Origin of the sequence: Knoellia sp. Soil729, assembly GCF_001427985.1 — a bacterium.
In the GTDB taxonomy this organism is placed as follows: domain Bacteria; phylum Actinomycetota; class Actinomycetes; order Actinomycetales; family Dermatophilaceae; genus Knoellia.
Genome location: NZ_LMSA01000001.1, coordinates 1 through 230,686 on the forward strand (window position 1 = coordinate 1; position 230,686 = coordinate 230,686).

General features: G+C 69.8%; 213 protein-coding genes, 3 tRNA genes, 3 rRNA genes and 1 other RNA gene. 68 read left to right on the plus strand and 152 right to left on the minus strand.

The genetic code is table 11. The features are described 5' to 3' along the window. Positions 1-73: 73 nt before the first annotated feature. From rrf to tyrS, 4 genes are all read right to left on the minus strand, one after another. Positions 74-190, minus strand: a 5S ribosomal RNA gene (gene rrf, locus ASG74_RS00005). A 142-nt stretch (positions 191-332) separates the two neighbouring features. Beyond that, positions 333-3,458, minus strand: a 23S ribosomal RNA gene (locus tag ASG74_RS00010). Between the two features lie 362 nt (positions 3,459-3,820). Further along, positions 3,821-5,344, minus strand: a 16S ribosomal RNA gene (locus ASG74_RS00015). The 16S, 23S and 5S rRNA genes sit together here, the layout of an rRNA operon. Positions 5,345-6,114: 770 nt before the next feature. Continuing rightward, on the minus strand, positions 6,115-7,374 hold the full coding sequence (gene tyrS, locus ASG74_RS00020) for a tyrosine--tRNA ligase (RefSeq protein WP_056137684.1): 1,260 nt from the start codon (positions 7,372-7,374) through the stop codon (positions 6,115-6,117). 113 nt (positions 7,375-7,487) lie between these two features. Here tyrS and ASG74_RS00025 point away from each other — a divergent pair, with 113 nt between their 5' ends. Both ASG74_RS00025 and ASG74_RS00030 read left to right on the plus strand, forming a co-directional pair. Beyond that, entirely contained in the window at positions 7,488-8,246 is a 759-nt protein-coding gene (locus ASG74_RS00025) for a metallophosphoesterase family protein (RefSeq protein ID WP_056137686.1), read from the plus strand. Between the two features lie 17 nt (positions 8,247-8,263). After that, complete coding sequence (locus ASG74_RS00030) at positions 8,264-9,280, plus strand: adenosine deaminase (protein ID WP_056137689.1); 1,017 nt, start codon at positions 8,264-8,266, stop codon at positions 9,278-9,280. Here the strand turns inward: ASG74_RS00030 and ASG74_RS00035 are convergent. Genes ASG74_RS00035 through argC form a run of 9 tightly spaced genes read right to left on the minus strand, consistent with a single transcriptional unit; the run spans position 9,258 to position 17,486 of the window. Further along, entirely contained in the window at positions 9,258-9,875 is a 618-nt protein-coding gene (locus ASG74_RS00035) for a DNA-3-methyladenine glycosylase (RefSeq protein ID WP_056137691.1), read from the minus strand. The two genes, ASG74_RS00030 and ASG74_RS00035, sit on opposite strands and share 23 nt — an antisense overlap. Then, a complete protein-coding gene (gene argH, locus ASG74_RS00040) occupies positions 9,872-11,332 on the minus strand; it encodes an argininosuccinate lyase (protein WP_056137693.1) in 1,461 nt (486 codons plus the stop codon). The genes ASG74_RS00035 and argH overlap by 4 nt, the downstream gene beginning before the upstream one ends. Further along, on the minus strand, positions 11,329-11,832 hold the full coding sequence (locus ASG74_RS00045) for a hypothetical protein (RefSeq protein WP_056137695.1): 504 nt from the start codon (positions 11,830-11,832) through the stop codon (positions 11,329-11,331). Before ASG74_RS00045 ends, argH begins: the two co-directional genes overlap by 4 nt. Continuing rightward, positions 11,829-12,785: an ornithine carbamoyltransferase gene (argF, locus tag ASG74_RS00050; RefSeq protein ID WP_056137698.1), complete on the minus strand. Its 957-nt coding sequence runs from the start codon at positions 12,783-12,785 to the stop codon at positions 11,829-11,831. Before argF ends, ASG74_RS00045 begins: the two co-directional genes overlap by 4 nt. Beyond that, on the minus strand, positions 12,782-13,990 hold the full coding sequence (locus ASG74_RS00055; RefSeq protein WP_056137699.1) for an acetylornithine transaminase: 1,209 nt from the start codon (positions 13,988-13,990) through the stop codon (positions 12,782-12,784). Before ASG74_RS00055 ends, argF begins: the two co-directional genes overlap by 4 nt. Next, positions 13,987-14,871, minus strand: a complete 885-nt coding sequence (gene argB, locus ASG74_RS00060; RefSeq protein ID WP_056137702.1) for an acetylglutamate kinase — start codon at positions 14,869-14,871, stop codon at positions 13,987-13,989. Before argB ends, ASG74_RS00055 begins: the two co-directional genes overlap by 4 nt. A gap of 10 nt (positions 14,872-14,881) precedes the next feature. After that, a complete protein-coding gene (gene argJ / locus ASG74_RS00065) occupies positions 14,882-16,033 on the minus strand; it encodes a bifunctional glutamate N-acetyltransferase/amino-acid acetyltransferase ArgJ (RefSeq protein WP_056137703.1) in 1,152 nt (383 codons plus the stop codon). Then, a complete protein-coding gene (locus ASG74_RS00070; protein ID WP_056139478.1) occupies positions 16,030-16,437 on the minus strand; it encodes an ACT domain-containing protein in 408 nt (135 codons plus the stop codon). Before ASG74_RS00070 ends, argJ begins: the two co-directional genes overlap by 4 nt. Positions 16,438-16,442: 5 nt before the next feature. Then, positions 16,443-17,486, minus strand: coding sequence for an N-acetyl-gamma-glutamyl-phosphate reductase (gene argC / locus ASG74_RS00075; RefSeq protein ID WP_056139480.1), 1,044 nt, complete (start codon positions 17,484-17,486; stop codon positions 16,443-16,445). 125 nt (positions 17,487-17,611) lie between these two features. On the opposite strand from argC, the gene ASG74_RS00080 reads away from it, so the two are divergent. The 3 genes from ASG74_RS00080 to ASG74_RS00090 are packed head-to-tail and all read left to right on the plus strand — an operon-like array spanning position 17,612 to position 19,821. Then, positions 17,612-18,415 carry a hypothetical protein gene (locus ASG74_RS00080; RefSeq protein WP_056137704.1) on the plus strand — a complete coding sequence of 268 codons (804 nt, stop codon included), beginning with the start codon at positions 17,612-17,614 and terminating at the stop codon, positions 18,413-18,415. A gap of 28 nt (positions 18,416-18,443) precedes the next feature. Next, positions 18,444-19,181 carry a hypothetical protein gene (locus ASG74_RS00085; RefSeq protein WP_056137706.1) on the plus strand — a complete coding sequence of 246 codons (738 nt, stop codon included), beginning with the start codon at positions 18,444-18,446 and terminating at the stop codon, positions 19,179-19,181. Between the two features lies 1 nt (position 19,182). Continuing rightward, positions 19,183-19,821 (plus strand): hypothetical protein, encoded by a 639-nt coding sequence (locus tag ASG74_RS00090; RefSeq protein WP_056137708.1) that lies wholly within the window; start codon positions 19,183-19,185, stop codon positions 19,819-19,821. Between the two features lie 92 nt (positions 19,822-19,913). On the opposite strand, the gene ASG74_RS00095 is transcribed toward ASG74_RS00090, so the two are convergent. The 19 genes from ASG74_RS00095 to ASG74_RS00185 all read right to left on the minus strand — a co-directional run bounded on the left by ASG74_RS00095 (position 19,914) and on the right by ASG74_RS00185 (position 41,912). Then, positions 19,914-20,645 (minus strand): SDR family NAD(P)-dependent oxidoreductase, encoded by a 732-nt coding sequence (locus tag ASG74_RS00095; RefSeq protein ID WP_056137710.1) that lies wholly within the window; start codon positions 20,643-20,645, stop codon positions 19,914-19,916. After that, on the minus strand, positions 20,642-23,179 hold the full coding sequence (pheT, locus tag ASG74_RS00100; protein ID WP_056137712.1) for a phenylalanine--tRNA ligase subunit beta: 2,538 nt from the start codon (positions 23,177-23,179) through the stop codon (positions 20,642-20,644). The genes ASG74_RS00095 and pheT overlap by 4 nt, the downstream gene beginning before the upstream one ends. Then, on the minus strand, positions 23,179-24,273 hold the full coding sequence (gene pheS, locus ASG74_RS00105) for a phenylalanine--tRNA ligase subunit alpha (protein WP_056137714.1): 1,095 nt from the start codon (positions 24,271-24,273) through the stop codon (positions 23,179-23,181). The genes pheT and pheS overlap by 1 nt, the downstream gene beginning before the upstream one ends. Positions 24,274-24,489: 216 nt before the next feature. Continuing rightward, positions 24,490-25,671 (minus strand): MFS transporter, encoded by a 1,182-nt coding sequence (locus ASG74_RS00110; protein WP_056137716.1) that lies wholly within the window; start codon positions 25,669-25,671, stop codon positions 24,490-24,492. Positions 25,672-25,762: 91 nt separating this feature from the next. Beyond that, on the minus strand, positions 25,763-26,851 hold the full coding sequence (locus ASG74_RS00115; protein ID WP_235498744.1) for a PAS domain-containing sensor histidine kinase: 1,089 nt from the start codon (positions 26,849-26,851) through the stop codon (positions 25,763-25,765). Between the two features lie 17 nt (positions 26,852-26,868). Further along, the gene (locus tag ASG74_RS00120; protein ID WP_056137718.1) at positions 26,869-27,663 is read right to left on the minus strand and encodes a TrmH family RNA methyltransferase; all 795 of its coding nucleotides are present in this window, start codon (positions 27,661-27,663) and stop codon (positions 26,869-26,871) included. Positions 27,664-27,700: 37 nt separating this feature from the next. After that, entirely contained in the window at positions 27,701-28,087 is a 387-nt protein-coding gene (rplT, locus tag ASG74_RS00125; protein ID WP_056137720.1) for a 50S ribosomal protein L20, read from the minus strand. 42 nt (positions 28,088-28,129) lie between these two features. Then, a complete protein-coding gene (gene rpmI, locus ASG74_RS00130) occupies positions 28,130-28,324 on the minus strand; it encodes a 50S ribosomal protein L35 (protein WP_009775194.1) in 195 nt (64 codons plus the stop codon). Positions 28,325-28,398: 74 nt separating this feature from the next. Beyond that, on the minus strand, positions 28,399-29,064 hold the full coding sequence (infC, locus tag ASG74_RS00135) for a translation initiation factor IF-3 (RefSeq protein ID WP_056139483.1): 666 nt from the start codon (positions 29,062-29,064) through the stop codon (positions 28,399-28,401). 339 nt (positions 29,065-29,403) lie between these two features. Continuing rightward, positions 29,404-30,090, minus strand: a complete 687-nt coding sequence (locus ASG74_RS00140; RefSeq protein WP_056137722.1) for an SseB family protein — start codon at positions 30,088-30,090, stop codon at positions 29,404-29,406. Further along, positions 30,087-30,821 carry a bifunctional 1-(5-phosphoribosyl)-5-((5-phosphoribosylamino)methylideneamino)imidazole-4-carboxamide isomerase/phosphoribosylanthranilate isomerase PriA gene (gene priA, locus ASG74_RS00145; RefSeq protein ID WP_056137723.1) on the minus strand — a complete coding sequence of 245 codons (735 nt, stop codon included), beginning with the start codon at positions 30,819-30,821 and terminating at the stop codon, positions 30,087-30,089. The genes ASG74_RS00140 and priA overlap by 4 nt, the downstream gene beginning before the upstream one ends. A gap of 55 nt (positions 30,822-30,876) precedes the next feature. Next, complete coding sequence (gene hisH / locus ASG74_RS00150; RefSeq protein WP_056137726.1) at positions 30,877-31,521, minus strand: imidazole glycerol phosphate synthase subunit HisH; 645 nt, start codon at positions 31,519-31,521, stop codon at positions 30,877-30,879. Then, positions 31,518-32,144, minus strand: a complete 627-nt coding sequence (locus ASG74_RS00155) for a hypothetical protein (protein WP_056137727.1) — start codon at positions 32,142-32,144, stop codon at positions 31,518-31,520. Before ASG74_RS00155 ends, hisH begins: the two co-directional genes overlap by 4 nt. Positions 32,145-32,147: 3 nt before the next feature. Continuing rightward, positions 32,148-32,753 carry an imidazoleglycerol-phosphate dehydratase HisB gene (gene hisB / locus ASG74_RS00160; protein ID WP_056137729.1) on the minus strand — a complete coding sequence of 202 codons (606 nt, stop codon included), beginning with the start codon at positions 32,751-32,753 and terminating at the stop codon, positions 32,148-32,150. Next, positions 32,750-33,880, minus strand: a complete 1,131-nt coding sequence (locus ASG74_RS00165) for a histidinol-phosphate transaminase (protein ID WP_056137731.1) — start codon at positions 33,878-33,880, stop codon at positions 32,750-32,752. Before ASG74_RS00165 ends, hisB begins: the two co-directional genes overlap by 4 nt. Beyond that, the gene (gene hisD, locus ASG74_RS00170; RefSeq protein WP_056137735.1) at positions 33,877-35,202 is read right to left on the minus strand and encodes a histidinol dehydrogenase; all 1,326 of its coding nucleotides are present in this window, start codon (positions 35,200-35,202) and stop codon (positions 33,877-33,879) included. The genes ASG74_RS00165 and hisD overlap by 4 nt, the downstream gene beginning before the upstream one ends. Before the next feature lie 10 nt (positions 35,203-35,212). Next, positions 35,213-38,209 carry a bifunctional [glutamine synthetase] adenylyltransferase/[glutamine synthetase]-adenylyl-L-tyrosine phosphorylase gene (locus tag ASG74_RS00175; RefSeq protein ID WP_082569430.1) on the minus strand — a complete coding sequence of 999 codons (2,997 nt, stop codon included), beginning with the start codon at positions 38,207-38,209 and terminating at the stop codon, positions 35,213-35,215. Between the two features lie 22 nt (positions 38,210-38,231). Further along, complete coding sequence (locus ASG74_RS00180; protein WP_056137739.1) at positions 38,232-39,569, minus strand: glutamine synthetase family protein; 1,338 nt, start codon at positions 39,567-39,569, stop codon at positions 38,232-38,234. A gap of 90 nt (positions 39,570-39,659) precedes the next feature. Next, a complete protein-coding gene (locus tag ASG74_RS00185; RefSeq protein WP_082569431.1) occupies positions 39,660-41,912 on the minus strand; it encodes an immune inhibitor A domain-containing protein in 2,253 nt (750 codons plus the stop codon). Positions 41,913-42,139: 227 nt separating this feature from the next. On the opposite strand from ASG74_RS00185, the gene panB reads away from it, so the two are divergent. Further along, a complete protein-coding gene (panB, locus tag ASG74_RS00190) occupies positions 42,140-43,009 on the plus strand; it encodes a 3-methyl-2-oxobutanoate hydroxymethyltransferase (RefSeq protein ID WP_056137741.1) in 870 nt (289 codons plus the stop codon). Between the two features lie 19 nt (positions 43,010-43,028). Here panB and ASG74_RS00195 read toward each other — a convergent pair whose 3' ends face one another. Further along, positions 43,029-43,244, minus strand: a complete 216-nt coding sequence (locus ASG74_RS00195) for a hypothetical protein (protein WP_056137744.1) — start codon at positions 43,242-43,244, stop codon at positions 43,029-43,031. 48 nt (positions 43,245-43,292) lie between these two features. Between ASG74_RS00195 and map the strand changes: the two genes are divergently transcribed. Together map and ppgK are read left to right on the plus strand one after the other, a co-directional pair. Then, a complete protein-coding gene (gene map / locus ASG74_RS00200) occupies positions 43,293-44,156 on the plus strand; it encodes a type I methionyl aminopeptidase (RefSeq protein ID WP_056137746.1) in 864 nt (287 codons plus the stop codon). A gap of 34 nt (positions 44,157-44,190) precedes the next feature. After that, complete coding sequence (gene ppgK / locus ASG74_RS00205; protein WP_056137748.1) at positions 44,191-44,961, plus strand: polyphosphate--glucose phosphotransferase; 771 nt, start codon at positions 44,191-44,193, stop codon at positions 44,959-44,961. 47 nt (positions 44,962-45,008) lie between these two features. On the opposite strand, the gene ASG74_RS00210 is transcribed toward ppgK, so the two are convergent. The 3 genes from ASG74_RS00210 to ASG74_RS00215 form a co-directional block, all read right to left on the minus strand. Further along, positions 45,009-45,659, minus strand: a complete 651-nt coding sequence (locus ASG74_RS00210) for an MBL fold metallo-hydrolase (RefSeq protein ID WP_056137751.1) — start codon at positions 45,657-45,659, stop codon at positions 45,009-45,011. A gap of 33 nt (positions 45,660-45,692) precedes the next feature. Then, positions 45,693-46,067: RNase P RNA component class A (rnpB, locus tag ASG74_RS04885), an RNA gene on the minus strand. Positions 46,068-46,093: 26 nt separating this feature from the next. Next, positions 46,094-47,539 (minus strand): RNB domain-containing ribonuclease, encoded by a 1,446-nt coding sequence (locus tag ASG74_RS00215; protein ID WP_056137754.1) that lies wholly within the window; start codon positions 47,537-47,539, stop codon positions 46,094-46,096. A 43-nt stretch (positions 47,540-47,582) separates the two neighbouring features. On the opposite strand from ASG74_RS00215, the gene ASG74_RS00220 reads away from it, so the two are divergent. After that, a complete protein-coding gene (locus tag ASG74_RS00220; protein WP_056137755.1) occupies positions 47,583-48,329 on the plus strand; it encodes a YaaA family protein in 747 nt (248 codons plus the stop codon). Here ASG74_RS00220 and ASG74_RS00225 read toward each other — a convergent pair. From ASG74_RS00225 to ASG74_RS00270, 10 genes are all read right to left on the minus strand, one after another. Continuing rightward, positions 48,316-48,660, minus strand: a complete 345-nt coding sequence (locus ASG74_RS00225) for a hypothetical protein (RefSeq protein WP_056137757.1) — start codon at positions 48,658-48,660, stop codon at positions 48,316-48,318. The genes ASG74_RS00220 and ASG74_RS00225 overlap by 14 nt on opposite strands. Then, on the minus strand, positions 48,660-49,868 hold the full coding sequence (locus ASG74_RS00230; RefSeq protein WP_056137759.1) for an O-succinylhomoserine sulfhydrylase: 1,209 nt from the start codon (positions 49,866-49,868) through the stop codon (positions 48,660-48,662). Before ASG74_RS00230 ends, ASG74_RS00225 begins: the two co-directional genes overlap by 1 nt. 1 nt (position 49,869) lies before the next feature. Further along, entirely contained in the window at positions 49,870-50,280 is a 411-nt protein-coding gene (locus tag ASG74_RS00235) for a rhodanese-like domain-containing protein (protein WP_056137761.1), read from the minus strand. Between the two features lie 42 nt (positions 50,281-50,322). Further along, the gene (locus ASG74_RS00240) at positions 50,323-51,060 is read right to left on the minus strand and encodes a zinc ribbon domain-containing protein (RefSeq protein ID WP_056137764.1); all 738 of its coding nucleotides are present in this window, start codon (positions 51,058-51,060) and stop codon (positions 50,323-50,325) included. After that, positions 51,057-51,884, minus strand: coding sequence for a Nif3-like dinuclear metal center hexameric protein (locus ASG74_RS00245; protein WP_056139488.1), 828 nt, complete (start codon positions 51,882-51,884; stop codon positions 51,057-51,059). Before ASG74_RS00245 ends, ASG74_RS00240 begins: the two co-directional genes overlap by 4 nt. 1 nt (position 51,885) lies before the next feature. Next, positions 51,886-51,958: transfer RNA gene (locus ASG74_RS00250), tRNA-Val, on the minus strand. Between the two features lie 59 nt (positions 51,959-52,017). Beyond that, a complete protein-coding gene (locus ASG74_RS00255) occupies positions 52,018-52,491 on the minus strand; it encodes a peroxiredoxin (RefSeq protein ID WP_056137766.1) in 474 nt (157 codons plus the stop codon). Positions 52,492-52,514: 23 nt separating this feature from the next. After that, on the minus strand, positions 52,515-52,955 hold the full coding sequence (locus ASG74_RS00260) for a DUF3052 domain-containing protein (RefSeq protein WP_056137774.1): 441 nt from the start codon (positions 52,953-52,955) through the stop codon (positions 52,515-52,517). A 7-nt stretch (positions 52,956-52,962) separates the two neighbouring features. Continuing rightward, on the minus strand, positions 52,963-54,570 hold the full coding sequence (locus tag ASG74_RS00265; RefSeq protein ID WP_056137776.1) for a PH domain-containing protein: 1,608 nt from the start codon (positions 54,568-54,570) through the stop codon (positions 52,963-52,965). Next, on the minus strand, positions 54,567-55,070 hold the full coding sequence (locus ASG74_RS00270) for a PH domain-containing protein (protein ID WP_056137778.1): 504 nt from the start codon (positions 55,068-55,070) through the stop codon (positions 54,567-54,569). Before ASG74_RS00270 ends, ASG74_RS00265 begins: the two co-directional genes overlap by 4 nt. Positions 55,071-55,176: 106 nt before the next feature. Here ASG74_RS00270 and aceE point away from each other — a divergent pair, with 106 nt between their 5' ends. Beyond that, positions 55,177-57,942, plus strand: a complete 2,766-nt coding sequence (gene aceE, locus ASG74_RS00275; RefSeq protein WP_056137780.1) for a pyruvate dehydrogenase (acetyl-transferring), homodimeric type — start codon at positions 55,177-55,179, stop codon at positions 57,940-57,942. 120 nt (positions 57,943-58,062) lie between these two features. Here the strand turns inward: aceE and ASG74_RS00280 are convergent, their stop codons facing one another. The 4 genes from ASG74_RS00280 to ASG74_RS00295 all read right to left on the minus strand — a co-directional run bounded on the left by ASG74_RS00280 (position 58,063) and on the right by ASG74_RS00295 (position 63,326). Next, complete coding sequence (locus ASG74_RS00280; RefSeq protein ID WP_268766020.1) at positions 58,063-58,716, minus strand: response regulator; 654 nt, start codon at positions 58,714-58,716, stop codon at positions 58,063-58,065. Next, positions 58,713-59,939 carry a sensor histidine kinase gene (locus ASG74_RS00285; protein ID WP_056137782.1) on the minus strand — a complete coding sequence of 409 codons (1,227 nt, stop codon included), beginning with the start codon at positions 59,937-59,939 and terminating at the stop codon, positions 58,713-58,715. The genes ASG74_RS00280 and ASG74_RS00285 overlap by 4 nt, the downstream gene beginning before the upstream one ends. Positions 59,940-59,954: 15 nt before the next feature. Then, a complete protein-coding gene (locus ASG74_RS00290; protein ID WP_056137784.1) occupies positions 59,955-62,051 on the minus strand; it encodes an MMPL family transporter in 2,097 nt (698 codons plus the stop codon). Between the two features lie 141 nt (positions 62,052-62,192). Beyond that, positions 62,193-63,326 carry a glycerophosphodiester phosphodiesterase family protein gene (locus ASG74_RS00295; protein WP_235498745.1) on the minus strand — a complete coding sequence of 378 codons (1,134 nt, stop codon included), beginning with the start codon at positions 63,324-63,326 and terminating at the stop codon, positions 62,193-62,195. A 133-nt stretch (positions 63,327-63,459) separates the two neighbouring features. Between ASG74_RS00295 and argG the strand changes: the two genes are divergently transcribed. The 8 genes from argG to ASG74_RS00335 all read left to right on the plus strand — a co-directional run bounded on the left by argG (position 63,460) and on the right by ASG74_RS00335 (position 71,942). Then, positions 63,460-64,887 carry an argininosuccinate synthase gene (gene argG, locus ASG74_RS00300; RefSeq protein ID WP_056137787.1) on the plus strand — a complete coding sequence of 476 codons (1,428 nt, stop codon included), beginning with the start codon at positions 63,460-63,462 and terminating at the stop codon, positions 64,885-64,887. A 68-nt stretch (positions 64,888-64,955) separates the two neighbouring features. Next, complete coding sequence (locus tag ASG74_RS00305) at positions 64,956-65,225, plus strand: hypothetical protein (protein WP_056139493.1); 270 nt, start codon at positions 64,956-64,958, stop codon at positions 65,223-65,225. 70 nt (positions 65,226-65,295) lie between these two features. After that, on the plus strand, positions 65,296-66,522 hold the full coding sequence (locus tag ASG74_RS00310) for a PucR family transcriptional regulator (RefSeq protein WP_056137789.1): 1,227 nt from the start codon (positions 65,296-65,298) through the stop codon (positions 66,520-66,522). A 78-nt stretch (positions 66,523-66,600) separates the two neighbouring features. Beyond that, a complete protein-coding gene (locus tag ASG74_RS00315; protein WP_056137791.1) occupies positions 66,601-67,779 on the plus strand; it encodes an acyltransferase domain-containing protein in 1,179 nt (392 codons plus the stop codon). Between the two features lie 5 nt (positions 67,780-67,784). Then, positions 67,785-68,786 carry a beta-ketoacyl-ACP synthase III gene (locus ASG74_RS00320; protein ID WP_056137793.1) on the plus strand — a complete coding sequence of 334 codons (1,002 nt, stop codon included), beginning with the start codon at positions 67,785-67,787 and terminating at the stop codon, positions 68,784-68,786. A gap of 96 nt (positions 68,787-68,882) precedes the next feature. After that, a complete protein-coding gene (locus ASG74_RS00325; RefSeq protein ID WP_056137795.1) occupies positions 68,883-69,131 on the plus strand; it encodes an acyl carrier protein in 249 nt (82 codons plus the stop codon). Positions 69,132-69,249: 118 nt separating this feature from the next. After that, the gene (gene fabF, locus ASG74_RS00330; protein ID WP_056137797.1) at positions 69,250-70,494 is read left to right on the plus strand and encodes a beta-ketoacyl-ACP synthase II; all 1,245 of its coding nucleotides are present in this window, start codon (positions 69,250-69,252) and stop codon (positions 70,492-70,494) included. After that, entirely contained in the window at positions 70,494-71,942 is a 1,449-nt protein-coding gene (locus ASG74_RS00335; protein WP_056137798.1) for an acyl-CoA carboxylase subunit beta, read from the plus strand. Before fabF ends, ASG74_RS00335 begins: the two co-directional genes overlap by 1 nt. A 104-nt stretch (positions 71,943-72,046) precedes the next feature. On the opposite strand, the gene ASG74_RS00340 is transcribed toward ASG74_RS00335, so the two are convergent. After that, entirely contained in the window at positions 72,047-72,562 is a 516-nt protein-coding gene (locus ASG74_RS00340; RefSeq protein ID WP_056137800.1) for a DUF3145 domain-containing protein, read from the minus strand. Between the two features lie 388 nt (positions 72,563-72,950). Here ASG74_RS00340 and ASG74_RS00345 point away from each other — a divergent pair, with 388 nt between their 5' ends. After that, complete coding sequence (locus ASG74_RS00345) at positions 72,951-74,153, plus strand: WD40/YVTN/BNR-like repeat-containing protein (RefSeq protein WP_056137802.1); 1,203 nt, start codon at positions 72,951-72,953, stop codon at positions 74,151-74,153. Positions 74,154-74,787: 634 nt separating this feature from the next. Here ASG74_RS00345 and ASG74_RS00350 read toward each other — a convergent pair. Then, positions 74,788-74,861 (minus strand) — tRNA-Ile (locus ASG74_RS00350). Positions 74,862-74,999: 138 nt separating this feature from the next. On the opposite strand from ASG74_RS00350, the gene ASG74_RS00355 reads away from it, so the two are divergent. From ASG74_RS00355 to ASG74_RS00370, 4 genes are all read left to right on the plus strand, one after another. Then, complete coding sequence (locus ASG74_RS00355; RefSeq protein ID WP_056137805.1) at positions 75,000-75,740, plus strand: amino acid ABC transporter ATP-binding protein; 741 nt, start codon at positions 75,000-75,002, stop codon at positions 75,738-75,740. Between the two features lie 24 nt (positions 75,741-75,764). Then, entirely contained in the window at positions 75,765-76,613 is an 849-nt protein-coding gene (locus tag ASG74_RS00360; RefSeq protein ID WP_056137806.1) for a glutamate ABC transporter substrate-binding protein, read from the plus strand. A gap of 92 nt (positions 76,614-76,705) precedes the next feature. After that, positions 76,706-77,371 (plus strand): amino acid ABC transporter permease, encoded by a 666-nt coding sequence (locus ASG74_RS00365; RefSeq protein WP_056137808.1) that lies wholly within the window; start codon positions 76,706-76,708, stop codon positions 77,369-77,371. Next, positions 77,368-78,246 (plus strand): amino acid ABC transporter permease, encoded by an 879-nt coding sequence (locus ASG74_RS00370; protein ID WP_056137810.1) that lies wholly within the window; start codon positions 77,368-77,370, stop codon positions 78,244-78,246. The genes ASG74_RS00365 and ASG74_RS00370 overlap by 4 nt, the downstream gene beginning before the upstream one ends. 54 nt (positions 78,247-78,300) lie before the next feature. On the opposite strand, the gene ASG74_RS00375 is transcribed toward ASG74_RS00370, so the two are convergent. The 7 genes from ASG74_RS00375 to dusB form a co-directional block, all read right to left on the minus strand. Next, positions 78,301-78,373: transfer RNA gene (locus ASG74_RS00375), tRNA-Asn, on the minus strand. 133 nt (positions 78,374-78,506) lie between these two features. Then, positions 78,507-79,025: a hypothetical protein gene (locus tag ASG74_RS00380; protein WP_156465227.1), complete on the minus strand. Its 519-nt coding sequence runs from the start codon at positions 79,023-79,025 to the stop codon at positions 78,507-78,509. Further along, complete coding sequence (dnaG, locus tag ASG74_RS00385) at positions 79,022-80,992, minus strand: DNA primase (protein ID WP_056137814.1); 1,971 nt, start codon at positions 80,990-80,992, stop codon at positions 79,022-79,024. Before dnaG ends, ASG74_RS00380 begins: the two co-directional genes overlap by 4 nt. Before the next feature lie 91 nt (positions 80,993-81,083). After that, complete coding sequence (locus ASG74_RS00390; RefSeq protein ID WP_056137816.1) at positions 81,084-82,310, minus strand: deoxyguanosinetriphosphate triphosphohydrolase; 1,227 nt, start codon at positions 82,308-82,310, stop codon at positions 81,084-81,086. Positions 82,311-82,343: 33 nt separating this feature from the next. Further along, positions 82,344-83,954, minus strand: coding sequence for a N,N-dimethylformamidase beta subunit family domain-containing protein (locus ASG74_RS00395; protein WP_156465228.1), 1,611 nt, complete (start codon positions 83,952-83,954; stop codon positions 82,344-82,346). A 69-nt stretch (positions 83,955-84,023) separates the two neighbouring features. Further along, on the minus strand, positions 84,024-84,695 hold the full coding sequence (locus ASG74_RS00400) for a YdeI/OmpD-associated family protein (protein ID WP_082569432.1): 672 nt from the start codon (positions 84,693-84,695) through the stop codon (positions 84,024-84,026). Positions 84,696-84,707: 12 nt separating this feature from the next. Continuing rightward, entirely contained in the window at positions 84,708-85,931 is a 1,224-nt protein-coding gene (gene dusB / locus ASG74_RS00405) for a tRNA dihydrouridine synthase DusB (RefSeq protein WP_056137820.1), read from the minus strand. Between the two features lie 34 nt (positions 85,932-85,965). On the opposite strand from dusB, the gene ASG74_RS00410 reads away from it, so the two are divergent. Continuing rightward, entirely contained in the window at positions 85,966-86,826 is an 861-nt protein-coding gene (locus ASG74_RS00410; protein WP_056137822.1) for a sulfurtransferase, read from the plus strand. On the opposite strand, the gene ASG74_RS00415 is transcribed toward ASG74_RS00410, so the two are convergent. The 5 genes from ASG74_RS00415 to ASG74_RS00435 all read right to left on the minus strand — a co-directional run bounded on the left by ASG74_RS00415 (position 86,782) and on the right by ASG74_RS00435 (position 92,752). After that, on the minus strand, positions 86,782-88,461 hold the full coding sequence (locus tag ASG74_RS00415) for a sigma factor-like helix-turn-helix DNA-binding protein (protein WP_056137825.1): 1,680 nt from the start codon (positions 88,459-88,461) through the stop codon (positions 86,782-86,784). The two genes, ASG74_RS00410 and ASG74_RS00415, sit on opposite strands and share 45 nt — an antisense overlap. Before the next feature lie 116 nt (positions 88,462-88,577). Next, positions 88,578-89,237 carry an FMN reductase gene (locus ASG74_RS00420; protein WP_056137827.1) on the minus strand — a complete coding sequence of 220 codons (660 nt, stop codon included), beginning with the start codon at positions 89,235-89,237 and terminating at the stop codon, positions 88,578-88,580. A 1-nt stretch (position 89,238) separates the two neighbouring features. After that, positions 89,239-90,336, minus strand: a complete 1,098-nt coding sequence (locus ASG74_RS00425) for an LLM class flavin-dependent oxidoreductase (RefSeq protein WP_056137829.1) — start codon at positions 90,334-90,336, stop codon at positions 89,239-89,241. 138 nt (positions 90,337-90,474) lie between these two features. Beyond that, the gene (locus tag ASG74_RS00430) at positions 90,475-91,335 is read right to left on the minus strand and encodes a hypothetical protein (RefSeq protein WP_056137831.1); all 861 of its coding nucleotides are present in this window, start codon (positions 91,333-91,335) and stop codon (positions 90,475-90,477) included. Between the two features lie 22 nt (positions 91,336-91,357). Further along, positions 91,358-92,752: a glycine--tRNA ligase gene (locus tag ASG74_RS00435; protein ID WP_056137833.1), complete on the minus strand. Its 1,395-nt coding sequence runs from the start codon at positions 92,750-92,752 to the stop codon at positions 91,358-91,360. A 120-nt stretch (positions 92,753-92,872) separates the two neighbouring features. Between ASG74_RS00435 and ASG74_RS00440 the strand changes: the two genes are divergently transcribed. Genes ASG74_RS00440 through ASG74_RS00460 form a run of 5 tightly spaced genes read left to right on the plus strand, consistent with a single transcriptional unit; the run spans position 92,873 to position 96,363 of the window. Next, the gene (locus ASG74_RS00440) at positions 92,873-93,154 is read left to right on the plus strand and encodes a DUF6703 family protein (RefSeq protein WP_056137835.1); all 282 of its coding nucleotides are present in this window, start codon (positions 92,873-92,875) and stop codon (positions 93,152-93,154) included. 44 nt (positions 93,155-93,198) lie between these two features. Beyond that, the gene (locus ASG74_RS00445; protein ID WP_056137836.1) at positions 93,199-94,131 is read left to right on the plus strand and encodes a metal ABC transporter substrate-binding protein; all 933 of its coding nucleotides are present in this window, start codon (positions 93,199-93,201) and stop codon (positions 94,129-94,131) included. Continuing rightward, complete coding sequence (locus ASG74_RS00450; protein WP_056137838.1) at positions 94,122-94,940, plus strand: metal ABC transporter ATP-binding protein; 819 nt, start codon at positions 94,122-94,124, stop codon at positions 94,938-94,940. Before ASG74_RS00445 ends, ASG74_RS00450 begins: the two co-directional genes overlap by 10 nt. Next, on the plus strand, positions 94,937-95,941 hold the full coding sequence (locus tag ASG74_RS00455) for a metal ABC transporter permease (protein WP_056137840.1): 1,005 nt from the start codon (positions 94,937-94,939) through the stop codon (positions 95,939-95,941). Before ASG74_RS00450 ends, ASG74_RS00455 begins: the two co-directional genes overlap by 4 nt. After that, positions 95,938-96,363, plus strand: a complete 426-nt coding sequence (locus ASG74_RS00460) for a Fur family transcriptional regulator (protein ID WP_056137842.1) — start codon at positions 95,938-95,940, stop codon at positions 96,361-96,363. Before ASG74_RS00455 ends, ASG74_RS00460 begins: the two co-directional genes overlap by 4 nt. 310 nt (positions 96,364-96,673) lie before the next feature. Here the strand turns inward: ASG74_RS00460 and ASG74_RS00465 are convergent, their stop codons facing one another. From ASG74_RS00465 to ASG74_RS17060, 3 genes are read right to left on the minus strand one after another with little or no spacing between them, the layout of a single operon-like run. Further along, complete coding sequence (locus ASG74_RS00465) at positions 96,674-97,456, minus strand: isoprenyl transferase (RefSeq protein WP_056137844.1); 783 nt, start codon at positions 97,454-97,456, stop codon at positions 96,674-96,676. Then, positions 97,453-98,178: a DNA repair protein RecO gene (recO, locus tag ASG74_RS00470; protein WP_056137847.1), complete on the minus strand. Its 726-nt coding sequence runs from the start codon at positions 98,176-98,178 to the stop codon at positions 97,453-97,455. Before recO ends, ASG74_RS00465 begins: the two co-directional genes overlap by 4 nt. A 3-nt stretch (positions 98,179-98,181) precedes the next feature. Continuing rightward, positions 98,182-98,580 carry a hypothetical protein gene (locus ASG74_RS17060; RefSeq protein ID WP_156465229.1) on the minus strand — a complete coding sequence of 133 codons (399 nt, stop codon included), beginning with the start codon at positions 98,578-98,580 and terminating at the stop codon, positions 98,182-98,184. Between the two features lie 507 nt (positions 98,581-99,087). Between ASG74_RS17060 and ASG74_RS00480 the strand changes: the two genes are divergently transcribed. Next, positions 99,088-99,711, plus strand: a complete 624-nt coding sequence (locus ASG74_RS00480; protein WP_056137850.1) for an alpha-ketoglutarate-dependent dioxygenase AlkB — start codon at positions 99,088-99,090, stop codon at positions 99,709-99,711. 105 nt (positions 99,712-99,816) lie between these two features. Here the strand turns inward: ASG74_RS00480 and leuA are convergent, their stop codons facing one another. From leuA to ASG74_RS00500, 4 genes are all read right to left on the minus strand, one after another. Further along, entirely contained in the window at positions 99,817-101,556 is a 1,740-nt protein-coding gene (gene leuA, locus ASG74_RS00485; protein WP_056137852.1) for a 2-isopropylmalate synthase, read from the minus strand. 199 nt (positions 101,557-101,755) lie between these two features. Next, positions 101,756-102,523, minus strand: a complete 768-nt coding sequence (ddaH, locus tag ASG74_RS00490; RefSeq protein ID WP_056137854.1) for a dimethylargininase — start codon at positions 102,521-102,523, stop codon at positions 101,756-101,758. After that, a complete protein-coding gene (locus tag ASG74_RS00495) occupies positions 102,520-103,788 on the minus strand; it encodes an MFS transporter (RefSeq protein ID WP_056137855.1) in 1,269 nt (422 codons plus the stop codon). The genes ddaH and ASG74_RS00495 overlap by 4 nt, the downstream gene beginning before the upstream one ends. After that, complete coding sequence (locus tag ASG74_RS00500) at positions 103,785-104,390, minus strand: ArsR/SmtB family transcription factor (RefSeq protein ID WP_235498746.1); 606 nt, start codon at positions 104,388-104,390, stop codon at positions 103,785-103,787. Before ASG74_RS00500 ends, ASG74_RS00495 begins: the two co-directional genes overlap by 4 nt. 103 nt (positions 104,391-104,493) lie before the next feature. On the opposite strand from ASG74_RS00500, the gene ASG74_RS00505 reads away from it, so the two are divergent. Continuing rightward, entirely contained in the window at positions 104,494-105,390 is an 897-nt protein-coding gene (locus ASG74_RS00505; protein WP_056137859.1) for a GNAT family N-acetyltransferase, read from the plus strand. Between the two features lie 91 nt (positions 105,391-105,481). On the opposite strand, the gene fahA is transcribed toward ASG74_RS00505, so the two are convergent. The 13 genes from fahA to ASG74_RS00575 all read right to left on the minus strand — a co-directional run bounded on the left by fahA (position 105,482) and on the right by ASG74_RS00575 (position 120,770). Further along, the gene (gene fahA, locus ASG74_RS00510) at positions 105,482-106,690 is read right to left on the minus strand and encodes a fumarylacetoacetase (RefSeq protein WP_056137861.1); all 1,209 of its coding nucleotides are present in this window, start codon (positions 106,688-106,690) and stop codon (positions 105,482-105,484) included. Next, positions 106,687-107,559 (minus strand): hypothetical protein, encoded by an 873-nt coding sequence (locus tag ASG74_RS00515; RefSeq protein WP_056137863.1) that lies wholly within the window; start codon positions 107,557-107,559, stop codon positions 106,687-106,689. Before ASG74_RS00515 ends, fahA begins: the two co-directional genes overlap by 4 nt. 1 nt (position 107,560) lies before the next feature. Continuing rightward, the gene (locus tag ASG74_RS00520; protein ID WP_056137865.1) at positions 107,561-108,772 is read right to left on the minus strand and encodes a homogentisate 1,2-dioxygenase; all 1,212 of its coding nucleotides are present in this window, start codon (positions 108,770-108,772) and stop codon (positions 107,561-107,563) included. Between the two features lie 20 nt (positions 108,773-108,792). After that, on the minus strand, positions 108,793-110,688 hold the full coding sequence (locus ASG74_RS00525; protein WP_056139496.1) for an FAD-dependent oxidoreductase: 1,896 nt from the start codon (positions 110,686-110,688) through the stop codon (positions 108,793-108,795). 1 nt (position 110,689) lies between these two features. Then, positions 110,690-112,084, minus strand: a complete 1,395-nt coding sequence (locus ASG74_RS00530) for an MFS transporter (protein WP_082569433.1) — start codon at positions 112,082-112,084, stop codon at positions 110,690-110,692. 102 nt (positions 112,085-112,186) lie between these two features. Then, on the minus strand, positions 112,187-113,137 hold the full coding sequence (locus tag ASG74_RS00535; RefSeq protein ID WP_056137867.1) for a LysR substrate-binding domain-containing protein: 951 nt from the start codon (positions 113,135-113,137) through the stop codon (positions 112,187-112,189). A gap of 17 nt (positions 113,138-113,154) precedes the next feature. Continuing rightward, positions 113,155-114,189 carry an aspartate-semialdehyde dehydrogenase gene (locus ASG74_RS00540; RefSeq protein WP_056137869.1) on the minus strand — a complete coding sequence of 345 codons (1,035 nt, stop codon included), beginning with the start codon at positions 114,187-114,189 and terminating at the stop codon, positions 113,155-113,157. A 42-nt stretch (positions 114,190-114,231) separates the two neighbouring features. Then, a complete protein-coding gene (locus ASG74_RS00545) occupies positions 114,232-116,034 on the minus strand; it encodes a BCCT family transporter (RefSeq protein ID WP_056137871.1) in 1,803 nt (600 codons plus the stop codon). A gap of 532 nt (positions 116,035-116,566) precedes the next feature. Continuing rightward, positions 116,567-117,505 carry a GTPase Era gene (gene era, locus ASG74_RS00555; protein ID WP_056137875.1) on the minus strand — a complete coding sequence of 313 codons (939 nt, stop codon included), beginning with the start codon at positions 117,503-117,505 and terminating at the stop codon, positions 116,567-116,569. Continuing rightward, positions 117,498-118,799 carry a hemolysin family protein gene (locus ASG74_RS00560; protein WP_056137878.1) on the minus strand — a complete coding sequence of 434 codons (1,302 nt, stop codon included), beginning with the start codon at positions 118,797-118,799 and terminating at the stop codon, positions 117,498-117,500. The genes era and ASG74_RS00560 overlap by 8 nt, the downstream gene beginning before the upstream one ends. A 51-nt stretch (positions 118,800-118,850) precedes the next feature. Further along, positions 118,851-119,318 (minus strand): rRNA maturation RNase YbeY, encoded by a 468-nt coding sequence (gene ybeY, locus ASG74_RS00565; protein WP_056137880.1) that lies wholly within the window; start codon positions 119,316-119,318, stop codon positions 118,851-118,853. Beyond that, positions 119,315-120,385, minus strand: coding sequence for a PhoH family protein (locus ASG74_RS00570; RefSeq protein ID WP_056137888.1), 1,071 nt, complete (start codon positions 120,383-120,385; stop codon positions 119,315-119,317). Before ASG74_RS00570 ends, ybeY begins: the two co-directional genes overlap by 4 nt. A 25-nt stretch (positions 120,386-120,410) precedes the next feature. Beyond that, a complete protein-coding gene (locus ASG74_RS00575; RefSeq protein WP_056137890.1) occupies positions 120,411-120,770 on the minus strand; it encodes a histidine triad nucleotide-binding protein in 360 nt (119 codons plus the stop codon). 60 nt (positions 120,771-120,830) lie between these two features. Here ASG74_RS00575 and ASG74_RS00580 point away from each other — a divergent pair, with 60 nt between their 5' ends. Together ASG74_RS00580 and ASG74_RS00585 are read left to right on the plus strand one after the other, a co-directional pair. After that, positions 120,831-121,361, plus strand: a complete 531-nt coding sequence (locus tag ASG74_RS00580) for a SigE family RNA polymerase sigma factor (RefSeq protein WP_235498747.1) — start codon at positions 120,831-120,833, stop codon at positions 121,359-121,361. Then, on the plus strand, positions 121,358-122,449 hold the full coding sequence (locus ASG74_RS00585) for a Gmad2 immunoglobulin-like domain-containing protein (protein WP_056137894.1): 1,092 nt from the start codon (positions 121,358-121,360) through the stop codon (positions 122,447-122,449). The genes ASG74_RS00580 and ASG74_RS00585 overlap by 4 nt, the downstream gene beginning before the upstream one ends. A 27-nt stretch (positions 122,450-122,476) precedes the next feature. On the opposite strand, the gene ASG74_RS00590 is transcribed toward ASG74_RS00585, so the two are convergent. The 3 genes from ASG74_RS00590 to hrcA form a co-directional block, all read right to left on the minus strand. Then, entirely contained in the window at positions 122,477-123,220 is a 744-nt protein-coding gene (locus tag ASG74_RS00590) for a 16S rRNA (uracil(1498)-N(3))-methyltransferase (RefSeq protein WP_056137896.1), read from the minus strand. Positions 123,221-123,330: 110 nt separating this feature from the next. Continuing rightward, positions 123,331-124,461 carry a molecular chaperone DnaJ gene (gene dnaJ / locus ASG74_RS00595; RefSeq protein ID WP_056137899.1) on the minus strand — a complete coding sequence of 377 codons (1,131 nt, stop codon included), beginning with the start codon at positions 124,459-124,461 and terminating at the stop codon, positions 123,331-123,333. Positions 124,462-124,541: 80 nt separating this feature from the next. Then, positions 124,542-125,573 (minus strand): heat-inducible transcriptional repressor HrcA, encoded by a 1,032-nt coding sequence (hrcA, locus tag ASG74_RS00600; RefSeq protein ID WP_056137900.1) that lies wholly within the window; start codon positions 125,571-125,573, stop codon positions 124,542-124,544. A 70-nt stretch (positions 125,574-125,643) separates the two neighbouring features. Between hrcA and ASG74_RS00605 the strand changes: the two genes are divergently transcribed. Both ASG74_RS00605 and ASG74_RS00610 read left to right on the plus strand, forming a co-directional pair. Further along, positions 125,644-126,516, plus strand: a complete 873-nt coding sequence (locus ASG74_RS00605) for a DUF3097 domain-containing protein (protein ID WP_056137902.1) — start codon at positions 125,644-125,646, stop codon at positions 126,514-126,516. Between the two features lie 112 nt (positions 126,517-126,628). Beyond that, complete coding sequence (locus ASG74_RS00610) at positions 126,629-127,108, plus strand: DUF4870 domain-containing protein (protein ID WP_082569434.1); 480 nt, start codon at positions 126,629-126,631, stop codon at positions 127,106-127,108. Positions 127,109-127,220: 112 nt separating this feature from the next. Here ASG74_RS00610 and ASG74_RS00615 read toward each other — a convergent pair whose 3' ends face one another. Next, positions 127,221-127,988 (minus strand): SDR family oxidoreductase, encoded by a 768-nt coding sequence (locus ASG74_RS00615; protein WP_056137903.1) that lies wholly within the window; start codon positions 127,986-127,988, stop codon positions 127,221-127,223. Positions 127,989-128,062: 74 nt separating this feature from the next. Further along, positions 128,063-129,280 (minus strand): radical SAM family heme chaperone HemW, encoded by a 1,218-nt coding sequence (hemW, locus tag ASG74_RS00620; protein WP_056137906.1) that lies wholly within the window; start codon positions 129,278-129,280, stop codon positions 128,063-128,065. Between the two features lie 326 nt (positions 129,281-129,606). On the opposite strand from hemW, the gene ASG74_RS00625 reads away from it, so the two are divergent. Genes ASG74_RS00625 through ASG74_RS00635 form a run of 3 tightly spaced genes read left to right on the plus strand, consistent with a single transcriptional unit; the run spans position 129,607 to position 131,945 of the window. Continuing rightward, on the plus strand, positions 129,607-130,545 hold the full coding sequence (locus ASG74_RS00625) for an ornithine cyclodeaminase (RefSeq protein ID WP_056137908.1): 939 nt from the start codon (positions 129,607-129,609) through the stop codon (positions 130,543-130,545). Positions 130,546-130,563: 18 nt separating this feature from the next. After that, a complete protein-coding gene (locus ASG74_RS00630; protein WP_056137911.1) occupies positions 130,564-131,373 on the plus strand; it encodes a tyrosine-protein phosphatase in 810 nt (269 codons plus the stop codon). Further along, a complete protein-coding gene (locus ASG74_RS00635; RefSeq protein ID WP_056137913.1) occupies positions 131,370-131,945 on the plus strand; it encodes an NUDIX hydrolase in 576 nt (191 codons plus the stop codon). Before ASG74_RS00630 ends, ASG74_RS00635 begins: the two co-directional genes overlap by 4 nt. Here the strand turns inward: ASG74_RS00635 and ASG74_RS00640 are convergent. From ASG74_RS00640 to lepA, 3 genes are read right to left on the minus strand one after another with little or no spacing between them, the layout of a single operon-like run. Further along, a complete protein-coding gene (locus ASG74_RS00640; RefSeq protein ID WP_056137915.1) occupies positions 131,932-132,372 on the minus strand; it encodes a nitroreductase family deazaflavin-dependent oxidoreductase in 441 nt (146 codons plus the stop codon). The two genes, ASG74_RS00635 and ASG74_RS00640, sit on opposite strands and share 14 nt — an antisense overlap. A 35-nt stretch (positions 132,373-132,407) precedes the next feature. Further along, positions 132,408-132,869: a hotdog fold domain-containing protein gene (locus ASG74_RS00645; RefSeq protein ID WP_056137916.1), complete on the minus strand. Its 462-nt coding sequence runs from the start codon at positions 132,867-132,869 to the stop codon at positions 132,408-132,410. A gap of 59 nt (positions 132,870-132,928) precedes the next feature. After that, positions 132,929-134,797 (minus strand): translation elongation factor 4, encoded by a 1,869-nt coding sequence (gene lepA, locus ASG74_RS00650; protein ID WP_056137917.1) that lies wholly within the window; start codon positions 134,795-134,797, stop codon positions 132,929-132,931. Positions 134,798-134,938: 141 nt separating this feature from the next. Between lepA and ASG74_RS00655 the strand changes: the two genes are divergently transcribed. Continuing rightward, positions 134,939-135,364 (plus strand): type II toxin-antitoxin system PemK/MazF family toxin, encoded by a 426-nt coding sequence (locus ASG74_RS00655; protein ID WP_056137919.1) that lies wholly within the window; start codon positions 134,939-134,941, stop codon positions 135,362-135,364. Between the two features lie 69 nt (positions 135,365-135,433). Here the strand turns inward: ASG74_RS00655 and rpsT are convergent, their stop codons facing one another. The 5 genes from rpsT to ASG74_RS00680 form a co-directional block, all read right to left on the minus strand. Next, entirely contained in the window at positions 135,434-135,694 is a 261-nt protein-coding gene (gene rpsT / locus ASG74_RS00660) for a 30S ribosomal protein S20 (RefSeq protein ID WP_056137921.1), read from the minus strand. Positions 135,695-135,909: 215 nt separating this feature from the next. Continuing rightward, positions 135,910-136,905 carry a DNA polymerase III subunit delta gene (gene holA / locus ASG74_RS00665; RefSeq protein WP_056137923.1) on the minus strand — a complete coding sequence of 332 codons (996 nt, stop codon included), beginning with the start codon at positions 136,903-136,905 and terminating at the stop codon, positions 135,910-135,912. An 86-nt stretch (positions 136,906-136,991) separates the two neighbouring features. Beyond that, entirely contained in the window at positions 136,992-139,268 is a 2,277-nt protein-coding gene (locus ASG74_RS00670) for an ATP-dependent DNA helicase (protein ID WP_056137925.1), read from the minus strand. 189 nt (positions 139,269-139,457) lie between these two features. Further along, positions 139,458-140,288, minus strand: coding sequence for an SDR family NAD(P)-dependent oxidoreductase (locus ASG74_RS00675; RefSeq protein WP_082569436.1), 831 nt, complete (start codon positions 140,286-140,288; stop codon positions 139,458-139,460). After that, positions 140,285-143,005, minus strand: coding sequence for an MGH1-like glycoside hydrolase domain-containing protein (locus ASG74_RS00680; protein ID WP_056137928.1), 2,721 nt, complete (start codon positions 143,003-143,005; stop codon positions 140,285-140,287). Before ASG74_RS00680 ends, ASG74_RS00675 begins: the two co-directional genes overlap by 4 nt. A gap of 38 nt (positions 143,006-143,043) precedes the next feature. Between ASG74_RS00680 and ASG74_RS00685 the strand changes: the two genes are divergently transcribed. Then, the gene (locus tag ASG74_RS00685; protein ID WP_056137931.1) at positions 143,044-145,638 is read left to right on the plus strand and encodes a DEAD/DEAH box helicase; all 2,595 of its coding nucleotides are present in this window, start codon (positions 143,044-143,046) and stop codon (positions 145,636-145,638) included. Between the two features lie 101 nt (positions 145,639-145,739). Here ASG74_RS00685 and ASG74_RS00690 read toward each other — a convergent pair whose 3' ends face one another. Beyond that, positions 145,740-146,807, minus strand: coding sequence for a GNAT family N-acetyltransferase (locus tag ASG74_RS00690; RefSeq protein WP_056137933.1), 1,068 nt, complete (start codon positions 146,805-146,807; stop codon positions 145,740-145,742). A 37-nt stretch (positions 146,808-146,844) separates the two neighbouring features. Beyond that, positions 146,845-148,335, minus strand: coding sequence for a GTPase HflX (hflX, locus tag ASG74_RS00695; protein ID WP_056137935.1), 1,491 nt, complete (start codon positions 148,333-148,335; stop codon positions 146,845-146,847). A gap of 21 nt (positions 148,336-148,356) precedes the next feature. Between hflX and ASG74_RS00700 the strand changes: the two genes are divergently transcribed. Then, positions 148,357-148,986: a class I SAM-dependent methyltransferase gene (locus ASG74_RS00700; protein ID WP_056137937.1), complete on the plus strand. Its 630-nt coding sequence runs from the start codon at positions 148,357-148,359 to the stop codon at positions 148,984-148,986. Positions 148,987-149,033: 47 nt separating this feature from the next. Here the strand turns inward: ASG74_RS00700 and dapF are convergent, their stop codons facing one another. The 3 genes from dapF to def are packed head-to-tail and all read right to left on the minus strand — an operon-like array spanning position 149,034 to position 151,492. Further along, complete coding sequence (dapF, locus tag ASG74_RS00705) at positions 149,034-149,924, minus strand: diaminopimelate epimerase (RefSeq protein WP_056137939.1); 891 nt, start codon at positions 149,922-149,924, stop codon at positions 149,034-149,036. Continuing rightward, on the minus strand, positions 149,917-150,846 hold the full coding sequence (miaA, locus tag ASG74_RS00710; RefSeq protein ID WP_056137940.1) for a tRNA (adenosine(37)-N6)-dimethylallyltransferase MiaA: 930 nt from the start codon (positions 150,844-150,846) through the stop codon (positions 149,917-149,919). The genes dapF and miaA overlap by 8 nt, the downstream gene beginning before the upstream one ends. Next, the gene (gene def / locus ASG74_RS00715) at positions 150,836-151,492 is read right to left on the minus strand and encodes a peptide deformylase (RefSeq protein WP_056137942.1); all 657 of its coding nucleotides are present in this window, start codon (positions 151,490-151,492) and stop codon (positions 150,836-150,838) included. Before def ends, miaA begins: the two co-directional genes overlap by 11 nt. 109 nt (positions 151,493-151,601) lie before the next feature. Here def and ASG74_RS00720 point away from each other — a divergent pair, with 109 nt between their 5' ends. Continuing rightward, a complete protein-coding gene (locus ASG74_RS00720) occupies positions 151,602-151,790 on the plus strand; it encodes an Rv0909 family putative TA system antitoxin (RefSeq protein WP_156465230.1) in 189 nt (62 codons plus the stop codon). A gap of 147 nt (positions 151,791-151,937) precedes the next feature. Here ASG74_RS00720 and miaB read toward each other — a convergent pair whose 3' ends face one another. After that, positions 151,938-153,455, minus strand: coding sequence for a tRNA (N6-isopentenyl adenosine(37)-C2)-methylthiotransferase MiaB (gene miaB / locus ASG74_RS00725; RefSeq protein ID WP_056137945.1), 1,518 nt, complete (start codon positions 153,453-153,455; stop codon positions 151,938-151,940). A gap of 61 nt (positions 153,456-153,516) precedes the next feature. Then, positions 153,517-154,506 (minus strand): homocysteine S-methyltransferase family protein, encoded by a 990-nt coding sequence (locus ASG74_RS00730; RefSeq protein WP_056137947.1) that lies wholly within the window; start codon positions 154,504-154,506, stop codon positions 153,517-153,519. 241 nt (positions 154,507-154,747) lie between these two features. On the opposite strand from ASG74_RS00730, the gene ASG74_RS00735 reads away from it, so the two are divergent. Further along, positions 154,748-155,368 (plus strand): YceI family protein, encoded by a 621-nt coding sequence (locus ASG74_RS00735; RefSeq protein WP_056137949.1) that lies wholly within the window; start codon positions 154,748-154,750, stop codon positions 155,366-155,368. Positions 155,369-155,460: 92 nt separating this feature from the next. Here ASG74_RS00735 and ASG74_RS00740 read toward each other — a convergent pair whose 3' ends face one another. The 4 genes from ASG74_RS00740 to ASG74_RS00755 all read right to left on the minus strand — a co-directional run bounded on the left by ASG74_RS00740 (position 155,461) and on the right by ASG74_RS00755 (position 158,762). Further along, complete coding sequence (locus tag ASG74_RS00740; protein ID WP_056137951.1) at positions 155,461-155,907, minus strand: YoaK family protein; 447 nt, start codon at positions 155,905-155,907, stop codon at positions 155,461-155,463. A gap of 274 nt (positions 155,908-156,181) precedes the next feature. Further along, a complete protein-coding gene (locus ASG74_RS00745; protein ID WP_235498748.1) occupies positions 156,182-156,937 on the minus strand; it encodes a regulatory protein RecX in 756 nt (251 codons plus the stop codon). Positions 156,938-156,978: 41 nt separating this feature from the next. Beyond that, positions 156,979-158,040 (minus strand): recombinase RecA, encoded by a 1,062-nt coding sequence (gene recA / locus ASG74_RS00750; RefSeq protein ID WP_056137953.1) that lies wholly within the window; start codon positions 158,038-158,040, stop codon positions 156,979-156,981. Between the two features lie 227 nt (positions 158,041-158,267). Beyond that, entirely contained in the window at positions 158,268-158,762 is a 495-nt protein-coding gene (locus ASG74_RS00755; RefSeq protein WP_056137955.1) for a GNAT family N-acetyltransferase, read from the minus strand. 35 nt (positions 158,763-158,797) lie between these two features. On the opposite strand from ASG74_RS00755, the gene ASG74_RS00760 reads away from it, so the two are divergent. Continuing rightward, positions 158,798-159,706, plus strand: coding sequence for a ribonuclease HI family protein (locus ASG74_RS00760; RefSeq protein WP_056137960.1), 909 nt, complete (start codon positions 158,798-158,800; stop codon positions 159,704-159,706). A gap of 38 nt (positions 159,707-159,744) precedes the next feature. Here the strand turns inward: ASG74_RS00760 and ASG74_RS00765 are convergent, their stop codons facing one another. Together ASG74_RS00765 and ASG74_RS00770 are read right to left on the minus strand one after the other, a co-directional pair. Beyond that, positions 159,745-160,752 carry an NAD(P)H-dependent flavin oxidoreductase gene (locus tag ASG74_RS00765; protein ID WP_056137962.1) on the minus strand — a complete coding sequence of 336 codons (1,008 nt, stop codon included), beginning with the start codon at positions 160,750-160,752 and terminating at the stop codon, positions 159,745-159,747. Between the two features lie 2 nt (positions 160,753-160,754). Then, positions 160,755-160,979 (minus strand): DUF3046 domain-containing protein, encoded by a 225-nt coding sequence (locus tag ASG74_RS00770; protein ID WP_056137965.1) that lies wholly within the window; start codon positions 160,977-160,979, stop codon positions 160,755-160,757. A 97-nt stretch (positions 160,980-161,076) separates the two neighbouring features. Here ASG74_RS00770 and ASG74_RS00775 point away from each other — a divergent pair, with 97 nt between their 5' ends. The 4 genes from ASG74_RS00775 to ASG74_RS00790 are packed head-to-tail and all read left to right on the plus strand — an operon-like array spanning position 161,077 to position 168,593. Further along, a complete protein-coding gene (locus tag ASG74_RS00775) occupies positions 161,077-161,664 on the plus strand; it encodes a winged helix-turn-helix domain-containing protein (RefSeq protein WP_056137967.1) in 588 nt (195 codons plus the stop codon). A 38-nt stretch (positions 161,665-161,702) separates the two neighbouring features. Next, on the plus strand, positions 161,703-162,926 hold the full coding sequence (locus ASG74_RS00780; RefSeq protein WP_056137969.1) for an MFS transporter: 1,224 nt from the start codon (positions 161,703-161,705) through the stop codon (positions 162,924-162,926). A 55-nt stretch (positions 162,927-162,981) separates the two neighbouring features. Then, on the plus strand, positions 162,982-167,721 hold the full coding sequence (locus tag ASG74_RS00785) for an ATP-dependent helicase (RefSeq protein ID WP_056137971.1): 4,740 nt from the start codon (positions 162,982-162,984) through the stop codon (positions 167,719-167,721). A 17-nt stretch (positions 167,722-167,738) separates the two neighbouring features. Further along, positions 167,739-168,593 carry an Fpg/Nei family DNA glycosylase gene (locus ASG74_RS00790; protein WP_056137974.1) on the plus strand — a complete coding sequence of 285 codons (855 nt, stop codon included), beginning with the start codon at positions 167,739-167,741 and terminating at the stop codon, positions 168,591-168,593. Positions 168,594-168,701: 108 nt separating this feature from the next. Here the strand turns inward: ASG74_RS00790 and ASG74_RS00795 are convergent, their stop codons facing one another. The 5 genes from ASG74_RS00795 to rimO form a co-directional block, all read right to left on the minus strand. Continuing rightward, entirely contained in the window at positions 168,702-169,268 is a 567-nt protein-coding gene (locus tag ASG74_RS00795; protein ID WP_235498749.1) for a GrpB family protein, read from the minus strand. Between the two features lie 10 nt (positions 169,269-169,278). Continuing rightward, on the minus strand, positions 169,279-169,581 hold the full coding sequence (locus ASG74_RS00800; protein ID WP_056137978.1) for a helix-turn-helix domain-containing protein: 303 nt from the start codon (positions 169,579-169,581) through the stop codon (positions 169,279-169,281). A 91-nt stretch (positions 169,582-169,672) separates the two neighbouring features. Beyond that, positions 169,673-170,191, minus strand: coding sequence for a CinA family protein (locus tag ASG74_RS00805; protein ID WP_056137981.1), 519 nt, complete (start codon positions 170,189-170,191; stop codon positions 169,673-169,675). Further along, positions 170,188-170,844 (minus strand): CDP-diacylglycerol--glycerol-3-phosphate 3-phosphatidyltransferase, encoded by a 657-nt coding sequence (pgsA, locus tag ASG74_RS00810; RefSeq protein WP_056137982.1) that lies wholly within the window; start codon positions 170,842-170,844, stop codon positions 170,188-170,190. The genes ASG74_RS00805 and pgsA overlap by 4 nt, the downstream gene beginning before the upstream one ends. Further along, entirely contained in the window at positions 170,841-172,241 is a 1,401-nt protein-coding gene (gene rimO / locus ASG74_RS00815) for a 30S ribosomal protein S12 methylthiotransferase RimO (RefSeq protein ID WP_056139505.1), read from the minus strand. The genes pgsA and rimO overlap by 4 nt, the downstream gene beginning before the upstream one ends. Before the next feature lie 69 nt (positions 172,242-172,310). Here rimO and ASG74_RS00820 point away from each other — a divergent pair, with 69 nt between their 5' ends. Continuing rightward, positions 172,311-173,495, plus strand: coding sequence for a dipeptidase (locus ASG74_RS00820; protein WP_056137984.1), 1,185 nt, complete (start codon positions 172,311-172,313; stop codon positions 173,493-173,495). Positions 173,496-173,501: 6 nt separating this feature from the next. On the opposite strand, the gene ASG74_RS00825 is transcribed toward ASG74_RS00820, so the two are convergent. Beyond that, on the minus strand, positions 173,502-174,209 hold the full coding sequence (locus ASG74_RS00825; protein WP_056137986.1) for an ion channel: 708 nt from the start codon (positions 174,207-174,209) through the stop codon (positions 173,502-173,504). 54 nt (positions 174,210-174,263) lie between these two features. Between ASG74_RS00825 and ASG74_RS00830 the strand changes: the two genes are divergently transcribed. Then, complete coding sequence (locus ASG74_RS00830) at positions 174,264-175,379, plus strand: MauE/DoxX family redox-associated membrane protein (protein WP_056137988.1); 1,116 nt, start codon at positions 174,264-174,266, stop codon at positions 175,377-175,379. On the opposite strand, the gene ASG74_RS00835 is transcribed toward ASG74_RS00830, so the two are convergent. From ASG74_RS00835 to dapA, 3 genes are all read right to left on the minus strand, one after another. After that, positions 175,363-178,143, minus strand: coding sequence for an FtsK/SpoIIIE family DNA translocase (locus ASG74_RS00835; protein ID WP_235498750.1), 2,781 nt, complete (start codon positions 178,141-178,143; stop codon positions 175,363-175,365). The genes ASG74_RS00830 and ASG74_RS00835 overlap by 17 nt on opposite strands. 190 nt (positions 178,144-178,333) lie before the next feature. Beyond that, the gene (locus tag ASG74_RS00840) at positions 178,334-180,019 is read right to left on the minus strand and encodes a ribonuclease J (RefSeq protein WP_056137992.1); all 1,686 of its coding nucleotides are present in this window, start codon (positions 180,017-180,019) and stop codon (positions 178,334-178,336) included. Continuing rightward, positions 180,016-180,903 carry a 4-hydroxy-tetrahydrodipicolinate synthase gene (gene dapA / locus ASG74_RS00845; protein WP_056137994.1) on the minus strand — a complete coding sequence of 296 codons (888 nt, stop codon included), beginning with the start codon at positions 180,901-180,903 and terminating at the stop codon, positions 180,016-180,018. Before dapA ends, ASG74_RS00840 begins: the two co-directional genes overlap by 4 nt. An 84-nt stretch (positions 180,904-180,987) precedes the next feature. Here dapA and ASG74_RS00850 point away from each other — a divergent pair, with 84 nt between their 5' ends. Further along, positions 180,988-181,779, plus strand: coding sequence for a thymidylate synthase (locus ASG74_RS00850; RefSeq protein ID WP_056137996.1), 792 nt, complete (start codon positions 180,988-180,990; stop codon positions 181,777-181,779). A gap of 200 nt (positions 181,780-181,979) precedes the next feature. After that, the gene (locus tag ASG74_RS00855) at positions 181,980-182,444 is read left to right on the plus strand and encodes a dihydrofolate reductase (RefSeq protein WP_056137998.1); all 465 of its coding nucleotides are present in this window, start codon (positions 181,980-181,982) and stop codon (positions 182,442-182,444) included. 127 nt (positions 182,445-182,571) lie between these two features. Here ASG74_RS00855 and ASG74_RS00860 read toward each other — a convergent pair whose 3' ends face one another. Further along, positions 182,572-183,396 (minus strand): FAD-binding oxidoreductase, encoded by an 825-nt coding sequence (locus ASG74_RS00860; RefSeq protein WP_056139507.1) that lies wholly within the window; start codon positions 183,394-183,396, stop codon positions 182,572-182,574. A 33-nt stretch (positions 183,397-183,429) separates the two neighbouring features. On the opposite strand from ASG74_RS00860, the gene ASG74_RS00865 reads away from it, so the two are divergent. Genes ASG74_RS00865 through ASG74_RS00880 form a run of 4 tightly spaced genes read left to right on the plus strand, consistent with a single transcriptional unit; the run spans position 183,430 to position 185,856 of the window. Continuing rightward, on the plus strand, positions 183,430-184,158 hold the full coding sequence (locus tag ASG74_RS00865; RefSeq protein WP_056138000.1) for an enoyl-CoA hydratase-related protein: 729 nt from the start codon (positions 183,430-183,432) through the stop codon (positions 184,156-184,158). Then, a complete protein-coding gene (locus ASG74_RS00870) occupies positions 184,155-184,781 on the plus strand; it encodes a GNAT family N-acetyltransferase (RefSeq protein WP_235498751.1) in 627 nt (208 codons plus the stop codon). The genes ASG74_RS00865 and ASG74_RS00870 overlap by 4 nt, the downstream gene beginning before the upstream one ends. Continuing rightward, the gene (locus ASG74_RS00875; RefSeq protein WP_056138003.1) at positions 184,778-185,545 is read left to right on the plus strand and encodes an AzlC family ABC transporter permease; all 768 of its coding nucleotides are present in this window, start codon (positions 184,778-184,780) and stop codon (positions 185,543-185,545) included. Before ASG74_RS00870 ends, ASG74_RS00875 begins: the two co-directional genes overlap by 4 nt. After that, positions 185,542-185,856: an AzlD domain-containing protein gene (locus ASG74_RS00880; protein WP_056138005.1), complete on the plus strand. Its 315-nt coding sequence runs from the start codon at positions 185,542-185,544 to the stop codon at positions 185,854-185,856. The genes ASG74_RS00875 and ASG74_RS00880 overlap by 4 nt, the downstream gene beginning before the upstream one ends. Before the next feature lie 3 nt (positions 185,857-185,859). Here ASG74_RS00880 and ASG74_RS00885 read toward each other — a convergent pair whose 3' ends face one another. Together ASG74_RS00885 and dapB are read right to left on the minus strand one after the other, a co-directional pair. Continuing rightward, complete coding sequence (locus ASG74_RS00885; RefSeq protein WP_056138007.1) at positions 185,860-186,294, minus strand: glutaredoxin family protein; 435 nt, start codon at positions 186,292-186,294, stop codon at positions 185,860-185,862. Positions 186,295-186,310: 16 nt separating this feature from the next. Continuing rightward, positions 186,311-187,054 (minus strand): 4-hydroxy-tetrahydrodipicolinate reductase, encoded by a 744-nt coding sequence (gene dapB, locus ASG74_RS00890; protein WP_056138009.1) that lies wholly within the window; start codon positions 187,052-187,054, stop codon positions 186,311-186,313. 142 nt (positions 187,055-187,196) lie between these two features. On the opposite strand from dapB, the gene ASG74_RS17360 reads away from it, so the two are divergent. Next, positions 187,197-187,349, plus strand: a complete 153-nt coding sequence (locus tag ASG74_RS17360) for a hypothetical protein (protein ID WP_200942497.1) — start codon at positions 187,197-187,199, stop codon at positions 187,347-187,349. Between the two features lie 70 nt (positions 187,350-187,419). Here ASG74_RS17360 and ASG74_RS00895 read toward each other — a convergent pair whose 3' ends face one another. Next, positions 187,420-188,277, minus strand: coding sequence for a glycosyltransferase (locus tag ASG74_RS00895; RefSeq protein WP_056138011.1), 858 nt, complete (start codon positions 188,275-188,277; stop codon positions 187,420-187,422). Positions 188,278-188,442: 165 nt separating this feature from the next. Here ASG74_RS00895 and ASG74_RS00900 point away from each other — a divergent pair, with 165 nt between their 5' ends. Continuing rightward, entirely contained in the window at positions 188,443-189,741 is a 1,299-nt protein-coding gene (locus ASG74_RS00900) for an MFS transporter (RefSeq protein WP_156465232.1), read from the plus strand. Between the two features lie 79 nt (positions 189,742-189,820). On the opposite strand, the gene ASG74_RS00905 is transcribed toward ASG74_RS00900, so the two are convergent. The 3 genes from ASG74_RS00905 to ASG74_RS00915 form a co-directional block, all read right to left on the minus strand. Beyond that, a complete protein-coding gene (locus tag ASG74_RS00905; RefSeq protein ID WP_056138015.1) occupies positions 189,821-192,232 on the minus strand; it encodes a polyribonucleotide nucleotidyltransferase in 2,412 nt (803 codons plus the stop codon). A 159-nt stretch (positions 192,233-192,391) separates the two neighbouring features. Continuing rightward, positions 192,392-192,661, minus strand: a complete 270-nt coding sequence (gene rpsO, locus ASG74_RS00910; protein WP_056138017.1) for a 30S ribosomal protein S15 — start codon at positions 192,659-192,661, stop codon at positions 192,392-192,394. A gap of 121 nt (positions 192,662-192,782) precedes the next feature. Further along, positions 192,783-193,367 carry an arsenate-mycothiol transferase ArsC gene (locus ASG74_RS00915; RefSeq protein ID WP_235498752.1) on the minus strand — a complete coding sequence of 195 codons (585 nt, stop codon included), beginning with the start codon at positions 193,365-193,367 and terminating at the stop codon, positions 192,783-192,785. Positions 193,368-193,471: 104 nt separating this feature from the next. Here ASG74_RS00915 and ASG74_RS00920 point away from each other — a divergent pair, with 104 nt between their 5' ends. Further along, positions 193,472-194,236 carry a hypothetical protein gene (locus ASG74_RS00920; protein ID WP_056138020.1) on the plus strand — a complete coding sequence of 255 codons (765 nt, stop codon included), beginning with the start codon at positions 193,472-193,474 and terminating at the stop codon, positions 194,234-194,236. Next, positions 194,233-194,490: a hypothetical protein gene (locus tag ASG74_RS00925; RefSeq protein ID WP_056138022.1), complete on the plus strand. Its 258-nt coding sequence runs from the start codon at positions 194,233-194,235 to the stop codon at positions 194,488-194,490. Before ASG74_RS00920 ends, ASG74_RS00925 begins: the two co-directional genes overlap by 4 nt. A 30-nt stretch (positions 194,491-194,520) precedes the next feature. Here the strand turns inward: ASG74_RS00925 and ASG74_RS00930 are convergent, their stop codons facing one another. From ASG74_RS00930 to ASG74_RS00940, 3 genes are all read right to left on the minus strand, one after another. Then, entirely contained in the window at positions 194,521-195,129 is a 609-nt protein-coding gene (locus ASG74_RS00930; RefSeq protein WP_056138023.1) for a hypothetical protein, read from the minus strand. Positions 195,130-195,275: 146 nt separating this feature from the next. After that, the gene (locus tag ASG74_RS00935) at positions 195,276-195,551 is read right to left on the minus strand and encodes a hypothetical protein (RefSeq protein ID WP_156465233.1); all 276 of its coding nucleotides are present in this window, start codon (positions 195,549-195,551) and stop codon (positions 195,276-195,278) included. Continuing rightward, positions 195,548-196,423: a nucleotidyltransferase family protein gene (locus tag ASG74_RS00940; protein WP_235498753.1), complete on the minus strand. Its 876-nt coding sequence runs from the start codon at positions 196,421-196,423 to the stop codon at positions 195,548-195,550. The genes ASG74_RS00935 and ASG74_RS00940 overlap by 4 nt, the downstream gene beginning before the upstream one ends. 104 nt (positions 196,424-196,527) lie before the next feature. Between ASG74_RS00940 and ASG74_RS00945 the strand changes: the two genes are divergently transcribed. Then, on the plus strand, positions 196,528-197,469 hold the full coding sequence (locus ASG74_RS00945) for an NAD-dependent epimerase/dehydratase family protein (RefSeq protein ID WP_056138027.1): 942 nt from the start codon (positions 196,528-196,530) through the stop codon (positions 197,467-197,469). A 13-nt stretch (positions 197,470-197,482) separates the two neighbouring features. Beyond that, complete coding sequence (locus ASG74_RS00950) at positions 197,483-198,514, plus strand: O-antigen ligase family protein (RefSeq protein WP_056138030.1); 1,032 nt, start codon at positions 197,483-197,485, stop codon at positions 198,512-198,514. On the opposite strand, the gene ASG74_RS00955 is transcribed toward ASG74_RS00950, so the two are convergent. After that, positions 198,467-199,447, minus strand: coding sequence for a GNAT family N-acetyltransferase (locus ASG74_RS00955; protein ID WP_056138032.1), 981 nt, complete (start codon positions 199,445-199,447; stop codon positions 198,467-198,469). The genes ASG74_RS00950 and ASG74_RS00955 overlap by 48 nt on opposite strands. 98 nt (positions 199,448-199,545) lie before the next feature. Between ASG74_RS00955 and ASG74_RS00960 the strand changes: the two genes are divergently transcribed. Beyond that, positions 199,546-200,688 (plus strand): glycosyltransferase, encoded by a 1,143-nt coding sequence (locus ASG74_RS00960; RefSeq protein ID WP_056138034.1) that lies wholly within the window; start codon positions 199,546-199,548, stop codon positions 200,686-200,688. Here the strand turns inward: ASG74_RS00960 and ASG74_RS00965 are convergent. Genes ASG74_RS00965 through ASG74_RS00975 form a run of 3 tightly spaced genes read right to left on the minus strand, consistent with a single transcriptional unit; the run spans position 200,685 to position 204,402 of the window. Continuing rightward, on the minus strand, positions 200,685-201,497 hold the full coding sequence (locus tag ASG74_RS00965; protein WP_056138036.1) for a polysaccharide deacetylase family protein: 813 nt from the start codon (positions 201,495-201,497) through the stop codon (positions 200,685-200,687). The genes ASG74_RS00960 and ASG74_RS00965 overlap by 4 nt on opposite strands. Beyond that, on the minus strand, positions 201,484-202,836 hold the full coding sequence (locus tag ASG74_RS00970; RefSeq protein WP_056138037.1) for a hypothetical protein: 1,353 nt from the start codon (positions 202,834-202,836) through the stop codon (positions 201,484-201,486). The genes ASG74_RS00965 and ASG74_RS00970 overlap by 14 nt, the downstream gene beginning before the upstream one ends. Before the next feature lie 6 nt (positions 202,837-202,842). After that, positions 202,843-204,402 carry a CpsD/CapB family tyrosine-protein kinase gene (locus tag ASG74_RS00975; protein ID WP_056138039.1) on the minus strand — a complete coding sequence of 520 codons (1,560 nt, stop codon included), beginning with the start codon at positions 204,400-204,402 and terminating at the stop codon, positions 202,843-202,845. Positions 204,403-204,600: 198 nt separating this feature from the next. On the opposite strand from ASG74_RS00975, the gene ASG74_RS00980 reads away from it, so the two are divergent. Beyond that, a complete protein-coding gene (locus tag ASG74_RS00980) occupies positions 204,601-205,740 on the plus strand; it encodes a glycosyltransferase family 4 protein (RefSeq protein WP_235498754.1) in 1,140 nt (379 codons plus the stop codon). Here the strand turns inward: ASG74_RS00980 and ASG74_RS17850 are convergent. After that, a complete protein-coding gene (locus ASG74_RS17850) occupies positions 205,677-206,207 on the minus strand; it encodes an acyltransferase (RefSeq protein ID WP_082569440.1) in 531 nt (176 codons plus the stop codon). The genes ASG74_RS00980 and ASG74_RS17850 overlap by 64 nt on opposite strands. A gap of 134 nt (positions 206,208-206,341) precedes the next feature. Here ASG74_RS17850 and ASG74_RS00985 point away from each other — a divergent pair, with 134 nt between their 5' ends. Beyond that, positions 206,342-207,304 (plus strand): glycosyltransferase family 2 protein, encoded by a 963-nt coding sequence (locus ASG74_RS00985; protein WP_442910076.1) that lies wholly within the window; start codon positions 206,342-206,344, stop codon positions 207,302-207,304. 212 nt (positions 207,305-207,516) lie between these two features. Beyond that, positions 207,517-209,232: an ABC transporter ATP-binding protein gene (locus tag ASG74_RS00990; protein WP_235498755.1), complete on the plus strand. Its 1,716-nt coding sequence runs from the start codon at positions 207,517-207,519 to the stop codon at positions 209,230-209,232. On the opposite strand, the gene ASG74_RS00995 is transcribed toward ASG74_RS00990, so the two are convergent. From ASG74_RS00995 to ASG74_RS01045, 11 genes are all read right to left on the minus strand, one after another. After that, positions 209,199-210,086: a class I SAM-dependent methyltransferase gene (locus ASG74_RS00995; protein ID WP_056138046.1), complete on the minus strand. Its 888-nt coding sequence runs from the start codon at positions 210,084-210,086 to the stop codon at positions 209,199-209,201. The two genes, ASG74_RS00990 and ASG74_RS00995, sit on opposite strands and share 34 nt — an antisense overlap. Before the next feature lie 101 nt (positions 210,087-210,187). Beyond that, positions 210,188-211,276 carry a glycosyltransferase family 4 protein gene (locus ASG74_RS01000; RefSeq protein WP_156465234.1) on the minus strand — a complete coding sequence of 363 codons (1,089 nt, stop codon included), beginning with the start codon at positions 211,274-211,276 and terminating at the stop codon, positions 210,188-210,190. Positions 211,277-211,317: 41 nt separating this feature from the next. Further along, entirely contained in the window at positions 211,318-212,355 is a 1,038-nt protein-coding gene (locus ASG74_RS01005; RefSeq protein WP_056138050.1) for a glycosyltransferase family 2 protein, read from the minus strand. After that, a complete protein-coding gene (locus ASG74_RS01010) occupies positions 212,352-213,365 on the minus strand; it encodes a hypothetical protein (RefSeq protein ID WP_056138052.1) in 1,014 nt (337 codons plus the stop codon). The genes ASG74_RS01005 and ASG74_RS01010 overlap by 4 nt, the downstream gene beginning before the upstream one ends. 76 nt (positions 213,366-213,441) lie before the next feature. Further along, on the minus strand, positions 213,442-215,463 hold the full coding sequence (locus ASG74_RS01015; RefSeq protein ID WP_162252768.1) for an acyltransferase family protein: 2,022 nt from the start codon (positions 215,461-215,463) through the stop codon (positions 213,442-213,444). 50 nt (positions 215,464-215,513) lie between these two features. After that, entirely contained in the window at positions 215,514-215,780 is a 267-nt protein-coding gene (locus ASG74_RS17070) for a hypothetical protein (protein WP_156465235.1), read from the minus strand. A 133-nt stretch (positions 215,781-215,913) separates the two neighbouring features. Next, complete coding sequence (locus tag ASG74_RS01025) at positions 215,914-216,561, minus strand: sugar transferase (RefSeq protein ID WP_056138058.1); 648 nt, start codon at positions 216,559-216,561, stop codon at positions 215,914-215,916. Next, entirely contained in the window at positions 216,551-217,711 is a 1,161-nt protein-coding gene (locus tag ASG74_RS01030; RefSeq protein ID WP_056139511.1) for a DegT/DnrJ/EryC1/StrS family aminotransferase, read from the minus strand. Before ASG74_RS01030 ends, ASG74_RS01025 begins: the two co-directional genes overlap by 11 nt. A gap of 5 nt (positions 217,712-217,716) precedes the next feature. Next, complete coding sequence (gene tviB / locus ASG74_RS01035) at positions 217,717-219,042, minus strand: Vi polysaccharide biosynthesis UDP-N-acetylglucosamine C-6 dehydrogenase TviB (RefSeq protein WP_056138060.1); 1,326 nt, start codon at positions 219,040-219,042, stop codon at positions 217,717-217,719. Next, entirely contained in the window at positions 219,039-220,889 is a 1,851-nt protein-coding gene (locus ASG74_RS01040) for a polysaccharide biosynthesis protein (RefSeq protein WP_082569443.1), read from the minus strand. The genes tviB and ASG74_RS01040 overlap by 4 nt, the downstream gene beginning before the upstream one ends. Positions 220,890-221,042: 153 nt before the next feature. Beyond that, the gene (locus ASG74_RS01045; RefSeq protein ID WP_082569444.1) at positions 221,043-222,554 is read right to left on the minus strand and encodes an amidohydrolase; all 1,512 of its coding nucleotides are present in this window, start codon (positions 222,552-222,554) and stop codon (positions 221,043-221,045) included. A 48-nt stretch (positions 222,555-222,602) separates the two neighbouring features. Between ASG74_RS01045 and heR the strand changes: the two genes are divergently transcribed. After that, entirely contained in the window at positions 222,603-223,370 is a 768-nt protein-coding gene (gene heR, locus ASG74_RS01050) for a heliorhodopsin HeR (protein WP_056138062.1), read from the plus strand. 222 nt (positions 223,371-223,592) lie between these two features. Further along, on the plus strand, positions 223,593-223,985 hold the full coding sequence (locus ASG74_RS01055) for a VOC family protein (protein ID WP_056138068.1): 393 nt from the start codon (positions 223,593-223,595) through the stop codon (positions 223,983-223,985). 92 nt (positions 223,986-224,077) lie between these two features. On the opposite strand, the gene lpdA is transcribed toward ASG74_RS01055, so the two are convergent. From lpdA to ASG74_RS01090, 7 genes are all read right to left on the minus strand, one after another. Next, entirely contained in the window at positions 224,078-225,475 is a 1,398-nt protein-coding gene (gene lpdA / locus ASG74_RS01060) for a dihydrolipoyl dehydrogenase (protein ID WP_056138070.1), read from the minus strand. 54 nt (positions 225,476-225,529) lie between these two features. After that, complete coding sequence (vapC, locus tag ASG74_RS01065) at positions 225,530-225,943, minus strand: type II toxin-antitoxin system VapC family toxin (RefSeq protein ID WP_056138077.1); 414 nt, start codon at positions 225,941-225,943, stop codon at positions 225,530-225,532. Then, a complete protein-coding gene (locus tag ASG74_RS01070) occupies positions 225,940-226,155 on the minus strand; it encodes a type II toxin-antitoxin system VapB family antitoxin (protein ID WP_156465236.1) in 216 nt (71 codons plus the stop codon). The genes vapC and ASG74_RS01070 overlap by 4 nt, the downstream gene beginning before the upstream one ends. Before the next feature lie 128 nt (positions 226,156-226,283). Further along, positions 226,284-228,302, minus strand: coding sequence for a penicillin-binding protein 2 (gene mrdA / locus ASG74_RS01075; protein WP_056138082.1), 2,019 nt, complete (start codon positions 228,300-228,302; stop codon positions 226,284-226,286). Next, positions 228,299-228,787, minus strand: a complete 489-nt coding sequence (gene mreD, locus ASG74_RS01080; RefSeq protein ID WP_156465237.1) for a rod shape-determining protein MreD — start codon at positions 228,785-228,787, stop codon at positions 228,299-228,301. Before mreD ends, mrdA begins: the two co-directional genes overlap by 4 nt. Further along, the gene (gene mreC, locus ASG74_RS01085; protein ID WP_056138086.1) at positions 228,784-229,623 is read right to left on the minus strand and encodes a rod shape-determining protein MreC; all 840 of its coding nucleotides are present in this window, start codon (positions 229,621-229,623) and stop codon (positions 228,784-228,786) included. Before mreC ends, mreD begins: the two co-directional genes overlap by 4 nt. Further along, the gene (locus tag ASG74_RS01090; RefSeq protein WP_056138088.1) at positions 229,620-230,651 is read right to left on the minus strand and encodes a rod shape-determining protein; all 1,032 of its coding nucleotides are present in this window, start codon (positions 230,649-230,651) and stop codon (positions 229,620-229,622) included. Before ASG74_RS01090 ends, mreC begins: the two co-directional genes overlap by 4 nt. Positions 230,652-230,686 lie beyond the last annotated feature (35 nt).

A 230,686-nucleotide genomic window follows, 5' to 3' on the forward strand; every position in this document is an offset into this window, starting at 1 on the left:
ATGAGAAATGGCCCGCCATGGTGGATGAGAAATGGCCCGCCATGGTGGTGGCGGGCCATTTCCGTGAATGGTTGTCCGGCTGCGTCCTACTCTCCCACACCGTCACCAGTGCAGTACCATCGGCGCTGAAGGGCTTAGCTTCCGGGTTCGGAATGGAGCCGGGCGTTTCCCCTTCGCTATGACAGCCGAAACTCTATGGAGATGTGGTTGTTCTTCTCCCCCGTGGCACCRGTCACCTGGCCGACCCCCTGTGGGGTGGTGGTGTGGTGTGGGGGGTTCCCGACCGTATCTCGGGAACTGCACAGTGGACGCGAACGCATWCTTTTTAAGTGTGTATCAAGTTGTCGGCTTATTAGTACCAGTCAGCTACATGCATTACTGCACTTCCACGTCTGGCCTATCAACCCAGTAGTCTAGCTGGGAGCCTCTCAGAGCTTACGCTCCATGGAAATCTCATCTTGAAGCGTGCTTCCCGCTTAGATGCTTTCAGCGGTTATCACTTCCGAACGTAGCTAATCAGCGGTGCTCTTGGCAGAACAACTGACACACCAGAGGTTCGTCCATCCCGGTCCTCTCGTACTAGGGACAGCCCTTCTCAAATTTCCTACGCGCACAGAGGATAGGGACCGAACTGTCTCACGACGTTCTAAACCCAGCTCGCGTACCGCTTTAATGGGCGAACAGCCCAACCCTTGGGAGAGACTCCACCCCCAGGATGCGACGAGCCGACATCGAGGTGCCAAACCATGCCGTCGATATGGACTCTTGGGCAAGATCAGCCTGTTATCCCCGGGGTACCTTTTATCCGTTGAGCGACGCCGCTTCCACAAGCCAGCGCCGGGTCACTAGTTCCGACTTTCGTCCCTGCTCGACATGCCTGTCTCGCAGTCAAGCTCCCTTGTGCACTTACACTCGAAACCTGATTACCAACCAGGCTGAGGGAACCTTTGAGCGCCTCCGTTACCTTTTAGGAGGCAACCGCCCCAGTTAAACTACCCACCAGGCAATGTCCCTGATCCGGATCACGGACCGAGGTTAGATATCCAGAACGACCAGAGTGGTATTTCAACGTTGACTCCACGAACACTGGCGTGCCCGCTTCACAGTCTCCCACCTATCCTACACAAGCCGTACCGAACACCAATACCAAGCTATAGTAAAGGTCCCGGGGTCTTTCCGTCCTTCTGCGCGTAACGAGCATCTTTACTCGTAGTGCAATTTCGCCGAGTTCATGGTTGAGACAGTGGAGAAGTCGTTACGCCATTCGTGCAGGTCGGAACTTACCCGACAAGGAATTTCGCTACCTTAGGATGGTTATAGTTACCACCGCCGTTTACTGGGGCTTAAATTCTCAGCTTCGACCCGAAGGTCTAACCGGTCCTCTTAACCTTCCAGCACCGGGCAGGCGTCAGTCCGTATACATCGTCTTGCGACTTAGCACGGACCTGTGTTTTTAGTAAACAGTCGCYTCTCCCTGGTCTCTGCGGCCGTTCAGGCTAGTTCGTGAAGAACTTCACCCTCTGGGCCCCCCTTCTCCCGAAGTTACGGGGGTATTTTGCCGAATTCCTTAACCATGATTCACTCGATCGCCTTGGTATTCTCTACCTAACCACCTGAGTCGGTTTGGGGTACGGGCGGCTCGAACCTCGCTAGAAGATTTTCTTGGCAGCATAGGATCACCCTGCTTCCCGCATTCGCGGTCACTATCAGGTCTCAGGACATGTGTGACACGGATTTGCCTATGTCACTCCCTACACCCTTGGACGTGGACTACCATCGCCACGCGGAGGCTACCTTCCTGCGTCTCTCCATCGCTTGACTACTACCTGATCGGGTCACGCGCTCCACTCAACATCACCCACCCGAAGGTGGACGAACAAAGAGCTTCAGACGTTTAGCATCACAAGGTTCGTCATGGGCGGTTCTTCGCCGGTTCCGGAATATCAACCGGATGTCCATCGACTACGCCTGTCGGCCTCGCCTTAGGTCCCGACTTACCCAGGGCAGATTAGCTTGACCCTGGAACCCTTGGTTATTCGGCGGACGGGTTTCTCGCCCGTCATTCGCTACTCATGCCTGCATTCTCACTCRTGTGGCCTCCACGGCTGGTTCACACCGCCGCTTCCCTGGCCACACGACGCTCCCCTACCCATCAACACGCTTGGACCACCAACCCGCAGGTGTGGTGGCCGGGCAATATGTCAATGCCACAGCTTCGGTGGTGTGCTTGAGCCCCGCTACATTGTCGGCGCGGAATCACTTGACCAGTGAGCTATTACGCACTCTTTAAAGGGTGGCTGCTTCTAAGCCAACCTCCTGGTTGTCACTGCAACTCCACATCCTTTTCCACTTAGCACACGCTTAGGGACCTTAGCTGGTGGTCTGGGCTGTTTCCCTCTCGACTACGGAGCTTATCCCCCGCAGTCTCACTGCCACGCTCTCACTTACCGGCATTCGGAGTTTGGCTAACGTCAGTAACCTGTTGAGGCCCATCGGCTATCCAGTAGCTCTACCTCCGGTAAGAAACACGTGACGCTGCACCTAAATGCATTTCGGGGAGAACCAGCTATCACGGAGTTTGATTGGCCTTTCACCCCTACCCACAGCTCATCCCCTCAGTTTTCAACCTAAGTGGGTTCGGTCCTCCACGACGTCTTACCGTCGCTTCAACCTGGCCATGGGTAGATCACTCCGCTTCGGGTCTAGACCCAGCGACTCAKWCGCCCTATTCGGACTCGCTTTCGCTACGGCTTCCCCACACGGGTTAACCTCGCCACTGAGCACTAACTCGCAGGCTCATTCTTCAAAAGGCACGCTGTCACCCCACAAAGAGGGCTCCAACGGATTGTAGGCACACGGTTTCAGGATCTATTTCACTCCCCTCCCGGGGTACTTTTCACCTTTCCCTCACGGTACTTGTCCGCTATCGGTCACCAGGGAATATTTAGGCTTAGCGGGTGGTCCCGCCAGATTCATACGGGATTTCTCGGGCCCCGTATTACTTGGGATAACTCTCTGAAGTTCGCATGATTTCGTCTACGGGGGTCGCACCCTCTACGCCGGGCCTTTCAATGCCCTTCGACTATCACACGAATTTTTGACTCCATGCCGGGATGTCAGTCCCGACCGAGAGGTCCCACGACCCCGTACCTGCAACGCCTGACAGCTCTCACACAGATACGGTTTAGCCTCATCCGCTTTCTCTCGCCAATACTCACGGAATCGCGGTTGCTTTCTCTTCCTGTGGGTACTGAGATGTTTCACTTCCCCACGTTCCCTCTACCTGCCCTATATATTCAGGCAGGAGTGACTGGACTTGCCTCCAGCCGGGTTTCCCCATTCGGAAATCCACGGATCACAGTCTGGTTATCGACTCCCCGTGGCTTATCGCAGATTCCTACGTCCTTCTTCGGTTCCTGGTGCCAAGGCATCCACCGTGCGCCCTTAAAAACTTGAGCCACAAAGATGCTCGCGTCCACTGTGTAGTTCTCAACATACGGGCGGCCCCCCAACGCCTGTCCACGCCTACCRGAAACAAAAAGCTTCCGACGGTTCGCGACCGCGGGGGTCCTGACCGGATACCGGCCCGAAACCTCAAGCTTGCGCCTGAGCCCTCAGGACCCAACAACGTGCCAGACACCGCATCCCCGAACGATCACTTTCCCTCCTCCCAGGACCTCCCCAAAGGGGAAGACACAGCAGGTGTACTCGTGACCACGAGTTGCGGCGCCAAATAATCGATGTTCCACCCGTGAGCACCTGCTGCCCCACACTCGGGGACAGACCAGGCTCTGGACCGTTGCCGGCCAGTGCTCCTTAGAAAGGAGGTGATCCAGCCGCACCTTCCGGTACGGCTACCTTGTTACGACTTAGTCCCAATCGCCAGTCCCACCTTCGACGGCTCCCTCCACAAGGGTTGGGCCACCGGCTTCGGGTGTTACCGACTTTCGTGACTTGACGGGCGGTGTGTACAAGGCCCGGGAACGTATTCACCGCAGCGTTGCTGATCTGCGATTACTAGCGACTCCAACTTCATGGGGTCGAGTTGCAGACCCCAATCCGAACTGAGACCGGTTTTTTGGGATTCGCTCCACCTCGCGGTATCGCAGCCCTTTGTACCGRCCATTGTAGCATGTGTGAAGCCCAAGACATAAGGGGCATGATGATTTGACCTCATCCCCACCTTCCTCCGAGTTGACCCCGGCAGTCTCCTATGAGTCCCCACCATCACGTGCTGGCAACATAGAACGAGGGTTGCGCTCGTTGCGGGACTTAACCCAACATCTCACGACACGAGCTGACGACAACCATGCACCACCTGTATACCGACCTTGCGGGGCACCCATCTCTGAATGTTTCCGGTATATGTCAAGCCTTGGTAAGGTTCTTCGCGTTGCATCGAATTAATCCACATGCTCCGCCGCTTGTGCGGGCCCCCGTCAATTCCTTTGAGTTTTAGCCTTGCGGCCGTACTCCCCAGGCGGGGAACTTAATGCGTTAGCTGCGGCACGGACCTCGTGGAATGAGACCCACACCTAGTTCCCAACGTTTACGGCATGGACTACCAGGGTATCTAATCCTGTTCGCTCCCCATGCTTTCGCTTCTCAGCGTCAGTAGTGGCCCAGAGACCTGCCTTCGCCATCGGTGTTCCTCCTGATATCTGCGCATTTCACCGCTACACCAGGAATTCCAGTCTCCCCTACCACACTCTAGTCTGCCCGTACCCACTGCAAGTCCGGGGTTGAGCCCCGGATTTTCACAGCAGACGCGACAAACCGCCTACAAGCTCTTTACGCCCAATAATTCCGGACAACGCTCGCACCCTACGTATTACCGCGGCTGCTGGCACGTAGTTAGCCGGTGCTTCTTCTGCAGGTACCGTCACTTTCGCTTCTTCCCTGCTGAAAGAGGTTTACAACCCGAAGGCCGTCATCCCTCACGCGGCGTCGCTGCATCAGGCTTGCGCCCATTGTGCAATATTCCCCACTGCTGCCTCCCGTAGGAGTCTGGGCCGTGTCTCAGTCCCAGTGTGGCCGATCGCCCTCTCAGGCCGGCTACCCGTCATCGCCTTGGTGAGCCATTACCTCACCAACAAGCTGATAGGCCGCGAGTCCATCCCAGACCGAAAAACTTTCCACACCATACCCATGCGGATTGGTGTCATATCCGGTATTAGACGCCGTTTCCAGCGCTTATTCCAGAGTCAGGGGCAGGTTACTCACGTGTTACTCACCCGTTCGCCACTGCTCACCCAAAAGCAAGCTCTTGGGATCACCGTTCGACTTGCATGTGTTAAGCACGCCGCCAGCGTTCGTCCTGAGCCAGGATCAAACTCTCCGTTGATGTATGACTCCCCCCACCCGAAGGCGGAAGAAAAACATTACCCACAAAAGGGATTTGAAACCCTGACTGAGCAAGAACAACCAGCAAAAAAATCACTGTTTGATCATTGTCAACCAAAGGAAAATCGAAGCAGAACAACCAGCTCACGCCCACACAGGACACTCACCAGCCACCCCACGACGAGGTAAAACTTGGCATCGATTTTTGACACGCTGTTGAGTTCTCAAGGTTCACACGCACACCAACACCCAACCCACACAGGGCCAGACACCAGGGGAGCAGCNGGACACTCACCAGCCACCCCACGAGGACACTCACCAGCCACCCCACGACGAGGTAAAACTTGGCATCGATTTTTGACACGCTGTTGAGTTCTCAAGGTTCACACGCACACCAACACCCAACCCACACAGGGCCAGACACCAGGGCAACTCTCCAAAACTACCCACGGCCACACTTGGGCGTCAAATCCGTGACCCACTCTCAGAGTGACCGGACCCGACGCGCTTGGATCTTCGCGGGTGCCCCACCCTAGCAACCTTGCGGCCGCCGTCCAAACCGGCGTCTGTCGCCGCTTCGTACTGTGGGAGTCAACCCCGGGACCGGCCTACTTCGTGCGAGGCGCTGGGCCTCACGCGGTGGTGTCCGTTCCTCCCTGTCGGGCTGACATCGAGAACAGTAGAGGACGGCGCGGCCAGAACACAAATCGGCCGTCGACTGGGGCCCAGGTGAGCACACGGCATACCGATAAGGGTTGTGCCACAACGGATCTAGGGCTTGCGAGCAGCTGCCATCGACTTGCGTCCGCGCCGGAGGATGGCCACCGAGTCGTGGAGGAAGTGCTCGTCGGCCAGGGGAAACTCGGGATCGGTGACCTTCTGGCCGTTCACGGAGGCGCCGCCGTCGCCGATCGCGCGGCGTGCGGCGTTGCGGGAGTCGACCAGGCCGACGGCGACGAGGGCGTCGGTCATGGTCATGCCGGGAGCCACCTCTCCGCCGGGCAGCTCGGCCGTGGCGTCGTGCAGGGTGCCGGCATCGAGGGTCGCGAGGTCGCCCTTGCCGAAGAGCGCCTCGGAGGCGGCCTGCACCGCAGCAGTGGCCTCGGCTCCGTGCACGAGCGTGGTGACGTCGGCGGCCAGGATGCGCTGCGCGGCACGCCTGAACGGCTCCTCACTGACCTGGCGTTCGAGCTCGGCGACCTCCTCCTGTGATCGGTCGGTGAAGATGCGCACGAGCTTGATCACCGAGGCGTCCTCGACGTTGAGCCAGTACTGGTAGAAGGCGTAGGGGCTCGTCATGTCGGAGGAGAGCCAGACGGCGTTGCCCTCGCTCTTGCCGAACTTGTTGCCGGCGGAGTCCGTCACCAGCGGCGTCGTGAGAAGGTGCACCGACTCCCCCTCCACCTTGTGGATGAGGTCGGAGCCGGCGGTGAGGTTGCCCCACTGGTCCTGGCCACCGGTCTGCAGCGTGCACCCGTGGGCGCGGTAGAGCTCGAGGAAGTCCAGCCCCTGCAGGATCTGGTAGCTGAACTCGGTGTAGGAGATGCCTTCGTCGGAGTTCAGCCGAGCCGCGACGGCGTCCTTCTTGACCATCTGGTTGACGCGGAAGTGCTTGCCGATGTCGCGCAGGAAGTCCAGCGCCGACATGGGCGAGGTCCAGTCGAGGTTGTTGACCATCATCGCGGCGTTCTCGCCGTCGAACTCGAGGAAGGGCTGGACCTGGTCCTGGATCCGCGCCACCCACTCGGCGGTCTGCTCCTTGGTCTTGAGCGTGCGCTCGGAGCTCGGGCGTGGGTCGCCGATGAGACCGGTCGAGCCGCCCACGAGGCAGATGACCCGATGACCCGCGCGCTGGAGGTGCCGCAGCACGATGAGCTGCACGAGGTTGCCGAAGTGGAGGGAGGGCGCGGTGGGGTCGAAGCCGCAGTACGCGGTGATCGGCCCGGCCGTCAGTGCCTCGCGCAGCGCGTCTTCGTCCGTCGTCTGGGCGACGAGCCCGCGCCACTGCAGTTCGGCAAGGATGTCTTTCACAGGCGTCAGCCTGCCATGGGCGCCTCGGGGTCCGGTGCAGCGCTTCGGTGGCTGGGATGGCCGAACCCTTCCCCGTTCGCGGTGCAGGACCTCGGGAACTGGGAGACTGCCCCATGGTCAGTCGTGTCGCAGTCCTGTCAGACGTCCACGGGGTGCTGCCGGTGCTCGAGGCCGTGCTCGCCGAGCCCGATGTGGCCGCGGCAGACCTCGTCGTCGTCACCGGCGACCACATGGCCGGTCCGATGCCGGTCGAGACCCTGGACGCCCTCACCGCACTCGGGGACCGGGTGGTCATGGTGCGCGGCAACGCCGACCGTGAGGCCGTGGAGATCACTGAGGGTTCCACCAACCCGCACCCCGAGTCGGTGTGGGCAGCCGGTCAGCTCCGCAAGGACCAGGTCGCGCTGCTGCGGGACCTCCCCCACCCCGTGACCATCCCAGTCGAAGGTTTCGGGCCGGTGCTGTTCTGTCACGGCAGCCCTCGCGACGACGACGAGGTCATCCTCGTGGACTCGTCCGTTGCTTCGTGGACTGCGGTGCTCTCCGGAGTTCCGGAGGACGTGCGCACCATCGTGTGCGGCCACACGCACATGCCCTTCATCCGCTTGCTCGACCGGCGCACGGTCATCAACCCCGGGAGCGTGGGGATGCCCTACGGCAAGGTCGGCGGGGCGTGGGCGTTGCTCGACCGGGGGCAGGCCTCGTTGCGGCACACACCGATCGACCCCGAGGCCGTGTGCGAGCGGATCGTCGCCGAGTCCATGTATCCGGACCGCGCCGCCTGGGCCGACGAGTACGTCCACTCGCGCAACAGCGACCTGGATGCGCTCGCTGCGTTCACGCCGCGGGTCGGGGACGGGTCGGATGCGTGACTGGCAGACTGCCGCGCATGGGTGAGTGGACGGCATACAGGGACTTCATCGCAGGACTGCCCAAGGCGGAGCTGCACGTGCACCACGTCGGGTCGGCCCGGCCCGAGACGGTGGCCCGGCTCGCCGAGCGGCACCCTGACGCCGGTGTGCCCCAGGGCGTGGAGGCACTTCAGGACTTCTACACGTTCAGGGACTTCGACCACTTCATCGACGTCTACCTCGCCGTGGTCGGGCTCCTTCGGACGCCCGAGGACATCCACCTGCTCACCTACGAGGTGGCGGAAGGGCTTGCGGCACAGCAGGTGCGCTACGCCGAGCTGACCATGACCCCGTTCACGAGCGTGCGCATGGGCATCAGCATCGAGGCCTACACGGAGGCCATCGAGGACGCTCGCCGTGCGGCGGAGCGCGACCACGGGATCGTCCTTCGCTGGATCTACGACATCCCCGGCGAGGCTGGGCTCGCCTCTGCCGACGCGACTCTCGGCTATGCGGTCGACCACGGTCCCGAGTCGCTCATCGGCTTCGGGCTGGGGGGACCAGAGGTTCCGCGGGTGCCGTTCAAGCCGCACTTCGACCGGGCCAGGGCGGCGGGGCTGCGGTCGCTGCCGCATGCCGGCGAGTCCACGGACGCGCAGTCGGTGTGGGACGCACTGGATGCACTCGGTGCCGAGCGCATCGGCCATGGCATCCGCTCGATCGAGGACCCCCTGCTGGTCGAGCGGCTTGTCGCAGAGCGCATCCCGCTCGAGGTGTGCCCGACGTCGAACATCGCGACCCGCTGTGTGGAGAGCCTGGCGGACCACCCCCTGCGGGGGCTGCGAGATGCGGGAGTCGTCGTCACCATCAACAGTGACGACCCGCCGATGTTCGGCACCACCTTGAACCATGAGTACGAGATCGCGGCCGAGCTGCTCGACCTCGACGAGAGCGGCCTGGCCGCGCTCGCGACGACGGCGGTCGACGTGAGCTGCGCCCCGGACGACGTGAAGCAGCGCGTGCGGAGGGAGATCAGCGACTACGCCGCCGGATGACGCCGGGGCGGTAGGCGCTCACGGTCGGTTCCCCGTCGATCCAGAACCGCCAGGGGTATGCCGTCCCGTCACCGCCGGGACCGCTCACCCCGACGCGTGGGCCGGTGCGGACCAGGGCGGGGTCCAGCAGCTCTGGCGGCGCCTCGACACTCACGCGGGCCGCGGGTCCGCACACGTCGTCGCCGTCGTGCTCCTTGCCGATGCCCAGCGTGGTCGTGAGCCGCGCCGGGCCACGGGCCCAGTCCCGAGGGACCACCCCGGCGCGGCGCTCGGCCGCGAGCTCATGGCCGGCCACGACCTCCCCGGCGCGCAGGAGGACGGCACTCGCCACGCCCTCGGGCCCGCAGACGAGGTTCGCGCACCAGTGCATGCCGTAGGTGAAGTAGACGTAGAGGTGACCCGGCTCGCCGAACATCACGCGTGTCCGCGGCGTCGGGCCCCGGAAGGCGTGCGACCCGGGATCTGCGGTGCCGGCATACGCCTCGACCTCGGTCAGTCTCAGCGACACCCCGGCGTGGTGCACGACGCAGCCCAGGAGTGCCGGCGCCACCTCGAGCGGCGGCCCGGCGAAGAAGCTCCTCGCCAGGGTCGTCACGAGGCGGCGGGCACCCGGACCGACCAGCCACGGGCGTCATCGCGCACGGCCACCGCACGGGTCAGCTGCTCGGCCACTCGAGCCGGCGCCGTCCCGCCCTTGGCGTCACGGGAGGCGAGCGAGCCCTCGACCGTCAGCACCTCGCGCACCGAGGGGGTGAGGTGCTCGGAGATGCCGGCCAGGTCCTCGTCGGAGAGGTCCCAGAGCTCGATGTCCCGTGACTCGCACACCCGCACGCACTCCCCCGCCACCTCGTGCGCGACCCGGAACGCCACGCCTTGGCGCACGAGCCACTCGGCGATGTCGGTGGCGAGCGAGAAGCCCTGTGGCGCAAGGGACTCCAGCCGTTCGGTGTCGAAGACCAAGGTGTCGACCATGCCGCTGAATGCAGGCAGGAGGACCTCGAGGGTGTCGATCGAGTCGAACACCGGCTCCTTGTCCTCCTGGAGGTCGCGGTTGTAGGCCAGGGGCAGTCCCTTGAGCGTGGTCAGCAGACCGGTGAGGTTGCCGACCAGCCGGCCCGCCTTGCCCCGTGCGAGCTCGGCGACGTCGGGGTTCTTCTTCTGGGGCATGATGCTCGACCCGGTCGAGTAGGAGTCGTCGAGCGTGACGAAGCCGAACTCCTTGGTCGCCCACAGGACGACCTCCTCGGCGACGCGCGACAGGTCGACGGAGACCATCGTGGTGACGAACGCGAACTCGGCGACGACGTCACGCGACGCAGTCCCGTCGATGGAGTTCTCGACCGCACCGGCGAACCCGAGGTCGGCCGCGACCGCCTCCGGGTCCAACCCCAGGGAGCTGCCGGCGAGCGCGCCGGAACCATAGGGACTGAGCGCCGCCCGCGCGTCCCAGTCGCGCAGCCGCTCGACGTCGCGCAGGAGCGGCCAGGCGTGGGCGAGCAGGTGGTGGGCCAGCAGGACGGGCTGCGCGTGCTGGAGGTGGGTGCGCCCGGGCATGGCGACGGTGGCGTGACGCTCGGCCTGGGCGACCAGCGCATCCACCACGTCGAGGACCAGGCCCGCGATCGTGCGGGCGTGCTCACGCAGGTACATGCGCACGAGCGTGGCCACCTGGTCGTTGCGGGACCGGCCGGCACGCAGTCGCCCACCGACATCGGCCCCGGCGCGCTCGATCAGGCCGCGCTCGAGCGCGGTGTGGACGTCCTCGTCACCGGGAGCCGGCACGAAGCTGCCCGACTCCACGTCGGCGGCGAGCTGGTCGAGGGCGGCCAGCATCGCGGCGAGGTCGTCCTGCGCCAGCAGGCCGGCACCGTGCAGGACCCGCGCGTGGGCGCGGGAGCCGGCGATGTCGTGCAGGGCCAGGCGCCAGTCGAAGTGCGTCGAGCGGGACAGCTCGGCCAGGGCGTCGGCGGGACCTCCGGTGAAGCGCCCTCCCCACAGGCTCAGGCCGGTCGAACCTGTCGGCGGCGTCGCGGTGACGTCCGGTGTGCTCACGCGTTCTCCTTGCGGGTGTAGGACATGAGGCGGGCGGCGACCTTGCGCGAGGCTGCGGCACCCGTGGCGATGACCATGATCGTGTCATCTCCCGCGATCGTGCCGACGACCCCGGGCACGCTCGTGTGGTCGATCGCGGACGCGAGGAAGTTGGCGGCACCCGGTGGCGTGCGCAGCACGACGAGGTTGGCCGAGACCTCGGCGGACACGAGCAGCTCGTGACAGCGCTGCGCCAGGCGGTTGGTCGTCTCCGACCCGTCCAGAGCGACGCGCACGGTGCGGTCGCCACCCTCTCCCGGCACGGCATACACGAGGAACTTCCCGACTCGGACCTTCTCGGCACCGACGTCGACGAGGTCGCGCGAGAGCGTCGCCTGGGTGACCTCGATGCCGTCCTCGCCGAGGATCCCGAGGAGCTCGGTCTGCGACCTCACGGACCGGCTGGACAGGATCTCGATGATGCGTCGCTGCCGGCCGGTGCGGCTGGAGGAGACACTCATCGGCGCTGACCCCCGGACTTCTCGACGAGCCAGGACAGCACGGCCTTCTGCGCGTGGAGCCGGTTCTCGGACTCGTCCCACACCACCGACTGCGGACCGTCGATGACCGACGCGTCGACCTCGAAGCCGCGGTAGGCGGGGAGGCAGTGCAGGAAGATGGCGTCCGGCTTGGCCTTGGCCAGGAGCTCCGCGCTCACCGCGTAGTTGGCGAAGGGGCTGGTGGACCCCTGGCGGGACTCCTTCTCCTTCTCGAAGCCCATCGACACCCAGGTGTCGGTCGCGACGACGTCGGCGCCGGCGACGGCTTCGGCGGGGTCCTCGACGATGGTGATGGATCCCCCTGTCCCGAAAGCGATCTCGATCGCGCGCGCGAGCACGGCGGCCTGCGGCTGGTAGGCGGCCGGCGTGCCGATGCGGACGTGGAGCCCCGAGAGGGCCATGCCGAGAAGGTAGCTGTGGCTCATGTTGTTGGCACCGTCGCCGACGTAGGCGAAGGTCAGCCCGGCCAGCGTCCCCTTGTGCTCTCGAATCGTGAGGAGGTCGGCGAGGATCTGGCACGGGTGGAACTCGTCAGTCAGCGCGTTGATGACCGGCACGCTCGAGTGGGCGGCCATCTCCTCGATGCGCTCCTGCCCGTAGGTCCGCCACACGATGGCCCGCGCCTCGCGCGTGAGCACCCGCGCCACGTCGGCGATCGACTCCCGGACCCCGACCTGCGCGAGCTTGCCGTCGATGACGAGCGGGAAGCCGCCGAGGTGGGCGATGGCACCGGCGAAGGACACCTGGGTGCGCAGGGTCTGCTTGTCGAACAGGACGGCCACGACCTCGGGCCCCTCCAGGCAGCGGTCACTGAACGGGCGCGCCTTGATCGCCGCGGCACGCTCGAGGATCTCGGCCTGCTCCTGGGGCGTGACGTCGTCGTCGCGAAGGAGGTGGCGGACGGCTGTGCTCATGGGGTGGGCTCCTTGGCGATGGCGATGAGCGAGGGAAGCGCGGTGACGAACAGGTCGAGCTCATCGGCGGTGACGATGAGTGGTGGGACCAGGCGGACGGCGTCGGGCGCGACCGGGTTGACGAGGAAGCCTGCCTCTCGGGCCGCCGCGGCGATGCCCGCCGCCAGGTCCGATCGCAGGACGATGGCGCGCAACAGCCCACGGCCACGAACACCGACGATGTCCGGGTGGTCCAGACCGGCGACAGCGTCGGCCAGGTGCTCACCCATGTCGGTGACGTGCTTGAGCAGGCGGTCACTCTCGATCGTCGAGAGGACGCTCAGGCCGGCTGCCGCGACGAGCGGGTTGCCACCGAACGTCGATCCGTGCTGCCCTGCGCTGAGGAGGCCGGTCACCTCTGGGCCGAACGTCACCAGGGCCCCGATCGGCAGGCCACCACCGAGCCCCTTGGCCAGCGTGATGGCGTCCGGGACGACGCCACTCTCGCTGAAGCCGAACCAGTCGCCCGTGCGACCGATGCCGGTCTGGACCTCGTCGATGATGAGCAGTGCACCCACCGCTGTGGTCACCTCGCGGGCTGCCTGCAGGTATGCCGGGTCCGCGACGATCGCTCCCGCCTCACCCTGGATGGGCTCGAGGACGACGGCCGCGGTGTCGCTCGTGACGGCGGACCGCAGCGCCTCGATGTCGTTGTAGGGCACGTGGGCGACGCCCGGGATGAGGGGAGCGAACGGCTCGCGGTAGGCCGCCTTGTGGGTCAGGGCCAGCGCGCCGGTCGTGCGTCCGTGGAACGCGCCCTCGGCCGCGACGATGTCGGTGCGGCCCGTGCGGCGCGACAGCTTGATGGCCGCCTCGATCGCCTCGGCGCCGGAGTTGGCGAAGAAGACACCGGACCCAGCAGGAGCCTGCGCGATCTCGAGGACCCGCTCGGCCAGCTCGACCTGGACCCGCGAGGTGTAGAAGTTCGAGATGTGGGCCATCTCGCCGACCTGCTTGGACACGGCGGCGACCAGGGCGGGGTGGTTGTGCCCCAACGCGTTGACCGCGATGCCACCGACGAGGTCGAGGTAGCGCTTGCCGTCGAGGTCCCACACCCAGGCGCCGTCACCGCGCTCGAGCACGAGCTGCGGCGTGCCGAAGACCGTGATGAGCGAGTGCGCGTAGCGGTCGAGGACCGCCTGCTGCGACTCGGACTGATTGTTCATGCGTCCTCCTCGATGAGGGTGCCGATGCCGTCCGAGGTGAATACCTCGAGCAGCAGGGAGTGGGGTTCGCGTCCGTCGATGACGTGGGCCTGGGGTACGCCGTTCTCCACGGCCCGGATGCAGGCCTCGAGCTTGGGGATCATGCCCGCGTCGACCTGCGTGACCAGCTCGCGGGCACGGCTCAGGGGCAGGGTCGACAGGAGGGACGAGCGGTCCGGCCACGCGGCATACACGCCCTCGACGTCGGTGAGCACGACGAGCTTGCGGGCGCCGAGCGCCACGGCCAGGGCGGCAGCTGCGGTGTCGGCGTTGACGTTGAGGACCTGGCCCTCCTGGTCGAGGTCGGGGGCGATCGTGGACACGACGGGGATCCGGCCCGCATCGAGCAGGTCCATCACCGACTGCGTGTTGACCGAGACGACGTCACCGACCAGCCCGAGGTCCTCCTCCACGCCGTCGACGACGACCCCGCGACGGCGGGCACCGAAGAGTGCTCCGTCCTCACCCGAGAGCCCAACCGCGAGGGGCCCGTGCTGGTTGAGCAGGCCGACGAGCTCTCGACCGACCTGACCGGTGAGCACCATGCGCACGACGTCCATGACCTCGGGAGTGGTCACCCGGAGCCCGCCCTTGAACTCGCTCTCGAGCCCGAGGCGGTCGAGCATCGCCTTGATCTGCGGTCCGCCGCCGTGCACGACGACCGGACGGAGGCCGGCGTAGCGCAGAAAGGCGATGTCCTGCGCGAAGGCCAGCTTGAGCTCGTCGTCGACCATGGCGTTGCCGCCGTACTTGATGACGATCAGGGCACCACGGAAACGCTCGAGCCATGGGAGCGCCTCGACGAGGGTGCTCGCCTTGAGCCTGGTCAGGTCGTCGGTCACCGTCGAGTCCTCACGTGCTGTAGGCCGAGTTCTCGTGCACGTACTCATGGGTGAGGTCGTTGGTCCACACCGTCGCCGTGGCGGCGCCGGCGTGCAGGTCGACGACCACGCGCACCTCCCGCGGCTCGAGGTCGACGAGGTCGCGGTCGTCACCGACGCTGGATGCCCGGCACACCTGCACGCCGTTGATCGCGACGTCCAGCGTGGACGGGTCGAAGGACGCGGAGGTCGTGCCGACCGCTGCGAGCACCCGGCCCCAGTTGGGGTCCTTGCCGAAGATCGCGGCCTTGAACAGGTTGCTGCGGGTGACCGAGCGGGCCACCTCCACGGCCTCCTGCTCGGTCGCGGCGGAACGCACCTCGATGGCGATGTCGTGGCTGGCCCCCTCGGCGTCGGCGACGAGCTGGCGGGCGAGCGAGGAGCAGACCTCCGTCACGGCGGCAACGAGGTCGCCGACGGCGGGAGCAACCCCGGACGCCCCGGACGCCAGGAGCACCACGGTGTCGTTGGTCGACATGCAGCCGTCGGAGTCGACGCGGTCGAACGTCTGGGTCGTCGCTGCCCGCAGGGCCGTATCGAGGGTGTCGGCGTCGGCGACGACATCCGTGGTGATGACGCAGAGCATCGTTGCCATTCCCGGCGCAAGCATCCCCGCACCCTTGGCCATGCCGCCGACCGTCCAACCGTCGCGCGAGGCGGCCGCCTCCTTGGGAACCGAGTCCGTCGTCATGATGGCCCGCGCCGCATCGGCACCGGCCGTGCTGGCGAGCGCGCCCACCGTCAGGCCGACTCCCGCTTCGATCTTGTCCATGGGCAGGAACTCCCCGATGAGGCCGGTCGAGCACACGACGACATCGGTCGCGCTGCAGCCGAGCGCGCCGGCGACGAGCTCGGCCGTGCGGTGACTGTCATGGAAACCCCGAGTGCCGGTGCAGGCGTTGGCTCCCCCGGAGTTGAGGAAGACCGCGTCGGCACGGCCATCGCTCACGACCTGGCGAGACCACGTGACAGGGGCTGCCTGCACCCGGTTGCTCGTGAACACGGCGGCGGCGGTGTGGTCAGGCCCGTCATTGACCACGAGGGCGACATCGCTGCCACCCGAGGCCTTGAGCCCTGCGGTGGCGCCGGACGCCCGGAAGCCCTGCGCCGCAGTGACGCTCATGCTCCGCTCCGTCCCGTGAGGATGCTGGGCGTCGCGATGAGACCGGCCTTGCGCCAAACCTTGCACGCCTCGTCGATCTGCTCCTCGGGGACGAGGACCCAGTCGGTGTCATAGGTGGAGAGGGCGAGGACGCTGATCCCGGCCGGGACCAGGGGCGTGAGGATCTCGGCCATCACTCCCACCGCGTCGAAGGCCAGCGGACCGGCGACCTCGACACCCCGGAACGGCCCTTCGGTCGTCACCCCGGCGGGCACCGGCTTGGCCAGGCAGATGACCGAGGTCTCGTGCTGGGTGCGGCTGAGCGAGGCGAACGGACCGGCGGTCCAGTCCCACGTCGGCTCCTCCCCCGGCTCGAGCCGGGCGACCGCCAACGACTCGGGGTGGGTCATCAAATGCAGTGGCATGGCGCTCACGGCGCCACCCCCGATCCGAGAAGGCCGGTCGTCTCCGGGAGACCGACGGCGAGGTTGAGGCACTGGACGGCTGCGCCGGCGGTGCCCTTGGCGAGGTTGTCGATGGCCGCGACCGCGATCACTCGGCCGACGCGCTCGTCGACGGTCACCTGCACGGTCACGTGGTTGCTCCCGACCACGTGCGCAGTGGCGGGCCAGGCTCCGGGCTCCAGGAGGTGGACGAACGGCTCCTCCGCGTAGGACGCGCGCCAGGCCTCACGGATGTCTGCTGTCGATGCGCCCGGGGCGACCCTGGCCGTGGCGGTGGCGAGGATGCCGCGGGCCATCGGCGCCAACGTGGGGGTGAACGAGGCCGCGACGGGGACGCCCGCCGCGGCACCGAGGTTCTGCTCGATCTCCGGAGTGTGCCGGTGCACTCCGCCGACGCCGTAGGGCGACATGGAGCCGATGACCTCGGAGCCGAGCAGGTGTGGCTTGAGCGACTTGCCCGCTCCGGAGGTTCCCGAGGCGGCAACGACCACCACGTCATCCGGCTCGACGACCCCCGCCGCCAGGCCAGGTGCCAGCGCCAGGCTCACGGCCGTCGGGTAGCACCCGGGAACGGCGACACGGTGGCGGCCCTCAATGTCGGTGCGTGCGCGACCCCCGCCGGCGAGTGCGAGCTCCGGGAGCCCGTAGGCCCAGGACCCGGCATACGGGGTGTCGTAGAAGGTCGTCCAGTCGGTCTCGCTGCGCAGCCGGAAGTCGGCGCCGCAGTCGACGATGACCGTCTCCTCGTCCAGGCCTTCGGCCACGGCAGCCGAGTGCCCGTGGGGCAGGGCCAGCACGACGACGTCGTGACCGGAGAGGGTCTCGGGCGTGGTCTCGGCGAGAACCCGGTCACCCAGTGAAAAGAGGTGTGGGTGAACGGATCCGAGCAGCGCGCCGGCATTTCCGCCGGCCGTGACCGATCCGATTTCAACCTCAGGGTGCTGCAGCAGCCATCGGAGGACCTCACCACCGGCGTAGCCACTGGCACCGGCGACCGCAACTCTCAGCATGTGCATATTCTTGCATGCGCCGACAACTGTATGCAATCCGGCTCGGATGTATCAGTGCCCCTCCTCGTCACTCCTCCCCCGTAGCGCCGCCGCACAGGGCGACGGCACGAACAAGGGAGATCACCATGCCCGGTGTCAACGACGCCATTGGCGCCGCCACCGGCCTGAACGAGATCGGTTTCGTCGAGTTCACGACCAAGCTCGTGAGCGACGTCTTCGACACGCTCGTCGCGTCCAACCTGCGACAGCAGCAGGCCTTCGTCGAGCTGCTGCAGGCGACGAGCAAGAGCCTCACGGCCTACATCAACGAGACCAAGGACGACATCGGTCCCGGCGAGATCATGCAGGTCCTCACGGCCATCGCACCTCGCAACAACGACACGCCCGCCGGCAGCGACAGCCCCACCGCGGTCACGACGGGCGGCAAGCTCAGCGCTGACGAGGCGACGGCGATCAACACCGCTCTCGCGGTCACCGACCCCGGCACCAACGTCGTCTCGAACGACAAGTCGGCCAAGGCGGGCGTGCTCGACGACAAGGCGATCGACACGCTGCGCGATGCGGTGGCCACCAGGGTGGCGGCCAACAAGTACACGCTGCTCAAGGAGATGGTCAAGCTGGGCATGCTGCGTCTTGTCGTCACCGACGGGACCATCGAGACCGGCCTGAACTTCCACACCTACGGGTCGGACTTCCTGCGCAACAACTCGAGCCGCTACTCGAGCTCGCAGTTCCAGTTCAAGGCCAACGCGGGGACCGGGAGCATTCTCTCTGCGTGGGTCAAGGCGTCCGCGAGCACCTCGTACACGTCGGTCAACGTCAGCTCGAGCAACACCTCGAGCGGTTCGAGCTCGGGTGTGGACACCACCATCACCGGGGGCGTGAAGATCAACTTCAAGACGGACTACCTGCCGCTCGACACTCCCTGATCCGCCCCATCCGAAGGAGACTGCAGCCATGCCAGACAGCGATGTCTCGGATGTCGGCTTCGCGGAGTTCGTCGCCGTCCTCCTGGTGGAGACCCTCGACTCGATCGTGGCCTCCCACGCCAGCCAGGAGGACCGGCTGCGGGCACTCGACGCCGCCGCCGACATGACGGCTGAGGAGGTCGCCGCGACCTCGATCACCGCAGGGATGGTCGACCTCGCCCTCGTGGAGCTCTTCCCCGACGGCCAGGGCGGTACGTCGGTCACCGTCGGTGGGCCAACGCCCACCCCGGAGGTCCTCACGGAGCTCGGGGTCTCGCTGCCCAGCCGGGACGGGGGTCTGTCCAGCTCGGATGTCGGCGCCCTCCGCAACGCCGTCGCGCTGCACCTCGCGCAGAGGCACCTCGAGTCCGTCCGGGAGGTGCGCCGCCGCGGAGTCCCGCGGGTGCTCGTCGACGGTGGAACCGTACGGGCCAAGCTCGCCTTCAGCACCGTCCGCTCCGCACCCGCCGAGCCGAGCCCGGCCCGCCGAGCCGCCCCCGGCCTCACGCCCGCCGTGACGCGCTCGGTCCTGAGGGACATCCCCATCAGCCGGATCGGGGACCTCATCGGGCCCCGCGCCACGGTGCTGCGGCCGGAGGTCCTCGACGGGATCCGTGACCTACGCCTGCGGGTCCGCCCGCCCGTCGCCTCACCGGAGCCGGGCGAGCCGGCCAACCGCGCCGACATCTTCGGCGAGGTCGAGATCCGCTTCCGGACCGAGGACTGACGTGGGCCCGGCAGAGCTCGCCGCGCTCGTCGCCCGTGAGGCGGATGCCGGTGTCGCCGGCGCCCTCCGCGCGTTCGACGCCTCTGGTGCGCTCACCGTCGACACCGTCATCGGTCGGATCGGATCGAGACCCGCAGCGGACTCGACGCCGTGGGAGGACGTCGTCTGGCAGGCGGAGGTGGTCATGCGCCCATCGGGCACCGTTCGCGACCTCCCTCCCACGACCACCGACGCCCCCGCGAACCTCGACGTGCCCCAGGTCATCGCCGCCCTTGCGGTTGACGCGCTTCGCGGTGTCGGCGACCGGTGGCGCGCTGCCCTGGATCGACGCGGCATCTCCACGGTAGGTGACCTCGCGTCGGTCTCTCCGGCGTCACTTGCGGCCTGGTCGCGCGAGAGTGACGGCGGGTATGCCGTGCAGCTCGTCGCGCGCGCACGCTCCTGTGCGGGTGCGTGGCCCAGGGTCGACCGGGGTGATGCCCGCACCCTGCTCGCCGTGTCGGAGTCCGACCCCGGGGACGTCTCCGCCTGGCCCCCCGGCAGCCGCGCCGAGGCTCACCTGCTCTGGGCAGCGTGCCTGCGCCTACGGGCCGCCCTGGACGACGACGTCCTGGCCCGGATCACCGTCAACGGAACCTGACCCCCCTGTCCCCGACTTATTGCGCGTTGGGCCAGTGAGGAGCGCAGCGACGAACTGGCCCAACGCGCAATAAGTCGATCGGCGAGTGGGCGTCAGGCGAGGGGGTCGTCCTCTCCCCAGGTCTGGAGGGAGAGGGTGCGGTCCAGCTCGTCCAACCCGGCCTGCGCCCGGGCCCGCAGTGACTCCACGGTGTCCGCGCCGGCGCGGACCAGGCGCCCACTCCACTCATCGAGCTCGCCGCGGGCCATGGCCAGCAACAACGCACTGACCTCCTCCGGCGCGGTCCACTCGGTGCGGCCGCGATGAGCCTGCATCGACTCCGTCATGTCGGTGCGCACCACGCCCGGAGCCAGATCGAAGACCAGCGCCGTGCGGTCCGGGCCGAGGCCCAGTCCTGAGGTGATGCGCGCCAGGGCTCCCTTGCTCACGTTGTAGGCGGTGGCGACATCGGAGTTCCTGTAGGCGGAACCGGAGTTGACGTTGACGATCCGGCCCGTCCCGGCCGTGAGGTGCGGCAGCACGGCGTGCGTCATGAGGTAGGGACCACGCACGTTGGTCTCCATCGTCGCCCACCACTCGTCGGGGTCGCTGCGCTCCAACGACACCTCCGCGTCGATGACCCCAGCGTTGTTGACGAGCAGGTCGATGCGCCCGTGGCGAGCCACGACATCAGCCACCCAGGACCTCACGGCGCCCGGATCGGTCACCGAGGCCGTGGAGCGCGAGCCACGCTCCACGGCATACCCGTTGTCCTGCAGGGCATCCGCGAGGTGCGCACCGATGCCACGGGAGGCTCCGGTGACGATGGCGACGAGCTGGCTCATCGCTGGACCGCCCCGACGGCGGAGACAGCCGATGCCACCGCGGAGTTCCGCAGGGCCGACACCTCGCCGGTCTTCAGCGTGCGGTCGGCCCGGAAGGTCAGCCGATAGGCCAGGGACTTCTTGCCGTCGTCGATCTGGTCGCCCCGGTAGATGTCGAACAGCGTGACCGACTCCAAGGTCTCACCGGCGCCGCGGCGCAGAGCCGACTCGACCTCGGCCGCCGGCGTCACCTCGTCGACGACGAGCGCGACATCGGTGTGTGCCGATGGGAAGGTGGACAGCTGGGTTGCCTGGACGGGAGTGCCGCTCGCGGCGACGAGCACGTCGACATCGAGCTCACCGGCGACGGTGGCGTCCGGCAGGTCGAGGGCGGCGACGACCTTGGGATGGAGCTCACCGACGTGCCCGACCACCGTGCCGTCCGGGAGCGTCAGCGCCGCACAGCGTCCGGGGTGGAACGGTGCCCGGTCGCGCGCAGCCACGACCGCCAGGTCGAGACCGACCGCCCGGCCCACGGTCCGCGCCCACTCGACCGCGTCGGCAGCCTCGACCCGGCGCGCGGGGCCCCATGGGCCCCCACGCTCGACGTCACCCGCTGCGGCGAACGCGACGTGGCGTGGCTGCGTCGGCACGGCCGTCATGATCTGCGACAGGGTGGCGTCGTCAGGACGCGCGTTCGCGGCGGGTACGGGTGCGGCTTGCGGCGACGAGGACCCGACCGTCACCAGCCCCAGCTCGTAGAGGGCGACGTCGCGCGCCCCCCGGGAGACGTTGCGGCGCAATGCGTCGAGCAGCGTGTCGAGGATCGAGGTCCTCATCAGGGGCGCCTCGTCCGAGAGCGGGTTGGCGATCCGCACGCTGAGCCGTCGCGCGTCGTCCGCGGCATAGCCCAGCTCGTCGAACCTGCCTTCGGCGACGAAGGGGTTGGTGAGCACCTCGACGAGGCCTTGGTGGGCCAACGTGTTGGCGACCGTGCGACGAACGCGCTGACCGTGCGTGAGCCCGCGCCCGGCGCTCTTGGGCTGCGGCAGCACCGACGGGATCTGGTCGAACCCGCGCACACGCGCCACCTCCTCGACGAGCTCCGGACCGTCGGTGAGGTCGGGCCGCCAGGGCGCCGCGAGGACGGAGACGAGGTCGCCGTCGCGCTCCTCGACCTCGCAGCCGATGGCTTGCAGGGTCGCGAGGACCTCGTCCCTGCTGTAGTCGAGCCCGACGTAACGCGTGGGCAGCGTGACGTCGAAGGTGAACGGTGGCGACGGGACGCGGTGGTCGACGTCGGTCACCCCGGTGTCGGCGGTCCCACCCCCGTGCTCCACGAGGAGGTCGACCGCCAGCTGGGCCGCAGCCGCCGTGACCGCCGGGTCGACCCCGCGCTCGAAGCGCTTCGACGCCTCGGTGATGAGCCGATGCCGCCGCGAGGAGCGCGCCACCGTGACGGGGTCGAAGTGCGCGGCCTCGATGAGCACGTTGGTCGTGGAGTCACTGACCTCGGAGGACTCCCCTCCCATGACGCCGGCGATCGCCAGCGGGGTGTCGGAACCGTCGACGATGAGGAGGTCCTCGGGGTCCAGCGCACGCTCGGCGTCATCGAGGGTCGTGAACTTCTCCCCCGCCCGCGCCCGACGGGTGCCGATCGAACCCGAGAGGGTGTCGAGGTCGAAGGCGTGCAGCGGCTGGCCGAGCAGCATCATCACGTAGTTGGTGACGTCGACGGCGAGGGAGATGGGACGCATCCCCACCTGGGTCAGCCGCTTCTGCATCCACTGCGGAGTCGTCGCCGTGGTGTCGACCCCGCGCACGATGCGAGCGACGTAGCGGTCGCAACCGTCACGGCCCTCGAGCGGTCCATCGTCGGCCAGCGTGACGGCATACCCGTCGTCGTTCGGCTCGGCGACGTCGAGGTGGGCCGGGTCGCGAAACTCGCGTCCGGTGGACAGGGCGTACTCGCGGGCGATGCCGCGCAGCGAGAAGCAGTAGCCGCGGTCGGGAGTCACGTTGACCTCGACGACCTCGTCGCCGAGCCCGAGCAGTGCGATGGCGTCCTCACCGGGGGCCAGCTCCGCCGCGGCCTCGGCTCCGAGGAGCTCGGAAAGCACGATGATCCCGTCGTGGTCCTCGCCCAGTGCGAGCTCGGCAGCGGAGCAGATCATGCCGTTGGACACGTGACCGTAGGTCTTGCGGGCCGAGATCTCGAACCCGCCGGGGAGCACACCGCCGGGGAGCACGACCACGACCAGGTCGCCAGGACCGAAGTTGTGGGCACCGCAGACGATCTCCTGCGCCTTGCCCTCGGAGACCCGCTGGCCGTGCTCCCCCACGTCGACGGTGCACCAGTTGATCGTCTTGCCGTTCTTCTGGGGCTCGGGCTCCACGGTGAGCACGCGCCCGACGACGAGGGGACCGGCGATGTCACCACCGTGCAGGCCCTCCTCCTCGAGACCGACGCGGACGAGGTCAGCGGCGATGTCGAGGCCGGTGGCGTCCTTCGGGACGTCGGCGAGCTCACGCAACCACGAGACGGGAGCGCGCATCAGATCTCCATTCCGAACTGGCGGGAGAAGCGAACGTCTCCCTCGACGATGTCGTGCATGTCCCCGATGCCGTGACGCAGCATGAGGGAGCGTTCGATGCCGAGGCCGAACGCGAAGCCGGTGTAGCGGTCGGGGTCGATGCCGGCGCTGCGGAGCACGCGGCGGTTGACCATGCCGGACCCGCCCAGCTCGATCCATCCGGTGCCACCGCACGAGCGGCAGGACGGGTCCTGGCCGCGGCAGATCCAGCACTGGCAGTCGATCTCGGCGCTCGGCTCGGTGAACGGGAAGTAGTTGGGACGCAGCCGGGTGACGATGCCGTCGCCGAAGAGGCGCTGGACGAAGGCGTCGAGCGTGCCTCTCAGGTGCGCCATGGTGATGCCCTCGGCGACGACGAGACCCTCGAACTGGTGGAAGACCGGCGTGTGGGTCGCGTCCAGGTCGTCCGTGCGGAACGTCTTGCCGGGGCACAGGACGTAGATGGGGGGCTCGCGGTCGAGCATCGTGCGGACCTGCACGGGAGAGGTGTGGGTCCTCAGGACGAGCCCGGAACCGGTCGGGGCGACATAGAAGGTGTCCGCCTCCTGGCGGGCGGGGTGGTCGGGCCCGATGTTGAGGGCGTCGAAGTTCAGCCACTCCGACTCGATCTCGGGGCCCTCCGCGATCTCCCAGCCCATGGAGACGAAGATGTCCTCGACGCGCTCGGACACCAGGCTCACGGGGTGGCGGGCGCCGACCGGGCGCCGGGCCACGCGCACCGTCAGGTCCTGCGTCTCCTGCGCCAGGACCCGCTCGTCGCGCTCGGCCTCGAGCTCGACCTGCCTGGCGGCGAAGGCCTGGCTGACACGGCCGCGAGCCTGCCCCACGCGCTTGCCTGCCTCGGCCTTGGCGCTCGGGGGCAGGGCGCCGATCTCACGGTTGGCCAGCGCCAGGGGGGACCTGTCGCCGGTGTGCGTGGGCCGCAGCGCCTTGAGCTCCTCCAGGGAGCCGGCCTCCGCCACCGCGGACAGGGCACTGGCCACTGCCTCGTCGATGGTCCGGGGGTCGAGGGCAGCTGGCTCGACCGGGTCGTAGTTCGTGTTGGGTCCAGACATGGCTTCCACTTCTGATCGCGGGCGCAACGCTTCGCGCCCTGCAGGGCTACCGGACAACTGCTGCGTGGGAGGTTCCGCGCCCCCGGGCGTGCCAGGTGAGGTCTGCCGTGCGCCGCTCAGGGGCAGGCGCGCCGCGTCACCGGGCCCGAGGGCACGATAAATCGGCTCACGGCACGGGGGGTGCACGAGGCCGAGGCGGGAGACATGGTGCTCAGCCTAGCGAACGGGCGCGTGACGGCGCCGTCGGGTTTGGGCGGCCGAGGCGCCGAGCAGGGCGACGAGCAGTCCGATCGCCGCAGGGGCGACGAAGCCACCTCCCGCTCCGACCTCGTCGATGGCCAGCCCGGCGAACGGCGCACCCATGGCCCCGCCCAGGGTCAGGGAGGAGCCGTGCCAGCCCATGGCCTCGCCGCGCGCCGACGCCGGCACGATGCGACTCGCCTGGTCCACGCTCGCGGTGATGGTCGGCGCACAGAGCAGGCCGGCCACGAACGCCAGCAGGGAGAGCGACACGATCCCGTGGGCCAGACCCATGGGCAGGGTCACCAGGGCGAGGCCTCCCAGCAGCCAGAACGTCGAGATGGGGCGACTCAGGCCACCGTAGACGAGGGCGCCGAGCAGCGAGCCGAGCCCCCACAGCCCCAGGACGACACCGATCGAGGTCGGTGCACCCAGCTCGCGCATCCGGGCGACGATCCCGAGGTCCGTCCCCGACAGGACGAACGTGGCGCAGGCTGCGGCACAGCAGACGGCGACGAACGGGAGCCCGAACCACGAGGACCGCGACGGGTGCGGTGCCCCGGCCTCGTCCTCGGCGTCGCTGCGCAGCGGGAGGTCGACCAGCCACAGGGTCACTCCCCCGACGACGCCGAGCATCTGGACGGCGAAGAGGACCCAGCGGGTGTCCCAGTGGGCCGTCGCCCAGATCGTCGTGCCCGGCCCGATGATGAAGGCGATCTCGACCGCGGCGGAGTCGAGCGAGATCGCGGTCCGTCTCTCCTGGCTCGGCACGGCCGCCATGACGGCCTGTCTGATGATCGAGAAGCTGGGGATGACGAAGAGGCCGGCGACGCCCGCCAGCACGAGCAACGGCAGGTAGTCGACCCACGGCGCGATGGACCAGCACACGAGTGCCACGGCGGTGGAGGGGAGGACGACCCGCCGCAGGCCGATCCGGTCGAGCAGCCTGCCCCGCCAGGGTCCGCTGACCGCGACCGCAACGGTGGCGACTGACGCGAGGAGCCCGGCCGCGGCATACGAACGTCCCAGGGTGGACACCACGTGGACGGTGAGCAGGACACCGGCGGAGAACACCGGGATCCGCACGAACGAGCCCAGGATGAGGGCCAGCCGCAGGTCCCTGCTCGCCAGGGCCACGCGGTAGGGCGCAACCGACACCCCGTGCCCCTCTCGTGAGCAGAATGCGTTGTGGACTCCCGGAGGTTATGCCCCGTGGTGCGGACGGGTCCAACCCGACGGCAGGGTGGGGCTAGACGGGCTCGCCCGGGAAGAACACGCGGACGATGGCACCACCGTCGGGCGCGTCGTCGATCTCGGTCCACCCGCCGTGGGCCTCGACGATGCCCTTGACGATGTAGAGGCCCAGTCCGGTGCCCGTGCCACTCGGACCGTGCCAGAAGCGGCTGAACACCGCACGCCGCTGCTCGGCGGGGATGCCTGCACCGTCGTCGCTCACGCTGATGACCACGCCGCGGTCGTCGCCGTGCACGTGTGGCGCCGCCGTGAGACCCACCCTGTTCTCGCCGTGCCGGAAGGCGTTCTCGACGAGGTTGGAGATGACCTGGTCCAGGCGGTCGCTGTCGGCGTAGACCTCGTCCGCGCCGTCCTCGACGGTGATGCTGAAACCGTGGGTGTCCCTCCCGGCTGCGACGGCGCGCTCGAGGTGGCGGGTCAGCATGGGACGCACCGGCACCGGCACCTCGTGGATGCGCAGCTTGCCCGTGTCGATGCGAGAGACGTCGAGGAGGTCGGTGATGAGGCGGGTCAGCCGGTCGGCGTCGCCGTCGATCGCCTCGAGCATCGTGAGGCGCTGCTCCTCGGTGAACTGGTCCCACCGGCGCAGCAGGGTCGACGTGAAGCCCTTGATGCCGGTCAGTGGCGAACGCAGCTCATGGGCGATGGTCGAGATGAGCGCCGCGTGGTCGTGCTCTGCCCGGCGGCGGGCCTCGGCGTCGCGCAGGCCGAGCAGCACCGCACCCAGAGGTCCCGCGCGGCCCGCCCGGAGATACTTCGCGGTGACGAGGAGCTCGGTGCCCTCGGGCAGCTGGAGCAGCTTCTCGCGGTGGCCGGTGCGGATGCGCAGCCCGCCCCAGGGGTCGGTGAGGGTCCACCAGGACTCGCCGTTGCGGGTCTCGAGCGGGAGGACCTCGCGGATGTCGTGCCCCACCAGCTTGGTTGCCGGGCGGGCGAGGATCTGCTCGGCCCGACGGTTGACCGACGTCACGATGCCCTCAGCGTCTGCTGCGACGAGCCCGTCCGGGAGCATCTGCGCGGCAGCCGACGCCGCGGACCGGGGCACGGTCAGGACGTGTTCTTCGGACGTGGATGGTTCGGGCATGACGACATCCCATCACGTCATGGGCGCCGCGTGGCACCCGAGGACGTGGCGAGGCAGATCGTCGCCGCCATCGCGAGGTTGAGCGACTCGACCCGTGGGGAGATGGGGACCCGCACGACGTCGGTGCACCGGTCGCGGATCTCGGCCGGCAGGCCCCAGGCCTCGTTGCCCAGAACCCAGGCGTGCGGCTGGCTCACGTCGACGTCGGGCAGCAGGGTCTCTCCGACTCCGTCGGCGGCAAACGTCCGTATGCCGTGTGCGGACAGTGCACCCAACGTCGCGTCGACATCGAGACCGGTCACGACGGGCAGGTGGAAGAGGGAGCCCACGGTCGAGCGCACGACCTTGGGCGACAGCACGTCGACCGAGCCGTCGGAGACGAGGACCGCGTCTGCGCCGAAGGCGTCGGCGCCCCTGATGACCGTGCCGGCGTTGCCGGGGTCGCGCACATTGCTCAGCAGCACGAGGAGCTGCGGGCGGCCGGCGAGGACGTCGTCGAGGGTGGGTCGCTCGGACGCGACCACGGCGAGCAGCCCCTGGGGTGACTCCGTGTCGGACATCGCGGCAAGGACGGCGTCGTCGACCTCGTGCACGTGGATGCCGGCATCCTGCGCCTCGCCGACGAGGTCGTTGTGACGCTCGACCGCGGAGGGGGTGACATAGAGGTCGTCCACCCGCGGCGCGGCACAGCGGATCGCCTCGCGCACTCCCTGGGGGCCGTCGACGACGAAGCGACCGGTCCGCTCACGCGCCGAGCGCCGGGAGAGCGATCGCACTGACTTGACCCGATCAGATCGGACATTGGTCAGCACGGCTCTCCCGGCGCTCTGTGGCGAGGATCTCGCAGGATCAGGCGGAAGCCTTCTCGGCGACCGGCTGTGCCGGGACGTTGGCCTTGGCGATCTCGACGAGGGCGGCGAAGGCGGCCTCGTCGTTGACGGCCAGCTCGGCCAGCATGCGGCGGTCGACCTCGATCTCGGCGGCCTTGAGGCCCTGGATGAGGCGGTTGTAGGTCATGCCGTTGGCGCGGGCCGCCGCGTTGATGCGCTGGATCCACAGGCGACGGAAGTCACCCTTGCGGGCGCGACGGTCGCGGTAGGCGTAGCCGAGGGAGTGGGTGACCTGCTCCTTGGCCTTGCGGTAGAGACGGGACCGCTGACCGCGGTAGCCGCTGGCGCGCTCGAGGACGACCCGGCGCTTCTTGTGGGCATTGACTGCCCGCTTCACGCGTGCCACGTGAGACTCCTTGCTGTTCTTGGACGTTTAAGGGAAATCGGCTCAGATGCCGAGAAGCTTCTTGACCTTCTTGACGTCGGCCTTGGAAACGAGGACGTCCTTGCTGAGGGCGCGGGCCTTCTGGGGGGTCTTCTCGTGGAACTTGTGGACGTGACCGGCCTGCTCGCGCATGACCTTGCCGGAACCGGTGACGCGGAAGCGCTTCTTGGTGCCGCTGTGGGTCTTGTTCTTCGGCATGGCTGCCGATCTCCTTCGCTGTCGGTGCTGCTGTGGTGCTGCTTGCGGTGGTGCGGGAAATCTGGGGTCGGCGCCTACTCGGCGGCGACGGTCTCCTCGGCGGCCGGCGTGGCCTGCTCGGCCTGCTCGGCCTGTGCCTCAGGTGCCTCGGGCGAGGCGGTCGTGTCCTCCGCGTCGCCGACCTGGGCGGCGTCGTCGTCGGCGGCCTCGGCGTTGTGGGTCGCGACCGCGGCGTCATCCTTCTTGCGACGCTGCTCGGCGCGGGCCTCGGACTTCTTCTTGGTCGGGGCCAGCACCATGATCATGTTGCGACCGTCCTGCTTGGGTGCCGACTCCACGGTGCCGAGCTCGATGACGTCCTCGGCCAGCTTCTGCAGGAGGCGGTAGCCCAGCTCCGGACGCGACTGCTCGCGACCGCGGAACATGATCGTCACCTTGACCTTGTCGCCGCCGCCCAGGAACCGGACGACGTGGCCCTTCTTGGTGGCGTAGTCGTGCGGGTCGATCTTCGGGCGGAGCTTGATCTCCTTGATGACCGTGTTGACCTGGTTCTTGCGCGCTTCTCGGGCCTTCATGGCTGCTTCGTACTTGAACTTGCCGAAGTCCATGAGCTTGGCGACCGGCGGCTTGGCCATGGGGGCCACCTCGACCAGGTCGAGGTCTGCCTCCGCCGCGAGGCGCAGTGCATCCTCGACGCGGACGATGCCGACCTGCTCGCCGTTGGGGCCAACCAACCGCACCTCGGGAACCCGGATGCGGTCGTTGATACGAGGCTCGCTGATGTCGATCTCCTTCTGAAGGGAACTGAAGTCTGTGCGTGGGCCAGGACGAGCTCGTGCTGCCTCCGGAATGCCGAAGAGGCTCCTCGCGCCGCGCACGAGAAGCCTCACATCCGTCCACGACGGGACCACGACAGCACATGCCTGTCGTGGACCGTGTGGAGAAACCCGGCGACCCAGAGGTCGACGCGGGTGGAAGCGAGCTTCACTTGCGCACTGTGACCGTCGTCCGTGAGGGCGGCAGTCGCAGTCGGTCCGTCGACAAGGCTAGCAGCCCGGTGCCCGAGCGCCAACTCGCACTCAGCTGATGCGGAAGGCCAGCCCGTCGATGCGTGCGCGCAGCTCTCCGTCGGTGGCGAGGCGCTCCCCCACCCTGGTGGCGATCTGCTGGATCTCGGCCGGCTCGAGACCGTCCTCGAGCTCGAGCGCCAGGCCCAGGATCCCCCGCCGGGCAGGCGCGCCCTCCTCGAGGCGGTGGCCGCGCACGGCGGGCTCGAGGGCCAGGGCACGGCTCACGGAGGTCTCGACGAAGGGGTCGAGGTGCGGGGCGAGCCACTCCCGCTCCTGCGCGAGCGCCCAGACCATCGAGGGCCGCAGCGCGAAGGTGGTGGGCCCGGCGACGTCGATGACGATGACGTCGCAGCGCTCGCTCACGGCGGCCTGCCCGGCCCGCGCAGACGTGACGGGCACGGGGCGAGCCGCTGCGTCCCAGGCCGCGAGCGAGGCCAGGCTCGTGAACACCGGCAGGGCCCGCTCACCGTCGGGGGCCACGAGGGTCACGGCAGCCATGTCGGTCTGCTTGTCGACCGTGAGGCCACCCTCGGTCGCGGTCTCGACCGGCTCCGCGACGATCGGCACGAGGAGCCGGGAACCGTGCAGCGCCCGCATGAGCGCAGCCGGGTCCTGCGAGGTCAGCGCGGCAACGACGTCCGGCGCCGCCGACCCGTCGTCGCCCTCGAAGCCGGTGAAGACGAGGTCACGCGTCACGGGCGACCGGCCACGTCGAGCGCGTCGGGCAGCGTGAACGCGCCGCGATAGAGCGCCGATCCGACGATGGCACCCTCGACTCCCTCCCCGACCATCGTGCGGAGGGCCTCGATGTCGGCGAGGGTCGACACCCCGCCGGACGCGATGACGGGCCGGTCGGTGCGCGCACAGACGTCCCGCAGGAGCTCGAGGTTGGGTCCCTTGAGCATGCCGTCCTTGTTGACGTCGGTGACGACGTAGCGCGCGCAGCCCTCGGCGTCGAGGCGGGCGAGCGTCTCCCAGAGGTCACCGCCCTCCTGGGTCCAGCCACGGGCGGCCAGGGTGGTGCCGCGGACATCGAGGCCGACGGCGATCCGGTCACCGTGCTCGGCGATGGCGGCTGCCGTCCACTCCGGGTCCTCGAGCGCGGCCGTGCCGAGGTTGACCCTGCGACACCCGGTCGCCAGGGCCCGCTCGAGCGTCTCGGCATCGCGGATGCCACCGCTCATCTCCACGTCGATGTCGAGGCGGCCCACGATCTGCGAGAGGAGCTCGGCGTTGTCGCCCCGGCCGAAGGCCGCGTCGAGGTCGACGAGGTGGAGCCACTCGGACCCCTGCTCCTGCCAGCGCAACGCGGCCTCGACCGGCTCGCCGAACTCACCGCCGGTCCCGGTCACCCCCTGGACGAGCTGGACGGCGCGACCTCCCGCGACGTCGACGGCGGGCAGGAGCTGGAGGCGGGGGGTGGTCATGGCACCTTCACTGTTCGGCAGTCACGCAGCGCGACTGGGTGGGAGACAAGGGACTTCACAAGGAGCTGACCCAGTTCTCGAGCAGGTGGAGCCCTGCCTCGCCCGACTTCTCGGGGTGGAACTGGGTGGCGGAGAGCGGGCCGTTCTCGACGGCTGCGACGAAGCGCTCGCCGTGGGTGGCGTGGGTGACACGGGGTGCGACCACCCTGAAGGCACCGGTGGGCTCGGGAAGCGTCCAGGTGCGCACGGCATACGAGTGCACGAAGTAGAAGCGCTCGGACTCGACCCCCGCAAACAGCACCGACCCGGAGGCGACGTCGACCTCGGTCCATCCCATGTGCGGGACGACCGGCGCCCGGAGTCGCTCAACGGTGCCGGGCCACTCGGCCAGGCCCTCCTCGCTGATGTCGTTGGGCTCGGTCGAGGACTCGAAGAGCGCCTGCATGCCCACACAGATGCCGAGGACGGGGCGTCCACCCGAGAGCCGGACGTCGACGATGCGGGGCACGTCCGCCGCGCGCATGCCCCGGACGCAGGCGTGGAAGTTGCCGACGCCGGGCAGGAACAGTCCGTGCGCGTCGAGGGCTCGCTGCCGGTCGGCGGTGAGCTCGACCTGGGCGCCGACGTGCTCGAGGGCCCGCACCGCGCTGTGCACATTGCCGCTGCCGTGGTCGAGGACGACGACGCGCCGGCCGGTCATCGCTCGTTCTCCGAGCGGTGTGCTGCCTCCTCGGCGACCAGCGCGTCGAACGCGGCGACGGACCGTGGGTTGGGCTCGATGCGCTCGTGGGCGTCGTCGGGCCCCTCGACCAGCAGCTCCTCGCCCGGCAGCCCGAGCAGCCTCACGAGGCCGACGAGGACCTCGAGCGGGCTTCCGTGCGTGTCGGCGAAGTGCTCGGTGACGGCTGCCGGCGTGGTGCGCGAGCGCGCACCGGCCACGTCGACGACCAGCCCCGAGGGCAGGGCGGGCAGGTCCGGGGTGCGCCGCACACCCGTCCCGGGCTCCCACACGATCCAACGCTGCTGGAGCCGCCATCCACGGGTCTGGACCGTCACCACGGCGCAGCCCTCGATGACGAACAGGCCGATGGCGGGGCGGTGTCGCGTCGGGACCGAGCGAGCCGCGAGGACCTCGAGACCGACGTCGTAGGGCGCGGCGGACAGCGCACGCTCCTCGGCGAGGTAGACACCGGTCCAGCCGGGCAGGGGGACGACGCGCACGGGCACGAGACCGCGCCTGACCCAGCGGGCAGATGCGGCGGCTCCGCCTCGGACGAGGACGACGCCGTGTCCGAGCTCAGGGCTCTGTTCGGGGATGGCCACGGCTCAGAGGGCACCCTTGGCGCTGGGGATGCCCACCACGCGGGGGTCGCGCTCGATGGCGGCACGCAGGGCGCGGGCCACCGCCTTGAACTGGGCCTCGACGATGTGGTGCGGGTCGCGCCCGGCAAGGACGCGCACGTGCAGCGCGATGCCCGCGTGGTGGGCGAAGGACTCGAGGACGTGGCGGGTCAGGGAGCCGACGTAGTTCCCGCCGATGACGACGTACTCCTGCCCCTCCGGCTCGCCGGTGTGCACGACGTAGGGGCGTCCGGCGACGTCGACCACGGCGTGGACGAGCGCCTCGTCGAGCGGCACGGTCGCGTCGCCGAACCGCGAGATGCCGCGCTTGTCACCCAGGGCCTCACGCAGGGCGTCACCCAGCACGATGGCGACGTCCTCGACGGTGTGGTGCGCGTCGACGTCGACGTCTCCGGTGGCTCGCACCCGCAGGTCGATGAGCGAGTGCTTCGCGAGCGACAGCAGCATGTGGTCGTAGAACCGGACTCCGGTGCTCACGTCGCCCGCACCCGTGCCGTCGAGGTCGATGCTGAGCTCGACGCTGCTCTCGGAGGTGGAGCGGTTCACCGTCGCTGTGCGGTTGCTGGTCACGACTGTCCTTCCAGGTGTTCGGGAGCCAGGGCTGCCACGGCATCGAGGAACGCCGTCGTCTCGTCCGGGGTCCCGGCGGTCACTCGAAGATAGTGCTCGATCCCGACGTCACGAACGAGAACCCCCTGCTCGAGCAGCGCCTGCCACGTCGTGTGGCTGTCACGGAGCCCACCGAAGAGCACGAAGTTGGCGTCACTGGGCACGGGGTGCAGACCCAGCCCGGGAAGCTCGTGCACGATCCGGTCGCGCTGCTCCTTGATGGCGTCGACGGTGGCGAGCATCGTGTCGGCGTGGCGCAGCGTCGCCCGGGCGATCGCCTGCGCGGGCGCGGACAGGTGGTAGGGCATGCGCACGAGCCGCAGCGCGTCGACCAGCTGGGGGTCCGCTGCGAGATAGCCGAGCCGGCCGCCGGCGAAGGCGAACGCCTTGCTCATCGTGCGCGTGACCACGAGCCGAGGACGACCCTCGAGCAGCGTCAGTGCCGTGGGGGTGCCCGGGCGCGCGAACTCGGTGTAGGCCTCGTCCACGACCACGACCGCGTGGGGTGCGGCGTCATGCACCGCCGTCACGACGTCGAGGGTCAGCGCCGTGCCGGTCGGGTTGTTGGGCGAGCAGAGAAAGACGATGTTGGGTGAGTGCTCCTCCACCTGGGCCACGGCCGAGCCGACGGACAGGTCGAACGCTCCCCCGCCGCCCTGCTCGACGTCGACGCCGCGCAGCCCGTCGACCCACGCCGTGCCGGTGGTGGCGGTGATGATCGGGTGCATGGAGTAGGCCGGGGTGAAGCCGAGAGCCGTGCGCCCCTGCCCACCGAACGCCTGCAACAGGTGCAGGAGAACCTCGTTGGAGCCGTTGCCGGCCCAGACCTGCTCCGGGCTCACCGTGGTCCGGCTGCGTGAGAGGTATGCCGCGAGGTCACCTCGCAGCTGCGTGAACTCGCGGTCGGGGTAACGGTTCAGGCCCGGGGCGACCGCCGCCACGGCAGCGACGATCTCGTCGACGACCACCGGCGGCACGGCGTACGAGCTCTCGTTGGTGTTGAGGGCGACCGGGACGTCGAGCTGCGGTGCGCCGTACGGGGTACGGCCCCTGAGGTCCTCGCGCAGCAGCTCGTCAATGATGCTCATGCGAGCTCTGGCAGGCGGGCGAGGACGGCCTCGCCGTGCGCCGGCAGGTCCTCGGCACGAGCCAGCGTCACGACGTGGGCGCCGACCTCGCGCAGCGCGGCCTCGGTGTACTCGACCACGTGGATGCCGCGCAGGAAGGACTGCACAGACAGGCCGCTCGAGTGGGCGGCGCACCCGCCCGTGGGGAGGACGTGGTTGGACCCGGCGCAGTAGTCGCCGAGGCTGACCGGGGACCATGTGCCGACGAAGACGGCGCCGGCGTTGCGCACCTGCGCGGCCACGCCGGCCGCGTCGGCGGTGTGGATCTCGAGGTGCTCGGCGGCGTAGGCGTTGACCACGTCGAGGCCCACCTCCATCGAGTCGACGAGGACGACCGCGGACTGGCGACCCGTGAGCGCCTCGGTGACACGCTCGGCGTGCTTGGTCTCCCCGACCCTGCGGGCCACGGCCGACTGCACCGACCCGGCGAGCTCGGCGCTGTCGGTCACGAGGACGGCCGCGGCCATGGGGTCGTGCTCGGCCTGGCTGATGAGGTCGGCGGCGACGTGCTCGGAGTCGGCGGTCTCGTCGGCAAGGATCGCGATCTCGGTCGGCCCGGCCTCGGAGTCGATGCCGATGAGGCCCTTGAGGAGGCGCTTGGCCGCCGCGACATAGATGTTGCCGGGGCCGGTCACGAGGTTGACCGGCTCGAGGTCGCTCTCGCCGTCGAGCCCGTCCAACCCATGCGCGAACGCAGCCACCGCCTGGGCGCCACCCATGGCCCACACCTCCTCGATGCCGAGGAGGGCACAGGCAGCGAGGATCGTCGGGTGCGGCCAGCCGCCGAAGTCCTTCTGCGGAGGGCTGGCCACCGCCAGGGACCCGACCCCGGCGAGCACGGCCGGAACGACGTTCATGACCACGCTGCTGGGGTAGACCGCCCGGCCCCCCGGGACGTAGAGGCCGACCCGGTCGACCGGCACCCAGCGCTCGGTGACGGTGCCACCGGCCGTGACCGTGGTCGTGGACTCGGTGCGCCGCTGGTCGGCATGGACCAGGCGGGCCCGGCGGATGGACTCCTCGAGAGCCGCCCGCACCTGCGGGTCGAGGTCGTCCAGCGACGCCCTGATGACGTCGGTCGGGACGCGCAGGCTCTCCGGACGCACTCCGTCAAAACGTTCGGAGGCGTCGAGCACGGCCTCGGCGCCGCGGGCGGCCACGTCGTCGCACACCGGGCGGACGGCGGCCACTGCCGCCTCGACGTCGAGCTCGGCCCGGGGCAGGGTTCGCCTGAGCTCACGGACACCGGGCGCCCGGCCACGCAGGTCGAGTACGGGGATCATGCGTCCCAGTCTAGGTAGCGTCCCCATAGAAGACGCGCTCGGCCGCATGCCGGGCACGACGGGCCACGCGGCGGTAGCGGTTGGCCAGCTCCTGGCCCGACCGAGCCGGCAGGCCCATGATCCGGGCCATGCCATCGGCGTCGCGCTGGTCGGAGGGGACGGAGTCCACCGGGCGCCCCCGTGAGAGCATCCCCGCGTTGCGCATCTGGGACGCGAGCCGCCAGGCCTCGCCCAGGGCCAGGGCGTCCTCCGCGCCCACCAGCCCCTCGGCCTGGGCGGCGGCCAGCGCCGTGAGGGTGGAGGTGGTGCGCAGGCTCGGCACGGCGTGTGCATGCTGGAGCTGGATGAGCTGCACGCACCACTCGACGTCGGACAGCCCACCGTGACCCAGCTTGAAGTGGGCCTTGCGGTCGGCCCCGCGCGGGAGCCGCTCGGACTCCATGCGGGCCTTGAGCGTCCGGATCTCGCGCACCTGGCCAGCATCGAGCCCACCCTCGGGCCAGCGCAGGGGGTCGATGACCTCGAGGAACGTGGCGCCCAACTGCATGTCGCCCGCGACCGGCGCCGCGCGCAGGAGGGCCTGCGACTCCCAGACCAGCGACCATCGCTCGTAGTAGGCACGATAGGACTCCAGGGAGCGCGTCAGCGGTCCGTTCTTGCCCTCGGGCCGGAGGCCGGCGTCGACCTCGAGCCGCGGGTCCGGTGCCGCGAGCGCGAGCAGCCGGATGAGCTCCTTGACCACCTCGAGCGCCTGCTCCTGGGCCTCTCGCGAGTCCGCGCCCTCCACCGGGTCGTGGACGAAGAGGACGTCGGCGTCACTGCCGAAGGACGACTCCCCACCGCCCAGCCGGCCCATGCCGACGACGAGGTGCCGGCTGAGCGCCGGTGTGCCGGTCCTGTCCTCGACGGTGTCGAGGACGACCTCGAGGGTGACGTCGATGAGGGCCGCGTTGAGGGCGGCGAGCGCGGTGCCCAGGTCCTCGAGCGTGAGGTGCCCGAGCAGCGAGGCCACCGCAAGCCGGAAGAGCTCCGAGCGGCGCACGGCACGCGCCGCGAGGACCGCCTTCTCGGAGCCGTCCTTGCGTCGGGCAGCAGAGCGCATGCGCGCCTGCACCTCGTCGCGAGAGCGCGCCGTGAGACCGCTCGGCTCACCCAGGAACTGGACCGACTCCGGCCCCTGCTCCAGGAGCTCGGCGGCATAACGGCTCCGCCCGAGGGTGTGCGCGAGCCGCTCGGCGGCGCTGCCCTCGTCGCGCAGCAGCCGCAGGAACCACGGCGTCGTGCCGAGCTCGTCGCTGATCCGCCGGAACGCCAGCAGGCCCGCGTCGGGGTCCGCCTCGTCGGCGAACCAGCCGAGCATCACCGGGAGCAGCTGGCGCTGGATCGCTGCGCGCCGGCTCACGCCGCCGGACAGCGCCTCGAGGTGGCTCAGGGCGCCGCGGGGGTCACGGAAGCCCAACGCGGCCAGTCGCTCCCGCGCCGCCTCGGGCGTCAGCCGCACCTCGTCGGGTCCGAGCCGGGCGACGGCCGACAGCAACGGGCGGTAGAAGATGCGCTCGTGCAGGCGCCGGACCTCACGTGCCGCGGCCCGCCACTGTGCCGTGACCGCCTCGCCGGGGTCGCGCGTGTGCCCCAGAGCCCGCCCGAGTCGTCGCAGGTCGGCCGGTGCGGTGGGCATGAGGTGCGTGCGCCGCAGCCGGTAGAGCTGGATGCGGTGCTCCAGAGTGCGCAGGAACCGGTATGCCGTCTCGAGGGTCTGTGCCTCCTCTCGCCCGACATAGCCGCCCCGGGACAGTGCCGCGAGGGCCGGCAGGGTGGTCCCGGAGCGCAGCGAGCTGTCGGCCCGTCCATGGACGAGCTGGAGCAGCTGGACGCTGAACTCCACGTCGCGCAGCCCACCGGGGCCCAGCTTGAGCTGGCGGTCCGCCTCACCGGCGGGCACGTTGTCCTCGACGCGGCGACGCATGGCCTGGACGTCCTCGACGAAGTTCTCGCGGGAGGCGGCCGACCACACGAAGGGGGCGACCGCGTCCACGTAGGCGCCGCCCAGTGCCCGGTCGCCCGCGATGGGGCGGGCCTTGAGCAGGGCCTGGAACTCCCACGTCTTGGCCCAGCGCTCGTAGTAGGACACGTGGGACTCGAGGGTGCGCACGAGTGGGCCGTTCTTGCCCTCCGGGCGCAGCGCCGGGTCGACCTGCCACAGGGCGCCGGCAGCAGTCTGGCTCGAGCAGATCCTGATGAGGCGCGTCGCGAGCTCGGTGCCGACGGCGAGCGCCACGTCCTCGTCCACTCCCGGTGCCGCCTCGGCGACGAAGATGACGTCGACGTCACTGATGTAGTTGAGCTCGCGGCCACCGGCCTTGCCCATGCCGATGACGGCGAAGCGGCACTGCTCGGCGGCCTGACCCATGGCCCCACGGGCGATGACGAGGGCGGCCTCGAGGGCGGCCTCGGCCAGGTCCGCGAGTGCGGCGGCCGTCTCGGGCAGCCTGGCCTCGGGCTCGGGACGCGACACGTCGAGGGTGGCGATCCCGAGCAGCTGTCGGCGGTACTCGACCCGCAGGGCGTCCTCGGGCGTCGTGCCCTCGCCGGGGACCGTCACCGCTGCGGTGAGCAGGTCGACGCGCTCCTCGACCTCGAGCGGGCAGGCCTCGACGACTGAGGTCCAGTGCTCGGGATGGTTGACCAGGTGCTCGCCCAGGGCCGTGGAGGCACCGAGGACGGCGAAGAGGCGGTCGCGGGCGCGGCCCGGCTCACGCAGCTGCGGGACGAGGGCCTCACGGACGGCGGCGCAGGACGGCGCGGCCAAGGACTCCATGAGTCGCACGAGCACGAGCAGGGCCTGGTCCGGGTCGGCGACCCTCGCGAGCGCGACGGCGAGGCCGTCGGGCTCCACCCGGCTGCGGTCCTTGACCAGCGGGACCAGGGCATTGTCGGCCAGCAGGCCGCCCGCGCGGCGGGGCTCCGCGAAGCCGAGCCGGGCCAGGTCGACCGGCACGGACGGCATACGGGCGGTCATCCTGCTCCGCTCACAGTCGGGGGAGGTACCGCTCGAGCTCGAAGGCGGTCACCTGGCCGCGGTAGTCCGCCCACTCCGAACGCTTGTTGCGCAGGAAGAAGTCGAAGGTGTGCTCACCCAGGGTCTCGGCGACGAGCTCGCTCTCCTCCATCGCCTCGATCGCCTCCACGAGGCTGGCCGGCAGGGGCTTGATGCCCATGGCCTTGCGTTCGGCGTCGGTGAGCCCCCACACGTCGTCCTCGGTCTCGGGCGCGAGCTCGTAGCCCTCCTCGATGCCCTTGAGACCGGCCGCCAGGAGGACGGAGAAGGCGAGGTAGGGGTTGCAGGCGCTGTCGATCGAGCGGACCTCGACCCGGCTGCTCTGCCCCTTGTTGGGCTTGTACATGGGCACGCGCACGAGCGCCGACCGGTTGTTGTGTCCCCAGGTGAGATGGGCCGGAGCCTCGCCGCCACCCCACAGGCGCTTGTAGCTGTTGACCCACTGGTTGGTCACCGCCGCGATCTCGGCGCCGTGGTGGAGGAGCCCGGCGATGAACTGCCGGCCCGTGCGCGAGAGCTGGTAGGGGGCACCGGCCTCGTAGAAGGCGTTGCTGTCGCCGTCGAACAGCGACATGTGGGTGTGCATGCCGGACCCGGGGTGCTCGGCGAGCGGCTTGGGCATGAAGGAGGCATAGACCCCCTGTTCGAGCGCGACCTCCTTGATCACCGTCCGGAACGTCATGATGTTGTCCGCCGTCGACAGTGCGTCGGCGTAGCGCAGGTCGATCTCGTTCTGGCCCGGCGCACCCTCGTGGTGGCTGAACTCGACGCTGATGCCCATGGACTCGAGCATCGTGATCGCCGCACGCCGGAAGTCCTGTGCCGAGCCGTGGGGCACGTGGTCGAAGTAGCCGGCCTGGTCGATCGGCGTCGGCCGCTCCCCCGGCTTGAACCCCGGCTCGAAGAGGAAGAACTCGATCTCGGGGTGGGTGTAGAAGGTGAACCCCTGGTCGGCCGCCTTGGCGAGGGTGCGCTGCAGCACGTGGCGCGGGTCGGCCATGCTCGGGGCGCCGTCGGGGAGGGTGATGTCGCAGAACATCCGGGCGGTCCCCGGGTTCTCGCCACGCCAGGGCAGGACCTGGAACGTCGAGGGGTCGGGCTTGGCCAGCATGTCGGCCTCGTAGACCCGCGCGAACCCCTCGATCACCGAGCCGTCGAAGCCGATGCCCTCGGAGAAGGCGCCCTCGAGCTCGGCCGGCGCCACGGCGACGGACTTGAGGCCACCGAGCACGTCGGTGAACCAGAGCCGGACGAAGCGGATGTCCCGCTCCTCGATGGTGCGGAGGACGAACTCCTGCTGGCGATCCATGTCGGCATCCTAGGGGGAGGCAGGGCAAGGGCCCCGGAGCATCTCGCTCCGGGGCCCTCGTCGTGAGGTGGGAAAACTCTCAGGTCAGGGTCACTTGGTGGGGACCGTGATCTTCAGCTCCATCTCGTTGCCACCCTTGGTGGTCTTGGCCACCGTGATCTTCGTGCCCGTGCCGGCAACCTTGACCGAGTTCCACGGGTTGTCCGCGGTCCAGTACTTGTTGGGGTCGGTGTCGTCGAAGGTCGGGATCGCGGCCTGCTTCTTGATCGTCACCGGCACACCGTTGCGGTGGAAGGTGACCTCGTCGGTCTTCTCCTGGCCGAAGGTGGCGTCCCACGGCTGGCGGCGGTTGCCGAGCAGCTGTCCGGTGGGCCACTTGACCGGGGCGGGCCGAGCGTCGACCGGAAGGGACTGACCGCCACCGGGGTGGGCGGAGGTGTTGTTGTCCGCGTAGGAGCCGTCGACGTACCAGACGAGCATGCCGTTCTGGTAGGGGAAGCGCTCCACCCAGTCGGGCCTGGTGTTGGCGAACCCGAAGTTGTACGGGCCGGTCTGGAGCGTCTTGTCGTAGCCGGAGTAGACGCGGTTCTCGGCCATGTAGAAGCGCGGGTAGGTCTTGTCGATCGTGCCGCTGATGATCGAGAACCCGTCAGCCGTCCAGCCGTTGGTGCCCTTCTCGACGTCGTCGGTGAGGACGGGAGCGCCGTCAGCGGTGATCGTGATGTCGTCGATGAACGCACCCTTGTAGGCGAGTCCACCGTCGGTGACGTAGCTGAAGCGGAACTTCGCCTTCTGGCCGGCGAACTTGGACAGGTCCCAGGTCTTCTGGACCCAGCCGTTGCTCGCGCCGCCGATCTCGTCGACCCGGGTCCAGTTGGCCCCAGCATCGGTGGAGGCCTCGACGTAGAGGTAGTCGTAGTCCTGCTCGATCTTGTAGTCGAGCCACGCCGAGACGGAGGCCGCGGTCTTGCCGGTCAGGTCGACGTCACGAGTCATCGAGTTCGTCAGGCTGTCGCCCGAACCGCTCCACCACTCGGCCGCACCACTGTGGGGGGTGTTGTACTTCGTGACGACTCGCTTGTCAGGAAGGTTGACGATGACGGCCTGCGGAGTCTTGGCGCCATCGAGGTCGGCCTGGCCGAGCTTGTAGGTGCCGGTCTTGTCCGCAACGGTGTAGTCGAGCCAGCCGAGGTCGAGCTTCTCCTTCGGACCCATGTATCCCGGGGTCGAGCCGATGTCCTCGCCGCCGTGGTTGAGCCAGGAGCCACCGGACATCAGAGTCCAGAAGGCGGTGCCGTTGTCGCCACCCGCGGTGTCGTAGTAGTCCGGCAGTCCGAGGTCGTGACCGAACTCGTGGGTGAAGACGCCGAGGCCACCGTTCTCGGGCTCGGTGGTGTAGTCACCGATCCACATGCCGGAGTCGCCCAGCTGGACACCGCCGGCCTTGTTCTGCGCCGGGCCGGTCCGACCGATCTGGGTGGAGTAGGCGTACCAACGGTGCGACCAGATGGCGTCCTCCCCCTGCGCGCCGCCACCGGCCTCTTCGCCCTGACCGGCGTGGATCGCCTGGAAGTGGTCGATGTAGCCGTCGGGCTCGTTGAAGACGCCGTCGCCGTCGTAGTCGTAGCGGTCGACCTTGTCGAACTGCGCGAGGTAGGTCTTGATCTCCGCGTCGGTCTTGCCGGCAGCCTTCTGGTCGTTGTACCACGCCGTCGCGGTGTCACCGATGTAGTTCCAGTAGCCATCGGCCTCGCTCGTCCCATCGCCCTCGACGGGGTTGTGGCCGTAGCGCGCCTCGTTGTAGGGCACGGTCACCCAGTTGGAGACGTCGCCCTTGGCGAGGAAGCGGCCGTTGGACTGCTTCTGGTAGAAGTCCTTGAAGGACTCGCCCTCACCGAACATCAGGTCCATGTAGTGGGCGCGGTCGTAGTTGGCCGACCACTCGGTGGAGTTGTCGTCGGTGGAGTTGCCGTCCCAGTTGCGGTCGGGCTCGGGGATCTGGTTGTGCACGGGGCCGGCGTCACCGCCGGTGCGCGAGTCGGTCTTGGAGCCGAAGTCGGTGAGGATCGTGAAGATGTCTTCCTCGCGGTTCACCGGGTAGGACACGAAGCGGTCCTTGGAGGCCTTGGAGCCCTTGGGTGCCTTCTTGTCGCCCTTGAGCTTGATGACGCGCTGGCCGCCGCGCATCTCGGTGGTCGCCTCGCCCTTGACGAGCTTGGCCACCGCGTCCTGCCGCAGCTTGCGCGCGGCGTCGCCCAGGGGGTTGGGCAGGTCGTCCTTCTTGAGCGTCGACGCCTTGGCGTCGTGTGCGGGGGGTGTGGTGTCCTTGGCCTGCGCACCCATGGGCGCAAGACTCACCACCAACGCTGCCCCGGCCAGGCCGGCCAGGGTGCGAGTGTGTCGTCGTGTCACAGTTCCTCCGAGAGTCATAGCCCGCCAGGGGTCAGGCGAAGCCTTGAGAAGGAAAACACCGGGATCCGGATCGCACAATAGTTTGTGCGAATTCTTTGCCTCCCCTTTACCTTCGGCGCTCGGCGACCGATCCGGGTCGCTCTGACAGGATCAGCGGCATGAGCGATCAGCCGACTTCCTCCGCCGAGACGACCAACCCGTACGGCACCGGTGCCCAGGCCGCACCGCAGAAGCGCATCCGGGTCCCCCACCTCCAGAAGATGAAGGAGACGGGCGAGAAGTGGGCCATGCTCACGGCCTACGACATGTATGCCGCCGAGATCTTCGACGAGGCGGGCATCCCCTGCCTCCTCGTCGGTGACTCCGCGGGCAACAACGTCTACGGCTTCGAGACCACGGTCCCGGTGACCGTCGACCACCTGGTTCCCCTGTGCCGCGCCGTGACGTCCGCAGCCAAGCACGCCATGGTCGTGGCCGACCTCCCCTTCGGGTCCTACCAGGCCAGCCCCCAGCAGGCCCTCGCCACCGCGACGCGGTTCATGAAGGAAGGCCTCGCGCACGCGGTCAAGCTCGAGGGTGGCAGGGCGATGGTGCCCGAGATCGAGCTGCTCGTGCGCGCGGGGATCCCCGTCATGGGGCACATCGGCTTCACCCCGCAGAGCGAGCACGTCCTCGGCGGCTACCGCGTCCAGGGTCGCGGCGACGGCGCCGACCGCCTGCTCGAGGACGCCCTGGCGCTCGAGGCGGCCGGGTGCTTCGCCATCGTCATGGAGATGGTCCCGGCCCCAGCGGCCAGGGCCGTCACCGAGGCCCTGCGCATTCCCACCATCGGCATCGGAGCCGGACCCGACTGCGACGCCCAGGTGCTCGTCTGGTCGGACATGGCTGGGCTGCGAGGCGGTCGCGCCCCGCGCTTCGTCAAGAAGTACCTCGACATGCGCACGGCCCTCACCAACGCCGCTCGCGAGTACGCCGCCGAGGTGGCCTCGGGAGCCTTCCCGGCCGCGGAACACTCCTTCGAGGAGTAGGCCGTCCCGCCCGACCCGACTAGTCCTCGAGGTCCTCGGTGCCTGTCCCCGTACCTGTGCTGCCGCTCTCCCAGGCGCGGTCCTCGTCGTCCCACTGCTCGGTGTTCTGCGCCGCGGTGGCGAGCGCGTTGCGGGCCTCGTCCTCGGTGTCGTACGGGCCCATGACGTCGTCGCTGGAGCTGCGGTCCGCGTCGGTCTCGACCTGCTTGCTCGTGATGTTGTACCAGTACGCCACGGTGTCCTCCTGAGTGTCCGAGCCGGCGATCTGCCTAGACTCCACCGTATGCCGATGACGTACGGAAGTGTCGCTCCCGGTGCGGTGTCCGCCAGGCGTGCCGTCCCTTCTGGCATCGAGCGACCGGAGTACGTCGACAAGGCGACGCCCGACAAGAACCTCTCCCCCGAGGTCAAGGACGCCGAGACGATCGAGCTCATGCGGGTTGCCGGGCGCGTCGCGGCCCAGGCCATGGAGGCCGCGGCTGCGGTCATCGCGCCCGGAGTCACGACCGACGAGATCGACCGCGTGGGCCACGAGTTCCTCCTCGACCACGGCGCCTACCCCTCGACCCTGGGCTACCGCGGCTTCCCCAAGTCGCTCTGCACGTCGGTCAACGAGGTCGTGTGCCACGGCATACCCGACTCTCGTCCGCTGGAGGACGGTGACATCGTCAACATCGACATCACCGCCTACCTCGGTGGCGTGCACGGCGACACCGACGCGACCTACCTGTGCGGCGACGTCGACGAGGAGTCCCGCCTGCTCGTCGAGCGGACCAAGGAGGCGATGATGCGCGGCATCAAGGCCGCTGTCCCGGGTCGCGAGGTCAACGTCATCGGACGCGTCATCGAGAGCTACGCCAGGCGCTTCGGCTACGGCGTCGTGCGTGACTTCACCGGCCACGGCATCGGGCGCTCGTTCCACTCGGGCCTCATCATCCCGCACTACGACGCCGCCCCCTCCTACGACACCGTGATCGAGCCCGGCATGACGTTCACCATCGAGCCCATGCTCAACCTGGGCACCGAACGGTGGCAGATGTGGGACGACGAGTGGACCGTCGTCACGCAGGACCGCCGCCGGTCGGCCCAGTTCGAGCACACCATCCTCATCACCGACCACGGCAACGAGATCCTCACCCTCCCCTGACCGGCTCGACGACGACACGGACGAAGGAGTCCCCATGAGCAAGAAGAGCGGCCTGCCACTCGGCATCGACGTGGGCGGGAGCGGCATCAAGGGCGCACCGGTCGACCTGGGCAAGGGCGAGTTCGCCGGCAAGCGCAAGCGCATCGACACCCCGGCGAAGTCCACTCCGGAAGCCGTCGGCGACATCATCGGCCAGATCGTCGACCACTTCGACGAGGTGCGCGGTGACTCCCCCATCGGCATCACCATCCCCGGCGTCGTCACCAAGGGCGTCGTGCGCTCCGCCGCCAACATCGACAAGTCCTGGCTCGACTTCGAGGCCGAGGACATGCTCGAGGAGAAGCTCGGCCACGACATCGTGCTCGTCAACGACGCGGACGCCGCTGGTGTCGCCGAGATGCACTACGGCGCGGCCAAGGGCCAGAAGGGTCTCGTCATCGTCACGACGCTGGGCACCGGCATCGGGAGCGCCCTGATCCACAACGGCACTCTCATTCCCAACTCCGAGCTGGGGCACCTCGAGCTCGACGGATTCGACGCCGAGAAGCGCGCCGCGTCGTCGATCAAGGACGTCGAGGGCCTGACCTACCCGGAGTGGGCCGAGCGGCTCCAGCGCTACTACAGCCACCTCGAGAACCTCCTGTGGCCCGACCTCTTCGTCGTCGGCGGGGGCGTGTCCAAGGACCACGAGGAGTTCCTGCCGCTGCTCACGCTGCGCACCAAGATCGTCCCGGCGAAGCTCGAGAACAAGGCCGGCATCATCGGCGCCGCCCACCTCGCGCAGGAGTACCACGACTCCTTGTGACACGCCCCGCGCTGCGCGGGGTGCACGACTCCGTGGCCGGCTGACCCTCAGAGGGAGAAGTCCACGGCACCCGCACCGGCCAGGTCACGCACCGTCGTGTCGGACCCACCGAACGTGCCGGCCTGCTGCAGGTAGAGCTTCCGGCCCCGCACGTTGAGCAGGCCGTCGTGGATCGGCACGGCCTGCCGCGGGTTGAGCCGGCGCAGGAAGCCGGTCATCTCGCGGCTGCGCTGCCATGGCGCGTTGAGCGGGAAGGCCAGCACGTCGATCTCCCCCGGGTCCTGGTCGACGGCGTCGCCGGGGTGGAACAGCACCGGCTCGCCCTCGGCACGCAGGACGACTCCGACGTTGGGGATGCGTGGCAGGTCGTCATGGATCAGGGCATGGGTCCGGCCGACCGGCGTCAGGGTCACCTCGCCGATGGAGGTCTCGCCGTCGTGGGCCTGTCCCTCGATCCCCAGTGCGGCGAGCACCTCGACACTGCCCGGGTCGCAGAGCAGGCGCGCACCCTCGTTGGCGCGCACCAGGTCCGGAAACCGCTCGGGGTCCAGGTGGTCCGGGTGCTGGTGGGTGACGACGATGGCCGAGAGGTCGCGCAGCTCCTCGAAGCCCGCGGTGAAGGTTCCGGGGTCGATGAGGATGCGCTCGTCACCGAGCTCGACGAGCAGGCAGGCGTGTCCGAGGTGCGTGAGTCGCATGCCTTCACGGTATGCCGTGGACCCGGCGTGGTGCGGACGAGTCAGTCATAAGCCGGGTTCTGTCGCGTGGCCGGTTGCCCGGGTCACGCTGACGGTCATCCATCTCGGACCACTGTTGCCAGTGGCCTCCAGCGCCCTACCCGTGTGCTCGGGCGGGCCGCCCTCGAACGCACACTGTCTGAGCTTGCTCCCGGTGGGGTTTACCTAGCCGACTCCGTCACCGGAGCCGCTGGTGGTCTCTTACACCACCGTTTCACCCTTACCGCCCGACCGAGGCCGGACGGCGGTCTGTTCTCTGTGGCACTGTCCCGCGGGTCACCCCGGGTGGCTGTTGGCCACCACCGCGCCCTGTGGAGCCCGGACTTTCCTCGACGTGGTTGCCCACGACGCGACCGTCGGACTGACTCGTCCGCCCGCACAGCATACGGGCAGGGTCAGGCAAGGACGAACGTCGTCTGGCCCGCCGCCACGTCCACCGACTCCAGACGCACGGAGACCGAGGCACCCAGCTCGGCCTCCCCCTTGGCGCGCGCGAGGATGGGCAGCTCGAGCAGCTGGACCTCGAGGCCGCGGTCGTCGCGTTCGACGACGACTGCCTTGAAGGACTGACCCACGCGCGGCTGCAGGACGGCTGCCTCCACGGCATTGGCACACAGGCGGTCGGCGGTGCCGGCACGACGGTCGGACTCCTTCATGATCTCGGGAAGGGTCGGCAGCGCCTCACGCACCCAGGCGGGCACCTCGTCGCCGCGGCTGATCGCCTCGCACACCACCAGGCCGAAGCGGTCCACCAGGCGGCGCAGTGGAGCGGTGACGTGTGCATAGGCGTCCGCGACGGCGGCGTGCTCCACCTGCTCGGGGACGTCCCCGTCGAAGGGCGTGTAGCCGGCTCCGCGGAACAGTGAGGTCGCGGAGTGGATGAGGGCGAGGTGCTTGGGGTCCTCGCGGTCGAGCGTGCGCAGGAAGTCGCCATAGGTCTGCTCCGCGGGCCAGGGAGCACCGAGCGCCTTGGCCTGGCGGCGGAAGCGCGCGACCGCGCCGTGGTCGGCCTCGGGCATCGTGCGCAGGATGCCCACCCCTGCGTGGAGCATCATGTCGGCCGCGGCCATGCCCGTCAGCAACGAGATCTGCGCGTTCCAGTCCTCGCTCGCCCGGGGTGGCCGGAAGGCGAGCGAGAAGTTGCCGTCGTCCCCCAGGTGGACCTCCTGCTCGGGCATGGGCAGGTTCGCACCGCCGCGCAGCTGCTCCTGACGGATGCGCTTCTCGCCGATCTCCCGCAGGAGCACCCAGCGCTCATCGGTGGTGCCCGCGTCGACCTGCTCCTGCACTCCGGCGTAGTCGAACCGCTCGACCGACCTCACCATCGCCCGGTAGAGCTCGACACTCGTCTCCTCACCCTCGGCGTCCAGCCGGAGGTCCCAGACGAACGCGGGACGCACCTCGCCCGGCAGGAGGCTCGCGGCCCCCTCGCTGAGGACGGGAGGGTGGAGCGGCACCCTGAGGTCGGGGCAGTAGATCGTCTGGCCGCGCTGACGCGCCTCGCTGTCGATGGCCCCAGCGGGAACGACGAAGGCCGGGACGTCGGCGATGGCGTAGCGCACCCGATAGCCCTCACCATCGCGCTCGAGGCACATGGCCTGGTCGAGGTCCATCGAGGTCGCCGGGTCGAGGGTGATGAACGGCACTGCTGTCTCGTCACGCTCGGGCAGGCCGACGGGGTGCGCCGCCACCTCCGCCGCCTCGGTCAGGACCTGCTCCGGGAAGCTCTCGTCCGCCCCGACCTCCACGCGGATCGCCGCGAAGCGGGCCAGCAACGTCTCGCGGAGGGTCACCGATGTCGTGGCGTCGGCCGGGGCAAGGCTGATCTGGCGCTGGGGCATGCCCGCCAACCTACCCAAGCGTGCCCGCGCATAGGGTGACCGCGTGCTCATCGTCCTGCCCCCGTCGGAGTCGAAGTCCAACCGTGGTCGGGGCAAGCCCGTGGACCCACAGACGTGGTCCTTCCCCGAGCTGGCCGACACGCGTTCGACGGTGGCACGACACCTGCGCTCGGTCAGTGAGTCCCCCACTGCGACAGCCGATCTCGGTGTCTCTCCCGGTCTGGCCCCAGAGGTCGGCCGCAACCTCACGCTCGAGACGGCACCGGCGACGCCGGCTGCCGAGGTCTACACCGGCGTCCTCTACGACGCGCTCGACCTCGGCTCCATGGACGCCTCGGCGCGGCGCCGCGCCAACCAGTGGATCGTCATCGTCTCGGCGCTGCACGGTGCCGTCCGGCTCAAGGACCGGATCACGGCCTACCGGCTCTCCATGGACGTGAACCTCCCCGGGCTCGGTCCCGTCGCGGCCACCTGGCGACCGGTCCTCGGCGGGGTGCTCGCCGCCGCGGCCGGGCGCGAGGTCGTCGTGGACTGCCGGAGCTCGACGTATGCCGCTGCCTGGACTCCCACGGGTCCGGTCGCCGACCGCTGGGTGCAGGTCCGGGTGCCGGGCGCCAGCCACATGGCCAAGCACACCCGAGGTCTCGTCGCGCGCCACCTCTGCGTGCGCGGCGAGCGTACCCGCACGCCGGAGCGCCTGGCCGCCGTCGTCGGTGAGGCGTTCGACGTCGCACTCACGCCCCCGGCCCGCAGGGGCAAGCCCTGGGTCCTCGACGTCACTGCTCGCTGACCGGTCCGCCCGACGCCCGCAGCCTCCAGTGGCGGCCGGGCCCGCGCCGCAGCTCCCACCGTCCGCAGCGGGCGATCTCCTCGAGGTCGCCCACCAGCGCCCGCGCCACCGACTCGGCCTCGCTGTCCTCGACGTCGGAACCCGTGGCCGGCACGAGGAAGCGCAGCTGGATCCGCGGCTGCGGTCCGGCCGCTGTGCTCACGACGTCGAGGCGTCGGTCCTCGACGCGGTGCGTGCTGGCGACCACCCGCTCCGCCGCGGGCAGGACCTTCTCCGGAGGGACGCCGGGACGGACATCGATGATGTCGACGGTGACGCGGTAGGACGGCATCAGGCCCGCAGGGCGCCGGCCAGCGCCGTCTCGACGTCCTCGATGAGGTCCTCGACCGACTCGAGCCCGACGGAGATGCGGACCGTGCCGTCGGTGATGCCGACCGCGCTGCGCGCCTGCGTGGTGAGGCGGCGGTGCGTGGTCGTCGCCGGGTGGGTCACCAGGGACTTGGAGTCGCCGAGGTTGTTGGAGATGTCCACGAGCTCCAGGGCGTTCATGAACGCGAACGCGACGTCCTTGCCACCGTCGACCTCGAACGTGATGACGGTGCCGCCACCGGTCATCTGTCGCTGGGCCAGGCCATGCTGCGGGTGGCTCTCGAGCATCGGGTAGACCACCCTGACGACGCCGGCGCGGCTCTCGAGGTGGTGGGCGAGGCAGAGGGCATTCGAGGCCATCTGCCCGACGCGCAGCGACAGCGTCTCGAGTCCCTTGAGGAGCACCCAGGCATTGAAGGGGGACATTGCCGGTCCCGTGTGGCGCATGAGGTTCTTCACCGGGCCCCCGATGAAGTCCGCGGGTCCCAGGACTGCGCCGCCGAGCACCCGCCCCTGCCCGTCGATGTGCTTGGTCGCCGAGTACACGACGATGTCCGCGCCGTGGTCCAGTGGCCGGGAGAAGACAGGAGTGCCGAAGACGTTGTCGACGACCACCTTGGCCCCCACCGCGTGCGCAAGGCGAGAGACCTCGGCGATGTCGACGAGTTCCTGCATCGGGTTGCTCGGGGTCTCGAAGAAGACGGCGGCCGTCGGCTCGGACAGCGCCTCCTCCCACTGCGCGAGGTCGGGACCGTCGACGAAGACCGCCTCGACGCCGAACCTGGGCAGGATCTCGTCGATGATGACGAAGCACGAGCCGAAGAGCGCGCGTGAGGCGACGATGCGGTCGCCCTCGCCGCAGAGCGCTGCCAGGGCGACCCAGACGGCGGCCATCCCGGAGGCGGTCGCGAAGCAGGCCTCGGCCCCCTCGAGGAGCCGTAGCCGCTCCTCGAACATGCTGACCGTCGGGTTGCCGTAGCGGCTGTAGATGAACTTCTCGACCTCGTCCTTGAAGGCCGCCTCGGCCTGCTCGGCCGACTCGTAGACGAAGCCCGAGGTGAGGAACATCGCCTCGCTGGTCTCGTCAAAACCCGTGCGGGAGAGCCCTCCTCGCACGGCGAGGGTCTCGGGGCGGAAGGATCGGCCCGAGCCGTTGGATGCAGCGGTCACGTCAGCCCTGCTTCCACGGGAGGCCGGCGACCTTCCAGCCGGCCACGGTGCGTTGCCCGGCTCGGTCGTGCGGGCCCTCAAAACCGTCGAGGACGTTGTATGCCGGTCCGAGACCTGCCGCCGTGGCCGCCTCCGCCGCCGCGACGGACCTCACGCCCGATCGGCAGAGGAAGTAGATCGGCGCACCATCGGCGAGGCCTGCCTGCCTCAGCTCGTCGACGAAGGTGTCGTTGATGCTGCCGTCCGGGGACCGCTGCCACTCCACGAGGATCGGCTGGTGCTCCGAGTCCAGCTGTGGGACACCGACCTGGGCCCACTCGGCTCGCGTGCGCACGTCGACGAGGGCAGCGCCCTGGCCCTGGGTCACCGCGGCGAACGCTTCGGCGGGGGTGACGTCACCGGCATAGGTCATGGAGCCAGCGTAGGTGCGTGGGTGCGCACGAGAAGGAGTCGCTCAGAGACCGGACTCGGCCGTGCGCACGAGGATTCGGCGGCACTCCTCGCACCGGTGCACCTCGTCCTGCGGTGCCGCCTTGATGTCGCGCAGGGCAACGGGATTGAGCTCCAGCTGGCAGCCACCGCAGCGTCGCTGACGCAGCGCGGCCGCACCCGTGCCGCTCGTCGCGCGGATCTTGTCGTAGAGCGCGACAAGCTCGACACCCACGGACCTCACCAGCTCCTCGCGAGGCGCACCCACCTCGGCCGCTTCGGTGTCGAGCTCGGCGAACCGCTGGTCACGAGCCGTCACCAGCTCGGTGAGCCGGTCGGTGATCTCGGCCCGGCCGCGCTCGAGCTCGGCGACGTCGGACTGCACGGCCTCGGCGCGCTCCATCACCTCGAGCTCGACCTCTTCAAGCTCTGCCTGACGACGGGCCAGGGACTCGAGCTCGTGCTGGATGGCGGTGAGGTCCTTGGCGGAGCCGACGCCGGAGTCGAGACGCTGCTGGTCGCGCGTGGCGCGGTCGCGAACCTGCTGCACGTCCCCGTCGGCCTTGATGACCTCGCGCTGGATGTCACTGAGCTCCGTGCGCGAACGCACCAGCTGGTCGTCGAGCAGCGCGGCCTTGCCCTCGAGGTCCGCGATCTCGGCAAGCTGTGGGAGGGTCCTGCGGGCGTGCTCGAGCTGCGACAGGCGGGTGTCGAGGGCCTGGAGGTCGAGCAGCTTGGCCTGTTGGCCCGGTTCGGCTTTCACGGCATACCTCCGGCTGTTGTTGCCCCGACGGTGAAGGTCCACGGGTCGGTGCGCACTGTGCTGATGTCGACCTCCACCCTAAGGGCAGCAACCAGAGCGTCGCGCAGGGTCGGCAACCACACCGACTCGCTCGACCAGTGCCCCGCGTCGACGAGGTAGGGCGGGCCACCACGCGCCTCCTCTCGCGCCTCGAGAGCGGGATGGTGGCGCAGGTCGGCCGTGACGTAGACGTCGGCCCCGCACGCCCGGACCGCGTCGAACTGGTCGTCGCCCGCTCCCCCGAGGACGGCGACCGTCTCGACGACCGCGTCGGCGGGACCCGCGACACGCAGGCCCGCAGCGGCAGCGGGCAGGGCGGCATGCAGGGAGCTGGCGAACGCGGCCAAGGTCGTGGGTGACGCGAGTCGCCCGACCCGCCCGAGCGGCTGGTCCTCGACGTTCACGAGCGGCTCGGTCTCGGACAGACCGGCCGCGGCCGCGAGCGCCTCGCAGACCCCGGCAGACGCGACGTCGGCGTTGGTGTGGGCGACATAGAGTGCGATGTCCGCCACGACGAGGCCGGTGACGCTGGCGCCCTTCGCGGTCGTGGTGGCCACGGAGTGGATGCCGCGCATGAGCAGCGGGTGGTGGGTGAGCAGCAGGTCGGCCTGGCTGGCACGCGCCTCCTCGATGACCTCGAGCGTCGGGTCCAGGGCGAGCAGGATGCGCTCGACGGGCTGGTCGAGGTCACCGGTGACCAGGCCGACCCGGTCCCAGGACTGCGCGGTCTGCGGAGGGTAGAGGCGTTCCAGGACGGCGACGACGTCGCGCAGGACAAGGCTCATGTGGGCCCGGCCGGCCTCGAACCGACGACACCCGCGGTGTAAACGCGGTGCTCTACCAACTGAGCTACAGGCCCTGACGCGGCTCGACGCCGCGATCGGGCGCCATTGTGTCAGGCCGTCGCGGGGCTGTGGGTCAGGCGTGCGACATGGCGGCGTCGTAACCGCTGAAGTCCCGCCGCTCGCCCAGGCCCGCGACGAGCGACCACCGGATGACGCCGTCACGGCCGACGAGGAAGGTCCCCCGCCGCGCGACACCTGCCTTGTCGTCGAAGACGTCGTAGGCCTTGGCGACCTCACCGTGGGGCCAGGAGTCGGAGAGCAACGGGAAGAAGTAGCCGTCGCGGTCTGCGTAGGCGCGCAACGAGAACATCGCGTCACAGGAGATCGTCAGGACCTGGACATCCTCGGTGACGAACCGGCCGAGGTCGTCGCGGATCTCGGTGAGCTCACCGGTGCAGATCCCCGAGAAGGCCCACGGGAAGAAGACGAGAAGGACGTGGCGCTTGCCGAGGTGGTCGCTGAGCGAGACGTCGGCGCCGTTCTGGTCGCGCAGGGTGAAGCCGGGGGCGTGCTGCCCCACCTCAAGGCCTGACCCGGCGTCCGTCATGCCCTGAGTCTGCCCCAGCAAGGTCAGAGCCGCCCCTTCGGTGCACCCAGCTTGGTGGCGCGCCACTGGGGCGAGGCGTGGGAGGCGCCGCCGGCGTGCAGACCGGCGGTCGCCGCAGCCTCGTCGATCTCGGCCGGGTCGACGGCACCCTTGGCGCGGTCCTTGGGGGTGAGGACCAGAACGAAACCACCCTCGCCCAGGACCCCGACCAGGTCGACGAGGGCGTCGGTGAGGTCACCGTCGTCGGCGCGCCACCAGAACACGACCGCGTCGGCCTCGCCGGTGTAGTCCTCGTCCTCGAGGTCGGACCCGATGACGTCCTCCACGGCAAAGCGGAAGTCGTCGTCCACGTCCTCGTCCCACCCGAGCTCCTGCACGATCTGCTCGGCAGCGAAACCGAGGCGCTCGACGGCTCCCGAGCCGTCGGGCCCGGGGTCGGCAGGCGATGGAGCAGGGGTGTTCACGGTGGGACTACCTCTCGTCGGTGTGTGCTGGGGCCCCTAGTTGACTAGGAACTTCGCCGGTCACGCAAGCGCTTCGCACGAATTGGCGTGCATCACGGGCGCGCGCGGCCTCGTCGACCAGCAGCCGGGTGGCGGTGCCGATCTCGAGATGCGGGACGGTGACGCCCACCGGGCCGGGAGTCGACACGAGCGTCACGGTCGCCAGGTCGAGGCGCTGGTCGAGGGGTCCCTGCGACAGGGTGAGCGACTGCACGCGGGCGTGGGGCATGACCGACACCCGTCGCGACAGCCGGCCGGCGCGGACCATGAGCGAGTGCCGTGACACGGTGAAGCCCGACCGCTGCCAGCTGAGGGCGTCGAAGGTGCGCGCACGCGGCGACACCAGGGTCCAGCCACCGTGCTCTCCGTCACCGAGTGCGGCCGTGCGCAGCTCCGACTCCGACAGCGCCGGGTCGAGGAGCGTGAGGACCGCGAGGGCCTGGTCGAGCGTTCCGACGGGGAGCACCGTCGTCTCGTCGTCGGTGTCGCCATCGCCGTCGTGGGCGATGCCGGCGACGTTGACCCTCACCCGCCACCAGCCCAGTGGTCGCCACCACAGCGGTTGCACCATTCCGACGGCCTGGATGCGGTGCAGGGGGATGGTCGTCGTGCGCTTGTCGGTGAGCCCGTGCTGGACCCGCGCGGCGGTGCCCGTCTCGGCCAGGTGGAAGTTGCCGTGCTTGAGGAGCTCGCCGACGCGGTTGACCGCGATGCCCAGCACGAGGGGGCCGAGCGCGGGCAGGGCGATGGCGGCGCCGGTGAGCGCCTCGAACGTGGACCCGTAGGTCGCGAGGGCCACGCTGCCCGCCACGAGGGCGAGCACGCCCAGGAAGATCGTGCCGCCGTGCAGGATCGTGGCGACGAAGAGCCGGGAGTTGGGCACCCGCAGCACCTCACGCCCCTCGCTGGCCTCGAAGCCCGGGGCGCCGGGAACGCCCCGGGGGCCGGGAATGGCCTGGCTGCCGGAAACCGGGTCGCCCGGAAGCGCGACCGGTGGCTCGTCCCGGCGACCGGCGAGGGCGAGCAGCTCGTGACGGACCTCGTCGGCGCGGCCTGCACCGAGGAAGGCCAGCTTGAGCTGGGCGTCGCCGCCACCCGCCGACTGGACGATCACCTGCGAGAGCCCGGTGAGCTGCGCGAGGAGGGGCCGGCTGATCTCGATGGCCTGGACACGTTCGAGGGGGACCTGGCGGTGTTCGCGGAAGATCCACCCCTTGCGGAACTCCAGCTGCCCCTCGGCCACCCGGAACTTCGCGAACCGCCAGGAGAGCCACCCCGCGAGGCCGATGAGCAGCATGCCGGCGACAACCACCGCACTGGCGACCAGGGAGTGCTCGAACAGGACGGCGAGACCGTCACGCAGCCCTTGCTCACTCTGCTGGTCACCACCCCCGTCCCCACCACCCACGCTCCGGAAGACGTCGTCGACGAGCTGCGACGCGGCATACCCGAGGATGGCGATGCCGACCACCCCGCCACGCACGATGGGAGACAACGGGTGGAGGTGCTGCCACTGGTGCAATCCGAGGTCTCGCACGGCAGGCAGGGGCTCGGACGTGCGGTCCGGTGCTGTCACAGGCCGGCTCGCTGGGCTTCTCCACGCGCCGCCAGACGTCCACGCAGGGCTTCGGCCTCCTCGACGGGCAGCCCCGGCAGCGTGCCACCGCTCTCCGGGGAGGCCGTGTGGAACTCGCAGGAGGCGATTCCGCGCGCACGCATGAGCGGTCCGGACTCGACGTCGATGTACTGCAGGCGTCCGTAGGGAATGCTCACCAGGGAGCGGAACAGACGGCCCTTGCGGATGACGATCTCGTCGGGCAGCTCGAGCCAGGTGATCGCCGAGACCTGCCGGGTGATGAGCCAGGCCCCCCAGGCGGCGAGGGCGGCGACGACGGCCACGCCGAGCCAGAACCACGCCGAGACGAGGATCGCCAGCGCGCCGAAGGCGAGGAGGAAGGGCAGCAGCCACCCGACGAGGGCGATGAGCCGCACCGTGCGCAAGGCCGGGCTCACGGGCTGCCAGGGCAGCTCGCCACCGCGCAGGCTCACGGCGGACGGGTCGAGCTCTGAGGTCATGGGACCAGACTGCCAGCAGACCCGAGTGTGACGTCGGGCACTCCCGGTGACAGGATGGAGAGGTCGATCTCACCGGGTCGACTCCGTCAGTAGAAGGGACATCGTCGTGACGTTTCGCGAGGAAGCCGGCCCCATCCTCAATGGCCTTCCCAGCAGCCTCACCGACATCGACCCCGAGGAGACCTCGGAGTGGCTGGACTCGCTCGACCAGGTGGTCGACGAAGCAGGACGGCAGCGCGCGCGCTACCTGATGCTCCGCCTGCTCGAACGCGCGCGCGAGAGCCAGATCGGCGTCCCGTCCCTCACGGCGACCGACTATGTCAACACCATCGACCAGGAGCACGAGCCCTGGTTCCCCGGTGACGAGGACGTCGAGCGGCAGTACCGCCGCTGGATCCGGTGGAACGCCGCGGTCATGGTGCACCGCGCCCAGCGGCCCGGCGTCTCCGTCGGTGGGCACATCTCCACCTACGCCTCTGCCGCGACCCTCTATGAGGTCGGCATGAACCACTTCTTCCGCGGCCTGGACCACCCCGGCGGCGGCGACCAGGTCTTCTACCAGGGCCACGCCTCCCCCGGCATGTATGCCCGCAGCTTCCTCGAGGGCCACCTCGGCGAGACCGACCTCGACGGCTTCCGTCAGGAGAAGAGCCACATCGTCGACGGCAAGATCCGGGCGCTGTCCTCCTACCCGCACCCCCGGATGATGCCGGACTACTGGCAGTTCCCGACGGTGTCGATGGGCATCGGCCCGATGAACGCGATCTACCAGGCCCAGTTCAACAAGTACCTGCACAACCGCGGCCTCAAGGACACCTCCGAGCAGCGCGTCTGGGCGTTCCTGGGCGACGGCGAGATGGACGAGCCCGAGTCGCGCGGCCTGCTGCAGCTCGCGGCCAACGAGGAGCTCGACAACCTCACCTTCGTCATCAACTGCAACCTGCAGCGCCTCGACGGACCGGTGCGTGGCAACGGCAAGATCATCCAGGAGCTCGAGGCGTTCTTCCGCGGCGCTGGGTGGAACGTCGTCAAGGTCATCTGGGGCCGCGGCTGGGACCCGCTGCTCGCCAAGGACCGTGACCACGCCCTGCGGCACATCATGAACACCACGACCGACGGTGACTACCAGACCTTCCGCGCCAACGACGGCGCCTACGTCCGGGAGCAGTTCTTCGGCCGCGACCCGCGGACCCGCAAGATGGTCGAGGGGCTGACCGACGAGCAGATCTGGCACGACCTTCAGCGCGGTGGCCACGACTACCGCAAGGTCTATGCCGGCTACCAGGCCGCGGTCAACCACACCGGCCAGCCGACGGTCATCCTCGCCCACACCATCAAGGGCTACGGCCTGGGCAAGGGCTTCGCGGGGCGCAACGCGACGCACCAGATGAAGAAGATGTCGGTCGACGACCTCAAGAACTTCCGCGACGCCCTGCGCCTGCCGATCACGGACGCGCAGATCGACGAGAACCCCTACCAGCCGCCCTACTTCCACCCCGGAGAGGGCGACCCGACGCTCGACTACATGCTCGAGCGCCGGCGGGCCCTGGGCGGCCTGATCCCGGAACGACGCAGCAAGTACACCCAGGTCACGCTGCCCGGTGACGAGGCCTACGCCCAGGTCCGCAAGGGCTCGGGCAAGCAGACCATCGCCACGACGATGGCGTTCGTCCGGCTGCTCAAGGACCTCATGCGCGACAAGGAGTTCGGCAAGCGGATCGTGCCGATCGTCCCGGACGAGGCCCGCACGTTCGGCATGGACTCGTTCTTCCCGACCCTGAAGATCTACAACCCCCACGGGCAGAACTACACGCCGGTCGACCACGACCTCATGCTGAGCTACCGGGAGTCGGTCTCCGGGCAGATCCTGCACGCCGGCATCAACGAGGCCGGTTCCGTCGCCGCGTTCACCGCCGCGGGGTCGAGCTACTCCACGCACGGCGAGCCGATGATCCCGATCTACGTCTTCTACTCGATGTTCGGGTTCCAGCGCACGGGCGACTCCATCTGGGCGGCCACCGACCAGCTGACCCGGGGCTTCCTCATCGGAGCCACGGCAGGTCGCACGACCCTGACCGGCGAGGGCACGCAGCACGCCGACGGGCACTCGCCGCTGCTGGCATCGACCAACCCCGGCGTCGTCACCTACGACCCTGCCTACGGCTACGAGATCGCGCACATCATGCGCGAGGGCCTGCGGCGCATGTACGGCGACGACCCCGAGAACGTCATCTACTACCTCACCGTCTACAACGAGCCCAACGTGCAGCCGCGTGAGCCCGAGAACCTCGACATCGAGGGGGTGCTGCGCGGTGTCTACCGGCTGTCCGAGGCCGACACCTCGGAGTGGACCCACACACCGGCCCACGCACAGCTCCTGGCCTCCGGTGTCGGGGTCCCGTGGGCCCTCGAGGCCCAGCGGCTGCTCGCGGACGACTGGGGCGTCGCCGCCGACGTCTGGTCCGTCACCTCCTGGGGTGAGTTGCGGCGCGATGGCCTCGCGTGCGACGAGGAGGCCTTCCTCCACCCGGAGAACGAGGTTCGCGTGCCCTACGTGACGCAGAAGTTCGCCGACACCAAGGGACCGGTCCTCGCCACGTCCGACTACATGCGGGCCGTGCCCGACCAGATCGCGCAGTACGTCCCCGGTGAGTTCCACTCGCTGGGCACGGACGGCTTCGGCTTCGCCGACACCCGCCCCGCAGCGCGACGCTTCTTCCACGTCGACGGGCCCTCGCTCGCCGTGCGCACCCTGCAGGTGCTCGCAGCGCGCGGCGAGGTCGACGCCGACGTCCCGGGCAAGGCGGCCGACAAGTACGACCTGCTCGACGTGCGGGCCGGCACCAGCGGCAACGAGGGCGGCGACAGCTAGAACCACCCCCACTGACTGCCCGTTCGGCTCCTCCCCCGGTGACGCCCACTGGCGCCGGGACCAGCCGAACGGGCAATCAGTCTGCGGTGAGACGGCGTTGGCGTATGCCGTCCGCTCGCCTCAGTCCAGCAGGCCCAGTCTTCGTGCCGCCGCCACAGCACCGGTGCGCGAGTCGGCGCCGAGCTTGCCGAAGAGGTGTCCGAGGTGGGTCTTCACCGTGGCCCGGCTGATGAAGAGCTCCTTGGCGATCTCGTCGTTCGAGAGGCCGTCGGCGACCAGGGTGAGGACCTCCATCTCGCGCTCGCTCAACGGGCGCTTGCCCGCACGCATGGTCTGGACGACGCGCTGTGTCAGCTGGGGTGACAGCACGGTCTCACCGACCGCGGCGGCTCGGATCGCCGCGACGATCTCCTCGGGCAGCGCGTCCTTGAGCAGGTAGCCCGCCGCGCCGGCCTCGACGGCCCGCACGATGTCGACGTCGTGGTCGAAGGTGGTGATGATGAGCACCGCGACCTCGGGCTGCGAGGCCCGCACCGCCCTGGTGACCGCGACACCGTCGAGTCCCGCGCCCAGGCGCAGGTCGCTGAGCACGACATCGGGAGCCGTGGACCGCGCGAGCTCCACGGCCTCCTCCCCCGTGCCCGCCTCCCCCACCACCTCGATGCAGGGTGAGGCGCTGAGCAGGGTGCGCATGCCCGAACGGACGACGGGGTGGTCGTCGACGATGAGCACCCGGATGGCGACGTCCGGGTGGGGATCGGAGCCCGAGGTCACTGGCGACCTCCCAAGGGGAGATGGGCAGACAGTGCCGTGCCCTCGCCCGGCGCCGACTCGACGGCGAGGTCTCCCCCGAGCTCGCGCAGCCGCGCCTTGCTCGACGGCAGGCCGTAGCCACCATGGCTGTACCCGCCCGGTCTCTCGGTCAGCGCTCCGGGGTCGAAACCACGGCCGTCGTCCACCACCTCCAGCAGGACCCGGTCGTCGAGGCGCGAGAGGGTCACGACCACTCTGCTCGCCTCCGAGTGGGCGCGTACGTTGGCCAGTGCTCCCTGCGCGGTCCGCAGCAGCGCGACCTCGAGAGCCGTCGGCAAATGAAGTGCCTCACCCTCGACCCGTAGCTCGGTGCGGACGCCCGTCTCCTGATCCAGGGTGCCCAGGATGCGCTCGAGGGCCTGCACCAGCCCGTTGTCCGTCAGCGACGACGGGGCCAGGGCGCCGACGACACCGCGAGCCTCCGCGAGGTTGGCGCTGGCGGTTGCCTCGACCTGCGCGAGCAGGTCGGCCAGAGCCCCGTCCTCGCTGAGGACCGCTCGGCCTCGAGCCAGCAGCACGATCGACGAGAACCCCTGGGCAAGGGTGTCGTGGATGTCCCGGGACAGGCGCCCCCGCTCCTGGAGGACCCCGGCCTCGCGTTGCGCCGACGCGAGCTCGTCGTGCAACGTCGCCATCTCGTCCTGGGTCCTCACGAGCGATTCGACGAGGCGCTGGCGCTCCACCGCATCGCGGACCAGCTGGTGTTGGCCCCTCGAGAGGGCGAAGGCGAACAGTGCGCCGATGGCCGGACCGAGCACCTCCGCCACGGTCAGCTCTCCCGTCGCGAACCACGGGCGCCAGATGACCACGGCCAGGACGACGACGCTGAGGGCGGCTGCCCGGCGGACGGCGAAGAAGTGCGGGATGAGCAGCCACAGGCTGAAGGCGAGCCAGACGTTCTCGGTGGAGACCAGGACGAGGGCGAACCAGCAGACCACGAGCCCGAGCAGCCACCACCGGCCCGCCGTGCTGACCGGCACCACGCCGGCGGGGCCGGAGGACGGATCCGGTGCGCGGCCAGCCCACCGCAGGCCCACGGCATACCAGGCAAGAAGGACGGTGGTGGCGACGATGAGCGGAAGGCGTGGTGCGCCGGTCGACCACGAACGTGCCACGCAGACGGAGGCCAGCACACCGAAGAGGACGTGCTGGACCACCGTCAACGAGCGCATGACGCGGTGCATGTCCGGGACGCTACTTCAGCCCACGAGGGTGGGGACGCGAGGTGTGCCGGCCGGGGCTGCCGCCTGTGCTGCAGGTGCGGAGCCGGGTGACCAGACCCGGTCCCCGAGCAGCCCGAAGAGTCCCGGCACGAGGACGGTGCGGACCAAGAAGGTGTCGATGAGGACACCGATCCCGACGATCAACCCGAGCTGACCCAACGCCACGAGCGGCAGGACTCCGAGGGCGGCAAAGACGGCGGCCAGGACGATGCCCGCACTCGTGATCACGGCACCGGTGCCGGCCACCGCGCGCACCATGCCCGGGCGGGTGCCGTGGTGGGCTGCCTCGGAGCGGGCGCGATGCACGAGGAAGATCGTGTAGTCGATGCCGAGGGCGACGAGGAACAGGAACGACAGCAACGGGACCTGGAGGTCGAGAGCCGGCCAGTCGAGCAGCTGGCGTCCGATCCACGACCCTGCGCCGATCGTGGCGACGGCACTGAGGATGTTCACGCCCAGGAGGACCAGCGGGGCGACCAGCGAGCGGGTGAGTGCCAGCAGGACGAGGGCGTTGACGAGAAGCACGAGAGGCACGATGAGCGTGAGGTCGCGCAGGTTGCCGGTGCGTGCGTCGACGTCGGTGGCCTGCTGACCGCCCACGAGGGCCCCAGCATCAGGGACCGAGTGCGCGGCGAGGCGCACGGCCGTCACGGTCTCGCGCGCCGCCGCCGTGCCCGGCTCCGCCGCTGTGATGACCGAGAGCCGGACCAGTGGCGAGGCGCCGCCAGTCGTCCCCGGGAGCGGACGCACCGAGGTGACGCCCTCCACGGAGGTCACGGCGGCCGTCACGTCCTCGACGTGGTTGGCGCGCGTCATCACGGTGAGCGCCTGTGCTGCTCCGGCCGGGAAGTGCTCGCTCAGGACGTCGAGACCCCTCGCCGACGGCGAGGCCACACGGAACTGGTCGCCCTGCGCAAGTCCCACCTTCGTGCCGGTCAGGCCCGTGGCGAAGACACCGAGCGCGAGCACACCGGCGCCCACGACGAGAGCGGGGCGGCGCATCACCGACGTGGCGACGGCACCCCACCCGGAGGTGGCGTGCTCGTCGACCCGGTCGACCACGGGAACCACGGGCCAGAACACCTGGCGACCCACGATGGCCAGCGCCGCGGGCAGCAGCGTGAGCACGCCGGCCAGTGCGACGACGAGCCCGAGCGCCGCGGCCACACCGAGTCCGCGCGTGCCGGGGACGACAGCGAGGGCCAGGGTGGCCAGAGCCACGACGACGGTGGCATTGCTCGCCAGGATCGCCGGCGCGGTCGCGCGCCAGGCGCTGACGAGAGCGGCTCGGTGGTTCTGGTCGTGACGCAGCTCCTCGCGGTAGCGCGAGATGAGGAGCATGGCGTAGTTGGTCCCGGCGCCGAAGACGAGAACGCTGACGACTCCGGCGTCGAAGGAGAGGCCGAGCGCAGAGCCGAGGGCCTTCGTCAGGACGGAAGCCACCTGGTCGGCGAGCCCGACGACGACCACCGGGATGAGCCACAGGATGGGCGAGCGGTAGGTCAGCAGCAGCAGGAGTGCGACGACGCCGATCGTGACGAGGAGGAGCGTGATGTCGGCGCCGTCAAAGGCTTGGGCGATGTCCGCGCCGAAGGCCGGCCCGCCGGTGACGAGGACGGTGAGGCCGCTGGGCGCATTGGCCTGCACGAGGTCGCGCAGGTGAGTGATGGTGTCGGCGTTCTCTGCGTTGTCCGGGGAGGTCGTGATCGGCACCTGGAGGATCGCTGCCAGCCCGTCCTCCGACGTGATCGTGGGGCTCGCGGGGTGGGTCGGCACCGCAGGCAGGGTCGTGCCGAGAGCGGTCAGGGCCGACGTGTCGGCGGACGTCAGGCGAGCTCCATCGGACCGTGTGGCCACGAGCAGGACGCTCTGCACGTCGGCGTCGGGGAACTGGGAGACGAAGTCGGCGACGCGCGCCGACTCCGAGCTCGTGGGGGCGGCCGCAGCACGTGGTGGGGCGTCGACCCCGCGCAGGCCGCCGATGACGCCGAGGCTGAGGACGAGGCCGAGCAGCAGGGCGGCCCAGGCTCCGCGACGAGCGGTGAGGGCATTGAGAGCGTTGCGAAGGGGCATGTCTCGACGGTAGGAATTCGAGCCCTGTCGCCGCCTCCGCCGGACATCAACCTTTCGGCCGATGGTCGCGACTTATTGCCCGTTCGGCCAGTTCGTCGGTGCCCTCCTCACTGGCCGAACGGGCAATAAGTTGGAGAAAGATCAATGGGTGAGGAAGGCCTTGCGGGCGGCGACGCAGATGTCGGGCTGGTCGCAGAAGACGCCGTCGACACCCGTGTCGAGGAAGCGGCCCACCTCGTCGCCCAGGCGGCCGTGCGCCGCGGGGTCGGACCCGGTCCGGTAGTCCACGGGCAGGAAGGAGTTCTCGGCGCGGAAGGTCCACACCACGACCTCGAGTCCGGCCCGGTGCGCGTCCGCGACGAGTGAGGTCGGGGAACCCAGGGTGCCGTCGCCGGCGATCGGGATGACTCGGCGCTTGTCGACGCCGAGACCGTCGATGTCGCCCGCGAGGTCCTTGAGGCTGGCCGGTCGGAGGAGGTCGGTGTAGGTCCGTGGATCCCCCTTGACCGCAAGGTCGTAGGGGCTCCCGGTCTCGTTGACGAGCAGGATGAGCTTGGCCCGGTAGCCCAGCTCGTTGTCGAGCCGGACGAGCGGGGCGAGCTCGAAGCTCTGCACCCACAACGGGGCGTCCGGGCGGTTGAGACCGTGCGCGGTGAGCGCCTGCATGAGCGCCTTCTCGGGGTCGAAGCCGGCGGCGTGCAGCGCGGTCGAGTGCTTGATCTCGGGGATGACCCCCACCGTGCGACCCGTCTGCTCACTGAGCTGCTCGCGCAGGTCCAGCACCTCCTCGAGGGTCGGCACCTCGAACCTGCCGTCGTAGCCCGCGCTCTCGGGGCGCAGCTGTGGGAGGCGCTCACGGGCCCGCAACGTCTTGAGCTCGGCCAGAGTGAAGTCCTGCACCCACCACCCCGTCACCGGCTTGCCGTCGAGCTTCCTCGTGGTCCTGCGCCCCGCGAACTCCGGATGGCTGGCCACGTCGGTCGTTCCACCGATCTCGGGTTCGTGACGGTCGACGAGTATGCCGTCGCGCGTCATGACGAGATCCGGCTCGATGTAGTCGGCCCCCTCCTGGACGGCGAGCCGGTATGCCGCGAGCGTGTGTTCCGGACGGTAGCCCGACGCGCCGCGGTGCGAGTACACGACGGGCTCGCTGACGATCGCGTGTTCACCGGTGACCTTCGGTGGGGTCTGAGTGGCCGTCGAGCACGACACCAGCACGGGCGAGGACAGGGCGAGCCCCGCAGCCACGGACAGGGAGATCAGAGCTCGCTTCACGAGACCCAACCTAGGGCTGTCTGCGCGTCAGCTCCGGATCCGGTGCGCGACGGGTGCAGGCGTGTCTCGACCGGCGAGCCGGACGGCATACCCTGTATTTGTGGTTATGCGTTCGGCTGTATAGTCTTGCAACGTGTCCAAGGTACTCACTTCCCTGCCCGTCGGCGAGCGCGTCGGCATCGCCTTCTCCGGAGGTCTCGACACCTCCGTCGCCGTCGCCTGGATGCGCGAGAAGGGTGCAGTCCCCTGCACCTACACCGCGGACCTGGGCCAGTACGACGAGCCCGAGATCGACACGGTGCCCGAGCGCGCCGGTGAGTACGGCGCCGAGATCGCCCGTCTCGTCGACTGCCGCAGCGCTCTCGTCGAGGAAGGCCTGTCCGCCATCGCCTGCGGCGCCTTCCACATCCGCAGCGGCGGCAAGACCTACTTCAACACGACTCCCCTGGGCCGCGCGGTCACCGGCACGCTTCTCGTGAGGGCGATGCAGGCCGACAACGTCTCGATCTGGGGCGACGGCTCGACGTTCAAGGGCAACGACATCGAGCGGTTCTACCGCTACGGTCTTCTCGCGAACCCCGACCTCCGCATCTACAAGCCGTGGCTCGACGCCGACTTCGTCACCGAGCTCGGCGGCCGGCACGAGATGAGCGAGTGGCTCACGGCACGCGAGCTCCCCTACCGGGCGAGCGCCGAGAAGGCCTACTCGACCGATGCCAACATCTGGGGCGCCACCCACGAGGCCAAGACCCTCGAGCACCTCGACGAGTCCATGGAGGTCGTCGAGCCGATCATGGGCGTCAAGCACTGGGACCAGTCTGTCCTCATCGAGCAGGAGGACGTCACCGTCCGCTTCGTGCAGGGACGCCCGGTCGCGATCAACGGCCAGGACCTCGACCCGGTCGCCCTGGTCGACCTCGCCAACACGATCGGTGGCCGCCACGGCCTGGGCATGTCGGACCAGATCGAGAACCGCATCATCGAGGCCAAGTCGCGCGGCATCTACGAGGCCCCGGCCATGGCGCTGCTCCACATCGCCTACGAGCGGCTCCTCAACGCGGTGCACAACGAGGACACGATCGCGAACTACCACAACGAGGGCCGCAAGCTCGGCCGCCTCCTCTACGAGGGTCGCTGGCTGGACCCCCAGAGCCTCATGCTGCGCGAGGCCATCCAGCGCTGGATCGCCTCCGTCGTCACCGGTGAGGTGACTGTGCGCCTGCGGCGCGGCGACGACTACTCGATTCTCGACACCCGGGGCGAGAACTTCAGCTACCACCCCGACAAGCTGTCGATGGAGCGGGTGGAGAACGCGGCCTTCGGGCCACTGGACCGGATCGGCCAGCTGACCATGCGCAACCTCGACATCGCCGACTCCCGGTCCAAGCTCGAGCTCTATGCGAACCAGCCCGTGGACCAGGGACAGCTGCTCGTCGAGAACGGCACCCTGTTCGGCGAGCTGCCCGCGGGCGGCTACGACCGCATCACCGACAACCCGCAGCCGGCAGGTCCCGACGACAACGCGCTCGACGCGGCGGCCATGGAGTTCGGCACCGACTGAGAACCATGCCTCGTGTGCCTCAGCGCGACCTCTGGCTCGCGCTGGGGCACACAGGGCATGCTGTCGCCATGAGCGGACAGCGCCTCCTCCAACGTGCGGTAGCGATCGTCGGCGTCCTGGGGCTCGTCGCGGTCCTGCCGTTCTACGTCTCCTCCGGTCTGGCCGCCCCCCTGTGGGCCATCGTCGTGCTCATGGCCTTTTGGCTGCTGTTGTTCATCCTCGCGATCCGGTGGTTCACCCGGCGCCCCTGGGTGGTCCTCGCCATGCCGTTCGTCGCGGCGGCCGTGTGGTGGCTGGCGCTGACCCTGGGTGAGCAGGCGCTCGGCTGGCAGGCCTGAGGAGCCACCCCGCTCCGAACGGGCAACCTGTAGGCCATCGTTGTGCACGGCATACAAATAGACTCCGCAGGTGGCCACCTCGCGAACGCGTCCCTCGGCAGCGACACGACGCCGGGTCGAGCGCACCGCAGGCGACCTCGGCGCGGCGGCGGTGCAGCAGATGGAGAGCGACCACGAGTGGTACCGCAACCTGCCACCGGAGGAACGCTCCTGGGTCGGGCTCATCGCCCAGGCCGGCATCAGGTCGTTCATCGAGTGGTTCACCGGCAGCCAGGACAAGGCCCACATCACCGCTGACGTCTTCGGCACGGCGCCGCGCGAGCTGACCCGGTCGATCAGCCTCGGGCAGACCCTGGACCTCATGCGCACCGTCGTCGACGTGGTCGAACGCGAGTCGAGCGGGCTGGCGGCGCGCGGCGACGAGACCAAGGTGCGCGAGGCGGTCCTGCGCTACAGCCGCGAGATCGCGTTCTCGGTCGCCGAGGTCTATGCCCACGCCGCCGAGGCGCGCGGCGCCTGGGATGCCCGGCTCGAGGCCCTCGTCGTCGACGCGGTCATCCGCGGGGAGGCCGACGACTCCATGCAGTCACGCGCGTCGGCCCTCGGATGGGGCACCACCACCAACGTCTGCGTCATCGTGGGGTCCACCCCCGAGGCCGGAGCCTCACACGTCGTCGACGAGCTGCACCGCAGCGCCAAACGCCACGGCGTGGAGGTGCTCGTCGCGATCCACGGCCGTCGCGTGGTGAGCATCGTGGGCCGGGTCACCGACGCCCTGCGGACGGCGTCGCACCTCGGCGAACACTTCGGGGACGGCCCGATCGTGGTGGGTCCCGTCGTCCCGCACCTGTATGCCGCGGGGCGCAGCGCGCGTGCCGCGCTCTCGGGCCATACGGCGGCCTTCGCCTGGCCCGCCGCTCCTCGGCCGGTCCGCAGTGACGACCTGCTCGCCGAACGGGCCCTGCTCGGTGACCTGCCGGCTCGCGCGGCCCTCGTCTCGACCGTCTATGCGCCGTTGTCCGCCAGCAGCGGGCGCAACCTCCTCGAGACCGCTGCGGCCTATCTCGACGGCGGCCTGGGGCTGGAGGGCACGGCCCGGGCGCTGTTCGTCCACACCAACACGGTGAGGTACCGACTGGGCAAGATCGCCGAGTCCATCGGCTACGACCTCACCGACCCGCACGATGCGCAGACCGTGCGGCTCGCGCTGGCCTACGGACGAGTAGCCCCGGAGCCGTCGTTCCGGATGACGCGACTCCCCGAGCCGCCGCTGGAGCCCGGCCCGCACGAATTGTAGGAACCCTACAGATCTCGGCCCCGGAAATCGTCTCCGTCCATCGGGCCCCCGGCAGCCGTTCACAGCCACTCTGAAGAGGTGCTTGTCATCGTGTGCCCTGGACAGGGCTCCCAGACGCCCGGCTTCCTCACCCCCTGGCTCGACATCCCGGGCCTGCGAGAGCGGATGGGCTGGTTGTCCGCCGTCGCGGGCATGGACCTCGTCAGACACGGGACCGAGTCCGACGAGGAGACCATCAAGGACACGGCCATCGCCCAGCCCCTCATCGTCGCCTCGGGCCTCGTCTCGCTGCTGGCGCTCTTCGAGCACCCGGCCGACGGTTTCCGTCTCGTCGGAGCAGGAGCGGGCCACTCCGTCGGCGAGATCACCGCTGCCGCCGCCGGCGGTGTCATCTCGGCAGAGCAGGCCATGGTCTTCGTCCGCGAGCGCGGCCGGGCGATGGCCGAGGCCAGCGCGGTGCAGCCCACGGGCATGAGCGCGGTCATGGGCGGTGACCCCGACGAGGTCATCGCGACCATCGAGCGCCACGGGCTCACCCCCGCCAACATCAACGGTGCCGGCCAGGTCGTCGCGGCCGGGACGATGGACCAGCTCGCCGCCCTGGCTGCTGAGCCCCCCGCCAAGGCGCGGGTCATCCCGCTCAAGGTGGCCGGCGCCTTCCACACCGAGCACATGGCTCCGGCGGTCGATCTCCTGGACCGCTACGCCAAGGCCATGTCGACGCACGACGCACGGGTCCCCTTGGTGTCCAACCGTGACGGCGCCGTCGTCCACAGTGGGCGCGAGGTGCTGCGCCGGCTCGTCAGCCAGGTGAGCAACCCGGTCCGCTGGGACCTCACCATGCAGACGTTCACCGAGCTCGGCGTCACGGGCATCATCGAGGTCCCGCCGGCCGGCGCCCTGACCGGGCTCGCCAAGCGCGCCCTCAAGGGTGTCGAGATCCTGGCGCTGAAGTCGCCGGACGACCTCGAGCAGGCCCACCGCATGGTCAAGGAGCACGCGGTCTCGGGCGGCGTCGCCCAGGACCCGACGTGGCGGCTGGTCATCAGCCCCGCCAAGGGCATGGTCTCGTTCACCGCGACCGAGGTCGGCGCGCAGGTCGAGACCGGCAGCGTCATCGCGACCGTCGGCACCCTGCGTGACAGCTACGACGTCGTCGCCCCCCACGGTGGCCGCATCGTGGAGTGGCTCGTCGAGGACGGCGACCCTGTCTCTCCCGGCCAGCCCATCGTCCGTCTCCACCCCCAGGAAGGCTGAGCCGCATGCCCGGCGTCATCAGCACCAGGACCGGCGCGGCCCACGCGCGCATCACCGGCATCGGTGCCTACCGTCCCCGACGCGTCGTGCCCAACTCCGAGCTCGTCGAGGCGATCGACTCGTCCGACGAGTGGATCCAGGAGCGGTCCGGCATCAAGACCCGCCACTTCGCCGGTGAGGGCGAGAGCGTCATCGACATGTCCGAGTTCGCCACTCGCGACGCCCTCGAGATGGCGGGCCTGGAGGCGGGTGAGGTCGACGCGGTCGTCCTCGCCACGGTCTCGCACCCCTACCAGACGCCCGCCGCCGCACCGGCGCTCGCGGACCGGATGGGGATGGACAAGCCGGTTGCCTTCGACATCTCGGCAGCGTGCGCCGGCTACTGTCACGGCATCAGCCTGGCCAACGACATGGTCCGCGGTGGCAGCGCCCGCAACGTCGCCGTCATCGGCGTCGAACGGCTCTCGGACTTCACGAGCCGGACCGACCGCGGGACGGCCTTCATCTTCGGTGACGGCGCGGGCACCGCGATCGTGTCCGCCGCCGAGGAGCCCGGCATCGGGCCCACGGTCTGGGGCTCCGAGGGTGACAAGTGGGACGTCATCGCCCAGAACGAGAGCTGGATCGACGTCCACGAGCAGAAGCTCGACTGGCCCACCATCGGCATGCAGGGCCAGCGCGTCTTCCGCTGGGCGGTCTGGAGCATGGCTCCGGTGGCGCAGCGGGCCCTCGACGTCGCGGGAGTGAGCGTGGACCAGCTCGACGCTTTCATCCCCCACCAGGCCAACGTCCGCATCATCGACGCCCTGTGCAAGCAGCTCAGGATGCCCGAGCACGTTCCGGTGGCCCGCGACATCATCGACTCGGCCAACACCTCGGCGGCTTCGGTCCCCCTGGCGACCGAGCGAATGCTGCGGGAGGGCCTCGCCCCACGAGGCGGACTCGCGCTGCAGATCGGCTTCGGTGCCGGCCTGTCGTATGCCGCCCAGGTCATCACCCTTCCCTAGGACTCCCGAGGCCCGCGGGCACCACGGGCCACCGCATCACCCGCCCCACCCATGAGCGTCCGCAACCGGCGGACCGCAACCACGAAGGAGCAGGACATGGCTCAGAGTGAGCAGGAGATCCTCGCGGGTCTCGCAGAGATCGTCAACGAGGAGACCGGACTCGACCCCGAGGCCGTCCAGAGCGACAAGGCGTTCACCGACGACCTCGACATCGACTCCCTCTCGATGATGACCATTGTCGTCAACGCCGAGGAGAAGTTCGGCGTGCGCATCCCCGACGACGAGGTCAAGAACCTGCGCACCGTCGGCGACGCCGTGACGTTCATCAAGAACAACCAGGCCTGACCCCCTCCCTTCGACTTATTGCGCTTTTGTGCACCCGGATGAGCGGCCACACCGCTACGGGACATGCACAAAAGCGCAATAAGTCGGACACCACCCCCACGCCAAGGAGTCATCGAACATGAGCACCGAACGTCGCGTCGTCGTCACCGGTCTCGGCGCCACCACCCCGCTCGGCGGCACGATCACGCAGACGTGGGACGCGATCCTCGCCGGGACCTCCGGCGCCCGCCCGCTGACCCAGGACTGGGTGCAGGAGTACGACCTCCCGGTCACCTTCGCCGCCACGATCCACACCTCTCCCGAAGAGGTGCTCAGCAAGGTCGAGTGCCGCCGGATGGACCCCAGCGCGCAGTACGCCATGGTCGCCTCCCGTGAGGCCTGGGCCGACGCAGGCTCCCCCGAGGTCGACCCCGACCGCTTCATGGTCGCCATCGGCACCGGGATGGGCGGCGTCAACACCCTCCTGGACCAGTGGGACAACCTGCGCGAGAAGGGCGTGCGTCGCGTCTTCCCGCTGACCGTCCCGATGATCATGCCCAACAGCAGCAGCGGCAACGTCTCGCTCGCGCTCGGAGCCCGCGCCGGCGCCCACACGGCCGTGTCGGCCTGCGCCTCCGGAGCCGAGTCCATGGCCCTGGCCATGGACCAGATCCGGCTCGGCCGCGCCGACATCGTCATCGCCGGTGGCACCGAGGCCGCCATCCACCCCCTTCCCTTCGCCGGCTTCGCGCAGATGCAGGCGCTCTCGAAGCGCAACGACGACCCAGCCGGTGCCTCGCGCCCCTACGACACGGGCCGTGACGGCTTCGTCATGGGCGAGGGCGCGGGCGTCATCGTCCTGGAGTCCGAGGAGCACGCCAGGGCTCGTGGCGCGCGCATCTATGCCGAGCTCTCTGCAGCTGGCATGTCAGCGGACGCCCACCACATCACCGCTCCCGAGCCCGAGGGCGCAGGCGCCTCCCGCGCCATGGTCGAGGCCGTCAAGCGCGCCGGCCTCACCCCGGCGGACATCGTGCACATCAACGCCCACGCGACGTCGACCCCGGTCGGTGACGTCGCCGAGGCCAACGCCATCCGGCGGGCCTTCGGGGATGCGACCGACGGCATGTGCGTCACCGGGACCAAGTCGATGACCGGCCACCTGCTCGGTGCGGCCGGTGCCCTCGAGGCGCTCTTCACGATCCTCTCGGTGCACCACCGCATCGCGCCCGCCACGATCAACATCGAGGAGCTCGACCCGGCCATCGCGCTCGACGTCGTGCGCGGCGAGCACCGCACGCTGCCCGACGGTGACATCGCAGCCCTCAACAACTCGTTCGGGTTCGGCGGGCACAACGTCGCCCTCACCGTGAAGAGCATCTGATGGCGCACCAGCCCAACGAGTCCTCCGCCACCGCCTCGGCGGCGACCAAGCCCAAGCCGGACCGCGCCACCGACCCCCGCAACCCGCGGCTGCGCCTCCAGGCGTTCTTCGACGAGGGCTCCGTCGAGCTCATCACTCCCGAGGACGACTCGGGCATGCTGGCCGCCATCGGCACCTGCCAGGGCGTGCCCGTCGTGTCCTTCTGCTCCGACGCCACGATCATGGGCGGTGCCATGGGTGTCGCCGGCTGCAAGGTCGTCGTGGCGGCCTACGAGCGTGCGCTGGCGGACGGCATACCGGTCGTCGGGATCTGGCACTCGGGCGGAGCCCGCCTGCCCGAGGGCGTGGTCAGCCTGCACGCCGTCGGTGAGGTGTTCGCGATCATGACCCGCGCGTCGGGCAAGATCCCGCAGATCTCCGTCGTCATCGGTGCCGCCGCGGGCGGAGCGGCCTACGGGCCGGCCCTGACCGACATCGTGATCCTTGCCCCGGACGGGCGGATCTTCGTCACCGGCCCCGACGTCGTGCGCTCCGTCACCGGTGAGAACGTCGACGCTCTGCGGCTGGGCGGCCCCGAGCCGCACGGCCGCCGCAGCGGCGTCGTCCACATCGTCACCGACTCGACCGAGCAGGCCTACGAGCGTGGTCGCCAGCTCTGCTCGCTGCTCGCCGACCAGGGCACGCTCGACGTCTCTGCGGTCGAGGACTTCGACCTGGAGGAGACCTTCCCGGAGTCCGCGAAGCGGGCCTACGACGTGCACCCGGTCGTCGACAACGTGCTCGACAAGGGTGCCGACTCGATCGAGCTGCACCCGCGCTGGGCGCCCAACATCGTCACCCAGCTCGGACGCTTCGGCGGCCGCACGGTCGGTGTCGTCGCCAACAACCCGATGCGTCTCGGCGGGTGCCTCGACTCCCCCTCGGCGGAGAAGGCTGCCCGCTTCGTGCGCATGTGCGACGCGTTCGGCGTGCCGCTCATCGTCCTCGTCGACGTCCCCGGCTACCTGCCGGGAGTCGGCCAGGAGTGGGATGGTGTCGTCCGGCGAGGGGCCAAGCTGCTCCACGCCTTCGCCGAGGCCACGGTGCCGCGCGTGACACTCGTGACCCGCAAGACCTATGGCGGGGCCTACATCGCGATGAACTCGCGCTCGCTCGGTGCCACGCGCGTCTTTGCCTGGCCGACGGCGCACGTCGCCGTCATGGGCTCGGTGGCGGCCATCCGCATCCTGCACCGTCGGCGTCTCGCCGAGGTCGACGACGCCGAGCGCGCCGCCGTGGAGCAGCAGCTCGCCGACGAGCACGACCTCATGTCGGGCGGTCTGGCCCGCGCGGTCGAGATCGGCGTGGTCGACGAGATCGTCGAGCCGTCGGTCACCCGGTCGGCCCTGGCCAGGGCGATCGCCGAGGCACCCCAGCGCCGCGGCGACCACAACAACATCCCCCTCTGACCCCAGGCGCCCCGACTTTTGCTCCCCATGAGGGAACGTCGAGGGACCGGATGGGACCTTTCCCTCCGGACCCCCAACGTTCCCTCCGGTCGGAATGCCGCCGGTCAGCCGACCTGGTGCAGCCAGCGCACGGGAGCGCCGTCACCGGCGTAGCGGAACGGTTCGAGCTCGTTGTCCCAGTCGGTGCCCAGGACCTCCTCGACCATCTCCTCGATCGCCTCGGAGGACCCCTGAGCGAGGAGCAGGATCTCCTTGAGCCGCTCCTCGTTGACCACGGCGTCGCCGCTGGCGGAGGTCGTGGAGTGGTGGATGCCCAGGCTCGGGGTGTGGGACCAGCGCGAGCCGTCGCAGCCCGCGCTGGGGTCCTCGGTGACCTCGTAGCGCAGGCCTTGCCAACCCCGCAGGGTCGAGGCCAGGCGCGCACCGGTGCCCTGCTCGCCGATCCAGGACCACTCACCGCGCATGAGGCCGGGAGCGGCGGGTTGGGAGGTCCAGTCGATGGAGACGCGCGAACCCGTTGCGGACTCGAGCGCCCAGTTGATGTGAGGGCACAGCGCTGCCGGGGCCGAGTGGATGAACACCACTCCCCGGGTCGACACACGTCGCGTCGCGACAGACATCCTGGCCTCCTTCACGTGCAAGGGACGTCTTCCCCAACGCCGTCGCACGTGTCCTGGAGGGCAACAGATCTGTATGCCGGTCAGCTCACTTTGTGGGCACCTCGCTGGGTGCCGTTGTCGTTCACGCTCACACGCCTCAGGAGCCAACTCCAGAACCGTCTGCCTCATCATGCCGCATGGGCACCATCTCCACCATGCAGAACACGCACGTCATGAGCACTGATGTGCCGTCGATGCAGGCTCAGGCTCCTGGAACACGCGCGAGCGCACCCTATAGTCATTTTGAGTCATTTAGCTGATCCGAGTTGCCTAAGTTGACCCCCGCCTTGACCATTGGGCGTGGCCCGTCTGGGTCAACCCCGCCCTGCGTCACACGAGGAGCACCCCGATGGGTACCCGCCCCCTGTCAGCCCGTCCCCTGCTCGCCGCCCTCGCGGCCACCGCTGTCAGCCTCGGCTGCGTCGGCATGGCCGCCGGCCCCGCACAGGCCAAGAAGCCCAAGCCGCCCGCCACGACCACGACCACGGCGGCTCTACCGACCTACCCGACCTCGATCGTGGGCGTGAGCCCGCAGGCGCTGGCCAAGCCCAACGAGTCCGGCCGCACCATCCGCAGCCTGACCATGGACAACGGCAAGTTCTACGTCGGCTACGGCGACTACATCGTCAACGGTGGCCCGACCGCCGTGAGCACCTTCGACCCGGCCACCTCCCAGTTCGCCGACTCCGGTCTGACCGCCCCCACCGAGGAGATCACGACCTTCCGCAAGATCAACGGCAAGCTCTACGCCCCGTGGACGGACCCGACCGGCTCGGCGACCTCGAACCAGGGCTTCTCCACCAACGCCAGCGGCACGTGGACCAACGAGTTCAAGGCTCCCGCCGAGCACGTCTATGACGTGGCCACGCTCAACGGCTCGGACCTGTGGATGGTGGGCTCCGCCAAGAATGTCGAGGGAACCAAGGGCGGCGCCGCTGCCTACCGCTCCACCGACGGTGGTGCGTCCTGGTCGCTCGTGGCCAAGGACACCTCGAGCGTCGAGATGGGTCGCGAGCGCTACTACTGGGCCGCGGCGCTCAACGGGAAGATGTACATGCAGGCGCAGGACGTCCTCGAGGGAGCGCCGCTGCGCGTCTTCAACGGCACGTCCTGGTCGACCGTCTCGGGCGCCAAGCCCTGCAACACGGTGGAGGCTCGCTCGGTCGAGGTCTACAACGGCCGGATCCTCTGCACCAGCTTCGGTGTCGGCATCGTCGCCTTCGACGGGACGAGGTCCACCACCGTCCTTCCCATGACCGACTGGAACGTGCTCGACTTCGACATCCCGGGCGACGGCTACATCTACGCCCTGTCCCGTGGAGGCGTGTACCGCAGCGCCGACGGACTCAGCTGGAAGGGCCTGACCACCGTGCCCGAGTACGCCTGGTCGATCGGCGTGCACAACGGCACGATGTACCTCGGCGAGCGGCTCAACGCCACGATCCGCAAGGTCGACGGGCTGAACACCAACGCGGTGCCTGCCGCGACGGCCCCGGCTCCGACGCCCACCGTGACCACGCAGTGCAAGGGCAAGTCCGGGAAGGGCTGCTGACCCCTGCCACATGCTGAAGGCGGGCAGACCCACACGGGTCTGCCCGCCTTCGTCGTGCCCCGCGGGTGGAGCATGCCCTTCTCGCCGCCACCATGACGCTGTTTCTGGGATCCGCTCAGCCAGCCTCGACGGAAACCCACGGGGCGCTCTTCTGCTTCGCGGATTTCCACCTTTCCCCCGGGGTCGGGTCGATAGGGTCCGTATTGGCGTGGGCCCGCCCTGTGCGTGTGTATACGGGTCCGCGCAGCGAGTGAGGTAGCTGCTGCCTCGCTTCGCGGCGGCGCCCCCTCCCTAGACGGAGACTCCCTGTGTCTCCCGGGAGGGGGCGTCTGTCCGAGCCGTCACGTCCTGCGCGTTACGTGCTGGCCCTGCCGTCGAGGGTCCATGACCCCGGTCGGCTGGTCAAAGGTCACTTTGGGCCATCGCGACTGACTACATTGCGCTCCCCCTGCTAGTGACTGCTGCATCGAGGCGGGCCCAGCCGCATGCCCGGGCTGTCGGTGGGTACATACCTGACGCGGCCCCCGTCTCCTCATCCCCGTAGACGGGGGTCGCGCCACCAGACTCCGAGATGGCCAAGTCGTGTCCGGCAAGGTGGCTGCCGGCCTCGGTCGCTGACCTGCTGGAACATGTGTGGGGCGGCTGGGGCTTGAACCCAGGACCGACGGATTATGAGTCCGCTGCTCTGACCAACTGAGCTACCGCCCCTGAAGCGGAGCCGAGCCTACCTGCGCCGGGCGACCGCCCGGCATACCGAGGCCGTGAACGAGGCACCGACGTTGCGAAACGGTGACTCATCGGGCCAGTCCGACGTCACGGGGGCCACAGGGCGGTAGGTTTCCGTGCATGACTGAGCCCCTCGTCGTCCTCAAGGACGTCAACAAGCACTACGGCGACCTCCATGTCCTCCAGGAGATCAACCTCGAGATCGGCAAGGGTGAGGTGGTCATCGTCATCGGCCCCTCCGGCTCGGGCAAGTCAACGCTGTGCCGGGCGATCAACCGCCTCGAGACCATCGAGTCCGGCACGATCACCATCGACGGCAAAACCCTCCCCGAGGAGGGCAAGGCCCTGGCCGAGCTGCGCGCCGACGTCGGCATGGTCTTCCAGTCCTTCAACCTCTTCGCGCACAAGTCGATCCTCGACAACGTGACGCTCGGACCGATCAAGGTCCGCAAGCAGAACAAGGCCGAGGCCGAGAAGCGCGCCATGGAGCTTCTCGAGCGCGTCGGTGTCGCGCACCAGGCCCAGAAGTTCCCGGCTCAGCTCTCCGGTGGCCAGCAGCAGCGCGTGGCCATCGCCCGCTCCCTCGCGATGGACCCCAAGGTGATGCTCTTCGACGAGCCGACCTCCGCGCTGGACCCCGAGATGATCAACGAGGTCCTCGACGTCATGGTCGAGCTCGCCAAGTCGGGGATGACGATGGTCGTCGTCACCCACGAGATGGGCTTCGCCCGCAAGGCAGCCAACCGGGTCGTCTTCATGGCCGATGGCCAGATCGTCGAGCAGAACACACCCGAGGAGTTCTTCACCCACCCCACGAGCGACCGGGCCAAGGACTTCCTCGGCAAGATCCTCACCCACTGACCCAAGCCCAACAGGAGGAAACACATGAAGGTTCGCCAGCTCAGCGCGGTTCTCGCCGCCTCTGTGCTCACACTTGGTCTCGCCGCCTGCGGTGACAGCGCCAAGGACGGAGCCACTGACTCCGGCAGCACCGGCAGCAGCGGCGGCAAGTCCGTCAAGATCGGCATCAAGTTCGACCAGCCGGGCCTGGGCCTCAAGGTCGGCTCCGACTACAAGGGCTTCGACGTCGACGTCGCCAAGTACGTCGCCAAGGAGCTCGGCGACAGCGACATCACCTGGGTCCAGTCGCCGTCGGCACAGCGCGAGACGCTGCTGTCCACCGGCCAGGTCGACATGATCTTCGCGACATACTCGATCACGGACAAGCGCAAGGAGCAGGTCTCCTTCGCCGGTCCGTACTTCATCGCCGGTCAGGACCTCCTCGTGCGGGCAGACGACTCGAGCATCACCGGCCCGGACTCGCTGACCGGCAAGAAGCTGTGCTCGGTCACCGGCTCCACGTCCGCGCAGAAGGTCAAGGACAAGTACCCCGGCGTGCAGCTGCAGGAGTTCGGCACCTACTCCGAGTGCGTGGCAGCGCTGGTGTCCAAGGGCGTCGACGCCCTGACGACGGACAACACGATCCTCGCCGGCTACGCGTCCCAGGACCAGTACAAGGGCAAGCTCAAGGTCGTCGGCAAGACCTTCTCCGAGGAGCGCTACGGCGTCGGCATCAAGAAGGGCGACACCGCCCTCTGCGAGAAGATCAACACCGCCCTCAAGAAGATGGTGGACTCCGGTGACTGGCAGAAGGCTGTCAACGACAACCTCGGCCCGGCCGGGTTCAAGGTCGACACGAGCGTGAACCCGCCGAAGCCGGACCCCTGCTCCTGACCCGACTGTGAGACGAGGTATGCCGCCCGCTCTCGTGGGCGGGCGGCATACCTCGTCCGACCTGCGTCTCCTCACAACCGAAAGGTCCGTGCATGCGCGAGATCTTGAACAACTACGACGTGCTGGGCGCGTTCTGGGGCACCATCAAGCTCTCGATCCTGGGCACGATCGGTGCGTTGATCCTCGGGACGATCGTGGCCGTGCTCCGACTGTCGCCGGTGCGCGTCTTCCAGTGGATCGGCACGTGGTACGTCAACACGTTCCGCAACACCCCGCTGACGCTGCTCATGCTGTTCAGCATCCTCGGGATGTCCTACATCCTCGGCATCCAGCTCAACACCACCGACATCAGCAGCAACGTCTTCCGGTGGGCCGTGGTGATGCTCTCCGTCTACCACGGTGCGTTCATCTGTGAGGCCCTGCGCTCCGGGGTGAACACGGTGCCGGCCGGTCAGTCGGAGGCTGCGCGAGCCATCGGGCTGACGTTCGGCCAGAGCATGCAGCACGTGCTGCTCCCCCAGGCGTTTCGGGGAGCGGTCGCCCCGATCGGTTCGACCATCATCGCCCTGATCAAGAACAGCACGGTGGCGGCCGTGATCGGCGCCGGGGAAGCAGCAAACCTCATGTCCGTCGTCATCGAGAACGAGGGCAGCGGGTTCAGCGTGTTCCTCACCTTCGCGATCGGCTTCGTCATCCTCACGCTGCCGCTCGGTCTGCTCATCACGCGGATGTCGCGCCGCCTGGCGGTGAAGCGATGAGCGCCCAGGCCACCCTCTTCGACGCCCCCGGCCCGAAGGCCCGGCGCCGTCACGCGATCCTCACCGGTGTAGGTGTCGTGCTGGCACTCCTGGCGCTCTACGTCGTGTTCCGCAAGATGCAGACGGCCAACCAGCTGCAGGGCTTCATGTGGAAGCCGTTCGTGACCGACCGCTCGATCTGGCGGGACTACCTCATCCCGGGCCTGTGGGGCACCATCAAGGCAGCCCTCATCTCCATCGTCTTCGCCGCCATCTTCGGGCTGGTCTTCGGCATCGGCAGGCTGTCCCAGATCGCTGCTGTGCGCTGGGTCAGCAGCGTCGTCGTCGAGTTCTTCCGTTCGGTCCCCGTGCTGATCATGATGATCTTCGCGTTCGGGGTCTACACCCGCAACGGCGTCTTCGCCAACGACCTCAACCCGCTCGCCGCGGTGGTCACGGCCCTGACCCTCTACAACGGTGCCGTCATCGCCGAGCTCGTCCGCGCGGGAGTGTTCGCCCTGCCCAAGGGACAGGGCGAGGCCGGGCTGTCCATCGGGCTCACCCCGGGTCAGGTGCTCCGCTCGATCCAGCTGCCACAGGCCCTCACCGCGATGCTCCCCGCCCTCATCGGGCAGTTCGTCACGGTCCTCAAGGACTCGGCCCTCGGCACGGCCATCACCTACACCGAGCTGCTCACCTGGTCCAAGACCACCGGCTCGGCCTTCGCCAATACCGTGCCGGCCTACATCGTGGCGGCCATCCTGTTCATCACGATGAACTACCTGCTGTCCCTGCTGGCGGTCTACGTCGAGCGTCGCCTGTCCCGTCGGGGACGCACCAAGGTCCTCCACGACGTGGTCCTGCTGGATCCCACGAACACTGGTGCGAGTACCTGACAGCTCGACGACGAAGGGCCCGGATCGTGAGGATCCGGGCCCTTCGTCGGTCGGCTCCCCCGGTTGGACTCGAACCAACAACCTGCCGATTAACAGTCGGCTGCTCTGCCAATTGAGCTACAGGGGAATGCATCCGACCCACACTGCCTCAGTGTCGATCGTGGTGCGTGACGTGCCGCGGGCGGCGCGCTGCGCAACCCTAGCAAAGGGTGGGCCCAGTCACGAAAACGCCCCCGACAGACGCGCCGTCGGCACCCATCTCAGTCGAGCCCGACCTGCTCGCGCAGCCGGTCGAGAGCGAGACGCGTCTGCTCGCGCACGCCCGGGTCGGAGGACCGCACGCCGCGTCCCAGGATCGTCTGGCTCATGAGGGCGCCGGTGGCGAGGTCCCTGCGGACGACGACCCGAGCTCGCCGCTTCGCCCCGAGGTCGACCTCGTCGGAGAGCACCACCGTGGCCTGGACTCGCTCACGCAGGACCTGCGGGAACGTCCCCGGCTCGTGGAGCTCCCACACCGAGGCCGGAGCCCTGTCCACCCACGTCACGGTGAGCCGGGCGGACTCGTCCACCCAGCTCCCCTGGTCGACCATGTGCCACGGACGGTCGAGGACCACGGAACCGTCGCGGACGGCATACACGTGCGTCTTGGTCGCGAGGAGGTATGCCGTGGAGCGGGCGTCCCGTGTGGCGGACAGGACGTCCGTGGCTCGCTCGCCCAACGCAGCCTGTGCCTCCGCCGGGACCTCTGGGCCGCGACGTCCGAGCCGGGGCAGCCTCATGAGGTGAGCCGGTCGCGCAGGCGGGCGCGGTTCATCTCGAGCTCGATGAGTCGTCGGGAGCGGGCACGCAGGGCCTCTTGGTCGGGCTCGGGTGAGTTCTGCAGCCGGCGGATGGCGGCGGTCTCGTCGGCGATCTGGCGGCTGAGGCCGGAGTCGTGGACGCCGATGACGAGCGACTCCAGGTAGCGCTGGGGCGGCAGGCCGGTCGTCGCGTCCACGCGCGTGGGCAGCGGTGCGACGGACAGCTCGGCGAGCAGCCCGCGCACGGCGAGGGGGGCAGCGTCGGTGACCGCCGCCGCCCACCCCGCCGTGGACAGCTGCGAGGCGCGTCCGGCGACGGTCCGCACGCCGTCGAAGATGGCCGCGTGCGCGGGGGCGGTGAAGGCCACCGGTGGGATGGCGTCGATGGTCTCCGTGGTGAAGCGCGTGGGGTACTGCAGGAGGGCCTGGAGCAGCTGGCGCTCGTTGTTGACGACGGGGTCGCGCAGGTTGGGAGGAGGCAGCGCAAAGCCGCCCTCATGGGCGTTGGGCTCCGGGACGTCGTCGGTGGAGGCGGGGACCCGTTCACCCGGCCGCGCGGTACCCGAGCCGGGCCCGGAACCCGAGCCGCCGTCAGCACCCTCGCGAGCCTTGATCCGCCCCGCGCGCTGCACCTCGCTGAGCACCTGCTCCACCTCGAGGCCGAGCATGCCGGCCACGCTGCGCATGTACTCGGGGCGCAGTGAGGAGTCACGGATCGAGTTGATGATCGGCGCCACCGCACGCATCGCCTGCACGCGTCCTTCGGGCGTCTCGAGGTCGAAGCGCTTCATCGTCGTGCGCACCGCGAACTCGAACATCGGGACGGCGTCCTCCACGAGAGCCTTGACCGCCTCGTCACCGCGCGCGAGGCGCAGGTCGCAGGGATCCATGCCGTCCGGAGCCACGGCGACGAACGACTGCGACGCCCAGCGCTGGTCCTCGCCGAAGGCCTTCATCGCGGCCTTCTGTCCGGCCGCGTCGCCGTCGAAGGTGAAGATCACCTTGGCGGGGGCGCCGTCGGCCTCGTCGCGCATGATGCGCCGGAGGATCTTGATGTGGTCGATGCCGAACGCCGTGCCGCAGGTCGCGACGGCGCCGGTCACCCCGGACAGGTGGGCCGCCATGACGTCGGTGTAGCCCTCGACGACCACGGCCTGACGGTCCGCCGCGATGGACTTCTTGGCGACGTCGAGGCCGTAGAGGACGAGCGACTTCTTGTAGATGGGGGTCTCGGAGGTGTTGAGGTACTTCGCGGCGATGCGGTCGTCATCCAGGAGCCGGCGCGCACCGAAGCCGACGGTGTCACCGGTGACGTCACGGATCGGCCAGACGAGCCGCCCACGGAACCGGTCGTAGAGCCCGCGGCTCCCCCGCCCGGAGAGGCCGGCGGTGACCATCTCGTCCTCGCTGAAGCCCTTCTCACGCAGGTGACGCGTGAGGTCCTCGCCACCTCGCGGGGCGAAGCCCATGCCGAACTGCTCGGCGATGACCCGGTTGAACCCGCGGTCCCGGATGAAGTCGCGCGCCGGTCGGGCATCGGGACGGTCCACGAGCGACGCGGCATAGAACTCCTCGGCGACGCGGTGCGCCTCGATGAGCCTCGACCGACGCCCGATGCCGCCCTCGCGCGGCCCCCCACCCTCGTCGTAGCGCAGCTCCATGCCGATCTTGGCGGCGAGCCGCTCGACGGACTCGGAGAAGGTCAGGTGCTCGACCTTCTGCACGAAGGAGATGACGTCGCCCCCCTCGCCGCAGCCGAAGCAGTGGTAGGCCCCCACGGCCGGGCGCACGGTGAACGACGGGGTCTTCTCGTCGTGGAACGGGCACAGGCCCTTGAGCGAGCCGACACCACCGGGCCGCAGCGTCACGTGGTCGCGCACGACGTCCTCGATCGAGGAGCGTTCCTTGACGGACTGGATGTCGTCAGCGTTGATCCGGCCCGCCACGCTCGCTCCTCTCGTCCTCGTCCGCTCTCGACGTGTGAGCGTTCAGTATGCCGCGCCAGCACTTCTCGGGTCCGACCCCGTCCCCAAGGGGTCAGGACCAGAGGCGGTGCAGCTGGAGGGCTCGCACGTCCGTGAGGGAGGCGACCTGGTCGACGACGACGCGCAGGGCCTCGTCGTCATTGGTGGCGGCGTCGTGGTCGGCGCGCAGCTCGGGGTCGAGACGGGTCGGTTCCGCACGGTAGGCCGCGACGAGGTCGGCGATGATCTCGCGCTCCCCCGCCATGAGCTCGACGCGCTCGACGGCATTCATCACGAAGTGCGCCGCAGTGGCCTTGAGGACAGCGCACTCGGCCCGCGTCCCGTCGGGCACGACGAGGTCGGCCTCGTGCCGCACGAGGTCGCCCCAGCCGTGACGCTCACGGGTTGCCGTCTCGACGGCCTGCACGAAGCGTCCGATGAGGCGCGAGGTCATGTCCTTGAGGCCGGCGAGGTCGGCACGCGTGCCTGCGTATGCCGTGGGCAGGGCGCCCGTGGCCACGATGCGTTCCAGCGCCGCACCCAGGTCGTCGCGGGAGAGGTCCGTGGCATAGGACCTCGTCGCGACGTCCAGCACCATGTCGACATCACTGCCGTCGCGCAGCAGGCGCGGGTCGAGGCGGCCGGAGGCGATGGCGTCCTCGACGTCGTGCACCGAGTAGGCGACGTCGTCGGACCAGTCCATGACCTCGGCCTCGAAGGCCCGCTCGCTCGTCGGGACACGCGCACGGAACCACTCGAAAACCGGGAGGTCAGCGGCATACACACCGAACTTGGGTGTGGGAGAAGGTGACTCACCACGGGCCCATGGGTACTTCGTGGTCGCGTCCAGGGACGCGCGCGTGAGGTTCAGGCCGGCCGGACGCCCGTCCGCGTGGAAGCGCTTCGGCTCGAGCCGGGTGAGGATGCGCAGGGTCTGGGCGTTGCCCTCGAAGCCACCGATCTCGGCGGCGATGGCGTTGAGGGCGGTCTCTCCGTTGTGGCCGAACGGCGGGTGGCCGAGGTCGTGGGCCAGGCAGGCCGTGTCGACCACGTCAGCGTCACAGCCCAGGGCCGCTCCGAACTCGCGACCGATCTGGGCGACCTCGAGGCTGTGGGTGAGCCGGTTGCGGATGAAGTCGTCGCTGCCCGGCTGGAGGACCTGAGTCTTGGCCGACAGGCGGCGCAGCGACGCAGAGTGGACGAGTCGCGCGCGGTCGCGGGCGAAGTCGTCACGGTCGGCACGCTTCTGTGCCGGGTCCTCGGCCACCCAGCGTTCGCGATCACCCGCGGTGTACGTCACGGAACCGACCCTACGGGTGCGGGCCGTCGTCGCTCAGGTGCGGGCTGCGACGAGGTGGTCCCAGTCCACGGCGAACCCGGTGCCGGTGCTGGTGTTCCTCGAAGCGTGCAGCTCCGCCAGGTTGGGCTTGGCCGGGTGGCGCCTGCCCAACGGGCCCTTGGCCATCTCAGTGAGCAGCGTCGTCGTCAGGGCGCGGGCGAAGGCCACGCTGTCGGCGGTGATGCCGTGCTCGGCCATGGGTCCGTTGAAGCACCTCGAGAACACCATGCTGCCGGTCGAGACCACGCCAGCCCCCGAGCTGGCCGTGTAGTAGGTGAGGTCCGAATGTGTCGTCCCTCGCCCGCCCGGAGCCGCCACCGGTGAGTGCATGACCACCTGCAGGCTCTCGGGAGTTCCCGGCACGGGATAGGCACGGTCGATCTCGATCCCGACAAGTCCGGGGAACCGGTCACCGGCCTTGGCGCCCGTGCCCTCAAGCAGGAAATGGCTCTCGTCGTGCACGACCATGGAGCCCTGCGCCGGGAATGCCTCGTAGAGCATGCCGGTCAGGGTGTTCTCCGGGTCGGCGTCCGGCCGGCGCCGCCACAGGTCCGTGGTGTCCTCCGCACCCTTCTTCGGATCCTCGGCCGCTGACTTGAAACAGACGACCCGCCGATGGCGACCCAGCTCGCTGTCCTCCATGCGGACCCGCCAGTAGCACGCGTTGGCGCCGAGGAAGGCGAGGTTGCTGCCGGCGTCCCGAGCCTGCTCCATCGCCCGCCTCGTCGGCACGGTCCAGTACTCGTCGTGGCCCAGCGTGACGATGCCACTGGCGCCGAGGACCGAGGCCGGGTCCGCGTGGACGTCGACGGAGGTGGTGTACGCCAGGTCGAGGCCAAGGCTCTCCGCGAGGGCAATCGTCGGCGCCTCCTCACGCATCAGTCGACTTGCCCCGTTGGAGTTGTAGGGCCGGTCGAAGCTCACGCCCCTCGAGCGCGTCCCGAAGGAGCCGTCCGGGCCCTTGTAGAGCGAGTGCCCACCCCACTGGTTGTAGGCCTGCCATGTCGTGACCGCGTTGACGAGGACGAGTCGACCCTTGGGATCGGCAGTACGCACGGTGAGCGGCGTCCAGCAGGACTTGCCGCGGGCGGCGATCTTGAAGACGTAGCTGCCCTCCGGCCAGCCCGTCGTGTCCACCTTCAGCGTCTCTGCCCAGTGCGTCTCGACGACATCGAAGCGGTCCTTGACCGACTTGGGCTGCTTCGACGCCGCGACGGGCTGCGGCGAGCGCCACACCTCGCGTGCCCGCGAACCCGCGTACCACCCCAGGCGGTGCGCCGAGATGGTCACCGCTCCGAGCCCGGAGGACACGCGCAACCCGACACTCTCCCCCGGCAGCACGCTGACGCGGTCGCAGAAGGCGCCGAGCTCCCCGTTGCGAGCCACCTTCTCCAGCCGCCACCTGCGGTCCCCGGGCCGCTCGTTCTCGGTGCGCACCCAGGCGGGGTCCCTCGTGGGCGTCACCTGGGGCTGCGCAGTGCCGGGCCCCGCCGAGGACGGGGCCGACGGCGACCGGTCCTGCGCGATCGAGCAACCGCCGAGAAGGGGGATCGCACCCAGCACCATGCGGCGGGAGACCTTGGGTTCACGGGGAGCAGAAGTCACGGCGAAGACCCTAACGGCAGGCGGCCCGCAGGGGCTGACCACCCGACTCGTCGCTGCCCAGTGGGGCTGTCAGTCGTCTCGGTGCGCGGCCGCCTCCGCCGCCGCTGCGGCAGCCCGCGCCACCCACCCGGGTTGCTTGCCGTAGCGCTGGCTCGGGATGAGCCGGCCGTGGGCGCTGTCGTCGATGAGCTGGAGGAGGCGCTTCTCGCGTGTCTCCTCGCGCTTTGCGGTCACCACCCAGTTCTCGGCGACCTTGCGGTAGGACGGCGAGGCGACCTCCCAGAACGCGGCCACCGCCGGGTCGGCGAGGAGCTGCGCGCGCTGCACCTCGCCGAGCTCCCGCCCGGCCTCGTAGGCATAGATCCCGCTGCGCTCGGGCCTGCGCCGCTCGTAGGCCGCGATGCCCGCCGGCTGCATCCTGCCCTCGGCCAGGAGCCGCTCGACGTGGGCGATGTTGACCGCGCTCCAGATGCTCGAGGACTTGCGCGGCGTCCACCGCTGGCGACGGGTGTCCTCGTCGATGCGCTGGGAGACGCTGTCGATCCAGCCGAAGCACAGGGCTTCGGGAACCGCGTCATCCCACGTGAGACCGCGGTCGGCCACGTGCTTCTTCTCCAGGCCCATCCACAGCTCGGTGGCGGTGTCGGAGTTCGCCTCGAGCCACGCCCGGAACTGCGCGGCATCGCGGAAGAAGATCGCGGGACGCTCAACCGAGCCACCCGGCATACCGATCTGGGTCATGCCGGCAGTCTGTCAGCCACCTGAGACAGAGAGCTCCGCCTGCGCGATCTGGGCGCGCTGGGCCTCGTTGAGCTCACGGGAGCTGAGCCAGTTCTCGGGCAGCGCCACGACGCGGGGCGAGCCTGCCCGGCCGCGCTGGCCCTCTGCCGGGTCGCCGGGCCAGGGCGCTTGCAGGTCCATCGTGCCGATGAGGTCGTCGAGCGCCTGAAGGCTGTCGACGAGGGCGAGCTGGTTGCGGACCGTGGAGCCGGCCGGGAAGCCCTTGAGGTACCAGGCGATGTGCTTGCGGATGTCGCGGCAGGCGCGCAGCTCGTCCCCGTCATAGAAGTCGACGAGGTATGCCGTGTGCCGACGCAGCGTGTCCGTCACCTCTCGCAGCCCGGGCTGGACCCGCGACGTCGTGCCGGCGAACGCGGCCGCGAGGTCGGTGAAGAGCCACGGACGCCCGAGGCAGCCCCGGCCGACGACGACCCCGTCGCAACCGGTCCGGCGCACCATCTCCAGCGCGTCCTCCGCGGACCAGATGTCGCCGTTGCCCAGGACGGGGACGGTGGTGACCGCCTCCTTGAGGCGCGCGATGGCCGACCAGTCGGCCTGGCCGGAGTAGGCCTGTGAGGCGGTCCGCCCGTGCAGCGCGACGGCTGCTGCGCCCTCGCCCTCGGCGATGCGCCCGGCATCGAGGTAGGTGGTGTGCTCGGCGTCGATGCCGATGCGCATCTTGACCGTGACCGGGACGTTGTAGGGGTGGGCCTCGCGCACGACCGCGCTGACGATCCCGCGGAAGAGCTCGGTCTTCCACGGCAGAGCCGCTCCCCCGCCCTTGCGGGTCACCTTGGGCACGGGGCAGCCGAAGTTGAGGTCGATGTGGTCGGCCCGGTCCTCGGTGACGAGCATGCGCGCGGCGAGACCCGCCGTGACCGGGTCGACGGAGTACAGCTGCACCGACCGGGGGTGCTCCTCGGGCCCGTGGCTGATGAGGCGCATCGTCTCGGGGGTGCGCTCGACGAGGGCGCGGGACGTCACCATCTCGTTGACGTAGAGGCTCGACGCACCGTTCGCGCCACCGGCCTGCGACCCGGCGGAGCCGTACTCGCGGCACAGGCGACGGAAGGCCCGGTTGGTGATGCCAGCCATCGGGGCCAGCACGACCGGCGACTCGATGGTGTGACGCCCGATCTGCAGGGGTGGCAGGACCGGCGTGGCGGTGGCCCGTGACTCGATGACTTCAGCACTCATGACGCCCCAGTCTCTCACTGGTTGACTGGGGTGCATGTCCACGCTCATGACTCCTGCCGAGCTCGCCGCAGCCATCGAGGCGGGCACCGTGCGCGTGCTGGACGTCCAGTACACGCTCGGCGGCGACGGACCAGCCCTGTATGCCGCGGCGCACCTCGCCGGCGCACCGCACCTCGACCTCGACGCGGTTCTGGCGGGCCCGCCCGGGGCCGGCGGCCGGCACCCGCTGCCCGAGCCGCACGTGCTCGAGGAGGGTCTGCGGGCGGTCGGCGTGCGGGAGGGCGAGACCGTCGTCGTCTATGACCAGCAGACGTCCTTGGCCGCGGCCCGTGCCTGGTGGGTGCTGCGGTGGGCCGGGTTGTCCGACGTGCGAGTCCTCGACGGTGGGCTCGCCGCATGGCAGTCCGCGGGCCTTGAGGTGACGACAGAGGTGCCGACGCCCGCGACCGGGGACGTGACCGTGCGCCCGGGTTCGGTGCCGGTCCTCGACGCCGAGGGAGCGGCGCGGGTCGCGCGCGACGGCATACTCCTCGACTCCCGTGCGGGGGAGCGCTTCCGGGGCGAGACCGAACCGATCGACACCGTGGCGGGCCACATTCCGGGAGCGCGCAACGCCCCCATGGCCGAGCAGCTCCAGGGTGACGGACGGTTCCGTCCGGTGCGCGAGCTGCGCGACTACTTCGCGGGGCTGGGAGCAGGGAGCTCAGTCGAGATGGGCACCTCGTGCGGATCGGGCGTCACCGCCGCCCACACGGCGCTTGCCCTGCACCTGGTCGGCTTCGAGGCAACGCCCTACGTCGGCTCCTGGAGCCACTGGATCACCGACCCGGAGCGCCCGGTCGAGACCGGGTCAGGGCGCGAGGGCAACCGTCAGCCCGGCTCTGCCCACGGGTGAGCCCTCTGGTGGGTCGGGCAGGGACGACACCCGGGACAGAACGCCCGTCTGCACGTTCCAGGCGAGAAGCTGGCTGCCGTCCCACCGGAGGAGGACCTGGTCGTCGAAGGCCCAGCCGAGCACCTCGCAGCATCCCAGCGACTCCCCCTCCCCTCCGGGCGCGACGAGCATCCGCGGTGAACCCGGCTGCGCGACATCGATGGTGAACACGCCCTGCAGAGGCGAGCCACCCCGGTCACGGGCGACCTGCTGGGTGGCCACGTCGTCGAGGAGCACTCCGGTGGCCACCCGGCCGGTGCTGTTGGAGATGCTGGAGCCCCACAGTCCGGAGAGGACCTGGGGACCGCTGGAGGACCCGACGTTGGAGCCCTTGTCGTCGAAGTCGAGGATGCGCATCGCGGTGCCGGCCTGCGCCTGGATGAGGCGACGCCCCGGGTAGGAGCCGGCCGCCACCGGATGCACCGCGCCCGTCGCCGGGGTGACGCGCCAGACCTTCTTCTGGGACCACACGATGAGGTCGGCCCCACCCGGTGTCCAGCCGCCGCCCTCGAGGTAGTTGTCGCCGACCGGGATGGTCGTGAGCTCCCCCGTGAAGGCGTCGAGCACGAGGACCTTGCCTCGCTGGAGGAACATCACCTGCCGTCGGTCGTCGGCGACCGCGGTGACCTCGAGGGGTTCGCTGCTGTTGCCGTCCACATCGAGGTTGGCCGCGAGCGGGATCGTGTCGACGAGGACGAACGGGCCGTCCGTGATGGTGGGGCGCACGAGCACCGGGAAGAAGCCGTCAGGCGCGCGCCGCAGCAGGACGGCTCTCACGGGTGCGCTGTCACCGCCGACGTCGCTGAGCCGTGGCATGGCGACGTCCGGCGAGAAGTCGAGAACCCTGGGCAGGGCGAGCTGGTTGCGCGTGAGGTCGTCGATCTCGGGCAGGCGCCACACCTGTGGCCGCTGCGGTCCCACCTGTGTGCGCACGTCGCCCACGTCGAAGCTCCGGGGATTCCAGTCCGGGTCGGTCGAGCTCGAGCTGGGGCGGCTCGGCCCCGGCGTGGCCCGGTCCTGCGAGGCCTGCGACGGGAACAGGGAGAACGCGCCGGCCACCAGCACCGCCGCTGCGAGGACACCGGCTCCCGCGCGCCGGCGGTGACGACGACGCGACCGCCCACCGGCCTTGGCCGCCTCGACGAAGTCGATCTCGCTCACGGGTTCGGCCAGGTCCCGGAGCAACCCGTCGAGGCCGTCACCCATGCGCGACTGGCTGCGCACAGCGCCGAGCGAGAGCCCGAGGACCTCAGCGGTCTCGTGCTCGCTGCGGTGCTCATAGTGGAGCAGGACGGTGACCGCGCGCTGCTTGGGAGTGAGCCTGTCGAGGGCCTGCACGTCATGAGGACCGCTGGGCCGCACCGACATCGCACGTCGATAGAGGGTCGAGCGCACGTCGGTGTCCGGGGAGTCGTCCTTGACCCGTCGCCAGTGCAGCGCCAGGACCTCGAACCCGTCCAGGGTCACCCCGGCGGCAGCGCGCTCGTTGCCGCAGACGAGGCGGGCGGCACGCAGCAGCTGGTGCTGGCGGGCGCGCACGAACTCGGCGAAGTCGTCCTCGATCTCGCCGTTCCGTCTCTCCGGGAACCGCCTCACTCCCCCAGTCTCGGCCCCCGACGCAACTTCGTGCTCCTTCTGGACAGGACGAGCCCAGCGAGGCGGGTCCCAGAAGGGCACGAAGTCGGTGGTTCGGCGGGAGGTCGGTCAGGCGTTCAGTCGGTGACGCGACGGAGCAGGTCGGCGAAGTCGGGCACCTCGTCGAAGCGGTCGGTGAACCCCGCCTCGCGCTGCTCGTCGTTGGCCGGCAGGAAGCCCGAGTGGTTGGACCCGGCACCCGCAGTGGCACCAAGCATCGTCCGCACCAGCTCGGCCGCGGCCCGGTCCACGCGGCGGTCCAGGCCCGTGGTGCCGAAGTCGTCGGTGGCCGCCATGACGCCGGTGGGGACGACCGACGCGTGCAGGTAGCTGAAGAGCGGACGCATGGCGTGCTCGAGCATGAGCGAGTGCCGGGCGGACCCACCCGTCGCACCAATGAGCACCGGCTTGCCGTCGAGCGCGTTGGTGTCGAGGTTGTCGAAGAAGCTCTTGAACAGTCCGCTGTAGGACCCCGAGAACACCGGTGACACGGCGATGAGCGCATCGGCACCGAGCACCTTCTCGATCGCCGCGGTGAGCTCACCGCTGGGGAAGCGGGTGAGCATCTGGTCGGCGATGAGCCGCGCCAGGGGACGCAGCTCGACGACCTCGGCGGTCATGTCCTCACCATGGGCGCTGACGTGGCGCTCGACCGCTTGGAGAAGGCTGTCGGTGAGCATGCGCGTCGAGCTGGGCTCGGACAGGCCGGCGCTCACGGCGACGATGCGCCGGGTCATGTCAGACCTCCACTGGGGTTCCGTCGAGAGCCCGGAGGCGCTCGGCGTGGCGGGGTGCCGTGGCCGGCACGTGAGCGGGGCGGCGTGCGTCCGCGATCTTGCGGAGCTCGGGGACGACCTCGCCACCGAGGATCTCGATCTGCTCGAGGACGGTCTTGAGGGGCAGCCCGGCGTGGTCGATGAGGAACAGCTGACGCTGGTAGTTCCCGACGTGGTCAGCCATCGTGGCGTAGCGCTCGATGACCTGCTGCGGCGACCCGACGGTCAGCGGTGTCTCACGCGCGAACTCCTCGAGCGAGGGCCCGTGGCCATAGACCGGCGCGTTGTCGAAGTAGGGGCGGAACTCACGCACGGCGTCCTGGCTGTTGGCCCGCATGAACACCTGGCCACCCAGGCCGACGATCGCCTGGTCGTGCTTGCCATGACCGTGGTGCTGGTAGCGGCGGCGATAGAGGTTGACCATCTGCTTGGTGTGCGACAGCGGCCAGAAGATGTTGTTGTGGAAGAACCCGTCGCCGTAGAAGGCGGCCTGCTCGGCGATCTCGGGGCTGCGGATCGAGCCGTGCCACACGAACGGCGCGATGCCGTCGAGCGGGCGCGGCGAGGACGTGAAGCCCTGGAGCGGGGTGCGGAACTTGCCCTGCCAGGTGACGTTCTCCTCGCGCCAGAGGCGGTGCAGGAGCGCGTAGTTCTCGATCGCGAGGTTGAGCCCCTCACGGATGTCCTTGCCGAACCACGGGTAGACGGGGCCGGTGTTGCCGCGGCCCATCATGAGGTCCATGCGCCCGTCCGACAGGTGCTGCAGGTAGGCGTAGTCCTCGGCGATGCGCACGGGGTCGTTCGTCGTGATGAGGGTGGTCGACGTCGAGAGCAGCAGGCGCTCGGTCTGGGCGGCGATGTGCGCGAGGAGCACCGTCGGGTTCGCGGGCGCGGCGAACGGCGGGTTGTGGTGCTCACCGGTCGCGAACACGTCGAGGCCGACCTCTTCGGCCTTCTTGGCGATGGCGACGGTGTCCTTGATGCGCTCGTGCTCGGTGGGCTCGCGTCCCGTGGTCGGGTCGACGGTGACGTCCCCGATGGTGAAGATGCCGAACTCCATCTCAGTTCCTCCATGCCAAGGTAGTTGAATGTTCATCTATCCAAACACGGGTATGGGGCCGGACATTCCCGGGGTCCCTCGCCCCCCCATCGGTCGGGGTTTGCGTGACGAGTCGCGACCGTTGGGCGCGGCGACTCGTCACCCGAGGCCCGAACGGTGCGTGCGCGCAGCGTCGAGACGCTTCTGGGCCGCCACGACCGCCTTGCGGGCCGTGCGCGCCGCATCCTCGGCCTCCTCCAGCCTCCCTTGGGCGACCTTCATCTCGGCCTCCGCGGCAGTGACCTCGGCCTCGGCCGCACGACGGGCCCTCGCCGCCGCCTTGGCCGCCTTGGCGGCAGCCACGGCCGCTGCGAGCTCCTCCTCGGTCAGCTCGTCCTCGTCATCCTCCTCCTCGTCCTCCTCGTCAGACTCGCGCTCCGACGCAGCCTCGACGTCGGCATCGGGTTTGCCACCCCTGAGCACCGACATGATCGAGCCAGAGCTCGTGATCCCGACCGCCCCGGACAGGTCGACCTCGCCGAACCCGCTGTAGCTCAGCGCCCGGGTCAGCTGCCCGCTCGCGAGGGCATGCGACGCGCTCTCGTCGGCGAGCGCCGCGATCGCGGAGGCCCGCACCTCGTCCCGCCCACTCCCGCTCAGGGCGGCACCTGCCGTCGTGGCGACCTGCGCGACGTGTTCGACGTATGCCGCCAGGGTCGCGTCGCGCTCGCCCCTCACCGAGGTGAGCACGCTCGCGTCCAGGCGCGCCTGGGCCGCTCTCATCCGGGCGCCGAGCCCGACCAGGTCGCGGATCACGCCCGGGTCCGCGCGCGAGGCGAGGTTCATGGCCCAGGCCGTGACCGTGGGCTTGCGCAGCGCGAGGATCTCCTTGGCCGCTGCGGCGTCGCCGTCGGCCTTCGCCGAGGCAGCCAACACCTTGCGGGAAGCGACGAACTCGGCCAGCGGGACGGCATACAGCTGCGCCGCGGCAGCGGCGACGACGTGGTCGGTGTCGCTCACCGCAGACCCACGCCCCGCACCATCAGCAGCCGAGAAGGCGCTGGGCGAGGTAGCCCTCCACCTGGTCGAGCGCCACCCGCTCCTGCACCATCGTGTCGCGCTCACGGATCGTCACGGCGTGGTCCTCGAGCGTGTCGAAGTCGACGGTGATGCAGAACGGCGTGCCGATCTCGTCCTGGCGGCGGTAGCGCTTGCCGATCGCGCCGGCGTCGTCGAAGTCGACGTTCCAGTGCTGGCGCAGCTGCGCGGCGAGGTCGCGGGCCTTGGGCGAGAGGTCGGCGTTGCGCGACAGCGGGAGGACTGCGGCCTTGACGGGCGCGAGGCGACGGTCGAGCCGGAGCACGACCCGCTTGTCCACGCCGCCCTTGGTGTTGGGCGCCTCGTCCTCGGAGTAGGCGTCGACGAGGAAGGTCATGAGACTGCGCGAGAGACCGGCCGCGGGCTCGATGACGTAGGGCGTGTACTTCTCACCGGTCGTCTGGTCGAAGTAGACGAGGTCGGTCCCGGAGTGCTTGGTGTGCGTTGTGAGGTCGAAGTCGGTGCGGTTGGCGATGCCCTCGAGCTCACCCCACTCGCTCCCGGCGAAGTTGAAGCGGTACTCGATGTCGACGGTGCGCGTCGAGTAGTGGCTGAGCTTGTCCTTGGGGTGCTCGAAGTGGCGCAGGTTGTTGGGGTCGATGCCGAGGTCGACGTACCAGCGGGTGCGCTCCTCGATCCAGTAGTTGTGCCACTCCTCGTCGTCACCGGGCTTGACGAAGAACTCCATCTCCATCTGCTCGAACTCGCGCGTGCGGAAGATGAAGTTGCCCGGCGTGATCTCGTTGCGGAAGCTCTTGCCGGTCTGGGCTATGCCGAACGGCGGCTTCTTGCGCGAGGTCTGCATGACGTTGAGGAAGTTGACGAAGATGCCCTGCGCGGTCTCGGGTCGCAGGTAGTGCAGGCCCGACTCCTCCTCGAGAACGCCGACGTGGGTCCTGAGCATCATGTTGAACTCGCGCGCCTCGGTCCACTGGCCGCGGGTGCCGCAGTTCGGACAGGCGATCTCGGTGAGCTCGATCGAGTCCGGGTCCTCGATGCCCTTCTTGGCGGCCAGGGCCTCCTGCATGTGGTCGACGCGGAAGCGCTTGTGGCAGCTGAGGCACTCGGTCAACGGGTCGGTGAAGGTGCCGACGTGGCCGGAGGCGACCCAGGTCTCGCGCGGGAGGATGATCGAGGAGTCCAGGCCGACGACGTCGTCGCGGCCGATGACCATGGACTTCCACCACTGGCGGCGGATGTTCTCCTTGAGCTCGACGCCGAGGGGTCCGTAGTCCCACGCGGAACGCGTGCCGCCATAGATCTCTCCGCTGGGGAACACGAAGCCCCGGCGCTTGCAGAGGTTGACGACGGTATCGACGGTGGAAGTCTCCTTGGCCATGGCCGACAGGCTACTGGCCGTGCGGCGCCGCCCTGCCACCGGTTTGTCGGGCGGCGGCAGTCCTCGTCCGGACCGGTCGACCACGAGGGTGTGCCGGGCGCTCGCGTAGGCTCCTCGCTCGTGTCACCCCTACGCGAATCCCTTGAGAACACGAGCGCGCCGGTCCTGCAGACCCTGGCCGCGCTCCCCCGAGTCGTCCCGTTCCTCCTCGTCCTCGGACTGATGATCGCCGGCATCGTCATCCCGGGATGGGGCTGGGTGCTCCTCGCGGTCGTGACCCTCTTCCTGCTCTGGCTGCTCCTTCTCGGGTGGCCCCGGCTCACCGGCCCCGAGCGGCTCATGCGGTTCGCCGTCGTCGCCATCGCCGCGGCCATCACGGTCACCCAGGCCTTCCCCCGCTGAACGGCGTTTGACAACCATTCTCAACTGAGTTGAGAATGATTGTCATGAAGCGTTCTGTCGTCGCCCTGCCGCTCGCCAGCACGCTCCTGCTGACGCTGGGCGGATGCGGCTCGTCGCCGGACGCATCGGGGAAGACCGGTGACACCGTGGCGGTCACGGCCGCCTTCTACCCCTTGGCGTATGCCGTGGAGCGGGTCGGAGGTGCCCTCGTCACCGTGACCACCCTGGCCAAGCCGGGCGCCGAGCCCCACGACGTCGAGCTCACCCCGAAGGACGTCGCCGGGCTCAGGGACGCTGGTCTCGTCGTCTACGAGAAGGGCTTCCAGCCGGCGGTCGACTCAGCCGTGGACGACGTCGACACGGGCAGGGCGCTCGACGTGTCCACCGCCGTGGACCTGACGATCCAGGCGACCGACGACGGGCACGAGCACGCGGGAGGCAACGACGCCCACGAGGGCCCCGACCCGCACTTCTGGCTCGACCCCACCCGCTACGCAAGCGCTGTCACCTCGATCTCCACGAAGCTGGCGAAGGTCGACCCGGCCAACGCGACGGCATACGCACAGAACGCGCGGACGTTCGTCGCTGAGCTCACCGAGCTCGACCAGGAGTTCGCCGCCGGCCTCAAGAGCTGCAGCAACCGCGACCTCGTGACAGGGCACGCGGCCTTCGCCTACCTCGCCGAGCGCTACGACCTGCACCAGGAAGGTATTGCCGGCCTCTCCCCCGACGCCGAGCCGAACGCCGCGGCGATGACGTCGGTCGTCGAGCACGTGCGCGAGCACGGGGTCTCGACGGTCTATGCCGAGACGCTCGCCAACAAGGACCTCACCGAGACCATCGCCAAGGAGACCAACGCGAGCGTTGCGGTGCTCGACCCCATCGAAGGCCTGAGTGACGCCTCGGCCGGCACGAACTACCTTGAGGTGATGCGCTCCAACCTCGCGACCCTCAGGAAGGGACAGGGATGCGCGTGAACGCCCCACCGTTGATCTCGCTGCACTCGGCATCCTTCGGCTACGCCGAGCGCCGGGTCGTCGACGGCGTCACCCTGTCGCAGGGACCCGGCGAGGTCATCGCCCTCCTCGGGCCCAACGGCTCCGGCAAGACGACCCTGGTCAAGGGCCTGCTCGGACTCTCGGAGCACCTCGGCGGGGAGGTCGCCCTCTTCGGCACCCCGCTTGAGCAGTTCCACGACAAGCCGCGCATCGGCTATGTGCCGCAGCGGCATTCGCTCTCGGCGTCCGTTCGAGCGACGGTGCGCGAGATCGTGGAGATCGGTCGACTTCCCCTCCGGCCGTGGTGGCGGCCGGCCAACGCCACGGACTCGGCCGTGGTCGACGAGGCACTCGACGCCGTCGGGCTGCGCGACCGCGAGCGTGAGGACGTCGCCGCACTCAGTGGCGGCCAGCAGCGGCGGGTCCTCATCGCGCGGGCCCTCGCGGCCCAGCCCGACGTCCTCGTCATGGACGAGCCGACGGCCGGCGTCGACATCGCCAACCAGCGCATCCTCGCCCAGGTCCTGGCCACGCTCGCGGCGCGCGGGACGTCCATGCTCATCGTCACCCACGAGCTGGCCGCCCTGCGCGACGTGGTCACCCGCATCGTCTGCATGGACGGAGGGCACGTGGACTTCGACGGCTCCCCCGCCGACTACCAGCTGGGCCACCGAGGACACGAGCCCGGCGGCGGACACCACCACGGCTCACCCGGCTCGGTCGGGCGCAGCGACGGACTGGCCGCCATCGTCACCGACACGCTGCCGTCACGGGAGGCGCAGTCATGAGCGACCTCCTCGCACTTGACTTCATGCGCCAGGCGCTCATCGCAGCCGTGCTCGTCGGGCTGGCCGCACCTCTCGTCGGGGCATTCCTCGTGCAGCGGCGCATGTCACTCATCGGCGACGGCATCGGGCACGTCGCCCTCGCCGGGGTGGCCGTCGGGATCCTCACCGGTTCCATGCCCGTCTTCACCGCCCTCATCGCCGCCGTGGCCGCCGCCGTGGGCGTCGAGCTCATCCGTGCCACGGGTCGCACGAGCGGTGACATCGCCCTGGCGGTCATGTTCTATGGCGGCATCGCCCTCGGCGTCGTCCTCATCTCGAAGTCGACGGCGTCCTCCTCCAACCTCACGGGCTACCTCTTCGGCGCGATCCTCACGACGAGCCGCACCGACATCGTCGTGTTCGCGATCCTGGCCGTCGTCGTCGTGGGGGTGACGTGGGTCCTGCGGCATCGTTTCTTCGCCGTCGCCAACGACGAAGAGTATGCACGGGCCGTCGGCCTGCCGGTCATGGGCTACAACATCGCCCTGTCGGTCCTCACCGCCGTCACGGTCGTCGTCTCCATGCGGGTGGTGGGGCTGCTGCTCATCACCGCGCTGATGATCATCCCCAACGCCACCGCGCAGCTCGTCTCGCGCAGCTTCCGGAGTTCGCTTGCGTGGGCGTCACTCATCGGACTCGCGTCGAGCGTGAGCGGCGTCATCGCCTCGTTCTATGCCGAGACCCCTTCCGGCGGGACGATCGTGCTGCTCGCCATCGGGACCTTCCTCGTCGTGAGCATCGTCAGTGGACTGGTGACGCGCGCCCGCCGCGCCGCCCACGACCGTGCGGAGCGTCATGAGCACGAGCACGGCCCGGTGTGCGGCCACCAGGCCATCCCCCACGGGGGGCACGTCGACTACCTCCACGACGGCCACCGGCACGCGCCGCACGCGGACCATTACGACGAGCACGACGCGCAGGCTCATCCCGCCCCCCAGGACACCCAGGAGGTCTCCCGATGACCAGCCCGTCCGGCCGGGCCAGCGCGGCCGCCGCCGCCACCGCCTCCCGCCGACCCACCCGCCAGCGGGCGGCCCTGGCCGAGCTCATGTCCGAGACCTCCGAGTTCCTCTCGGCGCAGGAGCTGCACGCCAAGCTGCAGTCGCGCGGAGACTCGGTGAGCCTCGCGACCGTCTATCGCAACCTGCAGGCCATGGCCGCCGACGGGGACGTCGACGCCCTGCGCACCGACGACGGCGAGAGCGTCTTCCGCTCGTGCGCGACGCAGGCGCATCACCACCACCTCGTGTGCCGCGAGTGCGGTCGCACCGTCGAGGTCGAGGGCCCGACCGTCGAGAAGTGGGCCGCCGAGGTCGCGCGGCAGAACGGCTTTGCCGACGTCACCCACACCATCGAGCTCTTCGGCACCTGCACCTCCCACTGACTGCGCGTTCGGCCAGTCCCCCCGCACCACTCATTGCGCGTTCGGCCAGTCCTTGGGCACCACTGATTGCGCGTTCGGCCAGTCCCTGGGCACCACTGATTGCGCGTTCGGCCAGTCCCTGGGCACCACTGATTGCGCGTTCGGCCAGTCCCTGGGCACCACTGATTGCGCGTTCGGCCAGACCTTGTGTGCACTCCGCCTCCCTCCGCTGGCCGTACGCGCAACCAGTGAGTGAGTTCGAGCCCCAGCCATGTGCCGAACGCGCAATCAGTGGCGGAAATCCAGCCGCGCCAACTGGCCGAACGCGCAATCAGTCGGTCGTGGTGGCGGCCTGGTCGATCGCGCCGCCGTAGCGGCGGTCGCGGTCGGCATAGATCTCGATGGCCCGCCACAGGTCTCGCCGGTCGAAGTCGGGCCACAGCGTGTCGAGGAACACCATCTCGGCGTAGGCGCTCTGCCACAGCAGGAAGTTGCTCGTGCGCTGCTCTCCCGACGACCTGACGAACAGGTCGACGTCGGGCATGTCCGGCTCGGGCAGGTAGCGGGCCAGCGTGCGGTCGTCGACGTTCCTGGGCTTGACCCGGCCACGCGCCACGTCCTCGGCAAGAGCCCGAGCCGCGTCACCGAGCTCGGCCCGCCCGCCGTAGTTCACGCAGAAGTAGAGGGTGAGCCCGGTGTTGTGCTGGGTCAGCTCCTGGGCGACCTCGAGCTCCTTGATGACCGAGGACCACAACCGCGGTCGCCGCCCCACCCAGCGCATCCGCACGCCCCACTCGTGGAGCTGGTCGCGGCGCCGGCGGATGACGTCACGGTTGAACCCCATGAGGAAGCGCACCTCCTCGGGAGAGCGCTTCCAGTTCTCGGTCGAGAACGCATAGGTCGACAGATGCGTCACGCCGGACTCGATGGCGCCCGCGACGACGTCGAGCAGGGCACCCTCGCCGGCCTCGTGACCCTTGGTACGCGGCAGCCCTCGCTGGTTGGCCCAGCGGCCGTTGCCGTCCATGACGATGGCGACGTGGCCGGGGACCTGAGCCGGATCAAGGGGTGGCGGCTGCGCTCCGCTGGGGTGAGCAAAGGGGCGGCTGGTCACCGCTCCACCATACGGAGCGAGCGCACCCCGTGCTCGAGGTGCCACTGCAGGAAGGCGGTGGTCAGCCCGCTGCCCTCCCGGCGGTGACGGACGTCGGAGTCGTCCGCGATGAACCAGTCCCCGGCGAGCAGCGCGGCCAGCAACCGAAGCGTCTCGGGCGCGGGCGCTGCGGATCCCGGCGGGCGGCACGACGAGCAGACCGCCCCACCCGAGACGATGTGGAAGGCGCGGTGAGGGCCCTCGGCCCCGCACTTCGCGCAGTCGTGGAAGCTCGGCGCCCAGCCGGCAATCGCCAGCGCGCGCAGGAGGTAGGCGTCGAGCACGAGGTTGGGGTCGTGCTCCTTGCCTGCGAGGGAACGCAGGGCACCGGTCACCAGCAGGAACTGCTGCAGCGCCGGCTCGCGCTCCTCGGTGAGCCGGTCGCAGGTCTCGAGCACAGCGCTGGCGGCCGTCCAGGCACCGTAGTCCCGCGACACGACGTCACCCCACGACTCGAGCGTCTCGGCCTGGGTCACCGTGTCGAGGTTGCGCCCTTCGTAGCACTGGAGGTCGACGAGCATCCCCGGCTCGAGCCGCGCGCCGAAGCGCGACTTCGTGCGGCGCACGCCCTTGCCGACCGTGCGCACCTTGCCCATGCTGCGCGTGAGCACGGTGATGATCCGGTCTGCCTCGCCCAGCTTGTGGGTGCGCAGCACGATCCCCTGGTCACGGTAGAGCGGCACGTCTCATTGTCTCCCGACACCCTGACAAAGCCCGTATGCCGTGCCGCCGGTCGGGCAGACGGGCTCGCCATGATCCCTCGAGAACCGTTCTTCGAACCGCCGGTTCCGCATCCGGAGGAGCCCGAGGGAGGGCGCCAGTTCGCGAATATGCCGCGGGCGCCACCCATCAATGTCGTACCCGTGCAGGTCCCGCTCGAGATCGACGTCGTCGCCACGGACGATGTCGTCATCCGGATCATGGATGTCCGGGCCTACGACCGAGGAATGCTCGTGCGAGTCGAGGCGTGGCTGCACCCAGACGCGGCAGTGCGCGCCCGGGACGTGCACGGCCTTCCGGAGGAGCCGCAGATCGGCTTGCTCCTCGACGGGGTCACCAGGCTCGGGGCCGGCGAACCCGGCCACTCACCTGACGTCGGCCCCACCGAGTCGTCGACGGACGCTCCGTTGTTCACGACGGCGGGTGGCGGCACCGGAGAGCTGAGCGTCACCCAGACCTGGCGGGTGGCGCCGGTGCCCACGGGCATGCCGAGCTCGTCGTCGCGTGGCCGGCACTCGACGTGCCGGAGACCTTTGTCCGCCTCGACCTCGATGCGGTGCGCGAGGCCAGCACGCGCGCCCGCGAGCTCTGGCCGCTGCCCGACGTCGAAACGCAGGAGCTCGGATGGTTCGGTTACGCGCCCGTGGGCACACGGCATACAGGCCGTGACTCGGCCGCTCGACGGATGACGACTGAGAGCGCGACCGGCTCAGCCCCACCAGAAAGACGTGGCGATGACGCGGTAGAGCGCGATGAGGGCCGTGCCCTCGAGCCACGTCGACTCGCCGTCGAACGCGATCAACGCCGTGAGGATGACTGCGAGCACGCTTGCTCCACTAGAACAGGCGTTCGATCTGCAGTAGGCTGGTCGCATGGCCGCAGCGCTGCAGCACTCGCTCTTCGACACCGGTGACGCCATCGAGCTCGGTCCGTTGGCGCCGGCCCGCACGCACCTGTCCCGCGGTGCGTGGGTGGACTACCAGCCCAGCTGGCTCACGGGTGCCGACCTGCTCTTCGACGCGCTTCACGACGACGTGCCGTGGAAGGCCGAGCGCCGCGAGATGTATGAGCGGGTCGTCGACGTGCCGCGGCTGCTGAAGTTCTACGAGGCGGGCGAGCCACTCCCCCACCCAGTCCTCACCCAAGCGCGAAACACCCTGTCCGACAGGTATGCCGGTGAGCTGGGTGAGCCCTTCGTCTCCGCTGGGATGTGCCTCTACCGGGACGGCCGCGACTCCGTGGCGTGGCACGGTGACCGGATCGGACGCTCCAAGGACCAGGACACGATGGTGGCGATCCTGTCCGTGGGGTCCGCCCGGTCACTGATGCTGCGACCTCGTGGCGGCGGCTCGTCGCTCGGCTTCTCGCTCGGTCATGGCGACCTCGTGGTCATGGGTGGCTCGTGCCAGCGCACTTGGGACCACGCGATCCCCAAGACGAGCAAGCCTGTCGGGCCCCGGATCTCGATCCAGTTCCGGCCGCGCGGAGTGCGCTGACAGCGGCAAGGCCGCACCTCACCTCACCAGCCGTCGAGAGGAGACAGAGTCCCGCCTCAGGGCACCTGAGGCGGGACTCTGTCTACTCTCGACTGCTTGGGTGGGTCAGTCCTCGGAGTCGCGCTCGGCGCGGTTGACCGCCGAGAGGATGGCCCGCAGCGAGGCCTTGACGATGGACTCGTGCAGCCCGACCCCCCACAGGACGCGGTCGCCGACGGCGCACTCGACGTAGGCCGCGGCTCGCGCGTCGCCACCCGCGGACAGGGCGTGCTCGGCATAGTCGAGGACCCGCACATCCACGTCGATGGACGCCAGGGCATTGATGAAGGCGGCGATCGGTCCGTTGCCACGGCCGAACAGGTCCACCGGCTCACCGTTGTCGAGCACCGTCGCCTCGATGACGTCGAGGCCGTCCTCGGCGCCGCTGATCGTCGACTTCAGCGGGGTGAACCGGCCCCAACGCTCCTGCGCCACGTCGGCGTGGAGGTACTCGTCGGAGAACATCTGCCAGATCTCGGCGGAGCTGAGCTCGCCGCCCTCGGCGTCTGTCCGCTTCTGCACCACGCCGGAGAACTCGACCTGCAGGCGGCGCGGAAGGTCGAGCCCCTGCTCCGCCTTGAGCAGGTAGGACACCCCACCCTTGCCGGACTGGCTGTTGACCCGCACGACGGCCTCGTAGGAACGGCCGATGTCGTGGGGGTCGATGGGCAGGTAGGGCACGCCCCAGTCGAGCTCGTCGATCGTCTTGCCGGCAGCACGACCGCGGCGCTCCATGTCGTCGAGGCCCTTCTTGATGGCGTCCTGGTGCGAGCCGGAGAAGGCGGTGTAGACGAGGTCACCACCCCACGGGTGGCGCTCGTGCACGGGCAGCTGGTTGCAGTACTCGACGGTGCGCCGGATCTCGGCCATGTCGGAGAAGTCGATCTGCGGGTCGATGCCCTGGCTGTAGAGGTTCATGCCCAGCGTGACCAGGCAGACGTTGCCGGTGCGCTCGCCGTTGCCGAACAGGCAGCCCTCGATGCGGTCGGCGCCGGCGAGGTAGCCGAGCTCCGCAGCGGCGACGCCCTCACCCCGGTCGTTGTGCGGATGCAGGCTCACGACAACGGATTCGCGACGGTCGAGGTGGCGGACCATCCACTCGATCGAGTCGGCGTAGGCGTTGGGTGTGGCCATCTCCACGGTCGCCGGGAGGTTGACGATCATCTTGTGGTCGGGCGTCGGGTCGATGACCTCGATGACGGCGTTGCAGATCTCGACCGCGAAGTCGAGCTCGGTCCCGGTGTAGGACTCCGGCGAGTACTCGTAGTAGACGTCGGTCTCGGGGACCGTCTCCTCGAGCTTCCGGCACAACCGCGCCCCCTGCAGGGCGATGTCGATGATGCCCTCCTTGGGCAGGTCGAACACGACCCGTCGCTGGAGCACCGAGGTGGAGTTGTAGAAGTGCACGATCGCCTGCTTGCTCCCACGGATTGCGTCGAACGTCCGCTCGACGAGGTGGTCGCGGCACTGCGTCAGCACCTGGATCGTCACGTCGTCGGGGATGTGGCCGCCGTCGATGAGCTCACGGCAGAAGTCGAAGTCGGTCTGGCTCGCGCTCGGGAAGCCGACCTCGATCTCCTTGTAGCCCATGCGCACGAGGAGCTTGAACATCCGCATCTTGCGCTCGGAGTCCATCGGGTCGATGAGCGCCTGGTTGCCGTCGCGCAGGTCGACCGCGCACCATCGCGGCGCCTTGCTCATCACCTGGTCGGGCCACGTGCGGTCCGGCAGCTGGACGTCGATCTGGTCCTGGAACGGGAGGTACTTCGTCGTCGGCATGCCGGACGACTGCTGGGGATGGATCATCGTGTGCCTCTACTCACTTCACGGTGTGCTCTGGGGGCTGCTCAGCCGGGCACAGCAAACTCCGCGACGAGGAGGGCCGAACTCAGGCCTCGCCGCGGCAGAGAAGGAGGAGCCGCGAGAACTGCACGACATCGAGTATGCCGTCCGCCCGCCTCCAGCTGTCCGTGGGGTCCGCACTGTGGTCACCGGCGCAGCGGCGTCAGCCCCGACAGCGCACGGACAGGCAGGTGACGCAGCCCTCGAGCTTCTCGAACTCGCTGATGTCGACGGTGACGACCTCGTGACCGCGCGAGCGCAGCAGCTCGGCCGTGCGCGGTGCGCTGGCTGCCATGAGCAGCGTGGTGTCGTCGAGCAGCACGACGTGTGCGCCGCCCTCCTCGGGCATGCCCTCGTAGGCCGGGAAGGCGCCGGGCCAGTCGACGACCGGGTCCCATCCGATGACGGTGCCGTCCGGCAGCGCGGTCACGGCCGACTTGAGGTGGAGCACGCGCTCGACCGTCACCGCCTGGGTGCGCATGCCGACCGTGGCCAGGTGCCCCGAGAGCTGCTGGACGCCAGCACCGTTGGTGCGACCTCCCAAGCCGACGTATGCCGTGTCGCCCACCTTGAGCACGTCACCCCCGTCGAGCGTGCCCGGGTCCTCGATCCGGACCACCCGGTAGCCGAGGTCCCGCACCACGTCCTCGACGGCCGCGACCTCCGGTTTGCGCTCTGGCGCACCGGGATTGGTCAGCACTGCCAGGTCACCCCAGACCACGACGGCGTCCTCGACGAACACCGCGTCGGGGCAGTCGTCGGCCGGCGGAACCTCGAGCGTCTCCCATCCCGCGGAACGCAGGCACGCGGCATACGCCTCCCACTGCTCGAACGCGAGGTCCAGGTCGATGGGGAGCTTCTCGAGGTGGGTGACGAGGCCGTCCGCAAGGCGCGGACCGGGGCGGCGGATGAGGGCGGTGCGAGAGGTCACAGCGCGACTTTATGCGGTGCGTCGAGCTCCTCGATGGTGCGGGTTGCGGGGATGGGCGACCCGACGAGCCACAGGATCGAGAGCGTCCCTCCGACCGCCGCCAGCACCATCGTCGGCGCGATCCCGATCCACTCCCCCAGCAGCCCACCGAGCACGGCCCCGACCGGCCGGATTCCGTAGTTCATGCTGCTGAACGCACCCACGACACGGCTGCGGATCTCGTCCGGGGTCACTGCCGTCTGCAGGGCGTTGAGCGGGACGTCGAGGAGCATCACCCCGAACCCCGACATGAGCTCGACCACCCCGAGCACGCCCATGCGCATCCACAGGGGTCCACCGGCGAGAGGCAGCAACGCGAAGGGTGCACAGAAGAGCACCGCGCCCACGCAGATGGTGCGACCCACGCCGAGCCAACGGGTGACTCGTCCAGCGAGGACGGCACCCAGCACGCCGCCGGTGGCGCCGATCCCGAGGGCCAGTCCGATCGCACCGGCCGACAGGCCGAGCTCCCTGCTCGCAAAGAGAATCAGCAGGGCGGCGGCGACGAAGGTGAAGAAGTTGATCGTCGTGACGCAGGCGAGCGAGGCCCGCAGGTAGGGGTGTCGGAGCACGAGCCGCATCCCCTCGCGGGCCCGGCTCAGCAGCCCGTCCTTCGGCTCCTCGACGGGGCGGTCCGCCACCCTGACGCGCCCGATGAGGAGCGCGGAGACGAGGAAGGACAGGGCATCGAGCACGAGCGCCACCGGTGCGGTGAAGGCCTGGATGAGTCCACCAGCGACCGCCGGCCCACCGACGAACGAGACCGAACGGGTCGAGCTGAGCAGTCCGTTCGCTTCGACGAACTGGTCCCGCCGCACGAGAGAGACGAAAAAGCTGGGGTATGCCGTCTGGTACAGCACCTGCCCCAGCCCCGCGACCAGCGCGACGGCGACCAGCTGACCCATGGTCACGACACCGAACCAGTGCGCCAGCGGGAGGCTGAGCAGGACCACCGCCCGCAGAACGTCGGCAAGGACGAGCAGGCGCTTCTTGCGGAGCTGGTGGTCCACCCAGGAGCCGATGAAGAGCGACAGGATGTTGGGCGCCCAGACCGCTGCGGTGAGCAGGCCGAGCGTCGGGGCGCTCGCGTGCAGGGTGGTCACCGCGATGAGGGGCAGCGCCAGCTCGGTGATCCGGTCACCGAACTGGGAGATGCCCTGCCCTGCCCAGTAGGTCGCAAACCGGCGGTCGCGCCACAGCGGCCGGGCGCGACCTCCGGAGGTCACGACCCATCCTGCGGAGCGGACGGCAGGACGTAGCGCAGGAGCCTGACCCGGCGGGCGCCCTCCGGAGATACCCCACTGTTCTTGCGCACCACGTACGGCGCGAGAACGTCCTCGATGAGCGACTCGATCCGGTCCAGCTCGTCGGCCGTCGCGATGATGCTCGTGTTCGACAGACCGGCGGAGCGGCGCCACTGCGGTTCGAGGAGGGGCTCCTCGTCCCGGGCCCAGACGGCGGGGAGCCGGTCGGCCTGGTCGAACATCACGCGGGACAGCAGGGAGGCCGCGTCGAGGCCGGCCTCGTCCTCGACGGGCGCGAAGCGGAAGCCGGTCCCCACCGACTCCCACCACCGCTGGCGTCCGTCCGACTCGACCTCCGCGTCACGCACCAACCCGTGCTCCGCGAGGTGGCGCAGGTGCCAGCTCGTCACGGACGGCGACGCGCCGACCAGGGGTGCCAACGCGGTGGCCGTGCTCGGGCCATGCCGCTGCAGGCGGCTGAGGATCGCCAGCCGGACAGGATGCGCCACGGCACGCATGCTCTTGGGGGTGAGCTCGACATCTCCGTAGGGGTTGGTCATCGCGGCCCATTGCCTCTCTCGCACGATATGAGAGAACCCTCTCGAAAGTAGTCTCTCACAGTTGACAGCCTCGGCCAAGAGCGGAAATGGCGCGACAGCATCGGACGCCATCCGGCACTCTCCTTCCATGGCACTCCCCGATGGCTACAGCGCGCGGCCCCACACCCTCGCCGACGCGCAGGCAGTGTGCGACCTCGTCGCCGCGACCGAGCGGGTCGACGCCGGCGAGGTCGCAATCGAGCTCGAGGACATCCAGGGTGACTGGGCGCGGGGCAGCTTCGACCTGGCGACCCAGAGCATCGGCGTCTGGTCGGGTGGCCGGCTCGTCGCCGCGGCCGAGGTGTTCAAGGGGCGCCGGGCGGACGCAGGGGTCCACCCGGAGCACCGTGGGCGCGGCCTGGGCACGTGGCTCGCCGGCTGGGTCGAGGACCGCGCGAGGACGAGCGGCTCGAAGCTTGTCGGACAGACCGTCCCCGGCGGCAGTGGGCCCGAGGAGTTCCTCCGCGCTCGCGGCTACCGCGAAGGGTGGACGTCGTGGGTCCTCCGGCTTCCCGCAGGCGCGGTGATTGAACCGCAGCCGCTCCCCGGGGGCTGCGCCCTACGGGACTTCACGGGAGGTGAGGATGGGCGGGCCGCATTCCAGCTCATCGAGGACGCGTTCAGCGAGTGGCCGGACCGTGAGCCGTCCACCTTCGCCGACTGGGCTCCGCGTGGTCCGTTGCGACCGGGATTCGAGCCCTGGCAGATCCGGTTCGTCACCGACAGCACCGGCACCGATGTCGGTGTCTGCTACACGATCCTGGCCGGCGAGACCGGCTACGTGGACGCCATTGCCGTGCGTGCCGACCAGCGCGGCCTCGGCCTCGCCCGAGCCCTGCTCGTCGACGCCTTTGCTCGTGCCCGCGAGCGCGGCGCCCGCGGAAGCGAGCTGTCGACCGACTCACGCACCGGCGCGCTCGGCCTCTACGAGCACGTGGGCATGGAGGTCACCCAGACGTGGCGGCACTGGATGACCGACCTCTGACCCATTCCTCCGGCGACTGATTGCGACTTCGCACAGTCATCCCGCCCCACTGATTGCGACTTCGCACAGTGCGAAGTCGCAATCAGTGGCGTCAGGTTTGACGAGCAGGCACGATACGGCCGCGCGCCTCACCGAAGCCGATGCGCACCCCGTCTGCGCCCGGCGCGGAAGCGGTGATGACCACCTCGTCACCGTCCTCGAGGAAAGTGCGGACCTCGCCACCGACCTGCACCGGCTCAGCACCGCCCCAGGTCAGCTCGATGAAGGCTCCGCGGGAGTCCTTCGCCGGGCCCGAGATCGTGCCCGATGCGAAGACGTCACCGGTGCGGGCCGACGCACCGTTGACGGTCTGGTGGGCGAGCATCTGCGCCGGGGACCAGTACATCTCGCGGTAGGGCGGGCGGCTCACCACCTCACCGTTCCAGGAGACGGCCAGGTCGAGGTCGAGACCCCACGGCTCGGCGGCAGCGAGGTAGGGCAGAGGGGCCGGCTCCTGTCGCGGCGTGGGCACCTTCGCCTCCTGCAGGGCCAACATCGGCACCACCCACGGAGCCATGGTGGACGCGAAGGACTTGCCCAGGTGGGGGCCTAGCGGCACGTACTCCCACGCCTGCAGGTCGCGCGCCGACCAGTCGTTGAACAGGGCGACCCCGAACAGGTGCCGCTCCGCATCCTCCACGGTGATGGGCGTGCTCAGCGGCGTTCCTGTGCCGACGACGAAGGCCAGCTCGGCCTCGATGTCCAGGCGGGTGCTGGGACCGAACACCGGGGTCGCGTCGTCGGGCCCCTTGCGCTGCCCGCTCGGGCGCACGACGTCCGTTCCCGACACGACGATCGTGCCGGCGCGGCCGTGGTAGCCGATGGGCAGGTGCTTCCAGTTCGGGGTGAGGGGGTCCGGGTTCTGCGGACGGAACAGCCGACCGAGGTTTGCGGCGTGGTGCTCCGAGGCGTAGAAGTCGACGTAGTCGGCCACCTCCACCGGCAGGTGCAGCCGGACCTCGTCGAGCTGGTGCACCGCCGTGGCGGGCACCTCGCCCTCCAGCGCTGCCCGCAGCGAGGAGCGCACGTCCGCCCAGCGCTCATGTCCCTGTGCCATGAAGGCGTTGAGGCTGGGTGAGGCGAAGATGTCGTCCTCGAGGAGCAGGGCCAGGTCGACGACGACGTCCCCCAGACGGGTTGCGACCCGGGGCTCACTGCCGTCGACCGAGTAGACGCCGTAGGGCAGGTTGCCCAGCCCGTAGAGCGAGCCCTCGGGCACAGTGAGGCGCGTCGTGGCACGGGACAGGGTTGCGGAAGTCATGGAACTGGTGCTCCTTCTGTGGTGGTGAGCAGGTCGAGGTCGACAAGGTCGGTGACGGGCTCGTCGATGCTGCAGGTGCCGACCGAGCGGAACGCCTTGCGCAGCGCACCGACTGGGAATGCGAGCGAGGCCGACCGGCTGGCAAGACCGTCTCCGTCGCGAGTGGCCAGGAGTTGGGCGACCGTGTCGACGTCGGCGCCGTCCAGCGCGCAGGCGACGGCCGACATGATGTTGAGGAAGCCGTGCTGCTCGAACCCCGTCCTCGCGTCGGTGTTGCGCACGGCATGGTGCAAACCGGCGGTGGCCTTGAACGGCACCCGAGCCCGAACCAGCCTGACGATGACGTCTGCCAGCTCCCGCTCGTCGGGGTGGAGGTCGGCGCGCACGCCGCCACAGCGCAACTTCGCAAGGTATGCCGTGTGGCTGAGTTCGGAGACCAGGCCGCCGCGTCGCGCATCGCGCGGGAGCTCGACAAAGACCTCGATGCCAGAACGCCCGGTCAGTGCTGCGTCCAGGGCGGGGACGACGTCGGTCACCGCCACGTCGACGGGCACCGCGACCTCGATGGAGCGCACCAGCAGTGCGGGCACCCGATCGGCCCGCCCCAGGGCGTCACGCACGGCACCGGGCGCGGTCACCGTCAGCGCGATGTCGAAGGACGCCCGTGGAAGGTCCGCGGTCCGGGCAGCCAACGCGTCCAGCGCGGACGCGGCGACCACGAACGGGCCCACCAGGGCGGCGTGGGGTGAGGTGCGGTGGGCCTGGTGTGCGCGCACCGCCTCGGGCAGCGCCAAGGATCCCGGCGGGAAGATGGCGGCATCGTCGAAGAACGTGTCGAAGAGACCGCCGACGGACGTGAGCCGGCCCATCTCAGGACGACTCGTGGAGGCGACGACCGCCGGACCACGAGTAGGCGTAGGTGCCGTCGTCGGTGGCTCGCGCGGCCTCGCCCAGCTCCAGCGGGCGGAAGGTGTCGACCATCACCGCCAGCTCGTCGAAGTACTCCGCACCGAGCGAGCGCTCCATGGCGCCCGGCTGCGGTCCGTGCGGGTGGCCGCCGGGATGCAGTGAGATGGAACCTTGGGTGATTCCCGAGCCCTTGCGCGCCTCGTAGTCGCCGCCGCAGTAGAACATCACCTCGTCGGAGTCGACATTGGAGTGGTAGTACGGCACGGGCACGGCAAGGGGGTGGTAGTCGACCTTGCGCGGCACAAAGTTGCAGATGACGAAGTTGTTGCCCTCGAACACCTGGTGGGCCGGCGGCGGCTGGTGTACTCGGCCGGTGATCGGCTCATAGTCGCTGATGTTGAACGCGTAGGGGTACAGGCAACCGTCCCATCCGACGACATCGAACGGATGCTGGGGGTAGACGTGGACCGTGCCGGCGATCCCACCGGGCCCCGGGCCACGGTGCTTGATGAAGACCTCGACGTCTGCGCCCTCAACAACCTTGGGCCCGGTCGGACCGCGCAGGTCACGCTCGCAGTACGGCGCGTGCTCGAGCAGCTGGCCGAACCTGGACAGGAAGCGCTTCGGCGGACCGATGTGGGAGTTGGCCTCGACCACGTAGAGGCGGACCGGCGCCGGGCCTGTGGGGACGATGCGGTGGGTCGTCGCACGCGGCACGATGACGTAGTCGCCCTCGCTGACGTCGAGCTCCCCGAACAGCGTCTCGACAGTCGCCGAGCCTGACTCCACGTAGAGGCACTCGTCGCCGATCGCGTTGCGGTACAGGGGACTTGGCGCATCGGCGACCACATAGGCCAGTCGCACGTCGCCGTTTCCGAGGAGCAGCCGCCGCCCACCCACGGCGTCCACACCGGTCTCGCCCTCGTCGAACAGTGCGTGCGTCGAGAAGTGTCGCGCCGCGAGAGGGTGGTTGGGCACGAGGGCCTGGTCGGGCAGCTCCCACGCGCGCACGTCGACGACGGCAGACGGGATGTTGCGGTGGTAGAGCAAGGACGAGTCCGAGGAGAAGCCCTCCTCCCCCATGAGCTCCTCGTAGTAGAGGCCCCCGTCGGGGGTGCGGTGCTGGGTGTGGCGCTTGGGCGGGATGCTGCCCAAGCTGCGGTAGAACGGCATGTCTTCTCCCTCAGGTCTCGTCAGCGCACTGAGGTCGCGCTAGCCACGGCCCGTGCGAAGTCGTCGGTGCTCACCTGGTCACCCAGGAGGAGCGAAAGGCGGGCAAGGAAGCCCTCGCGGTCGTCGGGCGCCGCTGCGTTGATGCCGTCCGAGAGGGCAAGCCACGCAGACTCACGCCGGGCCTCCTCGACGGGGACGAGCACCTGGGCGTCGATGTCACCGGGCCGGCTTTCGGCCGCCACGCCACCGGCCAGGAGGTGGTGCGGCAGGCCGGCCAGGTCTTCGACCCGACCACGTGCCACGACCAGGCCATCGGGCCGGATGACGATCACCTCGCCCGGATCGGTGCCCCACGCGCGCGTCACGGCACCTTCGTTGTCGTCGATCACCGTGTCGTATGCCGCGCTGCCGGGCTCCCGGCACACGAGGGCCAAGGTGGCCGCCTCGGAAGCGAAGGTGGCAGCAAGGTCGTCGCGCAGCCGCTCTGCCGCGGCGACCGACCCCGGAGCGAGGTCCACGCCGAGGACGGCGAACCCGCTCCCCCGCAGCTCGCCCAGGGACGATTCCTTGCCATCGGCCAGCACCACGCGGCGGTCCTCCAAGGGGTCGCCGGGCAGGAGGCCGTCGACAGCTGTCGACGCGACCGCAGGAAGGGTGAGAGCCGACCGACGAGCGTGGGTGGCGCTCGACTGGCGAGGGTTGATGAGGTGGCTGAACTCGGGACGGGTCGTGGCCAGCGCGAGGAGGGCGTCACGCGTGGTGCGGTGCCCATGGCTGCCCGGGGTCATGATGAGGGTGGACTTGCCGGCGTTGGCGATGTTCTGCTGCCACGCGTCATGCCGCTCCGCCGAGTAGGCCTGCAGCAGAGCGGGATCTGCGCCCGCCGAGAGGACGGCTGAGAGCATCCAGGTGAGGGCCTCGGCATCCTCCATCCCGGAGTTGAGCCCGCGGACACCGAAGATGGGCACGAGGTGGGCCGCGTCACCGGCGAACAGGACTCGCCCATGGACGAAACTGTCCAGTGCCAGTGCGTGGGCCTTGTAGAAGCCGTGCCATTCGAGCGTCCAGGGGCGGTCGTTGCCGAGCCACTCGAGGTGGCTGGTGATGCGCGCGCGGATCCGGTCCTCACGCGTCTCGACCTCGGCGTCCTGACGGGGGTCGAGCTGGTAGTCGATCCGCCAGATGTCTCTCGGCTGCCGGTGCATGATCACCGTCGAGCCGGGATTGCTCGGCGGGTCGAACCAGACCGTGCGCTCTGCGGGCAGCTCGCTCACCCAGTGGATGTCGGCGATGACGTAGCGACCCTCGTAGCTGGCACCCTGCAACGAGGTGCCGACGAGGTCACGCGTCACGCTGCGCCCACCATCGGCTGCGACGACCCATTCGGCCCGCAGGATGCGCGGCCCATCCACGGTCTCGACGGTGACGGTGGCCTCGTTCCCTTCCTGGATGAGGCCGGTGATCGCCGTGCCCCAGTGCAGCGTCACCAACGGGTGCGCCTCGAGCGCGTCTGCCATGACCTGCTCGAGCTCGGACTGCGAGACGTTGACCATGGGACCTCGCACGTCGTGGTCGTCGTGCTTCATGAGGAAGTGCAGCACCTGGGTGTCGCGGTAGAAGCTGCGTCCACCGTGCCACGGCAGGACGAGATCGCTCAGCTGCTCGCCGAAGCCGAGGCGGTCGGCGACCTCGAGGGTGTGCCTCGAGACGCAGATCGCGCGGCTGCCGAAGGAGACCTGGGTGGCTGCCTCGATCACGGTGACGCGCGTGCCACGCCGGGCGAGGCCGAGGGCCACCGCCATGCCGACCGGGCCAGCGCCGACGACGACGACCGGCAGGGCCACGTCATCCGAGGGCAGTGACGTGAAGCTCGACGGCGCGTACTGACGAGGCTGGTAGTACGGGGAGGCGACCATGTCAGCGCACCCCGGCGAGGGACGGCTCGGCGGCCGGCTCGGCGGCATACGTGTCCTCGGTGGCGTGAGCCTCCTCAGCGACGTGCGGACGACGCAGGAGCACCACCGTGCAGGCCAGGCTGATCAGGCTCACGACGACGAAGTAGACGGTGATGGCCGAGGTTGTGCCGAAGCTCGCGTAGAGCCACGTCGCGATGAAGGGGGCGATGCCCCCACCGAGGATGGCGCCGACCTGGTAGCCCAGGGAGGCACCGGAGTAGCGGACATGCGCTGGGAAGAGCTCCGCGAACAGGGCCGACTGCGGTCCGACCGTGGCGCCGAGGACGAAGGCGAGCAAGAGCATGGCCACGAGCATCAGCGGGACCGACGCCGAGTCGATGAGCGTGAAGAAGCCTGCGGAGACGACGAGGAGCGCCACCGTGGACGTCACGTAGACGCGCCGACGGCCGAGGGTGTCGGAGAGGTGGGCGGAGATGCCCATCCCTGCCATCCACACGGGGCACGAGGCGATGAGCATCGTCAGCATGGTGCCACGGCTGAAGCCGAGCTCCTTGGTGCCGTAGGCGAGGACGAAGACCATGAAGACGTAGGCGATGCCGTTGGTGGCAATGAACGTCCCACCCGCGAGCAGGACCGTCCGCCAGCTGTTCTTGAGCACGTCCACGATCGGGATCTTGGTGATCCGGTCCTCCTTCTCGACGGCCTGGAAGGCAGGGCTCTCCATGACACCGAGGCGGATCCACAGGGCGGCGCCGACGAGGGCGGCACTCAGCAGGAAGGGGATGCGCCAGCCCCAGGAGGCGAACTGGTCGTTGCTCATCGACTGGGAGCACAGGAGGAAGACGACATTGGCGAGGATGACGCCGGCGGGAACCCCCATCTGGGGAGCGGCTCCGTAGAGGCCGGTCTTGCCCTTGGGTGCATGCTCGGTGGCCATGAGCACGGCCCCGCCCCACTCGCCCCCGACGCCGATGCCCTGGAGGAAGCGCAGGACCACGAGGAGGATCGGCGCCCAGACGCCGATCGCGTCGTAGTTGGGCAGCAGGCCGATGCCGACGGTGGCCACGCCCATGGTCAGCAGCGAGGTGACCAGCATCGACTTGCGACCGGTCCGGTCCCCGAAGTGACCCATGACCACGCCACCGACCGGCCGGGCGAGGAAGCCCACCGCAAGAGTCGCGAAAGCAGCCAGCGTGCCAGCAAGGTCCGATCCGCCGGGGAAGAACTGCGGGCCGAACACCAATGCGGCAGCGGTGCCGTAGATGAAGAAGTCGTACCACTCGATGGCGGTGCCGACGAAGCTGCTGGCGACGGCTCGGCGCACGCCACGGGCGTCGGAAGACTGGGGCGGGGTGCCTGCCGGGGATGCGGCGCGGTCTGCACTGACCGGGTTCATCTGGTGGCCTCTCTGGTCGGCCGCGGCATCGGTGCCGTGGCGTTGATCCAGAGTGGGGGCGGACCGCTTGCTTTGAAAAGCAGAGGTTTCCCGTGAGATTCCTCAGTTCTTCCGGGGTATGCCCAAGCGGTCCGTCTCGGCGAGCCGCACTGCGTGGGTGATGAAGGCGCGCGATGCCCGGCTCAACAGTGACTCCGGGTGCCAGACGACGTTGACCGCCACATCGGGCAGTACGGGTGACGAAATGTCTTTCACGACAACGGGTTTGCCCTCATAGGTGACACTCGCGCTCGGCCTCTGGAGTAGCAGGGTCCATCCGAGACCACGCCCCACGAACGACCTCGCGGTCTCGTAGGTGCGGGCCCGGTAGACGACCTTCGGGGTGAACCCCGCCTGCGCGCAGCAGAAGTAGGCGTGGTTGGTGCTCGGCGGAGCGTCGAGCAGCACCATGGGGTCGTTCCTGAGGTGCGCGAGGTCGACGGGACCGGCGCGGTCCGCAAAGCGGTGTTCGGCGGGCAGGACGACGCTCGGCGACAACTGGGCGAGCACCACCGACTTCCACGTCGGGTCGAGGTCGAGGTCGTAGACGATCGCCAGGTCCAGCTCACCGGTCTCGATGGCCTTGCTCAGCTGGTCCTGGGTGTTCTCGATGACCTCCAGACGGGCATCCGGGTTCGCGCGGGTGAACTCGGAGATGAGCACCGGCAGGGCGGTCGGCGCCAAGCTTGGGTAGCAGCCGATCCGGACCGCGCCGGACACGCCACGCTCCTCCCCCCTCGCGTCGGCCTCGAGCTCCCCAGCCTGGTGCAGGAGGAACCTCGCACGCTGCAGGACGACCTCACCGGTGGGGGTGAGGCTCACTCCCTTTGCCTTGCGCCGGCGCAGCAGCTGCGCCTGCAGCGATCGTTCGAGCTCGGTGACGGCGGCTGACAGCGCGGACGGGGAGACATGGAGCCGCTCGGCCGCACCACTGATGGTGCCCGCCTCCGCCACGGCAACGAAGGCGGCCAGCTGGTTGATGGTGAACGCGGGTGCGCCCTGAGCCTTGGCCACGTCGGACGCCCCAGCGCTCAGCGGCGCTTGAGCAGCTCTTCGGCGACCTGGACGGCGTTGAGGGCGGCACCCTTGCGCAGGTTGTCACCGACGACGAAGAGCGTGAGTCCCTTGCCCTCGGGGGCGGCCTGGTCGACCCGGACCCGTCCCACGAAGACCTCGTCACGTCCGGCTGCGTCGAGCGGGTTGGGGACGTCGGCGAGGATGACGCCGGGCGCCTTGCCCAGGAGCTCGAGCGCGTGCTCGGGCGTGATGTCATCGGCGAACTCGGCGTGGATGGCCAGCGAGTGCCCCGTGAAGACGGGCACGCGCACGCAGGTGCCCGAGACGCGAAGGTCGGGGACGTGCAGGATCTTGCGCGACTCGTGGCGCAGCTTCTGCTCCTCGTCGGTCTCGAGCGAGCCGTCGTCGACGATCGAGCCCGCGAGGGGGATGACGTTGAAACCCACGGGGACGGCATACACCTGGGGTTCGGGGACGGCGACCGCACGACCATCGAGAGCCAGAGCGGCAGGTTCGCCCGCGGCATACGCGCCGCGCAGCTGCCCGTCGAGCTCGCGGACGCCCGCTCCCCCGGAGCCCGAGACGGCCTGGTAGGAGGCGACCCGCAGTCCGACGAGCCCGGCCACGTCGTGCAGCGGCTTGAGCGCCGGCATCGCGGCCATGGTCGTGCAGTTGGGGTTCGCGACGATGCCCTTGGGGATCGAGTCGAGGTCGTGGGGGTTGACCTCGCTGACGACCAGCGGTACGTCCGGGTCACGACGCCAGGCCGAGGAGTTGTCGATGACGACCGCGCCGGCCGCGGCCACGCGCGGGGCCCACTCCTTGGAGGTGGAGCCACCGTTGGAGAAGAGCGCGATGTCGAGCCCGGTGAAGTCGGCGGTCGCCGTGTCCTCGACCACGACTTCCGTGTCCTTCCAGGGAAGGGTCGTCCCCGCGGAGCGAGCGGATGCGAAGTAGCGCATCTGCTCCACCGGGAAGTTGCGCTCCTCGAGGAGAGCGCGCATGACATTGCCGACCTGACCGGTCGCTCCGAAGACACCAACTCGCATGGCCCCAGTCTAGGAGCCATGCGAGCAAGGTGCCTTCGGCGATCAGGTGGTGGGCGTCGAACCCGCCGTGACGACCTCGTGCTCGTGCCCGACCTCGGGAGCGAGCTCGGTCGCTGCGGCCGGGGTCGCCCCAGGCAGCGTCACGTGCTCGCCGACACCCTCGCCGGGCGCGGTCTGCTCATAGGTGAGCGTGAAGTCGTCGCCGTGGTCGGTGACACCGGCCACGATCGCCTGCTCCACCGCGGCCACGGCATAGGCGCGCCGGACCACGAGCGGGTCGTTCGAGAGGTCCTTCACGAGCGCGACTGCCAACCCGACCATGACGAGCAGGAACGGCAGGGCCGCGATGATGGTGATGTTCTGCAGGCCCGAGAGCGCATCGGCGCCACCGACGATGAGCATCACCGCGGCGACGGCACCGGTGGCCGCACCCCAGAAGATGACCGTCGGGCGGCTCGGCACCAGGGTCCCTCGCTCCGAGAGCGTGCCCATGACGATGGACGCGGCGTCCGCACCGGACACGAAGAAGATCGCGACGAGCAGCATGACGACGATCGAGGTGAGCGTTGCCAGCGGCATCGTGTCGAGCATGCTGAAGAGCGTCGCCTCGGGCGACTCGGCGCCGGCGAGGTCGGTGCCGCTGCGCTGGGTGAAGATGCCGGCACCACCGAAGACGGCGAACCAGACCAGCGACACCAGGCTGGGCACGAGCAGGACACCGGTGACGAACTGGCGGATGGTGCGACCACGCGAGATGCGGGCGATGAACATGCCCACGAAGGGCGTCCACGAGACCCACCAGGCCCAGTAGAAGATCGTCCAGCCCGAGAGCCACGTCTGCATGGCGTCTCCGCCCGCGGCGTCGGTGCGGGCCGACATCATGGCGAGGTCCTGGAAGTAGCTGCCCACGGCCGTCGGCACCAGGTTGAGGATGAAGACCGTCGGGCCCACGACGAAGACGAAGACCGCGAGCGTGAGCGCCAGCACCATGTTGATGTTGGACAGCCACTGGATGCCCTTGGAGACACCGGAGACGGCCGAGAGGATGAAGCAGAGGGTCAGGACGGTGATGATCGTGACGAGGATGGCGTTGCTCGTGCCGTCGACACCGCCGACGATCTCGAGGCCGGAGCCGATCTGGAGCGCACCCAGCCCGAGGGAGGCGGCCGAGCCGAACAGCGTCGCGAAGATCGCCAGGATGTCGATGACGCGGCCTGCGGGGCCGTGTGCACGGCGCTCACCGAGCAGGGGCGCGAAGGCGGAGCTGATGAGCAGCGAGCGTCCACGACGGAACACGCCGTAGGCCACGGCAAGGCCGACGACCGCATAGATCGCCCACGGGTGCAGGGTCCAGTGGAAGAGCGTCGTCGCCATCGCGGTCTGGACGGCGTGCGCGTTGCCCGCCTCGCCGGTCCCGGGCGGCGGGGTGACGAAGTGCGCGACGGGCTCGGACACGCCGTAGAACATCAGGCCGATGCCCATGCCGGCCGAGAACATCATCGCGATCCACGACACGGTCCTGAACTCCGGCTGCTCGTCGTCGCGACCGAGCGGGATGCGACCGAACTTGCCCGCCGCCAGCCAGATGACGAAGACGACGAACCCGGAGGCCACGAGCGAGAAGAGCCAGCCCATGTTGTGCACGACCCAGCCCAGCCCGCTCGAGGAGGCCGACCCGAGGGTCTCGGTGCTGAGGAAGCCCCAGAGCACGAATCCGATCGCGATGGCGGCGGTGACGCCGAAAACGATGGTGTCGAGCTTCTGTGGGGCCGCGGCCTGGTGTTCCTCGACGGCGTGGTCGAGGGCTGGGTGGGGCGTCTCGTCGAGGAGGGGACCGTCGAGCACGTCGCGCTCTCCTGCGGCATCGCCCGGGGCTGAGGGGCCAGTTCTCAAAAGTTTCTGGTTCACGGGTGATTCGGCGCGAACGCCGCTCCTTCGCTGTTCTCGTCAGTTACGTATGTGTGTTGGTGGTGTCGTACGGCGCTGTGCAACCTGTCCACCATGCCGAAGAGTCGTGGCAATCTCAACTTCGCAGGGCACGTGGCACCCGCCCCGGTATGCCGGGTGCGCACCTTCGCGGGTCGGCAGAGGTTCCGCTGTCGGCGGAAGGCCGCCACCTTCACCGAGCTCATGGGAGTCCTCGCGCTCCCCAAGGACACGGACGCTTCCGACATACCCGAGAGGCTCGAGACGGTCCTCGACGAGGTCACCATCTCTGCGCCGGTCGCTCGACCGGCACTCACGATGGTGACCGCCGCTCCCATGGGAGCGCCGGTCGTCAGCCTGTGCCACCGTCGCGCGACCGGCGCAGATGTCAGGCCGCCTCAGGATTGCGAGGCGGGTGCGAGGCCACCTTCTCGGTGAACCCTTTGGCGGATCAGAAACCCAGGCGCTGCAACTGTTTTGGGTCGCGCTGCCAGTCCTTGGCGATCTTGACGTGCAGGTCGAGGTGCACGCGCTGACCGAGCAGTCGTTCGATCCCCTCGCGTGCGGTGGCGCCGACCTCCTTGAGCCGGGATCCTCCCCGACCGATGATGATCGCTTTCTGCGACGAGCGCTCCACGAAGACGTTGACCCGCACGTCCATGAGGGGCTTGCCCTCGGGCCGGTCCGCGCGGGGCAACATCTCCTCCACCACGACGGCGAGCGAGTGCGGCAGCTCGTCGCGGATCCCCTCGAGAGCCGCCTCACGGACCAGCTCGGCGATCATGACCTCGTGGGGCTCGTCGGTGAGGACGTCGTCGGGATAGAGCGGACCGGGCGAGGGCGGCAGGTACTTCGAGATGACGGATGCCACGACGTCGACCTGGTCGCCACGGGTCGCGGAGCAGGGGACGATCTCGGCCCACTCACCGAGCTGGTCGATGGCGATGAGGTGCTCGGCCAGCCGCTGCCGGTCGACCTTGTCGGACTTGGTGGCCAGAGCGATGATCGGGGTGCGCTTGGCCTGCCGGAGCTCGGCGAGCTCGCGCGCGATGAACTGGTCGCCGGGTCCGATGCGCTGGTCGGCCGGGAGGCAGAAGCCCACGACGTCGACGTTGAGCAACGTCTCGCGCACGAGGTCGTTGAGGCGCTCCCCGAGCAGGGTCCTCGGCTTGTGCAGCCCGGGGGTGTCGACGAGCACGATCTGGCTCGAGGGGCCGGTGACGATGCCGCGGATCGTGTGACGGGTCGTCTGCGGCTTGCTCGACGTGATGGCGACCTTCTCACCGACGAGGGCGTTGGTCAGGGTCGACTTGCCCGCGTTGGGGCGGCCGATGAGGCAGGCGAACCCCGCGACGTAGCCCGGGGCGTCAGGCGTGGCGTGGTCACTCATGGGCGCTCCAGGTGTCGGCGTGGTGCATCATCTCGCGCTCGGCCGGTGCGACGCGCTCGACGATGACGGTGGCGATGCGGTGCCTGCGTCCGGCCATGCGTTCGGCCGTGAGGCGCAGGCCGGCCACCTCGCACGTGGAGCCGAGGATGGGCACTCGGCCCAGGGTCTTGCCGATGAGGCCACCCACGGTGTCGACCTCGTCCTCCTCGATCGTCACGCCGAGCTCCTCGGCCAGGTCGTCGATGTCCATGGTGGCGTCGACCCGCCAGCGCCCGTCGTCGAGCTGCTCGAGGTCAGGGGTCTCGCGGTCGTACTCGTCGGCGATCTCCCCGACGATCTCCTCGATGATGTCCTCGATCGTCACGAGCCCGGCGGTGCCTCCCCACTCGTCGATGACGAGGGCGAAGTGCGTCTGGTCGCGCTGCATCTCGCGCAGCAGGACGTCGACCGGCTTGGACTCGGGGATGAAGGGCATGGGCCGCATGAGCTCGGAGACGGGCATCGCGGAGCTCGCGGGGTCGGAGGTGACCCGGCGCACGACGTCCTTGAAATACAGGAGGCCGAGCACGTCGTCGGAGTCCTCGCCCGTGACGGGGATGCGTGAGTAGCCACTGCGCAGGAAGAGGTTCATGGCCTTGCGGGCTTCACGGCCGGAGTCGATGGTCACCATGTCGGTGCGCGGGACCATCACCTCGCGGGCCAGGGTGTCGCCCAGCTCGAAGACCGAGTGGATCATCTGGCGCTCGCCCGCCTCGATGAGCGAGGACTCCCCCGCGAGGTCGACGAGGTCGCGCAGCTCGGACTCGCTCTCGAACGGACCGTCGCGGAAGCCACCGCCCGGCGTCACGGCGTTGGCCATGAGGACGAGCAGGCGCGAGAGCGGCCCGAGGACCCGCCGGACCCAGATCGCGATGGGTGCCGCGACGAGCGACACCGACGTGGCGTGCTGTGCGCCGAGCGTGCGCGGCGAGACGCCGACCAGGGCGAAGGACACGACCGCCATGAGGACGATCGCCGTCAGCAGGGGCATCCACGTGCCGTCCACGACCCGGTGCACGGCCACGGTCACGAGCACCGCCGTGGTCATCTCGGCGATGACGCGCACGAAGGCCAGGACGGAGAGGTAGGCCGCGCTGTCGGCCACGACGGTGGACAGGGCCCTGGAGCCGGCGCGGCCGTCCTCGAGGAGGTCGTGTGCCCGCACGCGGGAGACGCGGGAGATGGCAGCCTCGGCAGCCGAGAGGGCGAAGGCCAGGATGATACCGAGAATGCTGATGACGATGAGCCTGGTCATGGGCCCACCGCCGGGGTCCCCGGCACCGCGAGGGTACCGGGACTGGCTGGGTCAGGCACCGGGTCGGCCCCTCGTCGCGAGGAAGGTGAGCAGGAGCTGGCGCTGCAGCTCGAACATCTCGTGTTCTTCCTCGGGCTCGGCGTGGTCGTAGCCAAGCAGGTGGAGGATGCCGTGGGTGGTGAGGAGGAGCAGCTCCTCCTCGGTGGCGTGGCCGGCGTCGGTCGCCTGCTTCTGCGCCACGCTGGGGCACAGGACGATGTCGCCGAGCACACCCTCCTCGAGGTCCTCGTCCTCGCTGCCGGGGCGCAGCTCGTCCATGGGGAAGCTCATCACGTCGGTCGGCCCGGGCAGGTCCATCCACTGCACGTGGAGGGTCTCCATCGCAGCTTCGTCGACCAGTCGGAGGCAGAGGTCGGCCTGGGGATGGACCTTCATCTCCCCCAGCACGTAGCGGGCACACGCGACCAGCTCGAGCTCGTCGAGCGCGAAGTCGGTCTCGTTGAGGACGTCGATGCTCATGCGTCGTCTCCCCGGGAGTCGGGACGCCGCCTGCGGCTGGGTCGTGCCGCCGAGCGGTGCCCGTCCTGGTCGGCGTCCCAGCGTCCGTAGGCGTCGACGATCTCACCGACGAGGCGGTGACGCACGACGTCCTGCGCGGTGAGCTCGGCGAAGTGGATGTCCTCGAGGTCGGTGAGGATGTCGCGCACGATGCGCAGCCCGCTCGTCGTGCCGCCCGGCAGGTCCACCTGGGTCACGTCACCGGTCACGACCATCTTGGAGCCGAACCCGAGCCGGGTGAGGAACATCTTCATCTGCTCGGGCGTGGTGTTCTGGGCCTCGTCGAGGATGACGAAGGAGTCGTTGATCGACCGGCCACGCATGAAGGCCAGGGGTGCGACCTCGATCGTGCCGGCGGCCATGAGGCGCGGGATGGAGTCAGGGTCGACCATGTCGTGCAGGGCGTCGTAGAGCGGCCGGAGGTAGGGGTCGATCTTGTCGTTGAGCGTGCCCGGCAGGAACCCCAGCCGCTCCCCCGCTTCGACGGCTGGCCGCGTGAGGATGATCCGGTTGACGAGCTTGGCCTGCAGCGCGGCGACCGCCTTGGCCATCGCCAGGTAGGTCTTGCCCGTGCCGGCCGGCCCGATGCCGAAGGTGATGGTGTGCTCGTCGATCGCCTCGACGTAGCGCTTCTGCCCCAGCGTCTTGGGCCGGATGGTGCGGCCGCGGGAGGAGACGATGTTCATCGTCAGCACGTCGGCAGGGCGCTCGGCCGTCTGGGCTCGCATCATGGCGATGGAGCGCTCGACCGAGTCGCGGTTGAGCGCTTGTCCTCCCTCGATGACGGCCAGCAGCTCGTCGATGACGCGTTCGACCAGGGCCACCTCGGGGCTCGTGCCGGAGATGTGGAACTCGTTGCCCCGCACATGGATCGAGGTGAGCGGGAACTTCTGCTCGATCGTGCGAAGCAGCTCGTCCCGGGGTCCGAGGAGGGCAACCATGGGCACGTCAGCGGGGATCGTGACCGTGTGGACGGGGAAGTGCGTCGACGCGTCGGTGCGCGCGGACGGGTGGGGTGCATCTGTCATGTCACCCCTGAGTCTACGGTTCCGCTCAGCCCGGGGGCCATTCCATCGACCGGCCACCGAGGACGTGGACGTGGGCGTGGAAGACGAGCTGGTTGGCCGCGGCCCCCGTGTTGGCCACGGTGCGGTAGCCGGCATCGAGCCCCTCCGAGTCGGCGACGACCGGGATGAGCCGCATGAGGTCGACGAGCTCGTCGGGCGCGGCAGCGGTGAGCGCTGCCACATCGGGCACGTGACGACGGGGAATCACGAGGACATGCGTCGGCGCCTGGGGCGTGATGTCGCGAAAGGCGATGCTGTGCTCGCTCTCGTGGACGATCGTCGCCGGGACGTCGCCGGCAACAATCTTGCAGAAGAGGCAGTCGGGGTCGCTCTGCACCGTGCTCATGGGACCGACAGTAAACCGATGTGCGGCGCTACGCGTCCTCCAGGCGTGACAATGACCCCCGTGGGCACACGACGGGACGCCGCGGCGCGCGCAGCCGCCGACGATGGCGTCTCCACGCTGTATGCCGTCCACTGGCGTCCCATGGTCCGCCTCGCCTGGCTCTTCGTGCACGACGACCTCCTCGCCGAGGAGATCGCGCAGGACGCCTTCGTCTCGCTCCACCGCAAGTGGAACGACGTCCGTGAGGGTCGCGGCGCGGCATACCTGCGTCAGTGCGTCGTCAACGGTGCGCGCTCAGCACTGCGGCACCACAAGGTCGAGCAGCGCTACCTGGAGTCGACCCGGGCCAGGGGCCGCCTGCACGTCGCGAGCGCGGAGGACGAGGCACTGTCGGTCACCGGCGCCGACGAGCTCTTCGGTCGCCTGCAGCGGCTCCCGGACCGCCAGCGAGAGGTGCTCGTCCTGCGCTACTTCCTCGACCTCAGCGAGGCCCAGATCGCCGAGACGCTGGGCATCGCGCCCGGGTCGGTCAAGGCGCACGCCCACCGCGGCCTCGCCGCGCTGCGCACCCAGATGGAGGAGCGGACATGACGACCCACGAGGACCAGTCGCAGACCGAGCGCGAGCTGCGCGCGGCTCTCGCCGACCGGGCACGGGAGATCCAGCCGTCCTCACGTCTGGAGGCGATCCTCAGCGAGGCGTCGGCTCAGGAGGAAGGGCCGAGCCGCTCCCGGTGGCTCGCCGGAGTCGGCGTCGCAGCGGCCGCCGCCGTCGTGGCGGCCACGGTGTGGGCGAGCTGGCCGGACACCGACCCCACACTGCCCGGAGGCCCGGCGAGCGCATCCTCGAGCCCCACGGCCACCGTGCCGACGCCCTCGGCCTCCTCCTCACCGTCGACGTCGACCGACTCACCCTCGAGCCCGGCACCCTCGAGCCCGGCGCCGTCGGGCACGGCGCCGTCGGGTGCGACGTCGGTCGTGGCGCAGGCCATCTACCGGGTGGGCACCAACGGTGGCAGCACGAACCGACCGGGGCTCGTGCGCGAGTTCCGGTCCGCAGCCGTCGGCGGCTCTGAGCCCGCCCGTGTGTCGTCGGCCGTGGCCGAGTCACTGCGCCGCACACAGCTGTGGGACGGCGTCACCCTCGACGGCGTGGAGGTCACCAGCGGCGGCATCACCCTGCGGCTCAGCGGATCCGGCGACCGAGCACCCGACTCGGACCGAGCCCGGCTGGCCGTCGCGTCACTCGTCTGGACGGCGCAGGCTGCCGTCGGTCGCGGTGACCAGCCCGTGACGATCCGTCCTGGCGACGGCGGGGAGCTCCTGGGCCGCCTCAGCTCTGCGAAGCCCTTCACCCGGGCGGGCACCGCACCAGAGGCGCTGTGCGACATCTGGGTCGACACCCCCGCGCCGGGCGCGACGCTGGCGCCCTCGAAGCCGGTGGTCGTTCGCGGTCAGGCCGTGGCGTTCGAGGCCACCGTCGAGTGGCAGCTGCGGCGTGGAGATGCAAGCGTGCGCGACGGCTTCGTGACGGCGTCCATCGGCGCACCGTCGAGGGGAACCTTCACCGTCGACCTCGGACGGCTCGACTCCGGAACCTATACGTTCCGCGCGTTCACGAGCTCGGCCAAGGACGGGTCCACGCTGGCTGAACGTGTCGTGACGTTCAGCGTGGGCTGATCACACGCCGGCGGGCAGCGGCCCTGGTCAGCGCCAGCGGCTCGCCGCGCTGAGCACCGCGAGTGCTGCGGGGCCGGCGCTCGAGGATCGCAGGACGGTCTCACCCAGTCGCACGACCTCGGCTCCTGCGTCGCCGAAGGCGGCGAGCTCCTCGGGAGCAATTCCGCCCTCGGGGCCCACGACGACGATGACGTCGCCCTCGGTCGGCAGCGTCAGGGCTGCCAACGGGACGTCCGCGTCCTCGTGCAGGACGTATGCCGTTGCGCCCTCGGCGATCCTGGCCGCCAGGGACGACGTGGTCGCCGCGGGCGCGAGGACGGGTCGGCGAGCCCGACGCGACTGCTTCGTCGCGGCGACGAGGACCGCGTCCCACTTGGCCCACGCCTTGGCGCCACGGTCACCGCGCCACTGCACGATGCTGCGGCTGGCCTGCCAGGGCACGACCTCGTCGACGCCCAGCTCGGTGGCCGCCTCGATGGCCTGGTCGTCGCGGTCCCCCTTGGTCAGGGCCTGCACGAGGACGAAGCGAGGGCTGTGCTCGGGCACGTCCTCGACCTCGTCGGCCCGCAGGGTGAGCCGGTCCTTCTCGACCGAGACCACCTCACCCGTGACGACCCGGCCGGCGCCGTCGGCGAGCCTGAGCCGCTCCCCCGGCTGGGTGCGCTTGACCGTGGCCGCGTGCCGCCCCTCGGCCCCGTCGAGCACGACGACGTCACCCACCGTCGTGGTGTCGAGCGCCCCAGCAGCCAGCAGATAGAGGTGAAGGCTCACGAGGACACCCCTACGGCCAACTGGTGAGATGTGGCAACGCGCGCGTTTGGGACGAAGTCACAACTGAGCGCGTGTTGCCACATCTCACCAGGCCAAGTGCGTTGCACGAGTCAGCGGACCTTGAAGGCGTCGCGGAGCTTGCCGAACAGCGAGCCCTCGGCCGGGTTGGCCAGGAGACCGGTCGGCTTCTCCTCGTCGCGCAGGGTGGCGAGGCGGCGCAGCAGCTCCTCCTGCTCCTGGGTGAGCTTCGTGGGCGTCTGCACCATCGCGTGGATGATGATGTCGCCGCGGCCGGAGCCCCGCAGGTGCGTCACTCCGAGACCTCTCAGCAGGATCTGCTCACCGGACTGGATGCCGCTGCGGACCTCGAGGTCGCTCACGCCGTCGAACGTCTCGAAGGGCACGGTGGCACCGAGTGCGGCTGCGGTCATGGGCAGCTCCAGCGTTGCGTGCAGGTCGTCGCCCTGGCGCTGGAAGCGCTTGTCGCCGCGCACCGCCACCTCGACGTAGAGGTCGCCGGCCGGACCGTTGCCAGCACCGACCTCACCCTCACCGGCGAGCTGAATGCGGGTCCCGGTGTCGACGCCTGCGGGAACACGGATCGTCATGCTGCGGCGGGTGCGCACCCGCCCGTCGCCCGAGCACTCGTAGCAGGGAGCCTCGATGACCTGACCGGTCGCCTGGCAGTTGATGCAGGGACGGGAGGTCATGACCTGGCCCAGGAAGCTGCGCTGCACCTGCTGGACCGAACCCTGCCCCTGGCAGACGTCACACGTGCGGGTGCCGGTGCCCGGCTGGGTGCCGGCGCCGTGGCACGTGCTGCAGCCGACGGCCGTGTCGACGACGAGCTCCTTCTCGGCGCCGAAGACGGCATCGACGAGGTCGAGGTCGAGCCGCACGAGGGCGTCCTGCCCCCGCGACTGGCGCGAGCGCGGCCCGCGGCCCTGGGGCTGCCCGGCACCCTGCCCGAAGAACGCGTCCATGATGTCGCTGAAGGCGAAGCCCTGGCCGAAGCCTGCGGCGCCCCCCGCATAGGGGTCCGAGCCCATGTCGTAGTTCCGGCGCTTCTCCGGGTCGGAGAGCACGTCGTAGGCCTGTGAGACCTTCTTGAACTGCTCCTCGGCCTCGGGGCCGGGGTTGACGTCGGGGTGGAGCTTGCGGGCGGAGCGGCGGTAGGCCTTCTTGATGTCGTCGGCGGTCGCGTCGCGGGCCACGCCGAGGTCGGCGTAGTAGTCGTTCACTGTGGTGGACGTCCTTCGCTGGGATCTGTTGCGGTCAGGTGGGGCTGGAGTCGATCGGTCAGGAGGTGGTTGTGTGCGGGTCAGTCGGTGAGGATGCGGCTGACGTAGGTCGCCACGGCGCGCACCGCAGCCATCGTCGTCGGGTAGTCCATCCGGGTCGGGCCGACGACGCCGAGGCCGGCCACGAGGTCGGAACCCGACCCGTAGCCGGAGGTGACGAGCGAGGTCGACTGCAACCCGGCATACGGGTTCTCGGCACCGATCCGCACGGCGACGGCGTCGCCCTGCTCGGTGACGCTGCCGAGGAGCTTGAGGAGGACGACGTGCTCCTCGAGCGCCTCGAGGACCGGCCCGATGGAGCTCGGGAAGTCCTCACCGGACCGCACGAGGTGTGAGGTGCCGGCCATGACGACCCGCTCCTCCCGCTGCTCCACGAGGACCTCGGTGAGCTCGGCGGCGATGGCGGCCAGCAGGCCCCGCGCGGCCGGGTCGACCTGGCCCGGCAGCTCACCGAGCCCGCCCGCCGCGTCGGCCAGGGTCTTGCCGACGGTCGCGCCGTTGACGTCGGAGCGCAGCGAGGCGAGCATCCGCTCGGACGCGGGCTCGGCCAGGTCCATGCCGGTCTCGAGGATGCGTTGCTCGACGCGACCCGTCGTCGTGATGAGCACGACGAGGAGGCGCGAGCCGCCCAGCGGCACGAGCTCGATGTGGCGCACCGACGACCTGGTGAGCGAGGGGTACTGGACGACGGCGACCTGCCGGGTGAGTGAGGCGAGCAGGCGCACGGTCCGGTCGACGACGTCGTCGAGGTCGATCGCGCCGTCGAGCAGCGAGCTGATCGCGCGCCTCTCGGCGCCGCTGAGGGGCTTGACCCCGCTGAGGCGGTCGACGAACAGCCGGTAGCCCGCATCGGTGGGGATGCGGCCGGCACTCGTGTGCGGCGCCACGATGAGGCCCTCTTCCTCGAGGGCGGCCATGTCGTTGCGCACCGTCGCGGCGGAGACACCGAGCTGGTGACGCTCGAGCAGTGCCTTGGAGCCCACGGGCTCGGACGTCTCGACGTAGTCCTGCACGATGGCGCGCAGCACCGCGAGCCGACGATCGTCACTCATTTCCGACACCTCCCGTCCTTGCTGGCACTCATGCTTGGTGAGTGCCAATTCTACGTCTACCCTCGCGCAGGTGACTGATCGCTACGGCCAGGACGTCCTCTCCGGCGACTGGAAGGTGCCCCGCAACGGCCGCTCCGCCCCGCTGGCCGCCGAGCTGGGCGTGGTCGTCGAGGACGTCGAGACCGGCTGGGTCGGTGCGGTCGTGCGCGTCGAGAAGGCCGGCGGCATCCACGTCGTGCACCTTGAGGACCGCCGCGGCAGGACCAAGGCCTTCCCGCTGGGGCCCGGCTTCCACGTCGACGGTCGCCCCGTCACCCTCACGAAGCCGGCCGTGGCGGCCGATGCCCGCCTCGCGGCCGCCCGCCAGGGTGCCACGCGCACGGCGAGCGGTTCGCGCGCCGTCGCTGATGCTCGCGCCAAGGTCGCGAGCGCCTCGCGGATCTTCGTCGAGGGCACGCACGACGCCGAGCTCGTCGAGAAGGTGTGGGGGCACGACCTGCGCGTCGAGGGTGTCGTCGTCGAGCCCCTCGGCGGCGTGGACGACCTCGAGGCGGCCATCCGAGACTTCGCTCCCGGACCCGGCCGGCGGATGGGCGTCCTCGTCGACCACCTCGTGCCGGGTACCAAGGAGACCCGAGTGGTCGAGGCGGCCTCGAGGCTCAAGCCCTTTGCGCCGCACGTCCTCATCGTCGGCCACCCCTACGTCGACGTCTGGCAGTCGGTGCGTCCGGAGCGGCTCGGCATGAAGGAGTGGCCGGTGATCCCGCGCAACATCGAGTGGAAGCACGGCATCTGCGCCCACCTCGGCTGGCCGCACGACGACCAGGCCGACATCGCCCGCGCCTGGAAGCAGATCCTGGGCACCGTGCGCTCCTACGCCGACCTCGAGCCGTCGCTGCTCGGCCGCGTCGAGGAGCTCATCGACTTCGTCACGGCCCCCTGAGCCGGGGAGGGTCACCCCTGACCGCACCCTGATCTCACCCCGAAGTGGGGATGAATCGTGCTCTCGATGGGTTTGACTGGGTGAAAGCACCCCGTCCCCTGAAGGAGGACACATGACCACCACCCCGCAACCCGAGCGCCCGCAGGGACCCGAGCAGCACACGTCGCCGCAGCAGCCCTACCAGCCGCCGACGGCCGGGCAGCCCTACCCGGGCCAGCCCGTGGCCTACCGCCAGCAGCAGGTCCTCGACCCGGCCCAGCAGCGCCAGTGGGGCATGCTCAGCCACCTCATCCCGCTCATCGCGATGGTGCTCAGCGCCGGAGTGCTCGGCTTCGTCGGCTCGCTCATCATCTACGTGATGTACAAGGACCGCGGTGACTTCGTGCGCCAGCACGCGGCCAACTCGCTCAACATCCAGATCATCACCGGGATCATCCTGCTCATCTCGATCCCGCTGATGTTCGTGCTCGTCGGCTTCGCGACCTATGGCATCGCCCTCGTCGTGGCCTTCATCCTCCACATTCTCGGAGCGATGCGCGCCAACGAAGGCAAGCAGTGGACGCCGCCGATGACCCCGCGGTTCGTCAAGTAACCGGAAGACCTGGCGGTACAGCGCAAGCTGAGCACGGTCGCGAGGGGTGCGTTCGGACGAAGTCCCGACTAAGCGCCCCTCGTGACGTGCCAGCGTCGCTTCCGCAGCGCTTTCAGACGCCGCCCTTGAGGAGCAGCCCACCGTCGACGACGACGAGCTGGCCGGTCATCCAGGCGGCATCGTCGGACAACAGGAACGCCACGACCCCAGCGATGTCCTCGGGCACCCCGAGGCGCTTGAGCGGGTACGCAGCGGCAACCTCCTCCTCGCGGCCTTCGTACAACGCCGTCGCGAACCGGGTCTTCACGACCGCCGGCGCGACGGCGTTGACGCGCACGCTGGGGCCGAGCTCGACGGCGAGCTCCTCGGTGAGGTGGATGAGCATCGCCTTGCTTGCTCCGTAGAAGCCGATACCGGGCGCGGGGCGCACCCCGGCAACGGACGAGACGTTGACGATGGCGCCTCCGCGCTCCTCGAGCCCGGAGGACACGGCCTTCTGGATCCAGGACAGCGCCGCGATGCAGTTGACCTCGACGATCTTGCGGGCGGCATCGAGGTCGAGGTCGACAAGGCGTCCGTATGCCGGGTTGATGCCGGTGTTGTTGACGAGCAGGTCGACCGGGCCGAAGGTCTCCCCCACGCGTGCCAGCACGTCGTCCTGGTGTGCCGGGTCGTCGGCTCGGCCGGCCACTGCCATGGCGACCTCGGGACCACCGAGCGCGGCGACGGCCTCGTCCAGCGCCTCCTGCTTGCGGGCCGTGACGCACACCCGGGCACCCTCGGCGACGAGCCGATGGGCGATGCCCAGACCGATACCTCGGCTGGCTCCGGTGACGATGGCGGTGCGGCCCTCGAGCCGGCCGGCACTTGGGGAAGTCATGTCGTCACTCTAGGACTCGCCTTGTGTGCCTCACGCAGGCGTATACGTCTGCGTGAGGCACACAAGGTGAGGTTTCAGCCCAGGAGTCGGCGCACGACCGTGTCGGTGAGCAGGCGCCCGCGCAGGGTCAGCCGGACCTGCCGGTCGCGCACCGCTGCCACGCCGTCAACCAGCCCGTCGGCCACCAGACCGGCGACTGCACGCCGTCCCACCTCGTCGAGCTCCTCGACCGCCAAACCGTCGCGCACACGCACCTGCAGGAGCACCTGCTCGTCGCGCTTCTGCTCCTCAGTCAACGTCTCGCGCCCGGCAGCCGGCGATGCACCGGCAGCCAGCCGGCCGGCATACGCCCTGGGGTGCTTGACGTTCCACCAGCGCACGCCGCCCACGTGACTGTGCGCGCCGGGACCGACGCCCCACCAGTTCCCTCCGGTCCAGTACCCGTCGTTGTGGCGGCAGCGACCAGCCGGCGTGCGCGTCCAGTTGCTCACCTCGTACCAGTCGAACCCCGCGGCGGACAGCATCTCGTCGGCGATCTCGTACTTCGTCGCCTCGTCGTCGTCATCCGGCCTCGCCACCTCACCGCGACGCACCTGCGCGGCGAGCTTGGTGCCCTCCTCCACGACGAGCGCGTAGGCCGAGACGTGCTCAGACCCGAGCGAAATCGCCTGGTCGAGGCTCCGCCGCCAGTCCTCGACGGACTCCCCGGGGGTGCCATAGATGAGGTCGACACTCGTCACCAGCCCAGCGTGCTGGGCAGCACGCACGGCACGCCCGACACCGGCGGGGTCGTGCGTCCGGTCCAGCGTCTTGAGCACGTGCGGGACGGCGGACTGCATGCCCAGCGAGATCCGGGTGAACCCGCCGTCCGCGAGCTCGCGCAACGACTCGGGCGTGACGGAGTCCGGGTTCGCCTCCGTAGTCACCTCCACGTCGTCCGCCAGGCCAAACCGATCGCGTATGCCGTCCACGGCCTTCACGAGATCGGCTGCGGCGAGCATCGTGGGCGTCCCACCGCCGACGAAGATCGTGTCGACGCGGGGCACGCGGTCCCCGAGGACGGACCGCGCGAGGTCGAGCTCGGCCAACGTCGTGTCCACGAACGTCGCCGTGCTGGCGCCGGGGCCGAGCTCGGTCAGCGTGTAGGTGTTGAAGTCGCAGTAGCCGCAGCGCACCCGGCAGAACGGCACGTGCAGGTAGATCCCGAAAGGCCTCTCCCCGAGTCCGGCCAGGGCGGACACCGGCAGCTCCCCGGAGTCCGGTGCGGGGTCTCCGTCGGGCAGTCGGGGCATGGGCAGATCCTCCCACCTCAGGTCGACGCGACCGTGCCCACCCACCTCCCGCCGACCACACCCGAGGCTTCTCGCTGACAGGACGAGACGGCGTGTCCCTCGTGACACGCCGCGGCCCTCGACAAAGTCCGCCCGATCGTCGTCGAAGTGGTTGCCAAGCCGCACCCCACCCACTAGACATACCCCTACGCACTCACCTCGGTGAGAGCGTCAGATCAGGAACTTCGGTTCGTGACCTGCGAGGGCCTCGGAAACTCATACTTTCCGAGGCCCTCACCTCTTGGCGCCCCACCCCGACGTGCGGGGGTCCCGCTAGGTTGGCGTGCGTGCGCATCCTCACCGACGCCGACGTGCGAGCCAGCCTCCCTCCCCTCGTCGAGGTGGTCGACCTCGTCGCGGACGCGCTCTCCGCCCTCGCCGAAGGCCGGGCAGACGTCCCGCCCAAGCCGACCGTGCGCACCTCCCCGGGCATGTTCGCCAACGCGATGCCGGCGGCCTACCCTGAGCGAAACCTGTTGGGCTGCAAGTGGATCAGTCTTGTTCCCGACAACCCCGTGCGAGAGCTACCCACCGCGAGCGGTGTCATGGTCGTCAACGACGGCACGACCGGGGTGCCGCGCGCACTCCTGCCGGCGGCTGAGCTGACCGCTGTGCGGACGGCCGCCGTGACGGGCGCGTGCGTGCGGGCGCTTGCCCCAGCCGACGCCTCGATCTCCTATCTGGGAGCCGGGGTGCAGGCAGCCTCCCACATCCGCATCCTCGAGGCCCTGGGCCACGCGGAGGTGCACGTGTGGGCCCGCCGGCGAGAGGCGATCGACGCCTTGGTGAGCGAGTCGGCCACGGTGGCACCCGGCATACGCATCGTTGCGTGCCCGTCGCGGGAGGCCGCGGTGCGTGACAGGGACGTCGTCATCACGGGCCTGTCGATCGGGCTCACCGACATGGCGATCCCGGCGACGTGGCCGCGCGACGACGCGCTGCTCCTGCCGATCGACTACGCCAGCTCGGTCGGGGCCGACCTCGCCGACAGTGCTGTCCTCGCGGCCGACGACCCGCAGCAGTTCGCCGCGGTGCGGGCGGTCCGGGGCAAGCTCGACGGCTACCCGGCGCCGACGACCTGGACCGGTCACCTGCTCCACGCGCCGCGCCCCGACGGCCGGCTGGTGATCCAGAACCTCGGCTCCGGGATCACCGACCTTGTCGTCGCCAGTGCCGTCGCGGACCGTGCCGAGGCGTCTGGAACGGGCCTGCTCGTCGACGTCTGAGCGACCTACGATGACGGGGTGAGCGACGTGAGCAAGCAGCCGCCGACCGACGGGCCCCCGCCCCAACGCTGGATCGAGCTGGAGGGCGTGGTCAACATGCGCGACTCCGGCGGTCTGCCCACCCATGACGGCGGGATGATCCAGCCCCACCGGTTGCTGCGCTCGGACAACCTGCAGGACCTCTCGGAGACTGACATCCGGCAGTTCGTGGAGGTGCTCGGCGTGAGCGACATCGTCGACCTGCGCAGCGACACCGAGGTGCGCACCGAGGGACCGGGCCCGCTGTGGCAGGTCGAGTCCCTGACCCACCACCACCACTCGCTGGTCAGCGATGACCGTGAGTTCAACCCCCGCGAGGCCTTGGCCCTGCAGGAGTCCTCCGACCGGCCCACGCGCGACGCCGAGTTCTGGACCACGCACTACCTCGGTTACCTGGCGGCCCGCCCCGACTCCATCTCTGCCGCCCTGGAGGTCGTGTCGCGCAGCAGTGGAGGGACGGTCATCCACTGCGCCGCCGGGAAGGACCGCACCGGCACCGTGGTCGCCCTCGCCCTCGACGCCGCCGGGGTTCCGCACGAGGCCATCGTCGAGGACTACGCCCTGAGCGCCGAGCGAATCGAGCGCATCATCGCCCGCCTCCTGCCTCGCGATCTCTACGGCGTGGCGCTGCGCCGTCAGAGCGTGGACGAGCAGCGACCCCGCCCCGAGACCATGCAGACCATCCTGGCCACCGTGCAGAGCGAGTTCGGCGGGGCGACCGGGTGGCTGCGTGAACAGGGCTGGAGCAGCGAGGACGTCACCCGGCTGCGCGAGCGGCTCACGTCATGACGCCTCCGCGCGCTGCACTCCCTGCTCCACGCGGGGACTCGCGCCCGCGCATCCGTCGGCGCGCCATGAGGGTGCTGCTCGTCGACGGCGCCGACCGGTTGCTCCTCTTCAAGGACAGCGACCCGGGGATCCTGCCCCTGCCGACGTTCTGGATCACCCCCGGCGGCGGGGTCGACCCGGGCGAGAGCGACCTCCAGGCCGCCGTGCGCGAGATCGCCGAGGAGACCGGCCTCGTCGTGGCTGAGGGTGACCTCCTCGGACCACTGGCCGAGCGCGTCGTCGTCCACGGCTACAGCGACGTCGTGACCACGCAGGACGAGCAGTTCTGGTTCGTCAGGTGTGAGGGCTTCGAGGTCTCGACCGCCGGGCACACCGAGGACGAGCTCGCCACGATGACCGCCCACCACTGGTGGACGCGCGCCGAGCTCGAGGAGACGGCCGAGGACATCTGGCCCCGTGACCTGCTGCGGGTGTGGGACCAAGTGGGTCCGGGCGACTCCCACACGGGCCCACCGCTGGAGCTCGGCGACGTCGAGGAGTCGACCGTCGCCGTCGCGCTCAGCTCGCGCTGAACGGCTCGAGCACGAAGACCGGGATGAGGCGGTCGGTGTTCTGCTGGTACTCGGCGTAGCTCGGGAACGCCTCGACGCAGCGGGTCCACCAGCCCTCGCGCTCGGCGCCGTCGAGCTCACGCGCCCTGGCCACCCAGCTGCGCGTGCCATCCTGCAGCTCGAGCACCGGGTTCTTGCGCAGGTTGGCGTACCACTTCGGGTGCTCGGGCGCTCCACCCTTGCTGGCCACCGCGGCATACAGGCCGTCGTGCTCGACCCGCATGAGGGGCACCTTGCGCACGGAGCCGGTCACGCCGTTCATCGTCAGCATGACCACGGGTCGGCCCTGGATGTCGACGGACTCGGTCGTGCCGGTCTCCTCGATGGTCTCGACCTGCTTGCGCACCCAGTCGCTGGGGCTCGGAACATACTCGCCAGTGATCGTCATGCCGTGGACAACACCACCGAGGCCCGAAGTATTCGCTACTTCTTCATCTCGCTGACGTAGATCGTGATGACGCCCTCGACGACCGTCGTCCCGTCCTCGCGGATCGCCCTGACCCGCACCGGCACATCGCCGCCCTGCTCCCAGTCGGCCGGGTCGGTGTCGGCCGTGCACAGCAGGTCGGTGGTCGACTTGGCCGTGTAGGCCACCTCCATGCCCTTGGGGATCCAGCGCCGCCCGCGGGGTGTGGTCGCCTCGGCGAGCAGACCCATCGCGGCCTCGAGACCGTTGCACACGGCGATCGCGTGGACGGTGCCGATGTGGTTCTGGACCGCGCGCCGCTTGCGGACGACGAGCTCGGCATGGTGGGGGCGCACCTCGCGCACCTGCGGCCGCACGGTCCAGAAGTACGGCGCCTTCTGCGCGAAGAGGAACGAGAACGCCTGCTTGCCCAGGGGCAGGGAGGTGAGCTGGCGGTAGAGGGCGAAGGTGTCCGGCATACGCAGAGGTTACTTCTCGGTATGCCGTCCGCTCACCACGCGTGCACCCTCACCACCGTCTACTTCTTCTTGGTCTCGCCGCCGTCGTCGGAGGACAGGGCCGCGATGAACGCCTCCGGCGGGACCTCGACTGTGCCGATGTTCTTCATCCGCTTCTTGCCGGCCTTCTGCTTCTCGAGCAGCTTGCGCTTGCGGCTGATGTCACCGCCGTAGCACTTGGCGAGCACGTCCTTGCGGATGGCGCGGATGTTCTCTCGGGCGATGACCCGGGCGCCGATGGCGGCCTGGATCGGGACCTCGAACTGCTGGCGCGGGATGAGCTCCTTGAGCTTGCCGGCCATCATGTTGCCGTAGGCGTACGCCTTGTCCTTGTGGACCACCGAGCTGAACGCGTCGACGTTCTCGCCCTGCAGCAGGATGTCGACCTTGACGAGATCGGCGACCTGGTCGCCGGACTCCTGGTAGTCGAGCGAGGCGTAGCCGCGGGTGCGCGACTTGAGCTGGTCGAAGAAGTCGAAGACGATCTCGGCGAGGGGCAGCATGTAGCGCAGCTCCACCCGGTCCTCGGAGAGGTAGTCCATGCCCTGGAGCTGGCCACGCTTGCCCTGGCAGAGCTCCATGATCGCGCCGATGAACTCGCTGGGGGCGAGGATGGTGGCCTTGACGACCGGCTCACGCACCTCGGCGACCTTGCCGTAGGGGAACTCGCTCGGGTTGGTCACGACGATGACGGTGCCGTCGTCCATCGTCACGTCATAGACGACGTTGGGCTGGGTCGAGATGAGGTCGAGGTCGAACTCGCGCTCGAGGCGCTCTCGCACGATCTCGAGGTGGAGCAGGCCGAGGAAGCCGCAGCGGAAGCCGAAACCGAGTGCCGCCGAGGTCTCCGGCTCGTAGACCAGGGCAGCATCGTTGAGCTTGAGCTTGTCGAGGGCGTCACGCAGCACCGGGTAGTCCGAGCCGTCGATCGGGTAGAGGCCCGAGAAGACCATCGGCTTGGGGTCGCGGTAGCCGCCGAGGTCCTTCTCCGCGGGCTTGCGCTCGTTGGTCACGGTGTCACCGACGCGCGACTGGCGCACGTCCTTCACGCCGGTGATGAGGTAGCCCACCTCGCCGACGCCCAGCCCCTTGCCTGGCACCGGCTCGGGCGAGATGACGCCGATCTCGAGCAGCTCGTGGGTCGCGCGCGTCGACATCATGATGATCTTCTCGCGCGGGTTGAGGTTGCCGTCGACCACGCGGACGTAGGTCACGACGCCCCGGTAGGTGTCGTAGACGGAGTCGAAGATCATCGCGCGCGCGGGCGCGTCGGGGTCGCCCACGGGGTGCGGGATCTGGGCGACGATCGCGTCGAGCAGCGGTTCGACGCCGACACCGGTCTTGCCCGAGACCTGCAGGCAGTCCTCCGGCTCGCAGCCGATGAGGTGGGCGAGCTCCTCGGCGTACTTCTCGGGCTGCGCTGCCGGCAGGTCGATCTTGTTGAGCACCGGCACGATGGTGAGGTCGTTCTCCATCGCGAGATAGAGGTTGGCCAGGGTCTGGGCCTCGATGCCCTGCGCCGCGTCGACGAGCAGGACCGCGCCCTCGGAGGCGGCCAGGGAGCGCGAGACCTCGTAGGTGAAGTCGACGTGCCCGGGCGTGTCGATCATGTTGAGGATGTAGTTGCCGGAGGTTCCGTCGGCACCCACGCTCTCCCACGGCATACGCACCGCTTGGCTCTTGATCGTGATGCCCCGCTCACGCTCGATGTCCATGCGGTCCAGGTACTGCGCACGCGCGGCGCGGTCGTCGACGACTCCGGTGATGCCGAGCATGCGGTCGGCCAGGGTCGACTTGCCGTGGTCGATGTGGGCGATGATGCAGAAGTTGCGGATCGCCTCCGGCGGCGTGGCGTGCGGCTGCAGCACGGTGCGGGCGCGGGGAGACACAGTCGTGGAGTCCTTGAGGGATGGCGGAACGTAAGTCAGGACAGTCTCCCATGAGGCACTGCCGCACCGAACCACCAACGCAGTCGACCGGCTCGGATTCGCGGCACTCGGCCAGCGCGGCGCGTGGGTACCGTGCAGGCCATGGCGACCTACCCAGGAGACTTCGACGGACCCCTCGAGCCGAGCTATCGCCCGCAGCCTGACGGAGAACCTGACGCCGCTGAGGTGGTCTGGGCGTGGGTGCCCTACGAGGAGGACGCGAGCCAGGGCAAGGATCGTCCCGTGCTGGTCCTTGGGTGGGACGGACCGTGGGCGCTCGGGCTGTATCTCACGAGCAAGGACCACGACCGCGACCACGAGCAGGAGCGTCGCGCCGGCCGGGTGTGGGTCGACGTTGGCTCAGGCGGCTGGGACAGCAAGGGTCGGCCGTCCGAGGCGCGCCGCAACCGTGTCGTCCGGATCGACCCGGCGACGATCCGGCGTGAGGGAGCGGTGCTCGATCGCGCTCGGTGGGACGAGGTGATCGCCGCCTACTCGCAGCGCGACGCCCTGCTTCGAGGCGACTGAGCACACGCATCCATGCACGAGGGCCCGTCACCGCGATGGTGACGGGCCCTCGTGCGTGACGTGGACGACTCAGAGGCTGGCGGCCTTCTTGGCCATCGCCGACTTCTTGTTGGCCGCGTTGTTCTGGTGCAGGACACCCTTGCTGACGGCCTTGTCGAGCTTCTTGGACGCCACCTTGAGCGCGTCCTTGGCCTCGTCGACCTTGCCGGCCTCCGCGAGCTCGCGGAACTTGCGGGCGGCGGTGCGCACGTCGGACTTGACGGCCTTGTTGCGCTCGGTCGCCGTCTTGTTGGTCTTGATGCGCTTGAGCTGGGACTTGATGTTTGCCACGAAGAAATCTCTCTGGTGAGGTCGGTAATTGCCGTAGAGGGCGGCAGCCGCTGTTCGGGACCGGGAGTGGGGACGCCCTTGCGTGAACCGCGACTGGGTGGTGCTGCGAGCGCGCACGACCTGAGCGCGCACGCGAGGAGCAAATCTACCAGCGCGCTGGTGGGAAGAGCAAAACGCCGGAACAACCGGGCGTATGCCGGGTGCTCGGCTGCCGCTCAGCCATCACCCGACGCCTTCTCTCGCGTGATGGTCAGGACGGCCCGCTCGACGGCGTAGACGGGGTCGCGGCCGCCGCCCTTGACCTCGAAGTCTGCCGCGGCGACCGCCTGGAGCGAGCGCGCCAGCGCCTCGGCGGTCCAGCCCTGGAGTGAGCGACGCGCCTTGTCGACCTGCCACGGCGCCATCCCGAGGTCGCGCGCGAGGTCGGCGGAGCGGCCCCGGCCGGCGGAGCCGACCTTGATGAGTTGGCGGAGCTGCTGGGCCAGGACCGCGACGATCGGCACGGGGTCGACGCCCACGGCGAGGGCGTGGCGCAGCAGGCGCAGCGCCTCCCCCGCGTCCCCCGCCACGGCAGCGTCGGCGACCTTGAAGCCGGTCGCCTCGACCTTGCCGCCGTGGTAGGTCAGGACGACCTGCTCGTCGATGGTGCCGGTGGTGTCGGCGATGAGCTGCTGGCAGGCGGAGGCCAGCTCGCGCAGGTCCTTGCCGATGGCGTCGACGAGTGCCTGGACGGCCTCACCGGTCGCGCGCCGCTTCGCTCGGCGGAACTCGTTCGTCGCGAAGTCGGCCTTGTCGCGGTCGGTCTTGATGGCCGGAGCCTCGATGAGCCGGGCCCGCGACTTCTTGAGCGTGTCGAGCACCTTCTTGCCCCGGTTGCCACCCTTGTGGGTGACGACGAGGGTCACGTCCTCCGGAGGTGCCGCGAGGTAGGCGAGCAGGTCCTGCTGGAGCTCGTCGGTGGCCTCGTCGAGGTCGTGGACGACCACCGCCTTGTCACCGCCGAAGAGCGACGGGCTCGAGTGGACCATGAGCTCGCCCGGCTCGTAGGCGCTCGCGTAGAGCCGGATGACCTCGACGTCGGGGTTGTGCTCCCGAATCGCCTGGACCGTCTCGGCCAGTCCTCGCTCGGCGAGGACCTGCTCTGGTCCGGTGATGAGGACGAGGGGCGGGACACGACGCTGCACCTCGACGAGATCACTCACGGCGCTCACTCTGCCACGGCCCACCGACCCTGCCCCCGACTGATTGCCCGTGTGGCCAGTTGCGTCGCTGCGCTCCGAACTGGCCAACCGGGCAATCAGTCGAAGCCGAGGGTGGATCCAGCGCCGGCCTGAAGTCCCAGGCCCTCGAGGCGGGCCGCGATGACCTCGGTCGGCAGCTCGAGCGACTCGCTCAGCTCCGTGACGTCGAGTCCGAGCTCGACGCCGTCCCGCAGCTCCTCGTCCTCCTGCTCGGTCCAGGCATGGCCCTGGGTGACCGCCGTGCGCGACGACACCGCCGGTGGCGGGGCGGTGGCAACGGGCCGGGTGTCGGTCGCGTCGACCACACCACTGACCTCGGCGTCGCCCATGGCCGTGCCCCTGACCGCTCCCGTGAGCCCGCGCAACGCCGGGTCGGCGACCTCGAGGGGCGGGGGCGCCGTCGCGTCGAGGCGTTCGAGGGCGCCCAGCACCATGGCCCTGTCGGTCGTCGGCCAGAACGGAGGCAACGAGCGTTGGAGGAACCCGGCATACCGGGCGGTCATCATGCGGGAGTCGAGGAACGCGACGACCCCGCGGTCGTCTCCACGACGAATGAGCCGACCGGCACCCTGCGCGAGTCGCAGCGCGGCGTGCGTCGCGCTGACCGCCATGAAGCCGTTGCCGCCCATGCGTCCGATGGCCTGCGAGCGCGCGGACGCGAGGGGGTCGTCCGGTCGGGGGAAGGGGATGCGGTCGATGATGACGAGCTGGCAGGACGAGCCCGGGACGTCGACGCCCTGCCAGAGGCTCAGCGTGCCGAAGAGGCAGGTGCGCGGATCGCGGGCGAACTGGCGCACGAGCGTGGAGATCTGGTCCTCACCCTGGCAGAGGACGGCGATCTCTCCGTCGAGGTCCTTGAGCCGCTCACGCATCTCGTCGGTCGCGGCACGAGCCGCCCTCATCGACGAGAAGAGCCCGAGGGTGCGGCCGCCGGCGGCGCGCACCAGCGCCTCGATCTCGTCCATGGCTTCGGGAGCGGCACCATCACGTCCTGGCGCAGGCAGGTGCTTGGCGACGTAGGCGATGCCCTGTTGCGGGTAGTCGAACGGGCTGCCGACGTCGAGGCCGGTCCACTTTGGCGCCCCCTCACCGCGCAGGCCGATCGTGCCGGCCACCGCGTCGAAGGTGCCACCCAGCTCGAGCGTCGCGGAGGTGAGGACGACCGTGCGGTCCTCGAAGATCCTGTCGCGCACGAGCATCGCGACGCTCATCGGCGCCACCCGCAGCACGCTCCCTCGCCGTGGGTCCTTGCTCACCCACACCACGTCGAGCTCGCGCTCCTCGAGGACGCGCGAGGCGTTCTCGTTGAGCTCGTCGACCGCGGCACGGGCGATCTGCCGGGCCCCGTCGACCTCCTGGCCGGGCGGCGGCTTGAGCTCGGTCTGCACCTGACGGGTGGTGTCGCGCAGGCGTGCCAGTGCCAGCCCGAGGTTGTCGGGGATGCCGGTGAGGCGACCCTCGGGGATCTCGTCGAGGACGGACTCGAGGAAGGTCGCAGCGTCGTCAACGGTCTCGCTCGAGTCGGCCTGCCTCCCTGCTCGTTTGGCCGCGGCCCGGGCCATCGCCGGGGTGACCTCGTCGGTGATCGTCGCCGTCACGCGGTCGACGAGCTCGTGGGCCTCGTCGATGACGAGCACGTCGTGCTCGGGCAGCATCTGCCGCCCCTCGAAGGCGTCGATCGCCATGAACGAGTGGTTGGTGACGATGACGTCGACGCCCTTGGCAGCCTCACGCGAGCGCTCGACGAAGCACTCGGCCACCATCGGGCACTTGCTGCCCAGGCACTCGTGAGCGCTCACCGAGACCTGTCGCCAGGCCCGTTCGGAGACACCGGGCACGAGCTCGTCACGGTCACCGGACTCGGTCTCGTCGGCCCACTCGCGCAGGCGCACGACCTCCTTGCCGAGGCGACCGGCCTGCTGGTCGACGTCTCCGACCCCGAACAGGCCCTCCTCGTCGTCCGGGAAGCCCCCCTCGAGCTTGTGCGCGCAGAGGTAGTTGCGGCGACCCTTGACGATCGCGTAGGTGGGTCGTCGGCCCAGGAGCGGCGCGAGGGAGTCGGCGACCCGGGGCATGTCGCGGTCCACGATCTGCGCCTGGAGCGCCAGCGTGGCCGTGGCGACGATGGCGGGCTTGCCGGAGTCGATGGCGTGCTGGACCGCGGGGACGAGGTAGGCGAGGGACTTGCCGGTGCCCGTTCCCGCCTGGACGAGCAGGTGCTCGCCGGTCTCGACGGCATGGGCCACGGCCTTGGCCATGCTCACCTGGCCCGGGCGCTCACTGCCCTTGACACCGCTGACCGCTGCAGCGAGGAGGTCGTCGAGGGTCGGCACCGAGACAGCCTATGCCGCGGCGGTGACAGCGCCGACGCCCCTTCCACAGGCAAGTGGGTGCGCCACCCGGGGACCGAGCGGCGCGACCGGAGGGAACCTTCGGGCACCGGAGGGAAAGGAACGCTCCGGTCACCCAAGGTTCCCGCATGGGGAGCGAAAGTTGGGGTCGCGGGGGCGGGACCGCCCGGCTCAGACGGCGCCCGGCTTCTGCATGAGGCCCCCGTCGGCCATGATCGTCGTCGCGGTGATGTAGGACGCGGCGTCGCTCGCGGCGAAGCAGACGACCTTGCCCATCTCCTGCGGGGAGCCGATGTACGACAGCGGGACCGCCGCCGCGAGCGCCCTGGTCTCCTCGGGCGTGTCGTCGTCGTTGATCGGGGTGTCGATGGCGCCCGGTCCGACGCCGACCATCCTGATCCGGTCGGCGCCGAGCTCGACCCCGGCCGTGCGGGTGAGCATGCGCATGCCGCCCTTGGAGATGCAGTACGCCAGGTCGCTGGGCATGGGCCAGTCCTCGTGCGTGGAGGTGATGTTGATGATGACGCCGCCGTCGCCCTGCGTGCGCATCTGGGCGGCGGCGAGCTTGGAGCCGAAGACGGCGCCCTTGAGGTTGATGTTCATGAGGAGGTCGTACTTCTCCTCGGTGAGGGACTCCAGAGTCTCTCCGAACTCGACGCCGGCGTTGTTGACCATGACGTCGAGACGGCCATAGGTGTCTACGGCGGTGGCGATGAGCTTCTCGAGGTCGGCGACCCTGGAGACGTCCGCCTGGCAGCCCACCGCCTCGGCTCCGGACGCCTCGAGGTCCCTGATGATGGCCTCGGTGTCCTCCGGCCTGGACACGTAGTCGATGACGACCTTGGCGCCCTGGGCGGCCGCCTCGCGCACGATGCCCTCGCCGATGCCGCTGTTGCCGCCCGTGACGACGACGACCTTGCCCTCGAGCGGACGCTGCTGCGCCGTCGAGGCGGTGGCCGAGGTGGTGGTGGCGGTGTCGCTGTGCTGTCCGGTGGTGCTCATGAGTCGATCTCCTCGCGCAGGGTGTCTGGTGTGGTGCAGATGAGGTGGGCGACGAGTGCCGTCCACCCGGTCTGGTGGGAGGCGCCGAGACCGACGCCGGTGTCACCGTTGAAGTGCTCGCTGAACGTCGGGTGGGCATCCCAGAGGATCCCGGCCGGGTGCTCCCGCGGCGTCCCGGGCCGGCGGCCGTGCTCGCCCGGGAGGAAGAGGGAGATGAGGCGGCTGCGGATGCCGATGGCTGCCTCCTCGAGAGGGACGCGGTGACCCGAGCCGGTCGGGAACTCGACCTGGACGTCGCCGTCGGCACCCTCGGCGATCACCAGCAGCGCGTCGAGGATGAGGACGTTGGTCGGGAACCAGATGGGGCCGCGCCAGTTGGAGTTGCCCCCGAACATGCCGGTGGAGGACTCCCCCGGGTCGTACTGGATGTGCACGGTGGTGCCGCCGACCTCGATGGCCGCGCCACCCCGGTAGGACGCCGACAGTGAGCGGATGCCGTACGGCCCGAGGAACTCGTCCTCGTCGAGGAGCCGGCGCAGGATCGCCTCGAGCCGCGGCCGCACGACCGGCGTGAGGCTGTTGTGGACGACCTCGCCGTCCTGGCTGTGCAGCAGCGAGTCGGTGAGGTCGGGGCGGCGGTCCTGCAGCCAGCGCAGCCGCGAGGTGAAGTCGGCGAGCTCGTCGAAGGCCCATGCCGGGACGTTGGCGACGGCGATGAGCGGCAGCATTCCCACGAGCGAACGGACCCGCACGGGGGACCCGTTGCCGTCGGCGTCGACGAGGACGTCGTAGAAGAACTCGTCGGTGTCGTCCCACAGCGAGACACCCTCGGTCCCGAAGGTCTCCATGGCCTCGGCGATCGAGAAGAAGTGCTCGAGGAACGTCGTTGCGAGACCGTCCCAGCTGCGGTCGACCCGGCTGAGCTCCAACGCGATCCGCAGCATCTGCAGGCAGGTGAACGCCATCCAGCTCGTCGCGTCGGACTGCTCGAGCCGCCACCCCGCCGGCACCTCGCGGGAGCGGTCGAAGACGCTGATGTTGTCCATCCCGAGGAAGCCGCCCTCGAAGAGGTTGGAGCCGTCGGAGTCCTTGCGGTTGAGCCACCAGGTGAAGTTGAACATCAGCTTCGTGAAGACCCTGATGAGGAAGCCATGGTCCGTCGCACCGTCGAGGACGTAGACGTGCCACGCGGCCCAGGCATGGACGGGCGGGTTGACGTCGCTGAACTGCCACTCGTATGCCGGAAGCTGCCCGTCGGGGTGCTGGCTCCACTCCCGGCACATGAGGAGGAGCTGGTTCTTGGCGAGCTGCGGGTCCATGTGGGCGATGGCGACCGTGTGGAAGGCGAGGTCCCACGCGGCGAACCAGGGGTACTCCCACTCGTCGGGCATCGAGATGACGTCGGCGAGAGCGACGTTCGTCCAGGAGGTGTTGCGTCCGGCCGGCTCCGGGGCGCGTCTGGCCGCGGGTGGCGGCGGTCCGGCCGGGTCGCCCTCGAGCCACTCGCGGACGTCGTAGCGGTAGAGCTGCTTGCACCAGTTGAGCCCGGCGAAGGCGCGCCTGGCGACCAGCCGCTCGGCATCGCCGATGTGCTCGGGGATCACCGCGTCGAAGAAGTCGTCGGCCTCCGCGCGACGGGCGGTGAGCACGGCGTCGAAGCCCTGGCCGAACGCGTCACCCGCCGGCGACCGGTCCGTGGCGTTGCCGGCCCACGCGTCGTCGTGGAGCCGGAGCCGGACCCGCACGGTCTCCCCGGGCCCCACGGAGCCGAAGTGGTAGCGCAGCGCGACCTTGGTCCCACGGCCGTCCGTCGCCAGCAGGCTCGGGTCGTCATGGACGATCGCCCGGTCGACGGCGTTCTTCGGGTGGGCACTGAGGCTCTCACCCTCGCCGAACACCTCCGGAACGTTGGTCTCGTTGTCGCACACGAGCACATCGGGCGCCCCCTCCGCGCTGAGCTCGACCACACCGATGTGGGCGTGCGTGGCCCGCAGGAGGACCGTGCCCTCGGGCGGGTCGGCCACGACCTCAATTGCCGGCCTGCGGTCGTCGCGCCCCCACGCCCAGGTGTTGCGGAACCAGAGCTGCGGCACGAGGTCGAGCGGCGCCGCGTCCGGTCCGTGGTTCGTCGCCTCGAAGGTCACGCACACGTCGCCGGGGGCGCCCTTCGCGTGCGTCGTGACGACGTCGAAGAAGCGGTCCTCGTCGAAGATCCCCGTGTCGGCCAGCTGGAACTCGGGCACGTCGTGACCGCGCGCGGCGTTCTCCTCGCGCAGCACGGCATACGGAAAGGCCCTGTGCGGGTAGCGGTAGAGGTGCTGCGCCCAGCTGTGTGTGGGGGTGGCGTCGAGGTGCCACCAGTACTCCTTGACGTCCTCGCCGTGGTTGCCCTCACCGTTGGTGAGCCCGAAGCAGCGCTCCTTGAGCCGGTCGTCCTGTCCGTTCCACAGCGCGATCGCGAGGTTGAGGAAGCCGTAGCGGTCGCACAGCCCGGCGATGCCGTCCTCGCCCCACCGGTAGGCGCGGGCGTGGGCGTGGTCGAACGGGAAGAACGACCAGGCGTCCCCGTCGGCGGAGTAGTCCTCGCGCACCGTCCCCCACTGCCGGCCCGAGACGTAGGGCCCCCAGGCGCGCCACACGTCACCCTCGTGCGGCGAGTCGGCGAGTCGGCGGTGCTCCTCGGTCCGGGGGTGCTCCTCCGGTTCGACGGACGTCATGCCTTCCACCTTCGCACGGGAGTGCGAGGATGGCGCCAATGACTTCGCACCCGTTGGCCGAACGCGCACTGTCGTCCGTCACAACGGACGCAGACGCGTTGTATGCCGTCTTCTCCGCCTGGGCGGTCGACTCCGGGATCGAGCTGTACCCCCACCAGGACGAGGCCGTCATCGAGGTGGTCTCGGGGCGGCACGTGGTCCTGGCGACGCCGACCGGCTCCGGGAAGTCCCTCGTGGGAGTTGCGGCTCACTTCGCCGCGCTCTCGGGCGATCGCGTGAGCTTCTACACGGCGCCGATCAAGGCTCTGGTCAACGAGAAGTTCTTCGCGCTGTGCGACGTGTTCGGTGCCGAGAACGTGGGACTGCTCACCGGTGACGCGGCCGTCAACGCGGATGCTCCCATCGTCTGCTGCACGGCTGAGGTGCTCGCCAACATCGCTCTGCGAGAGGGCAGCTCGGCCGACGTCGGGCTCGTGGTGATGGACGAGTTCCACTACTACGCCGACGGTCAGCGCGGGTGGGCGTGGCAGGTCCCCCTGCTTGAGCTGCCCCAAGCACAGTTCCTCCTCATGTCGGCGACGCTTGGTGAGATGACTCAGATCCGCGACGACCTGACGCGCCGCACCGGGCGCGAGGTCGCGGTCGTGACCACTGCCGAGCGGCCCGTGCCGCTGTCGTTCACGTGGTCCCTCACGCCGCTGCCCGAGATGGTCGAGGAGATCGTCACGACCCACCAGGCTCCTGTGTACGTCGTGCACCCCACCCAGCAGCTCGCGGCTGAGCACGCGGCGTCGCTCACCACGCTGAAGCTCCTGACACCGGACGAGAAGTCCGCCATCGCCGAGAGACTGGCACCGGTGCGCTTCGCCGCCGGGTTCGGCAAGACGCTGTCTGCGTTGCTGCGCAAGGGGATCGGCGTGCACCATGCCGGGCTCCTCCCCCGCTACCGGCGCATCGTCGAGCAGCTCGCGCAGGCCGGTCTGCTCAAGGTCATCGCCGGCACCGACACGCTCGGCGTGGGCATCAACGTGCCGATCCGGACCGTGCTCTTCACCGGGCTGGCCAAGTTCGACGGCCAGCGCGACCGCGTGTTCCGCTCACGCGAGTTCCACCAGATCGCGGGGCGGGCGGGCCGCGCCGGCTACGACACCAGCGGGTCGGTCATCGTCCAGGCGCCTCCGCACATCATCGAGAACGAGCGCAACATCGCCAAGGCCGGTGACGACCCCAAGAAGCTGCGCAAGGTCCAGCGCCGCAAGCCCCCCGAGGGCTCCATCGTGTGGACCGAGCAGACCTTCGACAAGCTCGTCGCGAGCGAGCCGGAGGCACTGACCTCCCGCATGCGCATCGACAACTCGATGATCCTCGCCCTCATGGCCCGTCCGGGTGACCCGGTGGCGGCGCTGAGCCGGCTCGTGCGCGACAACCACGAGAGCCTGCCGGGACAGGCGCGCCTCGCCCGTCGCGCCATCCGCCTGGGTCGCTCGCTCCTGGACTCGGGTGTGGTCGTGCGCCTGCCGGAGCCGGCCTCCGACGGCCGCACCGTGGAGCTGACCGTCGACCTGCCCGCGGACTTCGCCCTCAACCAGCCGCTCGCGCACTTCGCGCTGGCCGTGCTGGACCTGCTCGACCCCGGCTCCCCCACCCATGCGCTCGACGTCGTCTCGATCATCGAGTCGGTGCTCGACTCCCCGCGACCGGTGCTGCGCGCACAGCAGTGGGCCGCCCGCGGCGAGCGCATCGCCGAGCTCAAGTCCGAAGGCGTCGACTACGACGAGCGCACCGCGATCGTCGAGGAGATCACCTGGCCGCGCCCGCTCCTCGAGCTCCTGGAACCGGCATACGAGACCTATCGCCAGACGCACCCCTGGCTGCCGGACGAGGCGCTCGACCCCAAGAGCATCGTGCGTGAGATGTGGGAGCAGGCGATGAGCTTCGGGGACCTCATCCGGCGCTACGGGCTCACCCGTTCTGAGGGAGTGGTACTGCGCTACCTCTCCGACGCCTATCGCACGTTGCGCCAGACGGTGCCCGAGGCCCATCGCGACGAGGAGCTCGACACCCTCATCGACTGGCTGGGCGAGACCATCCGCCAGACCGACTCGTCGCTGATCGACGAGTGGGCCGCGCTCACCGACCCCGAGTCGGTGAGGAACGCCGCGGCGACCCATGGCGACGCGCCGCCACCGCCACGTCCGGTCACCGCCAACGAGAGGGCCTTACGCGCGATGGTGCGGCAGGCCATGTGGCGCCGCGTGGAGCTCGCCGACCGCGACAACGTGAACGGCCTCGCGCTGCTGGAGGCGGCTGCCGCAGCCGTTCCCGAGGACGGCCGCGCAGCCGTCATGACCTACGCGGCATGGGACGAGGCACTCGCCGCCTACTGGGACGAGCACGGCTCCATCGGCCTCGACGGCGACGCCCGAAGCCCGCAGCTCCTCCAGATCCAGCCGGACAGGGCCGAGGTCCCCGGGCTCGACGACGAGACCGAGCACCGCATCTGGCGGGTGCGTCAGGTGCTCGCCGACCCGGCCGACGACCGCGACTGGGTCATCGAGGCCGTCGCCGACCTCGACGCCAGTGACGCAGCCGGTGAGCTGGTCATGACCGCCACCGCGCTGCGCCGCCTCTAGGCCGTGCATTTCTCACCCAATTCCCCGAAAATGCACAGGTCGTGTTTGTGCATTCGGGGGGAATTGGGTGAGAAATGCACGAGTCGGTGGGTTCGGGACGGTCAGTTGCGCGGGTCAGGGACCAGGATGCGGTCGTCGAGGCGGCGGGTCATCCTGACGTCGTCGCGCTCGTCGCCGGGCGCGACCCGGATCGCGCCGAGGACGCGGCCGCACTCGTGGTAGCCGCACGACTCGTAGAAGCCACTCGTGCCCGTCCCGCTGCGCACGTCGAGGGTGAGGATCTCGGCACCCACCGTTCGTGCGACGCGGTGGATGCCCGCCATGAGGAGACGTCCCAGGTTGCGTCCACGCAGGCTGGGGTCGGTCATGACGCGGCCGACGGTGCGCTTGTGGTCCAGGAGCCGGTTCGAGCCCCGCTCGACAAAGCCCACGCCGAGCACGCGTGCGTCCAGCGCGGAGCGCAGCAGCACGGCGACACCATGGCCGCTGGCCATCGAGGGCTCGTGGCCGGCCAGCGCCGACTCGACCTCAGGCCGGGGTGCGCCGGGCAGGAAGCCGACTGCGCCACCGGCGTCGTTCGTGCGGACCCATAGGTCGAGGACCTGCTCTCGTGTGGTGTGGTCGAAGGCCGTGACGGCCTCGACCTCCGGCGCGGCGAAGACGGTCGACGGGGGCTCGTCGGCGGCATCGTCGCGCAGCGCGCGGGTCCCCACCCGCTCGAACCCCGAGCCGATCGCGGTGCGCACCGACGGGGTGTTGACCTCCTTGACGAGCGCCCACACGGGCAGGCCGGGCAAGAACTCCAGCGCCTGCGCGGCCGAGGTGCGCGACATCTCGCGCCCCAGCGCTCGACCGAGGTGCTCGAAGCCGAGGCGGTAGTAGAGGTTGAGGAAGTGCGCGTCGCCGTCGACCTCCTTGAGCCCGCACACCCCGACCACCTCACCGGTGGCTCGCTCCTGTGCCACCCAGAAGCCGAAACCGCGCTCGTCCCAGTGGCCGCGGGTCGCCTCGAAGAATTCGGCGGCAGCCTCGTCCGTGGGGGCCATGGCGTGGGGTGCGTGCCGATAGGTGCGCGGGTCACGGTGCAGAGCCACCCAGGCACTACGGTCAGCCGGCTCGGGCCGGCGAAGCGTCAGGCGTGCGGTCTCGACGACGGGCGGGAACGGCATACGGAAAACCCTAGGGTGCTGGCTGGGTCCGGGGCTCTCAGGCCTTGTATGCCGTGAGCTCCGCTGCGAGGTCGGCGTTCACCTTGGCGGTGACACGGGTTCCCTCGCCCACGTGCTCGCTGGCCAGGATCTCGCCCTCCTCGTGCAGCCGGCTGACGAGGTCACCCCGGTCGTAGGGGACGAGGACGTCGACGCTGATGTCGGGCTGGGGCAGCTCCTCGGCGATGAGCCTGACCAGGGCGTCCATGCCCTCGCCCGTGCGGGCGGAGACCGCGATGACGTGCTTCTCGTTGCGCAGCAACCGGTCCATCACCTCGGGGTCGGCAATGTCAGACTTGTTGACGACGATGACCTCCTTGACGTCGGTCGCGTCGACGTCGGCCAGGACGGACCGGACCGCCGAGATCTGGCCCTCGGGGTCGGGGTGGGACCCGTCGACCACGTGGAGCAGCAGGTCGGACTCGGCGACCTCCTCGAGCGTGGAGCGGAACGCCTCGACGAGCTGGTGCGGAAGCGCGCGGACGAAGCCGACGGTGTCGGTGAAGGTGAACTCGCGGCCGTCTGGCGTCTCGCCGCGACGCACCGTCGGGTCGAGGGTGGCGAAGAGCTGGTTCTGGACGAGGACACCGGCCCCGGTGAGCCGGTTGAGGATCGAGGACTTGCCGGCGTTGGTGTAGCCGGCGATCGCGACGCTCGGGATCGCGTTGGCGCGACGGCTCCCCCGCTTGGTGTCACGGTGGACCTTCATGCCCGCGATCTCGCGCTTGAGCTTGGCCACGCGGGTGTTGATGCGCCGACGGTCCAGCTCGATCTTGGTCTCACCGGGTCCACGCGAACCCATGCCCTGCCCGCCCGCGGCCTGACCACCGGCCTGGCGCGACATGGACTCGCCCCAACCACGCAGTCGTGGCAGGAGGTACTGGAGCTGGGCCAGCTCGACCTGCGCCTTGCCCTCCCTGCTCTTGGCGTGCTGGGCGAAGATGTCGAGGATCAGCGCGGTGCGGTCGATGACCTTGACCTTGACGACGTCCTCGAGCGCGCGGCGCTGCGAGGGTGCCAGCTCGCTGTCGCAGATGACCGTGTCGGCGCCCTCGGCGACGACGATGTCGTGCAGCTCCTCGGCCTTGCCCTTGCCGAGGTAGGTCGCGGTGTCCGGCTTCTGGCGTCGCTGCATCACGCCGTCGAGGACCTCGGCGCCGGCCGTCTCGGCCAGGGCGGCGAGCTCGCGCATGGAGTTCTCGGCGTCGACGAGCGACCCCTCTGACCACACGCTGGCGAGCACGACGCGCTCGAGCCGCAGCTGGCGGTACTCGACCTCGCTGATGTCCTCGAGCTCCGTCGAGAGCCCCGCGACGCGGCGCAGCGCAGCGCGCTCCTCGCGCTCGAGCTGGTCGCCGTCGTAGAGGGCGGAGGGCGCCGACGAGGCGCTGTCGTCGCCCTCGTCGTCGATGACGAACCCGTCGTCGTCGTAGGCGTCGTCTGACAGGGCATCGGCCTGCCCGGAGAAGATGTGGTGTCTGGCTGTCATGTTCCGTCTAGGGTCTCACCTATGACCGACTCGCGGCGAACGGATTCGGCAGACCACTACTTCACCGCCACCCCGGCCAGTCCCAACGAACGCAGGCCGCTCGACGTGTCGCTCGCCGGCCGCAGGGTCACGCTCGAGGTCGCGCCGGGCATCTTCAGCCCCGGCGGCGTCGACAAGGGCACGGCTGTGCTCCTCGAGGAGGCCCCCGCACCCCCACCCTCCGGACGCTTCCTCGACCTCGGCTGCGGCTGGGGAGCCATCGCACTCACCCTCGGTCTGTTGTCAGAGCACGCCGACGTCCTCGGTGTCGACGTCAACGAGCGCAGCGTCGACCTCACCAACCGCAACGCTGCCGCCCTCGGCCTGGACCACGTGCGCGCGGTGACGCCCGACGAGGTGGGTGACGACACGGCATACGACCTCATCTGGTCCAACCCCCCGATCCGCATCGGCAAGCAGGCCCTGCACGAGCTGCTGCGACGGTGGCTACCGCTCCTGGCGCCGGGAGGCACGGCGTACCTCGTCGTGCAACGCAACCTGGGCTCCGACAGCCTGCAGCGATGGATCGAGGCAGACCTCGGTATGCCGTGTGCCCGCCATGCGTCGAGCAAGGGCTTCCGTGTCCTGAGGGTGGACGCCACAGCCGCCTGAGCCGGGCTGCCGTGCGGCCGGGAACAGGGTGGTGGCTCGCTCTGGGGTCAGAGAGCCGAGAGGTCCACTGTCCCGTCGGCGATGAGGGCAGCGGGTCCGGCCAGCTCGACCTCGTGACCCGGCAGGGCCCGCACCCGCAGGCGCCCGCCCGGCACGTCGACGGTCCAGTCCTGCGTCGGCTCGGCCTGCCCGGCCCAGAAGCTCGTCGCGAGCGCGGCAGCGCACACGCCTGTCCCGCACGAGCGCGTCTCGCCCACGCCGCGCTCGTGCACGCGCATCGCGATGTGCGCTGGGGACAGGAACCGCACGAGCTCGACGTTGGTGCCGCGGGGCGGCACCGGACGGACCTGCGGAGGGTGGAACAGCTCGAGCGAGTCCAGCTCGACGGACTCGGGCAGCGCGACGACGGTGTGCGGGTTGCCCATGTCCACGGACAGCGCCGACCACGGCTCCTCGCCCTGGCGGCGCTCGTGCAGCAGGACCAGGGCGTCGAAGCCGTCGGCCTCGGCCCTCTGCGGGTCGGTGAGCCGCCACTGCCCCATGGTGGTGGCGATGACCTCGCTCTCGAAGCGGATCCCCTTGATGCCGCCGCGGGTCGCGATCTCGAACTCGTCGGCGCTCTCGAGGCCCTCGCGGCGCAGGTAGGCCGCGAAGACGCGGGTGCCGTTGCCGCACATCTCGGCCAGGGACCCGTCGGCGTTGCGGTAGTCCATGAACCATGGCGCCCGGTGGGCCTGTGCGCGCACCTTGGCGTCGTCCGCCGAGGCGGTCGGCACGACGCGGATCACCCCGTCACCGCCGATACCGGCGCGGCGGTCGGCGAGCCGGCGGACGAGGTCGGCCGTGAGGTCCAGCCTGTCCTCGACGTCGGGAAGCAGCACGAAGTCGTTCTCGGTCCCGTGTCCCTTGGTGAAGGGCAGCTCGCTCATGTCAGCCATTGTCCGCGACGGCCCCTGTGACGTGGGCCAGTGCGTCCTCGGTGCCCGACGGGTCGCTGGGGTCGAACCAGCTGATGCGAGGGTCCGGCCGGAACCACGACTCCTGGCGCCGGGCATAGCGACGGCTCAGCTGGGACGTCTGGGCCTGGGCGGCCGCCTCGGTCATGGTGCCGTCGATCTCCGCAAGGGCCTGTGCATAACCCAGGGCACGCGAGGCGGTGCGGCCGGAGCGGATGCCCTGTGGGACAAGGCTCCTCACCTCGTCGAGGAGCCCGTCGCGCCACATCTGCTGCACGCGCTCGTCGATGCGTGAGTCCAGCAGCGCACGTGGTGGCCGTAGACCCACCATCACGGTCGGGTGCAGGTGACGGCGCTCGGGCATGGAGGCACTGAACGGCCGCCCGGTGATCTCGATGACCTCAAGCGCCCGCACGAGCCGGCGCACATTGTGGCGGCCGATGGCCTGCGCGGCTGCGGGGTCGCGTTCCGACAGCTCGGCGAACGTCGCTGCGGCGCCACTCTCCTGCGCGCGCGCCTCGAGGCGGCCTCGGACGTCAGGATCCGTCGGGGGAATGTCGAGGTGGTCGAGCGCGGCGCGGACATAGAGTCCGGACCCGCCCGCCACGACCACAGGCAGGCCCCGGCCGCGGATGTCATCGATGGACTCGCGCGCCTCACGCTGGTAGCGGGCGATCGTCGCCTCGTCGGTGACGTCGAGAACGTCGATCTGGTGGTGGGCGATGCCCCGGCGCTGCTCCGGAGGCAGCTTGGCCGTACCGATGTCCATGCCGCGGTAGAGCTGCATCGCGTCAGCGCTGACCACCTCGGCGCCGACGGTCTCGGCGATGCGCAGGGCGACCTCGGACTTGCCACTGGCCGTCGGACCGACGACGGCGACGACGAGAGGTCCGTCAGCGGGCAAGTTCGTCCTTGTCCGCGGACTGGCCCTCCGCGAAGTGCCCACCCTCGGCGTCGAACTCGTCCTCGTCGTTGTCGTCGTGACCGAAGGGGTCGCGGTCCTTGCCCGGCATCCAGGTGAGCCCGGGGTGGCCCCAGTCGTTGGCCCGGACCGCCTTCTTGGCCTTGCGCGCCCACTTGCCCTGGAGCCGGTCGACGTAGAGGAAGCCGTTGAGGTGGTCGTACTCGTGCTGGAACATCCGCGCGAACCAACCGGTCGCGGTGTACTCGATCTCGTTGCCGTCGATGTCGAGGCCCGTCAGGGTCGCCGTCTCCCCCCGGCGCAGCGGGAAGGACTCGCCGGGCACGGACAGGCAGCCCTCGGACTCGTCCGAGGGGTGGGGGTCGCCGGCCGTGGGCTTGCTCGCGGTCACATAGGGGTTGATCACGGCACCGCGCGCCGGAACCCCGTCGTGGTTGTCCATCTGCCACGTGAAGATCCGCAGACCCACACCGACCTGCGGAGCGGCCAGACCGACGCCTCGCGCGGCATCCATCGTCTCGAGCATGTCGGCCACCAGCTCGCGGATGCCATCGTCGATGACCTCGACCGGGGCGGCGCGGCGGTGCAGCACGGGCTCGCCGGTGATGGTGATGGGACGAATCGTCATGCACCCATTGTCGCAAACACCCGGCCATTGCCCGGACCCTGGACCGTCACGAGCTGTCATCGTCGGGCACAGTGGGACGTGCCCCATCCCCGAGCAGCAAGGAGCCACCGTGAGTATGTTCGACAAGGCCAAGGACATGGCCGACGAGCACGCAGACAAGGTCGAGGACCTCAGCGATCAGGGCCTGGACCGAGCCGGCACCCTCGCCGAAGGCAAGGGCGTCGACGCTGACAAGGTCGGCCAGGGCAAGGACTTCGTGGACGACCGGGTCGGCGAGCCCGGCAACGACCAGGCCTGAGCCTGAGCCGACGAAGGGCCCCGACCACCCGCGTGGTCGGGGCCCTCTCGCACCCAGCCCTGGCAACGGTTCCCGAGCACGGCGACGGATCCCTTGCTCCGGACCCCCTTTACGGGTGACCCGTCACAGGAGAGGTGGGTATGCCGGTCAGGTGCCGCAGGCGGTAGCGCTTGCCGGCGCGGTGGCCGGCTTGCCGACCGAGGGCATGCCGAGGCTGACGCGAGGCTTGCCCGGGACCGGGGCGTCCTGGAGGGCGGCCCAGGCATCGCCACCTCGGGTGCGGCGCACGGCATACGTGCCGCCGTGGAGCGCACCGTCAGCCACGAGGTGGTGCGGAGCACCGTAGGTGACGTCGACGCTCACCACGTCGCCCGGGCGGGGCAGCTCGCCTCCGTCCGGCACGGAGAAGTGGACGAGGCGGTTGTCACGGGCACGACCGCTCAGGCGCGCCGTCACGCTGTCCTTGCGGCCCTCGGAGGGCGCGACGAGGACCTCGACGGTGCGACCCTCCACCGCGCGGTTCTCGGCCCACGACATCTCGTCCTGGAGGGCGACGAGGCGCTCGAAACGCTCCTGGACGACGGCCTTGGGGATCTGGTCGGGCATTGTCGCGGCCGGTGTCCCCGGGCGGATCGAGTACTGGAAGGTGAAGGCGCTCGAGAACCTCGACTGCTCGACGACCCGCAGGGTCTGCGCAAAGTCCTCCTCGGTCTCGCCGGGGAAGCCCACGATGATGTCGGTCGTGATGGCCGCGTCGGGGATCTGGTCACGGACCCGGTCGATGATGCCGAGGAACTTGGCGCTGCGGTAGGAGCGCCGCATGTCCTTGAGCACCTTGTCGGAGCCGGACTGCAGCGGCATGTGCAGGCTGGGCATGACGTTGGGGGTCTGCGCCATCGCCGTGATGACGTCGTCCGTGAAGGCCGCGGGGTGGGGGCTGGTGAAGCGCACCCGCTCGAGGCCCTCGATCTCACCGCAGGCACGCAGCAGCTTGCCGAACGCGAGACGGTCCCCGAACTCGACGCCGTAGGTGTTGACGTTCTGCCCGAGCAGGGTCACCTCGACGACGCCCTGGTCGACGAGCGCCTGGACCTCGGCGAGGATCTCGCCCGGACGGCGGTCGGCCTCCTTGCCGCGCAGGCTCGGGACGATGCAGAACGTGCAGGTGTTGTTGCACCCGACGGAGATCGAGACCCATGCGGCGTACGCGGAGTCCCGCCGGGTGGGCAGGGTGGACGGGAAGGTCTCGAGCGACTCGAGGATCTCGACCTCGGCACGCTTGTTGTGCCGCGCCCGGTCGAGCAGTGCCGGGAGGCTGCCGATGTTGTGGGTGCCGAAGACGACGTCGACCCAAGGCGCCCTCGTCACGATCGTGGCGCGGTCCTTCTGAGCCATGCAGCCACCCACGGCGATCTGCATGTCCGGGTTGGCGTTCTTGGCCTGCCGGAGCTGGCCGAGGTTGCCGTAGAGCTTGTTGTCGGCGTTCTCCCGCACGGCGCAGGTGTTGAACACGACGACGTCGGCGGCGTCGGGGCGGTCGTTCGGGGCGACGCTGGCCACGTCGACATAGCCCGCCGTCTCGAGCAGGCCGGCCAGGCGCTCGGAGTCGTGGACGTTCATCTGGCACCCGTGCGTGCGCACGTCGTAGGTCTTCAGCTTCGTCATGGCGCTCCAAGCGTACGTGCGAGCCTCCGCCTCGCCGAACCTCGGTGGACCACGTCGATCCTCAGTCGGCCACGCCCCACAGGGCTGCGACGTGCCGCACGTCGGTTCCGCAGCACCCGCCGACGATCTCGAGGTTGGGCAGTCGCGCCGTCAGGCGTTGATGTTGGCTCACGAGGTCGTGCAGGTCCCCCTCGTCCAGCTGCTCCGCCGAGTCGAGCTCTGCGTGCGACTGCCGGGAGGCGTTGACGCGCAGCCCCGTGACGCGCCGGGCCCAGCTCCCGTTGCTGCGCAGGGCCTTCGCGATGTGGCTGGGGTGGGCGCAGTTGAGAAGGAGGCCGTCGGGGGCCGACTTCTGCCAGAGCGACTCCACGGCCATCGCGAGCGGTGTCCCGTCCGGCAGGCGCCCGTCGGTCTCGAGTGTGAAGGAGATGCTCACCCGCAGACCGTTGGCCCGAGCGGCCTGCACCACACCGACTGCCTCGGCAACCGTGGTCAGCGTGTAGGCCGTGACCCACGAGGCTCCGCTCTCGCACAGGGCTGCCGCCTGGGCGGAGTGGTAGTCGGCAAACTCCTCGGCCGTCGTGTGTCCCTGCGCCACATAGCCGTCGCCCCGGGGGCCGATCACACCGCGCACCTGGAACGGTCCGTCCCGGGACGGGGTTCCGGTGGCGCTGTCGGGAACGGTGGGGAGCCTGCCTGAGGCGACCAGCTTCTCGCCCAGCCCGGCGAGGAACACCACGCTCTCGAGGTTGATCCGCCGGACGTCGCTCGGGGACCCGCCCAGCGCCACGACCCAGTCCGGGTTGGCCCGCCACGTGGGGGTCTCGAGCAGGAGCCCGGCGCCGGCCCGTCTGGCGACCTCGGCGTAGCCGGCGTAGTAGTCGCTCAACAGGGCACGCCCCTGCGTCGTGCCGACGAGCGGAAAGGCCGCGAACCCCGGAAGGTCCACCCCGTGGTGGTGGATGAGGTCGGTCTCGAGCCCACCGTCGGTCACCCACTGCGGGTGGGGCGGCTTCCGGGCTCGACCCTTCGGAGCCTGCGCTTCACCCATGACCCACCACCCTGCGTCGGACCGGACGTCAACCGTCGCGCACCGCCCGGCACCGCACCAGTGCCCAGCAGGGCCAGTCCGGCTGGTTCCCCCGTGACGGAACGGGCCGGGGCGAGTGACCCATCTGGGCATGACGTCCATCGAGTGACGTGGCTCACCTTGCGCTTAGTTGACAAGACAACCAATTGAGGGCATTATAGATATTGAAAGTTCAACGACTCCGACCCGAAGGATCTCCATCATGGGACTGTTCAACCGCTCCGAGAAGACCACCAAGACCGTCGAGGTCGCCACTGAGCCCACCTCGACCTTCGTCTCCGACATCTCCGGCGACTACGCCATCGACCCGACCCACACACGTCTCGGCTTCTCCGCCCGCCACGCCATGGTCACCAAGGTCCGCGGCCAGTTCGACGAGTTCGAGGGCACCGCCCACGTCGACACCGTCACCCCGGCCAACTCGACCGTCAACGTCACCATTCAGGCTGCCTCCGTCACCACGGGCAACGAGCAGCGGGACGGCCACCTCAAGACCCCCGACTTCTTCGACGTGGAGAACTACCCGACCATCACCTTCATCTCCACCAAGGTCGAGCGCGACGGCAGCGAGTGGGGCGTCACCGGCGACCTCACGATCAACGGTGTCACCAAGCCCGTCACCATCGAGTTCGAGGAGACCGGCTCCGCGAAGGACCTCTACGGCAACACGCGCATCGGCTTCGAGGGTGACACCACCATCGACCGCACCGAGTGGAACCTCAGCTTCAACGCGGCCCTCGAGACCGGTGGCGTCCTCGTGAGCGAGAAGGTCAAGCTCGAGTTCGACATCTCGGCCATCGCCCAGGTCCCCGTACAGGCCTGATCGAGCGCAGTTTCACGAGAGGGCGAGGACCACTGGTCCTCGCCCTCTCCCGTCGGGGCATGACGTCGTGACGGCCGGAGGAGCTCAGTGGCTCAGTACCCGTGCGACACGCCTTGGGTGCCCGACCGAAGGTCACCGAGCACCGGTGGGAGCGCCACGGCGAACAGCGCCACAGCGGCGAGGACGAGGACGTGGAATCCCGCCGTCCGGTAGCCGAAAGCACCCAGCACTCCCCCGATGAAGAACAGGGCCACCAGCCCCGCAAGCATCCCGAGCTTGCCCATGCCCGGACGCACAGGCGGCACACCCGGCAGGCGGCTGCGATAGGTGAGCGTGCCCAGCTCGATGCCGATGTCCATCACCATGCCGGTCACGTGGGTGGTGCGGATCTGGGCGCCAGAGACCTTGGTGATCGTCGCGTTCTGCAGGCCCATCGTGAAGCAGAGGACCACGACGAACGTGTTCGCGATGTGCCCAGGTGGGCTGGTCGGCCAGCCCCCCCCGCAGGCCAGGACGAGAATGGCTTCGAGCAGCAGCACGTTGGCGAACCTGCTGCGCAGACCGCGGCGCCGACCCCCAGGTAAAGACCACGGCACACGTCAAGGCTCCGGCGAGAAACGAGGCGAGCGCCTCGACACCGATTCCGCGCCGCGCCGACGCTCATCCGCCCCTCTCGGCGCAGGGGGCTCGCGGACGTCACGAGGAGGACGCTACGCGGCGTCCGACGGGCACGAGCACCGGCTGGACGCAGAGACCCAACGGACACTCGATCCGCCGAGTGCCGCCCCCTTCGCCGGAGTTCCGGCCGCGTCGTCAGTCACGCTGGTGCTCGTCGGCCGCGGCGAGAGCCTCCCGGATCACGCGCATGGACACGTCGGAGGGGTAGCCCTTGCGGGCGAGCATCCCGGCGAGGCGACGGGTCTGGACGAGGGGCTCGAGACCATGGAGCCGCCGCAGCCGCTTCTCGACGAGCTCGCGCGCTCGCTCCTCCTCCCCCGCCGGATCGACCCCGTCGAGCACTGCCTCGGCCGTCTCGTCGTCGATGCCCTTCTGACGCAGCTGCTGCGCCAGGGCCCGGCGGGCCAGGCCGCGGCCGGCCTGCTGCGAGCGGACGAACATCCCCGCATAGGCCTCGTCGTCGACGAGGCCGACCTGCTCCATCCGGTCGAGCACCGCCGCGGCCACCACGGGGTCGCAGTCACGCTTGGCCAGCGCCTGTGCGAGCTGGGCGCGAGACTTCGGCGCGTTGGTGAGCTGTCGCAGCACGATCTGGCGGGCGACGTCGTGAGCGTCCGGCTCAACGCCCTCGACGGCGGTGTCCGGTGGCGGCGGCGTCGACCCGCCGCGAGCGGAACGTCCCGAACGCCCTGCGCGCCCGGAACGCCCGGAACGCCCGGAGCGTCCTGACCGCTCGGAGCGCTCGGAGCGGCGCTCCGACGCACCGACCCCCGTCGCCGCGGCCAGGCGCTCGGCCGCGGCGAGGAGCTCTGCAGGGTCACCGGACCCGGACGTGGCCGGACGCACCTGCGCCCACGAGGGTGGAGGTGCGTCCGGGTCAGCGAATCCCACTGTGGCAGAACCGATCTGGGGTGCTCAGGTGCGCGGTCGACTCAGAAGTCGACCGGGACCTCGGGGACCACCTCGAGAGGGGTGTCGGCCTGTGGACCGATGCCCAGCTTGCTCTTGATCTTCTTCTCGAGCTCGTCGGAGAGGTCAGGGTTGTCCTTGAGGAAGCCGCGCGCGTTCTCCTTGCCCTGACCGAGCTGGTCACCCTCGTAGGTGTACCAGGCGCCGGCCTTGCGGACGAAGCCGTGCTCCACGCCCATGTCGATGAGGCCGCCCTCGCGCGAGATGCCCTGCCCGTAGAGGATGTCGAACTCCGCCTGCTTGAACGGCGGGGCCACCTTGTTCTTGACGACCTTGATGCGGGTGCGGTTGCCGACCGGCTCGGTGCCGTCCTTGAGGGTCTCGATGCGACGCACGTCGAGACGGACCGAGGCGTAGAACTTGAGCGCCTTGCCACCGGTCGTCGTCTCGGGCGAGCCGAACATGACGCCGATCTTCTCGCGGAGCTGGTTGATGAAGATCGCCGTCGTGCCCGTGTTGCTCAGGGCACCGGTGATCTTGCGCAGCGCCTGGCTCATGAGCCGGGCCTGGAGACCGACGTGGCTGTCACCCATCTCGCCCTCGATCTCGGCGCGCGGCACGAGGGCGGCCACGGAGTCGATGACGATGATGTCGAGGGCACCGGAGCGGATGAGCATGTCGGCGATCTCGAGCGCCTGCTCCCCGGTGTCGGGCTGGGACACGAGCAGGTTGTCGGTGTCGACGCCGAGCTTCGCGGCGTACTCGGGGTCGAGGGCGTGCTCGGCGTCGATGAACGCCGCGATGCCGCCGGCGCGCTGCGCGCTGGCCACCGCGTGCAGGGCGACCGTGGTCTTGCCCGAGCTCTCGGGACCGTAGATCTCGACGACCCGACCGCGGGGCAGCCCGCCGATGCCGAGCGCGACGTCCAGGGCGATCGACCCGGTTGGGATGACCTCGATCGGGGCGCGAACGTCGTCGCCGAGGCGCATGATCGCGCCCTTGCCGTGCTGCTTCTCGATCTGTCCGAGGACCATGCCCAGCGACTTGTCGCGGTCGTTCCCGTTCCTGACGGCTGTTGCAGCCATGTCCGCACCTGCTCTTCCTGTGTCGTTCGATGTGCGCGTCCGCCGGCGACCCATGCTCGCGGTCGGTCTCGTGGCGATCTCGGGTCAGACGCTAGGCCGTCGCACCGACAGCCGTCCGCTGCTGCCGTGGAGCTGTGGACAAGTGCTACGGGTTCGGCGACCTGTGGACAACAGTAGACGAACAGGTGTTCGACGGTGGCGCGTGGCGCTGCGACACGCCGCACCTTTTAGGCAGGTCCCGCCTCTCGCCTCATGGGGACGTGAGGAATCCCGTCCTCGTCGGCGTACTCGGCACCGGTCCCCACGAAGCCGAAGCCGGCATACCAGTCCTTGAGGTGGGACTGCGCGTCGAGGACGACCGGCCGGTCGGAGCACAGCGCCAGCACCTCGCGCACCATCGCGGCGGCCACACCACGGCCCCGGTGCGGCGCTGCGGTGACCACCCGGCCCACCCGCCACACGTCCTCGTCGTCGAGGACACGCAGGGTGCCCACCGGCACACCGGGGTCCTCCCCGGAACCCACGGCGCCCGGGTCGGTGGCCTTCTCGGCGCACCAGACGTGCACCGTCCCGGGCTCGAGGTCGCGGCCGTCGAGGTCGAGGTAGGCCGCCTTCTGCTCGACGACGAACACCTCCGAGCGCAGCGCCCAGATGCGGTAGGCCACCACGGGGTCGAGCTCGGCGAAGGACTGGCGACGGATGACCAGGGGCGACGGGTCCACGCCACCAGCGTAGGCAACTGGCAGACTCCTGCGCCGTGACGATTCTTGCGGCAGCGGACGGCTCGGCCCTCGGCAACCCCGGACCGGCGGGATGGGCGTGGTATGCCGACGACGAGCACTGGGCTGCAGGCGGCTGGCCGCACGGCACCAACAACCAGGGTGAGCTCACCGCAGTCCTCGACCTGCTCGAGCAGACCGCCGACGTCGACGACGACGTCGTCATCTACTGCGACAGCACCTATGTCATCAAGTCGGTCACCCAGTGGATGCCCGGCTGGAAGCGCAAGGGGTGGAAGAAGGGTGACGGCAAGCCCGTCATGAACGTCGAGATCATGAAGGCGCTCGATCGCGCCATGGCGGGGCGACGGGTTCGCTTCGAATGGGTCAAGGGGCACTCCGGGCACGAGCTCAACGAGGCGGCGGACCGGCTCGCCAACGGTGCCGCGACGGCATACCAGAAGGGCTCTGCCCCCGACCCCGGTCCCGGGTGGGCCGGACGCGAGACGACCCCACCGGCGCGCGTCGCGCCCACCGTCACGACGCCGAACCCACCCGCGCCCGACCTCTTCTCGGAGCTGGCCACAGAGGTCGACGGCGCCCCCGTCCTCACCGACGAGGAGCAGGTCATCGCCCTCGAGCGCGCGCTCCTGGAGGACGAGACCCGCTCGGACCCGGCCGCCGTCGCCGCGCTCCTGCATCCCCAGTGGTCCGAGATCGGTCGCTCGGGCCGCCTGTGGACGCGCGAGGAGATCCTCGACGAGATCGGCCCGCTCGGTGAGGAGGTGGGTCTCGACGTCATCACCTGTATGCCGGCCGGTCCCGACACCATGCTCCTCACCTGGCGCGCGGTGCGCGACACGGAGTCGACCCTGCGGTCGTCGCTGTGGGTCCGCCGGGCCGGGCACTGGCAGCAGCTGTTCCACCAGGGCACCCCCGAGGCCTGAGCCGAGACGCCGCCGCATCTGGGCCCGGGGACAGGCGGTCAGAGGCGGGACTGGAGCAGCTCGACGATCCGGCTCGCCGGCGCCGAGCGGGCGCTCGCGTGCCCGGTGCCGGCCCAGAGGTGGACGAGGTCGGGCTGCCCGGTCGCCTTGCCGTGGGAACGCAGCGGTGCCGTGAGGTGGTGCACCTGGGGATAGCCGGCCGGTGCCACGTCCGTGAACAGCTCGGTCCACGAGGTGACGAGGGCGCGGGCGCTACGCCCGGAGAAGGCCCGGGTCACGACGGTGTCGGTGCGGCGGGTCAGCTCGTGACGGTGCACCTCCGCGGTCCCTGACTCCTCGGCGCGCAGGAAGGCCGTGCCGCACGCCACGGCATGGGCACCGTCCGCGAGCAAGCCGGCCACGTCCACCGGGTCCGCCACTCCCCCGGCGGCGACGACGGGCAGGGACGTGAGGGCCCTGATGCTCTGGAGCAGGGTGCGCGTGGGGAGCTGGGGGTGCCCCGAGTCGACCGGCCCCCCGCGGTGCCCACCGGCCTCCCAGCCCTGGGCCACGATGCCGTCGACGCCGAGCTCGTCGGCCCACGCGGTCTCGCTGGCGTCGTTGAGCGTGACCCACACCTCGATCCCGGCTGCACGCAGGCGGTCGACGACATCCGCCGGCGGCCACGCGAACGAGAACGAGACGAGGGCTGGGCGCTCGGCCAGCACGACCTCGACCTTGGCGTCGAAGGAGTCGTCGTCGTGGACGGGGTCACCCAGCGCGATCCCGGCCTTGTCCGCGAGCGGCTGGAGGCGGGTGGCGTACTCGAGCACGCGGGCTGCGCTCCCGGGCTCGTAGGCATTGGGCGCGAAGAGGTTGACCCCGAACGCCTCACCCCCGGCGAGCGAGCGAAGCCGCACGATGTCGTCACGCAGCCGGTCGGGCGACAGGTAGGCCCCGGCGAGGAAGGCGAAGCCTCCGGCCTGCATGACCCCAGCGGCCAGCTCCACCGTGCTCGGCCCCCCCGCCATCGGCGCGAGGACGAGTCGTCGATCGAGCAGCGTCACGCTCAGCCGCGCCTGGGAGGCTCGACGCGGCCCAGTCGACGCTCCGGGGGGACGTCCATGTCGTCACAGAGCGCGAGCCAGACGAGCCGTGGGTGCATGCCCTCCTCGAGGGCCTGGCTGACACTGCGCCCGCCGAGGACTCCGAGGACGTGGTCGCGCGCCAGGGTGGGTGCGTAGTTCTCGCCGAACTCGTCGTTCATCAGCGTCCAGAAGTGGCTGATCCGCATGCGCTCGAGTCTGTCACACCGCCGCCGCTCGCCTCTCCGATCGACCGCCCGGCGCCACGTGCTGCGACTGCAGAGATTCCTTTGTAGGGTCAACGACATGTCAGTGCCTCCCGAACCCGACCCCCGTCGGGAAGTCGTCCTCGACGCGACGACCCTCAAGGCGCTGACCCACCCGCTGCGCCCCCGCATCCTCAGCGCGCTGCGTCTCCACGGGCCGGCCACGGCCTCTCGCCTGGCCGCTCACCTGGGCGTCAACACCGGTGCGACGAGCTATCACGTCCGCCAGCTCGCCGAGGCCGGTTTCGTCGTCGAGGCGGTCGAGCTGGGCAACGCCCGCGACCGCTGGTGGCGCGCCGCCCACGCGCGCACCTCCTTCGACACGCACGACGCCGACCAGGAGACCGCCGCGGCCTACCTCTCGGCCGTCGCCGCCGGCTATGCCGAGAATGCCCAACGGGCCATCGCCGAGATCGCGACCCTCCCGCCGGAGTGGGAGGACGCCGGGATGTTCAGCAACTACACCCTGCGCCTGACTCCCGACGAGACGGCCTCACTCATGAATGACCTCGTCGCGGTGATCCGCAGCTACCGGCCGCACCAGGGGACCACGGACGCCCCCGCGCAGGCGCGCGCGGTGTCGGTGAACCTGGAAGTCTTCCGTGCCCCCGGGATGACCTCGGAGTGAACCCAGGAGCACGCCCGAGTCGGCGCAGCCTCGTCGGCATGCTCGTGGCGTCGAGCGTGTCGATCGTGGGCACCCGCATCTCGACCATCGCCCTGCCCTGGCTGGTCTACACCGAGACCGGCTCGGCGGGTCTGACCGGTCTCGTCCTCACGGCCGAGATGGCCCCCTACGTCCTCTCCAAGGCGCTGGGTGGCCCGCTCGTCGACCGTCGTGGCCCGCGCGCCATCAGCGTCTTCGGTGACCTCCTGAGCGGCGCCTTCCTCGTGCTCATCCCGATCCTGTATGCCGTGGGGCAGCTCTCGCTGCCGGACCGGATCCCCGTGCTGCTGGCGCTGGTCGCGCTGGCCGGAGCCTTCCGCGGACCCGGCGACGGAGCGCGCAACGCCATGATCCCCGCCGTCTCCGACGCGACGGGGGTGCCCATCGAGCGGATCACCGGCCTGGACAGCACCCTGGACCGGGCGAGCGCTCTGCTGGGGGCCGGCATCGGCGGTCTGCTCGTCGCCGTGCTCGGCGCGGCCCAGACGGTGGCCTTCACCGCCGGGACGGCCTTCGTCAGCGCGTTCGTGGTCACCGTGCTCATCCCCCGGATCTCCCCCATCGACGCCGAGGAGCCGGGGAGCTATCTCGCCCGCTTGCGTGCGGGTGGCGCGTTCCTGCGCAAGGACCGCCTGCTCCGGGCCATCCTGGGGATGATCGCCGTGACCAACCTCCTGGAGGCGGCCTACATCTCCGTGATGCTGCCCGTGTGGGTCCACAGCAACGGGCACGGTCCTGCGCTCATCGGCCTGCTGGGGATGCTCTTCGGCGGAGCGGCCGTGGCGTCGAGCCTGGCCGCGACCACGCTGGCCGGCCGCTTCAGCCGGCGCACCGCCTACCTCGTGGGCTTCACTCTGTGTGGGGCACCCCGATACCTCGCGCTGGCCCTGGGGGCCCCTCTCTGGGTCATCCTCGCCACCAACGTGGTGGCCGGCCTCGGAGCGGGCTTCATCAACCCGACGATCGGTGCCATCTTCTTCGAGCGCGTGCCGCGCCGCATCATCGGCCGGGTCGGCTCCCTGGCCGATGCCCTCGCCTGGGCCGGGCTCCCCGTCGGCGGTGTCGTCGGCGGCCTGGCCATCACGGTCCTGGGCATCTCACCGGCCCTGGCGCTGGCGGGCACCGCCTACCTCGTGTCGACGACCGTGCCGGGAGTGCGGCCCGAGTGGCGCCAGATGGACCGGGAGCGTGCGGCGAACGGCGCCACCCCTGACGAGGCCTGAGCAAGCCACGCGCAGCGGCGACGATGTCGGTGGCGGGTGAGAGGCTGGTCCCCTCATGACGGCTGACGTTCTCGAGCGGTTCTCCCCGGCCACGGCCACGTGGTTCCGGGACTCCTTCAGCGCGCCCACGGCGGCCCAGGCCGGCGCCTGGGAGGCGATCAGCTCGGGCCACCACGCACTCGTCGTCGCGCCCACCGGTTCGGGCAAGACGCTGTCGGCCTTCCTCTGGGCGCTCGACCGCCTCGGCACCGAGCCGGTGCCCGAGGAGAAGCTCCGGCGCTGTCGGGTCCTCTACATCTCCCCGATGAAGGCCCTGGCCGTCGACGTCGAGCGCAACCTGCGCAGCCCCCTCGTCGGCATCGGTCACGCCGCCACCCGCCTCGGTGTTCCCCAGCCGGACATCACCGTGTCCGTGCGCAGTGGCGACACCCCGGCGAGCGAGCGGCGCACCTTCGCGCGGGCTCCGAGCGACATCCTCATCACCACCCCGGAGTCCCTCTTCCTCCTGCTCACCTCGCAGGCCCGTGAGGCCCTGCGCGGCGTCGAGACCGTGATCCTCGACGAGGTGCACGCCGTGGCCGGGACCAAGCGCGGTGCGCACCTCGCCCTCTCCCTCGAGCGGCTCGACGCCCTGCTCGACACCCCCGCCCAGCGCATCGGCCTGTCGGCGACGGTCGAGCCGGTCGAGGAGGTCTCCCGCTACCTGGCCGGTGGCCGTCCCGTGGACGTGGTGCGTCCGCCGTCGACCAAGGAGTGGGACCTCGACGTCGTCGTCCCCATCGCCGACATGTCCGCCCTCGGCGAGGTCGTCGAGGACGACCTCAGCGGACCCGCATCGGGGGCCGAGCGCCGGGCCTCGATCTGGCCGCACGTCGAGGAGCGCATCGTCGACCTCGTGGCGGCCCACCGGTCCACCCTCGTCTTCGCCAACTCCAGACGCCTCGCCGAGCGGCTCACCGCTCGCCTCAACGAGATCTGGGAGGAGCGGCTCGAGGCAGCCGCCTCGGAGGGTGAGGAGCCCACCCCTGTGGGCGCGGGTCCCACGCTCAGCGTGGGCCGGCATACGGCAGCGCTCCGCACGCCCGCTCAGGTGATGGCGCAGTCGGGCACCTCCGGTGGCGCCGCCCCCGTCCTCGCCCGGGCCCACCACGGGTCGGTGAGCAAGGAGCACCGCCAGCTCATCGAGGAGGACCTCAAGGCGGGGCGCCTGCCCGCCGTCGTCGCGACGTCGAGCCTCGAGCTGGGCATCGACATGGGTGCCATCGACCTCGTCATCCAGGTCGAGTCGCCACCGTCGGTCGCGAGCGGCTTGCAGCGGGTGGGGCGGGCCGGCCACCAGGTGGGAGCGGTGTCGCGGGGCGTGCTGTTCCCCAAGTTCCGCGGCGACCTCGTGCAGACGGCCGTCGTGGTCGAGCGCATGCGGGCGGGCGCCATCGAGTCCCTGCGCGTCCCCGCCAACCCGGTCGACGTCCTCGCCCAGCAGATCGTGGCCATGACCGCGCTCGACGAGTGGGCCGTCGAGGACCTCGAGCAGGTCGTGCGCCGAGCGGCTCCCTTTGCCTCCTTGCCACGCTCGATCCTCGAGTCCGTCCTCGACATGCTGTCCGGGCGCTACCCCAGCGACGAGTTCGCCGAGCTGCGTCCGCGCATCGTGTGGGACCGCGTGACCGGAGTGCTCACGGGGCGCCCCGGTGCGCAGCGCCTCGCCGTCACCTCCGGTGGCACGATCCCCGACCGGGGGCTCTACGCCGTGTTCCTCGCCACGGGCGAGGGCACCGGACGTCGCGTCGGTGAGCTCGACGAGGAGATGGTCTACGAGTCGCGCGTGGGCGACATCTTCACCCTCGGCACGTCCACGTGGCGGATCGAGGACATCACCCACGACCGGGTGCTCGTGACGCCCGCGCCGGGCCAGCCCGGGCGCCTGCCGTTCTGGAAGGGCGACCAGCTGGGGCGGCCCGCCGAGCTCGGCAGGGCCGTGGGGGCCTTCGTGCGCGAGGTCGCCGGCTCCACCCCGGAGCAGGCCCGGTCGCGGGTCTCCGCGGCCGGCCTCGACTCGTGGGCCACCGACAACCTCGTCGCCTACCTCGACGAGCAGCGCGCGGCCACCGGGCACGTCCCGGACGACCGGACCATCGTCGTCGAGCGGTTCCGCGACGAGATCGGCGACTGGCGCGTGGCCGTGCACAGCCCCTTCGGGGGGCAGGTCCACGCCCCGTGGGCCTTGTGCGTCTCGGCGAGGATGCGCGAGCGCTTCGGCGTCGACGTCCAGGCCATGCACGGTGACGACGGCATCGTCTTCCGCCTGCCCGACCTCGAGTTCGAGGGTGAGGGCTCCTCGGGGCGCGGGGCCGCAGCCGAGCTGCTCGACCTCGTGCGGCTGGACCCCGACGACGTCCACGACCTCGTCACGGGCGAGATCGGTGGGTCCGCCCTCTTTGCCGCACGGTTTCGCGAGTGCGCGTCGCGGGCCCTGCTGCTCCCCCGCCGCCGACCGGACCAGCGCCAACCCCTGTGGCAGCAACGGCAGCGGGCGGCGCAGCTCCTCGAGGTCGCCAGCCAGTACGCCTCCTTCCCCATCGTCCTCGAGACGGTGCGCGAGTGCGTCCAGGACGTCTTCGACGTGCCGGGGCTCACGACGCTGATGTCGTCCATCGCCTCCCGTGAGGTCACCCTCGTCGACGTCGAGTCGGCACAACCCTCGCCGTTCGCACGGTCGCTGATGTTCGGCTATGTCGCGCAGTTCCTCTATGAGGGCGACTCACCTCTGGCCGAGAGGCGTGCAGCAGCCCTGTCGCTCGATCCCACTCTGCTCGCCGAGCTGCTCGGTCGTGGCGAGGGGCTCTCGCTGCGGGACCTGCTCGACCCCGAGGCGATCGCCCGGACCGAGTCCGAGCTGCAGCGCCTTGCTCCCGACCGACGCTGCCGCGACGCCGAGGACGTGGCCGACCTCCTGCGGACCCTCGGCCCCCTGTCCCTGCACGAGATCGGGCGCCGGACCCGTGACGAGGTGGCGGAGCGTGACATCGGCTCGTGGCTCGTCGACCTCGAGGGCGCGCGCCGCGTCATCCGCGTCCGGGTCGCCGGCGAGGAGCGGTGGGCGGCGATCGAGGACGCCTCTCGCCTGCGCGACGCCCTCGGCGCCTCCCTGCCGGTCGGGGTCGCCCAGACGTTCCTCGAGCCGGTCCCCGACCCGCTCGGTGACCTGGTGGCGCGCTACGCCCGCACGCACGGACCGTTCCAGGTCCACTCGCTGGCGCAGTGGTGGGGGGTCGGACCGGCCGTCGCCCTCGACGCACTGCGCCGTCTCGTCGCTGCCGGGAGGGTCGTCGAGGGCGAGCTGCTGCCCACCGAGAGCGGCGGCGGCCAGCACGGCCTCGACCACTGCGACGCCGAGGTCCTGCGGACGCTGCGCCGTCGCTCGCTCGCGGCCCTGCGCGCCGAGGTCGAGCCGGTCGCAGCGGTCGAGCTCGCCCGGTTCCTGCCGCAGTGGCAGTCGGTGGGCGGAGGCCTGCGAGGTCGCGAGGGTCTCATCCGGGCCATCGAGCAGCTCGCCGGTGCGGTCCTTCCCGCCAGCGCGCTGGAGTCGCTGGTCCTGCCCGCCCGCGTCGTCGGCTACTCCCCGGCCCTGCTCGACGAGCTGACGAGCGTCGGCGAGGTGGTGTGGCGCGGTCACGGCTCACTTCCCGGAGACGACGGCTGGGTCTCGCTCCACCTCGCCGAGACGGCCCACCTGACGATGGCCCCACCGGACGACGGAGAGGTCGGTGACCGGCAGCAGGCCGTGCTCGACGTCCTCACGGGCGGCGGCGCTTACTTCTTCCGGTCCCTCGCCGACCAGGTTGAGGGGTCCCACGACCTCGAGGTGGTCGAGGACCTGTGGTCACTGGTCTGGTCCGGTCATGTCTCGGGCGACACGTTCGCGCCGGTGCGTGCACTGCTGGCCGGTGGGCGCACCGCCCACAAGCGATCCGCTGCAGGGCCGCGCACCTCGCGGTATGCCGGCCGCGCCGGTTCCCTTGGAGCCCTCGGCGGCCGCCGCGCCGGGTCGCGCCCCCTCACGGCTGCCCGGTCGGCACCGGCGACCGCGACGGGTCGCTGGTCCCTCCTGCCCGAGGTCGAGACCGACACGACCGTGCGCACCCTGGCGACCGCCGAGATCCTGCAGGACCGCTATGGCGTCCTCACCCGCGGCAGTGTCGTTGCCGAGGACGTGCCCGGAGGTTTTGCCGCCGTCTACCGCGTGCTCGCCGCCGCCGAGGAGTCCGGTCGCGTGCGCCGCGGCTACTTCGTCGAGTCCCTCGGCGCGGCCCAGTTCGCGACCACGGGCGCCATCGACCGGCTCCGTGCACACGCCCGCCAGCTCGGCGCCTCCCCCGATGCCTCCGCCCAGCGAGCCCTCGTGCTTGCAGCCACCGACCCGGCCAACGCCTACGGCGCCGCCCTGCCGTGGCCCGACCGGCCCGTGGTGGAGGGGGCGGAGGAGGCCACGCCCGGGCGCCGTGGCCACCAGCCCGCTCGCAAGGCCGGAGCCCTGGTCATCCTGGTCGACGGCGACCTCGTGCTCTATGTCGAGCGGGGCGGCAAGACCCTGCTGTCATGGACCGATGACCCGACCCGCCTGCAGGCCTCGGCCGACGCCCTTGCCCTGGCGGTCCGCGAGGGCGCTCTGGGTCGTCTCACGGTCGAGAAGGCCGACGGAGGGGCGATCCTGGGCTCGGGCCATCCCCTCGTCGATGCACTGGCCCAGGCGGGTTTCCACGCGACGCCGCGCGGCCTGCGGCTGCGTCGCTGAGACCGTGGGAAGACGACGTGCCCGAGGGTGACACCGTCTGGCGCAGCGCCCAACGCCTGCACCGGGCCCTGGCCGGTGAGCCAGTCAGCCTGTGCGACCTGCGCTTCCCCTCAGTGGCGACCGTCGACGTCCGGGGGGCCACCACCACCGAGGTGGTCAGCGCCGGCAAGCACCTGCTGCACCGGCTCGACTCCGGCGTGACGATCCACTCGCACCTCAAGATGGAGGGGCAGTGGCGTCTGGAGCGTCCTGGCGACGCCGGCTCGTGGCTGAGGCGCGCGGATCTGCGGGCGGCCCTGGGCACGGACACCTGGGTGGCGCTCGGACTGCGGCTCGGCCTGCTCGAGGTGCTGGCCACCGACCGTGAGCACGACGTGGTCGGCCACCTCGGGCCCGACGTCCTCGGTCCCGGCTGGGACGCCGCGCAGGCGGCCCAGCGGGTCGCGAGCTCTCGCACCCCGATCGGCGAGGCCCTGCTCGACCAACGGGTGCTGGCGGGTGTGGGCACGATGTGGGCCGCCGAGTCGCTCTTCCTCGAGCGACTGGGTCCCTGGACAGCGCCGCACGAGCTCGACCCCGCGCGAATCGCCGCCCTCATCACCCGGATCCACACCCTCATGGACCAGGCCCGGCACCACGCCACCCAGTCCAGCACCGGCTCACGCCGCAGGGGCGAGGAGCTCTTCGTCCATGCGCGCTCGGGCCGTCCCTGCCGTCGGTGCGGTGACACGGTGAGGGTGGCGATGATCGGGGCGCCGGGACGCGAACGCACGATGTTCTATTGCCCGACCTGCCAGGGCGGGCTGGCCCCGAACGACGACGGGCGCCCGCAACGTCCCCTCGGGTCGTCGGGTGACCGGCGCAGACGGTGAGGATCTGCGCCGGTCGCGCCACCGGCGCAGACCCTGACGACCGGCGTCCGCATGGGACTAGCGGTCGTCAGCCTCCGCGCCGGTCGCGCCAGCGGCGCACAAATCCTCCTAGCCGCGCACCTGAGCGACCTTGACGAGGATCTCCTCCACGACCTCGGTCTTGGCGTCTGCATAGTCCTGCACGTATCGCCAGCGGCGTCGCGCCAGCTCACGCTTGACCGCGGCATAGCGCTCGCGGTCCACGGGGTGGGAGCGCAGCCAGTTCCGCAGTCCGAGCATGCGCCCGATCTCCTCGGCTGCGCGCCCGGGTGAGAGGACGTGCAGGTTGATGTCGTGTGGGCAGCCGCGCTCGACCCTCTGGTAGAGGACGCGGTGCTCGAGCCACCCGGCCTCGCGAACCTGCAGCCAGTAGCCGAGGGACTCCAACGCAGGCACGTAGGCGCCCTCGTCGGCGGAGTCGTCCACCTGCAGCAGGATGTCGAGAATCGGCTTGGCGGGCAGGCCCGGCACCGAGGTGGAACCGACGTGGTCCACAGCGAGAACCCTGTCGCGCAGCACCCACCTGATGGCCAGGGCATCAGCCGCGAACAGCTCGGCCCAGGCCGGGTCCGGGTCGTGGAGCACCACCGGCACCGACCAGGGCTCTGGCCGTTCTCCGACGACGGGGTCGGTCACGCGCAGGTGGTCAGGCCGCGGAGGCGGAGACCACGCCGGAGCGGTCAGCCACCGGCAGCGAGACCGGGGCGCTGAGTGACTCGACCCGGGCGACCCGCCGGCTCACGTCGTCGAGGACGACGGACATCGGGATGTCGAGGGAGTCGCAGATGGCGGCGAGGAGCTCGGAGGAGGCCTCCTTGACGCCGCGCTCGACCTCGCTGAGGTAGCCCAGGGAGACGGCGCCCGCGCCGGCCACGTCGCGCAGGGTGCGGCCCTGCTCCTGGCGGCGCTCTCGCAGCACCTCACCGAGCTCGTGTCGGAGCAGGATCATGATCGGGCCTCCCTTCGGCGTGGTTCCGCGTTCTTGGTGACCACGCTACATCGCCCGGCCCACATCACGTCGAAGTGTTCTGCACAGGGCCCTATTCCCCGCCCTCGACCGGGGCAGCGTGCGCATCCTCGCGCAGCAGCTCACCGAGGAGGTCGAGGACGGCGTCGACCGTGGCGGCGCGGACCTCGTCGCGGCCGCCCTCGAGAGCGAGGGCCCGGGTGCGGGGGCCGGACGGCCACGGCCCGCAGGCCGTCACGAAGACCGTGCCGGCCGGCATACCGTCGGAAGGACCAGGACCGGCAACCCCGGTCGTGGCCAGGCCGACATCGGCGCCCAGGAGGCGGCAGACACCCTCGGCCATCTGCGCGGCCACCCCCGCGTCGACCGCCCCCACCTCGGCCAGGAGGTCGGGGTCGACGCCGAGGAGGTCGGCCTTGACGTCACTGGCGTAGGAGACGACCCCACCGCGCACCGTGGCCGAGGAGCCGGGCACGGACGTCAGGACGGAGCACACCAGGCCGCCGGTGAGGGACTCGGCCGTGGCCACGGTCAGGCCGCGCTCGACGAGCGTGGCGATGACCTCAGCAGGCGCGGAGCCCGGGCGGTTCACGGCTGGTGCCGTTGCTCTCGGGCCGCGGCGCGCGCGGCCCGTTTGGCCAGCGCCCGGGGACTGGTCCGGCGCAGGCGCAGCGCGTCGATGGCGTAGTCGACCCCGGTGGCCACCGTGAGGACGAGCGCCGCCACGAGGGTCACCCACGCGATCACGTCGAGGAGGCCGGTGAGGGGCAGGGAGAAACGCGGGATGACGAAGAAGCCCAGCGCGAGCGCCTGGACCATCGTCTTGACCTTGCCCCCGCGACCTGCCGCCATGACTCCGTGACGGATGACCCAGAAGCGCATCGCGGTGATGCCCCACTCCCGCACGACGATGACGACGGTGATCCACCACGGGATGTCGCCGATGCTCGAGAGCCCGACGAGGGCCATGGTCACGAGCGTCTTGTCGGCGATGGGGTCGAGGACCTTGCCGAAGTCGGTGATCAGGCCGCGGCTGCGGGCGAGGTCGCCGTCGATGCGGTCGGTGAGCATCGCGATGAAGAAGACCCCGAAGGCCCACCAGCGGGCAGAGGCGTCCTGACCCCCGTTCGAGAGCAGCAGCCACCCGAAGACGGGGACGAGGAGGAGGCGCAGGACCGTCAGGCCGTTGGCGACGTTCCAGGCGCTCGGCGCCATCCGAGCGGCCGGCGAGGGCCGCTGCGTCATGCCGAGTCCGCCACGAGGTCGATGCCCTCGGTGCCCACCACGGTCGCGAGCACCGTCTCGCCGATGGCGGCGTCCACTCCGACCACGCGCGTCGTGCCGTCCACGTCAGGACCCTGGTGCTCGGCACGCCCGACGACGTCGCCGGTCTCCTCGTCGATCTCCTCGACGAGGACGCGCACGCTCTCACCGATACGGTCCTCGGCACGCTGAGCGGTCAGCTCCTCGATGAGGTCGGTGATGCGCTCGACCCGCTCGGCGATGGCCTGCGGCGCGACCTTCTCGGGGAGCAGCTCGCCCTCCGTGCCGTCCTCGTCGGAGTAGCCGAACACCCCGACGACGTCGAGGCGGGCGGCGATGAGGAACTCGGCGAGCTCGTCCACCTCGGCCTCGGTCTCACCCGGGAAGCCGACGATGACGTTGCTGCGGATCCCCGCCAGCGGTGAGCGGCGACGCACGTCCTCGATCAGTCCGAGGAACGACTCCGTGCCGCCGAAACGCCGCATGCGGCGCAGCAGGGGCGCGGACGCGTGCTGGAAGGACAGGTCGAACCAGGGCATGACCTCGGGGATGGCGACCATGGCGTCGAGCAGGCCGGGGCGCACCTCGGCCGGCTGCAGGTAGGAGACCCGGACGCGCTCGATGCCGTCGATGCCGGCCAGCTCGGGCAGGAGCGCGTCCATCAGCGCGAGGTCGCCGAGGTCCTTACCGTAGGACGTGGAGTTCTCGCTGACGAGGAACAGCTCACGCACGCCCTGGGTGGCGAGCCAGCGCGCTTCCTCGATGACGTCGGTTGGGCGACGGGACACGAAGGACCCACGGAACATCGGGATCGCGCAGAACGCACAGCGCCGGTCACACCCACTGGCGATCTTGAGCGGCGCCCACGGGCCGCTGTCGAGGCGGGCGCGGGGGGCCGCGTGGCCCGGCAGGGCGACTTCCGCGGAGGCGGACTGGCGCGTGGCCGGTGAGAGCGGAAGGAGCTTGCGCCGGTCGCTCGGCACATGGCTGGCGACGGTGCCACCGTCGAGGATGGTGCGCAGGTGCGTCGACATGTCGGCGTAGGAGTCGAAGCCCAGGACCGCGTCGGCCTCGGGCAGCTCGTCGGCGAGCGTCTGGCCGTAGCGCTCGGCCAGGCAACCGACGGCGACGACCTTCTGGGTGCGACCCGTCTCCTTGAGCGACGAGGCCTCGATGAGGCTGTCGATCGAGTCCTTCTTGGCCTGCTCGACGAACCCGCAGGTGTTGACCACCGCGACGTCGGCCTCGGCCGCGTCCTCGACCAGCGTCCAGCCCCCTGCCTTGAGCCGTCCGGCGAGCTCCTCGGAGTCGACGTCGTTGCGGGTGCAGCCCAGGGTGACGACGGCCACCGAACGGGTGGCGGTCTCAGGTGCAGGCATGCCCACACTCTAGTTGGGAGGGCGCTTCCCCTCTGACCGCACCGGCGTGAGGTGTCCTAGGTTGGGGAGATGACGTCGACGTCCCAGCGCATCACCGACCTGCTTGCCACACACCCGGTCTGGGACGGTCACAACGACCTGCCCTGGGAGGCCCGCGACCAGGTCGCCTACGACCTCGACCGGCTCGACGTCGGGAGCGAGCTCGCCACCACCCATACCGACCTGGTCCGCATGCGCCGCGGCGGCATGGGCGCCCAGTTCTGGTCCGTCTACGTCGACGCCAAGTGGGCCGGCGAGAAGGCCGTCACGGCCACCTTGGAGCAGGTCGACTTCGTTCGCGAGATGACCCGCCGGTATGCCGGTGAGCTGGCTCTCGCGGTCAGCGCAGCTGACGTGCGCGCTGCTCGGGACTCCGGCCGGATCGCCTCGCTCATGGGTGCCGAGGGTGGCCACAGCATCGACTCCTCGCTGGGAGCGCTGCGGATGCTGCACGCGTTGGGAGTGCGCTACCTGACGTTGACCCACAACGACAACGTGCCGTGGGCCGACTCGGCCACCGACGAGCCCGTTCTCGGTGGCCTGTCCGCGTTCGGCCGCGAGGTCGTGCGCGAGATGAACCGCATCGGCATGGCCGTCGACCTGTCGCACGTGTCGGCCGACACGATGCGCGACGCCCTCGCGACGACGTCCGCGCCGGTGATGTTCTCGCACTCCTCGGCCCGGGCCGTCTGCGACCACCCCCGCAACGTTCCCGACGACGTCCTCACCCAGCTGCCCGGCAACGGCGGGCTGTGCATGGTCACCTTCGTGCCCAAGTTCATCTCGCCCACCATCCGCGAGTGGGACCTGGAAGCGGCGGACGCCGCACAGGCTGAAGGGATCTCCTGGGCCGACCACACGGCATACGAGCCGTTTCTCAGGACCTACCTCCAAGCGCACCCTCGACCGGTCGCGACGATCGACGACGTCGTCGCGCACGTCGAGCACGTGCGCGAGGTGGCCGGGATCGAGCACATCGGGCTCGGCGGGGACTACGACGGTGTCGACGTGCTGCCTCAGGGGCTGGACGACGTCTCGGGCTACCCCCGGCTGCTCGAGGCCCTCGCGGACCGCGGCTGGTCCGACGACGACCTGGGCAGGCTCACCTGGAGCAACGCCCTGCGGGTGCTCGAAGGGGTCGAGGCGACGTCCCGGGACCTCAGTGCGACCCGTGGTCCGAGCACGGCCCGGATCGAGGACCTCGACGGCGAGTGAGGTGGCTCAGCTGCGGTTGCGCATGACGGTGAGCGCGACGAGGCGCGAGATGACCATCGCGACATACATGACACCGCCCAGCTGCTCGATGATCGCCACCGACCGCGCCTGCGGCCCGACCGGGATGATGTCCGACAGCCCGACGCTGGTGAGGTTGGCTCCCGAGAGGTAGAGCAGCTCCAGGAACGTGCGTTTCTCCAGGTCTCCATGGCCGATGAACGAGCCGGGCCACAGCTCCTGCACCGCCAAGAACAGGTAGGCGAAGGCGAAGAGCAGCACCGTGAAGGCGGCGCCGACGGCGAACAGCTCGTCCTTGGTCACCCACGCGTCCTCGAACATGTAGGCGACCAGCCCGTAGGCCGTGTAGAAGTAGAAGAGCGACAGCGTGGTGTGCGCCAGCGCGACGATGACGGTGCTGTCGTCCGAGATGGCCGACCACACCTCGAGGACGCCCGCGGGCAGCCCGATGAGGGCCGACAACCAGGTGAGCGCCGGTGTGCTGCGGACGGTGAACACGGCCACGGTGAGGGCACACAGGCTGAGCACCGACAGTGCCACGCGACCGTAGGTGAGTGCCTGCAGCCACGGCAGCAGGACGACGACGAGGAGCTGGACCGCGAGCAGGAAGGCGGACGGCTGCTTGCGGAGCACCGCTGCCCAGCGCTGGCTGCGGGTGGGCGGTTCACGCAGGTCGTCCCAGAGGGTCGTCTCCATGGGCGTCACTCTAAGCCGGGGACGGGGCTGCGGTGCCCGACCTACCATGACGACATGGATCACGTCGCGTGGGTCGTCGCGCCGCTGGTCCTCGTGTGCGTGCTGGCCTTCAGCGCGGTCGCGAAGCTCGGTCAGGGGGCGACCCTGCGCACGATCATTCGCAACCTCCGTCTCCCTCCCTGGGTCCTGCCCCAGCCGTTCGCCCGGGCGGTTCCCGGGCTCGAGCTCGCCCTGACGGTGGGGCTGCTGGCGCCGTGGGTGCCGGTGTTCGTGGTGGCGGCGGCAGCATCGCTGGTGCTCATGTCGGCGTACTGGGCGCTCATCGCCCGTGGGCTCACCATCACCCCTCGCCCGAGCTGCGGGTGCTTCGGCCAGGCAGGGGACCACCGCATCTCCGGTCGCACGCTCGTGCGCAACACGCTGCTCGTCGCGGCCGCGGGTGCCGCCCTGACCATTGCGCTGTCCGGCCGGACCGTGTGGACGCTGCTCTCGGCCGGCTCGGTCGGTGACTGGTTGTGGCTGGGCCTGGCGGCTCTCGCCTGTCTCGTCACCGGGCTCGTGCTCGGTGGTGCGCCCGGCCCTGCCACGCCAGCACCATGGCCGGTGCCTCCCCCGCAGGAGCAGGAGAGCCGCGACGAGCCGGTCGACGAGGGCTCCGACGCCGACGACTACGTGCGCGCGGTCACTCCGCACCTGGTCCTGCACGAGCCGGGGGTGGGTCCGGCGACCCTCGTGGAGCTGTCGGCGGCCAGGGCGCAGCTGCTCGTCCTCGTCAACTGCTACTGCGTGTCCACCCTGGAGCTCCTGGGCCGTGTCGAGGCATGGGACGCCAGGCTGAGCGTCGTCGACGTGCGACTCGTCCTGTCAGTAGCGGTCAACGACGGGTTGGCGCCCTACCCACGAGGCACGTTGGTCGACCACGGCGGGCTCGTCTGGGCGGGCCTGGGCCTCACGGTCTCACCCAGCGCGGTGCTGCTCGGCGCCGACGGCTTCCTGGCCGGCGGACCGGTGTCGGGTTCGCAGGCCGTGGCAGCGTTCGTCGACGACATCGAGGAGACGCTGCGGCAGGCTCCCACGATGGCGCAGGACGCGCTCCCGAATGACCAGACGGGCGCCCCGCAGGACGTCGCTGACGCAGCTCCGGACCGTCAGCTCACCGGCGACCGGTGAGCTCCCACGCGTCCTCGCTGTCGTCCTCGTCCTCGTCCCACGGCTCGACCTGCGGACGGCTGGCGAGATCGGCGGCGACCGCGTCGGTGCCATAGCGGTCCGTCGGGACCTGCTGGGTCTGCGACGCCGTCGGCGTGCTCGGTCCATCGGCGTCGGGCTGCCCCGGCGCACCACTGCCCTGGGGCGCCTGGGGCGCCTGGGGCGCCACGTCGGCCTCGACGTCGAAGGCCACGTCCTCGTCGGGCACCTCGTCGCCACGCAGCAGCGCCAGGGTCGTCGCGAGGTCGTCGGGACGCACGAGCACGTCGCGCGCCTTGGAGCCCTCGGAGGGCCCGACGACGCCACGGGACTCGAGCAGGTCCATGAGACGACCGGCCTTGGCGAACCCGACCCGCAGCTTGCGTTGGAGCATCGAGGTCGACCCGAACTGGGTCGTCACGACGAGCTCGGTCGCCTGCAGGAGCAGGTCGAGGTCGTCGCCGATGTCGTCGTCGATGTTCTTCTGCGGTGCGACGACGGCGACGTCCTCGCGATAGGTCGGCTTGAGCTGACCCGTCACGTGGGCGACGGCATCCTGGATCTCGGTCTCGGTGACCCAGGCGCCCTGGACGCGCATGGGCTTGCTGGCACCCATGGGCAGGAAGAGGGCGTCGCCCTGGCCCAGCAGCTTCTCGGCACCCGGCTGGTCGAGGACGACGCGGCTGTCGGCGAGCGAGGAGGTCGCGAACGCCATGCGGCTCGGCACGTTGGCCTTGATGAGGCCCGTCACGACGTCCACGGAGGGACGCTGGGTCGCCAGGACCAGGTGGATCCCGGCTGCTCGGGCCAGCTGCGTGATGCGCACGATGCACTCTTCGACGTCGCGAGGAGCCACCATCATGAGGTCGGCGAGCTCGTCGACGACGACGAGGAGGTAGGGGTAGGGCTGGATGACCCGCTTGGAGCCCGGCAGCGGCTGCACCTTGCCGGACTTCACCGCCTTGTTGAAGTCGTCGACGTGCTTGTAGCCATACGCCGCGAGGTCGTCATAGCGGGCGTCCATCTCGCGCACGACCCACTGCAGCGCCTCGGCGGCCTTCTTGGGGTTGGTGATGATCGGCGTGATGAGGTGCGGAATCCCCTCGTAGGCCGTGAGCTCCACCCGCTTGGGGTCGACGAGCACCATGCGCACCTCGTCGGGCGTGGCCCGCATGAGAATCGAGGTGATCATCGAGTTGACGAAGCTCGACTTGCCCGAGCCCGTGGCGCCGGCCACGAGGAGGTGCGGCATCTTGGCGAGGTTGGCGATGACGTAGCCGCCCTCGACGTCCTTGCCGACGCCCATGACCATCGGGTGGTGGTTGTCCCGGGCGACCCGGCTGCGCAGGACGTCGCCGAGGCAGACCATCTCCTTGTCGGGGTTCGGGATCTCGATCCCGATCGCCGACTTGCCCGGAATGGGACTGAGGATGCGCACGTCGGCCGAGGCGACGGCATACGCGATGTTCTTGGACAGGGCCGTGACGCGCTCGACCTTGATGCCCGGCCCGAGCTCGACGATGTAGCGCGTGACCGTCGGTCCGCGCGTGAAGCCGGTGACCTGGGCATCGATGCCGAACTCGTCGAGCACTGTCGTCAAGGCCTCGACGACGCGGTCGTTGGCCTCGGAGCGCTCCTTGTGCGGCGCGCCCTGCTTGAGCACGGAGTTGTCGGGGAGCGTGTAGGTGACGTCGCCGGCGAGCGAGAGCTGCTCGACGCGCTGCGGCAGCGGCGTGGTCGGAGGGGCCTCGAGACGGGTCGGCTCGAGCGGGGCCTTGGCTGCGGGGGCGAGAACGCCAGGAGCCGTCGGGCGCTTCTGGCCGGGACGCGGCCCACCCTCCTCGGGCACGGGCGGGGTGTCAGCGGACGCACGACCCTTGCGGCCCTTGGGGCCCGCCTTGTCCTCGTAGTCGACGATCGCTGCCTGCTCGAAGGCCTCGTCGCCCACCATGGGCTCCTCGCCCAGGTCGCGCCGACGTCGCGGCTTCTTGACCGGCACTGCGTCGGTCCCGTTGCCCTCCTCGGCGTATGCCGGGTGGCCCAGGAGCGTGGCCCGCAGCTGGTCGAGGCGGTCGGGGATCTCGTGCACCGGCGTCGCCGTGAGGACGAGCAGGCCGAAGATGCCCAGCAGGATGAGCAGCGGGATGGTGCCGTAGATCGAGACCGCGGCCTCGAGCGGGCTGGAGGCGAGGAAGCCGATGATGCCGCCACCGGCGCGCATGCCCTCGGCACCGGCGGGCGGCTCGGGGATGCCGGCCGCGACGTGCACGATGCCGCTGGCCGAGAAGGCGAGCAGGGCCGTGCCGATGGCCATCCGGTTGGTCGCGGGGTGCTCGCGCGGGGTGCGGCAGAGGTGGAGCCCGAACAGGAGCAGGACGATCGGCAGTGCGTAGGCCACCCGGCCGAAGGTGCCGGCGGCGACGGCGTGGGTGACGTCGCCGACCTTGCCCTGCAGACCCCACCACTCACGGGCGGCGACGACCACGGCGAGCGCGATGAGCGTCAGGCCCATACCGTCACGACGGTGCTCGGGCTCGAGGTCCTGCCCGGCCTGCGAGACCTTGCGGACCGTTCCGCCCGTCGCGTGCGCCAGACCCATCCAGGCACCACGTACCGCTGCGACGGGCATGGGCGCACCGCCCTTGGCCGGAGCCTTCTTGCGGCTGGCGGGACGGGCGGGGGCGCGCCGGTTCGCGGGCCGTGAGGCGGTACGCGAGCGCGCAGGAGTGGTCGAACGGGAGGCCATGCTTCGCACCCTAGGCGAAAGTCACCCCAGACACACGCGTCACACGCGCAACACCCGCGGCCCCTCCCCTTTTCCGGCTGGTCACAGAAGGGGAGCGTTTGGCCGGGAACGGTTCCGGGCTGAACCCTCCGTTTCCGTGATCAGCCGGAAAAGGTGGGACGGGCGACCGGCGCGTGGCTCGGGGAAGCGGTCAGGCTTCGATGACGACCGGGATGATCATCGGGCGGCGGCGGATCTTGCGGCCGACCCAGCCGCCGACCGCCCGGCGCATGACCTGCTCGAGCTGGTAGCTGTCGTTCATGCCCTGCGCGGTGGCGTCGTCGAGCGCCTTGACCAGGCTCGGCATGACGTCGTCGAAGACCATGTCGCCCTCGACGAAGCCGCGAGCGGTGATCTCGGGGCCGGCGACGATCTTGCCGGTCGTGGAGTCCATGACGACGATGACCGAGATGAAGCCCTCGTCGCGCAGGATCCGACGGTCCTTGAGCAGGCCCTCGTCGGCCTCGCCCACCGACGACCCGTCGACGTAGACGTAGCCGCACGGCACGGCGCCGGCCACCCGCACCTTGCCGTCGACGAGGTCGACGACGACGCCGTCCTCGACCACGACGACACCCTTGGGGTGCACCCCGGTCTGGAGCGCGAGGTCGGCGTTGGCGCGCAGGTGGCGCCACTCGCCGTGCACCGGCATGACGTTGCGGGGCTTGACGATGTTGTAGCAGTAGAGGAGCTCTCCGGCGCTGGCGTGACCCGAGACGTGGACGCGGGCGTTGCCCTTGTGCACGACGTCGGCACCCAGGCGCATCAGGCCGTTGATGACGCGGTAGACGGCGTTCTCGTTGCCGGGGATGAGCGAGGAGGCCATGAGGACCGTGTCGCCCTCGCCGACCTCGATCTTGTGGTCACGGTTGGCCATGCGGGACAGGGCGGCCATGGGCTCACCCTGCGAACCCGTGCAGATCAGGGTGACCTTGTTGTCGGGCAGGTCACCGAGCTTCTTGAAGTCCACGAGGATGCCGTCGGGAACGTGCAGGTAGCCGAGGTCGGCGGCGATGCCCATGTTGCGGACCATCGAGCGGCCGACCATCGCGACCTTGCGTCCCGACTTCTCGGCGGCGTCGAGCACCTGCTGCACACGGTGCACGTGCGAGGAGAAGCAGGCCACGATGATCCGGCGCCGCGCGTCACGGAAGACCTTGTCGATCGCCGGGGCGATGTCCTTCTCAGGAGTGGTGAAACCGGGCACCTCGGCGTTGGTCGAGTCCGTCATGAACAGGTCGACGCCCTCCTCCCCCAGGCGCGCGAAGGCCCGCAGGTCGGTGAGGCGGCCATCCAGCGGCAGCTGGTCCATCTTGAAGTCACCGGTGTGCAGGATCGTGCCGCCGGAGGTGCGTACGAAGACGGCGAGCGCGTCGGGGATGGAGTGGTTGACCGCGATGAACTCGCAGTCGAAGACACCGAGCTTCTCGCGCCCACCCTCCTTGACCGCCAACGTGTAGGGCTTGATCCGGTGTTCCTTGAGCTTGGCCTCGATGAGGGCCAGCGTGAGGTTCGAGCCGATCAGGGGCAGGTCGGGCTTGAGCCGCAGCAGGAAGGGGACGGCGCCGATGTGGTCCTCGTGGCCGTGGGTCAGGACGATCGCCTGCACGTCGTCGAGCCGGTCGGCGATGTAGCTGAAGTCCGGGAGGATGAGGTCGATGCCGGGGTGGTGGTCGTCGGGGAAGAGCACGCCGCAGTCGACGATGAGCAGCTGGCCCTTGTGCTCGATGACGGCCATGTTGCGACCGACCTCGCCGAGCCCGCCGAGGGCGACGACGCGCACGCCGCCGTCCTGGAGGGGTCCGGGCAGGGACAGCTCTGGGTGGGGGTGGCTCATCGCAGGCCTGATTCCGCGAGGCCCTTGCGGAGGGTCTCGAGGTGCTCCGGCGGCGACTCGACGAGGGGCAGGCGCACGAAGGCCGACCCGATCACTCCGAGCTCCACGAGCGCGGCCTTGGCCATGATCGCTCCCTGCGAGGTGGTCATGATCGCGTCGACGGCGGGGATGAGGCGCCGGTGGATGTCGCGAGCGGTCGCCAGGTCTCCGGCATCGACGGCGGCGAGCATCGCGGCATACTCCTTGCCGGCGACGTGACCCACCACGGAGACGACACCGACCGCACCCTGTGCGAGGTGGGCAAGGCTGAGCACGTCGTCGCCGCTGAACCACAGCAGGTCCGTCGACGCCATGACGTGCGTCGAGGCCCACAGGTCGGCCTTGGCGTCCTTGACCGCCACGATCCGCGGGTGCTCCGCGAGCGCGACGAGCGTCGAGGTCGAGAACTCGACGCCCGTGCGGCCGGGGATGTCGTAGAGCATGATCGGCAGCTCGGTCGAGTCCGCCACCGCGCGGCAGTGGGCGAGCAGGCCGGCCTGGGTGGGCTTGTTGTAGTAGGGCGAGACGAGCAGCAGCGCGTCGGCGCCGGCCCCGGCGGCCCGAGCGGCCATCTCGACGCAGTGCGCCGTGTCGTTGGAGCCCACCCCGGCCGTGATCGCGGCGCGCTCCCCCACGACCTCCTTGGCGACACGCACCACCTCGATGCTCTCGTCGTCGGTGAGCGTGGCCGACTCCCCCGTCGTGCCGTTGACGACGATCCCGTCGTGACCGCTGGCCAGGAGGTGCTCGACGACCGCGCGCACGCCCTCCTCGTCCACTGATCCGTCGGGGCGCATGGGTGTGACCATGGCCGTGATGACCCGGCCGAAGGGGTTCGTCGTCATGGCCCTCAGGGTAGTCGTTGGCGAGCGGCCGTCGGCTGGGCACCGCGCCGGACCGGTCGGGGGTCCCGACTACGCTTCGGAGCCATGCGCCAGTACCTCGACCTCCTCGACCGCATCCTCGACGAGGGCGTCGACAAGTCCGACCGCACCGGCACGGGCACGCGCTCGGTCTTCGGGCACCAGATGCGCTTCCACCTCTCCGAGGGCTTCCCCGTCGTGACGACCAAGAAGCTGCACCTCAAGTCGATCATCGGCGAGCTCCTGTGGTTCCTGCGGGGCGACACCAACGTGCGCTGGCTGCAGGAGCGCGGCATCTCGATCTGGGACGAGTGGGCCGACGAGCAGGGCGACCTCGGCCCGGTCTACGGCCACCAGTGGCGCTCGTGGCCCACCCCCGACGGTCGCCAGGTCGACCAGATCGCCAAGGTCATCGAGGGGATCCGCACCAACCCCGACAGCCGGCGCCACATCGTCAGCGCCTGGAACGTCGCGGACGTCGACGACATGGCGCTGCCGCCCTGCCACGCGCTCTTCCAGTTCTACGTGGCCGACGGCAGGCTCTCGTGCCAGCTCTACCAGCGCAGCGCCGACGTCTTCCTCGGAGTGCCGTTCAACATCGCCTCCTACGCCCTCCTCACGATGATGGTCGCCCAGCTCACCGACCTGGAGCCCGGCGAGTTCGTCCACACCCTCGGCGACGCCCACCTCTACTCCAACCACCTCGAGCAGGCCCGACTTCAGCTCACCCGGGAGCCCCGCGCCCTGCCCACGATGCGCATCGCACGCAAGAGCGCCATCGACGACTTCGACCTCGACGACTTCGAGCTCGTCGGTTACGACCCGCACCCCGCGATCAAGGCGCCCATCGCTGTCTGAGACCGGCCGACAGACCATCCGGTATGCCGTCCGCTCGCCGTGGGCGGACGGCATACCGGAGCGTCGTGGTTCCGCCCGCAACAGGGGTGTTACTTGTTTTGGGGTTCGTGTAGTTCAACGTCGCCCGAACAACGTCGGAGGACGCCACCGGTTGGGCGGGCGCCAGCGCCGTGGCCCACACCCCCAATAGGGTGAGCGGCATGACCCAGGTGACGCTCATCGCAGCGGTCGGACGCAACGGCGTCATCGGCGCGGACAACGACATGCCGTGGCACCTGCCCGAAGACTTCGCGTTCTTCAAGCGGACGACCATGGGGCACGCAATGGTCATGGGGCGCAAGACGTTCGACTCGATCGGGCGGGCTCTCCCCGGGCGGCGCACTATCGTTATCACCCGCCAGACCGACTGGCACCACCCCGACGTCGAGACGGTGCACTCGCTCGACGACGCCTTGGGTCTGGCGGGGCCCGTGGGCGAGGTGTTCATCGCCGGAGGCGGCGAGATCTACGCACAGGCGATGGCGTTCGCGCACCGGCTCCTCATCACCGAGGTCGACCAGGAGCCCGCCGGTGACGTGCGCTTCCCCGAGATCGACCCGGCCCAGTGGCATGAGACGGCTCGCGAGGAGCGCGACGGCTTCGCCTGGGTGACCTACGAGCGCTGACCTGCCGCCGGCGTCCGACCGCGCATGTCGTTCTCGCTGGGGCACGTCGTTCTCGCTGGTTCACGTCGCCCCATCGCCATGCGCCAGCGGGCACGACGTGCCCGGGCGACAACTGCAGGTCTGCCGCTCAGGTGCCGGACGGTGGGTTCTTGCGCGGGTCGACGGGCCCGGTGGAGGTGAACCGCTCGCGGTGGATGTGCTCCGCGCTGGTCCCCGACCCCTGGAGCCACTTCTCCACGTCGGCGATGAGCCCCTCTGGCCCGCACAACCACCAGTCGTCGACAGCGTCGATGTCACCGACGTCATCGAGGACCGCACGGATGACCAACGGGTCGATGCGCCCGTACCGCACCCCGTGCACCCGCTCGCGGCTGAGGATGTGCTCGACCCGCAGACGGCCCTCGGTCGCGCGCTGGAGGTCGACCACCTCGCTCCCGAGCACCGTGGACTCCCGGGTGCGGTTGGCCAGGATGAGGTCCACAGTCGACTCGTCGTGCTGCTCGAGGGCTGCCGCGGCGATCGCCAGCACTGGCGTGATGCCCGAGCCACCGACGACTCCGACGTGGTGCCGTGGACCCGCGACCTCGTCGAGGACGAAGTCACCGCGTGGCGGCAGGACCGCCATCACCTCGCCGATCGTGACCTCGGAGGCGAGCCAGGGTGACATGCGTCCGCCCTGCACCGCTGCGGCCGCCACGCGGATGACGCCCTCCCGCGCTGCCCGGCTCGGCGGAACCCAGATCGAGTAGGACTGGCGGACGCTCTCCCCGTTGATGAGCGCCCGCAGCGTGACGTACTGGCCCGCCCGGTAGTCGAGGAACATCGGCATCGAGCTCACGTCGAAGCCGATGGAGACCGCGTGCTCCGCGACCGGATCCACCTCGACCACGGTGAGCGGATGGAAGGCGGGGTGCGGCGTGGAGGGACTGCGGAGCAGGGGCACGCCGTCCATCTTCACAAACGACCGGCGGATAGGCTCGACCGCGTGGCGATTTCCTCAACTACCTCTGACCGGGTCACCGTCCTCACGATCGACCGGACGCAACGACGCAACGCCCTCAACCACGACGCGCTCGAGGAGCTGGACGGCGCGATCGCGGCAGCCACGCAGAGCTCCCGGGCCATCGTCATCACCGGTGCCGGTGGGCACTTCTGCGCGGGTGCCGACCTCACCGAGCTCGAGGACGTGGGGTTCACCGACCGCCTCGCCGAGGTCCTCGCGCGCCTCACCCGGGCGCCGATGACGACGGTGGCGGCGATCTCGGGATCCTGCATGGGTCTGGGCATGCAGCTCGCCGTGGCCTGCGACCTGCGGGTCGTCGCCGACGACGCCCGCTTCGCCGTGCCGGTCGCCAAGCTCGGCCTCATGGTCAACCACTGGACGCTGGACCGCGTCACCCGCTTCTGGGGAGAGGGTGCGGCCCGGCACATGGTGCTCACCGGCGCGGTGCTCACCGCCGAGGACGCGTGGCGCGTGGGGTTCACCCAGGTGCGCGGTGACCTGGACGCAGCCCTGGAGCTTGCCGGACGCGCCGCAGACCTCGCACCGATGACCCAGGCCGGCTCCAAGCTGGGCTTCGACGCCCACAGCGAGAACTCCACCGAGGTCGCCCGCTACGAGGCGGCCTTCGCCGAGGCGTGGTCCAGCGACGACCTCGCCGAGGGTCGCTCGGCCTTCCGGGAGCGGCGCACACCACAGTTCCAGGGCCGATGATGAGCCACGACCACGGTGGGCACTCCCACTCCCCCGGTCCGACCGCCGACGCGAGCGTCCGCTCGGCAAAGCCCACGGACGCCCCCGCGGTCGGGGTGGTCCAGGCAGCGGTCTGGACCCAGGCGTATGCCGGCCGCCTGCCCGACGATGTCGTCGCCCTCTTCGAGGCACCCTCCTTCGCCAAGGCCTGGCGCCAGTCGCTCGAGAACCCACCCGAGGGAGTGCACCGACTGCTGGTCGCGCGCGCCGGTGAGCAGGTCGTCGGCTTCGCGGCGATCGGCCCGAGCCAGGACCCTGACGCCGGTCAGGCAACGGGTGAGGTGACCGCGATCGGGGTGCACCCCGGAGCCCGTCGCATGGGTCACGGCTCCCGCCTCCTCAACGCCTGCGTCGACACGTTGCGCGGCGCCGGTGCCGAGGACCTCGCGACCTGGGTGCTGGCCGACGACGAGGCCACCCGTGCCTTCCTCGTGGCCTCGGGACTCGGACCGGACGGGGCCTTCCGCGACCGGGTCGTCTCCCCCGAGGGCGACACACTGCGAGAGGTGCGCCTCGTCGCCTCCCTCGCCCCGGACGAGACCCCGTCAGCAGACGCGCCCGAGGAGCCGGAGTCGGTCGAGTGACCGCCTCGGCGGCCGAGCCGAGAGGCGAGGACGTCGCCGAAGGCGAGCACACGGCATACCTCCCGATTGACGGCGCGAAGCGCAAAGCCGTTCTGCGACAGTCACTTTCGGTCGGCATTGCCACGGGCGCCTATGGCATCAGCTTCGGCGCGCTGGGGGTCGCGGCCGGGCTAACCACTCTCCAGACGGTGGCCCTGTCGGTCCTGCTCTTCAGCGGAGGGTCCCAGTTCGCCGTCGTGGGCATCCTGGGCGCCGGTGGGACCGGCTCCGCCGCCGTCGCCACCTCGACGCTGCTCGGGCTGCGCAACGGCCTCTATGCGCTGCAGACCTCGCGCATCCTGCAGGTGCACGGACTTCGCCGGCTGCTCGCCGCGCACGTCACCATCGACGAGTCCACGGCCGTCAGCGTCGGACAGGACGACCGTCGCGCCGGACGCCTGGGCTTCTGGGTCACCGGACTGACCGTGTTCGCGTTCTGGAACGCCATGACCCTCGTCGGCGCGCTCGTGGGAAACGCCCTCGGCGACCCGCAGCGGTGGGGGCTCGACGCGGCCGCGGCGGCGGCGTTCACCGCCCTGCTCTGGCCCAGGCTGCGCAGCCGCGACGCCGCCGCCACCATGGTGCTGGCCATCGCCGTCGCCCTCCTGACCTCGCCCCTGCTGCCCGTCGGCGTCCCCGTCATCCTCACCGTTCTCGCCGCTGTCGTCGTCGGCCTGAGCGGCGGAGGACGCCACGAGAGCCCCCTGCCCCAGGACGTGCCATGAGCGCCTGGACCATCGTGCTGCTCTCGTCGGCGTTGGCCTATGCCACCAAGCTGGCCGGTTACCTCGTCCCGGAGTCCTGGGTCGAGGGCCCACGCCGCAGCCGGGTGCTCACGCTGCTGCCCGTCGCCCTGCTCGCAGGCCTCGTGGCCGTCCAGACGTTCGGCGGGCAGGGCGGTTCCCTCCACGTCGATGCGCGGCTGGGTGCCGTGGCATGTGCGATCGTGCTGCTGCGCCTGCGCGCCAACTTCCTCGTCGTGGTCATCGGTGCCGCGGCCGTCGCGGCCGGGCTCCGGGCGGCCGGCTGGGGCTGAGCCTCAGACCGCCCCAGTCTCGAGCCGCTCGCGCACCTCATCCGGCCCGGGGTTGCGCAGCACCTCGTCGCCGATGAGCACGGTCGGCGTCAGCTCGTCACCGCCGTTGTGCCGACGCACCTCCGCGTTCGCCTCGCGGTCGGCCCAGACGTTCACCCACACGACCCTCGGTTCACCGCGCAGCGCCAGGAGCATCCGCTCGCAGTGGACGCACCCCGGCTTCCAGAGCACCACCGCGGCTCCCGAGGCCAGGCGCGGCGCAGCGGCCCGCCACGCTGTGTGCCGGCCCCGGCGGGCGAGGACTGCCAGCAGGAGCAGCCCCACGACCGCCACCGCGCCCGCGACCCACAGGTCGCCGTCCCCCTGAAGCAGGAGGACGACGCCCACGACGAAAGGCACCAGCCCGAGCACCAGCTGCTTGGTGCGCTCCGGGGCCACAGGTGGCGTGCCGATGTCAGATGCCGAGGTAGTGCTCGAGTCCGACCGTGAGTCCCGGGTGCTCGTGCACCGTGCGGACGGCAGCCACGACACCGGGCATGAACGACACCCGGTCGAACGAGTCGTGGCGGATCGTCAGCATCTCGCCCGTCTGGCCGAAGAGGACCTCCTGGTGCGCAACGAGACCCCGCAGTCGAACGGAGTGCACGGGTATGCCGTGTGCCCGCGCGCCGCGTGCACCGCCCGGATCGCTCGTGGTGGCGTCGGGGACGTCGGCGAGCCCGGCCCGGTCGCGGGCGGCGCCGATGAGCTCGGCGGTGCGGGCGGCCGTCCCCGAGGGAGCGTCGACCTTGTCGGGGTGGTGCAGCTCGATGACCTCGACCGACTCGTAGAACTGCGCCGCCTTGCTCGCGAACGCCATCATGAGGACCGCGCCGATGGCGAAGTTCGGCGCGATGAGGACGCCCACCTCCGGCTGCTGCTCGAGCCGGGCCGTGAGGTCGGCGAGCCCGTCCTCCCCCCAACCGGTCGTCCCGACGACGACGTGGACACCCTGGTCCACACAGTGGGCGACGTTGGCGCCGGACGCCTCCGGCACGGAGAACTCGACGACGACGTCCGCCCCTGCGAGGTCACCGAGGTCGTCGCCCACGTCGAAACGGCCGACGAGCTCGAGGTCGTCGGCGGCCTCCACCGCTCGGCACACCTCCGACCCCATACGACCCGACGCACCGATGACCGAGACCTTGGTGACACTCACCCCTGAACCCTAGTGGCGAGGCGTATCCCTCGGCCGGAGCGCACGCCCGGTGTGGCACCGCGCCCGTGACCCGCGTTCACCTGTTGTTCACCTTGGTGCTACCTTTGGGTGAACAACAGGTGAACGAGGCCGAAGGAGCCCCATGAAGAAGGTCACGACGACCACGACGGGCCCGGCCTGCCTCACGCTGCGCTGGACGCCGGTCACGCAGGAGGACGGTCGCATCCGCATGGAGATGCGCTGGAGCGCTCCCACCCCGGTGCGCCGCGTCGCCAGGGTTGCCAGGGTTGCCTGACCCGACCCAGGGCACGACCGACCCAGGGCTCGACCGTCCCAGGGCATGACCGGCCCCGGTCCTCTCCGGCTCAGTCCGGGCTCGAGGAGGCGCTCCACAGGCGCGCGAGCGTGCGCAGGTCAGCAGCGACGTCCTCGCGGTAGGCGTTGTAGAAGGGGTCGAAGGGCGTGCGCATGTGGTAGGCGCGGAGCGTCTGGGCCTGGACGCAGACGATCCGGCCGGAGGCTCGCGAGAAGAAGTCACGGTGGTCGACCATGCGCAGGCGCTCGTCCCAGCGCACGCGGTGGATCGACGCCGCGCGCGCGAGGTAGAGCTGCGGAGTCTTGGGCACCACGGGCAGCCCGTCGACGAGCGTGCCGAACGCGGTGCGCGGCGCGGCAGCGCCGGGGAACAGTGCGTCGGCGCCGGCCGCCACCGCGCGCCATCGTGGTAGGTCGACCCGGGTGAAGGCCACGAGGTCGACCGCGGCGTTGTCGTCGAGGTAGTTCATCGCCGCGACGATGTCGCTGGCGGCGGTGAAGACGACGTCGTCGTCGGTCACGAACACGTACTCCGTGGCGACGGCGTCGAGGGCGGCGTTGCGGCCCACGCTGACGCCGCTGTTGAACGGCATGGCGATCACCTCGATGCCCGGCCCCAGACCATCGACCGGGAGCCGAGAGTCGTCGGCCACGACGATCCTGCCGTCGAACACCGAACGCGCGCTCGCAAGGCAGCGGCGCAGGACCGCGGGACGCTCGAACGTCTTGACGGTCATCGTGACCCGACGCGCGACCTCGGCCCGCTCCTGGGCCGTGGCTGAGCCGAACTGCGCACGATCAGCTCCTCGTACGAGCCCGACCTGGGCCCTTTCGGTCGCGCGGTAGGCCACCCGCAGTGGCGCGCCGAAGCGCCCTCGCATCATGCGCTTGACCCGCTGGGTGTCCACTTCTCACGTCCCTTCGAGCCGGCCCGATGCTCATCATGACGTACCCCGCAGGCGACAACCCGGCATACCGGCCATGACCGCTCGGGGAAGGCTGGCTCAGACGGCCCAGAAGATCTTCGCGCCTTCGACGCTCATTCGACGTTCCTGACCAGTAGTGTCACGCCGGTGGAGGGCACAGGGGTGGGGTCGCACGCGCGCGCGAGCATGCCCTCGTACGCCCAGGTCTTCCGCACCGGCGGCTTCGTCCCGGCCCTCCTGGCGCTCAGCATCTCCACCTGGGGTGACTTCATCGCCCGCGTCGCCGTGGCGTTCGTGGTGCGCGAGCAGACGGGTTCGGACCTGGCCATGGCTGCGACCTTTGCGGCCAGCCTGCTCCCGAGCATCGTCGGGCGCAGCCTGCTCAGCCCGTTTGCCGACCGGATCCCGTACAAGCACGTCCTCGTGGGGTCGGACGTCGTCCGGGGGCTGTTCGTGCTGGCGATCATCGCAGCGGTCGGGCAGCAGAGCCCCGTTCTCGTCCTGCTGGGGTTGCTGTTCGCCCTCGAGCTCTTCGGAGGACCGGCTGGAGCCTCCCACCAGATCCTGCTGACGGACCTGTTCCCGGACCGTCGGGCGTTCCTGCGTGCCCGCGGACTCTCCACCCTCGCCGACCAGCTCAACCAGGCCATCGGCCTCGCCGTGGGTGGGGTCATCGTGACCGCACTCTCGGCGCTCGGCGCACTGGTGGTGGACCTGCTCACCTTCGCCGTGTCCGCCGTGCTCTTCCTCGTCGCGGTCAGGTCCCGGGCCGTCGACGGCATACCGAGCCCCGGCATCGTCGGCTTCTTCACGGACATCCGCGAGGGGGCTCGCTACCTGGCGCGACACCGCGTGCTCGTGTCGCTCCTCACGCTCAGCCTCATCGCCATGTTGGGCGTCGTCGCCCCCGAGGCAGTCGCGATCCCCTATGTCCTCGACCATGACTTCCCGGCCTGGCTCGGCGGGCTCCTCATGGCCTCGCCGGTCCTCGGGGCCGTGTGCGGCGTCATCGTCGTGGGTCGGTGGGAGCCGGAGGTGGCGGGCGCCAGGATGCTCGTCATGGCACTGCTCATGCCGGTGCCCCTGATATGCGCAGCACTCGTGCCGCCGACGCTCGGATGGCTGCCGCTCGTCTGGCTGATGTGGTTCGCCAGCGGCGTCCTGCAGGCCTTCCTGCTCCCGCTTCAGGCGACCTTCGCCCTGGTCACAGCACCTCAGATGCGCGGGCGCGTGATCGGGCTCGCCGGTGCCGGGTCCATGACGTCGTCGGCGGTGGGCTTCCTGCTCGCCGGCTGGCTCTCCGAGGAGCTCGGCCCCCGGACGTCGGGAGCCGTGTGCGGGATGCTCTGCCTCGGCGGGATGGCCCTCCTGGCGGCGGCCTGGCCCAAGCGGTCACTCAGGAAGGCCGTGGACGAGGCCTTCAACGGGTCACCCGCCGCGCGCTGACCCCGAGGCGGCACCAAGGCCGACGGGCCGGCATACCCGAAGGTATGCCGGCCCGTCGCCGTACGTGCGTGACGTCAGGTCACTCCTGGACGGAGGACTCTGCCGCCTCGGAGCGCTGACCGCGTCCACGGCCACCACGACGACGGCTGCGCTGACGGCGCTCGCCACTCTCGTCGGAGGAGTCGTGCGACTCGGAGGACTCGGACGCGTCGTCACCCTCGGCGGCGTCGTCGGTGGCCGGAGCGTCGCTCGCGGGGGCGTCGTGCCCCGCAGCGTCGTCGGCGGCCGGGGCCGGGGCCTCGGAGTCGCCGTCGGCCTGGACGGCAGCGAGCGAGAGCTTGCCGCGCGGGTCGATCTCCTTGAGCTCGACCTGGACCTTCTGGCCCACGGCGAGCACGTCCTCGACGGCGTCGATGCGCTTGCCACCGACGAGCTTGCGCACCTCGGAGATGTGGAGCAGGCCGTCCTTGCCGGGCAGCAGGGAGATGAACGCACCGAAGGTCGTCGTCTTGACGACGGTCCCCAGGAAGCGCTCGCCGATCTCGGGCATCTGCGGGTTCGCGATGGCGTTGATCGCCGCGCGAGCCGCCTCGGCCGAGGGACCGTCGGTGGCACCGATGTAGATGGTGCCGTCGTCCTCGATGGAGATCTGGGCGCCGGTGTCGTCCTGGATCTGGTTGATCATCTTGCCCTTCGGGCCGATGACCTCGCCGATCTTGTCGACGGGGACGGTCACCGAGATGACTCGAGGAGCGAAGGGGCTCATCTCGTCGGGCACGTCGATGGCCTCGTTCATGACGTCGAGGATGTGCAGACGGGCCTCACGAGCCTGGGTCAGCGCGCCACCGAGGACCTCGGCGGGGATGCCGTCGAGCTTGGTGTCGAGCTGGATGGCGGTGATGAACTCGCGCGTGCCGGCGACCTTGAAGTCCATGTCACCGAACGCGTCCTCCGCGCCGAGGATGTCGGTGAGCGCCGCGTACTGCGTCTCACCGTTGACCTCTGCGGAGACGAGCCCCATCGCGATGCCCGCGACCGGCGCGCGCAGCGGCACACCGGCGTTGAGGAGCGACAGGGTCGAGGCGCAGACGGAGCCCATGGACGTCGAGCCGTTGGAGCCGAGGGCCTCGGACACCTGGCGGATCGCGTAGGGGAACTCCTCGCGGGTCGGGAGGACCGGCATGAGCGCACGCTCGGCGAGCGCTCCGTGGCCGATCTCGCGACGCTTCGGCGAACCCACGCGACCGGTCTCACCGGTGGAGTAGGGCGGGAAGTTGTAGTTGTGCATGTAGCGCTTGCGCGTGACCGGTGACAGCGTGTCCAGCTGCTGCTCCATGCGGAGCATGTTGAGCGTCGTGACACCCATGATCTGGGTCTCGCCACGCTCGAAGATCGCCGAGCCGTGGACGCGCGGCAGGACCTCGACCTCGGCGCTGAGCGCGCGGATGTCGGCGAGTCCACGGCCGTCGATGCGGACCTTGTCGGTGAGGATGCGCTCACGGATGAGCTTCTTCTGCACGGCGCGGTAGGCGGCGGACAGCTCCTTCTCGCGACCCTCGAAGTCGGCCGCGAGGGCCTGCTTCATGGAGTCCTTGATCTCGTCGAGACGGTCCTCGCGCTCCTGCTTGCCCGCGATCTGCAGGGCGGCAGCGGCGTCGTCGGAGACCTTGGCCTCGACGGCGGAGTACGCGTCGTCCTCGTAGTCGAGGAAGATCGGGAACTCCTGGATCGGCTTGGCAGCCTTGGAGGCGAGCTCGGCCTGCGCGTCGCACAGCGCCTTGATGAACTTCTTGGAGGCCTCGAGGCCCTCGGCGACGATCTCCTCGGTGGGAGCCGTCTTGCCCTCGTTCTTGACGAGGTCCCAGGTGAACTCGGTGGACTCGGCCTCGACCATCATGATGGCGACGTCGTCACCAGCCACGCGACCGGCGACGACCATGTCGAAGGTGGAGCGCTCGATGTCGGAGAACTGCGGGAACGCGACCCACTGGCCGTCGATGAGCGACAGGCGCGTCGCACCGATCGGACCGGAGAACGGCAGGCCCGAGATCTGCGTCGACGCGGACGCCGCGTTGATCGCGAGGACGTCGTACTGAGCGTCCGGGTTGAGGGCGAGCACCGAGATGACGACCTGGACCTCGTTGCGCAGACCCTTTGTGAAGGTCGGTCGCAGGGGGCGGTCGATGAGACGGCAGGTGAGGATCGCCTCGGTGGAGGGGCGGCCCTCGCGACGGAAGAACGAACCGGGGATCTTGCCCGCGGCATACATGCGCTCTTCGACGTCAACGGTCAGCGGGAAGAAGTCGAAGCCCTCACGCGGGTGCTTGCCGGCGGTGGTGGTGGAGAGGAGCATCGTGTCCTCGTCCAGGTAGGCGGCGACGGCGCCGCCGGCCTGCTTGGCCAGGCGTCCGGTCTCGAACCGGACCGTGCGGGTGCCGAACGAGCCGTTGTCGATGGTGGCTTCGGCGAAGGTGATCTCAGGACCCTCCATTGGGTCCTCCTTTTCTTGAGTGTCAACGAACCGCGTGCATCCTCGTTGTGCACGGGCGTGATTCTGTGGTTCCTGCTGGTCAGCTCGGTGTCGAGCTGCCCAACACATCCGAAAGAGCGGCCCTCCAAGTGGAGAGCCGCTCCGACGGAAATCGTGGGGTCAGCGTCGCAGGCCGAGGCGCTTGATCAGCGAGCGGTAGCGCTCGATGTCGATGTCCTCCAGGTAGCGAAGCAGTCGGCGGCGACGGCCGACGAGAAGGAGCAGACCACGACGGCTGTGGTGGTCGTGCTTGTGCTGACGGGAGTGCTCGGTGAGGTCGAGGATGCGCTGGGTGAGAAGCGCGATCTGGACCTCGGGCGAGCCGGTGTCACCCTCGACCGTCGCGTATTCGGTCATGATCTTCTGCTTGACGTCTGCGTCCAAAGGCATGGGCGAGGAGACTCCTTCTGAGGTGGTTGCGCGGCGCTTCCGGGCTGGTTCACCGGGGCACTCTGAATCCGCGGCCGGTTGTGACGGCGAGAGCAAGATTAGCAGCGCGCGGGGTTGCTCCCTAATTGCCCAGGACAGCCGGTATGCCGGCCAGTCGCCCGACGATGACCGCGAGCGCCTCGTCGATCTCGGCTGCGGCGGCTCGCGCCGCCTTCCTGCCCCGTCGGTACGGATCGGCCACGTCCCACGAGAGGCTGTCGGGACGCGCAAGCGCGAGGGCACCCTCCAGCGCCGCCCGCCCGCTCGCCGAGGTGGGAACCCGTTCGAGGGCATCGGTGAGCTGCTGCAACCCGAAGACCTTGGGTGCGTGCTCGGGCCATGAGGTGGCGATGCGCATGCGGTGCGCGTACTCCATCGTGACCACGACGTCGACGTCCGCGAGGATCTGCGCGCTGACCGAACGGCTGACGTGCCCGAGGTGGTCGGCGCCACGCTCGCGCAGCCGTGCTCCCATCTCGGGGTCCATCTCACGTCCCGGGAACCCGGGCACACCCGCGCTGGAGACGCGCAGTGCCGCTTCTGGGGGCGGTGGCGCGCCGAGGAGCTGAACGGCCCTGCGCTCGGCGTAGGGAGAGCGCGAGATGTTGGCCGTGCACACGAAGAGGACGTGCAGCGGTGGATGGGAACGCACCGCTTCGGCTCTCACCTCGTCAGGCTATCCGCGCAGACCTCCTCTCCCCGGCGAACCGCTGGATAGGGTGCGGGCAGACGTGCGTGCATGGGGCGCTGCGCTGACGGAAGGCCGGTCCGGTGGGCGAAGGGCTGCGACTGCACGGGCTCGGCGCCGTGGTCGAGGTCCGCTGCGTCGGTGCCGCCGCGGACGCGCTCGAGTCAGCGATGCGCGTCGCCTGGTCGCGCTGCCTCGTGCCCCATGGGGGCTCGCCCGTCGAGGCGGAGCCCTTCGAGGTGCGGTTGGACGACGCGGCCGAGCTTCCCCGCCGGATGATGCTCACGACCCAACAGGTCACCACTGCGCTCATCCGCTCTCGCCGTGGAGAGCTGCTCATGCTGCACGCGGGTGCGGTGAGCGATCCGGGCACCGGACGCAGCCTCGTCTACGTGGCACGGGGCGGGACCGGCAAGACAACCCTCAGCCAGGTCCTGGGACGCAGGCTCGGCTACGTGACTGACGAGACGGTGGGCATCGACCAGTCGGGCGCGGTTGCTCCCTACCCCAAACCTCTGTCCGTACGACGCACCGAGCTCCCCGAGCTCAAGGACGAGGTCTCCCCCGACACGCTGGGGCTGCTGTGCGCACCCGCACGCCCGCAGGCGACTCGAGTGGTGCTCCTCGAACGGCGCCCCGGCACGGTGTCGGCGGAGCTGCACGAGCTACCACTGATGGATGCCGTCATGGCGCTGGTCGGGCAGACCTCGGCGCTGGACGAGCTGCCTGCCCCGCTGCAGCGGTTGGCAGCCGTCATCGACGACGTGGGGCCGGTCATGTCCCTGCGCTACGGCGATGCCGCCGATGCGCAGGAGTCGCTCACGACGCTCCTGCGGGAGAAGTCGTGAGGGTGCAGCGATGGGAGCCCACGGATGCGCTCCTGCGCGACGACGTGGCCCTCGTGTTCGTACGCGGCACCGTCGTGCGTCTCAGCGAGCTCAGCACCGCGATCTTCACGCTCACCGAGGACCCGATCGCCGTGGACGACCTTGCCGCAGAGCTCAAGACGCGGTTCGGCGCTCCCAAGACCGGTTCGACCCTGGACGCGACGAAGGATGCCGTCGCGGACCTCATCCGCAACGGCATCCTTCGTCGGGTCTGACGAGTTCGGGAACGCGTCAGGACGACTTGCTCACGGAGCGCAGTTGTCGCACGGCGGAGTCGAGGCGAACGAGAACGGGATGGTGAACCAGCCCTCGCCCGGCGGGTTGGTCGGCGGAGCCGGGGTGTAGGGGTGGTCGGGGTCCCCACCCTGGGTCTGGGTGTGTCCCCAGGCGATGACGAGCCGGCCGATCGCATCCGTGTTGGCGCTGTTGGAGTTGGTGCCCGCGTTGATGATGATCTGGACGTTGCCGCCGGCCGGGATGAGCAGCGCGGCCGGAAGGGGTGCTCCGATGACGCCACCGGTGTACAGGCGGGCGGTGCTGTAGGAGAAGGGGACCGACGAGGTGACCGCGAAGTAGGGGTCCAGCTGCTGGTCGATCGTCGGGTAGATGTAGAGGTCCACGGCCGTCGGGTTGGTGATGGTCACCAGGAAGGTGTAGCCCTTGATGAACCCGTACTGCTTGAAGCAGCTCTCGCCGGGCTGCTTGCAGGCGTTGGTGATGACCCCGCTCGGGCCGCCGGACGACGTGGCGTAGGCCGGCGTGGCGACGACGAGGGGCACGACGGGTATCGCCCATGCCGCTCCCTTGGCGATGGTGCGTCGCGAGATGCGACGGTCCTCGCGCTGTTCGGTCATGACATGCTCCCCTGGTTGCGATCCTGTGGTCTGTGCTGAGCAGCACCGGCCCTGTGCGCCGTAACCCATTTGAGCGCAGATCTCAGGCTGCTGGTTCCAACCGTGGGAAAATAGGCTTTGACCAGCCCACTTGGGGGGGCCACGGGCTAGTCACTTCGGGCGAGTAGCCAACCCCTGTCGACAAGGTCACGCAGGTGAGTGGTCACGTCCCCCTCCAGCATGTCGCGGGCGACCCCCATCGTGCGGCCCACCTCAGCGACGACATCCTCCTCTCCGTCGGCGGCAAGGACCCAGATCACGGCCGAGGCGCCGTGCAGCACCACCGGGGGGCCGTCGGGCAGCTGCATGAGGAAGACCTCAGGGGCATCGCTGTCGCCGGGAATGACGAACGCCACCCGGCGTGGCACGCAGAAGCCGCTCATGCGCCCCACCGGTTGTGGGCGGCAGACCGGAGCAGCAGCAGCACCTCCCGGACGCCGCGGCGTCCGCTCGCGACGTAGGCGAGTGCGAGCTCCCGTCGGCTGGGCGGTCGCCCGAGGATGGTCGTCATGCGGTGGCGGTTGGGCACGACCAGGCGCAGCCCGGTGCGCAGCGCCCCGCGTCGGGTGCCGGCCGCTCCCACCCGCGCCAACCAGAGGCGACCGCGCGAGGTCTCCCCCGACGAGAGCACCCGCCAGAGGTCATAGCCCGGCTCACCGACGTGTTCGTGCAGCCTGCCCGTTCCTGCTGCCAGGGCGACGCCTGCACCGATCTCGCCGGCGAGGGCGGTCACGCTCTGGCGCTCCTCCTCGGTCGCCTCCCGCCAGCTCTGCTGGATGTCCGGATGGTTGAGGGCGCCAGCACGCGTCGCGTGCAGGATGAGGATCAGGCGTTGCGCGGCCACGGAGGGAACCGCACACGCCACGCCTGCCAGGTCCATGTCGTGCCGTTCCACCCATAGCCGCTCGAAGGCCGTCGCCGCGTCACCGTCGACCCCCGGGAAGCGTCGATGCACGTCGACGGGCGCCAGGAAGGGATGCACCAGCGTGGACGCGTGCTCGAAGGCAGAGCCGTCCTCGAAGAGGTACTGCGTCTGCCACCCGTGGTCGTGCATCGCCGCGATGAGCTGCTCGACGTGGGTGGGACGGACCAGGACGTCCGCGTCGATGCTGTGCCGTGTCCCGCCGCCGAGACTGTCGTCCACGGCTGGACCCTTGATGTGCAGGAGGTCGACGCCGTGGTCGTCGGCAAGGGTCTGGAGCACGGCGTGCGAGAAACGGATGCCCACGGACCAGGGCATCGTCGGGGCTTCCACACCCTGACATTAGCGAGTCGGGGATGCCCCTGTCCGGCCGCTGCTACTGTGCGAACGTCCGGCCCGAGAGGGCGCGCTGCCACCTTGTCCCTGGGGGATTTCACGTGAAGGTCGTGGTGACCGGAGGCGCGGGCTTCATCGGCTCCAACCTCGGTCGTGAGCTGCTCGCTCGGCCCGAGGTCACGGAGGTCGTCGCCTTCGACGACCTGTCGACCGGATCGCGTACCAACCTCGACGGCACCCAGATCCGCCTGCACGAGGCGAGCATCCTCGATCCTGCTGCTCTGGACGAAGCCTGCGCGGGCGCGCGTGCGATCGTCCACCTGGGCGCGCTGCCCTCGGTCCCCCGTTCCGTCATCGACCCCGTCGCCTCGCACCATGCCAACGCCACCGGCACCCTCGAGGTGCTCCAGGCCGCTCGGCGCGCCGGTGACCTGCACGTCGTCTCCGCCTCGTCCTCGTCGGTCTACGGCGCCAACCGCGAGCTGCCCAAGCGCGAGAGCATGCGCACCGCGCCGATCTCTCCGTATGCCGTGAGCAAGCAGGCGACCGAGGCCTACACCCTGTCCTTCGGTCACACCTACGGCCTTCCCACCCTGGCCTTCCGCTTCTTCAACGTCTACGGTCCCCTGCAGCCGGCCGGTCACGCCTATGCCGCGGTGCTGCCCGCGTTCATCGACGCTGCCCTTCGTGGCGTGCCGCTGACCGTCCACGGTGACGGCGAGCAGACCCGCGACTTCACCTTCGTGGGCACGGTCACCCGGGTGATCACCGACGCAGTCGTGCGTCGCGTGACCGACCTCGAGGCCGTCAACCTGGCCTTCGGGAGCCGCACCTCGCTCAACGCCGTCGTCGACGAGCTGGCCGACATCCTTGGTGAGCGCCCAGCCGTCGAGCACGTCGAGACGCGAGCGGGTGACGTGCGGGACTCGCAGGCGGACAACTCGAGGCTGCTGGCGCACTTCCCCGACGTCTCCCCGGTGCCGCTGCGCCAAGGCCTTGAGGCAACCGTCGACTGGTTCCGCACGCTCCCCGACTACTCCTGAGGAAGCCGCGGGCGTGCGACGGCTGTGGGCGCTCGTCGGCTGGGCCGAGGCATTGGGGCTCTTCGTCCTCGTGGCCTGGGCGACCTGGTCGACCGTCCTGACCGTCGCGCTCGACGGCACGGCGGTCGGCCTCGTGCCGTACGTGCTCTCCCCCGTCGTCCTCGTCGCCGGAGTGGCAGTCGGCACGGTCATGGCTCGCCACCCCGTCACCGCGGGCACGGCACTGGCCCTGCTCGTCGTCGCCGGCGCCCTGGTCCTCGGGGCGGTCCTCACCGCGGGGCCGGGCAAGCAACCGACCGGCTATGCCAACGCCAACGCAGCGCTGGCGGTGCAGGTCTCCGCCCTGTGCGGCCTCGCCCTGCTGGGGTCTTCCCCGCGCCGTCGATGGTTCCTCGGTGTCGCCATCGCCCTGGCTGTCCTCGCAACCGTCCTGAACCGGTCGAGGGGCGGCGCTGCGCTCATCGTGCCGGTGGTGGCAGTGGTGGCACTTGCGTGGTGGCGCCGTCCACGCGGTCGGGCGTGGCCGCGGCTCGCCGTGGTGGTGGGGGGCGTGACGACGGTCACCGCAGCCTGCGTCGTCGTCGGGGTGGCGCGGCAGGCAACGTTCGCTCCCTGGGCGGTGCGGCTGTTCGACCCGGTGCGCCGACAGCTCTGGCACGACGCGATGGCGCTCTGGGACGCGCGCGCGATCACCGGCTCGGGGCCGGGTTCCTTCCGAGGAGCCACGTCACTCGCCAGCGATCCCGACACGTTGAGCGCCCACTCCGCCGTGCTGCAGATCGGCTCCGAGACGGGATGCGTCGGCGTGGTGCTGTTGGGGGTCGTCGGCCTGGGAGGCATGCTGTGGGCCGCGCGGGGCCGCCCCGCTGCGGCCGTCATCGGGGTGGCTGCATGGACCGCCCTGCTGGTGCACTCCGACGTCGACCACCTGGTGGAGTTCGGCTCCGTGGTGTTCGCAGCCGGGCTCGTCGTGGGGTGGGCGGGTGCAACCGGTCGGTCAGAAGAGCTCGATGTCACCCAGGGTCAGGGCCCAGTCGCCGGGTGAGGGCGGCGCGGACGCGAGGGGGCGGGTGGTGAGCAGCGGCCCCTGTCGCGGCAGGGGCAGGAGCCCGGCTGAGGGTCCGGTGCGCAGCCCGATCGCGTAGTCGGCACCGGTCTCGACGAGGACGCGGCGCACGAGTGCCGCCCCCGCTCGTCGGTTCGGCACGAGCTGCTCGATGATGGCGGCCTCGACCGCGTCGCCGCGCCGGCGCAGCCGGAAGACCACCCCACCACCGGCCGGGTCGCCCTCCTGCGCGAGAAGCAGGCGGTAGCACAGTGGGCCGAAGTGCGTGCGCCACGCGAGGTACTCGGGTGTGCGATGCGTCCTCACGCCCGTCGTGGGCGCGTGGGCGATGAGCTGTTGGGCCAGGTCCCGGTCGGCGAACGCTGTGGTGGCATCCACTCCCACCTCAGTCGCCTCCGACCACAGGGAGGCCGGCACTCGCGACGTCACCATCGAGACCAGCGACCGCGGACCGCGTGGCAGAACGCCGACGGGAAGCCGGCGGGCGAGGCTCCAGCCCATCTTGAGGTAGCCGGGACGGCTCTGGTCGTTGGGCGTGTTGAAGACGAGCGCGTCCCCGGCGAGCGTCAGCTCACTCACCCCCTGGAGCGTGAGGGTCCGGAAGATGCCCAAGCCTCGGTATGCCGGGTCGGTGGCAGTGTCGACCGCGCGCACCGCGCGTAGGACGCGTGCTTCAGGGGTGAGGAACTCCCATCGCAGGAAGGTGCGGTAGCCGACGACCACTCCGTCGTGCAGGGCCACCCAGGACGGCGAGGCGCCGAACGGGTTCTCGCGGTGCTTCCAGTGCAGGAACTCCTCGTAGTGAGGGTCGTCGACCTTGCCCAGCGACGCTCGCAGCATGGGCAGCACGCTCGCATCGTCACCCGGCTCGGCCGCACGCACCACGAGGTCCTTGGCGTGCACCGAACTCATCCCTGCCCCGCTTCGTCGTTGGTAGCCTGAGCCGAGTTTAGGGCCGCACCCGGATGCCATGTCCGTGTTCCGAGCCGCAGGCACCGGGGAGGCAGGGCATGGGCTCGACATCGCGGTCCTCGATGCGGATGCGCGTCCTCTGGCTCGTCAAGGGCCTCGGCCCCGGGGGCGCCGAACAGCTCCTTCTCCTCGCCGCGGGGGTCGTCGACCGCGACAGGTTCGACTACCGGCTCGCCTACGTCCGCGCGGACAAGACGCACCTCGTGCCGGAGTTCGAGGCCGCAGGCCTCCTGCCCCAGCGACTGGGCGCCGGGGCCCCAGGGCCACAACGCCGAGCGGCATGGCTGCGCGACCTCCGAGAGGCGATGGCCGACGTCGATGTCGTGCACGTCCACTCCCCCGTCCTCGCGTCCGTCGCCCGGGTCGTGGCCCGGACCCTTCCGCGTTCGCGGCGGCCCCTCGTGGTCACGACGGAGCACAACGAGTGGACGAGTCACCGCCCTGCGACCCGCCTGGCCAACGGCCTCACGGCACGCCTCGACGCCCACCACTGGGCTGTCTCAGAGCAGGTCAAGCACACGGTGTGGCCCTCGGAGCGAGGAGGCTACGAAGTGTTGATCCACGGTATCGACCCCACGCTGGTTCGTCCGACTCCCGGTGTGCGACAACGGGTTCGCGCAGACCTGGGGGTGGGTGAGGGCGAGGTTCTCTCCCTCACGGTGGCCAACCTGCGCAGCAACAAGGACTACCCCAACCTCCTGCGTGCGGCTCGCAGTGCCCTCGATGCTGATCCGAGCCTGCACTTCGCAGCGGTGGGCCAAGGGCCTCTCGCCGACGAGGTCACGGCGCTGCACGCCTCCCTCGGCCTGGGCGACCGCTTCCGCCTCCTCGGCTTCCGGCGTGACGTCCACGACCTCATGGCTGCCGCGGACATCTTCACCCTGGCCTCCGCTCATGAAGGCCTTCCCGTGGCCGTGATGGAGGCCTTCGCCAACGCCTTGCCGGTGGTGGCGACGCGGGTGGGCGGCCTTCCCCAACAGGTCACAGATGGGGTGGAAGGACTTCTCGTCCCACCCGGTGACGCAGATCGGCTGGCCGACGCAGTCCTGCGGCTGGCGCGCGAGCCCGAGCTGCGCGCACGCATGGGTGCGGCGGCCCTGCAGCGCTCCACGGCATACGACATCCGCCACGCAGTGGCGGCACAGGAACACAGGTATGCCGCGTTGTCCGGACAGTCCTAACCGCTCAGTCCGACAGCCTTCCCGAGCCTCACCGCCGCGGCATACGCACGCTCCGGCCCGAGCGCCCCAGTGAGCTTTGCGGCGAAGAACGACTCGGGGTCGGACTGGCGCACCGGCACGCGTCGCAGGCGCATGCGGTCGGTCCCGGGGAGGTTACGGCCCAGCACCGCCGTCGAGGCGCTGCGGAAGCGCCTGCGCAGGTGCGGCTCCATCGCAGCGACGGCAATCCCCCACGGGTAGGTGAAGTGCTGCGGGGTGATGCCGAGGTGGTGCTGGATGGCCTCCGTGCAGGCGTCGAGCTCCGCCTCGGTGAGGACCTCGGGTCGCACGTGGTGGTGCGTGTGGTTGCCGATGGTGCACAGTCCCGACTCGGTGAGCTCCCCCAGCTGCTGCCAGGTCATCCCACGTCCGGAGTGCTCCTTCGCGGTCGAGCCCTCCCAGAGCATCGTCTCCCCGATGAATCCCGACGCGAGGTAGACGGTGAACGGCAGGGCCCGCTCACGCAGCAGCGGCCACGCGTTGGCGTGGACGTCGTCGAAGCCGTCATCGAAGGTGAGCACCACCGAGGGCCGGGTGTCCCCGGCGTCGAGCCGGTCAAGGGCGGCGTCGAGTGAGACAACGTCATGCGACGCAAGGCGGTCGAGCTGCGCCTCGAAGTCCGCCATCGGCAGGTCGAGCTCATCGGAGGTGCCACCACCGATGCGGTGGTAGATGAGGAGGCTGGCCCCGCTGGCGGGCGTGGTGCGACCCGCGCCGGCGAGCGCGTGCTTGAGCCATCGACGCGCTCCCCTGCGGTCATCGGCGGCCACGGGCCAGCTCCCTCCTTCTCGGCCTCGGCGTGACCTGGTCCCTGAGCACCGCCACGCTGGGCAGGGCGAGGAGCACGAGGAAGAACGGGATCATGAGCACACGCTGCCGGGCCAGGATCCCGAAGTTGCCGAAGCCGGAGAAGGCCCAGATGAAGGCGCAGCAGTAGACGACCGTGAACGTGACGTAGGGGTTGCGCCGCAGCAACCGTGGCAGCAGTCGCAGCTGGGGCCAGGCCTTCACCGCGAGATAGATGAGCAGCAGGCCCTCCAGGCTCTGCATGAGCATCTGGGCGTTGTGTGCTTCGAACGGGAACGGGCGGAACAGGACCGTGATGATGGCCGACGGGATGTCCGCTGGCGAGCTGATCGGCGCCGACTCGAAGGACGAGTTGCCCTCGCTCGCCTGCTGCGACGCCTCGTCGACGGACTGCGTGATGCCCTGCACGGAGAGGTCGTCGATGCCGAGGAAGGCCGCCGACTGCGTGGTGAGGATGAGCGCGGCCGCACCCATGACGAGCACGCCCGCGACCTTGCTGAGGATGCCCGTGCTGCGCGCGCTCGTCGGGCGGAAGAGCTGGGCGATGAACAGGGCGGCGAACAGCAGGACCGAGATGTGCGGGCGCAGCAGGGCCGTGCCCGCTGCACCGATACCGAGCAGCAGGATCGCGCGGCCGAACCCGTCGTGGGCGAAGAGCCGCGCGGCGCCGAGCGCTGTGACGCCCACGAAGAACATCAGCCACGACTCCTTGCCGATGCTGGAAGGCCAGTAGAGGAGCGACGGGAGGAAGAGCACGAGCACGGCATACCTCTTGCGGTTGCCGTCCGGCAGAGCGACACAGAAGGCGCGGTACAGGAAGTACTGACCCCAGAAGGCGAAGGAGGCGAAGATGACGAAGGCGGCCAAGGGGGATGGGCCGATGACCGTGTAGAGAGCGGTGGTGATGGTCTCCATCCACTGCGTTCCCTGCTTGCCACCGACCTCGAAGGTGATGATCCCGTTGCGCCAGTTCTTGTACTGCATGGCCGCGTACAGGTTGTAGCGCTGTGCGTCAGCCGCGCCCGCGTAGACGATGTAGGCGAAGTAGTAGCGGGCCAGTGCTCCGGCGAGCTTGGCCGCGAACGCTGCACCGAGCAGACCTGCGAACCACGACTCCTCCGAGTCGCGCACCACATGCCGGATCAGCAGGGCGTTGAGGCCGACGACGACGGGGATGACGATGGCACCGCCCCAGAAGTTGTAGGAGCTGGTGCCCAGGGCGAGCTGGAACGTCGCGGCGACGGCGCACCCGACGGCGACAGCGAGCGCGAGACTGAGCGCCTGACGCTGGGTGGCGGTCACTGGGGCTCAGAGCGAGGACGAGGTGCGTCGATCGTGGCGGCTCTCACGGGGGCGCTCGTCACCGGTCGTGGGCGGATGCAGCTCGTCCGCGACAGGCTCAGCAGCGCGCAGCTGCTGACGCTTGCGACCCCGTCGCGCCTTCTTCTTGGACTGCCGGTTCTCGCCGTAGCCGTAGCCGTAGGCGTCGGCGCGCATCGTCTGCGCTCCGACGATGATCACGCCGCTCACGGGAACCTGGAAGCGGCCCACGAGCTCCGCCACCCGGTTGCCCGAGACCTCGGTCAGCCGGCCGCTGCGCACGACGAGGAGGAGGGTGTCGACGGTGGGCAGGACGTCGAAGACGTCACTGGCCTCGAGCAGGGGCGCACTGTCGATGAGGATGACGTCGGCCAGGTCCCTGGCTTGCTCGAGCATCTGGCCCATGCGGCTCGCGAGCGCGGCGGGGTGGGCCAGGCTGGTTCCGGCGGTGATGATGCGGACGTTCGGCACGCTCGTGGGCCGAACCACGGCGTCCAGGGCGGCACCGTCCGAGGGGTCGCTGAGGTAGTCGGAGATCCCCGCGCCCTGGGGCACGTCGAACGCCGTGTGGATGTCCGGTGAGCGGAGGTCCGCGTCGAGCACGAGGACGGTCTGTCCCGTCTCGGCGAAGCTCGCCGCCAGGTTGGCCACGCTCGTCGTCTTGCCCTCGGCAGCGTGCGCCGAGGTGATGAGGACCAGCCGGCCACCTTGGCGCGAGCGGGACTCCTCGCCGCCTGGGCGACGCGGGGTGTAGTCCCCCGGCATGATCTGACCCGACGTGTGGACGAGAGCCGTTCGTGCCGCGCGGTAGCCGTCGCTGTAGTTGCTCAGCGGGTCCGAGGCGACGGCGATCGAGGCGGAGTTGCGTTGCGACCTCTTCAGGCGTGGGATCTCGGCGATGATCGGCATCCGCAGGGCGGAGGCGATCTCACCACGCGTACGCAGCCGCGAGTCGAGACGGTCGAGCAGGAGCGCGAGCCCCAGCCCCACGAGGAGCCCGAGGAGCGTGGCGATCGCCGTACGAGGACCTCGGCCGGGCGGGATGACGAACCCACCGTCCGTCGCGGCACTGGGGATGGGGGTGGCCGGCTGCAGGAGGGAGAGGGTGGTGGTCTCGGCGCCGGGACGCTTGCGCTCCTCGATGAACTTGACCGTCTCCGTGGCAAAGGCGTTGGCCACCGCCGCCGCCTGCTTGCCGTCGGAGGCCGTCGCCGAGACCGTGAGCGCCTGGGCCACGGTGTCCGGTGTCACCGTGAGACCGGACGCGAGGAGCGCCGGGTCACCCGTGAAGTCGACGCGTGCCGCTGCGCGTTTGGGCACCTCGCCGCTCGTCATGTAGAGCGCGATGCGACCAAGGTTGGTCGACCCGGTCTCGGGGTCGTTCGACCCCACGAGGAGCGTGGCCGTCGCCGTGTAGGAGCCGACCTTCTTCGTCGTGTCGGAGCTCGCGGGCGTGATGAACCACGTGGCTGCACCTGCGACGAGGGCGCAGATCAGGATGACGGGCCATCGGTGCCGGAACACCTTGATGTAGTCCTGCAGAGTCACGTGGTCACTCCCAGCCTCAACCCGCGTGCGTCCCCCCACGTCAGCATGGAAAAGCCTTCCGTTCGGCAGGACAGTCGGCGTCCAATCTAGCTGCGGCACGAGCACCGCATCAGTACTTTGCTCGAACCTCCTCGGCCCTGGGCCAGGTTTGCCAAGATGGAGGGCAGTGACCGTCCGATCGGGGGAGAGTGGGGAACCGTGCGCATTGCCCACCTCACGACCGTGGACATGAGCCTTGCCCTGCTGCTCGCGACCGAGCTCGAGGTGGACGTCGCGGGCGGACACGAGGTCTTCGGCATCAGCGCGCCCGGTCGCTACGTCGCGCGAGTGGAGGCGCTGGGCGTGACCCACGTCGGGCTGCCTGCACTCACCCGCTCGTGGAACCCCCGGCAGGATGTCGCCGCCTTCCGCGAGCTCGTGCGCACCCTGCGGTCCCTCCACCTCGACGTGCTTCACACGCACAACCCCAAGACCGGGGTGATGGGCCGGATCGCGGGGCGGCTCGCCGGCATACCCGTCGTCGTGAACACGTGCCACGGGCTTTGGGCACGGCCCCAGGACCGGTGGCGCAAGCGGGCGTTCGTCTATGGCGCCGAAGCGTTCGCGATCCGGTTTTCCGACTACGAGCTGTTCCAGAACGCCGCGGACCGCGACACCCTGCGGCGGTTCCTCAAGCCGGGCCGGCACGAGGTTGTGGGCAACGGCGTGGACCTCGAGCGCTTCCGGCCCGACCCCGAGGGCCGACGCCGGGTGCGCGCCGAGCTGGGCGTGGGTGATGACGAGCTGCTCGTGGGGACGATCGGGCGTCGCGTGGCAGAGAAGGGCCTCGTGGAGTTCGCCGAGGTCGCGGAGCAGCTCGGGGACAGGGCGACGTTCGTCTGGGTGGGTCCCGAGGACGGATCCGACACGCACGTCTCCGTCCCCCACGAGGACGCCGTGCGCTTCCTCGGCGAGCGCTCCGACATGGCCGCTGTCTACTCAGCGCTCGACGTCTTCGTCCTCGCCTCGCACCGTGAGGGCTTCTCGCGCGCCTCCATGGAGGCCGCCGCCTGCGGGGTGGCCATGGTCCTCACCGACATCCGTGGCTGCCGAGAGATCGGCAGCCACGAGGTGCACGTCCTCTCAGTGCCCGCCGCCGACCCACAAGCGCTCATGTATGCCGTGCAGCGGCTTCTGGACGACCCTGACGTGCGTGGTCGGCTGGGTCGTGCCGCGCGCGGGCGCGCCATCGAGGAGTTCGACCAGCGCGAGGTCGCTCAGACGTCGCTGCGCAGCTACGACGCGGTGCGTCGAGGTGGGTCGAGGTCGCGGAGGCGTCGGGCGGGAGTCCCCGCATAGACCCCGTCGGGGGCACAGTCTGTCGTCACCACGGCTCCGGCCGCGATGATGCAGCCATCACCCACGGTGACACCCGGCATGATGACAGCTCGGGCGCCGATCCAGACTCCGTCACCGATCGTCACGGGTGCCCATTGGAGCGCACCTGCGCGACGACCATCCGACCCCACCTCGTGGGTGGTGGTGAGGAGCAGGGCTTCTCGCGCGATGTCGCATCGACGACCGATCCGAACCCACGCGTACTGGTTCTCGATCACCACCCCCGGCTGGACGAACGTGCCGTACCCAATGGCCACTTTTCTGGATCCGATCCGCACGCCGGCCTCGATCCGAGCAGCCCGGTCGACGTCGACGCCGATCGCGCGCAGCGGATAGTGACGGAACGGTCGTGGGATCAGCCCGGAGGCGAACACGGGAGCCGGAAGCGTGCGCCCGAGCCCGGGCCAGAGGCGGCGTACCAACGTCACGCGGCGACCCTATCGTGGGCGGAACCCGAAGCCACCCCGGTCATGGGGCGCAGACTCGGTGGCCTTTCACCCGACGGCGGCTCCCGTAGCATCGTGGCGTGAGGAGCGGGAGCGGTCGAACTGTCAGCGTCATCGTGCCCGTGTTCAACGTCGCCGCCTACGTCAACGAATGTGTCGAGTCCGTTCTCTCCCAGTCACACTCGCAGCTTGAAGTCATCCTTGTGAACGACGGTTCAACCGATGACAGCGGGGCACTCTGTGATGCCTTCGCGGCAAGAGACCCACGGGTGCGCGTCATCCACCAGGGCAACGCCGGCCTGAGCACTGCGCGCAACGTCGGGCTCACGTCCTCGACCGGCCGCCTCGTGACGTTTCTCGACGGCGACGACTGGTGGAACCTCGGCTTCGTCGCTGCCCTCGTCACGGCGCTTGACGACCACCCGAGCGCGACAGTCGCGATGTCGTCCTACGCCCGGGTCCCCGGAGGCCCCTGGGTCGCCCCGGTGACCGAGACCACGGTGCTCTCGGTGGCGGAGGCCCTGGGCCTGTTCGCCGGCCCGGATCATGGCCTGTTCACGACCGCGTGCGCCAAGCTCTACCGCCGGGAGGTTCTCGAGGGGGTGACCTTTCCGCCCGGACGGCTGCACGAGGACGAGTTCACGACCTACCGGGTGCTCATGAGTGGGCCCGTCGCACTGGTGCCCGAGCCGCTGTACCTGTACCGCCAACGCAGCGACGGGATCACGGCCTCGATCCTGACGCCGGCGCGGCTGACCGACGCGATCGAGGCGGCGGACCAGCAGGCGGTCGACCTGCTGTCGGCGGGGCACATGCGGGCGGCCGGCTGGGCTCAGGACCAAGCCTTCCGGAAACGGCTGCGGCTGGTCGAGCTGGTGGAGCAGATCGGTGACCGGAACAGCGCTGCCGCCCAGTCGGCACAATTGGCGGCCGCAGCGCGCACCGGCACAGCGCTCCCCCGGCCGCGGGCCCTTCGCCTGGCCCGTCTAGCGGCGGCTCGGTGGCCGAGGAGCACCGTACGGGCCTTCAGCCTGTTCGGCCGCGCACGCAACTCGATCCGTCGCGGTCCCGTGGGCTGATCGGCAAGTCCCCGAATCGATCTGGCGCGGGAGATATCCTCGGGTGCGACGGGCCGGAGCGGACGTCACCCGACGATCAGGGGACCTCAACCACCATGGCAAAAAGGGCGACGGAACACCGCGAACGAGGCGGCTGGTCCGCGTTATGGAGGCTCGGCGCTGGACTGCGGGGGCGCATTGCGACCCTTGCGCTCGCCTCGTTCAGTGCCGCGATGGTCGAGGCGGTCTTCCTGGTGCTCGTCACGGGGCTCCTCCTCGCCCTGACAAGTGGGCGTGATGTCATCGGACCGGTCGTTGGGCGTGAGATCTCCATCAACACCGCCCTCGCCGCAGCCGCCGTCGGTCTGACCCTCCGCTTCGTCCTCAACATGTTCACGTTGCGACAGGCCGCGGCCCTGAGCGCCGCCGTCCGGACCAACCAGCGCCGTCGCCTCGCGCACGCCTATCTGGGCGCCTCGTGGTCGGTGCACCAGCAGGAACCGTCCGGTCGGCTTCAGGAGCTCCTCACCTCGTTCGTCTCGCGAGTCCTCGTCGCGGTCGCGGCTGCGATCCAAGGGCTCACCTCCGCCCTCAGCGTCGCGGCCTTCCTCGGTGCCGGGCTCGTGATCCAGCCTCTCGCCACCCTTGCCGTACTCGCCTTCCTCGCCGTGCTTGCGGCGCTCCTCGGTCCGTTGCGCGGTGCGATCCGTCGGGCGGCCATCCGGTCCAGCGCCGCCGACCTCAGCTTCGCCACGTCTGTCGCCGAGCTGGGTGCCCTGGGTCGAGAGATGCAGGTGTTCGGAGCACGACGCGCCTTCCTCGACCGTGTGGATCGCCTGACCGATCTCGCGACCGAGGGCCAGCGACGCGTGCAGATCCTGTTCGGCTCCCTGGCCCCCACCTACACCCTCTTCTCGTACGGAGCAGTGCTCATCGCGGTCACAGCGCTGAGCCTCGTCGAGGTCGACGACCTCACGACGATTGGTGCGGTCACTCTGCTGATGCTGCGCTCCCTCACCTACGGACAGCAGCTGGTGTCGGTGCAGGGCACTGTGGTGTCCTCGCTCCCCGCCCTGGAGGAGGTCGAGGAGACGGCCCGCCGCTACGAGTCCCGTCCCGCTCCCGGTGGAACCGTGACGCCGGACGAGGTGACCCCTCTGGTGATGGACGACGTGCGCTTCTCCTACGACGGCTCACGCGCCACGCTGCAAGGGGTGAACCTGACGGTTGAGAGGGGCGAGATCCTCGGCATCATCGGACCTTCCGGGGCGGGAAAGTCAACGATGGCCCAGCTCCTGCTCGGGCTGCGCGATCCGAGCGGGGGCGCCATCGGTGTCGACGGTGTTGCTCTCGCGGACGTGGACCGTGGGTGGTGGACCCGCCGGGTTTCCTTCGTCCCACAGGACCCCGCCCTTTTCACCGGGACGGTCGCTGAGAACATCCGATTCTTCCGTGAAGGCATCGGCGACACGGACCTGCGGATCGCGGCTGAGCAGGGCAACGTCCTCGTGGACATCATGGCTCTGCCCGAGGGGTTCGACACCCATCTGGGCGAGCGGGGCGGGGGGCTCTCGGGTGGGCAGCGTCAGCGACTGTCGATCGCGCGAGCGCTGGCCGGGGCGCCCTCTTTGCTCATCCTGGACGAGCCCACCTCAGCTCTCGATGGCCACAGCGAGGCCCTGATCCGCGACAGCATCATCGGACTTCGCGGCCAGGTCACGGTGGTCGTCATCGCCCACCGCATGTCGACCATCGACATGTGTGACCGGATCATGGTCGTGGAGGGCGGTCGGGTCACGGCGCTGGGCACGCCGGCTGACCTCCAGACCTCGAGCGACTTCTACCGTAGGGCTCTGTCGAACGCCCGGATTCTCTCTTCGGACGACGAGTCGGAGCCCGGGCAGGCGGATGACGATCACCCTGCCGCAGCAGTGCGTTTCACCACGTAGACGAAGGTCTCCCCGACGAACGTCGCGGGGCGCGCACCCCGGGCCGGCTTGAGGGTCGGGCGACGAGGGACGCGCACCACTCCCTCGGGCCCCTGAGTCGCGAAGGCGACCCGCACCCAGCCCGTGCCACGCACACGACGACGAACGGCCTTCGCCAGCTGTCGCGGTGTGCGCACAGAAGAGGAGTCAGGAGTGGTGGTCGTGGCCTCCGCCAGGACCAGCCCGTGACGCTCAGCGAGCTCGGCAATCCCGCTCGGGAAGGCGAAAAGGATGTGGTCCGCGTTCTCCCAGCAGTCGCCGCGCTGCCCCGCCGCGACCCGGTGCGGCGCCCACGGGTTGGGGGTGGTGATGATGAGCTCCCCGTCGGCCGTCAAGAGGTCACGAGCCGAAGTGAAGAGCATGTCGAGCGCCGGGACGTGCTCGATCAGCTCACCCGCGACGATGACGTCGAATGGGCCGGCCTCCCCGACCGGCCCCGGACCCGTGGTGAGGTCGTGCGCAAGCACGTGAAAGCCCACGCGGTTGAGGTGCTCTACTCCCTCCTCGAGGACATCGACACCGAGGCACGTCGCCGCCACCTCGGCGACACGTCTGTGCAGCCAGTCGGGGGAGGCCATCCGTGCCACGTCGTGCGCCACGCAGCCGATGTCCAGGACCCGGCGCCCACGGCACCGATCGAGGATGAAGTTGATGCGGTCCTCGATGGGCTCGCGCCACGCGGCACGCAGAGTTCGCGCTCGGAAGGCGAGGGCGCAAGGGTCGTTCGGGTCGTCGGTGATCTCCGACCACCGAGACAACCCGTCGCTGGAGCCTGCGAGGGCTCTGTCGTATGCGGCGGAACGGTTGTGCTTCATGGCTCTCCGTCTGTTCACCGTGGCGTCGAGCCTGAAGGATATCGGCGGTGACGACGCGCGTCAGGCTGTTCAACCAGCCCGGGCAACTCCACTCCTCGGCCTCAGAGCAGCGTGTCGTAGACCTCGCGCATCAGCCTTCCCGACTCCTTTGGGGACCGTCGCGCGCGGACCGCCTGGGCCCCGCGGGCGCGTTCCGTCCACATGTCGGGCTGGAGCAGATCTGAGATGGCAGACGCCAGTGACCCCGCGTCGCGCGACGGTACAACGAGACCTGTGCCGTCCTCGCGGACCGAGCGTCCCAGCGCGCCGACCTCGGTGACCACAACCGGCCGACCGTGCGCGTACGCGTCGTGGAGCACGCCCGACTGCGACGCGAAGGACGTGTACGGCAGGACGACGATCGACGCCTCGGCGTACAGACGGTGCTTGTCCGCCATCGTCACGAAGCCGATGCGCGCCTCGATCCTCGGGTCACTCGCCGCGGCCGCTCTGGCGATGGCCTCCTCGCGCGGGTCCCCGCGTCCCGCGATCACGAACCGGACGTCCTGACCCTCGAGCAGCCTCGCCGCCTCAACGAGGACGGACAGCCCCTTGTTCGGACGCAACGCCCCGAAGAACAGCACGAGGGGCGGCCCGTCGGGGGGTGGACCGGCGAGGGCGTCCGGGACCGGGAGCACCGGCAGGGGAACCACGTGGATCGACGAGGCTCGCAGGCCAAAGTCCGACACCAGCGCCTCCCGCAGCGACTCGTGCGCGACCACGTGCGCGTCGGCACGGTCGTACGTGCGTTTCAGGACGAGGTGCTCGGCGCGGCCGAGACGCGCCCGGTGCGGCAGGACGTCGTGCACGCTGAGCACGAGAGGTGCGCCCGGTCTGATGAACGAGTCTGTGAACCGATTGATGTAGTGCAGGTGGACGAGGTCGAAGTCGTTCGCCCGGAGCGTCGCCCGTCGAGCTGCCGCTCGCTGCCAGTAGGTAGCGGCTCGTGACGCCAACCACGCGGAGCGGCCGACGGTGCGGTTGACGTCCGGCAGGTCACGCACCACGGTCACCTGTCCGTGCGTGCCGCCGGGCGGCGCGACTTCCTGGTCGACGACCTGCATGACGATCGACTCCCCAGCCCGCGGCGTGTTCTCAGCCCACGCCAGCTCTTCCTCGCGAGCGAAGGGGAAGTACCAAAGAAATTGCACGCGCTATTGCTACCACCTCTCGGTGCTCCGTCGGCCGGCTTTCAGCCCCGGCGCGGCGTCTGCGCCGTCGCCCGTCTGCGCAGGGCCAGACCCCGACTCTTGAGCAGCACAGCCGTTCGCCAGACCCGGGCGAAGGCTGCCGGGGATCCGGCCGAGAGCAACCATAGGCTGCGGTAGGCGCGACCCATACCGGGAACGCGGGCCATCTCGCGCGCGTAGTCCCGGGCGAAGGACTGGTAGGCGCTCAGGAAGTCAGCGTTGCGGTCCCATGCTTCGCCGGCCTCGATCCGCTCGACATGCTTGCTCGCGTGAAGCAGGTACGTCACCAGGAACTCGGCGAACTGCTCCGGCGGCGCCGTCCGGCGGGCGAACTCGATGTTGTCGCGCAGGATCGTGATCAGGTCCGTCGAAAAGGAGACGCGGCGCACGTTGTCCGAGACGCTGCCCGGCCGGTGCCGGTAGCCGTAGACGCCCGCGTCCGTCCGCGCGCATGTCGTCGCCTCGTGGAACATCCGTGGCATGAAGGCGAGGTCCTGATGGAGCAGGCCCACCGGGAAGCGGGGCCCACCCTCGAAGAGGTCACGGCGGAACAGTTTCGCCATCGGGCCCCACTGGGGGCGGACACAGATGATCTGGAGCAACTCGTCGGCGGCCGACGACGTCGTCGTCGTCGTTCCCAGCGTGAAGGTGGGCTGCCCCGGAGCGGCGAAGGGTACGATCTCCCCCAAGGTGATGTCCGCCCCTGCGGACAGCGCCACGCGCGTGAGTCCTGACACGAGATGCGGTGCCACGAGGTCGTCGGCGTCCACGAAGGTGACATAAGCACCACGCGCCTCGTCGATCCCTCGGTTGCGCGCCACCGAGGACCCCTGCTGCGGCTGGTGGATGACGCGCACCCGGTTGTCGCGTCGGCCCCACTCGTCGCACATCGCCTCGCTGCCGTCGCTCGACCCGTCGTCGACCAGCAGGACCTCGATGTCGGGTTCTGTTTGGTCGAGGATGCTGGCTACGCAGGCGTCGAGGTACTCCCGGACGTTGTGGACGGGCACGACGAGGCTGACCTGCGGAGTGTCCTTCACGGGGCGGACTCGACGAGGGCCATCAGGTTGCGCCGGAACGTCTCCGGCGCTTGGAACGAAAGGTCACGGTCCGGGAGGTTCCCCCGCGCGGTCGGCATGACGGACCAGTCCAGATCCCAGGTCTCGGTCCTGACGACACCGGAAAGCGAGCGCGCCTCGGGGTGGGTGAGGATGCCGATGTCCCGGGACACGACGACGGGCGCATGCCTCAAACCGTCAGCGATGCTCCAGCCGAAACCTTCCGACTTGGAGAAGCAGAGGTATGCCGCGCACCTCTCATAGAGCCACCTCAGCTCGGCGGGTGTCGGGTCCGGCACGTGGACCAGCATGGGATGCTCGCGTAGGGCGGGTGGGACGTGGGTGTCGATGCCTCGGTTGGTGTGACACCACACGATCGGCAGGCTGGCGCCCTCCAGTGCCCGCTCCAGGTCGTCGACGCCCTTGATCGCCCCGTACGGGTTGAATGCCGTCAGGCAGAACTCCGACGGGACGGGGGTGCCCGGCTGGTCCGCGCGATCGCTCAGCGGGTAGAGCGGGGGCGGGAGCAGCGTGAGTCTTGGTCCGGCGTCGACGAGGCCGACGTTGTCAGGGGCCTGCAGCGCCACGAAGTCGTAGCCGTGCGCGTCGTCCGCGGTGACTTGGTTCCCCGACGGCACCAGCAGCCGGACCTTGGCTCGGACCGCACGGTTGACGTTGACCCCTTGGTACAGGCGGACGTGGACGTCGTACTCGGGAAACAGCTGGGCGCGAGCGGGATTCACGATCCTCGCCACGGCCCCGTTCACGCCCGAGGCGCTCTTGGAGCCGATCCACCGCCAGTGGCGCGAGTCCCACACTCGTCGCGCACCACTCATCTGGCCGCCGGAGATCTGGCGCCGCGCGACCACGTCCACGCTGTCCTCGGGAAGGGCCCGCAGGATCGACGCCACGGCGCGCTGCGCGCCCCCGGGACCTCCCACAGTGCCGGCGCTGACCAGGACACGCAGCCCCCTGTCCTTGGTTGCGTTCACTCGCCGGACGATACCCAAAGGAGTCGCCCCCGGCGAGGCCGGCGCCGCATCGATGGATGCCGGCCAGATGGGTCGCTCAGCGTCCATAGAGCCCGTCTAGTGCCGCCACGAAGCTGGGAGCCAATGCTTTGCTCTGCGAGACGGTGATGTGGTTGGTGTCGCGGTAGTTCGTGCGGCTATCCGTGTGAGTGGCGCACCGGCCGCCGGGGCACAGCGCGGTCCACGGATCAAGGACCTGCGCGCCCGTGCTGGACGCGACCTCGCGAAGCACGGCGCGCGCTGCGCCCTGTCGCTCCTCCGCTCGTCCGGTCGGCATCTGCCGCCCACACTGGCCGAAGCCGCTCACTAGGGAGATCACCGTGCAGTCGGTAGGGGTCCACTCGTCCACGCCGTCCCACCGTGGGACGTCCTCCACCAACAAAACGACGTGTCCGGCCGCTTGTAGTTCGGCCACGGTTGTGGCGATGGCCTTCCCGGCCATCTCGAGTTTGGGTTCCGTGAGACGAGTCATCGCGGCAGCACTGTTGCCGACTGCGAAGTCGTCGTCGCTCCAGTACCTGTCAGAGGCGGCAAGCACCACAACGCCGGGGGTGGCCTGCGAGAGAAATGCCATCGTGCCCCGGACAAAGCCTCTGCAGTCGGCATCGTGACCGGCAGGGCCGAGGGCAAAGGTCAACTCGATATCGACGACTGGGCAGTTCGTCGCCGTGGAGATGACGACCGGCCGTCCCATCTCGGCGCCAGCCCCCTGCACCGCTTCACTGAAGTGCTGCGCGTGGGAGTCACCGACAAGATAGATCGGCCGCCCGGGACTCTCAGCATTCAACGTGCACCTATCTGAGGTCTCGGAGGTCAGGGGCACGTAGCCGTGGCAGCCGGAGTGCGCCGCGAGCACTGCGTCCTGGTGCGCCTTGACCGTGGGTGACCAGAAGCCCCGGTCAACGGCAAAGCCTAAGAACAGTGCCAGCACCACCGGCGGGGCGAGGATGGGGACGACGAGCCGGGCGATCCCTCCTGTGCCTTTCGGCTCGAGGGAGCGGAGCGGCTCCTCGACCCAGGTGTAGGACGCGATGGCCGGGGCCACAGAGAGGACGGCCGCGAGCACGAGGGGAATCGCTCGGTTTGGCCACAGCGCCCCGGCGAAGACGATGAAGGGCCAGTGCCAGAGGTAGATCGAGTAGGACCAGTCCCCCAACCGGACCATGGACCGGCGCTGCAGTAGGCGAGCCACGACGTTGTCGTCACGCCCACCCGAACGGATGAGCAAGGCCGTCGCCACCACCGGGAGGATCGTCCATACGCCCGGGAAGGGTGTCGTCCCGGAGATGAGCACCAGTGACGCGACGAGCAGGACCACACCCAGAGCCCCGTGGCCCAACCCACTGGCGCGCGTCCTCGCGCCCGCCCAACCGGGCACCAGTGCGAGGAACGCGCCCACACCGAACTCCCAGACCCGGGTGAGCGGACCGTAGAAGCCGACGAGCATCTCGCCCGCCGGCAGTTCGCGGCCGCGGCTCACGGCGACGGCGATGCCGAGGGACACCACCACCACGGCGCCGATGACGACGGTCGTGACCCTGCTGCGCTCCCCCCCGCGCCGCCGGGCGAGCCACCAGCAGGCGGCGAGCAACAGCGGGAAGCCGAGGTAGAACTGCTCCTCGACCGAGAGCGACCACGTGTGCAGCAGAGCGTTCGTCTCGGCCGGTGCATCGAAGTAGTCGCCGGTGGTCCGCGCGATGACGGCGTTGGCGAGGAGGGACATCGCGCCCACGGCGGTCTGAGCAGTCGACTGCTGCGCCCCCAGCGGCGAGAGGAAGAGCGTGGACAGCAGCACGGTTACCGCGACCATGAGCGCCAGGGCGGGGACGAGTCGCTTGAAGCGCCGTAGGTAGAAGCGGCCGAAGCGGATCCGACCGTGCGAGGTCCACTCACGCTGGAGCATCCCGGTGATGACGAAGCCTGAGATGACGAAGAAGACGTCGACGCCGACGAACCCGCCCGGCAGGGGAAGGCCTGCGTGGTACGCCACGACGAGCAGGACGGCCACTGCTCGTAGCCCCTGGACGTCCAACCGCCGCCGGCGAACCGTCTCCGGCATGGTCGTGGATGCACGGGTCGTTATGGGAGCCGCGCCACGCTGGGTGTCCATCACCATGACCTAGGGGCTCCCTTGACGGCCACGGAGTCTGGGGCGTCGCGCATGACGACCGAGGTGACGGAGCCGAGGACGGCGCCGTGGTGGACCGGCAAGGCGGAGCTGAACCCCGCCGCATCCAACCGCTCGACGCGCGCCGCCCGCGTCAGGCGGTGCCCTACGCCGAGGACAGGGCCCACCGACGTGTCCGCGCCCGTCCCAAGGTCATCCAACGAATACAGGTGGGCGAGCTCGCGCACGGCCAGACGGTCGAGTGACACACCCGATGAAGCATCGTCGACAACTCCTACAAGCTCAATCGCTGTGCCCGCGTCCGTCATCCCCTCAACGACGTCGAGGCACTCTCGTGCCAACCCCGAGGCGCCAACGGCGACCACTCGCTGCCGGACCGGGTCAGGCGTCGCCACGACCGGCTTCCGCTTCGCGAGAGGTGCAGGCGTACCCGACGAACTCGCTCATCGTCGCCTCTCCCTCGCCACTGATCCCTTGGCGCCGGAGAACGGCGACCACCGTGCGACCGATGACAGAGAGGTCGAGAGCCAGACTGCGCCGCTCGACATAGTCGACGTCCAGGGCGAACTTGTCCTCCCACGAGAGGGAGTTCCGCCCGGACACCTGAGCCAGGCCAGTGACTCCCGGTCGCACCTCGTGCCGACGGGCCTGCTCTGGGGTGTACCGGTCGAGGTACTCCACGAGCAGCGGCCGCGGACCGACGAGACTCATGTCGCCCTTGAGGACGTTCCACAACGTCGGCAGCTCGTCCAGGCTGGTCGACCGCAGGAACCGGCCCGTCGACGTCAGGCGCTGGGCGTCGCTGACATGCCTGCCGCGCACCTCGCGCATGCTGCGGAACTTCACCAGCTCGAAGACGACCCCATCACGACCCGGCCGACTCTGACGGAAGAACACGGGGCGGCCGTGTGCCACGAGGACGGCACCTGCGACGACCAGCTGGATCGGTGCCGAGCACACCAGGATCACAGCACTCACGCCGACATCCAGTACCCGTTTGAGCACGTCGGAGGTACGCTCACGCGGCACGGTGAACCTGCAGGAAGGTCCCGACGACCCCGTGGACCCGGTCGATCTGTTCGTCGGTCAAGGCCGAGCCACTGGGCAGAGCAAGCCCCTGTGCGAAGAGGCGCTGGCTGGTGCCGTTGACGAAGGAGGTGGCACCTCGGAAGACGGGCTGGAGATGCATCGGCTTCCACATCGGCCGGGCCTCGATGTTGTTGCTCTCCAGGGCAAGGCGCAGGTCCTCGCTGCTGAACCCGGCCTGGGCTTCGGAGACGAGGATCGCGCTGAGCCACCAGTTGTCGTGCGTCTGCTCGTCGTGCAGGCCGGAATCCTCACCGAAGACCCGCACTCCGCGGACGTCCCGGAAGATCTCGAGGTAGCGCATCCGGTTGTGACGGCGGTGCTCGATCATCTCGTCGAGTCGGCTGAGCTGCGCACGGCCGAGCGCTGCGAGGAGGTTGGACAGCCGGTAGTTGTAGCCGACCTCCGTGTGCTCGTAGTGCACGACGGGCTCGCGCGCCTGGGTGGCCAGGTGGCGAACCCGAGCCGCGATCCGTGCATCGTCGGTCAGCAACGCTCCCCCACCGGAGGTCGTCATGATTTTGTTGCCGTTGAACGACAGGGCGGCGACCAGTCCGTGGGCAGCGGCCGGCCTGCCGCCGAGCGTGGCTCCCAAGGACTCGGCCGCGTCCGACAGGACGGGGATCCCGTGACGTTGTGCGATCGCGCCAATCGCTGCGTGGTCGGCCACCTTGCCGAGCAGGTCCACGGGCACGATCGCCTTGACCCGGCCCCTCACGGAGGGGTGCGTCAGGGTCGACGCCAAAAGTGCCGGGTCCATGTTGCCGCTGGTGTCGCAGTCCACGAAGACGGGGCGGGCTCCCGTGTAGATGACGGCGTTGGCCGTGGCCGCGAAGGTCAGCGTGGACGTCACGACGAGGTCTCCCGGGCCGACACCCAACGCGAGGAGACCCAGGTGCAGGGCGGCGGTGCCCGACGAGAGGGCGACGGCATGGCTACGCCCGCACCTCAGGGCCAGCTCGGCCTCGAAGGCGTCGACCTCGGGACCCAGCGGGGCGACCCAACCCGAGCGCAGCGCCCTGACGAGGGCCACCTCCTCGCCCTCGGTCACGTCCGGAGGAGAGAGGCAGATCCGCTCGCTGGCGGGCAGCATGGCGGTCACAGCCGCAGGTCCGACTCTGACTTGGCGAGGACGTACTTGAGGTCGTAGAGGACGTGACCGTCGGGATTGCCGAAGCCGCGGATGGTCTCCGCTCCCATCTCGAGGAACTCGCGGTGGGCGACAGCGAGGATGACGGCGTCGTAGGCGCCCGGCTCGGGACTCTGGACGAGGTTGACGCCGTAGTGCCGGCTGGCCTCCTCGGGGCGGGCCCACGGGTCGTGGACATCGGCGCGGATGTCGTACTCGCGCAGCTCCGTGAGGATGTCGACGACGTGCGAGTTGCGCAGGTCCGGGGTGTTCTCCTTGAACGTGAGGCCCAGGACGAGCACCCGAGCGCCACGCACGGGGATGTTCTCCTTGGTCATCCGCTTGACGAGCTGCGACGCGACGTAGGAACCCATCTGGTCGTTGAGCCGCCGGCCGGCGAGGATGATCTCGGGGTGGTAGCCGACGGCCTGTGCCTTGTGGGTCAGGTAGTAGGGGTCCACGCCGATGCAGTGCCCACCGACGAGGCCGGGGCGGAAGCCGAGGAAGTTCCACTTCGAGCCCGCGGCCTCGAGCACCTCCTCGGTGTCGATGTCGAGCCTGTTGAAGAGGATCGCCAGCTCGTTGATGAGGGCGATGTTCACGTCACGCTGGGTGTTCTCGATGACCTTGGCCGCCTCCGCGACCCGGATCGACGAGGCACGGTGCGTTCCAGCCGTGATGATCGACCCATAGAGACCGTCCACGAAGTCGGCGGCTTCCGGCGTCGACCCGGAGGTGACCTTGACGATCGAGGGCAGACGGTGCTCCTTGTCACCCGGGTTGATCCGCTCGGGGCTGTAGCCGACATAGAAGTCGACGTTCACCAGGAGGCCGGACAGGTCCTCGAGGACGGGGACGCACTGCTCCTCGGTCGCACCCGGATAGACCGTGGACTCGTAGATGACGACGTCACCGGGCAGCAGCACCTTGGCGATGGTCTCGGTCGCCGAGAGCACCGGGCTCAGGTCGGGCTGCTTCGCCGCGTCGATCGGCGTCGGTGTGGTGACGATGAAGACGTTGCAGCTGGCGATGTCCGCCGGGTCCTCGGTGAAGGCCAACCGTGTTGCGCAGGCGAGCTCCTCGTCACTGACCTCCAGCGTGTAGTCGGTGCCGGTGCTCAGCTCCTTGACCCGAGCGCCGTTGATGTCGAAGCCGACGACGTCCATGATCTTGCCGAACTCCACGGCGAGGGGCAGGCCGACATAGCCCAGGCCCACGACGGCGAGACGCACACCGCCGGGAAGCGCGGGGAACGCGGGGGCGAAGGCGGTGGCGGGCGTGGCGAACGTGGTCATCGCGAGCTCCTTCCGGTCGCAGCCTGGCCAGCGGAAGCGGCCAGTCCAAGACCTGCGATGTCGATGCGGTCGATGGAGTGGGTGTCACGGGTGTGGCTGGCATGGACGTCGTCCACGTGCCGGGCAATGACGTCGGAGGGGCGGACGTGCGGCACGGACACCTGGGTGATGAGCGGGTGCACCGTGGGGCATCCGGTCTCCACGGAGCTGAGCAGGACCTCGTGGAGCTTCTCCCCGTCGCGCAGTCCGGTGAACGTCACGGCGACGTCCTTGCCGGACTCCTCGATGAGGCGCCGGGCCACGTCGATGATGCGCACCGGCATGCCCATGTCGAGGATGAGGACGTCGCCCGGTCGGCCGATGGCCGAGGCCTGCAGCACGAGCTCACACGCCTCGGGGATCGTCATGAAGAAGCGGCTGACCTCCGCGTCGGTGACCGTCACCGGACCACCCCGCTCGATCTGGGCGCGGAAGGTCTCGAGCACCGAGCCGCGCGACCCGAGGACGTTGCCGAAACGAACCGAGAGGAAGTGCAGCCCGGACTGCGCGGCATACCAGGCGGTGAGTCGCTCTGCGACCCGCTTCGTCTGTCCCAGAACGCTGGTCGCGTCGGCGGCCTTGTCACTGGAGATGTTGACGAAGTGCTGCACACCGTTGGTGGCGGCACACTCCAGGACGTTGAGGGTGCCGAGGACGTTGGTCTTCCAGCCCTCCTCGGGGAAGCGCTCGAGCATCGGCAGGTGCTTGAGCGCAGCAGCATGGAAGACCACCTCGGGAGCCAGGCGGCTGAACACTGCGCAGACCGCGTCCTTGTCCCGGATGTCGCAGAGGACCGTGTCCTCGGTGTCGAGCAACCCGTTGCCGTCGATGGAGAGCTGCGTGGCGTGGAGCGCCGACTCGTCCCGATCGAGCAGGATAAGCTTGGCTGGCCCCAGCTGATGGACCTGACGCGCGAGCTCCGAGCCGATCGAGCCGCCCGCTCCCGTGACGAGGACGACCTTGCCGCCGATGTGCTGCGCGATCTCGGAGAGGTCGGTCTCCACCGGGCGCCTGCCGAGCAGGTCGGCCACGTTGAAGGCGCGCAGGGTGTCGAGCTCGAGCCGTCCGCTGATCATCTCGCGCAGCGGCGGGACGACGACGAGCTCGAGGCCCGCCTCGGTGCAGCGGTCCGAGACCGCCTGGATGAGCCGCGGGCTGGCCTGGCTCACCGCGAGGACGACCACCTCGGCACCGGTCGCGTCGGCCGCCCGCAGGAGGTCACTCCCCCGCCCCAGCAGGCGATAGCCGCGAACCCGCAGGAACCGCAGGCGGGGGTCGTCATCGATGAACCCCACGATCTCGTAGGGCGAGTCGGCCGAACCGTCGACGAGCGCAGCAAGCTGGTGACCGGCATCCCCGGCGCCGTAGATCAGGGCAGGAGCACCGGTGGACGTGCCGTTGCGCCGGCGGTCCCGCTGGCGCGCGACCCGGAACACCCATCGGCCGGCCGCCATGAAGAGGAACGCCAGCGCGGGCATGACGAACGCCAGACCACGGGAGAAGAGCGGGCCGACGATGTAGAACGTTGCGCCGAGGACGAGACTGATGGCGATGACCAGCTGACCCAAAGCGGTGACCTCGTCGAAGCTGCCCACTTTGGAACGCCCGAGGTAGAGGTGGGACGCGAAGCCCCCCAGCAGCTGCAGCACCACAGCGACGAGGACGTAGGTCCACGCGATGACCCAGACGCGCTCGCTGAGCATGAACTCGTGACGCACGAGCAAGAAGCTCAACAGGGCGAGCAGCCACGACGCCGAGTCCCAGACGATCATCATCGATCGCCTGGCGAAGATCTGCGATTTCGACATTTGGCACCCCGTCGACGCTGTCGATTCGTCAAGTCATGACGACGCAATGGACGCTAGGGCGGCTGGTAACCACGCGAACGACAAACCCGAGGAAGTCCGCACAAGGGGCCACGATTGTGGCCTGACTGACTAGCCACGGCTAGCCCACGCGGGTCAGCCCAGATGGAAGGCGAGGCGTCCGGCAATGACCGTGTCCGTGACGACGGCCGAGCGCAGATGGGCTGCCACGTCTGGGCCGGACTCCCCTGCCTCAAAAGGATTGGCCTCCACGAGCACGAGGTCGGCCAGGCTCCCGACGGACACGGTGTGTGCGCCGTCCACGCTGCCCTCGAGGGCCTGCGCGACGGTGAGGGTCTCGGCCGGGTTCCACTCATTGCGGTCATCACCACTGCGATGAACTGCAGCAGCCATCGCCACCCACGGGTCGAGCGGCGCCACCGGGGCGTCCGACCCGAGGGCGAGGGTCACACCGGCGTCGAGCATGGACCGCAAGGGGAAGCACCGGTCGGCCCGATCGGGCCAGCACTGGTGGGTCACGTCACGGTCGTCGAGCAGGTGAGCCGGCTGCACGCTGGCGACGACGCCGAGACGACCCATGCGCTCGACATCTGCCGGCGCCACGAGCTGGGCGTGTTCGATGGAACCGCGAGCACCGGTGTGCGAGAAGGCATCCAGCGCAATCCCGACGGCGGCGTCCCCGATGGCGTGCACCGCCACGTCGAGGCCGTGTTCCGTCGCCTGGGCGAGCAGGTCAGCCAGCTCCTCGGGTGAGTTGTTGGCGCGCCCCCGTGGGAACTCGAGCACGTCATCCCCCACGTAGGGGTCGTTGCAGAACGCCGTGCGCGTGTTGAGCGATCCGTCACTGATGATCTTCAGCGGTCCCATGGTGACCAGCCCCGCCTCGTCCAGGACGTCACCGCTGCGCCGCCCGGCAGCAATCGTGTCGGCCAGCCCCGCGGCATACGTCGCGGTGCGCACCCGAAGGACCGCGAGGCCGTCGGCTGAACGCTGAGCCCAGTCGGTCGCGTTGTCGGCCCACTCCATGTCGCGCACGCCGACGACGCCGCGTCGCAGGGCCGCGTCGAGGACCTTGGCGTATGCCGTCCGCCGGCCTTCCTCGGTCGTGGTCACCTCGTCGAGGCGGGCGAACACGGGGAACCACTCGTTCTCCTCCACGACACCCTCGCGGGGCGAGACCTCGAGCAGGCGGAGGGCGGCGGAGTTGAGCCAGCCGTTGTGCGCGTCGCCGCTGATGAGCACGACCGGGACGTCGCCGCTCACGGCGTCGAGCTCGGCGACGGTGGGCTGGCGATCCCAGGCCGCCGTCCGGTGGCCGAAGCCCTGGATGACCATGCCGGCCGCTCCCCCGCGGCGGGCCCCCACCTCCGCTGCGACGAGCCTCACTGCTTCGTCAGGGCTCCTCGTGGACGAGAGGTCCAGGCGGTTGGCCGTGGCCGCCCACTGGCCCATGTGGACGTGCTGGTCCCAGAGCCCGGGCATCAGCCAGCGGCCCTGCCCGTCAAGCACCTCGTCGTCCCCGGAGGGAGTCACCTGCGGCGCGACGTCGACCACTCGGTCACCGACGACACGCACGTCCACGGGACCGGCGGGGGCAGGCCTGCCGCCGATGGGAACGACGCGGGTCTGACGGATCAAGAGCGACACCCCGCGATCCTAGGAGGAAATGCGCTCCTCCCCGATACCGTCCCACTCATGACACAGGAACTGTCGTCCACGCAGGAGCGCACGTTGCGCCGGGACAACCTCGTGGCCGCGGCCCTGCATGTCGTGCAGGCGGTGGCCGTCCTCTCCCTCGCGAACGACTTCGCCCTCCCGGTCACGGCAAGCTATCTCGCCGGACCTCCCGGTACTGCGCCGCAGGAGCCCACCGTCCTGTTCGACCTGTCCACGGGCTTGGCGGTCGCCGCATTCCTGGCACTGTCAGCGCTGGCGCACCTCGTCGTCTCGACCGTGTGGTTCCGCGGCTACGTGAGCGACCTCGCCCGGGGGATCAACCGGGCGCGTTGGGTCGAGTACTCCCTGTCGTCCTCACTGATGATGGTGGTCATCGCCCAGCTTGTGGGGATCGCCGACATCACGGCCCTGCTGGCAATCGCCGGCGTCAACGCCTCGATGATCCTGTTCGGCTGGTTGCAGGAGAAGTACGAGCAACCCGGTCACGGCGGGTGGCTGCCGTTCTGGTTCGGCTGCGTCGCCGGGGCCGTTCCATGGGTCGCCGTCGTGGTGTACGTCGTCGCGCCGAGCTCGCCGTCGCAGGCCAGCCCACCCGGCTTCGTCTACGCCATCGTGGTGTCGCTCTTCCTGTTCTTCAACATCTTCGCCCTCAACCAGTGGCTGCAGTACAAGGCGCGCGGCCGCTGGGCAAGCTACCTCTTCGGGGAGCGCATCTACATCCTGCTCAGCCTCGTCGCCAAGTCGCTCCTGGCGTGGCAGGTGTTCGGCGGGACCCTCGCGGCGTAGGTCACACCGGGACGCCGGGTGGCGGGTGCGCAGCGCCGCGTCGCGGGTGCGACTCCTCTCCGCCATGGTCAGCCGACAGCCACCCCTCACGTGACGAACGGGGTGGCCCACGTGCGCCATGGCTGCTGTCCTGTTCAGCCCATTGTCCCGACCGACGCGCCTCCCTAGCCTCGACCTCAGGCCCACCGAGCGACGGTCGCCCGGCCCGCCCATGGAGGAGTCATGATCAGCGACCACACGCCCGTTACCACCCTCGGCGTCAGCGACCTGCAACGGGCCCGCGACTTCTATGAGGGGACCCTCGGTTTCGCACCCGGGACGGAGATGATGGACCAAGGCATCACCTACCGGTCCGGCTCGGGCAGCTTCTTCGTGTACCTGTCCGAGTTCGCGGGCAGCAACAAGGCGACGGCCATGATGTTCGAGCTGCCGGACGACGCGTTCGACGGGACGGTGGACAGGCTGCGTTCGAAGGGCGTCACCTTCACCACGTTCGAGGCCGAGGGCATGGAGTTCACCGACGGCGTCGCCTCCATGGGTGACGGCGCCTTCCGCAGCGTCTGGTTCGAGGACCCGGACGGCAACATCCTCAACCTCGGGACACCGATGCCGTGAGGCCCTGACCCGCCCACCGGACGCGGTATGCCGCCCGCGAAAGTCTCGCGGACGGCATACCGGAAGGCACTGCGGCGCTGCGCCGCTGGTGCTCAGAGGTTGATCATGTGGCCGGCGATGCCCTCGATCGCTTCCTTGACGGACTCCGACAGCGTCGGGTGCGCGAAGACGTTGCGAGCCACCTCGTCCGCGGTCAGGTCCCACTTCTGCGCCAGGGTGAGGACGGGGAGAAGCTCGGTGACGTCCGGGCCGATCATGTGGGCTCCGAGGATCTCGTTGTGCTTGGCGTCGGCCACGATCTTGACGAAGCCGACCGCGTCGCCCAGACCCATGGCCTTGCCGTTGGCGCTGAACGGGAACTGCGACGTCTTGACGTCGTAGCCCTTCTCCTTGGCCTGCGCCTCGGAGTAGCCGAACGACCCGATCTGCGGGTGGCAGTAGGTCGCTCGCGGGACGAAGTCGTACTCGACCGGCATGGTCTCGGCGCCGGCCATGGTCTCGGCGGCGACGATGCCCTGGGCCTCGGCGACGTGGGCGAGCATCAGCTTGGCGGTGCAGTCACCGATCGCATAGACGTTCTCGACGTTGGTGCGGCAGAAGTCGTCGATCTCGATGGCGCCCCGGTCGGTGAGCGTGACCCCGATCGCGTCGAGCCCGTAGCCCTCGGTGCGCGGCGCGAAGCCGATGGCGGAGAGGAACTTGTCCGCCTCGAGGACCTGGCTGTCGCCACCAGCAGCCGGAGACACCGTGACCTTGACCCCCGAGCCGGTGTCCTCGACGCCCTCCACCTTGGTGGAGAGCAGGACCTTGACCCCGAGCTTCTTGTAGTGCTTGAGCAGCTCCTTGGACACGTCGGCGTCCTCGGTCGGCACCATGCGGTCGAGGAACTCGACGATCGTCACGTCAACACCGAAGTTCTTCATGACGTAGGCGAACTCGACGCCGATCGCGCCGGAGCCAGCGATGACGATCGAACCGGGGAGGTTCTCGTCGAGGATCTGCTCCTCGTAGGTGACGACGTTCTGCGACACCTTGACGCCGGGGAGCATGCGGGTGACGGCCCCGGCGGCGATGATGAGCTTGTCGAACGTGACGGTGCGCTTTTCCCCCGAGTTGAGCGCGACCTCCATCGAGGTGGGGCTCGTGAGCGTGCCCCAGCCGTCGATCTCCTCGATCTTGTTCTTCTTCATGAGGAAGTGGACGCCCTTGACGATCCCGGACGACACCTGGCGCGAGCGCTTGAAGGTCGGGCCGTAGGACATCGTCGCGTCGCCCTCGATGCCGAACTTCGCCTTGTCGTGCTGGAGCGTGTGCGCCAGCTCGGCGTTCTTGATCAGCGCCTTGGACGGGATGCACCCGACGTTGAGGCAGACGCCACCCCAGTACTTGGACTCCACGACAGCTGCCTTGAGTCCCAGCTGGGAGGCGCGGATCGCCGCGACATACCCACCAGGACCGGCACCGAGGACGACAACATCGAAATCAGCCATGCCGCAAGCCTAGTTGTATGCCGCCCACCACCGTCGCGCTGTCCCGTCACACCGCTACGGGTCGATCAGGGAGCGCGTCCTCAGGTCGGAGACGGACGCGAGAAGCTCGAAGTCCGCGTCGCGGTGGACAACCGTCGCCCCCACGCGGATCGCCACGGCGGCAATGAGGCAGTCGTTCAGCCTGCGCACCGTGCGACCGCGTCGCCGTGCACTTCGGTGCAGGGCTGCCGCCGCGTGAAAGTCAAGGGCCGGGGCGATGCGAAGAAGAGGCAGGCTGTCGACCAGCTGACCGATCTGCGCCGCGGCTCGCTCGTCAGTGGGGCCGGCCAGCAGCTCCATCGCGACGACCTCCGTGACGGCAACACTCGCCGGGTCGGCCAGGAGACGGGACTGGACGTAGTCGCACGCCACGGAGTCGGTCCCCCGCAGGAACTCGATCCACACGGACGTGTCGAGGAGCTCGGTCACCCGGTCGTCGACGACGGCTCCGCCCCCCGCAGCTCGTCGAGGTCGCCCTCCCAGCCGACACCCTTGAGGCTCCAGACGAGCTCAGGGGTGATCGGCGACCCAGCCGCCTTGCGCAGGGCGAGGTCTACGGCCTCGCGCTTGGAGGCGAGGTCGTACTTCCTGATCACCTCGGCAATGAGCTCGTCATCGATGTCGATGTTGGTCCTGGTCATGCACTCACCATACACACTCATGGTGTATAGCCCGACCCTCGTACCCCATTGCTCGACTTATTGCCCGTTGGGAGAGTTGCGATGCGAAGCGAGCAACTCTCCCAACGGGCAACAAGTTGCTGGTGGGGTCAGCGGGGCAGCCGGCGCAGGGCCTCGTGGATCGCACGCGCGATCGGAGCCGCGGTCTCGCTGCCGTGACCACCCTGGCTCACCGCGACCGACACGACGTAGCGCGGCTTCGTGGACGGGGCATAGGACTCGAACCACGAGGTGTCCGAGCGACCGAAGACCTCGGCCGTCCCGGACTTGCCGGACACCGGCCAGTCGGCGGCCATGCCCGAGAATGGTTGGGCACCGGTTCCCGACACGACGACCGCACGCAGCGCGTCCTGCACGTAGGCCGCCACGTCCTTGGGGAGGGTGGCCCGGTGCGTGGGACCGGCCGGAAGGGCCTGTGCCGCACCGGACACGGGGTCGACGGTCCGGACCCCGATGCGCGGCGTGCGCACCACCCCACCGTTGGCGATGGCGGCATAGGCGACCCCCATCTGCAGCGGTGTCGTCGCGACGTCACCCTGGCCGATCGCGAAGTTCGCCGCGTCACCGGCGCGGAACTGGGCCCCGCTGACGCAGTTCTCCTTGGCCAACGACGTGAGGTATGCCGCCCGCGACGGATCGTCCTTGGCCACCTCCGGGTAGCCGGACTTCGCCCTCGTGCACGTCTCCGCCTTGGTCTCGTTCCAGACGGCTCGCTTCCACGTGCGGTCAGGGATGCGACCCGCACTCTCCCCGGGCAGGTCGATCCCGGTGCGCCTGCCGAGGCCGAAGTCGCGCGCCGTGGTGATGAAGGGGTCCTTGGCGTCGGCACCCTGAAGTCCGCCGAGGGCCAGCCAGGACCGGTAGGCGACGTCGTAGAAGACGGTGTCGCACGAGATCTCCAGTGCCCGGTGGAAGGTGATCGGCCCGTAGCCACGCGACTCGAAGTTGCGGAAGTCCCGGTTGCCGATGCGGTAGCTCGACCCGCACTCGTAGGTCCCGGTCAGTGAGTTGCCGGCAGCCACGGCGGCCGGAACGCTCAGCGCCTTCATCGTCGACGCCGGTGACATCGCCGACGCGGTGACGCGCGAGACCAGAGGAGTGCCGGCAGAGGCTGCGGTGAGGGCGGCGTACTCCTTGCCGGAAATCCCACCCGTCCAGACGTTGGGGTCGTAGGTCGGGGCGCTCGCCGAGGCCACGACCTGCCCGGTCCTGACGTCGAGGACGACCGCACCACCGGAGTCGGCCGGGAGCCCACGCTTGCGGGCCGCAGCCAGCTGACGGGCGAGTGCCTTCTCCGCTGCCACCTGGACCGAGGAGTCGATGCTCGTGACGAGGTCGCGCCCCGCCACCGGGTCGACCCGGGAGACCACGCCGGTGACGAGACCACGTGGGTCGACCGAGACGACCGTGCGTCCCGGGGTGCCACGAAGGACGGTGTCGTACTGCTGCTCTAGGCCGGCTCGTCCCACGAGGTCGTCAGCCGTGACGACGCTGTCCGGAGCCGAGACCTCCTTGTCGGTGGCCCGACCGAGGTATCCGAGGAGGTGGGCAGCGTTGACCCCGTGCGGGGCGGGATAGCGCCGCACCGGCACCGCCTCGACCGCGATGCCGGGATAGAGGTCCGGCCGCTCGACGAGGCTCAGGGCACGCTTGGGGTCGACCCCGCTCGCGACGGGGATGGGCACCTGGGGCGAGCCGGCCCAGCAGGAGGGCGCCGGCGAGGCACCCGCCTCACCGCACAGGTGAGTCCTGGCCAGGAGCTCGTCCACGGGACGCTTCAGCGTCTTGGCCACGCGCGTGAGCAGCGCCCGCGCGCCGTCATCGCTGTCGGCAACCGCGCGCCTCTCGAGGGTGACGACGGTGGTGGACGTGTTGTCCGCCAACGGCCTCCCACTCCGGTCCAGGATGCGACCGCGCACCGCGGGCACGACGATCTCACGCGTGTTGAGCTGCGCCGCCGCCGCCGTGTAGTCGGCGTGCTGCGTCAGCTGCACCTGCCCCAGCCGGCCGAAGAGCGTGACGAAGAGCAGCCCGACGACGAGCGCGACCGACAGGAACCGCCCCTGGTGGGCCGACCCGTCGCGGGGTCGCAGGCCGATCGAGCTCACGCGAACCTCCGCTGCTCCGCGTGGCGCTCCACGAGGCCGACGAGGGGCACGAGCACCACGCTCGCCGTCGCCGTCGCCAGCACCCGGCCCAGCGAGGACACGACGTCCACCGGCACCCCGTCCGCGAGCGCGAGCAGGGCCCGGGCCACCTCGAGCCCAGACCCCACTCCCGCGATGACGAGGACGACCCACACCAGCGAGACCTGGCCCGGGCGGCGGGCAAGGCCGACGAGAAGTCCGCACCCGGCATACAGCAGGGCCTGGGTCCCGAGCACGGCCGAACCGGGGGGCAGGAGGTCGAGGAGCCAGCCACCGACGAGTCCGGCGACGAGGCCGACCCGCGGCCCCGAGCGCAGCGCGGCGGAGGCCACGACGACGAGGACGAGGTCGGGCAGCGGTGCGAGGTGGCGCGCGCTGAGCGTCACCGCGAGGACCGCACCGACGAGAAGCAGGGCCGCCCGCAGAGCCACTCCGGACGGCGTCATCGCGCGCCACCGGTTGCTGCCGCCCGGGGCGTGGAGCGCGGCGCGGTGAGCAGCACCCCCACGACCGACAGGGACCCGGCGTCCACCGCGGGGCGGACGGTCCCCGAGGGCGCGAGGCGGCCGTGCTGCGGCTCGACGGCGCTCACGCTGCCGACCAGGACACCGGGCAGGAACGGGCGGCCGTCGACGCTGCCCAGGGTGCGCACCTCGTCGCCGACCCGCAGGGCCCCGGTCTCGACCAGGCTGAGCGCCGGCTCCCCCGCCTCGCGCTCGGTGCCGGCCGCGGCCGGTCCCCCGACCGTCGCGAGGGTCCCAGTGGCGCCGACGCGCACCCCGACCACCACGTCAGGTCCTCCGACGACGAGGACGTCGCTGGTCCAGGGGGCCACCGACGCGACCCGCCCGACCAGCCCCTCACTGGAGACCACGGTCCGGTCGGCACTGACTCCGTCGCGGCTGCCGACGTCGATGGTGATGCGGACGATGCCCTGTGGACCGGGTGCCCCAACACCGACGACGCGGGCGGGCACGACGCGCGCGCCAGCCGTGGTGGGCGAGGACAGCAGGGCGGACAGTGCGGTGGCGTCGGCTCCGGCGAGCCGGGCCTCACGCAGCTGGCTCGCGAGGCGGTCGTTCGAGCGCTGCAGCGCCTCCCGGTCCTGCTGACCGGCCGGTGCCAGGACGCGCTCGAGCGGGCCGAGCACCGTTGCTGCACCGCGACGCAGCACCCCCGGTCCGGGACCGCCCACGACGTCGACGAGCACCAGCGCCACCGTGACGAGCACCGCAAGCAGGACGAGCCGAGCGCGGCGGCGGTCCGACGCGTCGCCCCTCACGGCCGACGGTTGTCGACGAGGACCCGGTGGAGGGTGTCGAACTCCTCGACGCACCGGCCGGCCCCCCGCGCCACCGCCTGCAGCGGGTCGTCGGCCACCACCACGGGGACGCCCAGCTCGTGGTGCATCCGCTCGGACAGACCACGCAGGAGCGCGCCGCCACCGGTGAGAGTGATGCCGCGGTCGAGGACGTCGCCGGCGAGCTCGGGAGGACACACGTCGAGCACGGCGCGTGCCAGCTCGACCATCTGGAGCACAGGGGCCTCGATGGCGCGGCGGACCTCGACCGAGGAGATCGACACGGTCTTGGGCAGCCCGGTGACCAGGTCACGACCGCGCACCCGCTCGCTGAGCTCCTGGCGCAGCGGGAAGGCCGACCCCACCGCGACCTTGATCTGCTCGGCGCTGCGCTCCCCCAGCAGCAGCGAGTACTCGGACTTCACGTGGGCGATGATCGCCTCGTCGACCTCGTCGCCACCGGTGCGGATCGAGCGGGAGGTGACGATCCCGCCGAGGCTGATCACGGCCACGTTGGTCGTGCCACCACCGAGGTCGACGACCATCGAGGCGTTGGTCTCCTCGATGGGCAGGCCGGCTCCGATCGCGGCCGCCATGGGCTCCTCGATGACGTGCACCCGTCGTGCGCCTGCTCGCAGGGTCGAGTCCTCGAGGGCTCGGCGTTCGACGCTGGTGATGTCGCTGGGGACGCAGACGACGATCCGGGGCCGGAAGATGCGCGAGGGCGCCACCTGGTCGACGAACCAGCGCAGCATCCGCTCGGTCACGTCGGCGTCCGAGATGACCCCGTCCTTCAGGGGACGGACGGCGCTCACCGAGTCCGGGGTGCGTCCGAGCATCTCCTTGGCCCGGTGCCCGGCCGCGAGGAGCTGCGAGGTGCCGGTGCGCACGGCGACGACCGACGGCTCGTCCAGGACGATGCCACGACCACGCTCGTAGATGACGGTGTTGGCCGTCCCGAGGTCGATCGCGAGGTCCCTCGCACGCACCCACCGATCCAGTCCAGCCACGCCTGTGATGCTACGTGCGCGGCTGCAGTGCCACG

Bases quoted from the DNA above. Each gene is read 5' to 3' on its own strand.
- ASG74_RS00570 (WP_056137888.1), bottom strand. From the start codon at position 120,385: ATGACAGATGCACCCCACCCGTCCGCGCGCACCGACGCGTCGACGCAC.
- ASG74_RS00245 (WP_056139488.1), bottom strand. From the start codon at position 51,884: ATGAGCCTTGTCCTGCGCGACGTCGTCGCCGTCCTGGAACGCCTCTAC.
- ppgK (WP_056137748.1), top strand. From the start codon at position 44,191: ATGAGCAAGAAGAGCGGCCTGCCACTCGGCATCGACGTGGGCGGGAGC.
- hrcA (WP_056137900.1), bottom strand. From the start codon at position 125,573: ATGAGTGACGATCGTCGGCTCGCGGTGCTGCGCGCCATCGTGCAGGAC.
- ASG74_RS00960 (WP_056138034.1), top strand. From the start codon at position 199,546: ATGGGCTCGACATCGCGGTCCTCGATGCGGATGCGCGTCCTCTGGCTC.
- ASG74_RS00025 (WP_056137686.1), top strand. From the start codon at position 7,488: ATGGTCAGTCGTGTCGCAGTCCTGTCAGACGTCCACGGGGTGCTGCCG.
- hisD (WP_056137735.1), bottom strand. From the start codon at position 35,202: ATGATCCCCGTACTCGACCTGCGTGGCCGGGCGCCCGGTGTCCGTGAG.
- ASG74_RS00540 (WP_056137869.1), bottom strand. From the start codon at position 114,189: ATGCGAGTTGGTGTCTTCGGAGCGACCGGTCAGGTCGGCAATGTCATG.
- ASG74_RS00860 (WP_056139507.1), bottom strand. From the start codon at position 183,396: ATGGACGGCGTGCCCCTGCTCCGCAGTCCCTCCACGCCGCACCCCGCC.
- ASG74_RS00460 (WP_056137842.1), top strand. From the start codon at position 95,938: ATGACCAGCCCGTCCGGCCGGGCCAGCGCGGCCGCCGCCGCCACCGCC.
- ASG74_RS00435 (WP_056137833.1), bottom strand. From the start codon at position 92,752: ATGGCCAAGGAGACTTCCACCGTCGATACCGTCGTCAACCTCTGCAAG.
- argF (WP_056137698.1), bottom strand. From the start codon at position 12,785: ATGAGCACAGCCGTCCGCCACCTCCTTCGCGACGACGACGTCACGCCC.
- ASG74_RS00655 (WP_056137919.1), top strand. From the start codon at position 134,939: ATGGCGACCTACCCAGGAGACTTCGACGGACCCCTCGAGCCGAGCTAT.
- rpmI (WP_009775194.1), bottom strand. From the start codon at position 28,324: ATGCCGAAGAACAAGACCCACAGCGGCACCAAGAAGCGCTTCCGCGTC.
- ASG74_RS00870 (WP_235498751.1), top strand. From the start codon at position 184,155: ATGATGAGCCACGACCACGGTGGGCACTCCCACTCCCCCGGTCCGACC.
- ASG74_RS00400 (WP_082569432.1), bottom strand. From the start codon at position 84,695: ATGACCCAGATCGGTATGCCGGGTGGCTCGGTTGAGCGTCCCGCGATC.
- ASG74_RS00645 (WP_056137916.1), bottom strand. From the start codon at position 132,869: ATGCCGGACACCTTCGCCCTCTACCGCCAGCTCACCTCCCTGCCCCTG.
- pheT (WP_056137712.1), bottom strand. From the start codon at position 23,179: ATGCGCGCTCCCGTCTCGTGGTTGCGTGAGCTCGCCGACGTCCCGAAG.
- ASG74_RS00270 (WP_056137778.1), bottom strand. From the start codon at position 55,070: ATGACCTCAGAGCTCGACCCGTCCGCCGTGAGCCTGCGCGGTGGCGAG.
- priA (WP_056137723.1), bottom strand. From the start codon at position 30,821: ATGACCACCCCCCGCCTCCAGCTCCTGCCCGCCGTCGACGTCGCGGGA.
- ASG74_RS00955 (WP_056138032.1), bottom strand. From the start codon at position 199,447: ATGAGTTCGGTGCACGCCAAGGACCTCGTGGTGCGTGCGGCCGAGCCG.
- ASG74_RS00030 (WP_056137689.1), top strand. From the start codon at position 8,264: ATGGGTGAGTGGACGGCATACAGGGACTTCATCGCAGGACTGCCCAAG.
- ASG74_RS00530 (WP_082569433.1), bottom strand. From the start codon at position 112,084: ATGAACCCGGTCAGTGCAGACCGCGCCGCATCCCCGGCAGGCACCCCG.
- ASG74_RS00520 (WP_056137865.1), bottom strand. From the start codon at position 108,772: ATGCCGTTCTACCGCAGCTTGGGCAGCATCCCGCCCAAGCGCCACACC.
- ASG74_RS00305 (WP_056139493.1), top strand. From the start codon at position 64,956: ATGAGCGGACAGCGCCTCCTCCAACGTGCGGTAGCGATCGTCGGCGTC.
- tviB (WP_056138060.1), bottom strand. From the start codon at position 219,042: ATGACCACGTTCGCCACGCCCGCCACCGCCTTCGCCCCCGCGTTCCCC.
- pheS (WP_056137714.1), bottom strand. From the start codon at position 24,273: ATGTCTGGACCCAACACGAACTACGACCCGGTCGAGCCAGCTGCCCTC.
- rimO (WP_056139505.1), bottom strand. From the start codon at position 172,241: ATGCCTGCACCTGAGACCGCCACCCGTTCGGTGGCCGTCGTCACCCTG.
- ASG74_RS00420 (WP_056137827.1), bottom strand. From the start codon at position 89,237: ATGACCCGGCGCATCGTCGCCGTGAGCGCCGGCCTGTCCGAGCCCAGC.
- ASG74_RS00990 (WP_235498755.1), top strand. From the start codon at position 207,517: ATGGTCGAGGCGGTCTTCCTGGTGCTCGTCACGGGGCTCCTCCTCGCC.
- ASG74_RS00680 (WP_056137928.1), bottom strand. From the start codon at position 143,005: ATGACGTCCGTCGAACCGGAGGAGCACCCCCGGACCGAGGAGCACCGC.
- ASG74_RS00880 (WP_056138005.1), top strand. From the start codon at position 185,542: ATGAGCGCCTGGACCATCGTGCTGCTCTCGTCGGCGTTGGCCTATGCC.
- lpdA (WP_056138070.1), bottom strand. From the start codon at position 225,475: ATGGCTGATTTCGATGTTGTCGTCCTCGGTGCCGGTCCTGGTGGGTAT.
- ASG74_RS00425 (WP_056137829.1), bottom strand. From the start codon at position 90,336: ATGGAGTTCGGCATCTTCACCATCGGGGACGTCACCGTCGACCCGACC.
- hemW (WP_056137906.1), bottom strand. From the start codon at position 129,280: ATGCCCCGACTGCCCGACGGAGACCCCGCACCGGACTCCGGGGAGCTG.
- ASG74_RS00610 (WP_082569434.1), top strand. From the start codon at position 126,629: ATGACCACCACCCCGCAACCCGAGCGCCCGCAGGGACCCGAGCAGCAC.
- pgsA (WP_056137982.1), bottom strand. From the start codon at position 170,844: ATGACGCAGCGGCCCTCGCCGGCCGCTCGGATGGCGCCGAGCGCCTGG.
- ASG74_RS00615 (WP_056137903.1), bottom strand. From the start codon at position 127,988: ATGACTTCCCCAAGTGCCGGCCGGCTCGAGGGCCGCACCGCCATCGTC.
- ASG74_RS00525 (WP_056139496.1), bottom strand. From the start codon at position 110,688: ATGGTCGCCTCCCCGTACTACCAGCCTCGTCAGTACGCGCCGTCGAGC.
- ASG74_RS00735 (WP_056137949.1), top strand. From the start codon at position 154,748: ATGGGACTGTTCAACCGCTCCGAGAAGACCACCAAGACCGTCGAGGTC.
- era (WP_056137875.1), bottom strand. From the start codon at position 117,505: ATGAGTGACCACGCCACGCCTGACGCCCCGGGCTACGTCGCGGGGTTC.
- ASG74_RS00055 (WP_056137699.1), bottom strand. From the start codon at position 13,990: ATGAACAATCAGTCCGAGTCGCAGCAGGCGGTCCTCGACCGCTACGCG.
- argC (WP_056139480.1), bottom strand. From the start codon at position 17,486: ATGCTGAGAGTTGCGGTCGCCGGTGCCAGTGGCTACGCCGGTGGTGAG.
- ASG74_RS00560 (WP_056137878.1), bottom strand. From the start codon at position 118,799: ATGACCAGGCTCATCGTCATCAGCATTCTCGGTATCATCCTGGCCTTC.
- ASG74_RS00380 (WP_156465227.1), bottom strand. From the start codon at position 79,025: ATGAGGCTGCCCCGGCTCGGACGTCGCGGCCCAGAGGTCCCGGCGGAG.
- ASG74_RS00080 (WP_056137704.1), top strand. From the start codon at position 17,612: ATGCCCGGTGTCAACGACGCCATTGGCGCCGCCACCGGCCTGAACGAG.
- ASG74_RS00770 (WP_056137965.1), bottom strand. From the start codon at position 160,979: ATGCGGATCAGCCACTTCTGGACGCTGATGAACGACGAGTTCGGCGAG.
- ASG74_RS00505 (WP_056137859.1), top strand. From the start codon at position 104,494: ATGGCACTCCCCGATGGCTACAGCGCGCGGCCCCACACCCTCGCCGAC.
- ASG74_RS01015 (WP_162252768.1), bottom strand. From the start codon at position 215,463: ATGCCGGAGACGGTTCGCCGGCGGCGGTTGGACGTCCAGGGGCTACGA.
- rpsO (WP_056138017.1), bottom strand. From the start codon at position 192,661: ATGCCTTTGGACGCAGACGTCAAGCAGAAGATCATGACCGAATACGCG.
- fahA (WP_056137861.1), bottom strand. From the start codon at position 106,690: ATGACTTCCGCAACCCTGTCCCGTGCCACGACGCGCCTCACTGTGCCC.
- map (WP_056137746.1), top strand. From the start codon at position 43,293: ATGCCGATGACGTACGGAAGTGTCGCTCCCGGTGCGGTGTCCGCCAGG.
- hisH (WP_056137726.1), bottom strand. From the start codon at position 31,521: ATGACCGGCCGGCGCGTCGTCGTCCTCGACCACGGCAGCGGCAATGTG.
- ASG74_RS00640 (WP_056137915.1), bottom strand. From the start codon at position 132,372: ATGACGATCACTGGCGAGTATGTTCCGAGCCCCAGCGACTGGGTGCGC.
- heR (WP_056138062.1), top strand. From the start codon at position 222,603: ATGACACAGGAACTGTCGTCCACGCAGGAGCGCACGTTGCGCCGGGAC.
- ASG74_RS00235 (WP_056137761.1), bottom strand. From the start codon at position 50,280: ATGACCTATGCCGGTGACGTCACCCCCGCCGAAGCGTTCGCCGCGGTG.
- dapF (WP_056137939.1), bottom strand. From the start codon at position 149,924: ATGGCTGACATGAGCGAGCTGCCCTTCACCAAGGGACACGGGACCGAG.
- ASG74_RS00045 (WP_056137695.1), bottom strand. From the start codon at position 11,832: ATGAGTGTCTCCTCCAGCCGCACCGGCCGGCAGCGACGCATCATCGAG.
- mreD (WP_156465237.1), bottom strand. From the start codon at position 228,787: ATGACGCCGTCCGGAGTGGCTCTGCGGGCGGCCCTGCTTCTCGTCGGT.
- hflX (WP_056137935.1), bottom strand. From the start codon at position 148,335: ATGACAGCCAGACACCACATCTTCTCCGGGCAGGCCGATGCCCTGTCA.
- ASG74_RS00325 (WP_056137795.1), top strand. From the start codon at position 68,883: ATGGCTCAGAGTGAGCAGGAGATCCTCGCGGGTCTCGCAGAGATCGTC.
- ASG74_RS00365 (WP_056137808.1), top strand. From the start codon at position 76,706: ATGCGCGAGATCTTGAACAACTACGACGTGCTGGGCGCGTTCTGGGGC.
- ASG74_RS00935 (WP_156465233.1), bottom strand. From the start codon at position 195,551: ATGAGCGGCTTCTGCGTGCCACGCCGGGTGGCGTTCGTCATTCCCGGC.
- ASG74_RS00785 (WP_056137971.1), top strand. From the start codon at position 162,982: ATGACGGCTGACGTTCTCGAGCGGTTCTCCCCGGCCACGGCCACGTGG.
- ASG74_RS00070 (WP_056139478.1), bottom strand. From the start codon at position 16,437: ATGCCACTGCATTTGATGACCCACCCCGAGTCGTTGGCGGTCGCCCGG.
- ASG74_RS00175 (WP_082569430.1), bottom strand. From the start codon at position 38,209: ATGCCGTCCGTGCCGGTCGACCTGGCCCGGCTCGGCTTCGCGGAGCCC.
- ASG74_RS00930 (WP_056138023.1), bottom strand. From the start codon at position 195,129: ATGACCGAACAGCGCGAGGACCGTCGCATCTCGCGACGCACCATCGCC.
- ASG74_RS00285 (WP_056137782.1), bottom strand. From the start codon at position 59,939: ATGCACCGCGTCATGCGCTCGTTGACGGTGGTCCAGCACGTCCTCTTC.
- ASG74_RS00635 (WP_056137913.1), top strand. From the start codon at position 131,370: ATGACGCCTCCGCGCGCTGCACTCCCTGCTCCACGCGGGGACTCGCGC.
- panB (WP_056137741.1), top strand. From the start codon at position 42,140: ATGAGCGATCAGCCGACTTCCTCCGCCGAGACGACCAACCCGTACGGC.
- ASG74_RS01040 (WP_082569443.1), bottom strand. From the start codon at position 220,889: ATGTCGAAATCGCAGATCTTCGCCAGGCGATCGATGATGATCGTCTGG.
- ASG74_RS00730 (WP_056137947.1), bottom strand. From the start codon at position 154,506: ATGGGTGAAGCGCAGGCTCCGAAGGGTCGAGCCCGGAAGCCGCCCCAC.
- ASG74_RS00290 (WP_056137784.1), bottom strand. From the start codon at position 62,051: ATGCCCCTTCGCAACGCTCTCAATGCCCTCACCGCTCGTCGCGGAGCC.
- dusB (WP_056137820.1), bottom strand. From the start codon at position 85,931: ATGAGTGCTGAAGTCATCGAGTCACGGGCCACCGCCACGCCGGTCCTG.
- ybeY (WP_056137880.1), bottom strand. From the start codon at position 119,318: ATGAGCATCGACGTCCTCAACGAGACCGACTTCGCGCTCGACGAGCTC.
- ASG74_RS00820 (WP_056137984.1), top strand. From the start codon at position 172,311: ATGACGTCGACGTCCCAGCGCATCACCGACCTGCTTGCCACACACCCG.
- leuA (WP_056137852.1), bottom strand. From the start codon at position 101,556: ATGATCCATCCCCAGCAGTCGTCCGGCATGCCGACGACGAAGTACCTC.
- ASG74_RS00410 (WP_056137822.1), top strand. From the start codon at position 85,966: ATGTCCACGCTCATGACTCCTGCCGAGCTCGCCGCAGCCATCGAGGCG.
- dapA (WP_056137994.1), bottom strand. From the start codon at position 180,903: ATGACGACGAACCCCTTCGGCCGGGTCATCACGGCCATGGTCACACCC.
- ASG74_RS00180 (WP_056137739.1), bottom strand. From the start codon at position 39,569: ATGGATCGCCAGCAGGAGTTCGTCCTCCGCACCATCGAGGAGCGGGAC.
- ASG74_RS00995 (WP_056138046.1), bottom strand. From the start codon at position 210,086: ATGAAGCACAACCGTTCCGCCGCATACGACAGAGCCCTCGCAGGCTCC.
- ASG74_RS00700 (WP_056137937.1), top strand. From the start codon at position 148,357: ATGACCGACTCGCGGCGAACGGATTCGGCAGACCACTACTTCACCGCC.
- ASG74_RS00775 (WP_056137967.1), top strand. From the start codon at position 161,077: ATGTCAGTGCCTCCCGAACCCGACCCCCGTCGGGAAGTCGTCCTCGAC.
- miaB (WP_056137945.1), bottom strand. From the start codon at position 153,455: ATGACGAAGCTGAAGACCTACGACGTGCGCACGCACGGGTGCCAGATG.
- ASG74_RS17360 (WP_200942497.1), top strand. From the start codon at position 187,197: ATGAAGAAGGTCACGACGACCACGACGGGCCCGGCCTGCCTCACGCTG.
- ASG74_RS00345 (WP_056137802.1), top strand. From the start codon at position 72,951: ATGGGTACCCGCCCCCTGTCAGCCCGTCCCCTGCTCGCCGCCCTCGCG.
- ASG74_RS00575 (WP_056137890.1), bottom strand. From the start codon at position 120,770: ATGAGCACGGTGCAGAGCGACCCCGACTGCCTCTTCTGCAAGATTGTT.
- ASG74_RS00515 (WP_056137863.1), bottom strand. From the start codon at position 107,559: ATGGGCCGGCTCACGTCCGTCGGCGGTCTCTTCGACACGTTCTTCGAC.
- ASG74_RS00455 (WP_056137840.1), top strand. From the start codon at position 94,937: ATGAGCGACCTCCTCGCACTTGACTTCATGCGCCAGGCGCTCATCGCA.
- ASG74_RS00835 (WP_235498750.1), bottom strand. From the start codon at position 178,143: ATGGCCTCCCGTTCGACCACTCCTGCGCGCTCGCGTACCGCCTCACGG.
- ASG74_RS01070 (WP_156465236.1), bottom strand. From the start codon at position 226,155: ATGACCAGGACCAACATCGACATCGATGACGAGCTCATTGCCGAGGTG.
- ASG74_RS00210 (WP_056137751.1), bottom strand. From the start codon at position 45,659: ATGCGACTCACGCACCTCGGACACGCCTGCCTGCTCGTCGAGCTCGGT.
- ASG74_RS00360 (WP_056137806.1), top strand. From the start codon at position 75,765: ATGAAGGTTCGCCAGCTCAGCGCGGTTCTCGCCGCCTCTGTGCTCACA.
- ASG74_RS00225 (WP_056137757.1), bottom strand. From the start codon at position 48,660: ATGCCGTCCTACCGCGTCACCGTCGACATCATCGATGTCCGTCCCGGC.
- ASG74_RS00450 (WP_056137838.1), top strand. From the start codon at position 94,122: ATGCGCGTGAACGCCCCACCGTTGATCTCGCTGCACTCGGCATCCTTC.
- argJ (WP_056137703.1), bottom strand. From the start codon at position 16,033: ATGAGCGTCACTGCGGCGCAGGGCTTCCGGGCGTCCGGCGCCACCGCA.
- ASG74_RS00780 (WP_056137969.1), top strand. From the start codon at position 161,703: ATGCTCGTGGCGTCGAGCGTGTCGATCGTGGGCACCCGCATCTCGACC.
- ASG74_RS00370 (WP_056137810.1), top strand. From the start codon at position 77,368: ATGAGCGCCCAGGCCACCCTCTTCGACGCCCCCGGCCCGAAGGCCCGG.
- ASG74_RS00340 (WP_056137800.1), bottom strand. From the start codon at position 72,562: ATGTCTGTCGCGACGCGACGTGTGTCGACCCGGGGAGTGGTGTTCATC.
- ASG74_RS00830 (WP_056137988.1), top strand. From the start codon at position 174,264: ATGGATCACGTCGCGTGGGTCGTCGCGCCGCTGGTCCTCGTGTGCGTG.
- ASG74_RS00320 (WP_056137793.1), top strand. From the start codon at position 67,785: ATGCCCGGCGTCATCAGCACCAGGACCGGCGCGGCCCACGCGCGCATC.
- ASG74_RS00855 (WP_056137998.1), top strand. From the start codon at position 181,980: ATGACCCAGGTGACGCTCATCGCAGCGGTCGGACGCAACGGCGTCATC.
- ASG74_RS00675 (WP_082569436.1), bottom strand. From the start codon at position 140,288: ATGAGCACCACCGGACAGCACAGCGACACCGCCACCACCACCTCGGCC.
- ASG74_RS00685 (WP_056137931.1), top strand. From the start codon at position 143,044: ATGACTTCGCACCCGTTGGCCGAACGCGCACTGTCGTCCGTCACAACG.
- ASG74_RS00840 (WP_056137992.1), bottom strand. From the start codon at position 180,019: ATGAGCCACCCCCACCCAGAGCTGTCCCTGCCCGGACCCCTCCAGGAC.
- ASG74_RS00255 (WP_056137766.1), bottom strand. From the start codon at position 52,491: ATGACGGACGCCGGGTCAGGCCTTGAGGTGGGGCAGCACGCCCCCGGC.
- ASG74_RS00165 (WP_056137731.1), bottom strand. From the start codon at position 33,880: ATGAGCATCATTGACGAGCTGCTGCGCGAGGACCTCAGGGGCCGTACC.
- ASG74_RS00850 (WP_056137996.1), top strand. From the start codon at position 180,988: ATGCGCCAGTACCTCGACCTCCTCGACCGCATCCTCGACGAGGGCGTC.
- ASG74_RS00185 (WP_082569431.1), bottom strand. From the start codon at position 41,912: ATGGGTGCGCAGGCCAAGGACACCACACCCCCCGCACACGACGCCAAG.
- ASG74_RS00355 (WP_056137805.1), top strand. From the start codon at position 75,000: ATGACTGAGCCCCTCGTCGTCCTCAAGGACGTCAACAAGCACTACGGC.
- def (WP_056137942.1), bottom strand. From the start codon at position 151,492: ATGACGATTCGTCCCATCACCATCACCGGCGAGCCCGTGCTGCACCGC.
- ASG74_RS00115 (WP_235498744.1), bottom strand. From the start codon at position 26,851: ATGCCCGAACCATCCACGTCCGAAGAACACGTCCTGACCGTGCCCCGG.
- ASG74_RS00445 (WP_056137836.1), top strand. From the start codon at position 93,199: ATGAAGCGTTCTGTCGTCGCCCTGCCGCTCGCCAGCACGCTCCTGCTG.
- ASG74_RS00800 (WP_056137978.1), bottom strand. From the start codon at position 169,581: ATGATCCTGCTCCGACACGAGCTCGGTGAGGTGCTGCGAGAGCGCCGC.
- ASG74_RS00095 (WP_056137710.1), bottom strand. From the start codon at position 20,645: ATGAGCCAGCTCGTCGCCATCGTCACCGGAGCCTCCCGTGGCATCGGT.
- ASG74_RS00085 (WP_056137706.1), top strand. From the start codon at position 18,444: ATGCCAGACAGCGATGTCTCGGATGTCGGCTTCGCGGAGTTCGTCGCC.
- ASG74_RS01055 (WP_056138068.1), top strand. From the start codon at position 223,593: ATGATCAGCGACCACACGCCCGTTACCACCCTCGGCGTCAGCGACCTG.
- ASG74_RS00215 (WP_056137754.1), bottom strand. From the start codon at position 47,539: ATGCCCCAGCGCCAGATCAGCCTTGCCCCGGCCGACGCCACGACATCG.
- ASG74_RS00825 (WP_056137986.1), bottom strand. From the start codon at position 174,209: ATGGAGACGACCCTCTGGGACGACCTGCGTGAACCGCCCACCCGCAGC.
- recA (WP_056137953.1), bottom strand. From the start codon at position 158,040: ATGGCTGCAACAGCCGTCAGGAACGGGAACGACCGCGACAAGTCGCTG.
- ASG74_RS00905 (WP_056138015.1), bottom strand. From the start codon at position 192,232: ATGGAGGGTCCTGAGATCACCTTCGCCGAAGCCACCATCGACAACGGC.
- ASG74_RS01030 (WP_056139511.1), bottom strand. From the start codon at position 217,711: ATGCTGCCCGCCAGCGAGCGGATCTGCCTCTCTCCTCCGGACGTGACC.
- ASG74_RS00585 (WP_056137894.1), top strand. From the start codon at position 121,358: ATGACGACCCACGAGGACCAGTCGCAGACCGAGCGCGAGCTGCGCGCG.
- ASG74_RS00335 (WP_056137798.1), top strand. From the start codon at position 70,494: ATGGCGCACCAGCCCAACGAGTCCTCCGCCACCGCCTCGGCGGCGACC.
- fabF (WP_056137797.1), top strand. From the start codon at position 69,250: ATGAGCACCGAACGTCGCGTCGTCGTCACCGGTCTCGGCGCCACCACC.
- ASG74_RS00690 (WP_056137933.1), bottom strand. From the start codon at position 146,807: ATGCCGTTCCCGCCCGTCGTCGAGACCGCACGCCTGACGCTTCGCCGG.
- ASG74_RS00480 (WP_056137850.1), top strand. From the start codon at position 99,088: ATGGCCGCAGCGCTGCAGCACTCGCTCTTCGACACCGGTGACGCCATC.